At 71.1% G+C, this 226,166-nt stretch carries 210 protein-coding genes, 5 pseudogenes and 1 riboswitch (2 of these 216 running past the window's edge); of the genes and pseudogenes, 115 read left to right on the top strand and 100 right to left on the bottom strand.

Translation table 11 applies throughout. The annotated features are described in order from the left end of the window. On the bottom strand, window positions 1-214 hold the start of the coding sequence (locus ACIGJO_RS08940; RefSeq protein WP_399954187.1) for a D-arabinono-1,4-lactone oxidase. The gene continues 1,109 nt to the left of window position 1, outside the view; the window shows 214 of its 1,323 coding nt (coding positions 1-214); the start codon lies at window positions 212-214; the stop codon falls past the left edge of the window. Further along, on the bottom strand, window positions 171-1,418 hold the full coding sequence (locus ACIGJO_RS08935) for an MFS transporter (RefSeq protein ID WP_399954184.1): 1,248 nt from the start codon (window positions 1,416-1,418) through the stop codon (window positions 171-173). Before ACIGJO_RS08935 ends, ACIGJO_RS08940 begins: the two co-directional genes overlap by 44 nt. Window positions 1,419-1,556: 138 nt before the next feature. On the opposite strand from ACIGJO_RS08935, the gene ACIGJO_RS08930 reads away from it, so the two are divergent. Together ACIGJO_RS08930 and ACIGJO_RS08925 are read left to right on the top strand one after the other, a co-directional pair. Next, a complete protein-coding gene (locus ACIGJO_RS08930) occupies window positions 1,557-2,684 on the top strand; it encodes a ferrochelatase (protein WP_399954181.1) in 1,128 nt (375 codons plus the stop codon). 94 nt (window positions 2,685-2,778) lie between these two features. Beyond that, window positions 2,779-3,597 carry an inositol monophosphatase family protein gene (locus ACIGJO_RS08925; RefSeq protein ID WP_399954178.1) on the top strand — a complete coding sequence of 273 codons (819 nt, stop codon included), beginning with the start codon at window positions 2,779-2,781 and terminating at the stop codon, window positions 3,595-3,597. Between the two features lie 101 nt (window positions 3,598-3,698). Here ACIGJO_RS08925 and ACIGJO_RS08920 read toward each other — a convergent pair whose 3' ends face one another. Next, the gene (locus ACIGJO_RS08920) at window positions 3,699-3,872 is read right to left on the bottom strand and encodes a hypothetical protein (RefSeq protein ID WP_176740391.1); all 174 of its coding nucleotides are present in this window, start codon (window positions 3,870-3,872) and stop codon (window positions 3,699-3,701) included. Between the two features lie 373 nt (window positions 3,873-4,245). On the opposite strand from ACIGJO_RS08920, the gene ACIGJO_RS08915 reads away from it, so the two are divergent. From ACIGJO_RS08915 to ACIGJO_RS08900, 4 genes are all read left to right on the top strand, one after another. After that, the gene (locus ACIGJO_RS08915; protein ID WP_014153613.1) at window positions 4,246-4,899 is read left to right on the top strand and encodes a response regulator transcription factor; all 654 of its coding nucleotides are present in this window, start codon (window positions 4,246-4,248) and stop codon (window positions 4,897-4,899) included. Window positions 4,900-4,904: 5 nt separating this feature from the next. Then, entirely contained in the window at window positions 4,905-6,149 is a 1,245-nt protein-coding gene (locus ACIGJO_RS08910) for a sensor histidine kinase (RefSeq protein ID WP_399954173.1), read from the top strand. Window positions 6,150-6,554: 405 nt separating this feature from the next. Continuing rightward, complete coding sequence (locus tag ACIGJO_RS08905; protein WP_003965732.1) at window positions 6,555-6,851, top strand: DUF4193 domain-containing protein; 297 nt, start codon at window positions 6,555-6,557, stop codon at window positions 6,849-6,851. Between the two features lie 13 nt (window positions 6,852-6,864). After that, entirely contained in the window at window positions 6,865-7,809 is a 945-nt protein-coding gene (locus ACIGJO_RS08900; RefSeq protein WP_399954171.1) for a hypothetical protein, read from the top strand. Between the two features lie 48 nt (window positions 7,810-7,857). On the opposite strand, the gene ACIGJO_RS08895 is transcribed toward ACIGJO_RS08900, so the two are convergent. After that, window positions 7,858-8,316, bottom strand: coding sequence for a DUF3093 domain-containing protein (locus ACIGJO_RS08895; protein ID WP_399954168.1), 459 nt, complete (start codon window positions 8,314-8,316; stop codon window positions 7,858-7,860). Between the two features lie 58 nt (window positions 8,317-8,374). On the opposite strand from ACIGJO_RS08895, the gene ACIGJO_RS08890 reads away from it, so the two are divergent. From ACIGJO_RS08890 to ACIGJO_RS08835, 12 genes are all read left to right on the top strand, one after another. Then, on the top strand, window positions 8,375-8,959 hold the full coding sequence (locus ACIGJO_RS08890; RefSeq protein ID WP_399954165.1) for a PaaI family thioesterase: 585 nt from the start codon (window positions 8,375-8,377) through the stop codon (window positions 8,957-8,959). Next, window positions 8,959-9,486 (top strand): dUTP diphosphatase, encoded by a 528-nt coding sequence (gene dut, locus ACIGJO_RS08885; protein ID WP_266924702.1) that lies wholly within the window; start codon window positions 8,959-8,961, stop codon window positions 9,484-9,486. Before ACIGJO_RS08890 ends, dut begins: the two co-directional genes overlap by 1 nt. A gap of 1 nt (window position 9,487) precedes the next feature. Beyond that, window positions 9,488-10,261: a DUF3710 domain-containing protein gene (locus ACIGJO_RS08880; RefSeq protein WP_399954162.1), complete on the top strand. Its 774-nt coding sequence runs from the start codon at window positions 9,488-9,490 to the stop codon at window positions 10,259-10,261. A 506-nt stretch (window positions 10,262-10,767) separates the two neighbouring features. Beyond that, a complete protein-coding gene (gene kdpF, locus ACIGJO_RS08875) occupies window positions 10,768-10,857 on the top strand; it encodes a K(+)-transporting ATPase subunit F (protein WP_037823947.1) in 90 nt (29 codons plus the stop codon). Between the two features lie 7 nt (window positions 10,858-10,864). Then, window positions 10,865-12,529: a potassium-transporting ATPase subunit KdpA gene (kdpA, locus tag ACIGJO_RS08870; RefSeq protein WP_399954157.1), complete on the top strand. Its 1,665-nt coding sequence runs from the start codon at window positions 10,865-10,867 to the stop codon at window positions 12,527-12,529. Window positions 12,530-12,564: 35 nt separating this feature from the next. Continuing rightward, window positions 12,565-14,667: a potassium-transporting ATPase subunit KdpB gene (kdpB, locus tag ACIGJO_RS08865; protein ID WP_399954558.1), complete on the top strand. Its 2,103-nt coding sequence runs from the start codon at window positions 12,565-12,567 to the stop codon at window positions 14,665-14,667. Between the two features lie 6 nt (window positions 14,668-14,673). Then, complete coding sequence (locus tag ACIGJO_RS08860) at window positions 14,674-15,342, top strand: potassium-transporting ATPase subunit C (protein ID WP_399954154.1); 669 nt, start codon at window positions 14,674-14,676, stop codon at window positions 15,340-15,342. Between the two features lie 290 nt (window positions 15,343-15,632). Further along, on the top strand, window positions 15,633-16,370 hold the full coding sequence (locus ACIGJO_RS08855; RefSeq protein ID WP_399954150.1) for an ABC transporter ATP-binding protein: 738 nt from the start codon (window positions 15,633-15,635) through the stop codon (window positions 16,368-16,370). Between the two features lie 247 nt (window positions 16,371-16,617). Further along, window positions 16,618-19,161, top strand: coding sequence for an ATP-binding protein (locus tag ACIGJO_RS08850; RefSeq protein ID WP_399954147.1), 2,544 nt, complete (start codon window positions 16,618-16,620; stop codon window positions 19,159-19,161). 77 nt (window positions 19,162-19,238) lie between these two features. After that, entirely contained in the window at window positions 19,239-19,931 is a 693-nt protein-coding gene (locus tag ACIGJO_RS08845) for a response regulator (RefSeq protein ID WP_399954144.1), read from the top strand. Between the two features lie 99 nt (window positions 19,932-20,030). Further along, complete coding sequence (locus tag ACIGJO_RS08840; protein WP_399954141.1) at window positions 20,031-20,447, top strand: OB-fold nucleic acid binding domain-containing protein; 417 nt, start codon at window positions 20,031-20,033, stop codon at window positions 20,445-20,447. A 3-nt stretch (window positions 20,448-20,450) separates the two neighbouring features. After that, window positions 20,451-21,209: a DUF3159 domain-containing protein gene (locus ACIGJO_RS08835; RefSeq protein ID WP_399954138.1), complete on the top strand. Its 759-nt coding sequence runs from the start codon at window positions 20,451-20,453 to the stop codon at window positions 21,207-21,209. Window positions 21,210-21,343: 134 nt separating this feature from the next. Here the strand turns inward: ACIGJO_RS08835 and ACIGJO_RS08830 are convergent, their stop codons facing one another. Further along, entirely contained in the window at window positions 21,344-22,021 is a 678-nt protein-coding gene (locus ACIGJO_RS08830; protein WP_399954135.1) for a potassium channel family protein, read from the bottom strand. Beyond that, window positions 22,021-22,689 (bottom strand): potassium channel family protein, encoded by a 669-nt coding sequence (locus ACIGJO_RS08825; RefSeq protein ID WP_399954132.1) that lies wholly within the window; start codon window positions 22,687-22,689, stop codon window positions 22,021-22,023. The genes ACIGJO_RS08830 and ACIGJO_RS08825 overlap by 1 nt, the downstream gene beginning before the upstream one ends. A 387-nt stretch (window positions 22,690-23,076) precedes the next feature. Here ACIGJO_RS08825 and ACIGJO_RS08820 point away from each other — a divergent pair, with 387 nt between their 5' ends. From ACIGJO_RS08820 to ACIGJO_RS08795, 6 genes are all read left to right on the top strand, one after another. Beyond that, window positions 23,077-23,751: a GntR family transcriptional regulator gene (locus ACIGJO_RS08820; protein WP_399954129.1), complete on the top strand. Its 675-nt coding sequence runs from the start codon at window positions 23,077-23,079 to the stop codon at window positions 23,749-23,751. A gap of 264 nt (window positions 23,752-24,015) precedes the next feature. Further along, window positions 24,016-25,056, top strand: a complete 1,041-nt coding sequence (locus ACIGJO_RS08815; RefSeq protein ID WP_399954555.1) for a 1-aminocyclopropane-1-carboxylate deaminase — start codon at window positions 24,016-24,018, stop codon at window positions 25,054-25,056. Window positions 25,057-25,175: 119 nt separating this feature from the next. Beyond that, window positions 25,176-27,224, top strand: a complete 2,049-nt coding sequence (locus tag ACIGJO_RS08810; protein ID WP_399954126.1) for an APC family permease — start codon at window positions 25,176-25,178, stop codon at window positions 27,222-27,224. 112 nt (window positions 27,225-27,336) lie between these two features. Further along, window positions 27,337-28,665 carry a class I SAM-dependent RNA methyltransferase gene (locus tag ACIGJO_RS08805; RefSeq protein WP_399954123.1) on the top strand — a complete coding sequence of 443 codons (1,329 nt, stop codon included), beginning with the start codon at window positions 27,337-27,339 and terminating at the stop codon, window positions 28,663-28,665. A 386-nt stretch (window positions 28,666-29,051) separates the two neighbouring features. Continuing rightward, complete coding sequence (locus tag ACIGJO_RS08800) at window positions 29,052-29,906, top strand: alpha/beta hydrolase family protein (protein ID WP_399954119.1); 855 nt, start codon at window positions 29,052-29,054, stop codon at window positions 29,904-29,906. Window positions 29,907-30,024: 118 nt separating this feature from the next. Then, window positions 30,025-31,425: a carboxylesterase/lipase family protein gene (locus ACIGJO_RS08795; protein WP_399954116.1), complete on the top strand. Its 1,401-nt coding sequence runs from the start codon at window positions 30,025-30,027 to the stop codon at window positions 31,423-31,425. A gap of 47 nt (window positions 31,426-31,472) precedes the next feature. Here ACIGJO_RS08795 and ACIGJO_RS08790 read toward each other — a convergent pair whose 3' ends face one another. Continuing rightward, window positions 31,473-32,654, bottom strand: coding sequence for a PucR family transcriptional regulator (locus ACIGJO_RS08790; protein WP_399954113.1), 1,182 nt, complete (start codon window positions 32,652-32,654; stop codon window positions 31,473-31,475). Between the two features lie 130 nt (window positions 32,655-32,784). On the opposite strand from ACIGJO_RS08790, the pseudogene ACIGJO_RS08785 reads away from it, so the two are divergent. Then, a pseudogene (locus ACIGJO_RS08785) lies at window positions 32,785-32,967 on the top strand (toxin); the annotation flags it as partial. A 243-nt stretch (window positions 32,968-33,210) separates the two neighbouring features. Here ACIGJO_RS08785 and ACIGJO_RS08780 read toward each other — a convergent pair. After that, window positions 33,211-34,365 carry an agmatine/peptidylarginine deiminase gene (locus ACIGJO_RS08780; protein ID WP_399954110.1) on the bottom strand — a complete coding sequence of 385 codons (1,155 nt, stop codon included), beginning with the start codon at window positions 34,363-34,365 and terminating at the stop codon, window positions 33,211-33,213. 541 nt (window positions 34,366-34,906) lie between these two features. On the opposite strand from ACIGJO_RS08780, the gene ACIGJO_RS08775 reads away from it, so the two are divergent. The 4 genes from ACIGJO_RS08775 (at window position 34,907) to ACIGJO_RS08760 (ending at window position 37,265) form a co-directional block, all read left to right on the top strand. Further along, window positions 34,907-35,488: a TetR/AcrR family transcriptional regulator gene (locus tag ACIGJO_RS08775; RefSeq protein WP_399954107.1), complete on the top strand. Its 582-nt coding sequence runs from the start codon at window positions 34,907-34,909 to the stop codon at window positions 35,486-35,488. 320 nt (window positions 35,489-35,808) lie between these two features. Beyond that, window positions 35,809-36,024 (top strand): aldo/keto reductase, encoded by a 216-nt coding sequence (locus ACIGJO_RS08770; RefSeq protein ID WP_399954104.1) that lies wholly within the window; start codon window positions 35,809-35,811, stop codon window positions 36,022-36,024. Window positions 36,025-36,276: 252 nt separating this feature from the next. Next, on the top strand, window positions 36,277-37,119 hold the full coding sequence (locus tag ACIGJO_RS08765; RefSeq protein WP_399954100.1) for an MFS transporter: 843 nt from the start codon (window positions 36,277-36,279) through the stop codon (window positions 37,117-37,119). A 5-nt stretch (window positions 37,120-37,124) separates the two neighbouring features. Continuing rightward, complete coding sequence (locus tag ACIGJO_RS08760; protein ID WP_399954097.1) at window positions 37,125-37,265, top strand: hypothetical protein; 141 nt, start codon at window positions 37,125-37,127, stop codon at window positions 37,263-37,265. A 128-nt stretch (window positions 37,266-37,393) separates the two neighbouring features. Here the strand turns inward: ACIGJO_RS08760 and ACIGJO_RS08755 are convergent, their stop codons facing one another. Beyond that, the gene (locus ACIGJO_RS08755; protein WP_399954094.1) at window positions 37,394-42,526 is read right to left on the bottom strand and encodes an NACHT domain-containing protein; all 5,133 of its coding nucleotides are present in this window, start codon (window positions 42,524-42,526) and stop codon (window positions 37,394-37,396) included. A gap of 556 nt (window positions 42,527-43,082) precedes the next feature. Between ACIGJO_RS08755 and ACIGJO_RS08750 the strand changes: the two genes are divergently transcribed. Beyond that, window positions 43,083-44,750, top strand: a complete 1,668-nt coding sequence (locus ACIGJO_RS08750) for a TlrC/CarA/OleB/SrmB family ABC-F type ribosomal protection protein (protein ID WP_399954091.1) — start codon at window positions 43,083-43,085, stop codon at window positions 44,748-44,750. A 333-nt stretch (window positions 44,751-45,083) separates the two neighbouring features. Here the strand turns inward: ACIGJO_RS08750 and ACIGJO_RS08745 are convergent, their stop codons facing one another. Together ACIGJO_RS08745 and ACIGJO_RS08740 are read right to left on the bottom strand one after the other, a co-directional pair. Beyond that, window positions 45,084-45,605, bottom strand: a complete 522-nt coding sequence (locus tag ACIGJO_RS08745; protein ID WP_399954088.1) for an EF-hand domain-containing protein — start codon at window positions 45,603-45,605, stop codon at window positions 45,084-45,086. 94 nt (window positions 45,606-45,699) lie between these two features. Next, complete coding sequence (locus tag ACIGJO_RS08740) at window positions 45,700-46,074, bottom strand: STAS domain-containing protein (RefSeq protein ID WP_399954085.1); 375 nt, start codon at window positions 46,072-46,074, stop codon at window positions 45,700-45,702. A gap of 352 nt (window positions 46,075-46,426) precedes the next feature. On the opposite strand from ACIGJO_RS08740, the gene ACIGJO_RS08735 reads away from it, so the two are divergent. The 3 genes from ACIGJO_RS08735 to ACIGJO_RS08725 all read left to right on the top strand — a co-directional run bounded on the left by ACIGJO_RS08735 (window position 46,427) and on the right by ACIGJO_RS08725 (window position 48,536). Beyond that, window positions 46,427-47,020, top strand: a complete 594-nt coding sequence (locus tag ACIGJO_RS08735) for an RNA polymerase sigma factor (RefSeq protein ID WP_399954082.1) — start codon at window positions 46,427-46,429, stop codon at window positions 47,018-47,020. After that, entirely contained in the window at window positions 47,017-48,327 is a 1,311-nt protein-coding gene (locus ACIGJO_RS08730) for a maleylpyruvate isomerase N-terminal domain-containing protein (RefSeq protein WP_399954079.1), read from the top strand. The genes ACIGJO_RS08735 and ACIGJO_RS08730 overlap by 4 nt, the downstream gene beginning before the upstream one ends. A 62-nt stretch (window positions 48,328-48,389) precedes the next feature. Continuing rightward, entirely contained in the window at window positions 48,390-48,536 is a 147-nt protein-coding gene (locus ACIGJO_RS08725) for a hypothetical protein (RefSeq protein ID WP_266931941.1), read from the top strand. Between the two features lie 177 nt (window positions 48,537-48,713). Here the strand turns inward: ACIGJO_RS08725 and ACIGJO_RS08720 are convergent, their stop codons facing one another. From ACIGJO_RS08720 to ACIGJO_RS08710, 3 genes are read right to left on the bottom strand one after another with little or no spacing between them, the layout of a single operon-like run. Continuing rightward, entirely contained in the window at window positions 48,714-49,187 is a 474-nt protein-coding gene (locus ACIGJO_RS08720; RefSeq protein ID WP_399954075.1) for a TrmO family methyltransferase, read from the bottom strand. 39 nt (window positions 49,188-49,226) lie between these two features. Continuing rightward, window positions 49,227-49,655: a hypothetical protein gene (locus ACIGJO_RS08715; protein WP_399954072.1), complete on the bottom strand. Its 429-nt coding sequence runs from the start codon at window positions 49,653-49,655 to the stop codon at window positions 49,227-49,229. Between the two features lie 4 nt (window positions 49,656-49,659). Continuing rightward, window positions 49,660-50,619 carry a hypothetical protein gene (locus ACIGJO_RS08710; RefSeq protein WP_399954069.1) on the bottom strand — a complete coding sequence of 320 codons (960 nt, stop codon included), beginning with the start codon at window positions 50,617-50,619 and terminating at the stop codon, window positions 49,660-49,662. Window positions 50,620-51,189: 570 nt separating this feature from the next. Here ACIGJO_RS08710 and ACIGJO_RS08705 point away from each other — a divergent pair. Genes ACIGJO_RS08705 through ACIGJO_RS08695 form a run of 3 tightly spaced genes read left to right on the top strand, consistent with a single transcriptional unit; the run spans window position 51,190 to window position 52,966 of the window. After that, window positions 51,190-51,600 carry an ATP-binding protein gene (locus ACIGJO_RS08705; protein ID WP_399954553.1) on the top strand — a complete coding sequence of 137 codons (411 nt, stop codon included), beginning with the start codon at window positions 51,190-51,192 and terminating at the stop codon, window positions 51,598-51,600. Next, on the top strand, window positions 51,600-52,085 hold the full coding sequence (locus ACIGJO_RS08700; protein ID WP_399954066.1) for a hypothetical protein: 486 nt from the start codon (window positions 51,600-51,602) through the stop codon (window positions 52,083-52,085). Before ACIGJO_RS08705 ends, ACIGJO_RS08700 begins: the two co-directional genes overlap by 1 nt. Then, complete coding sequence (locus ACIGJO_RS08695; RefSeq protein WP_399954064.1) at window positions 52,046-52,966, top strand: TauD/TfdA family dioxygenase; 921 nt, start codon at window positions 52,046-52,048, stop codon at window positions 52,964-52,966. Before ACIGJO_RS08700 ends, ACIGJO_RS08695 begins: the two co-directional genes overlap by 40 nt. A 116-nt stretch (window positions 52,967-53,082) precedes the next feature. Here ACIGJO_RS08695 and ACIGJO_RS08690 read toward each other — a convergent pair whose 3' ends face one another. Beyond that, complete coding sequence (locus ACIGJO_RS08690) at window positions 53,083-53,856, bottom strand: glycosyltransferase family 2 protein (protein ID WP_266931951.1); 774 nt, start codon at window positions 53,854-53,856, stop codon at window positions 53,083-53,085. A gap of 66 nt (window positions 53,857-53,922) precedes the next feature. Here ACIGJO_RS08690 and ACIGJO_RS08685 point away from each other — a divergent pair, with 66 nt between their 5' ends. The 5 genes from ACIGJO_RS08685 (at window position 53,923) to ACIGJO_RS08665 (ending at window position 60,868) form a co-directional block, all read left to right on the top strand. After that, window positions 53,923-55,179 carry a nucleotide sugar dehydrogenase gene (locus ACIGJO_RS08685; protein WP_399954061.1) on the top strand — a complete coding sequence of 419 codons (1,257 nt, stop codon included), beginning with the start codon at window positions 53,923-53,925 and terminating at the stop codon, window positions 55,177-55,179. Window positions 55,180-55,227: 48 nt separating this feature from the next. Beyond that, window positions 55,228-55,989: a hypothetical protein gene (locus ACIGJO_RS08680; RefSeq protein WP_399954058.1), complete on the top strand. Its 762-nt coding sequence runs from the start codon at window positions 55,228-55,230 to the stop codon at window positions 55,987-55,989. Between the two features lie 403 nt (window positions 55,990-56,392). Next, window positions 56,393-58,948 carry an NB-ARC domain-containing protein gene (locus ACIGJO_RS08675; RefSeq protein ID WP_399954056.1) on the top strand — a complete coding sequence of 852 codons (2,556 nt, stop codon included), beginning with the start codon at window positions 56,393-56,395 and terminating at the stop codon, window positions 58,946-58,948. Between the two features lie 211 nt (window positions 58,949-59,159). After that, complete coding sequence (locus ACIGJO_RS08670; protein ID WP_399954053.1) at window positions 59,160-59,816, top strand: hypothetical protein; 657 nt, start codon at window positions 59,160-59,162, stop codon at window positions 59,814-59,816. A 26-nt stretch (window positions 59,817-59,842) separates the two neighbouring features. After that, on the top strand, window positions 59,843-60,868 hold the full coding sequence (locus ACIGJO_RS08665; RefSeq protein ID WP_399954050.1) for a glycosyltransferase family 4 protein: 1,026 nt from the start codon (window positions 59,843-59,845) through the stop codon (window positions 60,866-60,868). A gap of 345 nt (window positions 60,869-61,213) precedes the next feature. On the opposite strand, the gene purU is transcribed toward ACIGJO_RS08665, so the two are convergent. Both purU and ACIGJO_RS08655 read right to left on the bottom strand, forming a co-directional pair. Next, complete coding sequence (gene purU, locus ACIGJO_RS08660) at window positions 61,214-62,107, bottom strand: formyltetrahydrofolate deformylase (RefSeq protein ID WP_399954047.1); 894 nt, start codon at window positions 62,105-62,107, stop codon at window positions 61,214-61,216. 28 nt (window positions 62,108-62,135) lie between these two features. Then, the gene (locus ACIGJO_RS08655) at window positions 62,136-62,582 is read right to left on the bottom strand and encodes a hypothetical protein (protein WP_399954550.1); all 447 of its coding nucleotides are present in this window, start codon (window positions 62,580-62,582) and stop codon (window positions 62,136-62,138) included. Between the two features lie 174 nt (window positions 62,583-62,756). Between ACIGJO_RS08655 and ACIGJO_RS08650 the strand changes: the two genes are divergently transcribed. After that, window positions 62,757-64,034: an ABC transporter substrate-binding protein gene (locus ACIGJO_RS08650; protein WP_399954045.1), complete on the top strand. Its 1,278-nt coding sequence runs from the start codon at window positions 62,757-62,759 to the stop codon at window positions 64,032-64,034. A gap of 120 nt (window positions 64,035-64,154) precedes the next feature. Here ACIGJO_RS08650 and ACIGJO_RS08645 read toward each other — a convergent pair whose 3' ends face one another. Both ACIGJO_RS08645 and ACIGJO_RS08640 read right to left on the bottom strand, forming a co-directional pair. Beyond that, window positions 64,155-65,822: a hypothetical protein gene (locus ACIGJO_RS08645; RefSeq protein WP_399954042.1), complete on the bottom strand. Its 1,668-nt coding sequence runs from the start codon at window positions 65,820-65,822 to the stop codon at window positions 64,155-64,157. 183 nt (window positions 65,823-66,005) lie between these two features. Continuing rightward, entirely contained in the window at window positions 66,006-67,388 is a 1,383-nt protein-coding gene (locus ACIGJO_RS08640; RefSeq protein WP_399954039.1) for a transcriptional regulator, read from the bottom strand. Between the two features lie 328 nt (window positions 67,389-67,716). On the opposite strand from ACIGJO_RS08640, the gene ACIGJO_RS08635 reads away from it, so the two are divergent. The 3 genes from ACIGJO_RS08635 to ACIGJO_RS08625 are packed head-to-tail and all read left to right on the top strand — an operon-like array spanning window position 67,717 to window position 70,936. Continuing rightward, on the top strand, window positions 67,717-68,394 hold the full coding sequence (locus ACIGJO_RS08635; RefSeq protein WP_399954036.1) for a bifunctional DNA primase/polymerase: 678 nt from the start codon (window positions 67,717-67,719) through the stop codon (window positions 68,392-68,394). Between the two features lie 38 nt (window positions 68,395-68,432). After that, window positions 68,433-69,296, top strand: a complete 864-nt coding sequence (locus tag ACIGJO_RS08630; protein ID WP_399954034.1) for an ABC transporter ATP-binding protein — start codon at window positions 68,433-68,435, stop codon at window positions 69,294-69,296. Next, window positions 69,293-70,936, top strand: coding sequence for a transporter (locus tag ACIGJO_RS08625; protein WP_399954031.1), 1,644 nt, complete (start codon window positions 69,293-69,295; stop codon window positions 70,934-70,936). Before ACIGJO_RS08630 ends, ACIGJO_RS08625 begins: the two co-directional genes overlap by 4 nt. A gap of 149 nt (window positions 70,937-71,085) precedes the next feature. On the opposite strand, the gene ACIGJO_RS08620 is transcribed toward ACIGJO_RS08625, so the two are convergent. After that, window positions 71,086-71,979 carry an alpha/beta fold hydrolase gene (locus ACIGJO_RS08620; RefSeq protein ID WP_399954028.1) on the bottom strand — a complete coding sequence of 298 codons (894 nt, stop codon included), beginning with the start codon at window positions 71,977-71,979 and terminating at the stop codon, window positions 71,086-71,088. A gap of 722 nt (window positions 71,980-72,701) precedes the next feature. Continuing rightward, on the bottom strand, window positions 72,702-73,394 hold the full coding sequence (locus ACIGJO_RS08615) for a metal-dependent transcriptional regulator (RefSeq protein ID WP_266931968.1): 693 nt from the start codon (window positions 73,392-73,394) through the stop codon (window positions 72,702-72,704). 198 nt (window positions 73,395-73,592) lie between these two features. Here ACIGJO_RS08615 and ACIGJO_RS08610 point away from each other — a divergent pair, with 198 nt between their 5' ends. Further along, a complete protein-coding gene (locus ACIGJO_RS08610; RefSeq protein ID WP_399954024.1) occupies window positions 73,593-74,348 on the top strand; it encodes an SIS domain-containing protein in 756 nt (251 codons plus the stop codon). A 79-nt stretch (window positions 74,349-74,427) separates the two neighbouring features. Here the strand turns inward: ACIGJO_RS08610 and ACIGJO_RS08605 are convergent, their stop codons facing one another. Next, complete coding sequence (locus ACIGJO_RS08605) at window positions 74,428-75,825, bottom strand: PAS domain-containing protein (protein ID WP_399954022.1); 1,398 nt, start codon at window positions 75,823-75,825, stop codon at window positions 74,428-74,430. A 560-nt stretch (window positions 75,826-76,385) separates the two neighbouring features. Further along, window positions 76,386-77,012: a pyridoxamine 5'-phosphate oxidase gene (gene pdxH / locus ACIGJO_RS08600; protein WP_399954019.1), complete on the bottom strand. Its 627-nt coding sequence runs from the start codon at window positions 77,010-77,012 to the stop codon at window positions 76,386-76,388. A gap of 282 nt (window positions 77,013-77,294) precedes the next feature. Between pdxH and ACIGJO_RS08595 the strand changes: the two genes are divergently transcribed. Beyond that, window positions 77,295-78,404 carry a citrate synthase 2 gene (locus tag ACIGJO_RS08595; RefSeq protein WP_399954016.1) on the top strand — a complete coding sequence of 370 codons (1,110 nt, stop codon included), beginning with the start codon at window positions 77,295-77,297 and terminating at the stop codon, window positions 78,402-78,404. Between the two features lie 73 nt (window positions 78,405-78,477). Here the strand turns inward: ACIGJO_RS08595 and ACIGJO_RS08590 are convergent, their stop codons facing one another. From ACIGJO_RS08590 to ACIGJO_RS08575, 4 genes are all read right to left on the bottom strand, one after another. Then, window positions 78,478-79,209: an ABC transporter ATP-binding protein gene (locus ACIGJO_RS08590; protein ID WP_399954014.1), complete on the bottom strand. Its 732-nt coding sequence runs from the start codon at window positions 79,207-79,209 to the stop codon at window positions 78,478-78,480. Further along, complete coding sequence (locus ACIGJO_RS08585) at window positions 79,206-79,790, bottom strand: hypothetical protein (RefSeq protein ID WP_399954011.1); 585 nt, start codon at window positions 79,788-79,790, stop codon at window positions 79,206-79,208. The genes ACIGJO_RS08590 and ACIGJO_RS08585 overlap by 4 nt, the downstream gene beginning before the upstream one ends. Next, window positions 79,790-81,019 carry a hypothetical protein gene (locus tag ACIGJO_RS08580; RefSeq protein WP_399954008.1) on the bottom strand — a complete coding sequence of 410 codons (1,230 nt, stop codon included), beginning with the start codon at window positions 81,017-81,019 and terminating at the stop codon, window positions 79,790-79,792. Before ACIGJO_RS08580 ends, ACIGJO_RS08585 begins: the two co-directional genes overlap by 1 nt. A gap of 111 nt (window positions 81,020-81,130) precedes the next feature. Then, window positions 81,131-81,565 carry a hypothetical protein gene (locus ACIGJO_RS08575; RefSeq protein WP_399954005.1) on the bottom strand — a complete coding sequence of 145 codons (435 nt, stop codon included), beginning with the start codon at window positions 81,563-81,565 and terminating at the stop codon, window positions 81,131-81,133. A gap of 714 nt (window positions 81,566-82,279) precedes the next feature. Here ACIGJO_RS08575 and ACIGJO_RS08570 point away from each other — a divergent pair. After that, window positions 82,280-82,673: pseudogene (locus ACIGJO_RS08570) on the top strand (MarR family transcriptional regulator); the annotation flags it as partial. A gap of 264 nt (window positions 82,674-82,937) precedes the next feature. On the opposite strand, the pseudogene ACIGJO_RS08565 reads toward ACIGJO_RS08570, so the two are convergent. Continuing rightward, a pseudogene (locus ACIGJO_RS08565) lies at window positions 82,938-83,207 on the bottom strand (NAD-dependent epimerase/dehydratase family protein); the annotation flags it as partial. Between the two features lie 37 nt (window positions 83,208-83,244). After that, the gene (locus tag ACIGJO_RS08560) at window positions 83,245-83,370 is read right to left on the bottom strand and encodes a hypothetical protein (protein WP_399954002.1); all 126 of its coding nucleotides are present in this window, start codon (window positions 83,368-83,370) and stop codon (window positions 83,245-83,247) included. 67 nt (window positions 83,371-83,437) lie between these two features. On the opposite strand from ACIGJO_RS08560, the gene ACIGJO_RS08555 reads away from it, so the two are divergent. The 3 genes from ACIGJO_RS08555 (at window position 83,438) to ACIGJO_RS08545 (ending at window position 86,306) form a co-directional block, all read left to right on the top strand. After that, the gene (locus ACIGJO_RS08555; protein ID WP_399953999.1) at window positions 83,438-83,737 is read left to right on the top strand and encodes a hypothetical protein; all 300 of its coding nucleotides are present in this window, start codon (window positions 83,438-83,440) and stop codon (window positions 83,735-83,737) included. A 137-nt stretch (window positions 83,738-83,874) separates the two neighbouring features. Then, on the top strand, window positions 83,875-85,578 hold the full coding sequence (locus ACIGJO_RS08550; RefSeq protein ID WP_399953996.1) for a sensor histidine kinase: 1,704 nt from the start codon (window positions 83,875-83,877) through the stop codon (window positions 85,576-85,578). Window positions 85,579-85,652: 74 nt separating this feature from the next. Beyond that, window positions 85,653-86,306 carry a response regulator gene (locus ACIGJO_RS08545; RefSeq protein ID WP_399953993.1) on the top strand — a complete coding sequence of 218 codons (654 nt, stop codon included), beginning with the start codon at window positions 85,653-85,655 and terminating at the stop codon, window positions 86,304-86,306. 41 nt (window positions 86,307-86,347) lie between these two features. On the opposite strand, the gene ACIGJO_RS08540 is transcribed toward ACIGJO_RS08545, so the two are convergent. From ACIGJO_RS08540 to ACIGJO_RS08505, 8 genes are all read right to left on the bottom strand, one after another. Continuing rightward, complete coding sequence (locus ACIGJO_RS08540; protein WP_399953990.1) at window positions 86,348-86,944, bottom strand: TetR/AcrR family transcriptional regulator; 597 nt, start codon at window positions 86,942-86,944, stop codon at window positions 86,348-86,350. After that, window positions 86,932-87,675: an enoyl-CoA hydratase family protein gene (locus ACIGJO_RS08535; protein ID WP_399953987.1), complete on the bottom strand. Its 744-nt coding sequence runs from the start codon at window positions 87,673-87,675 to the stop codon at window positions 86,932-86,934. Before ACIGJO_RS08535 ends, ACIGJO_RS08540 begins: the two co-directional genes overlap by 13 nt. Further along, on the bottom strand, window positions 87,672-89,258 hold the full coding sequence (locus ACIGJO_RS08530) for an AMP-binding protein (RefSeq protein WP_399953984.1): 1,587 nt from the start codon (window positions 89,256-89,258) through the stop codon (window positions 87,672-87,674). The genes ACIGJO_RS08535 and ACIGJO_RS08530 overlap by 4 nt, the downstream gene beginning before the upstream one ends. 177 nt (window positions 89,259-89,435) lie before the next feature. Next, window positions 89,436-90,608, bottom strand: coding sequence for an acyl-CoA dehydrogenase family protein (locus ACIGJO_RS08525; protein WP_399953981.1), 1,173 nt, complete (start codon window positions 90,606-90,608; stop codon window positions 89,436-89,438). Beyond that, window positions 90,605-92,548 (bottom strand): acetyl/propionyl/methylcrotonyl-CoA carboxylase subunit alpha, encoded by a 1,944-nt coding sequence (locus tag ACIGJO_RS08520; RefSeq protein WP_399953978.1) that lies wholly within the window; start codon window positions 92,546-92,548, stop codon window positions 90,605-90,607. The genes ACIGJO_RS08525 and ACIGJO_RS08520 overlap by 4 nt, the downstream gene beginning before the upstream one ends. An 8-nt stretch (window positions 92,549-92,556) precedes the next feature. Next, window positions 92,557-94,155 carry an acyl-CoA carboxylase subunit beta gene (locus ACIGJO_RS08515; protein WP_399953975.1) on the bottom strand — a complete coding sequence of 533 codons (1,599 nt, stop codon included), beginning with the start codon at window positions 94,153-94,155 and terminating at the stop codon, window positions 92,557-92,559. Continuing rightward, window positions 94,152-96,026: an acyclic terpene utilization AtuA family protein gene (locus ACIGJO_RS08510; RefSeq protein WP_399953972.1), complete on the bottom strand. Its 1,875-nt coding sequence runs from the start codon at window positions 96,024-96,026 to the stop codon at window positions 94,152-94,154. The genes ACIGJO_RS08515 and ACIGJO_RS08510 overlap by 4 nt, the downstream gene beginning before the upstream one ends. Beyond that, entirely contained in the window at window positions 96,026-96,832 is an 807-nt protein-coding gene (locus ACIGJO_RS08505; protein WP_399953969.1) for a TIGR03084 family metal-binding protein, read from the bottom strand. Before ACIGJO_RS08505 ends, ACIGJO_RS08510 begins: the two co-directional genes overlap by 1 nt. Before the next feature lie 197 nt (window positions 96,833-97,029). On the opposite strand from ACIGJO_RS08505, the gene ACIGJO_RS08500 reads away from it, so the two are divergent. Continuing rightward, complete coding sequence (locus ACIGJO_RS08500) at window positions 97,030-97,464, top strand: VOC family protein (protein WP_399953966.1); 435 nt, start codon at window positions 97,030-97,032, stop codon at window positions 97,462-97,464. A gap of 166 nt (window positions 97,465-97,630) precedes the next feature. On the opposite strand, the gene ACIGJO_RS08495 is transcribed toward ACIGJO_RS08500, so the two are convergent. The 9 genes from ACIGJO_RS08495 to ACIGJO_RS08455 all read right to left on the bottom strand — a co-directional run bounded on the left by ACIGJO_RS08495 (window position 97,631) and on the right by ACIGJO_RS08455 (window position 104,528). After that, window positions 97,631-98,209, bottom strand: coding sequence for a DinB family protein (locus tag ACIGJO_RS08495; protein ID WP_399953964.1), 579 nt, complete (start codon window positions 98,207-98,209; stop codon window positions 97,631-97,633). A gap of 126 nt (window positions 98,210-98,335) precedes the next feature. Further along, window positions 98,336-98,977: an HAAS signaling domain-containing protein gene (locus tag ACIGJO_RS08490; protein ID WP_399953961.1), complete on the bottom strand. Its 642-nt coding sequence runs from the start codon at window positions 98,975-98,977 to the stop codon at window positions 98,336-98,338. Next, window positions 98,974-99,348 (bottom strand): PadR family transcriptional regulator, encoded by a 375-nt coding sequence (locus ACIGJO_RS08485; protein WP_399953959.1) that lies wholly within the window; start codon window positions 99,346-99,348, stop codon window positions 98,974-98,976. Before ACIGJO_RS08485 ends, ACIGJO_RS08490 begins: the two co-directional genes overlap by 4 nt. 356 nt (window positions 99,349-99,704) lie before the next feature. Then, the gene (locus ACIGJO_RS08480) at window positions 99,705-100,712 is read right to left on the bottom strand and encodes a protein-L-isoaspartate O-methyltransferase (RefSeq protein ID WP_399953956.1); all 1,008 of its coding nucleotides are present in this window, start codon (window positions 100,710-100,712) and stop codon (window positions 99,705-99,707) included. 54 nt (window positions 100,713-100,766) lie between these two features. Further along, window positions 100,767-100,979 carry a hypothetical protein gene (locus tag ACIGJO_RS08475; RefSeq protein ID WP_399953953.1) on the bottom strand — a complete coding sequence of 71 codons (213 nt, stop codon included), beginning with the start codon at window positions 100,977-100,979 and terminating at the stop codon, window positions 100,767-100,769. A 169-nt stretch (window positions 100,980-101,148) separates the two neighbouring features. Continuing rightward, window positions 101,149-101,589: a low molecular weight protein-tyrosine-phosphatase gene (locus ACIGJO_RS08470; protein ID WP_399953950.1), complete on the bottom strand. Its 441-nt coding sequence runs from the start codon at window positions 101,587-101,589 to the stop codon at window positions 101,149-101,151. Then, the gene (locus tag ACIGJO_RS08465) at window positions 101,586-103,040 is read right to left on the bottom strand and encodes an ASCH domain-containing protein (protein WP_399953947.1); all 1,455 of its coding nucleotides are present in this window, start codon (window positions 103,038-103,040) and stop codon (window positions 101,586-101,588) included. Before ACIGJO_RS08465 ends, ACIGJO_RS08470 begins: the two co-directional genes overlap by 4 nt. 10 nt (window positions 103,041-103,050) lie before the next feature. Continuing rightward, window positions 103,051-103,617, bottom strand: coding sequence for an AAA family ATPase (locus ACIGJO_RS08460; RefSeq protein WP_399953944.1), 567 nt, complete (start codon window positions 103,615-103,617; stop codon window positions 103,051-103,053). Then, window positions 103,614-104,528, bottom strand: a complete 915-nt coding sequence (locus tag ACIGJO_RS08455; RefSeq protein ID WP_399953941.1) for a hypothetical protein — start codon at window positions 104,526-104,528, stop codon at window positions 103,614-103,616. Before ACIGJO_RS08455 ends, ACIGJO_RS08460 begins: the two co-directional genes overlap by 4 nt. Before the next feature lie 440 nt (window positions 104,529-104,968). On the opposite strand from ACIGJO_RS08455, the gene ACIGJO_RS08450 reads away from it, so the two are divergent. Beyond that, window positions 104,969-105,478, top strand: a complete 510-nt coding sequence (locus ACIGJO_RS08450; protein WP_399953938.1) for a hypothetical protein — start codon at window positions 104,969-104,971, stop codon at window positions 105,476-105,478. A 441-nt stretch (window positions 105,479-105,919) separates the two neighbouring features. Further along, window positions 105,920-106,258, top strand: coding sequence for a hypothetical protein (locus tag ACIGJO_RS08445; protein ID WP_399953935.1), 339 nt, complete (start codon window positions 105,920-105,922; stop codon window positions 106,256-106,258). A 47-nt stretch (window positions 106,259-106,305) separates the two neighbouring features. Here the strand turns inward: ACIGJO_RS08445 and ACIGJO_RS08440 are convergent, their stop codons facing one another. The 3 genes from ACIGJO_RS08440 to ACIGJO_RS08430 all read right to left on the bottom strand — a co-directional run bounded on the left by ACIGJO_RS08440 (window position 106,306) and on the right by ACIGJO_RS08430 (window position 108,815). Beyond that, window positions 106,306-106,815, bottom strand: coding sequence for a hypothetical protein (locus ACIGJO_RS08440; RefSeq protein ID WP_399953932.1), 510 nt, complete (start codon window positions 106,813-106,815; stop codon window positions 106,306-106,308). Window positions 106,816-106,901: 86 nt separating this feature from the next. Continuing rightward, complete coding sequence (locus ACIGJO_RS08435; RefSeq protein WP_399953929.1) at window positions 106,902-107,450, bottom strand: hypothetical protein; 549 nt, start codon at window positions 107,448-107,450, stop codon at window positions 106,902-106,904. A 1,059-nt stretch (window positions 107,451-108,509) separates the two neighbouring features. After that, window positions 108,510-108,815, bottom strand: coding sequence for a hypothetical protein (locus tag ACIGJO_RS08430; protein ID WP_399953926.1), 306 nt, complete (start codon window positions 108,813-108,815; stop codon window positions 108,510-108,512). A 196-nt stretch (window positions 108,816-109,011) separates the two neighbouring features. Here ACIGJO_RS08430 and ACIGJO_RS08425 point away from each other — a divergent pair, with 196 nt between their 5' ends. After that, window positions 109,012-109,221, top strand: coding sequence for a hypothetical protein (locus ACIGJO_RS08425; protein ID WP_399953923.1), 210 nt, complete (start codon window positions 109,012-109,014; stop codon window positions 109,219-109,221). A 116-nt stretch (window positions 109,222-109,337) separates the two neighbouring features. Here the strand turns inward: ACIGJO_RS08425 and ACIGJO_RS08420 are convergent, their stop codons facing one another. Further along, window positions 109,338-110,297, bottom strand: a complete 960-nt coding sequence (locus tag ACIGJO_RS08420; RefSeq protein ID WP_399953920.1) for an EamA family transporter — start codon at window positions 110,295-110,297, stop codon at window positions 109,338-109,340. Window positions 110,298-110,446: 149 nt separating this feature from the next. On the opposite strand from ACIGJO_RS08420, the gene ACIGJO_RS08415 reads away from it, so the two are divergent. Continuing rightward, window positions 110,447-111,343 (top strand): LysR family transcriptional regulator, encoded by an 897-nt coding sequence (locus ACIGJO_RS08415; RefSeq protein ID WP_399953918.1) that lies wholly within the window; start codon window positions 110,447-110,449, stop codon window positions 111,341-111,343. 237 nt (window positions 111,344-111,580) lie between these two features. Here the strand turns inward: ACIGJO_RS08415 and ACIGJO_RS08410 are convergent, their stop codons facing one another. Continuing rightward, complete coding sequence (locus tag ACIGJO_RS08410) at window positions 111,581-114,313, bottom strand: FAD-binding and (Fe-S)-binding domain-containing protein (protein WP_399954547.1); 2,733 nt, start codon at window positions 114,311-114,313, stop codon at window positions 111,581-111,583. Between the two features lie 490 nt (window positions 114,314-114,803). Here ACIGJO_RS08410 and ACIGJO_RS08405 point away from each other — a divergent pair, with 490 nt between their 5' ends. The 7 genes from ACIGJO_RS08405 (at window position 114,804) to serC (ending at window position 121,553) form a co-directional block, all read left to right on the top strand. Next, the gene (locus ACIGJO_RS08405) at window positions 114,804-116,411 is read left to right on the top strand and encodes an ATP-binding protein (RefSeq protein WP_399953915.1); all 1,608 of its coding nucleotides are present in this window, start codon (window positions 114,804-114,806) and stop codon (window positions 116,409-116,411) included. Further along, entirely contained in the window at window positions 116,408-116,845 is a 438-nt protein-coding gene (locus ACIGJO_RS08400) for a roadblock/LC7 domain-containing protein (protein ID WP_266932000.1), read from the top strand. Before ACIGJO_RS08405 ends, ACIGJO_RS08400 begins: the two co-directional genes overlap by 4 nt. Next, window positions 116,842-117,213 (top strand): DUF742 domain-containing protein, encoded by a 372-nt coding sequence (locus ACIGJO_RS08395; RefSeq protein WP_399953912.1) that lies wholly within the window; start codon window positions 116,842-116,844, stop codon window positions 117,211-117,213. The genes ACIGJO_RS08400 and ACIGJO_RS08395 overlap by 4 nt, the downstream gene beginning before the upstream one ends. Beyond that, window positions 117,194-117,841, top strand: coding sequence for an ATP/GTP-binding protein (locus tag ACIGJO_RS08390; RefSeq protein WP_329941050.1), 648 nt, complete (start codon window positions 117,194-117,196; stop codon window positions 117,839-117,841). Before ACIGJO_RS08395 ends, ACIGJO_RS08390 begins: the two co-directional genes overlap by 20 nt. A gap of 11 nt (window positions 117,842-117,852) precedes the next feature. Beyond that, window positions 117,853-119,088, top strand: coding sequence for a cytochrome P450 (locus tag ACIGJO_RS08385; protein WP_266932574.1), 1,236 nt, complete (start codon window positions 117,853-117,855; stop codon window positions 119,086-119,088). Then, entirely contained in the window at window positions 119,085-120,293 is a 1,209-nt protein-coding gene (locus tag ACIGJO_RS08380; protein WP_399953908.1) for a cytochrome P450, read from the top strand. The genes ACIGJO_RS08385 and ACIGJO_RS08380 overlap by 4 nt, the downstream gene beginning before the upstream one ends. 141 nt (window positions 120,294-120,434) lie before the next feature. After that, the gene (gene serC, locus ACIGJO_RS08375) at window positions 120,435-121,553 is read left to right on the top strand and encodes a phosphoserine transaminase (RefSeq protein WP_399953905.1); all 1,119 of its coding nucleotides are present in this window, start codon (window positions 120,435-120,437) and stop codon (window positions 121,551-121,553) included. A gap of 187 nt (window positions 121,554-121,740) precedes the next feature. On the opposite strand, the gene ACIGJO_RS08370 is transcribed toward serC, so the two are convergent. The 4 genes from ACIGJO_RS08370 to ACIGJO_RS08355 form a co-directional block, all read right to left on the bottom strand. Continuing rightward, a complete protein-coding gene (locus ACIGJO_RS08370; RefSeq protein ID WP_399953902.1) occupies window positions 121,741-122,154 on the bottom strand; it encodes a DUF4259 domain-containing protein in 414 nt (137 codons plus the stop codon). Between the two features lie 69 nt (window positions 122,155-122,223). Then, window positions 122,224-122,736, bottom strand: coding sequence for a GNAT family N-acetyltransferase (locus ACIGJO_RS08365; protein WP_399953899.1), 513 nt, complete (start codon window positions 122,734-122,736; stop codon window positions 122,224-122,226). A gap of 44 nt (window positions 122,737-122,780) precedes the next feature. Next, window positions 122,781-123,614 carry an ABC transporter permease gene (locus ACIGJO_RS08360; RefSeq protein ID WP_399954543.1) on the bottom strand — a complete coding sequence of 278 codons (834 nt, stop codon included), beginning with the start codon at window positions 123,612-123,614 and terminating at the stop codon, window positions 122,781-122,783. 2 nt (window positions 123,615-123,616) lie between these two features. Continuing rightward, a complete protein-coding gene (locus tag ACIGJO_RS08355) occupies window positions 123,617-124,771 on the bottom strand; it encodes an ATP-binding cassette domain-containing protein (RefSeq protein WP_399953896.1) in 1,155 nt (384 codons plus the stop codon). Between the two features lie 112 nt (window positions 124,772-124,883). Between ACIGJO_RS08355 and ACIGJO_RS08350 the strand changes: the two genes are divergently transcribed. The 3 genes from ACIGJO_RS08350 to ACIGJO_RS08340 all read left to right on the top strand — a co-directional run bounded on the left by ACIGJO_RS08350 (window position 124,884) and on the right by ACIGJO_RS08340 (window position 126,755). Then, window positions 124,884-125,666, top strand: a complete 783-nt coding sequence (locus ACIGJO_RS08350; RefSeq protein WP_399953893.1) for a TetR/AcrR family transcriptional regulator — start codon at window positions 124,884-124,886, stop codon at window positions 125,664-125,666. 31 nt (window positions 125,667-125,697) lie between these two features. Continuing rightward, a complete protein-coding gene (locus ACIGJO_RS08345; protein WP_399953890.1) occupies window positions 125,698-126,096 on the top strand; it encodes a PPOX class F420-dependent oxidoreductase in 399 nt (132 codons plus the stop codon). A 305-nt stretch (window positions 126,097-126,401) separates the two neighbouring features. Continuing rightward, window positions 126,402-126,755, top strand: coding sequence for a beta/gamma crystallin domain-containing protein (locus ACIGJO_RS08340; protein WP_399953887.1), 354 nt, complete (start codon window positions 126,402-126,404; stop codon window positions 126,753-126,755). Window positions 126,756-127,020: 265 nt separating this feature from the next. Here the strand turns inward: ACIGJO_RS08340 and ACIGJO_RS08335 are convergent, their stop codons facing one another. Next, entirely contained in the window at window positions 127,021-128,013 is a 993-nt protein-coding gene (locus ACIGJO_RS08335) for a WD40 repeat domain-containing protein (RefSeq protein WP_399953885.1), read from the bottom strand. 59 nt (window positions 128,014-128,072) lie between these two features. Between ACIGJO_RS08335 and ACIGJO_RS08330 the strand changes: the two genes are divergently transcribed. Further along, the gene (locus ACIGJO_RS08330; RefSeq protein WP_399953883.1) at window positions 128,073-128,759 is read left to right on the top strand and encodes a GDSL-type esterase/lipase family protein; all 687 of its coding nucleotides are present in this window, start codon (window positions 128,073-128,075) and stop codon (window positions 128,757-128,759) included. 79 nt (window positions 128,760-128,838) lie between these two features. Beyond that, complete coding sequence (locus tag ACIGJO_RS08325; protein WP_399953881.1) at window positions 128,839-129,303, top strand: hypothetical protein; 465 nt, start codon at window positions 128,839-128,841, stop codon at window positions 129,301-129,303. A gap of 37 nt (window positions 129,304-129,340) precedes the next feature. Here ACIGJO_RS08325 and ACIGJO_RS08320 read toward each other — a convergent pair whose 3' ends face one another. The 9 genes from ACIGJO_RS08320 to ACIGJO_RS08280 all read right to left on the bottom strand — a co-directional run bounded on the left by ACIGJO_RS08320 (window position 129,341) and on the right by ACIGJO_RS08280 (window position 139,879). After that, window positions 129,341-130,912: a sensor histidine kinase gene (locus ACIGJO_RS08320; protein ID WP_399953879.1), complete on the bottom strand. Its 1,572-nt coding sequence runs from the start codon at window positions 130,910-130,912 to the stop codon at window positions 129,341-129,343. Window positions 130,913-131,024: 112 nt separating this feature from the next. Beyond that, complete coding sequence (locus ACIGJO_RS08315; protein WP_399953877.1) at window positions 131,025-131,666, bottom strand: TetR/AcrR family transcriptional regulator; 642 nt, start codon at window positions 131,664-131,666, stop codon at window positions 131,025-131,027. Window positions 131,667-131,933: 267 nt separating this feature from the next. After that, a complete protein-coding gene (locus ACIGJO_RS08310; protein WP_399953875.1) occupies window positions 131,934-133,199 on the bottom strand; it encodes a cytochrome P450 in 1,266 nt (421 codons plus the stop codon). A 54-nt stretch (window positions 133,200-133,253) separates the two neighbouring features. Continuing rightward, a complete protein-coding gene (locus ACIGJO_RS08305; RefSeq protein ID WP_399953873.1) occupies window positions 133,254-134,366 on the bottom strand; it encodes an acyltransferase family protein in 1,113 nt (370 codons plus the stop codon). A 287-nt stretch (window positions 134,367-134,653) separates the two neighbouring features. Further along, window positions 134,654-135,202, bottom strand: a complete 549-nt coding sequence (locus ACIGJO_RS08300; RefSeq protein ID WP_399953871.1) for a hypothetical protein — start codon at window positions 135,200-135,202, stop codon at window positions 134,654-134,656. Window positions 135,203-135,204: 2 nt separating this feature from the next. Then, window positions 135,205-135,816: a matrixin family metalloprotease gene (locus ACIGJO_RS08295; protein ID WP_399953869.1), complete on the bottom strand. Its 612-nt coding sequence runs from the start codon at window positions 135,814-135,816 to the stop codon at window positions 135,205-135,207. A 207-nt stretch (window positions 135,817-136,023) separates the two neighbouring features. After that, window positions 136,024-136,317, bottom strand: coding sequence for a hypothetical protein (locus ACIGJO_RS08290; protein ID WP_399953867.1), 294 nt, complete (start codon window positions 136,315-136,317; stop codon window positions 136,024-136,026). A gap of 243 nt (window positions 136,318-136,560) precedes the next feature. Next, window positions 136,561-137,427, bottom strand: a complete 867-nt coding sequence (locus ACIGJO_RS08285) for a GyrI-like domain-containing protein (RefSeq protein WP_399954540.1) — start codon at window positions 137,425-137,427, stop codon at window positions 136,561-136,563. Window positions 137,428-137,572: 145 nt separating this feature from the next. Further along, window positions 137,573-139,879, bottom strand: coding sequence for a glycoside hydrolase family 3 N-terminal domain-containing protein (locus tag ACIGJO_RS08280; protein WP_399953865.1), 2,307 nt, complete (start codon window positions 139,877-139,879; stop codon window positions 137,573-137,575). Window positions 139,880-140,016: 137 nt separating this feature from the next. On the opposite strand from ACIGJO_RS08280, the gene ACIGJO_RS08275 reads away from it, so the two are divergent. Continuing rightward, window positions 140,017-140,616 carry a TetR/AcrR family transcriptional regulator gene (locus ACIGJO_RS08275; RefSeq protein WP_399953863.1) on the top strand — a complete coding sequence of 200 codons (600 nt, stop codon included), beginning with the start codon at window positions 140,017-140,019 and terminating at the stop codon, window positions 140,614-140,616. Window positions 140,617-140,622: 6 nt separating this feature from the next. On the opposite strand, the gene ACIGJO_RS08270 is transcribed toward ACIGJO_RS08275, so the two are convergent. Beyond that, window positions 140,623-141,051 carry a hypothetical protein gene (locus tag ACIGJO_RS08270; protein WP_399953861.1) on the bottom strand — a complete coding sequence of 143 codons (429 nt, stop codon included), beginning with the start codon at window positions 141,049-141,051 and terminating at the stop codon, window positions 140,623-140,625. Between the two features lie 83 nt (window positions 141,052-141,134). On the opposite strand from ACIGJO_RS08270, the gene ACIGJO_RS08265 reads away from it, so the two are divergent. The 3 genes from ACIGJO_RS08265 to ACIGJO_RS08255 are packed head-to-tail and all read left to right on the top strand — an operon-like array spanning window position 141,135 to window position 143,590. After that, entirely contained in the window at window positions 141,135-141,947 is an 813-nt protein-coding gene (locus ACIGJO_RS08265; protein ID WP_399953859.1) for a helix-turn-helix domain-containing protein, read from the top strand. Beyond that, entirely contained in the window at window positions 141,944-142,252 is a 309-nt protein-coding gene (locus tag ACIGJO_RS08260; RefSeq protein ID WP_399953857.1) for a DUF397 domain-containing protein, read from the top strand. Before ACIGJO_RS08265 ends, ACIGJO_RS08260 begins: the two co-directional genes overlap by 4 nt. 3 nt (window positions 142,253-142,255) lie before the next feature. Further along, window positions 142,256-143,590, top strand: a complete 1,335-nt coding sequence (locus ACIGJO_RS08255; protein ID WP_399953855.1) for an RNA polymerase subunit sigma-70 — start codon at window positions 142,256-142,258, stop codon at window positions 143,588-143,590. A gap of 98 nt (window positions 143,591-143,688) precedes the next feature. On the opposite strand, the gene ACIGJO_RS08250 is transcribed toward ACIGJO_RS08255, so the two are convergent. Further along, window positions 143,689-144,930: an XRE family transcriptional regulator gene (locus tag ACIGJO_RS08250; RefSeq protein WP_399953852.1), complete on the bottom strand. Its 1,242-nt coding sequence runs from the start codon at window positions 144,928-144,930 to the stop codon at window positions 143,689-143,691. A gap of 187 nt (window positions 144,931-145,117) precedes the next feature. Here ACIGJO_RS08250 and ACIGJO_RS08245 point away from each other — a divergent pair, with 187 nt between their 5' ends. Together ACIGJO_RS08245 and ACIGJO_RS08240 are read left to right on the top strand one after the other, a co-directional pair. Continuing rightward, the gene (locus ACIGJO_RS08245) at window positions 145,118-145,669 is read left to right on the top strand and encodes a hypothetical protein (protein ID WP_399953849.1); all 552 of its coding nucleotides are present in this window, start codon (window positions 145,118-145,120) and stop codon (window positions 145,667-145,669) included. Window positions 145,670-145,863: 194 nt separating this feature from the next. Continuing rightward, entirely contained in the window at window positions 145,864-148,050 is a 2,187-nt protein-coding gene (locus tag ACIGJO_RS08240; protein WP_399953846.1) for a serine/threonine-protein kinase, read from the top strand. 4 nt (window positions 148,051-148,054) lie between these two features. Here the strand turns inward: ACIGJO_RS08240 and ACIGJO_RS08235 are convergent, their stop codons facing one another. Next, a complete protein-coding gene (locus ACIGJO_RS08235) occupies window positions 148,055-148,549 on the bottom strand; it encodes a hypothetical protein (protein ID WP_399953843.1) in 495 nt (164 codons plus the stop codon). A gap of 117 nt (window positions 148,550-148,666) precedes the next feature. Between ACIGJO_RS08235 and pip the strand changes: the two genes are divergently transcribed. Beyond that, window positions 148,667-149,641, top strand: coding sequence for a prolyl aminopeptidase (gene pip / locus ACIGJO_RS08230; protein WP_399953840.1), 975 nt, complete (start codon window positions 148,667-148,669; stop codon window positions 149,639-149,641). Window positions 149,642-149,770: 129 nt separating this feature from the next. After that, the gene (locus ACIGJO_RS08225; protein WP_399953838.1) at window positions 149,771-150,766 is read left to right on the top strand and encodes an aldo/keto reductase; all 996 of its coding nucleotides are present in this window, start codon (window positions 149,771-149,773) and stop codon (window positions 150,764-150,766) included. A 498-nt stretch (window positions 150,767-151,264) separates the two neighbouring features. Here the strand turns inward: ACIGJO_RS08225 and thpR are convergent, their stop codons facing one another. The 3 genes from thpR to ACIGJO_RS08210 form a co-directional block, all read right to left on the bottom strand. Beyond that, on the bottom strand, window positions 151,265-151,864 hold the full coding sequence (gene thpR / locus ACIGJO_RS08220) for an RNA 2',3'-cyclic phosphodiesterase (protein WP_399953835.1): 600 nt from the start codon (window positions 151,862-151,864) through the stop codon (window positions 151,265-151,267). Window positions 151,865-152,144: 280 nt separating this feature from the next. Further along, on the bottom strand, window positions 152,145-153,479 hold the full coding sequence (locus tag ACIGJO_RS08215) for an MFS transporter (protein WP_329941085.1): 1,335 nt from the start codon (window positions 153,477-153,479) through the stop codon (window positions 152,145-152,147). Between the two features lie 91 nt (window positions 153,480-153,570). Then, entirely contained in the window at window positions 153,571-154,011 is a 441-nt protein-coding gene (locus ACIGJO_RS08210; RefSeq protein ID WP_266932037.1) for a MarR family winged helix-turn-helix transcriptional regulator, read from the bottom strand. Window positions 154,012-154,145: 134 nt separating this feature from the next. Between ACIGJO_RS08210 and ACIGJO_RS08205 the strand changes: the two genes are divergently transcribed. Continuing rightward, entirely contained in the window at window positions 154,146-154,358 is a 213-nt protein-coding gene (locus ACIGJO_RS08205) for a ribbon-helix-helix protein, CopG family (protein ID WP_266932038.1), read from the top strand. 28 nt (window positions 154,359-154,386) lie between these two features. Here the strand turns inward: ACIGJO_RS08205 and ACIGJO_RS08200 are convergent, their stop codons facing one another. Beyond that, on the bottom strand, window positions 154,387-155,841 hold the full coding sequence (locus ACIGJO_RS08200) for an NCS2 family permease (protein WP_399953830.1): 1,455 nt from the start codon (window positions 155,839-155,841) through the stop codon (window positions 154,387-154,389). A gap of 280 nt (window positions 155,842-156,121) precedes the next feature. Here ACIGJO_RS08200 and ACIGJO_RS08195 point away from each other — a divergent pair, with 280 nt between their 5' ends. After that, a complete protein-coding gene (locus ACIGJO_RS08195) occupies window positions 156,122-156,430 on the top strand; it encodes a DUF2530 domain-containing protein (protein ID WP_399953827.1) in 309 nt (102 codons plus the stop codon). Between the two features lie 217 nt (window positions 156,431-156,647). Continuing rightward, a complete protein-coding gene (locus tag ACIGJO_RS08190; RefSeq protein WP_399953824.1) occupies window positions 156,648-159,161 on the top strand; it encodes an HAD-IC family P-type ATPase in 2,514 nt (837 codons plus the stop codon). A 135-nt stretch (window positions 159,162-159,296) separates the two neighbouring features. Here the strand turns inward: ACIGJO_RS08190 and ACIGJO_RS08185 are convergent, their stop codons facing one another. The 3 genes from ACIGJO_RS08185 to ACIGJO_RS08175 all read right to left on the bottom strand — a co-directional run bounded on the left by ACIGJO_RS08185 (window position 159,297) and on the right by ACIGJO_RS08175 (window position 164,724). Continuing rightward, complete coding sequence (locus ACIGJO_RS08185; RefSeq protein ID WP_399953822.1) at window positions 159,297-160,163, bottom strand: DUF5707 domain-containing protein; 867 nt, start codon at window positions 160,161-160,163, stop codon at window positions 159,297-159,299. Window positions 160,164-160,346: 183 nt separating this feature from the next. Further along, the gene (locus ACIGJO_RS08180; RefSeq protein WP_399953819.1) at window positions 160,347-163,556 is read right to left on the bottom strand and encodes a sacsin N-terminal ATP-binding-like domain-containing protein; all 3,210 of its coding nucleotides are present in this window, start codon (window positions 163,554-163,556) and stop codon (window positions 160,347-160,349) included. A gap of 241 nt (window positions 163,557-163,797) precedes the next feature. Further along, a complete protein-coding gene (locus ACIGJO_RS08175) occupies window positions 163,798-164,724 on the bottom strand; it encodes a DUF3027 domain-containing protein (RefSeq protein WP_399953816.1) in 927 nt (308 codons plus the stop codon). Between the two features lie 361 nt (window positions 164,725-165,085). Between ACIGJO_RS08175 and ACIGJO_RS08170 the strand changes: the two genes are divergently transcribed. The 4 genes from ACIGJO_RS08170 to ACIGJO_RS08155 are packed head-to-tail and all read left to right on the top strand — an operon-like array spanning window position 165,086 to window position 168,607. After that, window positions 165,086-166,534, top strand: coding sequence for an MFS transporter (locus ACIGJO_RS08170; protein ID WP_399953813.1), 1,449 nt, complete (start codon window positions 165,086-165,088; stop codon window positions 166,532-166,534). A gap of 27 nt (window positions 166,535-166,561) precedes the next feature. Continuing rightward, entirely contained in the window at window positions 166,562-167,041 is a 480-nt protein-coding gene (locus tag ACIGJO_RS08165) for a DUF2771 domain-containing protein (protein WP_399953810.1), read from the top strand. 5 nt (window positions 167,042-167,046) lie between these two features. Continuing rightward, on the top strand, window positions 167,047-167,766 hold the full coding sequence (locus ACIGJO_RS08160) for a futalosine hydrolase (protein WP_399953807.1): 720 nt from the start codon (window positions 167,047-167,049) through the stop codon (window positions 167,764-167,766). Next, the gene (locus ACIGJO_RS08155; RefSeq protein WP_399953804.1) at window positions 167,732-168,607 is read left to right on the top strand and encodes a 1,4-dihydroxy-6-naphthoate synthase; all 876 of its coding nucleotides are present in this window, start codon (window positions 167,732-167,734) and stop codon (window positions 168,605-168,607) included. Before ACIGJO_RS08160 ends, ACIGJO_RS08155 begins: the two co-directional genes overlap by 35 nt. 24 nt (window positions 168,608-168,631) lie before the next feature. On the opposite strand, the gene ACIGJO_RS08150 is transcribed toward ACIGJO_RS08155, so the two are convergent. After that, window positions 168,632-169,015: a cold-shock protein gene (locus ACIGJO_RS08150; protein ID WP_323179698.1), complete on the bottom strand. Its 384-nt coding sequence runs from the start codon at window positions 169,013-169,015 to the stop codon at window positions 168,632-168,634. Between the two features lie 161 nt (window positions 169,016-169,176). Between ACIGJO_RS08150 and ACIGJO_RS08145 the strand changes: the two genes are divergently transcribed. Further along, window positions 169,177-169,419 carry a hypothetical protein gene (locus ACIGJO_RS08145; protein ID WP_399953800.1) on the top strand — a complete coding sequence of 81 codons (243 nt, stop codon included), beginning with the start codon at window positions 169,177-169,179 and terminating at the stop codon, window positions 169,417-169,419. A gap of 56 nt (window positions 169,420-169,475) precedes the next feature. Here the strand turns inward: ACIGJO_RS08145 and ACIGJO_RS08140 are convergent, their stop codons facing one another. Beyond that, window positions 169,476-170,108, bottom strand: a complete 633-nt coding sequence (locus tag ACIGJO_RS08140; RefSeq protein WP_399953797.1) for an HAD family hydrolase — start codon at window positions 170,106-170,108, stop codon at window positions 169,476-169,478. A 153-nt stretch (window positions 170,109-170,261) separates the two neighbouring features. On the opposite strand from ACIGJO_RS08140, the gene ACIGJO_RS08135 reads away from it, so the two are divergent. The 4 genes from ACIGJO_RS08135 to ACIGJO_RS08120 are packed head-to-tail and all read left to right on the top strand — an operon-like array spanning window position 170,262 to window position 174,197. Further along, entirely contained in the window at window positions 170,262-171,272 is a 1,011-nt protein-coding gene (locus ACIGJO_RS08135; RefSeq protein WP_399953794.1) for a FecCD family ABC transporter permease, read from the top strand. After that, window positions 171,269-172,351, top strand: a complete 1,083-nt coding sequence (locus ACIGJO_RS08130) for a FecCD family ABC transporter permease (protein WP_399953791.1) — start codon at window positions 171,269-171,271, stop codon at window positions 172,349-172,351. Before ACIGJO_RS08135 ends, ACIGJO_RS08130 begins: the two co-directional genes overlap by 4 nt. Next, window positions 172,348-173,223 (top strand): ABC transporter ATP-binding protein, encoded by an 876-nt coding sequence (locus ACIGJO_RS08125; RefSeq protein WP_399953788.1) that lies wholly within the window; start codon window positions 172,348-172,350, stop codon window positions 173,221-173,223. The genes ACIGJO_RS08130 and ACIGJO_RS08125 overlap by 4 nt, the downstream gene beginning before the upstream one ends. Further along, window positions 173,220-174,197: an ABC transporter substrate-binding protein gene (locus ACIGJO_RS08120; RefSeq protein WP_399953785.1), complete on the top strand. Its 978-nt coding sequence runs from the start codon at window positions 173,220-173,222 to the stop codon at window positions 174,195-174,197. The genes ACIGJO_RS08125 and ACIGJO_RS08120 overlap by 4 nt, the downstream gene beginning before the upstream one ends. A 515-nt stretch (window positions 174,198-174,712) precedes the next feature. Here the strand turns inward: ACIGJO_RS08120 and ACIGJO_RS08115 are convergent. Beyond that, window positions 174,713-176,008 (bottom strand): hypothetical protein, encoded by a 1,296-nt coding sequence (locus ACIGJO_RS08115; protein ID WP_399953781.1) that lies wholly within the window; start codon window positions 176,006-176,008, stop codon window positions 174,713-174,715. A 63-nt stretch (window positions 176,009-176,071) separates the two neighbouring features. Between ACIGJO_RS08115 and ACIGJO_RS08110 the strand changes: the two genes are divergently transcribed. Beyond that, window positions 176,072-178,585, top strand: a complete 2,514-nt coding sequence (locus tag ACIGJO_RS08110; RefSeq protein WP_399953778.1) for a helicase C-terminal domain-containing protein — start codon at window positions 176,072-176,074, stop codon at window positions 178,583-178,585. Window positions 178,586-178,684: 99 nt separating this feature from the next. Here the strand turns inward: ACIGJO_RS08110 and ACIGJO_RS08105 are convergent, their stop codons facing one another. Then, a complete protein-coding gene (locus ACIGJO_RS08105) occupies window positions 178,685-179,617 on the bottom strand; it encodes a hypothetical protein (RefSeq protein WP_399953775.1) in 933 nt (310 codons plus the stop codon). 196 nt (window positions 179,618-179,813) lie between these two features. On the opposite strand from ACIGJO_RS08105, the gene ACIGJO_RS08100 reads away from it, so the two are divergent. After that, on the top strand, window positions 179,814-181,457 hold the full coding sequence (locus tag ACIGJO_RS08100; protein WP_399953772.1) for a DNA repair helicase XPB: 1,644 nt from the start codon (window positions 179,814-179,816) through the stop codon (window positions 181,455-181,457). Between the two features lie 156 nt (window positions 181,458-181,613). Here ACIGJO_RS08100 and ACIGJO_RS08095 read toward each other — a convergent pair whose 3' ends face one another. Further along, window positions 181,614-181,820 carry a hypothetical protein gene (locus tag ACIGJO_RS08095; protein ID WP_399953769.1) on the bottom strand — a complete coding sequence of 69 codons (207 nt, stop codon included), beginning with the start codon at window positions 181,818-181,820 and terminating at the stop codon, window positions 181,614-181,616. Window positions 181,821-182,237: 417 nt separating this feature from the next. Here ACIGJO_RS08095 and ACIGJO_RS08090 point away from each other — a divergent pair, with 417 nt between their 5' ends. Next, on the top strand, window positions 182,238-184,310 hold the full coding sequence (locus ACIGJO_RS08090) for a HelD family protein (protein ID WP_399953766.1): 2,073 nt from the start codon (window positions 182,238-182,240) through the stop codon (window positions 184,308-184,310). Between the two features lie 246 nt (window positions 184,311-184,556). Here the strand turns inward: ACIGJO_RS08090 and ACIGJO_RS08085 are convergent, their stop codons facing one another. After that, the gene (locus ACIGJO_RS08085) at window positions 184,557-185,246 is read right to left on the bottom strand and encodes a copper homeostasis protein CutC (protein ID WP_399953764.1); all 690 of its coding nucleotides are present in this window, start codon (window positions 185,244-185,246) and stop codon (window positions 184,557-184,559) included. Window positions 185,247-185,482: 236 nt separating this feature from the next. On the opposite strand from ACIGJO_RS08085, the gene ACIGJO_RS08080 reads away from it, so the two are divergent. Next, on the top strand, window positions 185,483-187,789 hold the full coding sequence (locus ACIGJO_RS08080; RefSeq protein ID WP_399953761.1) for a heavy metal translocating P-type ATPase: 2,307 nt from the start codon (window positions 185,483-185,485) through the stop codon (window positions 187,787-187,789). Window positions 187,790-187,940: 151 nt separating this feature from the next. On the opposite strand, the gene ACIGJO_RS08075 is transcribed toward ACIGJO_RS08080, so the two are convergent. The 3 genes from ACIGJO_RS08075 to ACIGJO_RS08065 all read right to left on the bottom strand — a co-directional run bounded on the left by ACIGJO_RS08075 (window position 187,941) and on the right by ACIGJO_RS08065 (window position 190,395). Continuing rightward, window positions 187,941-188,819: a biotin-dependent carboxyltransferase family protein gene (locus ACIGJO_RS08075; RefSeq protein ID WP_399953758.1), complete on the bottom strand. Its 879-nt coding sequence runs from the start codon at window positions 188,817-188,819 to the stop codon at window positions 187,941-187,943. Then, window positions 188,816-189,538 (bottom strand): allophanate hydrolase subunit 1, encoded by a 723-nt coding sequence (locus ACIGJO_RS08070; RefSeq protein ID WP_399954537.1) that lies wholly within the window; start codon window positions 189,536-189,538, stop codon window positions 188,816-188,818. Before ACIGJO_RS08070 ends, ACIGJO_RS08075 begins: the two co-directional genes overlap by 4 nt. Window positions 189,539-189,642: 104 nt before the next feature. Beyond that, the gene (locus tag ACIGJO_RS08065; protein WP_399954534.1) at window positions 189,643-190,395 is read right to left on the bottom strand and encodes a LamB/YcsF family protein; all 753 of its coding nucleotides are present in this window, start codon (window positions 190,393-190,395) and stop codon (window positions 189,643-189,645) included. 137 nt (window positions 190,396-190,532) lie between these two features. Between ACIGJO_RS08065 and ACIGJO_RS08060 the strand changes: the two genes are divergently transcribed. The 8 genes and pseudogenes from ACIGJO_RS08060 to ACIGJO_RS08025 all read left to right on the top strand — a co-directional run bounded on the left by ACIGJO_RS08060 (window position 190,533) and on the right by ACIGJO_RS08025 (window position 197,917). Further along, complete coding sequence (locus ACIGJO_RS08060) at window positions 190,533-191,291, top strand: GntR family transcriptional regulator (RefSeq protein ID WP_399953755.1); 759 nt, start codon at window positions 190,533-190,535, stop codon at window positions 191,289-191,291. Window positions 191,292-191,793: 502 nt separating this feature from the next. Beyond that, a pseudogene (locus ACIGJO_RS08055) lies at window positions 191,794-192,281 on the top strand (5-oxoproline transporter, DUF969 family subunit); the annotation flags it as partial. Between the two features lie 61 nt (window positions 192,282-192,342). Beyond that, complete coding sequence (locus ACIGJO_RS08050; RefSeq protein WP_399953752.1) at window positions 192,343-193,383, top strand: DUF2891 domain-containing protein; 1,041 nt, start codon at window positions 192,343-192,345, stop codon at window positions 193,381-193,383. A gap of 113 nt (window positions 193,384-193,496) precedes the next feature. Beyond that, window positions 193,497-194,033: a hypothetical protein gene (locus ACIGJO_RS08045; RefSeq protein WP_399953749.1), complete on the top strand. Its 537-nt coding sequence runs from the start codon at window positions 193,497-193,499 to the stop codon at window positions 194,031-194,033. Beyond that, on the top strand, window positions 194,030-194,815 hold the full coding sequence (locus tag ACIGJO_RS08040) for a hypothetical protein (protein WP_399953746.1): 786 nt from the start codon (window positions 194,030-194,032) through the stop codon (window positions 194,813-194,815). Before ACIGJO_RS08045 ends, ACIGJO_RS08040 begins: the two co-directional genes overlap by 4 nt. 53 nt (window positions 194,816-194,868) lie before the next feature. Further along, window positions 194,869-195,729 carry a transporter substrate-binding domain-containing protein gene (locus ACIGJO_RS08035; protein ID WP_399953744.1) on the top strand — a complete coding sequence of 287 codons (861 nt, stop codon included), beginning with the start codon at window positions 194,869-194,871 and terminating at the stop codon, window positions 195,727-195,729. 53 nt (window positions 195,730-195,782) lie between these two features. Next, on the top strand, window positions 195,783-196,463 hold the full coding sequence (locus tag ACIGJO_RS08030) for a hypothetical protein (protein ID WP_399953741.1): 681 nt from the start codon (window positions 195,783-195,785) through the stop codon (window positions 196,461-196,463). A 218-nt stretch (window positions 196,464-196,681) separates the two neighbouring features. Next, window positions 196,682-197,917: a Cmx/CmrA family chloramphenicol efflux MFS transporter gene (locus ACIGJO_RS08025; RefSeq protein ID WP_399954531.1), complete on the top strand. Its 1,236-nt coding sequence runs from the start codon at window positions 196,682-196,684 to the stop codon at window positions 197,915-197,917. Here the strand turns inward: ACIGJO_RS08025 and ACIGJO_RS08020 are convergent. The 4 genes from ACIGJO_RS08020 to ACIGJO_RS08005 all read right to left on the bottom strand — a co-directional run bounded on the left by ACIGJO_RS08020 (window position 197,868) and on the right by ACIGJO_RS08005 (window position 200,074). Further along, complete coding sequence (locus tag ACIGJO_RS08020; RefSeq protein WP_399953738.1) at window positions 197,868-198,140, bottom strand: DUF4031 domain-containing protein; 273 nt, start codon at window positions 198,138-198,140, stop codon at window positions 197,868-197,870. The genes ACIGJO_RS08025 and ACIGJO_RS08020 overlap by 50 nt on opposite strands. Then, on the bottom strand, window positions 198,137-198,505 hold the full coding sequence (locus ACIGJO_RS08015; RefSeq protein WP_399953736.1) for a hypothetical protein: 369 nt from the start codon (window positions 198,503-198,505) through the stop codon (window positions 198,137-198,139). Before ACIGJO_RS08015 ends, ACIGJO_RS08020 begins: the two co-directional genes overlap by 4 nt. A 102-nt stretch (window positions 198,506-198,607) precedes the next feature. Then, window positions 198,608-198,982, bottom strand: a complete 375-nt coding sequence (locus ACIGJO_RS08010; protein ID WP_399953733.1) for a type II toxin-antitoxin system VapC family toxin — start codon at window positions 198,980-198,982, stop codon at window positions 198,608-198,610. 600 nt (window positions 198,983-199,582) lie between these two features. Next, the gene (locus ACIGJO_RS08005) at window positions 199,583-200,074 is read right to left on the bottom strand and encodes an ATP-binding protein (RefSeq protein ID WP_399954528.1); all 492 of its coding nucleotides are present in this window, start codon (window positions 200,072-200,074) and stop codon (window positions 199,583-199,585) included. A 65-nt stretch (window positions 200,075-200,139) separates the two neighbouring features. Between ACIGJO_RS08005 and ACIGJO_RS08000 the strand changes: the two genes are divergently transcribed. Both ACIGJO_RS08000 and ACIGJO_RS07995 read left to right on the top strand, forming a co-directional pair. Next, the gene (locus tag ACIGJO_RS08000) at window positions 200,140-201,024 is read left to right on the top strand and encodes a helix-turn-helix transcriptional regulator (RefSeq protein ID WP_266932077.1); all 885 of its coding nucleotides are present in this window, start codon (window positions 200,140-200,142) and stop codon (window positions 201,022-201,024) included. After that, a complete protein-coding gene (locus ACIGJO_RS07995) occupies window positions 201,021-201,224 on the top strand; it encodes a DUF397 domain-containing protein (RefSeq protein WP_266932079.1) in 204 nt (67 codons plus the stop codon). Before ACIGJO_RS08000 ends, ACIGJO_RS07995 begins: the two co-directional genes overlap by 4 nt. A gap of 122 nt (window positions 201,225-201,346) precedes the next feature. On the opposite strand, the gene ACIGJO_RS07990 is transcribed toward ACIGJO_RS07995, so the two are convergent. Beyond that, on the bottom strand, window positions 201,347-201,928 hold the full coding sequence (locus ACIGJO_RS07990; RefSeq protein ID WP_399953729.1) for a hypothetical protein: 582 nt from the start codon (window positions 201,926-201,928) through the stop codon (window positions 201,347-201,349). Window positions 201,929-202,166: 238 nt separating this feature from the next. Here ACIGJO_RS07990 and ACIGJO_RS07985 point away from each other — a divergent pair, with 238 nt between their 5' ends. From ACIGJO_RS07985 to ACIGJO_RS07955, 7 genes are all read left to right on the top strand, one after another. Next, window positions 202,167-202,673 carry an SseB family protein gene (locus ACIGJO_RS07985; RefSeq protein ID WP_266932083.1) on the top strand — a complete coding sequence of 169 codons (507 nt, stop codon included), beginning with the start codon at window positions 202,167-202,169 and terminating at the stop codon, window positions 202,671-202,673. Next, the gene (locus ACIGJO_RS07980; RefSeq protein ID WP_266932085.1) at window positions 202,670-203,317 is read left to right on the top strand and encodes a hypothetical protein; all 648 of its coding nucleotides are present in this window, start codon (window positions 202,670-202,672) and stop codon (window positions 203,315-203,317) included. Before ACIGJO_RS07985 ends, ACIGJO_RS07980 begins: the two co-directional genes overlap by 4 nt. After that, window positions 203,317-208,026, top strand: coding sequence for a putative T7SS-secreted protein (locus tag ACIGJO_RS07975; RefSeq protein ID WP_399953725.1), 4,710 nt, complete (start codon window positions 203,317-203,319; stop codon window positions 208,024-208,026). Before ACIGJO_RS07980 ends, ACIGJO_RS07975 begins: the two co-directional genes overlap by 1 nt. A gap of 572 nt (window positions 208,027-208,598) precedes the next feature. After that, window positions 208,599-209,483, top strand: coding sequence for a transposase (locus ACIGJO_RS07970; RefSeq protein WP_399953722.1), 885 nt, complete (start codon window positions 208,599-208,601; stop codon window positions 209,481-209,483). Window positions 209,484-209,923: 440 nt separating this feature from the next. Next, entirely contained in the window at window positions 209,924-210,841 is a 918-nt protein-coding gene (locus ACIGJO_RS07965; protein WP_399953718.1) for a MurR/RpiR family transcriptional regulator, read from the top strand. A gap of 34 nt (window positions 210,842-210,875) precedes the next feature. Then, on the top strand, window positions 210,876-211,841 hold the full coding sequence (murQ, locus tag ACIGJO_RS07960; protein ID WP_399953715.1) for an N-acetylmuramic acid 6-phosphate etherase: 966 nt from the start codon (window positions 210,876-210,878) through the stop codon (window positions 211,839-211,841). A 49-nt stretch (window positions 211,842-211,890) separates the two neighbouring features. Continuing rightward, the gene (locus tag ACIGJO_RS07955) at window positions 211,891-213,456 is read left to right on the top strand and encodes a PTS transporter subunit EIIC (RefSeq protein WP_399953712.1); all 1,566 of its coding nucleotides are present in this window, start codon (window positions 211,891-211,893) and stop codon (window positions 213,454-213,456) included. Here ACIGJO_RS07955 and ACIGJO_RS07950 read toward each other — a convergent pair whose 3' ends face one another. Continuing rightward, entirely contained in the window at window positions 213,457-213,711 is a 255-nt protein-coding gene (locus ACIGJO_RS07950; protein WP_399953709.1) for a hypothetical protein, read from the bottom strand. Window positions 213,712-213,717: 6 nt separating this feature from the next. Here ACIGJO_RS07950 and ACIGJO_RS07945 point away from each other — a divergent pair. After that, window positions 213,718-213,984: pseudogene (locus tag ACIGJO_RS07945) on the top strand (IS630 family transposase); the annotation flags it as partial. Between the two features lie 78 nt (window positions 213,985-214,062). On the opposite strand, the gene ACIGJO_RS07940 reads toward ACIGJO_RS07945, so the two are convergent. Then, a complete protein-coding gene (locus ACIGJO_RS07940; RefSeq protein WP_399953706.1) occupies window positions 214,063-214,440 on the bottom strand; it encodes a nuclear transport factor 2 family protein in 378 nt (125 codons plus the stop codon). A 709-nt stretch (window positions 214,441-215,149) separates the two neighbouring features. On the opposite strand from ACIGJO_RS07940, the gene ACIGJO_RS07935 reads away from it, so the two are divergent. From ACIGJO_RS07935 to ACIGJO_RS07925, 3 genes are all read left to right on the top strand, one after another. Further along, a complete protein-coding gene (locus ACIGJO_RS07935) occupies window positions 215,150-215,404 on the top strand; it encodes a hypothetical protein (protein WP_399953704.1) in 255 nt (84 codons plus the stop codon). Window positions 215,405-215,549: 145 nt separating this feature from the next. Continuing rightward, on the top strand, window positions 215,550-215,720 hold the full coding sequence (locus tag ACIGJO_RS07930) for a hydrophobic protein (RefSeq protein WP_399953701.1): 171 nt from the start codon (window positions 215,550-215,552) through the stop codon (window positions 215,718-215,720). Between the two features lie 169 nt (window positions 215,721-215,889). After that, window positions 215,890-216,243 carry a PRC-barrel domain-containing protein gene (locus ACIGJO_RS07925; protein ID WP_399953698.1) on the top strand — a complete coding sequence of 118 codons (354 nt, stop codon included), beginning with the start codon at window positions 215,890-215,892 and terminating at the stop codon, window positions 216,241-216,243. A gap of 140 nt (window positions 216,244-216,383) precedes the next feature. Here ACIGJO_RS07925 and ACIGJO_RS07920 read toward each other — a convergent pair whose 3' ends face one another. The 4 genes from ACIGJO_RS07920 to ACIGJO_RS07905 are packed head-to-tail and all read right to left on the bottom strand — an operon-like array spanning window position 216,384 to window position 217,876. Beyond that, window positions 216,384-216,755, bottom strand: a complete 372-nt coding sequence (locus tag ACIGJO_RS07920) for a hypothetical protein (RefSeq protein ID WP_399953696.1) — start codon at window positions 216,753-216,755, stop codon at window positions 216,384-216,386. Further along, a complete protein-coding gene (locus ACIGJO_RS07915; protein WP_399954525.1) occupies window positions 216,755-217,363 on the bottom strand; it encodes a hypothetical protein in 609 nt (202 codons plus the stop codon). The genes ACIGJO_RS07920 and ACIGJO_RS07915 overlap by 1 nt, the downstream gene beginning before the upstream one ends. A gap of 44 nt (window positions 217,364-217,407) precedes the next feature. Further along, the gene (locus ACIGJO_RS07910; RefSeq protein WP_399953693.1) at window positions 217,408-217,644 is read right to left on the bottom strand and encodes a hypothetical protein; all 237 of its coding nucleotides are present in this window, start codon (window positions 217,642-217,644) and stop codon (window positions 217,408-217,410) included. After that, on the bottom strand, window positions 217,634-217,876 hold the full coding sequence (locus tag ACIGJO_RS07905; RefSeq protein WP_399953690.1) for a hypothetical protein: 243 nt from the start codon (window positions 217,874-217,876) through the stop codon (window positions 217,634-217,636). Before ACIGJO_RS07905 ends, ACIGJO_RS07910 begins: the two co-directional genes overlap by 11 nt. Before the next feature lie 328 nt (window positions 217,877-218,204). Between ACIGJO_RS07905 and ACIGJO_RS07900 the strand changes: the two genes are divergently transcribed. Beyond that, a complete protein-coding gene (locus ACIGJO_RS07900; RefSeq protein WP_399953687.1) occupies window positions 218,205-218,804 on the top strand; it encodes a hypothetical protein in 600 nt (199 codons plus the stop codon). A gap of 33 nt (window positions 218,805-218,837) precedes the next feature. Here ACIGJO_RS07900 and ACIGJO_RS07895 read toward each other — a convergent pair whose 3' ends face one another. From ACIGJO_RS07895 to thrC, 5 genes are all read right to left on the bottom strand, one after another. Further along, entirely contained in the window at window positions 218,838-220,817 is a 1,980-nt protein-coding gene (locus ACIGJO_RS07895; protein ID WP_399953684.1) for an ABC transporter ATP-binding protein, read from the bottom strand. A gap of 243 nt (window positions 220,818-221,060) precedes the next feature. Next, window positions 221,061-222,683 carry a chaperonin GroEL gene (groL, locus tag ACIGJO_RS07890; protein WP_399953681.1) on the bottom strand — a complete coding sequence of 541 codons (1,623 nt, stop codon included), beginning with the start codon at window positions 222,681-222,683 and terminating at the stop codon, window positions 221,061-221,063. Between the two features lie 428 nt (window positions 222,684-223,111). After that, window positions 223,112-223,318: a cold-shock protein gene (locus tag ACIGJO_RS07885; protein WP_003967346.1), complete on the bottom strand. Its 207-nt coding sequence runs from the start codon at window positions 223,316-223,318 to the stop codon at window positions 223,112-223,114. 413 nt (window positions 223,319-223,731) lie between these two features. Then, window positions 223,732-224,007, bottom strand: a complete 276-nt coding sequence (locus ACIGJO_RS07880; protein WP_266932110.1) for a MoaD/ThiS family protein — start codon at window positions 224,005-224,007, stop codon at window positions 223,732-223,734. 29 nt (window positions 224,008-224,036) lie between these two features. Continuing rightward, window positions 224,037-225,341, bottom strand: a complete 1,305-nt coding sequence (gene thrC, locus ACIGJO_RS07875) for a threonine synthase (protein WP_399953676.1) — start codon at window positions 225,339-225,341, stop codon at window positions 224,037-224,039. Window positions 225,342-225,360: 19 nt separating this feature from the next. Further along, window positions 225,361-225,489, bottom strand: a riboswitch (SAM riboswitch). 154 nt (window positions 225,490-225,643) lie between these two features. Here thrC and ACIGJO_RS07870 point away from each other — a divergent pair. After that, window positions 225,644-226,166: the 5' portion of a glucosyl-3-phosphoglycerate synthase gene (locus ACIGJO_RS07870; protein WP_399954522.1), read on the top strand. The gene runs 428 nt beyond the window's last position; 523 of the gene's 951 nt are visible here — the first part of the coding sequence; the start codon lies at window positions 225,644-225,646; its stop codon lies off the right edge, out of view.

Raw genomic sequence — 226,166 nt, 5'->3', positions numbered from 1 at the left:
GGCGGATCAGCACCCCGTCGGTGGCCGCCGCGGCGGTGAACGAGTGCCCGGTACCGACGGGCTTCACCCGCAGACCGTCCTCACGGGCCCTGCGGAGGGCCTCGGCGAGCTCGTCGACGGAGGCGGGGGACACGGCCCGTACCGGCCGGGCGGTGACATTGCCCGCCCAGTTACGCCACGTGCTCGCCGTCGTCCGTGCGTAGGTGTCCGTCATCTTCCCGGAGCCCTTCCGTAGGTACCGGCTTGGCAAGCCGGCGATACCCCAGGAACGCCCCCGCGGCCGCGAGCGCTCCCGCCACGGCGGGCACCACGTAGGCCGCCTCCGCCCCCGACGCGTCGACCACCCAGCCCGCGGCCGAGGAGCCGAGCGCCACACCGACCGCGAGCCCGGTACTGGTCCAGGTCATGCCCTCGGTCAGCTTGGTGCGCGGTACGTGCTGCTCGACGAGGGCCATGGTGGTGACCATCGTCGGTGCGACGGCGAGGCCCGCGACAAAGAGCGCCACGGCCAGAAACGGAAGGTTCCCGGCCAGTTGGAGGGGGATCATACTCATGGCCATCGCGCAGACCCCCACCAGCCACCTGGTGGAGGACTTCCCCTTCAGGTGCAGCAGCCCGAAGACGGCTCCCGCCAGACACGAACCCAGCGCGTAGACCGCCAGCACGAGACTGGCCGCCGCCTTGTGACCGCGCTCCTCGGCGAAGGCCACGGTCACCACGTCGATGGCCCCGAAGATCGCGCCCGTCGCCACGAAGGTGACCACCAGGACCTGGAGGCCGGGGGAGCGCATCGCCGAGCCGCCGGTGTGCTGCGACTTGGGGTGCGGCACCGGTTCGGTGGCGCGCTGCGCGGTCAGCCAGAAGACACCGATCACCAGGAACCCGGCGGCCAGCAGCGGTCCCGCCTCGGGGAACCACGCGGTGGAGAGCCCGATCGAGATGATCGGCCCGAAGATGAAGCACACCTCGTCGACGATCGACTCCCACGCGTACGCGGTGTGCAGTTCACGGGCCGAGCCGCGGTAGATCTCCGCCCAGCGGGCCCGGACCATCGACCCCACACTGGGCACACAGCCCGCGCCCGCGGCGAAGACGAACAGGGTCCAGTCCGGCAGACGCTGCTGGGCGCAGATCAGCAGTCCGGCGACCGCCGCCACCGCGACCAGGGTGACCGGGCGCAGCACCCGCCGCTGCCCGTACCGGTCGACCAGCCGGGAGATCTGTGGACCGAAGACCGCCGCCGCCATGGCCAGCGTCGCCGAGAGCGCGCCCGCCAGCCCGTAGCGGCCGGTGAGCTGAGAAACCATGGTCACGACGCCGATGCCCATCATGGACAGCGGCATCCGGCCGAAGAATCCGGCGGTGGAGAATCCCTTGGAGCCGGGGGCGGCGAAGATGGCGCGGTAGGGGCTGGGCAACAGAGACTCCGGTCGGACCTGTCCTGCATGAAGATGGCCGATACAGTTTATGGCTTTCCGCCCGATGCGGAAGGGGCCCCGGTCGGCGGGCGGATGTCGGGTGCCGCACCGTCCCGGCCGGGTGGCAGGATCGAGGGCATGTCCGATCTGCGCGATCCCGCTCCCTACGACGCCCTGCTGCTGCTCTCCTTCGGCGGTCCCGAAGGCCCGGACGACGTGGTCCCGTTCCTGGCGAACGTGACCCGCGGCCGCGGCATCCCCGAGGAACGGCTGAAGGAAGTCGGCAAGCACTACTTCCTGTTCGACGGCGTCAGCCCGATCAACGCGCAGAACAGGGCGCTGCTGGACGCCCTGCGCAAGGACTTCGCCGACCACGCCATGGACCTGCCGGTCTACTGGGGCAACCGCAACTGGGCGCCGTACCTCACCGACACGCTGCGCGAGATGACCGCCGACGGCCACCTCCGGATCGCGGTCCTCGCCACCAGCGCCTACGCCTCCTACTCGGGCTGCCGCCAGTACCGCGAGAACCTCGCCGAGTCGCTCGCGGCCCTGGCGGCCGAGGGGCTGGACGTGCCGCGCGTGGACAAGCTGCGGCACTACTTCAACCACCCCGGCTTCGTACGGCCCATGGTGGACGGCGTGCTGGCCTCACTGGCCGATCTCCCCGCGGATGTCGCGGCAGGTGCCCATCTGGCCTTCACCACCCACTCGATCCCGGACTCCGCGGCCGACGCCTCCGGGGCCCCCGAGGCACACGGCTCCGGTGGCGCCTACGTCGCCGAGCACCTCGACGTCGCCCGGGTGATCGTCGAGGCGGTGCGCGAGGAGACCGGCATCGAGTACCCCTGGCAGCTCGTCTACCAGTCGCGCAGCGGCGCCCCGCACATCCCGTGGCTGGAGCCCGACATCTGCGACCACCTGGAGGCGTTGCACGGCGAGGGCGTCCCGGCGGTCGTGATGGCCCCGATCGGCTTCGTCTCGGACCACATGGAGGTCCTGTACGACCTCGACACGGAGGCCACCGCGAAGGCCGCCGAGCTCGGCCTGCCGGTGCGCCGCTCCGCGACGGTCGGCGCCGACCCGCGGTTCGCCGCCGCCGTGCGCGAACTGGTCCTGGAGCGCGCCACCGCCGAACGGGGGAGCCGTCCGGAGCGCTGCGCGCTGGGCGCGCTCGGCCCGTCCCACGACCTGTGCCCGGTCGGCTGCTGCCCCGCCAGGGCCCCCAAGCCGGCCGCCGCGGGTGCCGACAGCCCGTACGCGTGAGGCGCGCCGGCGGGTCCGAGGGCCGCGCCGGCGCGTACGCCCGCCCTCGCATCCGTACCGAGCCGCCCGTCCGAACCGAGTCCCCGGGAGCGCCGTGACCGACCCCACCCTGTCCGAACTGCTCGACCTCGCCCTGGAGGCCGCCCGCCGCGCCGGAGCCCTGCTGCGCGACGGCCGCCCGGCCGATCTGGGCGTGGCCGCGACGAAGTCCAGCCCCATCGACGTCGTCACCGAGATGGACATCGCCGCCGAGAAGCTGATCACCGGCTTCCTGTCCGACCGCCGCCCCGAGGACGGCTTCCTCGGTGAGGAGGGCGCAGTCTCCGCCGGCAGCAGTGGTATCCGCTGGGTCATCGACCCGCTCGACGGCACGGTGAACTATCTCTACGGCCTGCCCACCTGGGCCGTGTCCATCGCCGCCGAACGCGACGGCGAGCGGGTCGTGGGCGTCGTCGAGGCACCGATGCGCCGGGAGACCTACCGGGCGGTGCTGGGCGGCGGCGCGTCGGTGACCGGCGACGCGTCCGCGAACGCCGTCGCGCTGCGCTGCCGGCCCGCGCCGCCGCTGGACCAGGCCCTCGTGTCGACCGGCTTCAACTACGTCACGGCAGTCCGTACGCACCAGGCGGACATCGCCCAGCGCCTCATCCCCCGGCTGCGCGACATCCGGCGCAGCGGTTCGGCCGCCGTCGACCTCTGCGATGTCGCCGCCGGGCGGCTCGACGGCTACTACGAGCGCGGGCTGCACCCGTGGGACCTGGCGGCGGGCGACCTCATCGCCCGGGAGGCGGGCGCGCTCACCGGCGGACGCCCCGGACTGCCCGCGGACGGGGACCTGACCGTGGCCGCCGGCCCCGGCGTCTTCGAGCCGCTCCAGACGCTCCTCGAAGAGCTGGGTGCCTGGCACGACTGACGGAAAGCCCGCCGAAGCCCCTGGTGGGGGCGTCAGCGGGCGTTCGGACGCAGCAGAGGGCCCCGGCGCCGATCACGGCACCGGGGCCCTCTCGCAGCGACTCAGACGCTTGTGGCGCCGATTTCGACGCCGTGCTCGGCGGCCAGGCGGTGCAGGTCGTCCAGCTCGCCCTGCTCGACATCCGCGAGGAAGTCGTCGCCCGTCTCGCGAGCCTTCGTGAGGTCGGACTCGGTCGTCTTGATGCGTTGCAGCAGACCTGCGGTGAAAGCGTCCATAAAGCGCCCCCTCATCGTGGGTCGGTGGCACGGGGGTGTGCCCGGGAATCCTCCGGCCGGGGCCGAAGGAGCGGGTGATCACGCCATTTCGCCGGTGAAAAGGAGCGGGCTGTGGCATGCCACGTGCATGGCGTGATCGCGGGTGTGAACCCCTCCTCCCCACGCGAAGTCTCAGAGAAACCTCAACTGGGCCGGGAATCCGGCCCATTCCCTGGAGCGGCGGGCCGGGGGGGCGTCGTCTTACCGCCGGTTTATGCGCGTTGCGGGCAGGATGGATGCGCACAGTCAGCGCGGCTGACCGTGGACCCGAGCGGCCCCGACCCGGGCCGCTCGCTGTGTCGACCTGTCGAAGGACCTAAGGAAGGAATGCGCCGTGCGCGTACTCGTCGTCGAGGACGAGCAGCTGCTCGCCGATGCGGTGGCCACCGGACTCCGCCGGGAGGCCATGGCCGTCGACGTCGTCTACGACGGCGCCGCGGCCCTGGAGCGCGTCGGGGTCAATGACTACGACGTCGTGGTGCTGGACCGGGACCTCCCGCTGGTCCACGGCGACGACGTCTGCCGCAAGATCGTCGAGCTCGGCATGCCCACCCGGGTGCTCATGCTCACCGCCTCCGGGGATGTCAGCGACCGCGTCGAAGGCCTGGAGCTGGGCGCGGACGACTATCTGCCCAAGCCCTTCGCCTTCAGTGAGCTCACCGCCCGGGTGCGGGCCCTGGGACGGCGTACGACGGTGGCACTGCCGCCGGTCCTGGAGCGGGCGGGCATCAAGCTCGACCCGAACCGCCGTGAGGTCTTCCGGGACGAGCAGGAGATCCAGCTGGCCCCGAAGGAATTCGCGGTGCTGGAGGTCCTGATGCGCAGCGAGGGCGCCGTCGTCTCGGCCGAGCAGCTGCTGGAGAAGGCCTGGGACGAGAACACCGATCCGTTCACCAACGTGGTGCGGGTGACCGTCATGACCCTGCGGCGCAAGCTCGGCGAGCCGCCCGTCATCGTCACGGTGCCCGGCTCCGGATACCGGATCTGAGGGCCGTGGCCGCCTCCCCGGCGCCGCTCGCAGCGCCTCCGAAGCCCACCTGGGAGCCCAAGCAGCAGGAGCCCCCGTACCCCTGGCTGCGCCCGACCATCCGGATACGGCTCACCCTGCTGTACGGCGGAATGTTCCTGATCGCGGGCATCCTGCTGCTGTCGATCATCTACATGCTGGCCGCGCAGGCCCTGCACGTGGGCACCGAGCTGCCCTTCAAGCTGCTGCCCGACAGCAAGATCCAGCTGACCAACAACGCCTGCCCGGCGCTCACCCCCGGGCTCTCCGCGGACCAGGCCAACGCCGCGCTCAAGGCGTGCAACGTGGAGCAGCGCCAGCAAGCGCTGGACACCCTGCTCAACCGCTCGCTGCTGACGCTGGTCGGCCTGAGCGTCATCGCCTTCGCCTTCGGTTACGCCATGGCCGGCCGCGTCCTGTCCCCGCTGGGCCGGATCACCCGTACCGCCCGCAGGGTGGCGGGCACGGACCTGTCCCGCCGGATCGAGCTCGACGGCCCGGACGACGAGCTCAAGGAGCTCGCCGACACCTTCGACGACATGCTGGACCGCCTGGAGCGGGCTTTCACCGCCCAGCAGCGGTTCGTCGGCAATGCCTCGCACGAGCTGCGCACGCCGCTGGCGATCAACCGCACGCTGCTGGAGGTCCATCTCTCCGACCCGGAGGCCCCGCCGGAGCTCCAGCAGCTGGGCAAGACGCTCCTGGCCACCAACGAACGCAGTGAGCAGCTGGTCGAGGGCCTGCTGCTGCTTGCCCGCAGCGACAACCAGATCGTCGAGCGCAAACCGGTCGACCTCGCGGAGGTCGCCGAGCGGGCCATCGACCAGGCACGTGCGGAGGCCGCCGCGAAGGGCGTGACGATCCGGGGGGAGCGGGCCGAAGCCGTCGTCCAGGGCAACGGCGTCCTGCTGGAGCGGATCGCGCTGAACCTCGTCCAGAACGCCGTGCGCTACAACGTGGCCGAGGAGGGCTGGGTGGAGGTCACCACCGAGCTCCAGCCCGGACAGGCTCTCCTGGTCGTCTCGAACACAGGTCCTGTGGTGCCGGCCTACGAGATCGACAACCTCTTCGAGCCCTTCAGGCGGCTGCGTACGGAGCGTACGGGCAGCGACAAGGGTGTCGGTCTCGGCCTGTCGATCGCCAGAAGCGTCGCCCGAGCCCACGGAGGCCGTATCATCGCGGAGCCCCGCGAGGGCGGTGGTCTCGTGATGCGTGTCACCCTGCCGGTCTGAAAGGCTGCACGGTGTGACGTCCGCACCGAATCTCCATGTTCGCTTTGGGCGGAATTTTCAGGACCCGTTCCTGGTCGATCCATGTGTGATCGATCACAGGAGCGAATTTCAAGCCATCAACTCTCCGTGATCAGGCCTCCTCCGGAAAGCCGGTAATCGTCCGGGTTTTCGGGGGTCGATATCACGGGAAGTACACGGGGTGGCGCCCGTGAACTGCACCATGTGGACCGTGTACGGTCCCCATCGCCACCCAAGCCGACCGCCGCCGAGGCGTCCGGTTGGGTGTCGATTGAGTAACAGACCTTGATGTGAGGCAAAATCTCCGCCTCAGGTCGGGCACAAGTCCGGCCTCTCACGCGTTACGTGCGCTGAGACACCGCAGACACCCATGAGGGGGAGAGCGACATGGCAACGGATTACGACACCCCACGCAAGACCGACGACGACGTGGACCAGGACAGCCTCGAAGAGCTCAAGGCTCGTCGGAGCGACAAGACGGCATCCGCCGTCGACGTCGACGAGTTCGACGCCGCGGAGGGACTGGAGCTGCCCGGCGCGGACCTCTCCAACGAGGAACTGGCCGTGCGGGTCCTGCCCAAGCAGGCCGACGAGTTCACCTGCATGAGCTGCTTCCTCGTGCACCACCGGAGTCAGCTGGCCCGCGAGAAGAACGGCCAGCCGATCTGCCGCGACTGCGACTGAGGTCGCGTCGGCCGTGGCAGGCGACACACCGTTCCGGAAGCGGCGCTTGAGGCGCGGGCACGGTCCGGAGACGGAACAGGGCGGCACAGGCCCGGCAGAAGGCGTTCACGCGTCTGCCGAGCGTTCCGCCGCCCTGCCGGACCCTTCCGGCGCCTCCGACGACGAGCGGGGCCGTTCGGCCTCGCTCGAAGCGGCAGGAGCGGCAGATCTGCCGGACAGCGGCGAGCGGGCCGGAGCGACGGAGCCCAAGACCGGGGCAGGCCGTCTGAACACACTGAAACGGGGCGTACGAAAGGGCGGGGAGAGCGCCAGGGCCGCGGCCGGCATGCTGGCCGACCGGATCATCGACACGGCTCCCCGCGTTCCGGTGCGCGATCTCGCCACCTTGCGCCGGCAATTCCCGGGCCTGGACCCCGAGGAGCTCGCGGACAAGCTCATCGCGGGGGCCAGCAGGGCCACCGCGACCGTCGGCGCGGGCATCGGGGCGGCGGCCATGCTGCCTGTACCGCCCGCCATGCTGGCCGAGCTGGCCGCGGAGATCACCGGCGTCGCCGCGATCGAGATGAAGCTCGTCGCCGAGCTCCACGAGGTCTACGGCCGGCGCCCACAGGGCAATCTCGCCCAGCGCTCCACCGCCTACCTCACGTCCTGGACGGAGGAGCGTGGCATCGACGTCACCCGGCCCACCACGCTCAACGCGGCGCTGGGCGGCCAGATGAAGCGCGAGCTGCGCCAGCAGATCATGAAGCGCATGGCGCGCGATCTGCCGAACCTGATTCCGTTCATGATCGGCGCCGCGGTCGGTGCCGTGATGAACCGCCGCGACACCAGGAAGCTCGCCGAGCGGGTCAGGAACGACCTGCGCAAGGAGCAGGTCGCCTGGGACCGGCTCACCGAGCTGCCCCCTCTGGAACAGCCCGCGATCCCGGCCGTGCTGCCGAAGGAGATGGAGGGCTAGCCCCCCAAGCCCCGAGGAGACCGAGGACCGGCCCCCGGGGAAGGGTTCTCAGGCCGTCCGTACCGCCGTGAGCGCCGCCGCCAGGCCGCGCGGGTCCCGGGTGGAGACGTACACGTACGGAGTCGGGTCGGCCGGGTCCGTGATCTCCACCCGTACAGCCGTCGGCACATAGCTGCGCAGCAGCATGAACGCCCGCGCGTCCGCCTTGTGCGTGCGCCAGGCGCGCGCCTCCTCCGCGTCCAGCACCTCGGGCTCGCCGAGCGCCGACAGCGGGATCCGGGCGTCGCCCGCGACCAGGGCGCCCGCCACCACGCGGATCCGTACGGATCCGTACGAACTCACCACGACCGCCGTGGCGGCGGTGCCGCCGACCAGACCGCCGAGCAGGGGCAGGGTGCCGAGCGGCAGAAGCATCAGCGCGCAGGCGATGCCGACGCCGAAGGCGATGAACCACCAGGAACGGGGAGCGGTGAGACGTTCGTCGAAGGGCGGTGCGGAAGGCTGCATGAAACCAAGCTTGGCACGGCGCGACCCGGGACAGTCCGCGCGGGTAAGGTCTGCGCCTGTGAGTGGAACATCTGCAGCTCTGACACCCCCGGCCGACGCGGTGGCGCCGGTCCGGCACCCCGACGCGCCCGCCCCCGGCGAGCTCCTCGGCGCGCACTACGAACACTGTTTCGGCTGCGGCGGGGGACAGCCGCACGGCCTGCACCTCCAGGCGCGGGCCGGCGACGGTGTGAGCGTGACCGCCGAGTTCACGGTGAAGGCCGCCCACCAGGGAGCTCCGGGCCTCGCGCACGGCGGCGTCCTGGCCACGGCGCTGGACGAGACCCTCGGCTCGCTGAACTGGCTCCTGCGGGTGATCGCGGTGACCGGGCGGCTGGAGACCGACTTCGTGCGGCCGGTCCCGGTGGACACCGTGCTGCACCTCGACGCCCGGATCACGGCCGTGCACGGCCGGAAGATCTACTCCAGCGCCATCGGCCGGATCGGCGGCCCGGACGGGCCCGTGGCGGTCCGTGCCGACGCCCTGTTCATCGAGGTCAAGGTCGACCACTTCATCGAGAACGGCCGCCCGGCCGAGATCCGGGCCGCGATGGCCGATCCCGACCAGGTCAAGCGCGCGCGGGCCTTCGAGGTGAACCCCTGATGCGGCACCCCGTCGACGTACTCATCCGCCGGGTCGACCCGGACGTGCCCCTTCCGTCGTACGGGCATCCGGGCGACGCGGGGGCCGATCTGGTCACCACCGAGGCCGCGGAACTCGCCCCCGGCGAGCGCACCGTCCTGCCCACCGGGGTATCGATCGCCCTGCCCGACGGGTACGCCGCGTTCGTCCACCCCCGCTCGGGCCTCGCGGCCCGCTGCGGAGTAGCTCTGGTGAATGCCCCAGGGACGGTTGATGCCGGGTACCGTGGGGAGATCAAGGTGATCGTGGTCAATCTCGACCCGCGCGAGACGGTGCGGTTCGAGCGCTTCGACCGGATTGCCCAACTGGTCGTCCAGCAGGTCGAGAAGGTGCGCTTCCACGAGGTGGCGGAGCTTCCAGGATCGGCGCGGGCCGAAGGGGGCTTCGGGTCCACCGGCGGTCACGCCGCTGTGGACGGCGTCAGGGGCGACATCACCCACGGTGGGAACAGCTACGCATCGGTCGTATCCGACCGGGAAGGACATTGACGTGTTCGGACGTCGCAAGAAGAGTGGTTCCGCCGACGACACGGCGGACGAAGCGCGCGAGGCCGGACAGGTCGCCGACGAGCTCGACGGTGCCGATGAGGCCACGACCGGTGCGCGCCGGACGAACCTTCCGCCGGCCCCCAGGCCGGACGGGCCGTGGGACATCGAGGAGGTCTCCCAGCCCGGCGAGGGCCGGGTCGACCTGGGCGGCATCTTCGTCCCCGGTGTCGAGGGCATGGAGCTGCGGGTCGAGGTGGCCGGGGACGCGATCGTCGCCGCCACCGTCGTCCTGCGCGACAGCGCGGTCCAGCTGCAGGCCTTCGCCGCCCCCAAGAAGGAGGGCATCTGGGGCGAGGTCCGCGAGGAGATCGCCTCGGGCATCACCCAGCAGGGCGGGGTCATCGACGAGGTCGAGGGCCCGCTGGGCTGGGAGCTGCGTGCGCAGGTCCCCGTACAGCTCCCGGACGGGACGAACGGCGTGCAGCTGGTGCGCTTCGTCGGCGTCGACGGACCCCGCTGGTTCCTGCGCGGTGTGATCTCCGGCCAGGGTGCCGTGCAGCCGGAGGCCGCCGGGCTGCTGGAGACGATCTTCCGGGACACCGTGGTCGTCCGCGGGGAGGGCCCGATGGCCCCGCGCGACCCCATCGTCCTCAAGCTCCCCAACGACGCCCAGATGGTGCCCGAGGGCGTCCAGCAGGAGGAGCAGGAGAACTCGAAGTTCTCCGGCGGTATGGGCCAGCTCCAGCGCGGACCCGAGATCACCGAGATCCGCTAGAGAAGCGCTCGCGCCGGACACCGGCCGGTGGGCCGCACCCCTTTTCCGGGGTGCGGCCCACCGGCCTTTTCGCTGCCGCTGCCTCCGCTTCTTCCGCGCCCTGGCTTGTCCCGGCGCGGTCCTGCGGTCCTGCGGTCCTGCGGTTCTGCGAGCGCGCCGGTGCCCGCTTCCCGGCGCGCTCCTGTATCGCTTCCGCCGCGCTCCCGCCGGGCCTGGGGCGGGTTTCGGCCGGGCTTCGGCCGTGCCGGATCCATGCGGTCGGCCCGTGCATGAGGGGCGCGCGTATGGGGCGCGTATCGGGCACGTATGAGCGGCATCAAGGGCGTGCGCCTTCCCGTAAGGAAGGCATCAACGCAGGCGGCGGGGGCTCCTGGCGGATGTTTGCTCAAGAGGTCCGAAAATCCGTACCTCATCTAGGAGCACACGATGGCCGATGTGGCCTTCGTCGTCACCACGATCGCGGTGTTCGCGTTGGTGGCTCTGGTCGCGCGGGGGGTGACGAAGCTGTGACTGCCGAGAACGTCGTCGGTCTGATCGTGGCCGTCGCCCTGCTGGGCTATCTCGTCCTCGCCCTTCTGTATCCGGAGAGGTTCTGAGCCCGGTATGAGCCCCGTCCTTGCTGGTGTGCTCCAGTTGCTCGCGCTCGTTGTGGCGCTGGGCCTGGCATACCGTCCGCTCGGTGACCACATGGCCCGTGTCTATTCCTCCCCGAAGCATCTGCGGGTGGAGAAGTGGATATACAAGGTCATCGGCGCCGATCCCACCACCGAAATGCGCTGGCCCGCGTATCTGCGCGGAGTTCTGGCGTTCTCGGCGGTGAGTGTTCTTTTCCTGTACCTGATCCAGCGGGTGCAGGGGGTGTTGCCCGGTTCGCTCGGTTTCTCATCGATCGATCCGGACCAGGCGTTCAACACGGCGGCGTCGTTCGTCGCGAACACCAACTGGCAGTCGTACTACGGCGAGCAGGCCATGGGCCACGTCGTGCAGACCGGCGGCCTGGCGGTGCAGAACTTCGTCTCGGCGGCGGTCGGTATGGCTGTCGCGGTGGCGCTCGTGCGGGGCTTCGCCCGGTCGCGCACGGGGGAGCTGGGCAATTTCTGGTCCGACCTGGTGCGTGGCACGGTGCGGATTCTGGTCCCGATCGCGGTGGTCGGTGCTCTGGTGCTGGTCGCCTGTGGTGCGATCCAGAACTTCTCCGGTATTCATCAGGTCGGCCAGTTCATGGGCGGGTCGCAGGAGTGGAACGGCGGGGCGGTGGCCTCGCAGGAGGTCATCAAGGAGCTGGGCACGAACGGTGGTGGCTACTTCAACGCCAACTCGTCCCATCCCTTCGAGAACCCCAGCCCGGTGTCCAACCTCTTCGAGATCTTCCTGATCCTGGTGATCCCGTTCGCCTTGACGCGGACGTTCGGCAGGATGGTCGGGAGCGTGAAGCAGGGATACGCGATCCTTGCCGCGATGGGTGTCATCTGGCTCGGGTTCAGCGGCCTGATGATGTGGACCGAATTCGCCCACAACGGGCCGGCGTTCGATATCGCCGGCGGGGCGATGGAGGGCAAGGAGAACCGTTTCGGGATCGGCGGTTCGTCGATCTTCGCGGTCGCCACCACGCTGACCTCGACGGGTGCGGTGAACTCGTTCCATTCCTCGTACACGGGGTTCGGCGGCGGGATCACGATGCTGGGCATGCAACTGGGTGAGATCGCGCCCGGCGGTGTCGGTTCGGGGCTCTACGGCATGCTGATCATGGCGATCATCGCGGTGTTCATCGCGGGTCTGATGGTCGGCCGTACGCCGGAGTACCTGGGCAAGAAGATCGGCACGCGTCAGATCAAGCTCGCGGCCTGCTACATCCTGATCACTCCGACACTGGTGCTGGGTTTCACCGCCGTGGCGATGGCTCTGCCGACGCCGGGGAATTCGATGACGAACTCGGGTGCGCACGGTTTCTCGGAGATTCTGTACGCCTATACGTCGGGTGCGAACAACAACGGTTCGGCGTTCGCGGGGCTGAACGCGGACACGCAGTGGTTCAACAGCACGATCGGGATCGCGATGCTGCTGGGCCGGTTCCTGCCGATGGTGTTCGTCCTGGCGCTGGCCGGGTCGCTGGCCGAACAGAAGCCCGTCCCGGCGACCGTGGGGACGCTCGGCACGCAGAAGCCGATGTTCAGCGGTCTGCTGGTCGGCACGATCCTGATCATCACCGGACTGACCTACTTCCCGGCCCTGGCGCTGGGTCCGCTCGCCGAGGGGCTGGCGTCATGAACATCAATGTGAAGAAGCCCGAGGAGCACCGCTCCATGTCCACCGTCAACGCCGGTCCCGACCGTGCGCCCCACAGCGACGTGCCCACCGGGCACCGGCCCGAAGGGCGTGTCGGCGGGGGCCTGTTCGACCCCAAGCAGCTGCTCAGGTCCTTCCCCGACGCGGTGCGCAAACTGGATCCCCGGGTGATGGTGAAATCCCCGGTGATGTTCGTGGTGCTGATCGGCTCGGTGCTGACCACCGTGCTCGCGGTGCTGGACCCGACGGACTGGTTCGGCTGGGCCATCACCGTGTGGCTGTGGCTCACCACCATCTTCGCCAACCTGGCCGAAGCGGTCGCGGAGGGGCGGGGGAAGGCGCAGGCCGACACGCTGCGCAGGGCGAAGACCGACACGGTCGCCCGGAGGGTCATCGGGACGAACGAGGAGCGGGTCCCCGGGACCGACCTGCGTATTGGTGACCTGGTGGTCTGCGAGGCCGGAGACATCATCCCCGGCGACGGCGATGTCGTCGAAGGTGTCGCCTCCGTCGACGAGTCCGCGATCACGGGCGAGTCCGCCCCGGTCATCCGCGAGTCCGGCGGCGACCGCAGTGCGGTGACCGGTGGTACGAAGGTGCTTTCCGACCGGATCGTCGTGAAGGTCACCACCAAACCCGGTGAGACGTTCATCGACCGGATGATCGCCCTGGTCGAGGGGGCGGCCCGGCAGAAGACGCCCAACGAGATCGCCCTCAACATCCTGCTCGCCTCCCTGACCATCGTCTTCCTGCTGGCCGTGGTGACCCTGCAGCCGTTCGCGATCTACGCGGGCAGCGAGCAGTCGATGATCGTGCTGGCCGCGCTGCTGGTCTGCCTCATCCCGACCACGATCGGTGCGCTGCTCTCCGCGATCGGGATCGCGGGCATGGACCGCCTGGTGCAGCGCAATGTCCTCGCGATGTCCGGGCGGGCGGTCGAGGCGGCCGGCGATGTGTCGACCCTCCTCCTCGACAAGACCGGCACGATCACCCTGGGCAACCGGCAGGCCGCCGAGTTCGTTCCCGTCAAGGGCGTCACGGAGGCCGAACTCGCCGACGCCGCCCAGCTCTCCTCCCTGGCCGACGAAACCCCCGAAGGCCGCTCGATCGTCGTCCTCGCCAAGGAGAAGTACGGGCTCCGCGAACGCCACCAGGGCGAACTGACCCACGCCGAATGGGTCGCCTTCACCGCCCAGACCCGTATGTCCGGGGTGGATGTCGACGGGCGCAAGGTACGCAAGGGCGCGACCGGTTCGGTCGTCGCCTGGGTGAAGGAGCGCGGCGGCAGTGTCCCGCAGGACGCGCAGGCGCTCACCGACCGGATCTCCCAGGCCGGTGGCACGCCGCTGCTGGTGGCTCGGGAGGACACGGACGGTGCCCGGGTCCTGGGTGTCATCCACCTCAAGGACGTCGTCAAGGAGGGCATGCGGGAGCGGTTCGACGAGCTGCGCCGGATGGGCATCAGGACCGTCATGATCACGGGTGACAACCCGCTGACCGCGAAGGCGATCGCCCAGGAGGCGGGGGTCGACGACTTCCTCGCCGAGGCGACGCCCGAGGACAAGATGGCCCTCATCAAGCGGGAACAGGCCGGCGGCAAGCTCGTCGCGATGACCGGTGACGGGACGAACGACGCCCCCGCCCTCGCCCAGGCCGACGTCGGCGTCGCGATGAACACCGGGACCTCGGCCGCGAAGGAGGCCGGGAACATGGTGGACCTGGACTCCAACCCCACCAAACTGATCGAGATCGTCGAGATCGGGAAACAGCTCCTGATCACCCGCGGCGCGCTCACCACGTTCTCCATCGCCAACGACGTCGCGAAGTACTTCGCGATCATCCCGGCCATGTTCGCCGTCGTATACCCGGGCCTGGACAAGCTCAACATCATGGACCTCTCCTCCCCGAGGTCCGCGATCCTGTCCGCCGTGATCTTCAACGCGCTGATCATCATCGCGCTGGTCCCGCTCGCCCTGAAGGGCGTCAGCTACCGGCCCAGCAGCGCCGACAGCATGCTCCGCCGCAACCTCGGGATCTACGGACTCGGCGGACTGATCGCCCCGTTCATCGGCATCAAGATCATCGACCTGCTCCTCTCCCTCATCCCCGGAATCGGCTGAACCGCCATGAACAACTCCGCAGGAAACACCGCCCGGCTCCTCGGGGCCGCACTGCGCGCCCTCCTCGTCCTCACCCTGGTCTGCGGCGTCCTCTACCCCCTCGCCGTCACCGGCGCCGCCCAGGCCCTCCTCCCCGGCAAGGCCAACGGCTCCGAGATCACCGCGGACGGCAAGGTCGTCGGCTCCTCCCTCATCGGCCAGCGCTACGACCTCCCCCTCAAGGACGGACAGGAGACCCCCGCACCCGACCTCGACTGGTTCCAGCCCCGCCCCTCCAACGGCCTGGGCACCAACAGCGTCAACACCCAGTACGAACTGATCCTCTCCGGCGCCACCAACCGCTCCGGCGACAACAAGGAACTCATCGACTGGGTCACCGCCGCCAAGGCCGCCGTCATCAAGGACAACTCCGTCCCCGGCCACCGGATCAACCCCGACGACGTGCCGGCCGACGCCGTCACCTCCTCCGGCTCCGGCCTCGACCCCGACATCTCGCCCGCCTACGCCGAACTCCAGACCCGCCGCGTCGCCGAGAAGAACCACCTCGACGTCAGCCAGGTCCAGAAACTGGTGAAGGAACACACCGACGGCCGCGTCCTCGGATTCATGGGCGAACCCCGCGTCAACGTCCTCCAACTCAACATCGCGCTCCGCGACCTGGTGAAGGGCGCCTGAACAGGCCGAATGCCCGACGCCTGCCGCGAGCCGCCGTGCCCGCCCGCCGCAAGGACTCCCCGTGGACCACGGGGCGGTCCACACGGCGGGGCGGGCACGGCGGCTGCGGGCGGCCCCGGTCAGGTCCCGCCCCGGGGCCGGACCAGCGGCGCTGCGGCGCCGCGGCGAACGCTGGTGCCGGGTGCGCCCCGGGGCCGTCCGTCCGGGCCTCGCGGGAACTGACCATTGCCCGGGCGTGTGCCGCATGCACATACTGACGGCGGTGAACACGCGTACGTACGGGGAGAGACATGACCGAAAGCAGCACCGGCGGACACAGCAGCACGGCCGTCGTCGAGGACCCGGCCCGCGGGCCCATGGTGCGCGTCGAGGACCTGCACCGCTCGTACGGGACCGGCTCCGCCGCCGTACACGCGCTGCGGGGCGTCTCGTTCGAGATCCCGCGCGGTGAACTGGTCGCGCTCAAGGGCCGCTCCGGCTCCGGCAAGACGACGCTGCTCAACCTGGTCGGCGGCCTGGACTCGGCGGACAGCGGCCGGATCACCGTCGACGGCACCGACCTCTCCGATCTGGGGGAGGACGGGCTGCTCGAACTGCGGCGCGACCGGATCGGCTTCATCTTCCAGTCGTTCGGCCTGATCCCCATCCTGACCGCCGCCGAGAACGTCGGCGTACCGATGCGGCTGCGCAGGGCGGACCCCGCCGAGCGCGAGGAGCGAGTGGCGCTGCTGCTCTCCCTGGTCGGCCTCGGCGACCACACCCAGCAGCGCCCCGGCGAGCTCTCCGGCGGCCAGCAGCAGCGCGTCGCCATCGCCAGGGCGCTGGCCAACCGGCCCGCCCTCCTGATCGCCGACGAACCCACCGGGCAGCTCGACGCGGAGACGGGGCTCGCGGTCATGGAACTGCTGCGCGCGGTCGTCCGCAGCGAGAACGTCACCGCCCTGGTGGCCACCCACGACCCGCAGCTGCTCAGCTTCGCCGACCGGGTCCTGGAGCTGAGCGACGGGCACATCGTCGAGCACGCGTAGGCGGCCGGGCACGCGCAGGAGACCGAGCACGCGCAGGGCAACGTGCGGCGGTCCGCTCCAGGTCAGGGGGCTCCGTTCCGTGCCCGGCCGGCTACCGGCCGGGCATCAGAATTCCGTCAATACGTCCTTCGCCCCCACGCTCGGTCCCACATGTCCGAAATCCTCGGAGTAGCGTCGACAGCGGTTGCCGCACAGGCCGCCACCGGCTGACGAGAGACGAAGCCGGATTCGAGAAGACAATGGGGCCATGGCGCGCGGCAAGCTTCGGATATATCTGGGTGCGGCACCCGGTGTGGGCAAGACCTACGCGATGCTGTCCGAGGCACATCGACGGGTCGAGCGGGGCACCGACTGCGTGGTGGCGTTCGTGGAGCACCACGACCGGCCGCGCACGGAGGTGATGCTGCACGGTCTGGAGCAGGTCCGGCGCAGCGAGATCGAGTACCGCTCGGCGGTCTTCACCGAGATGGACGTCGACGCCGTGCTGGGGCGGGCCCCGGCGGTCGCCCTGGTGGACGAGCTGGCCCACACGAACGTTCCCGGTTCGCGCAACGCGAAGCGGTGGCAGGACGTGGAGGAACTGCTGCGGGCCGGGATCGACGTGATATCGACGGTGAACATCCAACACCTGGAGTCGCTGGGCGATGTGGTCGAGTCGATCACGGGTGTACGGCAGCGGGAGACCGTGCCGGACGAGGTCGTCCGCCGGGCCGACCAGATCGAGCTTGTCGACATGTCGCCGCAGGCGCTCCGGCGGCGGATGGCCCACGGGAACATCTACAAGCCGGACAAGCTCGACGCGGCCCTGTCCAACTACTTCCGCCCCGGCAACCTCACCGCTCTGCGGGAGCTGGCCCTGCTCTGGGTCGCCGACCGGGTCGACGAATACCTCCAGCAGTACCGCGGCGAACACAACATCCGCTCCACCTGGCAGGCCCGCGAACGCATCGTCGTCGGGCTGACGGGCGGCCCCGAGGGCCGGACGCTGATACGGCGCGCCTCCCGGATGGCGGCGAAGGGCTCGGGCAGCGAGATCCTCGCGGTGTACATCGCGCGCAGCGACGGGCTGACCGCGGCGTCCCCCAAGGAACTCGCCGTCCAGCGCACCCTGGTCGAGGATCTCGGCGGAACGTTCCATCACGTCATCGGCGACGACATACCCGCGGCCCTCCTCGAATTCGCCCGCGGGGTCAACGCCACCCAGATCGTGCTCGGCTCCAGCCGCCGCAAGACCTGGCAGTACATCTACGGCCCCGGCGTCGGCGCCACCGTCGCGCGCGAGTCCGGCCCCGACCTCGACGTCCACATCGTCACGCACGAGGAGGTCGCCAAGGGCCGCGGCCTGCCCATCGCCCGCGGTGCCCGCCTCGGCCGCGCCCGCATCATCTGGGGATGGATCGTCGGCGTCGGGGGACCCGCACTTCTCTCCCTGCTCCTCACCAGCCTGGAGAACGGCCCGGGACTCGCCAACGACGTCCTGCTCTTCCTCTTCCTGACGGTCTCCGCGGCCCTGCTCGGCGGACTGCGGCCGGCCCTCGCCTCGGCCGCCGTCGGCTCGATGCTCCTGAACTACTGGTTCACCCCGCCCACACACACGCTGACCGTGCAGGACCCGGAGAACTTCGTCGCCATCGTGATCTTCTTCGCGGTGGCGGTGGCGGTCGCCTCGGTGGTGGATCTGGCGGCCCGCCGCACCCACCAGGCGGCCCGGCTGCGCGCCGAATCGGAGATCCTCTCCTTCCTCGCGGGCAGCGTCCTGCGCGGGGAGACCACCCTGGACGCCCTCCTGGACCGGGTCCGCGAGACCTTCGCCATGGAATCCGTCGCCCTGCTGGAGCGCAAGAGCGACGTCGACCCGTGGACCTGCGCCGGGTCCGTCGGTCCGGCTCCGGCCGTCCGCCCCGACGACGCCGATGTGGACATGCCCGTCGGCGACCATATGGCGCTGGCGCTCTCCGGACGGGTGCTGCCGGCCGAGGACCGGCGGGTGCTCGGCGCGTTCGCCGCGCAGGCCGCCGTCGTCCTGGACCGCCAGCGTCTGGTCTGGGAGGCCGAGCAGGCCCGCAGGCTCGCCGAGGGGAACCGGATCAGGACCGCCCTGCTCGCCGCCGTCAGCCATGACCTGCGTACCCCGCTGGCCGCCATCAAGGCCGCCGTCAGCTCCCTGCGCTCCGACGACGTGGCCTGGTCCGACGAGGACGAGGCGGAGCTCCTCGAAGGCATCGAGGACGGTGCCGACCGTCTCGATCACCTGGTCGGCAACCTGCTGGACATGTCCCGCCTCCAGACCGGCACCGTCACCCCGCTGATCCGCGAGATCGATCTCGACGAGGTCGTGCCGATGGCCCTGGGCGGCGTCCCCGAGGGCAGCGTCGACCTGGACATCCCCGAGACGCTGCCGATGGTCGCCGTCGACCCGGGGCTGCTGGAGCGGGCCGTCGCCAACATCGTCGAGAACGCCGTCAAGTACAGCCCCGACGGGCAGCCCGTCGCCGTGGCCGCCAGCGCGCTCGGCGAACGGGTCGAACTGCGGGTCGTCGACCGCGGCCGCGGTGTCCCCGACGAGGGCAAGGAGCGTATCTTCGAGCCCTTCCAGCGGTACGGTGACGCCCCGCGCGGTGCCGGTGTCGGCCTCGGCCTCGCCGTCGCCCGCGGCTTCGTCGAGTCCATGGGCGGCACGCTCGACGCCGAGGACACCCCCGGCGGCGGACTGACCATGGTGCTCACCCTGAAGGCGGCACCGGGATACGTTGCCGCCGACCCCGACCTGCCCGCCCGGGTCACCTCGTGACGCGGGTCCCCTCGCGTGACGGCAGCCCCACCTCCGTACAGCACACACTCTCCGTACAGCAGAAAGGCAGGTCCGCGATGACCCGGGTGCTTGTGGTCGACGACGAGCCGCAGATCGTACGCGCCCTCGTGATCAACCTGAAGGCGCGCAAGTACGAGGTGGACGCGGCGCCCGACGGGGCGACCGCCCTTCAGCTCGCCGCCGCCCGCCACCCCGATGTCGTCGTTCTGGACCTCGGGCTGCCCGACATGGACGGCGTGGAGGTGATCAAGGGGCTGCGCGGCTGGACCCGGGTACCGATCCTGGTGCTCTCGGCCCGTCACACCTCCGACGAGAAGGTCGAGGCGCTGGACGCCGGTGCCGACGACTACGTCACCAAGCCGTTCGGCATGGACGAGCTGCTGGCCCGGCTGCGGGCCTCCGTGCGCCGGGCCGAACCGGTCGGCCAGGGCGGAGCCGACGACGTCGTGACGGTCGAGACCGAGGGATTCACGGTCGACCTGGCGGCGAAGAAGGTCCACCGCGAGGGCCGAGACGTACGGCTGACGCCGACCGAATGGCACCTGCTGGAGGTCCTCGTGCGCAACAGCGGCCGGCTGGTCAGCCAGAAGCAGCTGCTCCAGGAGGTCTGGGGCCCCTCGTACGGCACCGAGACCAACTACCTGCGGGTCTACATGGCCCAGCTGCGCCGGAAGTTGGAGGCCGACCCCTCGCACCCCCGGCACTTCGTCACCGAGCCGGGCATGGGCTACCGCTTCGAACGCGGCTGACAGCCGGCCCGGGCAACCTGTGGCACCCGTCCGGGCAACCCTTTCGAGTGATCCTCCCTGGCCCCCGCCCGTACCACAGGGGACCGGTACCCTTCGGGTATGAGTGCTGTTCCTCGATTCGAGAAGGGCGGGAAGGCGGAAAAGCCTTCCGGCCGCTTCCGCCGCATTCTCGACCGGCTGTCCAGCTCCCAGCAGGACCTGGAGTCCGAGGAGCTGCAGGAGGACACGCAGGCGTCGGGGTGCACGCGCATCTCCGAATGCTCGGACCGCCAGATCGTGAAGGTGGCTGGTACGTTGCGGACCGTCACCCTGCGTCCGCGGGCCGGAGTGCCCGCACTGGAGGCGGAGCTCTTCGACGGGACCGCGCCGCTGGACGTGGTCTGGCTGGGCCGGCGCTCCATCGTCGGCATCGAGCCCGGCCGCAGACTCATCGCCTCGGGCCGCGTCGCCATGAGCCACGGGCGCCGGGTGCTGTTCAACCCCAAATACGAACTCCGACCGCTCGGCAAGGAGTAGCCGGTGACGTCTCTCGACAAGCCGACGTCCGAAACGGACCAGACCCACCGCACCGAACAGCAGGAAGCAGAAGCGAAAGCGGTCACCGAGGCCGCGCTCTTCGAGGCCTTCGGCGGCGTGCGCGGCATGGTGGAGACAGTCCTTCCCGGGCTGCTCTTCGTCACGATCTTCACCATCAACAAGAACCTGCACACCTCGGCCATCGCCGCCCTGGTCGTGTCCCTCGCGCTGGTCGGCGTACGGCTGATCCGCAAGGACACCGTCAAGCACGCGTTCAGCGGCGTCTTCGGCGTGGCCTTCGGTGTGGTCTTCGCGATGATGACGGGCAACGCCAAGGACTTCTACCTGCCGGGCATGATCTACACGCTCGGCCTGGCGCTGGCCTACCTCGTCACGACCCTCGCCGGGGTGCCGCTGATCGGCCTGATCCTGGGCCCGGTCTTCAAGGAGAACCTCTCCTGGCGCACCAGGAACCCCGGCCGCAAGAAGGCGTACGCCAAGGCCAGCTATGCCTGGGGGCTGATCCTGCTGGCCAAGTGCGCGATCCTCTTCCCGCTCTACTGGTGGGCCGACACCACCCAGCTGGGCTGGGTGCTCGTCGCGCTGAAGATCCCGCCGTTCCTGCTCGCGGTGTATCTGACCTGGGTCTTCCTGGCCAAGGCGCCGCCTCCCATCGACGTCTTCGCCGAGATGGAGGCGGAGGAGCGCGCCGAGAAGGCACGCAAGGAGCAGGCGGCGGCAGCCCCGCACCACGAGGCCTGACCGGCGCCACCCGCAGACGGACGGGGAGGGGCCCGGAACCGTGACTCACGGTTCCGGGCCCCTCCCCGTCCGGTTCATCCGCAGGTGTACGTCTGCCCAGGTGTACGAGGCGGACGGTGCCGGGTCAGTCGTGTTCAGTTGTCCTCGGGACCCCGGCGGACCGACAGCAGGTCCTCCAACTGCTCCTCGCGCGCCTGGGCGGCCACGAACAGCAGCTCGTCACCGGCCTCCAGAGTCTCCTCGGTGCTCGGCGTCAACACCCGCGTACCGCGGATGATGGTGACCAGCGAGGTGTCCTCCGGCCATGCCACGTCCCCGACCGAGGTGCCGGCCAGCGCCGACTCCGGCGGCAGCGTCAGCTCGACCAGGTTGGCGTCGCCGTGGCTGAAGCGCAGCAGCCGGACGAGATCGCCGACGCTCACCGCCTCCTCGACCAGGGCCGACATCAGGCGCGGCGTGGAGACCGCGACATCGACGCCCCAGGACTCGTTGAACAGCCACTCGTTCTTGGGGTTGTTGACCCGGGCGACGACGCGCGGCACGCCGTACTCGGTCTTCGCGAGCAGCGAGACGACCAGGTTGACCTTGTCGTCGCCGGTCGCGGCGATGACGACGTTGCACCGCTGCAGGGCCGCCTCGTCCAGCGAGGTGATCTCACAGGCGTCCGCGAGAAGCCACTCGGCCATCGGGACCCGCTCCACCGAGATGGCGGTCGGTGCCTTGTCGATCAGCAGCACCTCGTGCCCGTTCTCCAGCAGCTCGGCCGCGATGGAACGGCCCACCGCTCCGGCCCCGGCAATCGACACGCGCATCAGTGACCGCCCTCCTCAGGACCCTCGGCAAAGGCCTCTTCGACCTTGGCGATCTCGTCCGTACGCATCATCACGTGGACCAGGTCGCCCTCCTGCAGCACGGTCTGCGACGTCGGCAGGATCGCCTCACCCAAACGGGTGAGGAAAGCCACGCGGACTCCGGTCTCCTCCTGGAGCGTGCTGATCTTGTGCCCGATCCAGGACGGCGTCGTGTGCACCTCGGCGAGCTGCACACCACCGCTCGGGTCGCGCCACAGCGGCTCGGCGCCCGAGGGCAGCAGCCGCCGCAGCATCTGGTCCGCCGTCCAGCGGACCGTGGCCACGGTGGGAATACCGAGGCGCTGATAGACCTCGGCACGCCGGGGGTCGTAGATCCGGGCGGCGACGTTCTCGATGCCGAACATCTCGCGGGCCACCCGGGCGGCGATGATGTTCGAGTTGTCGCCGCTGCTCACCGCCGCGAACGCCCCGGCCTCCTCGATGCCCGCCTCGCGGAGGGTGTCCTGGTCGAAACCGACCCCGGTGACCCGACGGCCGCCGAATCCGGACCCGAGGCGGCGGAACGCCGTGGGGTCCTGGTCGATCACCGCGACCGTGTGCCCCTGCTGCTCCAGAGTCTGCGCGAGCGCGGCTCCGACTCGTCCGCAGCCCATGATGACGATGTGCACCTTGCGCCTACCTCGCAGTCCTGGTCGTCCGGCTGACCTGCGAAAACACCCTGCTCACACTTCTCTCTCAGTTTGCCGGGCAAACAACGGGGCAACCACCTTCGGCGTTGCCCGGGGATGAGCTTATGCGGCCTTGAATCCTTTGCCTCATCCGAGTGTGCGTTCGGCGGGACGCTCCGGCAAAGGGGAGGCAAAAGGGACGGGTGTCCACGATCCGCGGGCGGCCCGCACTGTCCGGCGGCTGCCGATGCCCGCTACCGCCCCGGGGACGGCCGCGCCGGAGCGCAGCCGTCCCCGGACCGTCGGCTGCCCCGGACTGGCACCGCCCGAACGTGTCGCCGTGCGCACCCTTCCGTACCGGTCAACAGACATCTAACATGTCAGTTCATGGAGACTCTTCGTCCGGTCCGGCGGACGCTGCTGCGGGACACCGCGTACGAAGCGATCCGCGACGCCATCGTCCGCGGCGACATCCCGCCCGGAGCCCCCGTGCGCGACGCCGATCTCGCCGAGCGCCTCGGACTCTCCCGCGCCCCGGTCCGCGACGCGCTGTCCCGGCTGGTGGGGGAGGGGCTCGTCGAGAGCAAGCCGCAGAGCTATACGAGGGTGACGCGGCTTGTCCCGCGCGATGTCCGGGATGCCGCCGCCGTCGTACAGGCCATGCAGGAGCTGGCGGCGCGCGGTGCGGTGCCACGGCTCACGGAGCGGGACATCGCGGCGATGCGCGCGGCGAACGAGCGGTTCCGGGCGGCGACCCGCAGGGGTGATGTCGCGGCCGCGCTGCGTGCCGACGACGAACTCCACGACACCCTCGTCACCGCCTGCGGCAACCGCGCGGTCGCCGCCACCATCGAGCGCTACACCCCGCTGATCCGCCGGCTGGAGTGGCGTCGCTTCGGTACGGCGGACGCGGCGCACGGCTCGGCGGAACTCCACGACCGCCTCATCGCCGCCTGCGCGGCGGGCGACGTGGAGGCGGCGGCGCGGATCACCGCGGACATCTGGAGCGCGCTGGAAGGGCTCGCGGACGAGGAGGAGAACGCCACGGCCCCGGAGGTGTGAGCGGCCGGAACCTTCGAGCGCGCCGGGCCTCCGGGAGAGGCACCGAGCCGGTCGGCCTCCGCACGTACCGCCTGCACCACACGTACCGCACGTCCTCCACGAACCCCGCGCACCTCGCGAAACACGTCCTCCACGCACCGCAACGAACCCCACGCACCTCACGCCCCCACGCATCCCGCGCACCTCACGTACTCCATGAACGACCGGACCCCCCGAACCTCACCTTCAGGAGCCCCCGTGACCACAGCCTCCACGCCCACGCCCATCCCCGCCCCCGTCCTCCCCGAGGCGCTCTCCGCTCCCCACCGCTACCCGCTCCTCTTCGGCCCCTCGCCGACGCACCGGCTGGAACGGCTCACCGAGCACCTCGGCGGTGCCGATCTCTGGGCCAAGCGGGAGGACTGCAACTCCCCGATCGCCTACGGCGGCAACAAAACGCGCAAGCTCGAATACCTCGTGGCCGACGCGCTGGCCAAGGGCTGCGACACCCTCGTCTCGATCGGCGGAGTCCAGTCCAACCACACCCGCCAGGTGGCCGCGGTCGCCGCCCGCGCCGGCCTGAAGTGCGTACTCATCCAGGAGAGCTGGGTCGAGTGGCCCGACGCCGTCTACGACAAGGTCGGCAACATCCTGATCAGCCGTCTCGCCGGAGCGGACATCCGTCTGGTCCGTGCCGGATTCGGCATAGGCGTCAAGGACAGCTGGGAGCAGGCGCTGCGTGAGGTCGAGGAACGCGGCGGCCGCCCGTACGCCATCCCGGCCGGTGCCTCCGACCACCCGCTGGGCGGACTCGGCTTCGCCAACTGGGCGTACGAGGTCGTGGAGCAGGAACGCGCGCTGGGCGTCTTCTTCGACACGGTCGTGGTCTGTTCGGTCACCGGTTCCACCCAGGCGGGCATGGTCGCCGGTTTCGCCGCCGTCCAGGAGGCGGGCGGCCGCCCCCGCCGTGTGCTGGGCATCGACGCCTCCGCCGAGCCGGCCCGTACCCGCGAGCAGATCGCCAGGATCGCGCGCGCCACCGCTTCCCGCATCGGTGTGCGGCGGGAGCTGACCGAGGACGACATCGAGCTGGACGAGCGGTACCACGGCGGTACGTACGGGATCCCCGACGAGGCCACGCTCGACGCGATGCGGCTCGCCGCCCGGACCGAGGGCATGGTCACCGACCCGGTCTACGAGGGGAAGTCGATGGCGGGCATGGCCGACCTCGTCGCACGCGGTGAGATCGGCCGCGAGTCGACCGTGCTGTACGCCCATCTGGGCGGCCAGCCGGCACTGAACGGTTACAGCGCGTTGTTCTCGTAGGGGTGGGCGCAAGGATTGCGTTAAGGAATGTGTGAGCTTTTCCGCTGATCGCAGGAGAATGCGAGGCCACGGCGTTTGGGCGGCGGTGACCCCGTTGCCCAGCGCTTACGATCCTCTGCGTGTCCAAACTGACCGACGTGCCCAAACGGATCCTGATCGGCCGGGCGCTGCGCAGCGACAAGCTGGGAGAAACGCTCCTCCCCAAACGCATCGCGCTCCCCGTCTTCGCGTCCGACCCGCTGTCATCGGTGGCGTACGCACCGGGAGAAGTTCTCCTGGTGCTGTCCATCGCGGGCGTGTCGGCCTATCACTTCAGCCCGTGGATCGCGGTCGCCGTCGTGGTCCTGATGTTCACGGTCGTCGCCTCGTACCGGCAGAACGTGCACGCGTACCCGAGTGGTGGCGGTGACTACGAGGTCGCCAACACCAACCTCGGCCCCAAGGCGGGACTGACAGTCGCCAGTGCCCTGCTGGTCGACTACGTCCTGACCGTGGCCGTGTCCATCTCCTCGGGCGTGGAGAACCTGGGTTCCGCGATCCCGTTCGTCGTCGAGCACAAGACGCTCTGCGCCATCGCCGCCATCGTGCTGCTGACCCTGATGAATCTGCGGGGTGTCAAGGAGTCGGGGAAGCTGTTCGCCATTCCCACGTACCTCTTCGTGGCGGGCGTCTTCATCATGATCTTCTGGGGCGCGTTCCGGGGGCTGGTCCTCGGCGACACGATGCACGCCCCCACCTCGGACTACGAGATCAGGCCCGAACGCGAGGGGCTGGCCGGCTTCGCCCTGGTCTTCCTGCTGCTGCGCGCGTTCTCCTCCGGCTGTGCGGCCCTCACCGGGGTCGAGGCGATCAGCAACGGTGTCCCCGCCTTCCGCAAGCCCAAGAGCAAGAACGCCGCGACCACCCTGGCCGCGATGGGCCTGCTGGCCGTCACCATGTTCTGCGGCATCATCGGGCTGGCCATGGCCACCGATGTGAAGATGGCCGAGAACCCGGCGAAGGACCTGATCCACAACGGTGCCGCGGTCGGCGAGAGCTTTGTCCAGGATCCGGTGATCTCGCAGGTCGCGGCCGCGGTGTTCGGCGACGGATCGTTCTTCTTCATCATCCTCGCCGCCGCCACCGCGCTGGTCCTGTTCCTGGCGGCCAACACCGCGTACAACGGGTTCCCGCTGCTCGGCTCGATCCTGGCGCAGGACCGCTATCTGCCGCGTCAGCTGCACACCCGCGGGGACCGGCTCGCCTTCTCCAACGGCATCGTGCTGCTGGCGGGCGCCGCCATCCTGCTGGTCTGGATCTACGGGGCCGACTCCACGCGGCTGATCCAGCTCTACATCGTCGGGGTCTTCGTCTCCTTCACCCTCAGCCAGACCGGCATGGTCCGGCACTGGAACCGCCATCTGCGCACCGAGAAGGACCCGGCCAAGCGGCGCCGCATGATCCGCTCCCGTGCGATCAACACCTTCGGCGCCTTCTTCACCGGCCTGGTGCTCGTGGTCGTCCTGGCCACCAAGTTCACCCACGGCGCCTGGGTCGCCCTGCTCGGCATGGTGATCTTCTACGGGACGATGAGCGCGATCCGCAGGCACTACGACCGGGTCGCCGAGGAGATCGCCGCCGACGAGACCCCCTCGGACGAGAGCGTCCGGCCGTCCCGGGTCCACTCGATCGTGCTGGTCTCCAAGCTCCACCGCCCCACGCTGCGGGCCCTGGCGTACGCCAAGCTGATGCGCACCGACCACCTGGAGGCGCTGTCCATCAGCGTCGACCCGGCCGAGACGAAGGCGCTCAAGGAGGACTGGGAGCGGCGCGGCATCAACGTACCGCTGAAGATCCTCGACTCGCCGTACCGCGAAGTGACCCGTCCGGTCATCGAGTACGTGAAGGGCCTGCGCCGCGAGAGCCCGCGTGACGTGGTCAGTGTCTACATCCCGGAGTACGTCGTCGGGCACTGGTACGAGCACCTGCTGCACAACCAGAGCGCGCTGCGCCTCAAGGGCCGGCTGCTGTTCACCCCCGGGGTGATGGTGACCTCCGTGCCGTACCAGCTGGAGTCCTCTGAGGCCGCGAAGAAGCGGGCGAGGAAGCGCGCGGAGTGGAGCGCACCGGGTTCGGTGCGCCGGGGGCCGGTGGAACGCCGGCAGAAGGAACCCAGCAACAGGGGCTGACGCCCCGCCCGGTGATTGTGGTAAGCGGCCGGACGCCGCACACGTAGACTGGTGGGCTGTTGTCCGGCCGTACGCCCGGCCGTTTGTCCTTTGAACTCTGGAGCCTCCCCTCATGCAGAACGAATCCACGTCGTCGCTGGTCGGGGAGGAGTACGAGGTCGAGGTCGGGCCCGTCGCACACGGCGGTCACTGCATCGCCCGTACCGACGAGGGCCGGGTGCTCTTCGTACGGCACACCCTCCCGGGCGAGAAGGTCGTCGCCAGGGTCACGGACGGCGAGAGCGACTCCCGCTTCCTGCGCGCCGACGCGGTACGGATCATCGAGGCGTCCAAGGACCGCGTCGAGGCTCCGTGCCCGTACGCCGGCCCCGGTATGTGCGGCGGCTGCGACTGGCAGCACGCCAAGCCCGGTGCCCAGCGCCGGCTCAAGGGCGAAGTGATCGCCGAGCAGCTCCAGCGCCTCGCGGGCCTCACGCCCGAGGAGGCAGGCTGGGACGGCACGGTCATGCCGGCCGAGGGCGACAAGCTCCCCCAGGGCGAGGTGCCCGCCTGGCGCACCCGGGTCCAGTACGCGATCGACGAGGACGGCCGCGCCGGTCTGCGCAAGCACCGCTCGCACGACGTCCAGCCCGTCGACCACTGCATGATCGCCGCACCCGGCGTCACGGAGCTCGGCATCGAGAAGCGGGCGTGGCCGCAGATGGCCGCGGTGGAGGCCATCTCCGCCACCGGTTCCCACGACCGCCAGGTCATCCTCACCCCGAAGGCCGGCGGCCGGCTGCCCCTGGTCGAGCTCGACAAGCCGGTCTCCGTGCTGCGCGTCGACGAGCACGACGGCGGCATCCACCGCGTCCACGGCCGCGCCTTCGTCCGCGAGCGCGCCGACGACCGCACCTACCGCGTCGGCTCCGGCGGCTTCTGGCAGGTCCACCCGCAGGCCGCGAACACCCTGGTCCGCGCGGTCATGCAGGGCCTCCTGCCCCGCAAGAACGACACCGCCCTCGACCTCTACTGCGGCGTCGGCCTGTTCGCGGGCGCCATCGGCCAGCGCATCGGCGAGAAGGGCGCGGTGCTCGGCATCGAGTCCGGCAAGCGCGCGGTCGAGGACGCCCGCCACAACCTCAAGGACCTCGACCGGGTCCGCATCGAACACGGCAAGGTCGACCAGGTCCTGCCCCGCACCGGCATCACCGAGTGCGACCTCATCGTCCTGGACCCGCCCCGCGCGGGCGCCGGCAAGCAGGTCGTCAAGCACCTCTCGTCCCTGGGCGCCCGCCGCATCGCCTACGTCGCGTGCGACCCGGCCGCCCTGGCCCGCGACCTGGCGTACTTCCGCGACGGTGGATACACGGTGCGGACGCTGCGGGCGTTCGACCTGTTCCCGATGACGCACCACGTGGAGTGCGTAGCGATTCTGGAGCTGGTGAAGAAGGACGCCTGAGCTGCGGTTTTACCCGCATGCAGGACATGCGGTGCGGGCGCTGCGGGCGATACCTTGACGCTCGTGGCGCTCATGTGGCGCTCGCTCTGATGGAGCGTCACATGACTGACCGTGCAGGTCGTGCGGGGCGGAGGATGCGCGGGGCTTTCTCCGTTCCCGGCGTTCTCCTCGCGGGGCCGGGCGGCGGGCTCTCCGTCGTGGCGGTGGAACCGAGCATGTCACCCTTACCGCGCTCAGGCCTCTTGGCATATTGCACAAACTCCCACGTCGCTGCTTGCCGCGATTGCGCAGAGACGGGTCTCGAACCGTGCTTCAGGATGTGCGTCCAGACAAGGCGTGAGCCGGATGAAACATCCAGTTCACCGTGACGACATCGGGAGTCCGCTGTGCACTGGAGAAAACTGCTCGTCCCCCTGACCTCGCTCCTGCTCCTGCTGACGGCTTCCGCCGGCGCGGGAGCGGCAGCGGCGTCCACCGGTTCGCCCGCCGGTGCCGGCGCCGAGGTGGCCGCGGCCGACTACGGCGCTCCCGGCCCCTACGCCACCGCGGTGGAGGTCGGGGCGGTGACCACGCTGTACTACCCGCGTGACATCGCGACCAGCGATCGCCGTCACCCCGTGATCGTGTGGGGCAACGGCACCTTCGCCTTCCCGGTCGTCTACCGCGACCTGTTGCTCCACTGGGCCAGTCAGGGCTTCATCGTCGCCGCCGCCAACACCCCGCAGTCCAACCTGGGCATCTCCATGCGCGCCGGGATCGACCTGCTCACCCGTCGCAACGCCGACCAGGGCAGCCCCTTCCACGACCGTGTCGACCTGGAGCACATCGGCGCGTCCGGTCACTCGCAGGGCGGCGCCGCCGCCATCGTCGTCGGCGCGGACCCGCGCATCGACACCATCCTGCCCATCCAGCCCGGTCCGCTCGCCGACATCGACGGCGTACACGTACCCGCGCTCCTCCTGGCCGGGCAGAAGGACAGCATCGTCTTCCCCTTCCTGGTCAAGGCCTTCTACAACGACGCCGACCACATACCGGCCATCTACGGGGAACTGCGCGGCGCCGATCACCTCACGGTCGTGGGCGACCCCGGCCCGTTCGCCGCGCCCACCACCGCCTGGTTCAAGGCACACCTGATGGGGGACCAGACGGCGCGTGCACAGTTCTTCGGGGCCGACTGCGGGATCTGCACCGACAGTGGCACCTGGTCCGACGTCCGGCGCAACGGCCTCGCGAACGGGTGACCCGCTCCCGGAGATCCCTTCCGCCGTGACCGGCGGCCGTTCCCGATCCACGCCGCCCGCCCCTGACGCTCCCGCGTCCAGGGGCGGCCGGTTCCCGTTCGCACATGGAAGGACTGCCATGGACCTCATCGCGACCACCGGGCAGGGCAAGGTCCGAGGCCGTTTCCACAACGGGATCGCCACCTTTCTCGGCATCCCCTACGCCGCCCCGCCCTTCGGCGCCCACCGCTTCCGCGCACCCGCCCCTGTCGAGTCCTGGGAAGGGGTACGAGACGCTCTGGAGTACGGGCCCACCGCACCCAAACGCCCCTACCGCCCGCCCCTCGACCGGCTGATACCCGATCCGAGCATCCCCGGGGACGACTGTCTCAACCTCAACGTCTGGACCCCGTCCGTCGGCGAGGGCCGGCTGCCCGTCATGGTCTGGATCCACGGGGGTTCCCTGCGCAACGGCTCGGCGAGCCTGCCGCTCTACGACGGGGGCGCCTTCGCACGCGACGGGGTGGTCCTCGTCTCCGTCAACTACCGGCTCGGCGTCGAGGGGTTCGGGGTCTTTCCCGACGCCCCCGCCAACCGGGGCCTCCTCGACCAGATCGCAGCCCTGATCTGGGTCCGCGACAACATCTCCGCCTTCGGCGGAGATCCGGCGAACGTCACCGTGTGCGGGGAGTCCGCCGGCGCGATCAGCATCGCTGCCCTCATGACCAGCCCCGCCGCGGCCGGGCTGTTCCACCGGGCGATCCTGCAGAGCGGCCCGCCGCACACGGTGTCGCGCCGCGAGGGCGCGAAGACCGTACGGTCGATGGCGAAGAGACTGCGGATCCCGGCCACCGCCGAGGCGTTCGCGGCGGTGGACCGGGACCTGCTGCTGGACGCGCAGGCCGCCGTCGTCGACCGGTCCGACCCCATCGGCGGCGGTCCCGGCTTCCACATCGTGGTCGACGACGACGTGGTGCCCGCCGCCCCGCCCCTTCCCGAGGCCGACCTGCTGCTGGGCTGCAACCGGGAGGAGTACCGGCTGTGGTTCGTACCCGGCGGAACCGTGGACCGGATCAGTCGGCTCACCCTGCGGCTGGCACTGCTGAAGATCCGTGTCCCGCAACGCGTGGCACGCCTCTACCGAGCCACCCGGCCGCACGCCAAACCCGGTGAGATCCTGGGGGAGATGGCCACCGACCTCCTGCTGCGGGGGCCCCTCAACCGCCTCGCCGACTCCCGGCCCGCCCGCACCTTCGTCTACGAATTCCGCTGGCGCTCGCCCGTGATGGGACTCGGCGCGTGCCATGCGCTGGAACTCGGCTTCGTCTTCGACAACCTGCGTGCCGCCGAGGACCTGACCGGGTCCGGCGCGCCCCAGCCACTGGCCGACGCCATGCACCGGGCCTGGGTCGCCTTCGCCACTACCGGACAGCCGGGCTGGTCCGGCTGGAACGCGGACCGGCCCGTCATGGTCTTCGACCACCCCGACGCCGGCCCGGTCCTCGCACCCCGGAACGAGGAACTCGGCGCCTGGCTCTGACGGATGACAGGCCGAGCGCTCGCCGGCGCCGGCCGTGGTTCAGCGGTTCATCCGCTCTCCGCCGCTCCCGCGGATCCCTGCGCTCCGGTGACCCCGCGCTGATCCGCGGGCCCGGCCAGGTCCCTGGCGATGAGCGCCGCCTGGATCAGCCGCGCCTGCGCGGGAATCGCGAGGTCGAGGCCGGTCAGCGCGCTCACTCGCTGCAACCGGTAGTCCAGGGTGTTGCGGTGGACGCACAGCTCCAGCGCCGTCCGGCGGCGGTTGAGCCCCCGCTCCACGAACACGCGCAGCGTCTCCAGCAGGTACGGATGCTCCTCCAAGGGGTCGAGTTTGGCCGCCAGCCGCACCAGGCCGTCCCCGGGGCGCGCGAGCTGGTGCTCCAGCAGCACGTCGTCGAGGCGGTAGCACCCGGGCGGGCGTCCCAGGCGCCGGACGAGATCCAGCACGCGGCCGGCCTCCTGCGCCGCCGAGGAGACGGCCGCCGGTACGGAGGAGCGGGCGGCGGCGGCGCGCACGGGCTGGCCCACGTCCTTCTCCAGCCGGGCCACCAGGCCCGGCACGTCGGACCTGCCCGGCAACAGGGCGATCCGGGCGACGTGGTCCATCAGCACAGGAATCCCGGTGAAGGCGTCGAGCGAGGACTGCACCAATCTGCTCGGCGGGTCGGACTCGAACGCGAAGGCGACCACCTCGTGCTCACCCCCCACGGCCACCCGCGCCACTCCCGCCAGCTCCTCGTACGGCCGTCCTTCCAGCAGGGCGCTGAGCAGGGCCCGCCGTACGCGCTTGTCCTCGCTGTGGAGGTTCTCCTGGGCGTTCTGGTGGGCGAGGACGACCGCGGGCAGCGCGGCGTGCAGGCAGGCGAGCAGCTTGCCGCCCGCCCCGGCCAGCTCACCGGGCTCCGCGACCTCGGTCAGCGTCTGCCACCACACCTCGGCGCCGATCAGGTACGCGGCGATCACCGCCTCCAGGGGGACGCGCTCCTCGGCCCGGCGCGCCGACCACTCGATGAGCCGGGTCAGATCGCCCGGCCCCATCGGACCCCCGACGCCGTCGCGCAGTGCCCTGAGCAACAGCGCGTGCACCGCCGCGATGGACCGCGCCACCTCGCCCTGGAGGGTGGCGCGGGGCAGCGCTCCGTAGAACGGTGCCTCCGCCGCGCAGCGCGCGACCACGACGGCCGTGAGGTCACCTACCCGGGCAGCCATCCGGGCGTGCAGGTCCGACATCGGCGCATCGTCACACCGCCCCGGCCGTGCCGTCAATCGGAGCCCCGGGTCCGGCGGCGCGGGCAGTGCGTCGGGCGTGTTCCCGAAACGCTCCCGGCCGTCAACTCGTCGACGAAGGAGGTGACGCCATGACGGCAACAAGCGCACCGCCTGGCTCGCCATGCGCGTCTTCCTGCGGCTCAACGGCGTCAGTGCCAGTACTGTCCCGCCGTCCGTCTCCGTTGCCGGCCCGTTCGTCGAGGACGTTGCGCAGGACAACGTCGATGTGCCGGTCATAGCCAGACATCTGTCGGTCTGGTTCCCCGTTTCCTGACGTTCGACGACGTGAGGGCCGGGCACGCGCGTGCCCGGCCCTCACGCGTACCGGCTCCGTGCCGGTTGGGCCGGTCCCCTGCGCGGAAGCCCGCGAGGGCCACCCCCATCGGGAGCCATGCTTCTCGTGCTGTGGTGGCCGCTCCGGGGCTGACGCTCGCAGAATTCTGAACCACACCCGGTGGCGTAGGTCGGAGACCGGCGTTTCCATGCGCCCGCAATCGTGCCCCGCGTCGGGTGGGTGTCAGTCGACCGGCTTGCCGGGCTGGTCGTGCGTGGCGCAGTGGATGCCGTCGCCTCCGGAGGCGACGGTGTCGATCACGACCGGCACGACGTCGCGGTCGGGAAACTGTTCCCGGAGGATTCCCCGGGCCCTGTCGTCGGCCTTTCGGTCGCCGAAGCGGGGCATGAAGACGGAGTCGTTGGCCACGTAGAAATTGGCGTAGGTCGACACGAAGTCGTCGCCCTCGCCGGTGATCCTGTCGAGGTCGGGCTGCGGCAGGTCGATCACTTCGAAGCGCCGGCCCCGGGCGTCCGTCGCCTTGCTCAGCACCGCCCTGGCCTGGCCGGCCGCGCGTGACCAGGAGTCCGCGGGCGTACCGGGAAAGGCCTGGTCCAGCAGCACCACGCCCGGCGCGGTGAAGCGGACGAGGCTGTCCACGTGGGCGTCGGTGATGTCCTGGCCGCGTACGCCCTTCAGCCAGACCACCTTCTCGATCCCCAGGGTCTCCTTGAGGTCGGCCTCGATGCCGCCCCGGCTCAGGCCCGGGTCGCGGTTCTCGTTGACGATCGAGCTCTCGGTGATCAGCAAGGTGCCCTCGCCGTCGGTCTCGAAGGAGCCGCCTTCGGCGACGAGGGGAGCCTCCACACGCGGAACCCCGTACTTGGACAGGAGCGTACGGCCGACGCGGGCGTCATTCGTGTGTTCCTGCTTGCCGCCCCAGCCGTTGAAGTTGAAGTCGACCCCGATGACCTCGTCGCCCTCCTCGACGAACACCGGGACCGTGTCGCGGGCCCACATGTCGTCCACGGGTAGAGGGATGACCTCGACCTGCGAGCCGCAGGCCCGTTGGGCGGCCTTCCGCTGGTCGGGCCTGGCCATCATGACGACGTACTCGTAGTCCGCGATGGCACGGGCGATGCGGGCGATGTCCTTGCGGACGTACGGGAGGTCCTCTCCCCATACGGATTCCAGGGCGGGCCACGACATGAAGGTGCGCGCGTGGCTGTCCCACTCCGCGCCGAACCGCCGTTCTCCCTCGGACGCGCGGTCCGGTCCGGTGCCGGCCGCCCGGGATGCCGAGCCGTCCGGGCCACAGGCGGAGGCCCCGAAAGCGAGTGCGCCGAGCCCGGAAAGAGACCGGAGGACCGTACGGCGGGTGGGGGGACGGTGAGGCACGGGTGTGCTCCGATCGTGAACGTTCAAAGGCTGTCCGGCGGCGGGGGATCCGGCGCGGCGGTCCGCAGCCGCCGGTCTCGTAGCCGCCGGCCTCGGGGGTCAGGTGCTGCGGTCCTTGGCACGAGCGCCGGTTCCGGCTCTGACGGCACTCTGACACTGACTGAAAAGTCAGTCACGTTTGGCTTCGGGCCGGGTGTGCGGTTCCTGCCGAGACCTCGTCCTGGTCCCTGGCGTGGAGCGGGAGTGCGTTCGGGCCGTCGGCGGGCGGGCGATGTCTTCTCCGGAGCCGGGTTCGTCCTCGGCCCGGCGGGCTGCGAGGGGGGACTTGCCGCCGAGCCGGTGAGCGGCCTGTCCTTCGGTGATCTCGCCGGTCGACGCCCGTTCCGCGTCCGAAGCCCCGACCTGACTTTCCTTCGCCCGTGCGGACCCGCTTCCGTACGCGGGCGGGGCCCGGTGGTCGGCCGGCGGGGCTTCGGAAGCCTCTTTCTCGGGGCGTCGGCCTGGTGCGGGGGGTGGTGGCCGGCCCGGTAGGTTGGTCGCCATGGCGTCCCGCAATACCCGGATTCTCGAAGCGGCCGCACGGGTGATCGCCCGGCGCGGTGTCCGCGGCCTGCGCGTGGAGGAACTCGCGGCCGAGGCGGGTGTGTCCACCGGATTGATCTACTACCACTTCAAGGACCGCACCGGGATCCTCCGCCACACCCTGGAGTTCATCAACGACAGGGCGGAGCGCTACACCACGGTCCGCGGCCCGGACGCCCCGTCTCTCGGCCCGCGTGAGCAACTCGAACAGATTCTTCTGCTGGAGCTGCAGGACACCGAAGAGGTCCGGGAGAACAGTGCGGCGTGGGGGGAGCTGCGGGCGAGTGCCGTCTTCGATCCGGCCCTGCGTGAGGATCTCGCCCGCGCGACCCTGGTGTGGGTGCAGGAAGTGGCGGCCATGCTGGGCCAGGTGAGGCCCATGGCTCCGGCCGCGAAGCTCGCGGCCGCCGCCGAGAGGCTCACGGCGTTGCTGGAGGGGCTGAGTATGCGCTGGCTCAGTGGCGGACTCGGGATCGACCACGCGAGGACCCTCCTGGTGGGCGGCATCGAAGCGGAGCTGTCCGGTCTGGAAGCCCGGTAGCGGATCCCTCTCCCGTTGGCGTGCGTGTGCCCGCCGCCGTTCCCGTACGTCCCGGGCCGCTGTTGCCGCTCCCTGCCTCTCTGTCTGATGTCTTGTTCCTTGTGTGCCGTGCCCGTCATGCCTTCCGTGCCCGGTTTGCTTGGTTGCGTCGCCGTTCTTGACTGAATTTTCAGCCAGTATTCCGGGTGGCGTCACTGAGGGTTTGATGCCGCCCCGGCCGGCTCCTTGACGCGGTTTGCCCGGGGTGTACGGCTGGGATCGGCCTCGTCCCGATCCGGGGTCCTTCTCGATGGCGCACCTTGTGGAGTGCGTGGCGATCCTTGGAGCTGCGGAAAAGGGTTCCTGACCTGCGAGGTTGGGGCGCGCAGCACGGTCGCAGCGTCCTGGAGATCGCGGTCGGTGGCCTCGCCGCGTTCCCGGGCTGCAGCTCGGTGATCGCGGGGGCCAGGACGCCGGAACAGGTGAGGGCCAACGCGGCGGCCGGGGAGTGGGTACCCACCGCCGAGGAGCTGAGGGAGATCGTGGAGCTGCTGTAGGGCGGCGCCCCGGTCGCGATCCGGTCGCCCTGTGCAGGACGCACGCCCCGCCCTCGGGACGGGTGTGCGTCCTGCACGCGTGCGGAAGGCCGCCGCTGTCTATGGTGCCGCCACCCCTGATCCCTGGGGCCGTAGCCTGAGCAGGCCGGAAGGACAGCCGATGAGCACCATGAGAGATGCGGGCCGTGGCATCACGCGCGCCGCCGACGCCGCGGGGACGGCGGACCGCCCGTCGGCGCGTGGTTCGAGAGCATGCCCTTCGGACGGGCGCACTTCCTTGCCGCCGCTGCCCTCTTCATGGCATTCGTGATCGAGTCGTGGGAACAGCTGGCACTGGTGTACGTGTCGGGGGACCTCGGTGGCGCCTTCGGCATCGATGAGTCCGCGATCGGCTGGGCCCTGTCCGCGGTGGCGCTCGGCATGATCCCGAACAGCCTGGTGTGGGGGCCGGTGTCCGACCGGATCGGGCGGCGTTCGGTCTGCCTGTGGTCGCTCGCCGCGTACGGGGTCGTCGCGCTGGCCAGCGCCTTCTCGCCCAACCTCACCGTGCTCATGGTGACGCGGTTCGTGTCCGGGCTGGCGCTCGCCGGCATCCACACGGTGACGTTCCCCTACTTCCTGGAACTGCTTCCGTCCCGGCTGCGCGGCCGTGCGGCCGTCTATCTGTCCATCGGCTGGCCCATCGGTGTCCTGCTCGCCGTCGGCGTGACCCAGGTCCTGGGCGGTCTCGGCTGGCACGTGGTGACCATCGCCGGTGGGCTCGCCGGACTGTGGGTGTTCGCCATCCGGGCCTGGGTTCCGGAGTCCCCGTACTGGCTCGCGGAGCAGGGGCGCCACCAGGAGGCGGCCGATGTGCTGCGCCGGCTCGGGGCCGATGTGCCCGAAGGCACGGTCTTCGCCTCCGCCCCGGCGGCCGAGGCCCGTGCGGGGCGGCCCGTCGGTCTCTTCCGCGGGCCGCTGCTCCGTGTGAGCCTGCTCATGCTCGTCGTCAATTTCGCCTTCAACTGGGGCTACTGGGGGCTGCAGACCTGGCTGCCCACCCTGTTGCAGGACAAGGGGCTGAGCTGTCGGCGAGCCTCGGCTTCGTCGCGCTGAGCGCCGTGTTCATGATTCCGGGATACGTCTCGGCGTCCTGGCTGACGGGCCGCTACGGCCGCAGGAAGGTCTTCCTGCCGTACGTCGGCCTCGCCGCGGTCTCCGGGGTGGCCTTCGCCTACGCGGACACCCTCACGACCATGTAGGTGGCCAACTTCGGACCAGGCGGCCGCGCGGCTTCGGGAGGGCCGCGGCCCGCACAGCCCGTGCCCGTTCCGCCCGGCCGGGCACACGCCTGCCCGTCATGGGACGGCGGAGCGGACCGGCCGCGGTGTCAGCGCGCGCCGAGGTCGAGTACGGCCAGGCGGAGCGGGCCCTCGTGGTGGGTGAAGGGGTTGAGCACGACGGTGTCGGGGGACGCGGATCCCAGGACATGGACGGCCGCCGCCGCGTCCGGCCGCGGGAGGGCATCCGCCCGGTGCAGCACCACGGCGAACAGGTACACGCGCTGCAACGCCCGCACGTCCGGGTGTGCGTCGGAGATCGGGTCCCAGGAGGCCGCCAGTACGGGGCTGTCCTCACGGATGCCCAGGGGATCGCGCAGGGCGGCCCGGAACGCCTCGACGGCGTCCGTGTCCCGCCGAAGCCGCCGCATCAGCGGCTTGACGAGCATGGGCAGACCGTCGGAGAGGCCCATACGGAACAGAGTGTGGGCGCGGGTCACCAGGGCCGGCAGATCCCTCGGTCCGGCCGCGCCGAGAGCGAGGGCCAACGTCTCGTCCCAGTGGCGCCGTTCGCGATGCGCGGGGTCCGTCCCGAACCACGTTTCGAGGTCCCGGAGAGCCGCTCCGGACACGCTGTCCGCCGGAAAGATCTGGGCGAAGGCGGCCAGTTCCCCGCTCCCGGGCACGCGGCCGGACCGGGTGCCGGTCATGTCCCCGGTGAGGATGTCCTTGAACACCTCGTCGGACACATTCCAGCTCGGCCGGTCCAGCACCGATTCGAGGACACGGTCCTCCCGGTGGTGCGCCGATGGTCCGAGCTTCGCCGCGACGGCACGGAGGACTCCCTCGTCGCCCCTGTTCTCCTCCTTGGCCCACAGGAGGAAGCGCGCGTCCTGGCGGAGCGCGGCATCGGTGTCGGCCTCGCGGCGGAGCATCTCGGCGATGGCGGGGTACCGGGAAGCGACTGTCGCGAGCGCCGACATGACATGGCGCCGTCGCTCGGCGGCCGTTCGCCGGGCGCGGCTGGACGTTCCGTTCAGCCGGTCGAAGACTCCGTCGCCGAAGTGGGCGCACAGACCCTGCCAGTTCTCGGCCACGAGGTCGACGAGGATCTCATCCACATCACCGTCGTAGAGGGCGTCCAGCTCGACGCCGGGCTCGCCCGAGTGACCGATGGTCTCCTCGATACCGTCGATCAGCGTGAGGTCGCCGAGCATGAGCATGCCGATCCAGGCCAGTTGCCGGCGCTCCTCGAGTTCAGGGCCGTACGCGCACAGCTCGCCCGTGATCTCCGCGCGCAGCCATTCCATCTCGGACGTACGGGTGCCGGGGCCCGTCCGGTCGGTGTGGGCCTGCTGGTGGAGTCCGACCGCCTGGACGAGCCCGATGAGGCAGAGGCGGCGGATCCCGGCGTCCGGTTCGTTCTTCCATTCCGCCATGACGTCGATGAGCTCGGCCGCGGAGAGCGAGCCGCGTGCGAGTTCGCAGGTCAGGACCTCACGCAGTTCCGGTCCGATGTGCTTGAGCAGGTCGAGGGTGCTGCCGAGGATCCGACGGGAGGCGGCTTCGGTCCTGCCGCAGTACGCCCTGAGGACGGCGGCCGGAATGGTGTCCGGGATTCCGGAGGTGATGGGCCGTGGGTCATGGATGAGCTGTTCGGCGAACTCCTGGACGGCCGGCTGCCCCGGCCAGGCACTGATGACCGCCGGGACGTGCCACATCAAGGGACGCGGTCCCACCGCTGTGCACAGCGCCGCCAGCTCGGCCGGGTCGTAGCCGGCCAGCGCCTCCCGGGCGGCCCCGGCGTCGGCACCGGTTCCCCGGGCGGCGGTCTCCAGCCGCGTCCAGGCGCGGGCCATGGCCTCGGCCACGACCACGCGCTTCTCGCTCCAGGCATCCGCGTCGGGCCGGCGCAGGAGCGACACCAGGAGTGCGAAACCGTCCTCGGGGCCGAGCACATCGATGGCCACACCGGCCATCGGGGCGGCGCGGGCGAAGCCGCTCTGGAGCCGGCCGGTGAGGACGGTGCGCACGTGCTCGTCGTCCGCGTACCGCTCGGCCAGCGTGCGGGCCGCGGCGTACGGCCGGGAGGCGTCCAGCCCGCGCAACAGCGTCGCGCGGGCGTCGGCGGGCGGGAGCGCGGTGGCGAGGCCGGCCACCCGGTCGGGCAGGATGTTGAGCAGTCCGGTGTCCACGTAGGGGCGGAGAGACCGGGCGAACGCCGGGTCGTCGCGCCACTGCTGGGGGATCATGCCGACGTCGTAGAGGATCAGACCGCGCTTCCCCGGGTCCGCGAGCTCCGCGGCCACCCAGTCCCTGAAACGGGGGTCATCGGCGAAGGCGTTGCAGGCGAGCGTCCACGCAAGGCCGCGGTCGCCGCCGTTGCGCCCGTTCGTCCTCAGGGTCTCCCAGGCGAAATCGGCCGCGCGCGCGTCCCCGGCGGCGGCGATGTCGACGAGGTCCGCCGTGGGCCACGGCCCGGAGAGGTGGTCCTCCCGGCGGAGCAGGGACAGCAGCCAGTCCCGTTCCTCCGGCCGGTACAGCGCGGGGTCACCCGACGCGGTGCCGCGCTGCACCAGATGCAGGCCGACCAGCCGGAGCGCCCTGGACGGCTGACGGCGTGCCCAGTCGATCACCCGCGCGGTCCCCGGCGCGTCGGGCCAGCCGTGGCCGAGGGCGAGGACGGCGGCGGCCTGGGTCGCCGAGCACGGCCCGGTCTCGGTGAAGGCCGTCAGCCGGTCCGACGGACCGGGCCGGCCACCGAATCGGTGTGCGAAGGCCAGCGCGGCGTTGACCTTCACGCTGTCCTCCGGGTGCCGGAGGCCCCAGAGCAGATACTCGGACGCGACGTCGTCGGCGATGCCGAGATCGCGCAGCGCCCACATGGCCGGTGACGGATCAGGACGCGGCGCCGTCAGCCATCGCTTCATGACCGGCAGCAGCCGGGGGCGCGCGGCGTGGCTCGCGAGCACGCCGGTGAGCGAGGTGATGAGGCCGGCCCGATGACGCAGCGACGGATGGGTCTCCACCCGTTCGACGAGCCGGCCGGTGTAATCCGCCTGCGATGCGGGTGGGAGTACGACACCGGCCGCGAGCGCCTCGGCGAGCAGCTCGTATCCGTCGATGTCCGCCCATCGTGGGCCGCCCGCGCCGAGCGCCGCCGCGAGGAGCGGCACGGTCGCGTGGGAACCGGTCTGCGCGGTCAGCAGCGCCAGGAGCACATCGCGCCAGGCCGGATCGTGCACGAACCGCCGTACGACCGCGGTCTGTTCATCGGCGGGCAGTGTGGCGAGGTGCTGCCCGGCCAGATGGTCGAGCACCACACGGTGCAGGAAACCGCAGGAACCGGCGCCGTGCGACACGATCAGCCCGAATTCGTCCTCTGCCGTGGCGAGTACCGCGTCGGCCGTCCTGCGGGCTTCGGCACGCTGATAGCCGAGGACGTCGTCGTCGGTCATCGCCTCGACGACGAGCGCGCGCATCCGCGGCTTGGTGACGGTTCCGGCCGGGTCCTCGACGCGGAGGCGGTAGGCCACGGCGGCGAACAACGTGGTCACCTCGGCCGCCGACAGCAAGGGCCCTCGCGCGTGTGAGGCGCGCTGCCGCATCTGGGGATGCTTGGCGACGAGCAGTTCGACGAGCCGGGCGTAGATCTTGAACCGCTGACGCGGCAGGGGTTCGCCCTGCCATGTCGCGGCCAGCAGTGTCAGCAGGAGCGGAGACCGGGAGAGTTCGTCGAGTTCCGGGATGGCCTCCAGCTGGCCGAGGAACGGTCCGACGCCCGCGCTCCACGCCCGGGGGAGGGCCGCGTCGGCCTCGGTCCGTCCGGCCCGCAGGACCCCGGCGGCGATCGTCCGGCGCTGTTCGTCCGACAGCGGCCTGATCTCGGCCTGTGTCCACCGGCGCCGCCAGTTGAGCCGGTCGACCGCGTACGGGCGCGTGGACAGGACCGCTGATGCCCGGGTGCGGCCGAGGAACGCTTCGAGGGTCCCCAGGGCGCGCTCGGCCGCGCCGACATCGCTCCACTCGTCGACGCCGTCGACGAGTAGCAGCAGGCGGTCGTCCCGGAGCGCGCGCCGGACCAGCGGCCAGAGATGGGTGGCGCTCTGCGACTTCAGCCAGGCTTCGGCGGCCGAGACGAGAGAGTTCTCCGTCGACGTTTCGAGGTGGCGGCACAGGAATCCGAACGGCAGCCAGACCGGCAGGTCGCAGGCGTGTTCCCGCTGCAGCGGGATCGACTGCGGCCGGGGCGAGAGCAGGTCCGTCGCCATGAACCGCAGGAAGCTGGACTTGCCCACTCCCGGACGGCCGACGAGCAGCCGGTACTTACCGCCGGCCAGCCACTCGTCGGCGGCGAGGCCGCCCGGGGTGGCCGCTGCGGCCCGGCCGCCGCGCTTGAGCAGCTGACGGGCCGATCTGAACGACTGCCGGCGGGTGCCCGGCCGTGGGGCGAGGCAGGTGTGGCCGTCGCCCGGTCCGTCCGCGGGGCGCCGCTCGGCCAGGGCCGGCTCGGGCTGCTCGGCGTCGATCACCTCTGTCCGTCGGCTGTGGGGATCGACGTCCAGGATGACGAACTCGCCTTCGTGCTCGGTGTCTTCGGCCGGAGGGACTCCGCCCTGCGCGAAGAAGACGGCCCGGTAGAGATCGCGCAGCCCCGCGCGCAGCTCTCCGCTGTCCTGGTGGGACAGGTTGTCCGCGAGGGCCTGGGCCGCGTCCGGGCCGCAGAAGCGCTCCGTCCAGGTCCGGCCGAAGAAGTCGTCGACGGTGCGGGGATGGTCCTTCAGCAGGCCGGAAACCTCCTGAACGCCCCACGGTACGAAGGCGATCCCGAGCCCGGCCAGCCGTTCGGTCTGCTCACGGATCGCGGTGTCCAGTTTCGTGTTCTGCAGGTCGAACGAGGTGGCGAAGTGGAACATCGACGTCCTGTCGGCCCATTCGCCCTTCAGCAGGTCGTCGACGGCCTTCGTGATCCTGTCCGCGGTCATCGTTCTGACCCGACGGGACTGCAGGACGATGTAGTCCCGGCCGCCGGAACCACCGCCCGTCAGGGCGAGCGGCAGCCGGGCGTAGGCGTCGATCCCGGCCTGGGCCTGGCCCGGAACACCGAAGAGCTTGGCGTACTGGACGGGCCGGACGGTGTGCAGCAGCCTGAGGAACAGGCGCTCGGCGTCGGACCATTCCAGCTCGCCGATGGGCAGCACCTGCGCCCTGGTGTCGATCGGCGGCGCGGGCGGCGGACCCACGGGGGCGGACCACAGAAGCGCTTCGCCACGGTCCCGGCCCCCTGCCTCGACAGGATCCCGGCCCCCCGCTTCGCCACGGTCCCGGCCTCCTGCCTCGACAGGGTCCCGGCCCCCCGCTCCGTCCGTGAACGCCATCGCTGTCCCTTCGCCGCTCAGCCCTGGTTCCGCTGTTCGCGGAGGGGCTCGTGCCGGATCCCCGCTGTCCGGCACTGTCCATCCAGGTCCCCATGATCCGGCCGGTGCTCCCCGTCGCGCTCGTGTTCACCACGACCGGCCGCTCCGGCCGTTCGCCGAACCTCGTGCGCCGGGCCGGTCCCGGCGAATCCACTTGTCGGTTCCCCGGCCGCCCTTCTACAGTTCGACCCATGGGATCTCTGTGACAGATGAGGGTGCGACGGCGTTGAGCCGGTCTCCGTTGCCGCATCCCGAAGCGCGCCGCTGACACACCACCGCACGGTTCTGTCCGTTGTGGTGGCGTCCGTGCGGTTTTTCCGGACGATCGTCCGAGTGCGCTCGCGCCTTCTCTCATCCTCATCGGGAAACAGGAGACACACACGTGTCGATTGCGCAATTCGCCCTGCATGACATCACCAAGCGCTACCACGACCGCGTCGTGCTCGACCGGGTCGGCCTCAGCATCAGGCCGGGCGAGAAGGCCGGCGTGATCGGCGACAACGGATCGGGCAAGTCCACCCTGCTCAAGCTGCTCGCCGGGCGCGAGCGGCCCGACAACGGCACGCTCACCGTCGTCGCCCCGGGCGGCATCGGCTATCTGCCGCAGACGCTGGAGCTGCCGCTCGACGCCACCGTCCAGGACGTCGTCGACCTGGCCCTGTCCGACCTCCGCGAGCTCGAAGCGGCGATGCGCCGCGCCGAGGAGGAACTGGCGCGGCGCGGGACGGACGGCCCCGCATCCGAACTGTCCGCCATGCTCCGGCGCTACGCGGGCCTGGTCGAGCAGTACCAGGTCCGTGGCGGCTACGAGGCCGACGTACGGGTGGAGGTCGCCCTGCACGGTCTCGGGCTGCCGAGTCCGGACCGCGACCGCGCGCTCGGAACCCTCTCCGGCGGCGAGCGCGCCCGCCTCGCACTCGCGGCGACGCTCGCCTCGGCGCCGGAACTGCTGCTGCTGGACGAGCCGACCAACGACCTCGACGACCGGGCGACGGAATGGCTGGAGGACCATCTGCGGAGACATCGCGGCACGGTGATCGCGGTCACCCACGACCGGGTGTTCCTCGACCGGCTCACCACCACGGTCCTGGAGGCCGGCTCCGGCCGCGTCATCCGCTACGGCAACGGCTACGAGGGCTACCTGACGGCCAAGGCCGTCGAACGCGAACGGCGGCTGCGGGAGTACGAGCAGTGGCGCGCCGAACTCGACCGGAACCGTGGGCTGATCGTCTCCAATGTGACGCGGATGGACGGCATCCCCCGCAAGACGCCCCTCTCCGGGTTCGGGCACGGGGCGTACCGCAGACGCGGGCGTGACCACGGTGCGATGGTGCGGATCCGCAACGCCAAGCACCGGGTGGCGCAGCTGACCGAGAACCCGGTCCCGGCCCCCGCGGACCCGCTGTCCTTCGCCGCCCGTATCGACACCGCGGGCCCGGAGACGGAGGAGGCGGCGGTCGAGCTGAGCGGGGTGCGGATCGCGGGCCGGCTCGACGTCGGCTCCCTGCGGATCCGGCCGGGCGAGCGGCTGCTGATCACCGGCCCCAACGGTGCGGGCAAGTCCACCTTGCTCAAGGTCATCGCCGAGGAACTGGAGCCTGACAGCGGCTCGGTGGACGTCGGCTGCCGGGTCGGGCACCTGCGGCAGGACGAGATCTCCTGGCCGCCCGGCCTGAGCGTGCTGCGGGCCTTCGCCCACGGCCGCGAGGGCTACCTGGAGGACCATGCCGGGAAACTGCTCTCCCTGGGCCTGTTCAGCCCTTCCGATCTGCGGCGACGGGTGAAGGACCTGTCGTACGGGCAGCTGCGACGGATCGAGATCGCCCGGCTGGTGAGCGATCCGCTGGACCTGCTGCTGCTGGACGAGCCCACCAACCACCTCACCCCGGTGCTGGTCGAAGAACTGGAGCAGGCGCTCACGGCATTCCGGGGCGCGGTCGTCGTCGTCACCCACGACCGCCGGATGCGGTCCCGGTTCACCGGCGTCCGTCTCTCCATGGACCACGGGCACATCACGGAGTCCCGGGAGGCCCGGGCAATCCGGGAATGACGCGACAGCCGTGGGGGGGGGGGGGGGGGGGCCCGGCCCCCCCCCCCCCCGGGGCCGCGGGGGGGGGGGGGGGGGGGGGGGGGGGCCGCCCCCCGCCCCCCCCCGGGGGGGCCCCGCCCGGGCGGCCCGGGGCGCGGGGGGGGCGGGCCGGGGGGGGGGGGGGGGGGGGCGGGGGGGGGCCCGCGCGCCCCCCCCCCCCCCCCCGCCCCGCCCCGCCCCGCCCCGCCCCGCCCCCGACCGGAGAACCGGGAAACCGGAAGCCAGGAACCGGGAAACCGGGAAACCGGGAACCGGGAAGCCTCACGGCGGCGGGGCCGCGAGGCCGGGCGGTGGTTACGCGTCCGGGGCGATCACCGTGAAGTAGACGGCGAACGCGGCCACCGCGTCGCTCTCGGCCACCCGGCCGTCCCCGTCGGTGTCCAGACTCCGGGCCGCGACGCTCGCGATCTCCTCGCTGGCGCCGAGCACCCGCAGCACCCGCTCCACGGCGGCCACCGAGGCGGCCCCGTCGTTCTCGCGGTCCGCGACGGCGATGGCCGCGCGCAGGAAGGGGCGGGCGATCTCCGCGAAGCGCTCGGGGTTGTCGCGCAGCCGTTTCACGGCCCCGCCCACGAACTCCTCACGGGTGACGCGCTGGTCCCCGTCCACATCGGCGATCCCCGCCATGCCCTGCCAGAACGCCTCGGCCCCGGTGTAGAGCGCCTGGCCCTTGTCGCAGCGGGCCGTCGTACCGAACTCGGCGAGCAGACGGGCCGCGGCTGCGTTGAAATCGGCGCGATCGATGTATCCGTTGCCGTCCTGGTCGAAGGCGGCGAACCGGTGCGCGATCTTGCGCTCGTACTCTGCGCTGTCCATGCGGGGAGCGTACGACGCCCGGGGCCCTCACGTGTCGCTGTCGCCCGCCGCCCATATGACAACCTGGCGTTAAGTCAGGCCTTGTCCCACCCTGTCAGGCGGACAGCGGCCGGGCTTCCTCGTCCACCGCCGATGCCGTGTCGGGGTAGACCGAGAAGAGGCGGCGTACCCCGAGTGCGGCGAGCACCCGGTTGACGTGGGAGCCGTCCTCCGCGCCCCGGGCCGGGAGAATCAGCCGCAGACGGCCGCCGCAGGACTTCATCAGACGGCGCGAGGCGATCAGCACGCCGACCCCGCTGGAGTCGCAGAAGAAGACGTCCGAAAGATCGAGCACCACATCGTGCCGGCCCTCGGCGACCGCCTCGTGGACGGACTGACGCACGACGGGTGAGGACACGAGATCGAGTTCACCCCGGATCTCCAGCACGGTCCATGAGCCCTGCTCGGTCTCGTCCACCTTCAGTGTCACGCGACTGGACCTCTCGTTCCGGGGGCTCCCGACGATCCGGAAGATTCCGTTCCCTCTCGCGGCTGCCCCACCGCACATCCATGAAACACCGACCCGCTCACAAGTGCACAGAGGGTTTCCCGCGGAAATGATCACTTCGGCACGTTTCTCCTGCTCAAGAACGCCCAGGAGTGAGGCATTCCCTACCATCTCCGGCCCTTCCGCGGGCAGAGTTGACGCAAAGAGGCGTGATCGGCGACCGTGCCGACTAGATTCGGGGTGACGAGCGGCACAGGGCGGGGCAGAGCGGGACGGAACAGGCCGGACACGGCAGGGCACAGGGGCAGGGAACAGGGCTGGGGCTGGGGATTTCATGGCGAAGGACACACCTCCCCGCTGGGACCGCAGGATGCAGCAACGGCTGGCCCGCGGCGAGGCGGCGGCACTCGGCGAGCTGTACGACCGGTTCGCCTCCCTGGTGCACAGCCAGGCCCACCGGATGCTCGACGACGAGGACGCCGCCGACCTGGTCACCCGCGAGGTCTTCGGCCAGGTCTGGGAGAACCCCGAGGCGTACGACCCGAAGCTGGGTTCGATGCGGTCCTGGGTGACCCGGCTCGCCCACCGCCAGTCCGTGCAGCGGCTGCGCAGGACGGAGGCCTCCTCCTGCGAGGAGGAGCACGGGCACGGCGCCGTCCCCGACCCGGCGGAACTGGAACAGCGCGTGCTCAGGGCCACCGCGGCGGCCCGCGCCGACTACATCGTCGCCTCCATGCCGGCCCCGCTGCGGGCCGCGCTGGAGCTGGCGTACATCCAGCGCCGGGACTACCGGCAGACCGCCGCCGACCTCGGGGTCACCGAGGACGAGGCCCGCCGTCGGCTCCGGCTGGGACTCCAGCTGCTGTCCACCGCGAACACCCGGCCCCTGGAGGGGTCCTCGCCGCCCGGGTACGGACGGGCCCTGTGACGACCGACGGCGACGGCCGCGAACGCCGCGGGCGCGACGACGAGGTCCGGGGCGCACCGCGCATACCGGGACCCCGCGGCGCCGCGGACGACCTCGACCTCGGCTCCGTACCGCGCCCCGCTCGCCCGCCCGTACGGGACGAGCCGTCGGCACGGGTGCCCGCTCCCTCGACGGAACCGGAGACCCCGATGGCGGCGGCCACGCCGGCCCTCTCCCACCAGGTCCTCAAGGCCCTCCTCGGCGCCTGGGCCCTCTCGGCCTGCTCGGCCGAGGAGACGACGGCCGTCGAGGATCACCTCACCGAGTGCGCCGCCTGCGCGGACGAGGCCCTGCGGCTGCGCGACGCGGTGGGCCTGCTGCACACCGACCGCTCCCTGGACCTCGACCCGGCGCTGCGGTCCCGGGTGATCGACGGCTGCCTGGGGCGCCGTCCCGCCGGGATCCCGGTGCCGGACTGGGTCGCCCCGTACGACGCCGAGACCGCGCGGCTCGATGCCCTGCTCCGGGACATCGGCGACGCGGAGTGGCACGCCCCGGTGCGGCTGAAGTGGTTCGAGGACGAGCGGGCGGCCCACCGCAGGACGACGGTCGCCGGGGTGATCGGCCATCTGATGACCGTGGACGGGCTGGTGTCCGCCGCCCTCGGGCTGAGCGACCCGCTCGGCCCCGGCGCGGTGCCGCTCCCGCCCACCGAGCGCACCGAGGCGTACTGGTCGGCCGCGCGCCTGCCACCGACCCGGGCCGTCCGTGAACCCTGGCGCGACCAGAGCCACGAGCTGATCCGCACGGCGTCCTTCGCGGGCCGCGACATCGCGGAGCTCTCGGTCCCGTACGGGGACTTCGCCCTTCCGCTCCAGGACTCGCTGCTGGACCGGGCCTTCGAGTGCTGGGTGCACGGCGGGGACATCGCCGACGCGGTCGACTACCCGTACGGGGATCCCTCCGCCGCCCATCTCCACCGGATGATCGACCTGGCGGCCCGGCTGCTCCCGGCCACCCTCGCCGAGCGCCGCCGTGCCGGTCTCGCCGCACCGGCCAGGGATCTGGTCGCCGCCGGAGCGCCGGGCCGCTCGCTCCATCTGGAGGTCGAGGGACACGGCGGCGGCAACTGGTACATCGCGCTGGACTCCCCGGCCGCCTTCGGCTCGCCCGACCACGCGGTGGCGCAGGTCGCGCTCGACGGGGTGGAGCTCTGCCGGCTCGTCGCGGGCCATATCTCGCCGGAGGACGCGGCGGCGGGCCAGGAGGGCGACCGCGAGGCGATCAACGACGTGCTGTTCGCGGCGGCCTCGCTCAGCCGCCTGTGAGCGTGTGGCTGCTGGGCCCGTGAGCCTGTGAGCCTGTGGCGAACGCGCGCTTCCTCACTCGAATGAACAAGACGTTGGGCAAGGCGGGCGACGAATACCGCGTCGGCAGGCACAACGAGCGTCCGGCGCGTTTCCAGCTCGCGGCCTGGCCCACGGCCAAGGGCGAGGAGACGGGATCTGCGGGACGAGTCGAGGAGATGGCCGGATGATGGCGGACCCGAACATGGTCTTCTGACGAACCTGCATCGCGCGCACCACCCGCCGTCCATGTATGCCAAAACCGTCCCACCTCAAGCGCCCAATACCGTGGGCGAGTTCGACGGCCCCGGCCTGTAATGCCCAGGTGAAATCCTGATTGCCGACCAAACGAATCCCGCGCTGCCGGTTCAGCTCCGTTCCGCCCAGTAGTCCACCAGCATCTCGGTCGGCCAGGCGGGCTCACGAACCGCGCCGCGCGGCCCCATCATGGTGAAGAACGGTGACACGTCGTAGATCTTTGTGCCGACCACCGCGTCCAGATCGGTCACCCGGAGCCGAAGGCCATCAACTTCCAGCAGACGAGGGAAGCTCTGAGCCAGCTGGTTGGGGCGCCGGTGGTTGCGGTGCGCGAACGTCCCCGTGGCCGGCCACTGCGCGTTCCCCCGCGGGCTCCGTGCGTGGTACTCGACATCGTCAGGTGATGCCTGGTCGAAGTGCCACACCACCACCAGGTGGGAGAACTCCTCCAGGCCCTGCACGGAGTCGATGGGGAACTCTGTCTTGTCGAGCTGGATCACGGACTCGACGCCGCCCCAGTAGTCATCGGCCACCTCGGTTCGGCCGGCGACGACTTCCCCGATCGGATTGATGTCCAAGGCCATGGTCCCGTCCTCTCGACTCGGATGTACGGACGCTGGCGATCAATCTACTTGGGCGAGATACGAGGCGGCGCGGGCATCGAGGACTCCTACCGTAGGGATGCCGCGCTTGCGGTAGGGCGACAGTAGGTGTCGCATCTCGACGACCCCCTGCCGGGCGCGGCCCGAGTAGATTCCGTCCTCCATCGCGTCCAGGACGCTGGTCCACGTCGCGCACGCTTCTTCCACACCACCGTGGGCGATCTGCGTCGCGCCCAGATATCCGAGGGTGACCGCGTGCGTGCGCCTGAATTCAGCACCGCGCGTGCGCACTGAACGGCGAAACTCTTTCACGGCTTGCTGGCGGTCACCCAAGTCCCGCAATGTGCAGGCTGTTTCATGAGCGAGAGACGCTTCTCCGAAGAAGAAGGTCCGATCGGGCTCCTTGATCCCGTCATGGGCGTTGGATAGATCATCCTCGGCTCGCAACAAGGCTTTAGCGGCTTGGTCGTTGTGTCGGTTCGCTGCGAGGGGCCCGCGCGTGCACGACGCCCAGGAGGGCTCGCTCCCGAGGGGTGGCGGCTGCGTACCGTTCCCCGTGAACCGACGCCTGCGCGAGTTGGAGAGCTTCGCGGCGAAAGCCCATGTCGAGCGCTTGGTGGGCCATGGCCCTCATGATGTGCCCGCTCAGGGGCGCGTCCCCGGACCGGGCTGCCAGTTTCACCGCGATATTGAATCGCTGGAGCGCAACTGCGTGCTCGCTGTTGTCGAAGGCCATCCAGCCCGCGACATAGGCGAGTTCGGCTGAGGCCGAGAACATGGCGCGACGGGTCTCGTCGTCAGTGAAGCGCCCCCGGAGAAAGCTGTGAGCTTCGTGCTTCAGGTATTCGTCGACGGCACGCCGACCATGTCCGCCTCCGCGTCGTTGGTCCATGCGCGAGAATGCCAGGGTCAGCTCCCGCACGGTCTCGACATCCCCATGGCCGACCCGCTTCCGAGCCGCGGTCTCCTCCGCCGGGGGCTCCACCATGGCTGCCCACCATGTAGCGTCCGGCAAGATCAGCGCCGCCGACGAATACACGCCACCTGCCAGCAGTCGACGCCGGTCCGTGTCCACGCCACTCCCCAAGTCGCTCAGCGCGATCAGAGGATCGACGCGCCAGTCCAGCGCTTCCTGCGCCGGCGAGGTGGCGGCTGCGAATCCGACTTCTTGTGGCGTGATCTTACGCTTCAAGCGACGGGACAGCGCCTGGCACAAGATAGCCGGAGCGATCCCTGAAGGCTGGACGCCTCCGACCCACATGCTCACGTGGGAGCGTCCGATCTTGGAGTTCTCCAGTACTTCGCCGTTCAGTGTCTCGACGGCGACGCGGTTGTACGCAGCGGTGGCCTGAGCCCGTGACCAGCAAGCTTCCAAGAGGAGCGAGGCCAGTCGCTCATTTCTCTCGCGCGCCATTCTGCGCCCCCGGACCCGAAAACGATCTTTGACCACGTTGGCCGACCCGCCCTGTCGGGCAGCGCGGGGACGAGCACCTGTTCACCGTAGTGCTCAACTATTGCCTGGCGCAGGAAAGATGCTCCACAGTCACCCCGCTTGAAGCTTCGGCTTCGGTGCCGAGAACTCGCAACGCGATCATGGTCGGTCCTCCCGAGACGGCTCCAGCAGACAAGGCTGCCGATGAGGAAGACGAAGACCCCGCACCGACCAGCCGACCGTTGACGATCTTTGACCACCTTGACCACCCCCAAGCCCTTGACTCCATTCCGGGCGCTGCGGATTAGCGGTTCCCTCTTGTAGGCCAGCTACTCGACAAGCGGGAGCACCCCACATGAACGCCTCCACCGGCACAGAAGACGCCATGGGCGCCGAACGCCTGGCCAGCGTCGGTCTGCCACGGAACCGCGTCCCTCTGGAAAGGCCGCTCGTGATGCCGGAGGGCGTGAGAGTTGAGCGCCCGCCTCGCGATCTCTCCCACGGCGTGCCAAGGGGAGGAGCATGATGAGCACTGCAACGTCCGCCGTCGTCGTGACCGCGTGCGAAGTACGGCATGGAATTGGTCCCGGTTTCGCGGTCGCTTTCGCCCCTGACGAGCGGCGAGTGGCACACATGCGCAAGATCACCGAGGCTCATCTGCGGTTGTGGCGGGTGCCGGAGCCGACTGCCGAGAACGTGATTCTCGCGGTGTCGGAGCTCGTGACCAACGGCATCCAACATGGGCACGGCGCTATGAGGCTGAACGCCCTCTGCCGGGACGGCGTACTGCGATTCGAGGTTACGGACGGCAACCCGAGTCCCGCTCAACTCTCCCAGGCGGACGATGACGACCTTTCCGGCCGCGGGCTCTTCGCCGTCGCTGCGCTCGCCCGCGACTGGGGAGTCAGCGACGACGGCTACACCACCTGGTGCGACTTTCGCCTCTCCTCAGGGAGGCCCTGATGACCGCCCTGGCGTGCGAGAGCGCTGCTCCGATTCTCGTGGCAGCATTCGCGAGCGACATCGCGACAACTAGTCGAGTCGACCTCGGTCTGCGCCGCTTCCTGGCCTCCGATGCGATCACCGTCGAGTTGTACGACGACCTGGAGACCATCCTCGGCGAGGACGCCGCGCGCCTTTCCCCGGAGGAAAGCGCGGTCATCTCGGCCCGGCTGCGGGATGTCACCCCGTCACTCAGAGAAGTGGTCGAGCGCTCGCTGACCCCTTACCCACCGCAGATGGACGACGTCATGGTCCGGAGCGTCGGGTTCCCTGGCCCAGGCGATGCCTACGGCCACCTGGTGCGCTTTGCCACGCGGGGCCCCGTGGGGTGTTCTTCGGCTATTCCCCAACAGTCCCGCCCCTCCCCGTTGGCACGGGCCGGGGCCGCGTGGAAAGGAAGCCTTACGTGTTCATCGACTTCCCGAGCGAACTCGAAGCCGCTCTGATCGACTCTTCGCTTCCGCCATGGCAACTGGACGGGTCGTTCCTGGCGCAGTCCACCATGGAGGAATACCGGACCGCGCTGACGGCCATCCCGCGATTCGAGGAGACCGCCGCGGCCCTGCGCCACGCGTTGACCGGGAAGGGCGGCGGGTACGCCGTACTGCGCCTGGGGAACCTCGTCAAGGTGCTGGGGTCCGGCGTCCGGTTACGGCGGCTGGCGACCGGATTCGCGGCCGAGGTAGCAATCCCCTTCTCACCCTTCCCGCGGTGGCCCCTGTGGAAAGACATCGGCGTCAAGGTCAAAAAGGACCCCGGCAAGTCCAGCGGCATCGGGTACAACGCGTTTCATATGGACCTGGTGAACGCGAGCCTGCCCCCGGACTACACCACGCTCCTGTGCATCCGCTCCGATCCTCTCGGCGGTGGCCCCAGCATTCTCTCGGACGCCCACGCTGCGGTGGCGCAGCTGTCGGAGAACAGCCGCACTCTGCTGGCCGAGTCGGCCTACCACTACGGGACCTTCTTCGACCTGTTCGGCGTGGGCGAGGAATACAAGCCGTTCCCGATCCTGGACAGCTCGGAGCTGGACGAAGGGTTCATCCGGTTCACCGCCAAGATGCTGTCGAGGTCGGATCTCGGCCAGGCGCACGCCGACGCGGCCAAGGAACTTGCCGTGGAACTCGTCCGGGGGCAGGTCTCCTTCGCGCTCCAGCCCGGGGACTTCCTCATCGTGAACCAGCGCCGGTTCCTGCACGGCCGGGAAGCGCTCCACGACGGTCAGGAGACCGTGCCGGTCGCCGATCGGCGGCTGCTCCTCCAACTCTTCCTGCGCGCGAGGGCCGACGACGGCCCGCCACGTAGCCGGCCCAAGGCACACCGGTGACCCGCCGAGTCCCGCCCCCAGGCCCAGCCCCCGAACACGCGGCACGGCCACAGGGTGGGGCCCGGTCGGGCACACCCGGAAACAGCCGCGCACCCCGCTCCCCAGGCCTGTGCGCACTAGATGCGCGAGTTGCGCAACGACTGCCACACGGCGCCGGCCAGTGCCCGCGTCGCTCGCGGGACCGACAGGTCCTCGTGCTGGCGGTAGAGGGTCCAGTTGTATTTGACCAAAGACATCTTGTTGGAAGACAGCGATCCCGCCTGACCAGCCCGGTACACCGCAAGCGGCTCGGCCAAGCCGCGGGCATCAGCGCCGTCCCGCATGATCGACAGCCACAGCGCGTAGTCCTGGCGCTTGCGCATCTCTGGCATGAGCCTGGTGCCCAGGACGTTACGGTCGTACATGGCGGTGAGGGCGCCGATGTAGTCCCGGCGCAGCATCGCGTGGTAGTCCACATGCTCTCGCGCTTGGATCACCCGCCCGTTAGGCACCCAATCGGTGCTCTCGCCGTCGTAGTCGGCGTCCATCTTGAAGTAGCTGGTGAACGTCAGCGGCGCATCGCCCTCGGCAGCGAAGGCGAGCTGCTTTTCGGTCTTCTCCGGCAGCCACATGTCATCGGAGTCGAGGAACGCCACGTAGTCCCCACGGGCTCGCTCGATCGCGAGATTGCGAGCCCGGCCCGCGCCACCCCGCTCGGGTGCCGACTGCGGCAGCACGCGCTTGTCCTGGGCGGCGAACTCGCGCAGCAGATCCATCGAGCTGTCGGAGGACTGATCATCGGTGACCAGCAGCTCCACGTCGCTGTGCGTCTGTGTGAGCACCGATCGGACGGCCGCGCCGAGGGTGGCCGCCGAGTTGTAGACGGGCATCACGACAGACACCAGAGGCACAGCACATCTCCTTACCAGATCAGGAATGACGGTCCATTCAAGCACCGCAACCGAGGAGGAGCTGACATGCAGATAGTCGTCGCTGGTCAGGGCTACGTAGGGCTTCCGCTGGCCGTACGCGCCGCAGAGGTGGGGCACCGCGTGATCGGCTACGACGTGGACGCTCACCGAATTCAGCAGCTCGCCGCCGGCCACTCCTACGTCGAGGACGTGACCTCCGCGCGGCTGCGCGCCGTGCTGGACTCCAGGGACTACTCGGCGACCACCGACGCTTCCGCGCTGGCCGGTTTCGACATCGCGGTGATCACCGTGCCGACCCCACTGCGGGACGGCGTACCCGACCTGACCTACATCGAGACCTGCGCCCGGACCCTGGGCGAACACCTTCGTCCCGGCGCGACCGTGGTCCTGGAGTCCACGACCTACCCCGGCTGCACCGAGGAACTGTTGGTGCCGATCCTGGAGAAGGCATCGGGCCTGTGGGCCGGGGACGACTTCCTGGCCGGGTTCAGTCCCGAGCGTATCGCTCCAGGGAACAAGCGCTGGTCGTTCGACGGGACACCGAAGGTGGTGTCCGGGATCGACGCCAAGTCGCTCAACGTGATCAAGGGGTTCTACGACGGGATCTTCCAGACCACGGTCCCGGTGTCCGGGCCCAAGGTCGCCGAGCTGGCGAAGCTGCTGGAGAACACCTTCCGGCTGGTCAACATCTCGCTCATGAACGAGCCGGCGACGCTTGCGGCGCCCCTCGGCGTGAACCTCTGGGAGGCGATCGACGCTGCCGCGACCAAGCCGTTCGGCTTCACGCGGTTCACCCCGGGGCCGGGAGTCGGCGGGCACTGCCTGCCCGTCGATCCGCTGTTCCTCTCCTGGAAGGTCGAGCAAGAGCTTGGGACCTCCTTCCGGTTCGTGGACCTCGCCGACGACGTGAACCGGCACATGCCCGACTACGTCGTTCAGCGCGTCGTGGACGGCCTCGACAAGCGCGGCCTGCCGGTCAAGGGATCGCGCATCCTCCTGCTCGGCCTGACTTACAAGTACAACGCCACCGACCTGCGCAACTCCCCTTCAGCGAGAATCGCCGAACTCCTCACCGGCCTCGGCGCCGATGTCCGCGGCGCCGACCCCAACGTCCAGGAGAGCGACACCAGCAAGCTGAACGTGCCCTGGGTCGATGCAAGCCTGCAGGAGGTGGCCGCCGCCGATGCCGTGGTGCTCCTCATGGACCACACCCAGTTCGACCTCACCATGATCGAGACGAACGCGTCGTACGTTCTCGACTGCCGCAATCGCCTGTCCGGAACGAACGTCGAAACCCTGTAACTCCCGCACTCCCCTGGCCCGCCGCTGACTTCAACCCCAGGAGTTCTCTTGCGCGACGAATGGGAGCACGCCCACACGGACTACACCAAGCCCGCGCAGCGTCCAGCTCCGGCCTCTCTGGCCGAGAGTGAGGACGACTGGCGTCGCTGCCTGGAAGGTGACACCCCCAATGGCTGGCTGATCCAGCACAGCGCGATGACCGAAGCGCTCGCCAGCGGCCGGCCCATGTACTTGCTGCACACCACCAAGCACATCTCCGCCATCCGCAACAGCGGTGAACTGCACGTCTCCACCGGATGCCTGGTCGGAGCCCTGTACTGCTCCCCGCTCGTCCGCCAGCGCGAGGGATGGCGCCCGCACAACCTCGGCGCGTACCTCATGCAGACGAAGCCGAACACCACGCCCATCATCTTCGAGGTCACCTCGGACGCCCCGATCCCTACCAAGGGCGTGGACTACCTGCACCTCGGCGCCATCCACCTGCGCACGTACTTGCGCTACCAGAGCTTCCTCACCCCGGCCGAGAACGACCATCTCGAACGTGCCCTGACGGCCGGGCTCCGCACCGCGGCTGTGTTCCTCGATACGGCCCTGCGCAACGCCGCCGGCTTCGCCACCAAGGCAACGGAGTTCATCGACCAGTTGGCTGCCGCCGTGCCCGCCGTACCGTTCCTCGGCTATCTGTACTTCGAGGTGCTGTCCGAGTACCTGATGCTCCACTCCGCGACTCCAGAGACCAAGTCCTACGCCCAGGCCGGAGAGCTGAACAACTGGCTGTACAAGAGGCTCGCGTTTGCCGCAGTGGTGTAGGGCCGCTTTAGATCTGTCGGATTCTCATCGATCTGTCGTCAACTTGTCGTTTGCGACAGATCGATGAGAAATGCACCGCAGAGATGATCCAGGCAGTCTCGTGGCGTTCCGCCCTTGATGCGGATGGCCGGTCGCTAGGGTCAGCGCAGGAAGATCGAGTGCCGGGGGTGGGCGCATGCGGGTCCGTGTGTGGGGAGCAGGAATCGTCGCGCTTGCCAGTCTGGGCATCGGACTGGCGATCGTGCTGGCGTTGGCGGGGAACGCCGCCACGGCTACTTCACGCTGGCCGTGGCTGCTGGATGAGCTCCGGCAGCACCCGTGGTGGTCGGTTGGCGTCTTCGGGCCTCTGGCAATCGTGGCAGGAGGTATCGCAGCGCGGCTGCAGTTACGTCCACCCGAAGCCTTGAACGATCCCCTGCCGCCCGCGCCCGTGACTGTCCCGGACTGGTTCGTCGACCGGGCCCAGACCCGTACGGCGGCGACTGCGGTGTGCCGCAGGAGACGCGCGGTCGGCATCACCACCTCCCTGTCGGGAGCGGGCGGGTTCGGGAAGACCACACTGGCCGCCGCCGTGTGCGCCCGCTGGCGCGTGCGGTGGCGGTTCCGCTCCAGAATGTTCCCCCCTCTCCGGCCCCGGATCTTCTCCGTCACGATCGGCCGGGACGTCCGCGGACGTGCGGCTGTGGCGGCCAAGGTCGCCGAGGTCACCCGGTTCATCACCGGCAACACCACCGAGTTCGACGACCCCGCTCTGGCCGGCGCCCATCTGGGTCAGCTCCTCGACAAGCGCCCCCGCACCCTGCTCGTCCTGGACGACGTGTGGGAAGCCGAGCAGCTCGACCCCTTCCTGACGGGAGGCCGCCGCTGCGTACGCCTGGTCACCACCCGCAACCCCGCGCTGCTACCTCCCGCCGCGAAGCGCATCCCCGTCGACCAGATGTCCCGCGATCAGGCCAAGGCCGTACTGACCTGGAACCTGCCACCACTGCCCGAGCCCCTGGTGGACGCCCTGCTGAAGAGCACCGGCCGCTGGGCCTTGCTGCTGCGTCTGACGAACCGCCTGATCTCCGAGCAGTGCGCCGCTGGCGCGGATCCCACTGCTACCGCCCAGCGGATCCTTCACCGGCTGCGCGGCAACGGCCCTGCCGCCGTGGACGATCCCGCCACCGTCTGGAATCTGGACGACCCACGCCTGCGCAACCAGGCCGTCAAGGCCTCGATCGAGGCCGCAACCACCCTCCTGCCGCCCGGCGGCCAGGACCGCTTCACCGAGCTCGGCACCTTCGCCGAGGACGAGTCCATCCCCATCACCGCCGTCGCCCTACTGTGGCAGGCAAGCGGCCAGCTGGCCGAGGACCAGACACGCACCCTGTGCCGGAACCTGGAACGCCTGTCCCTACTCACCCTCGACCCCCGGAACGGCGGCACGATCAGCCTGCATGACGTCATCCGCGACTACCTCCGCGGTGACCTGGGCTCTACGGCCCTAGCCCGCCTCAACGGCCTCCTGATAGACGCCGTTGCCGCCACCCTGCACCCGGCCCGGCCACTCGCCCCCACCACACCAGACCCCGAACGCGCCTGGTGGCAGTTGCAGGACGGCTACCTCCTCGACCACCTCATCGACCACATGCTCGCCGCCGGACGTACTACTTCCGCCGAGGCCGTTGCGGGCGACCTGCGATGGGTGGAAGCGCGCCTCGCCCAACGCGGGCCGACAGCCCCCTGGAGCGATCTCACCCGCATCGACACCCCCCACGCCCACCCTCTGGCCCGCAGCCTCGCCCAGACCGCCCACCTCCTCGCCCCCACCAACCCACCCCATGCCCTCGCCAGCGTTCTGCGCGCCCGCCTCGATACACACCCACACTGGCAGCCCCAGATCACCGCATGCCAGCACGACCCCGCCCAACGCCCCTGTCTCACTAACGAATGGCCCCTGCCCGACGCCCTTCCCCCCGCACTGCAACGCACCCTCACCGGCCACACCCGCTCGGTGCGCTCGGTGGCGATCGCCCCGGACGGCACCTGGCTCGCCACCGCCACCGACGACAAGACGGTACGGATCTGGGACAGAGCCACCGGGTCATGCACAGCCACCCTCACCGGCCACACCGACTGGGTGCGCTCGGTGGCGATCTCCCCGGACGGCACCTGGCTCGCCACCGCCAGCAACGACGAGACGGTGCGGATCTGGGACCGGGCCACCGGGTCGTGCACAGCCACCCTCACCGGCCACACCTACCCGGTGCACTCGGTGGCGATCTCCCCGGACGGCACCTGGCTCGCCACCGCCAGCAACGACGAGACGGTACGGATCTGGGACAGAGCCACCGGGTCATGCATAGCCACCCTCACCGGCCACACCTACCCGGTGCACTCGGTGGCGATCGCCCCGGACGGCACCTGGCTCGCCACCGCCACCGACGACAAGACGGTACGGATCTGGGACAGAGCCACCGGGTCATGCACAGCCACCCTCACCGGCCACACCGACCCGGTGCGCTCGGTGGCGATCTCCCCGGACGGCACCTGGCTCGCCACCGCCAGCAACGACGAGACGGTACGGATCTGGGACAGAGCCACCAGGTCATGCACAGCCACCCTCACCGGCCACACCCGCTCGGTGTGCTCGGTGGCGATCTCCCCGGACGGCACCTGGCTCGCCACCGCCAGCAACGACGAGACGGTACGGATCTGGGACCGGGCCACCGGGTCATGCACAGCCACCCTCACCGGCCACACCGGCCCGGTGTGCTCGGTGGCGATCTCCCCGGACGGCACCTGGCTCGCCACCGCCGGCAACGACGAGACGGTGCGGATCTGGGTGGCCGCGGACCAATCGACCGTGACCATGATGCGCGCCGAGGGGGCGCTGCTCTCGTGTGCCTGGGGGGCTGCTGGCGAACTGGTAGTGGGCGGCAGGTGGGGCCTGTACCTCTTCAAGCTCCTCACCTGAGACGCGACCCCGGTGCGAGTCCGCTCCCACCGCAGGCCCGTTCACCGGCCGATGCGGCTGAGGGTTTCGACAGATCGATGAGACGAAACCGGCGACAAATCGATGAGACGCAGGAGTGAAAGCCCAGGTCAAGCGCAGCGGCCACGACAGATCAAACGAGAACCTACACAACTGGCTGTACAAGAGGCTCGCGTTTGCCGCAGTGGACGGCATGCACGAGTTGTTCGACCTGGCTCGCTTCCAGCCGTGCCACCAGCAGCTCGTCCAGCTCATCGACGGCGTGGAACCGGCTCTCGTCCCAGGGGTCGCCGAGTACGTACGGCGGCGGCTGTCCCACCTGTTCTCCCACACGGCGCTGCACCCGTCCCAGGACGCGGCCACGGTCACCTTTCGGGGCACGGATCTCGGCACGCTCCGGGAAGTCGCGCCGGGGCTGATCGGCCAGATGGTCTTCCGCGAGATCCGGTACATGCCGCGCTACCAGCAGCTCCACCACTGCTTTGAGAAGGCCAAGGCACTGGAGGCGTGGGACTACTGGAACCACGTGGGTATCCCCACGCCCTTCAACGGCATCCTCCCCAAGGGCGAGATCGGGATACACCCCGTCTACCCCCGGTCGGCCATCCGGGCGTGGACGGCCACGCCGGACAGCAAGGGCTTCCTGCATCCCGCCCAGGAGGTCGCCGCCGTCTTCACGCCGCACCTCGCGTCGTGGTGGGCGCCACCTCGTCATCGTGGACAGAAGCCCACCGCCGACTCACGGATCACGGTGGACCGAGGAGCCCCGTCTCCGCTCCCCTCCCACCGGTCATCCATCAAAGGGATCTCCGCATCAACCGCACTTCCGAGCCGTCGTCCGGGAGCCTGATCCTCGTCAACGACCTCTACCGCGCCATGCCCGACACCCATACGATCTACCTCGGCAGGAGACCGGTCAATCAAGAGTGGAAAGCCGCGTTCGATCACCTGATCCCCCTCTCGACGACGAAACGCCCCCAGGGCCCCGGCTTCGACGACTACGTGGACGAGCTAACGCAAGAGGTAGGGGCGCTCATTGAGCAGCTCAGGCCGGACGCCATCCACGCCCAGAACGTCGGGTTCGCACTCAGCCTGGCCTTCAGCCGTACCGCCGGCACCATCCCGATCGTCTCGATCGCCCACGGCCCCGAAGTGATGGCGGCCGAACGCAACGCAACGGAACACGCGGTCATGCTCGAAGTCGTCGCCGCCAGCGCCGCGATCGTCACCCCGACCTCCGTCCTCGCCGATCACATCGACCGGCTCACCGGGCGCCGTTTCACCGACCGCATCGCCGTCATCCCGTGGGGCATCCGTCTGGCCGATGCCCAGGTACGCGATCAGCCGTCCATAGGGACCGGGCCCCTGTCTCTGGTGCACGCCGGTCGCCTGGACGACAACAAGTCCACGATCACGGCCGTGGAAGCCCTTGCCCTCACCGATCAGCCCCACTGCCTGACCGTGATCGGCAAAGGGCCCCTGCGCGAGCATCTGGAGCAACGAGCTGTCGAACTCGGCCTGCGGGACCGGGTCCACTTCGAGCGGCACCTGCCCCGTGCTGAGCTGTGGAGCCGCCTGCCGAGCTACGACGCCTTCGTGTTCACCACCAGAGGTCTGGAGGCTTTCGGACTCGCCCTCATCGAGGCCCAAGCTCACGGCCTCCCCGTCGTCTACTCTGCTCTCCCTGGCGTGAAAGCAATCCTCGGGAACGCTGGCACGGCCTTCGCCCCCGGCGACCCGCGCTCGCTGGCCGCGGCACTCGACGAGATGGGCCGGGACTTCCCTCTGCGCAAGGCCCTGACCAAGGCGTCTCTCACCAACGCGCGCCGGTACGACCTCGTTACCACCGGCTGCCAGCTTCGCGAACTGACGCTCCGCCTTATCTCCTCATGCAGGCACTAGCGGGATCGACCGAGACGCCCGGCGGAGCGAAAGGCGGCGGACTCCACCACAGGAGTCGCCCAACGAACGGCTCGCTCGGTCCATCGTGCGACTGGTGCGCGTGCGCGTCGGCCTGCCCGGCGCAGGGAGAGAGGGGAACCCCATCTCGACCATGTTGGCGACGGAGCTCCTCACTCGACGTCGGCGCCTCCCCTTCGGCTCTTGGCTGCCTGGCCGTCCTTCTCCTGGGCGCGCCGAAGGAGTACGGCCTTCTTCTCCTGCGGCATGTCCGCTTCGGTGAGCACAGCCTCATGTCGTGGGCCGGACGGGACTCCCCGGCACCGGACCCGGCCCCCGGGACAGCTCTCAGGCGAAGACCACCGTACGGCGGCCGTTGAGCAGGATCCGCCGCTCCGCGTGCCACTTCACCGCACGCGCCAGCGCCTGGCACTCCACGTCGCGGCCGATCGCGACGAGCTGGTCCGGCGTCACGTCATGGCCGACGCGCTCGACCTCCTGCTCGATGATCGGGCCCTCGTCGAGGTCGGCGGTCACATAGTGCGCGGTCGCGCCGATCAGCTTCACCCCGCGCGCATGGGCCTGGTGGTACGGCTTCGCGCCCTTGAAGCTCGGCAGGAACGAGTGGTGGATGTTGATGATCCGGCCGCTCAGCTGCTTGCAGAGGTCGTCCGAGAGGACCTGCATGTACCGGGCCAGGACGACCAGCTCCACGTCCTCCTCGCGCACCAGCTCCAGCAGCCGCGCCTCGGCGTCCGCCTTGGTGTCCTTGGTCACCGGAAGGTGCCGGAAGGGAATGCCGTACGAGCCGACGAGTTCGGCGAAGTCCGTGTGGTTGGAGACGACGGCCGCGATCTCGACGGGCAGCGCCCCGATCCGGGACCGGAACAGCAGGTCGTTCAGGCAGTGCCCGAACTTGCTGACCATCAGCACGATCCGCATCCGGTCCGCGGACCGGTGGATCTGCCAGTCCATCCGGAAGGAGTCGCCGATGGCCGCGAAACTGGCCCGCAGCTTGTCCACCGTCACCGGGGCGTCCGCCGAGAAGTGGACGCGCATGAAGAAGAGACCCGTGTCGTGGTCGCCGAACTGCTGACTGTCCTCGATGTTGCAGCCGGTCATGAAGAGGTAGCTCGACACGGCGTGCACGATGCCCTGTTTGTCGGGGCACGAAAGGGTGAGGACGTACTGCCCGGATACGGCGTCCGAGGCGGCGGGAGAGGCGGGCTGCGGCGCGGTCATCCCCGTAGGGTGCCACACCCGCCCGTTCTCAGGCGGCCCTGGTCATGATGCGGATGACGTCCAGGGAGCGCGGCGGTATGTCCGGATCCTCGGCATCGTTCACGGCGAGCATCACATGGGCCTCACGGGCCGCGCGGACGGCCTCCGGCCAGCCATGATGCTCCAGATACGCGGATACGGGGGCGTCCACGCCGACCTGGTGCATGATGCGCAGCACCCGCAGCGCGGCGACATCGACGGCGGCGGCCTCGGCGGAGTCGCGGAAGATCGTTCCGACGTACTTCTCGGCGGACCAGTTGTCGAGCCAGGTGTCCTCGACCAGGCGGTACACGGCGTCGGTGACGTCCCCGTACCCTTCCCGGCCGGCCAGCCAGCACTCGTGGTGGAAGACGGGATCGGAGAGCATGTGCAGCGCCGAGCGCACGTTGGTGCGCCAGCGCCACCACGGCATGTCATTGAGCGGCATGCCGCCCATGGTGGAGGAGCGACGGCCGCGACGGGAAGTGTTCTCCGAACCTTGCTGCACGGTTGTCGATCGTACGTTCCCTTTTCATGTGTACGTACGGGCCCCTGCAATTCACCTCGATGTCACCGAGCGTTGAACGAAGCACACTGTGGCGTTACCCCGGGGGCGGAAACGTTCGGACCCATGACCGGACGGCGACGCCCCACCTCCCCCCGCCCCTACACGTTCGTCACATGTACGGCGGCGGCCGGGGCGTTCCTGATATCCGGCTGCGGTGTGCTCCCTGGGGCCTCGGGGGTCTCCAGGGGGCCCGTCACCGTGATGACGTGGGCGCCCGACCGTTCCGACGACGTGGCCGCGGTGAACATGTCGGGGATGACGGCGATGGCGCGGACGTACGCCCGCTGGGTCAACGATCAGGGCGGCATCGGCGGACGCAGGCTGAAGGTGATCATCTGCAACGAGGGCGACACCTCGGTCGGCGCGGAGAAGTGCGCCCGGGAGGCCGTGCGGGAGAAGGTGACCGCGGTCGTGGGCTCGTACAGCCGGCACGGGCGGTCCTTCATGGCCCCGCTGGAGGCCGCCGGAGTTCCGTACATCGGCGGCTACGGGGCGTCCGACGAGGAGTTCACCAGCTATGTCTCCTACCCGGTCAACGGCGGCCAGTCGGCGCTCCTCGCGGGCAACGGCAAGCAGCTGGCGGCCGACTGCGACCGGGTGTCGCTCGTCCGGCCCGACTCGATCGCCGGCGACGGCATGCCGCCGCTCCTCGACGCCGGTCTCCTGGACGCCGACCGGCCCGAGTCCGTCGACATCCTGGCGCCCGAGGACGCCACCTCGTACGACGACCAGGCGGCGAAGTCGCTGGAGCGGGCCGGCGACGGCTGTGTGACGGCGGTGCTCGGCGACCGCACGGAGACCTTCTTCGACTCCTTCCGGCGGCTCGAACCGGAGAACGGCGGGGCGAGGATCTCCTCCGTGCTCGGCAGCGTCGGCCAGCCGCTCATCGACCGTACGGGCGGCCGGAACAGCCCGTTCGAGGGGGCGTACGTCACCGGCTGGTACCCGGACCCGGGCGACGCGCGCTGGGACACGATGCGCGAGGTGATCCGGGAGCACGCGTTCGGTGACAACCGGGTCGACCCGCAGGACACCGGGGTGCAGACCACCTGGATCGCGTACACGGCGCTGCGGGCGGCCATCGAGTCGCTCGGCGACTCCGAGGTCACCTCCGGCACGGTGACCACCGCCCTCAACCACGGCGCCGAGGTCGACACGGGCGGTCTGACCCCGGTCCTGCGCTGGCGCTACAAGGACATGCTCGGCTCGTCCGCGTACCCCCGGATCGTCAACGCCAAGGTGACGTTCCAAGTGGTCCGGGAGGGCCGTCTCGTCGCCCAGCGGAAGGGCTTCGTCGATGTCACGGAGACCCTGACGGAGGCCCCGAACGTCAAGGGCTGAGCCGGCGGGCCGCCGGTACCGCCGCGGCCCGCTCCCCCGCACGTCCCGCGCACGTCCCCCGCACGTCCCCCGTGCATCCACCGGCCGCCGGTCGTCCACCGGCCGGTGAACCGCCGCGGCTCAGAGCTGGGTGGGGGCGTGCTTCGTCAGGCCGTACTTCTCGGCGATGCTGTTCCACTGGCCCGACGCCTGGACCTTGGCCTTGCTCGCCACGCTGCTGCGCTCGGTGGCCTTCACGGTCTCGTTGGTCGACCTGGCCTTGCCGCCCTTGCAGACCTTCTTGTTGTTCTTGGCCTGCCCGGCCCACGCGGCGTAGTGGTCGTCGGCCGACGCGGACGCCTCCCACGCACTGGTCAGCGAGGCGGTGAGCGCGGCGTGGTTCGGCAGCTCGTCCACCGTGAGGCCCTGGAGTCTGGTCACCAGATCACGGCGCTGCTGGGCCGCGCCCTTCAGATCGGTGGCCGCCTGGTCCAGCGCCCGGCACGACTTGATCTTCTCCACGGCGCCGATCACCGTCGCCCGGCTGTTGTTGCTGTCGGCCAGCAGCTTGTCCAGCGCCTGCGCCTGCTGCTCGGCGGGGTCGGCGGCCTGGGTGCTCGGCTCGCCCGCCGGTGAACTCCCGGCGGCGACCGGCTGCTTGTCGTCCTTCTTGTCATCGTCGCCACCGCTCATCAGCGCGCCCGCGCCGAGCCCGATCACGGCGCAGCCGACGACGACCGCGGCGATCAGGGGGATCGCTGCGGACCGCTTGCGCGGCGCGGGGCCGTCCCCCTGCCCCCGGGACGGCTCCTGCGGCCCCGCCGCGCCCGGGAACGCCTGCGGCCCCGGCTGGTACGGCTGCTGCCCGGCCTGCGGAGGCAACTGCCCGCCCGGCGGCTGCTGGTGCTGCTGCTGGCCCTGGTACTGCTGCTGGTGCGGCTGCTGCTGCTGTCGCGTGGCGTCGAAGTGCGGCATCTGCTGCGTGGCGCCCGCGGGCGCCTCGCTGCGGAACAGGTTGTCGAACTCCGCGGGCGGCTGCCGGTCCCCCGGTGCCCCGGGCCGGATCCCGTACGGCGCGCCACCGGGCACCGGCGGTATGTACTGCGTCGCGTCCGAGTCCCCCGGCTGCGGCGCCGGGCCGGACTGCGGCACCTGCCCCAGATACTCGGTGGAGTCCGCGGGCCGCTCGGGCGGCAGACCTCCGCCGCCCTGCCCGCCGTGGACGGGTCCGGGCCCGCCGGGGACGGGCGCGATGTACTGCGTGGCGTCCGCGTCCCCGCCCGGCGTCCCCGCCCCGGGTATCCCCGCGCCGGGTGCGGCCTCCGGCGGCAGCGGCTGCGCGTAGGGCTGGGGCCGGCCCTGCGACGGCTGGGGCTGGTACGCGCCCGGCTGCTGCTGGGGCTGCTGCTGCGGGACCTGCTGGTACGGCACCGGCTGCTGGTACTGCGCGGGCTGCTGGGGCTGCTGGTACTGCGCGGGCTGCAACTGGTGGGGCTGCGGGCCCGTCTGAGGCTGCGGCTGCTGCGGCTGCTGCTGATACGGCCCCGGCTGCGCGGGCGGCAACGGCTGCGCCTGCGGGTACCCCTGCTGCCCCGGTGCCTGGGCGTCCGGGTGTGGAGGCTGGGCGGACTGCGGCCCCCAGGACTGCCCCCAGGGCTGCCCGCCCGCGGGCGCGGCCTGCTCGGCCGGGCCGCCCGCGTCGCCCCCCGGCGTCCAGGGGGCACCACCCTCCGCGGGCAGCACGACACCTTCGTGCGCGGGCCGTACAGCAGGGAGCTGCCGCTCGTCACCCTGTCCGCTCTGCGTCACCGGGACTCCTACGTGTAAACCTACGGAATCGTCGGCTCACGCTATCGGGTGGCTGCCCGCCTCCGCCAAGCGCGTGCTGCGGCTCACCGCCCGCCACCCGCCGGGTAACACGCAGCGCCCTTGAGGCGCTGTTAAAGGGCGACTTCCCGAATCCCCGGTTCAGGCCGTCGCCCGGGACACCGCTCAGGCCGCCTGGAGCTCCAGCCGCGCGCCGAATTCCCGCACCGCGGCCTCGTCCCCGTACGGCATCAGCCGCTGCTGGAGGTCATCGAGATACTCCGCGCCCCGGCTGGAGCGCACCGTCCCCAGCAGCTCCATCGCGCGCATCCCCGTGTGGCAGGCCCGCTCCACGTCGCGCTGCTGCACCTGAGCCGTGGCCAGCAGCACCAGGCCGATGCCGCGACGCCGGGTCCGCGACTCCGGCAGGGCCGCCAGCGCCTCCTTCGCCCGGCGCGCGGCGGCCTCCGCCTGCCCCAGGTCGCGGTGACAGTGCGCCAGTTCGTCCGCGAGGTACCCGGCGTCGAAGTGGGCGATCCAGTCCGGGTCGTCGCCGGTGTCCGGATCGGCGTGCTCCAGGGCCGCCAGCGCCCGGCCCGCCACCACCTGACAGGTGCGGGCGTCACCCAGCAGCGCGTGCCCCCGGGCCTCCGCCGCGTGGAACATCGCCTCCGCCCTCGGCGTCACCCGCCCCCGCGCCCCCTCCTGCGCCGCCCGTGCCAGCTGGGCGATCTCGCGGGGGTTGCCGAGCTGCGCGGCGAGGTGGCTCATCGACGCGGCCAGCACATAGCCGCCGTACGCCCGGTCCCCCGCGGCCTGGGCCAGGCGGAGCGCCTGGATGTAGTACCGCTGGGCGAGCCCCGGCTGGCCGGTGTCGACCGCCATGTACCCGCCGAGCTCGGTGAGTCGCGCCACCGCGCCGAACAGCTCCCGGCCGACGGTCTCGCGGTAGGCCCCCGAAAGCAGCCCGGAGACCACGCTGTTGAGGTAGTGGACCAGCACCGGCCGCACATGCCCGCTGCCGAAGCGGTGGTCGAGGTCGACGAGCGCGGCCGTCATCGCCCGCACCGCCTCCACGTCCGCCATGCCGACCCGGGCCCCGGCGGTCCGGGCGACCTGTGGGTCGGCGCCCGTGATCAGCCAGTCCCGGCTGGGCTCGACCAGCGCGGAGGCGGCCACCGCCGAGCCGGTCAGCAGGTCGCGGCGGCCCACGTCGCTGCGCCACAGCTCACACACCTGCTCGATGGCGCCGAGGACGGTCGGCGCGAACTGCAGGCCGACGCCGGAGGCGAGGTTCTTGCCGTTGGCCATGCCGATCTCGTCGATCGTGACCGTACGGCCGAGCTTGCGGCCGAGCGCCTCGGCGATGATTCCCGGGGCCCTGCCACGTGGTTGCTGACCACGCAGCCACCGGGCCACGGAGGTCTTGTCGTAGCGGAGATCGAGTCCGCGTTCGGCGCCGACCATGTTGACGCGGCGCGCGAGGCCCGCGTTGGAACACGCGGCCTCCTGAATGAGCGTCTGAAGTCGTTCGTTCGGCTGACGGGCTACGAGTGGCCTGGCTGCCATGTGTCCCCCTGGACGGACATAGATGGGTAAGCGATAAACGAATTCACTTTGGACAGTTGCGCGTTGATCAAAATTGCGGTGACCGGATGCGCCGTTTTCGATGAGGGGATCATTGCCCTGCAGATACTCAAGAAATGCGCATATTCCATCGGCATTCGGTACGAGCACGGCGAGTTGCTCAGTCCTGCATGGGGCTACCCACACAGTGACGCACGGCCGCACGCGCGCCCCCGCCCATGCATCCATGCGCCCCGTTCGCGGTACCGATGCGCCGTGGCCCGCCGCAGCACGCCCGTAACCCCAGGTGGCGACCGGAGTTGAGCTGTTCGTGGAAGACCTCATCGGAGTCACCCGAGCCGCCCAGATCCCCCGACAGCGAAGTGAGCAACTCCTCGACGCCGCAGTGCGTTACGCGGAGGAGCGCCACTGGGACGTGTTCCCGGGCACCTGGCTGGAGGCGGTGGACGGGCGGAACCGGTGCTCCTGCGGAGACGACGGCTGCGCCGCTCCCGGCGCCCACGCCCCGCGGCCGGACTGGGCGGGCCAGGCGACCGGCAGCGCCGCGGCGGCACGCCGGATGTGGTCCAAGCACCCGAAGGCCTCGGTCCTCCTGCCGACCGGCCGTACGTTCGACGTGATCGAGGTCCCCGAGTCCGCGGGGTTCCTCGCCCTGGCCCGGATGGAGCGGATGGACCTGACGCTCGGCCCGGTCACCTGCACCCCGGACCGCCGGATGATGTTCTTCGTGCTGCCGGGCGCCGCGGCCAAGGTTTCCGGCCTGGTGCGGACACTGGGCTGGAACGCCGAGTCGATCGACCTGACGGGCATCGGAGAGGGCCATTACGTGGCGGGCCCGCCGACCCGGGTCGGCGGGCGCGGGGCCGTCCAGTGGGCCTGCCGGCCCACCCCCGCCAACCGATGGCTGCCGGACGCGGAGGAGCTGATCAGCCCGCTCGCCTACGCCTGCGCACGTGAAGCCGCGGATGCCCGGACACGCCTTTCGTAGGGTGGTCCCCACGTATGGGGATATCGAAAGGCTGTGCCATGCCGGACCAGGCAGATGCACGAGAAACAGATACACGAAATGAAAAGAGCGACGCGCGGGACATAGGGACGAGCGGCGCGGACGGAACGCGTACGGCACCGCCCGCCGTTCATGTGCGGGGGCTGTGGAAGCGCTTCGGGGAACAGGTCGCGGTGGCGGGCATCGATCTGGAGCTGCCCGCGGGCAGGTTCATCGGCCTGGTGGGGCCCAACGGGGCGGGAAAGACCACCACGCTGTCGATGGTCACCGGCCTGCTCCGGCCCGACATGGGCAAGGTCGAGGTCGCGGGCCACGACGTGTGGACGGACCCGGTCGAGGTGAAGTCCCGCATCGGGGTACTGCCGGAGGGACTGCGGCTCTTCGAGCGGCTGTCGGGACGTGAGCTTCTCGCGTACACCGGGCGGCTGCGCGGACTGCCGGGGGACGAGGTCGACAAGCGGGCGGCCCAGCTGCTGGACGTACTGGATCTCGCGGGGTCCCAGCACAAACTGGTCGTGGACTACTCCACCGGTATGCGGAAGAAGATCGGGCTCGCCTCCGCCCTGCTGCACAACCCCGAAGTGCTCTTCCTCGACGAGCCCTTCGAGGGCGTCGACCCGGTGTCGGCGCAGACCATCCGCGGGGTTCTGGAGCGGTACACCCGCTCCGGGGCGACCGTCGTCTTCTCCAGCCATGTGATGGAACTGGTCGAGTCGCTGTGCGACTGGGTGGCCGTCATGGCCGCGGGCCGGATCAAGGCGCAGGGCACCCTCGCCGAGGTGCGCGGCGACGCGCCCTCGCTGCAGAGCGCCTTCCTGGAACTGGTCGGCGCGGGCGGCCGGGACACCGCGGACTCCCTGGACTGGCTGGGCGGTGCCCGATGAGCGTGCTCGACGCCCCGGCGGGTGCGGCGGCCCCGGCCGGCCGGGGCGAGAGCCTCGTCTCCGTCTTCGTACGGCTCAAACTGACGCTCCTGCGCAACGGGCTCCGGCAGTCCTCCGGACGGCGGGCCGCCTTCATCACCTCCCTCACCGTCACCCTGCTGCTCGCCGCGAGCCAGGTGCTCGGGCTGATCCTGCTGCGCGGCCACGAGCAGGTGGGCACGCTCGTCGTGCTGCTCACCGGGGTGGTGGCGCTCGGCTGGGCCGTGCTGCCGCTGTTCTTCCCCAGCGGCGACGAGACCCTCGACCCGAGCAGGCTGGTGATGCTGCCGCTGCGGCCCCGCCCGCTGGTCCGGGCACTGCTGGCGGCTTCTCTCGTCGGCATCGGCCCGCTGTTCACGCTCTGCCTGTTCCTCGGCTCGGTGCTGGCGCTGGCGCACGGGGCGGCGGCCGTGGTGTTCGCGGTGATCGCGGTCCCGCTGGCGCTGCTGATCTGTGTGGCGCTCGCCCGGTCCGTGGCCACGGCCAACATCCGGCTGCTGACCTCGCGCAAGGGCCGCGACCTGGCGGTGCTGAGCGGTCTGGTGATCGCGGTGGGCATCCAGTTCGTCAACTTCGGGGCGCAGCGGCTCGGGCAGGCGGGCGGGCTCGGCGCGCTGGAACCGGCGGCGGACGTGGTGCGCTGGCTGCCCGCGGCCTCGGCGATCGCCTCGGTGGACGCCGCCTCGGACGGCGCGTACGGACCGGCCCTCGCGCAACTGCTGATCTCGGTGGTGTCCCTGGGGGTGCTGCTGTGGCTGTGGCAGCGGAGCCTGGTGAAGCTGATGACGGCACCGGACGGTTCGACGCTGGCCGCGGCGGAGCCCTCGCGCAAGGCGTCCGGCTCCGGCCGCACGGGACTCGCCGCTCTGCTGCCGGAGGGCCGCACGGCCACGGTGATGCAGCGCAGTCTGCGGTACGTGGCACGGGACCCGAAGACCAAGGCTGCCTGGGTGACGGCGCTGGCGATCGGGATGATCGTGCCGGTGCTCAACGCGGTGCAGGGGGCCGGTTCGGTCTACTTCGCGTGTTTCGCCGCCGGGATGCTCGGCATGCAGATGTACAACCAGTTCGGCCAGGACACCTCCGCGTTCTGGATGGTGGCCCTGTCGATCTCCTCGGCCCGGGACGCGTACGTCGAACTGCGGGCGCGGGCGCTGGCCCTGCTGCTGATCACCCTGCCGTACACGCTTCTGGTGGCCGTGGTGACGGCGGCGGTGCTGGGCGACTGGCGGTCGCTGCCCGGGGTGGTGGGGCTGTCGTTCGCCCTGCTCGGCGCGATGCTGGCGACCGGCGCGCTGGCCTCCGCGGCATACCCGTACTCGATTCCGCAGGACGGCGCGTTCAAGAACGTGGTGCCGGGGCAGGGCGGGCTCGCCTGGATCTCGATCCTGGGCGGAATGGTGGCCTCGGCGCTGCTGGCGGCGCCGGTGATCGCCCTGACGGTCTGGATGCACGCGTCGGACCGGCATGACGCGTTGTGGCTGCTGGTACCGGTGGGCGCGGTGTACGGGACCTTCATCGGCTGGGCCGGGCTGCGGCTGGCCGCCCCGCGCACGGCGGACCGGCTGCCGGAGATCCTGACGGCGGTCAGCAAGGGCTGACCGGGCGGGGCGCGGTAGGCGCGGTGAGCCGCCGGTGGGCGGTGAGCCGCCGGGGTGCCGGGGCCCGGCCGCCGCGCCGGGCCCTGCCGCCGGGCCGGAGGAGCGCCGGAGCACGGCCACCGGCTGCTGTTGCCGTCACCGGCTCCGTACTACGGCGCCACCGGCTCCCGCTCGCTCCGGGACTCCTCGGCCAGCTGCTCCAGGAACGGCTCCACCGCCGCCCGCCAGCCCTCCGGCTGGTCGTAGTGGACGAGGTGTCCGGCGTCCGCCACCTCCGCGTACTGTCCGCGCGGCAGGACCCGGACCATCTCCTGGGCCTCGGCCCGGCCCAGCTCACCGTCCAGGCCGCGCAGCACGAGAACCGGGCACCGGACCTGCGCCAGCTCCTCCCAGTGCGCGTCGAAGACCCAGGTCGCCCGGGACTTGAGCATCTGGCGGCGGGAGAACACGGGGCGCCAGCCGTCCGCCCGCTCGGCCATCACCTCGGCGTAGAACTCGCCGCGGGACGGGTTCGGCCGCTCCACCCAGGGATCGTCCTCCCCGAACCATTTCCGTACGTCGGCGAGGGTCGCGAAGGGGACGGGCCAGGAGTCGAACCAGTCGCCCCACTCCCGCTGGGAGGCGGCGCCGATGGCGGACGCCCGCATGTCGCAGATGACCAGGGCCCGGACGAGATCGGGGCGCTTGGCGGCGAGCTGCCAGCCGGTGAGGGCGCCCATCGCGTGTCCGATGACGGTGACGGGGCCGAGGCCCAGCTGCTCGACGGCGGCCTCGGCGTCGGCGACATAGGCGTCACGGGTGTACGGCCCGTCCGCGGGTTTCTCGCTGCGGCCGTGGCCCCGCTGATCGAGGCCGACCGCGCGGTGCCGCTCGGCGAGCCAGCGGGCCGTGGCGGCCCAGTGTGAGGCCCGGCCCATCAGTCCGTGCAGCAGTAAGACCCCCGGCGCACGCTCCGCCTCCGCGCGTCCCTTGGGCGGATCGGCGAACTCCCACGCCGCGAGACGTACACCGTGGGATCCGGTCACATCGATGCGCTTCACCACAGGCCCTGGCACCTCCTTCTGGTCCTCGATCACCGTATGGACGCGTCCCGCCAGACTATCGAACTCTTATTCGAAAACCGGGGTCCGCCATGCAACACCCCACGTTCGAGTGACCCCCACGAGGATTGATGCCCGCCGCCGAGGGGAGATCTTCTCCGGGAGGCGGGCCGCTCGGGGAAAACGGTCCGTAGGGAATGACCTTGAGAGCTCGGGGCTCCGGGTCAGCGAAGGGGAGGACCGGCCCCGGCGCCCTCCGGCGCCGGGGCCGCACCCTGTTCCGGAGGAGCCCGGCGCGCGCCTCCGGGCGCCCGGCCGGCTCCGTACGACAACGATGGCAAGCGGCAGCCGGAGCCGGTCCGTGACAAGGGCGTACGGGAGCGCGGCAGCCACCTTCCGGTGCACATGCCAGTACGACGGGCGCATTCCCTGCTCCCTCCCCGACCGCGCGGCCGAACCCGGCCGGCACCCTCAGGTCATATGCCTGGCCTCAGCCTGGCATGCGAGGCGCGCGGGCGCTGCGGTTCCGGACGGAAAACAGAAAGGGAGCGTCACGGCCCGGTCGCCGTAACGCCCCCTTTTCCTGTTCCGTGCGCCGCTCCTCGTACGCGCGGCCGACCGTTTCACGCGCTCCCGCCGCACGCCGGGCGCATACGCGGGGCACGCGCCCCTCGTCAGCGCCCCCGTCAGCGCTCCGGCCGGCCGGAGCGGTGCGGTGCGGTGCGTCAGCGCTTGGCGACGAACACGTGCGACGCGACCTCGGCGTCCAGCTCGGCCGCCTCCCCGCTGGAGCCGACGAGCACACCGCCGGGCGACTCCGTCACGCTGACCACGGAGCCGGGCTGCACGCCCGCCCGCCGCAGCGTGTACATCAGCTGGGCGTCGGTCTGGATCGGCTCCCCGATCCGCCGCACCACCACCGTCTTGCCCTCCGCCCCCGGGTCGAGGTCGGCCAGGCTCACCATGCCCTCGTCCAGGAACGGGTCGGCCTCGGCCTTCTCGCCCAGCTCCTCCAGGCCCGGGATGGGATTCCCGTACGGGGACTCCGTGGGGTGCCGCAGCAGCTCCAGCACCCGGCGCTCCACGGCCTCGCTCATCACGTGCTCCCAGCGGCACGCCTCCGCGTGGACCTGCTCCCACTCCAGGCCGATCACGTCGACGAGCAGGCATTCGGCCAGCCGGTGCTTGCGCATCACGCGCGTCGCGAGCCTGCGGCCCTCGTCGGTCAGCTCCAGGTGACGGTCGCCCGCGACCTGCACGAGCCCGTCGCGCTCCATGCGGGCCACCGTCTGGCTGACCGTAGGACCGCTCTGGTCCAGCCGTTCAGCGATCCGGGCGCGCATGGGGACCACGCCTTCCTCTTCGAGTTCGAGGATGGTGCGGAGATACATCTCCGTGGTGTCGATCAGTCCGGACATACGTGCCCCTCGATGCTGTGACAAGAAAACGTCGTGCGATGGCCCTGCATCAATTCTGACGCATACCACCGACAACCGTGCCGCGCAGGCCGAAGGCCGTGTGGCCGAGCCTCGCGGGTGCTATTGACAGGTCACTGGTCCAGACCGCAACGTGATCGGCGGCACGGACACCCCCACCCCGCCGAAAGGGCTCTCCCGATGAGCGACAGCAAGCTGGCCGGTCAGTTCTTCGACGCTGCGATCGGCCTGTTGACGCGGGTGCGCGACGAGGAGTCCGACACCATCGCGGCCGCCGGTGCCGCCATCGCCGACACCGTGGCCGCGGGCGGCCGGCTCTTCGCCTTCGGCGCCGGGCACTCCTCCCTCGCCGCCCAGGACGTCGTCTACCGGGCGGGCGGGATGGCCCTGATGAATCCGCTCGTGGTGCCGGGCACGATGGGTGTCGATGTCATTCCCGCCACGCTCGGCTCCGCGCTGGAGCGGGTGGACGGGCTCGCCTCGGCGGTGCTGGACACCAGCCCCGCCGCCTCCGGCGACGTACTCGTGATCATCTCGCTCTCGGGGCGCAACTCGCTGCCCGTCGAGATGGCCCAGAACGCCCGCGCGCTCGGGCTGAAGGTCATCGGGGTCACCTCGGTCGCCTACACGGAGGGCACCCGCTCGCGGCACGCCTCGGGCGGCTTCCTGCGGGACCACTGCGACATCGTGCTCGACAGCAAGATCGCGGTCGGCGACGCGGAGCTGACGATCGACGGCGTCGAGGCACCGTTCGCCCCCGCCTCGACGGTCGTCACCAGCGCGCTGATGCAGGCGATGATGGCCGCCGCCGCCGAGGCGCTGGTGGCCCGGGGGATCGAGCCGCCGCTGCTGCGCTCGGGCAATGTCGACGGCGGCCACGAGTGGAACGGGCGGGTCATGACCGAGTACGCGGACCGGATCTTCTACCGCCACTGAGGGTGGACCGCCACCGCTGAGTCCCGGACCGCCGCCGACCGCCGGGGCCCGCGTCCTCGGCGGCCGGAGCGGCGGGACCTCAGCGCTCGGCGGCGAGCAGCTGGTGCAGATCCACGGCGGACGCCACCCGGACCGCCACGCTCTCCGCGTACATCGCGTCCGGGCGTTCGAACGCGACGCGGTTCGCCGCCCGCAGGAACGTCACCACGCCCAGGGTCCGCCCCCGGCTCCGGAGCACCGTGCACAGGGCGTGCGCCGAGTCCAGGGGCCACTGCCGCTCCCCCGCCCACGCCCCGCCCGCCGCACCCGCGCCCGCGCTCGTCCGTACCGTGCCGACGCGGTCCACCGCCTGGAGGGCCGGGTGGCCGGGGCCGTAGCGCGCCGGGGCGGCACCTCCCGACACCGGAAGGCACGGGCCCGGGGCGTCGGCGGGTGTCGCGGCCGTCCGCACCAGCCGCTCCCCCGCCAGCAGGTCGACCAGCACATGGTCGGCGAACCCGGCGAGGGCGAAGTCCAGCGAGGACGTCGCGGCCTCCATCGGGTCCTCGCACTCGGAGGCCGCCCGCGCGGCCCGGTGGAGCTGGTTGGCCCGGAAGCGCACCCGGTCCGCGTCCTGCTCGGCCAGCTTCGCGCGGGTCACGTCCTGGAACAGCCAGCCCACCCCCAGCGGGACCGGCTCCTCGGTCAGCGGTGAGGCCAGCCGCACGAATCCGCTGCGCCAGCAGCGCCGCCGGTCCCCCTCCGCCGCCCGCAGGGTCACCCAGGTCTCGGTGGGGACGGCGGGCGCCCCCTCGGCGAGCACATGCTGCAACGCGCCCTCCAGGTCCTCGACGCCCTGGACGACGAGGTCGCCCAGCGGCCGCCCCAGCAGGGTCGTACGGCCGCCGCCCAGCGCGCGTGCCGCGTAGGAGTTGACGACGGTGGGCCGCAGATCCACATCGACCAGGACCACGCCCCAGGACGCGTCCTGGAACAGCGCCTCGCTGAGCGCGATCGACCGCTCCAGATCTATCTGGGCGTGGACCTCGCTGAACGCGCAGTACACCCCGGCCGGTTTCCCGTCCGCGCCGCGCACCCCGGCCGACTGGGTCCGTACGAGCACCCGGCCGCCGTCCTTGCGCAGCAGCGCGAATTCGTGCACCAGGCGCCCCGGCGCGGACATGGCGGCCATCAGCCGCCCCCGCACCTCGTCCGCGTCGGCCCGGCGCACGGCCCAGCCCGCGAATCCGGCCCGGCCCACCGCCTCGGCGGCGGACCAGCCGAGAATCCGCTCGGCCTCACGGTTCCAGTGGGTGATCGTGCCGCCCGCGTCGAACGCGCACAGGGCGGCGTCCATCCCGTCGAGCAGCGCGGCGAGCAGTTCGGACCCGGGGACCATGACGGCGTCCGGGGCCGCCGGGGCCACCGGGGCCGCGCTCACGGGGTCCTCCTCCGGCCCGAGGGCGTCGGTGGTCCCACTGCTCCTGGAAGCACTCACTCCGTACCTCCCGCAGGACGTGTCGGCCCTGGGGCCGCGTGGTGCCGCACGCATTACCGCACGTCACACCATTCAACTCGAACGTGACCCGGAGCACAGCCACTTCACCGAAATCCGGCCGACCCCTTCGGCTCGTCCCGGCGTCGGCGGGCGTTCACCCTCGTCGTCCGGGACGGTCACGCGCCGCCCCAAGGGGACCGCGACCACGAGGCCGATTAAATCGGTTGAGGCTCCCGGCGGGGTTTCCTAGGCTGAAGGCACACAAGAGAGGAGGTGTTCCGGAAGTGATTTATCTTCGGACTCGTGAGGTGGCTGCGGGCTGACGCCCGTTGTCGCGCTCTTGCAGTGCAGGCCGGTCGTCGGCCAATCCCAAGCAGTCACCGACCCGCAGGCTCGCCGGCAAGTCCGGCCGGCCCCTCCGCAAGGAGGGACCAGAGCCTGCGGGTTTCTGCGTGTCCGGAGCCGCAGTCGCGCACGCCCCGTGTCCGGAGCCGTATGCGTAAGCGTGTGCCGGAGCCGTATGCGCACGCCCCGTGTCCGCAGCCGTACGCGCGCACGCCCTACGGGCAGAGCCGCTCCACCCGCCAGCCCTCGTCCTCGCGCACGTACCGCAGCCGGTCGTGCAGCCGGTTCCCGTGCCCCTGCCAGAACTCGATCGTGTCCGGGACCACACGGAAGCCGCCCCAGTGCGGCGGGGCCGGGACCTTCTCGCCTTCCGGGTAGCGGGCGGCCAGGTCCTCGTAACGCGTGATGAGCTCCTGACGGGAGCCGATGACCGTGGACTGGGCACTGGCCCACGCGCCCAGCTGGGAGCCGTGCGGGCGGGTACGGAAGTAGGCGACGGTCTCCTCGCGGGAGACCCGGACCGCGCTGCCGGTGACGATGACCTGGCGGGCCAGCGGGTGCCAGGGGAAGAGCAGCGAGGCATACGGATTCGCCGTCAGTTCGCGGCCCTTGCGGGACTCGTAGTTCGTGAAGAAGACGAAGCCGCGGGCGTCGTAGTGCTTCAGCAGCACCGTGCGCGAGGACGGGCGGCCCTCAGGGGTGGCGGTGGAGACCACCATGGCGTTCGGCTCGTGGAGCACGCCGCCCGCCGCGACCTGGCGGAACCAGCGGGCGAACTGGTCCATCGGATCGGGGCTGAGATCGCGCTCGGCGAACTCCTGCGAACGGTACTGCTCGCGCATCGCCGCCGGATCAGTGGTGCAATCGGAACCGGGGGAAGGAACGGAGGCAGGAGCGGAGGAGGCAGCGGAGGGGGCCTTGTCGTCTCGTGTGGGCACGGGTTCATCCTGCCGCAGCGGCCAAGTGTGCCCGGCGAGGAGGGGTGGTAATCGCTCACCGTCGAAATGGGGTCCTGTGCCGGATGTCACGCTTCCCCGTGTCATCGGAACCCGCCAATATCTTGGGGCAGGCCCTTGTGGCCTTCGTACAGCCACCACCCGCCGCCGAACTGAGGGAGCCGTCTGATGTCCGACTTCGTACCGGGACTAGAGGGAGTCGTCGCCTTCGAGACGGAGATCGCCGAACCCGACAAGGAAGGCGGCTCGCTCCGCTATCGCGGGGTCGACATCGAGGACCTCGTCGGCCAGGTGTCCTTCGGCAACGTCTGGGGCCTGCTGGTGGACGGGGCGTTCAACCCCGGTCTGCCGCCCGCCGAACCGTTCCCGATCCCTGTCCACTCCGGTGACGTCCGGGTCGATGTGCAGTCCGCGCTGGCGATGCTCGCCCCCGTCTGGGGCCTGAAACCGCTGCTGGACATCGACGAGGCGACCGCCCGCGACGATCTGGCACGGGCCGCTGTGATGGCCCTGTCGTACGTCGCGCAGTCGGCGCGCGGCCAGGGGCGGCCCATGGTGCCGCAGAACGAGATCGACAAGGCACGGTCCGTGGTCGAGCGGTTCATGATCCGCTGGCGCGGGGAGCCGGACCCCCAGCACGTCAAGGCCGTCGACGCGTACTGGACCTCGGCCGCCGAGCACGGCATGAACGCCTCCACGTTCACCGCCCGCGTCATCGCCTCGACCGGCGCCGATGTGGCCGCCGCGCTGTCCGGCGCGGTGGGCGCGATGTCGGGCCCGCTGCACGGCGGCGCGCCGTCCCGGGTCCTCGGCATGATCGAGGAGATCGAGCGCACCGGCGACGCGACGGCGTACGTGAAGAAGGCCCTGGACCGGGGCGAGCGTCTGATGGGCTTCGGTCACCGGGTGTACCGGGCCGAGGACCCCCGGGCCCGCGTCCTGCGCCGTACGGCCAGGGAGCTGGCCGCGCCGCGCTTCGAGGTGGCGGAGGCGCTGGAGAAGGCCGCGCTGGAGGAGCTGCACGCGCGGCGCCCCGACCGGGTGCTGGCGACGAACGTGGAGTTCTGGGCGGCCATCGTGCTGGACTTCGCGGAGGTCCCGGCGCACATGTTCACGTCGATGTTCACCTGTGCCCGCACGGCGGGCTGGTCGGCGCACATCCTGGAGCAGAAGCGCACGGGCCGTCTGGTGCGCCCCTCGGCGGCGTACGTCGGTCCCAGGACGCGGAACCCGGCCGGGATCGCGGGCTTCGACCAGCTGGCGGACCTGGGCAACTGACCGCTCCGGCGCGTGCGCGGGCCGGGGGCGCCGTCCGTCGGGGCCACCGGCCGCCGAGGGCTCGCGGGGAGCGTCAGACCGACTCCAGGAGCGCCGTGTAGGCGCCCTCGGCGCTCCTGCCCTCGGCGGTTCCCGCGGGCGTGTGGGCGAGGAAGTCCGCGGTCGATCCGTTGAGGACGAGCCGCCCGGCCGCGAGGACCGACACATGGTCGGCCTCCTCGGCGAGATCGGCCACGTCATGGGTGGACATCAGAATCCTGACCTCCCCCTTCAGGCCCGCCAGCAGGTCCCGGAAGACGCGCCGCTGGCGCGGGTCCATACCGGCCGTCGGCTCGTCGAGGAGCATCACCCTGGCCTCGTGCACGAGCGCGCAGGCCACGCCCACCCTGCGCAGCTGGCCCCCGGAGAGGCGGTCGGTCCGCTCCTTGGACAGTTCGCCGATCTCCACGCGGTCCAGGGCCTGCGGGGACCGCTCCCAGGCGGCGCGCCGGTCCATGCCCTTGAGCCACCCCACGTACGCGACGTACTCCCGGACCGTGAGGGAGGGCAGCGGTGTGATGGTCTGCGGCATCCACGCCACCGCCCGGCGGTACGCCCTGGACCGCGCGGACGCCCCGTCCAGGGTCACCGTCCCGCTGCAGGGCGGGGCGACCGCGGCGGCGAGCCTCAACAGGGTGGACTTGCCCGCTCCGTTGGGCCCCAGCAGGATCGTCAGCCCGTCCGGCAGCCGGAAGTCGAGATCCCGCAGTACGGGACGGCGGCGGCGCCCGTACGCATAGGTGCAGGATTCCAGGACGACGGTCATGCGGGCCTCCGTGGGCAGAAGATGTGGAAGCCGATGCCGACGGCCAGCATCAGCACGGCCCCGGTGGTGGCGTACCAGGTGTGGGCCGGTTCGAGCAGCACGGTCCACGGATAGGGGTCACCCGGGCCGCGCAGTCCGAACATGACGACCAGCAGCGGCCACACCGCGGGCATGAGTACGGCCGAGCTCCCGAACAGCGAGCCGCACAGCAGGGTGAGTCCGGCGAGGAAGGCGGTGTTGCGGTCCAGGGTCAGGGCGGCCCGCGAGCCGGTCACCTCGGCCAGCGCGGAACCGATCGGCCCCGCGAGCGCGACGACGCCGAGGGACAGCAGGGCGTCGTACACGCGCACGGGCCGGACGCCGGAGTCCTCGGCCGGTCCGAGCCGCGAGCCCAGGCAGTTGAACAGGACCGCCGTCAGGGCGAGCGGCACGAAGAGCATGGCCTGCGCGCCCTCGGAGGTGCCGAGCGAGATCGAGGGCAGGGGCACCGGTCCGTCCTGGACCATCGCCGCCAGCAGGACGAACAGCAGCAGGCCGGCCGGCAGATGGGTGTGGACCCGGCGGGCCTTGAGCCACCACATCACGCCGCCTGCTCACAGGCGGCGGCCACCGTGCGCCGGAACCAGCCGGTCTGGTCCCGCGCGCTCATCCCGAGCACCTCGTCCACCCGCGCGCGCAGCGTGTCACGGCTGCGGGCCGTGAAGTCGGGCTCGGCCGCGAGGCGCCAGAGGTAGGTGTCCCCCTCGCCGACCTTCCTGGACACCCAGTAGTACGCCTGCCGGGCGAGGCCGGTCGCCGGAGCCTCGCAGGTGAACCGGACCGCCGCACGGGCCACTTGGTAGCGCGCGGTGCCGGGCGCGAGGGGAATGTGCCACGCGGTCGCGGTGGACGGCTGCGGGTACCGGATCGCGGTGAAGGAGTCGGTGATCGTGGCCGGCCGGGCCTCGATCCGCGCCGCCCGGAGCACCTTCAGGGTGCTGTCCACGTCCTCGCTCAGGGCGGGGAGGGCCCCGGCGCGGGCGGACGGCAGGCAGATACGGGGCTTCTCGCCCGCGCACGACACCGGCCCATGGCCCATGCTCCGCGGAGCCACGTAACTCCAGTCCTTGACCAGGGTGTACGCCCCGCCGACGCTGCCCATCGCCACCGCTGCCGCGAGGACCGGCCGCAGCCAGCGGCGGCGCGGCCCCGACCAGAGCAGCACGACGGCCGCACAGAGCCCGAGGGCGATCAGGAGCGGGGCGGCGAACGAGGACGCCGTGGGCAGCTCGCCGAACATCAGCTTGCCCGAGAGGAGTCCGGTGAGATGCCGGGGCCAGGGGAGCGTCAGGGCCACGGACCAGCCGACGAACAGGAAGTCGACGACCGCGATCACCGGAACGGCCGCGATGTGCCGCACCCGGACCCCCCAGGCGAACCCGATCACCGCGTGGGCGGCACAGAGCAGCATGGCGAAGGCGACGAGCCCGGTCCCCGCCGCGTCGGGGGGAGTCCGCTTCTGGACCAGACCGCACAGCGTGGGCAGGACCAGTATCAGCCAGGCCAGCACGACCACGGGAGCGAGGCTGTGGGCGGCGATGGTGTAGCGGGAGCGTACGGCGCCCCACTGCCACAGGTCCGACTTCCCCAGCTTGCGCGCCTCCCAGGCACCGAGCGCCGCGGCCACCGCGTAGGCCACGGGTGTCAGATTGCGCAGGACCGCGTCGACGACGGTGGGCGCGTAGCCAAGAGGATCCAGTCGCAGATCGTCCTGAATGTCGGTGAGGTAGTAGGCGAGCATGAGCAGCAGTACGACGGGCGTGACCCACATCGCGCTGCTCGACCGGATTCGGGTGAGCGCTTTCAACGGTTTCCTCGTAGCGGCTTCGGGACGGGCCGAGGCGCGGCACCCCCGCAGGGACACCGCGCCTCGGCGAGAGATTCAGCTGTCGGCCTTGGTGGTGTCCACGTTCACCTTGCCCACATGCAGAAGACAGCAACTGCCGCCCTGGCCGATCCTGTCGGCCTCGAAGAAGAAGTCGGGCTCGGACGGAAGTCCCGTCCACTCGCCGTTACTCACCGAGGAGCCGCTGTTGAAGCATTTACTGAAGGTCTTCATGCCGTAGTAGTCATTGGCCGTGAGGGCATCGTAGTCCCAGAGTTTGACGACCACGCTCTTCTTCGTGGCGTTCTCCGCCTGGCAGCCGGTGAAAAGGATCTGGCTGTAGCCTGCGTCGGCCCACTTCGTCTTCGATGTCTCGCCGTCCGTCCAGGAGTAGATATGGCTCGACCAGTTCGCCTGGGCTCCGGGGGCCGTCGCCAGCACCGCGGCGGCCGCGAGACCGATCACTGTCGAAACACACTTGGAAATTCCCACACGCATTCGAATTCCCCCTGTTCGATCCGCCGGCACCACGCCCCCATAAAGCGTGACCATGACCGGGCGGGACACACAGAGGTTAACGAGTGGTCATCTTAGGGTCAATATCCTTGAAGTTCATGCACCGCAATGAACGCTGAATTCGCACGGGTGTTTCCGGTGTTCGGAAAGCACTGGCCGGATCGGCTCTCCCGGGCAGCCGAATTCGATTTGCCCGCCCTCGCGGAAAAGTAATTTCTTGAATGGCGAACGAAGACCGGACGATCCGGCAGGGGTGGGCGGGAAGCGCGCGGAGCGGCCATCCGGGCCGGCGCACGCACGGTCCCTCATCCACCCCGCCCCTGTCAGCGTTGCCGTCCGGCAGGCTCCCGCCCCCCGAGCCCCGGGAGCCGGGATCCGAGCGCCGGTCGACCGTCTTCACTCTTTCGGGAGCGCGAAATAAGCTCTCCGGCCGAAGCTTGAGCCTCGGGATCCGAGCGCCGGGATGCGAGCGCCGAGACACGAGCGCCTTCTGTAACCGGTAGGTGGAAAAGGGGGGTTGAGAAAACCTCCCCACCCTCCCCACCCCGTCACGGCCAGCAAGTATGGCTAATCGTGACGACTTGCAACGCGACGTCGCGACTGTCTACGGTGCGAGAAACTTAACGACCCCGACGAGGTGTAACGAGCACCTGCCGGGGTCTCACCCCAAGATCGAACGGACCCGATCCCGTGGCTACCCAGAACCTTAGTCCTGCCCTGCGCGCGCCCGCATCCTCACCCCCGTACCCGATGGCGAAGCCCGGCTACGGCAAGCGGTCCGCTCCAGACCAACTACCCCGACGTGCGGGCGACTTCACACTCCTGCCCGTACGGGAGCGGTACGTCGCCGGATTCATCGACCGCCTTTCCGACGGCGCGGCGACGGACGTGAAGTGCCTGGCCAAACAACTCCCGCTGTACGGCCAGCAGGCCATCGGCTCGGCACTCAATGCCCTGCCGATCGCCGGGTATCTACGACGCGTACGGTGCCTGGTCGGCGAAGGGGACCAGGTCCGCTGGGTGTTCCGCACGTTCTGGTCCCGTACGGCACGGGACAACGAGTGGTGGAACATCCGCCTCGCTTCCGACAACACCCACGGCGCGTGCCGCACAGCATCCCAATCCGTACCCCCGCCGGAGCCGTGCCGCAAGGTCCCGCCACACCGCAGCACTGCAGCCGATCTGGGCAGACATAGAGAGCCACGGCACCATCCACGAATGCGACCCCGGCTTCGGAACCTGTGGGTCGCCGAACACGGAGAAGTACCGCAGTACCGCGAACTCCCTCTCCGAACCGCCGAGCATCAGCCCGGGCCTGATGCTCGCCCCACAGCTTGGTGTTGGCGTAGACGGAGATCGGCACCAGCGGCTGGCTTTCGGTGAATTCCTGAACACCTTCCCCGCGTCCGTTGCCGTAGACGGAGGCGGATGACACGAATACCAGCCGCTTCACCGGTGACCGCAGCGTTTCCTGCAGTACGGTCTGCGTACCGTGGAGGTTCGCCGCGAACGCGATCTCGGGCTCACGGGTGCATGCGGCGACATCCGCGTACGCGGCGGCATGGATCACGTAGTCGGCCTGCTGAACCAGCCACCGGACGGTCGCTGCTTCCCTCACATCGCCGAACACCACTTTGTGGGCGTTCACATCGATGTTAGAGATAAATGAAGTTCTGTCCCATGGCCGCCGGTACGTCGGCGTTGTGCGGGACCCAGTCCGTACCCGGCAGGCGGAGCGGCACGGGGTCGACACCGCTCTCCCGCCGAACGTGCGTGACCATGGCCGCCAAGTTCGACCGGTGCTCTGCCGAGGTCTCTGTTCCTGCATCAGCCGGAGACACTTCCCAGGTGAGCCAACGTATCGAGTCGCTCGGCGTCGCTCCGGGCGGCGAGGTGATCGTGGGCATCGACGGGGTCCTGGTCCTCGCGCACTCGCAGAAGGAACACGCGGCCGCGACCCGGCGGAAGGCCTTCGGCCCTCACCCGCTGTTCGCGTTCGTCGACCACGGCCGGGCAGGGTCCGGGGAGCTCGTCGGCGCTCTGCTGCGGCCGGGGCCCTGTGGGTGGCCGACTGATGCCGGGCCGCCGCGCCGGGTTGGACTTTCGTCGCTGGCCGTAGCGACCAATGGCCGACTCGGAGCGGGTTGAGCGGGCCTTAACGTGGATGGGTGACTCGTGTGGAAACTACGGCCCCCAGGGCATCGGCTCGCCAGGCACTGGCGGCGAGGCTGCGTTCGGCGACCCTGCGGCCGGCTGCCACGGGCAGGGCTCTCCTGGCCCCCGGAATGTGGTCTCCGTGGCGCATCGTGGGCGAATCGCTGCTGAGCGTGGCGTTGGGGCTGCTGGGAGCAGGTCTCGCGGCCCTGGACCACGGCGGCACCGTACGGATCGCTGCCGCCGGGCTGGCGATCGCAGCGCTGTCACTTCTGCGCCGGACGCTGCCCGCGACCGTGCTGCTGGTGACCGCCGTCGGCTCTGTCCCGTTCGGCGGTCTCACTCCGTTGGTCCTCGTCGCCGCGTGGTCGGCGGGGCGGCGGATCGACGGGGTCGGCAAGGCCGTCGGCACCTTCGCCCTCGCATACGTCCTCAACCTCGGTCTGGCAGTCGTGCCGGCGCTGCCCCACCTCTCACTGCCCCGCTTGGTCTTCGACGTCCTGTGGCCGCTGGTCGCGATCACCGCGCCCGGCCTGGCCGGGCTCTACCGGTCGCAGCACCGTACGCTGACCGACACGCTCCGGGAGTACGACGCCCAGCAGCAACGCGAGCGCGCGATGATCGCCGGACAGGCCCGGGCGCGGGAGCGTCAGCGCATTGCGCAGGACATGCACGACAGCCTCGGCCATCAGCTGGTGCTCATCTCGGTGCACGCGGGCGCGCTGGAGGTGGACCGCGAGCTGACCGGACAGCAGCGGGAGGCAGTGGGGGTGCTGCGCGAGGCCTCGGTGGCCGCGATGCACGAGCTGCGCGAGGTCGTACAGGTGATGCGGGACACCGCGGAGGCCCCGCACGAGGACGGCACCACCCCGGGCGTCGCGGCTGCGGCGGAGGACACCGCGTCGCTGTCGCGCGGGGTGGCGGGCATCGAGGGCCTGGCAGGGACGTCCCGGAGCGCGGGCGCGGCCGTGGAGCTGCGGCACTCCGGCGAGCCGTGCCCGCTCCCCCCGACCGCCGATCACGCGGCGTACCGCATCGTCCAGGAGGGCCTGACCAACGCCCACAAGCACGCCCCGGGCGCCCCGATCACCGTCGAGCTGCGGTATGAGCCGGACTCGCTGGTGGTGGAGGTCGCCAACGGACCCGCAACCGGGACGACGGACAACGGCCGGGGCGTGGTGAGCGGCGGCCAGGGGCTGACCGGGCTCCATGAGCGGACCCGGCTCATCGGGGGCATGGCGCACGCGGGCCCGACGGCGGACGGCGGCTTCCGGCTGGCGGGCGTGCTGCCGTACACATCGCCGGAAGGCGGTGTCCCGAGCCCCGCGCCCGGCCACGTGGCGACGACGTTCGTCGATCCGACAGGCGCCTTTTGGCAGCAGACCCCGGGGGACTCCTTGGACGAGGGTGGTCCTGTCATGAACGGGAACGGTCTGAAGGAGTTGGCCAAGGCAATGAGCAGGAAGAACGGAAGCGGCATAGCCATCGGCTGCGGGATGGCGATACTGATCCCTCTGCTGCTGGTGATCGCCGCCGTCGGCGTCGGGGGATACGTCCTCCTGGACAAGGCGGAAAAGGCCAGGATCGGGCCGAAGCAGTACGACGCGGTGACGGTGGGCCAGTCCGAGGCAGAGATCCGCAAGCAGTTGCCCAAGGAGAACCGCTTCCTGACCGACGGCCTGGAATTGGGTGCGCCGCCGGTGCCCAAGGGCGCGAAGTGCCTCAGCCTGACTTCCACGGAGTCCAGCAACAAGCCGGACGTGGAGCCGGTCTTCCGGTTCTGCTTCAAGGACGGCAAGCTGATCGAGAAGAAGTCCTTCGAGGTGAGGAGCTGAGGAGTGTCGGGCGCTCGATCAGGGATGATGGTGAGTGACCGCAGGTAGACGCTCAAGGACCGCGCAGGGGATTCATGATCAGGGTTCTTGTCACGGATGACGAGCCGCTCATCCGGGCAGGCGTCAGGATGATTCTCTCCTCCGCCGACGACATCGAAGTCGTCGCCGAGGCGGAGAACGGCCGTGAGGCGGTCGAACTGGCCCGGACCCACCGCGTGGACGTCGTGCTGCTCGACATCCAGATGCCGGTCATGGACGGACTGACGGCCCTGGACGAGCTGCACCGGACCGTTCCTGACACGCGGGTGCTGATCCTGACAACCTTCGGGGAACAGCAGAACGTACTGCGCGCCCTGACCGGGGGCAGCGTGGGCTTTCTGCTCAAGGACTCGGCGCCTGCGGAACTCATGCGCGCGGTCCGGGCTGCCGCGGCCGGAGACGCGTACCTGTCGCCGGGTGCCACCCGCCGTGTCGTGGACTCGTTCGCGTCCAGCCGGCGCGCTCACCGTGCCGAGCAGGCCCGCCGCCGGCTGGACGCGCTGACCCACCGCGAGCTGGAGGTCCTGGCGCTGCTGGGTGAGGGCCTGTCCAACGCGGACGCCGGTCAGCGGATCCATATGAGCGAGGCGACGGTCAAATCGTACGTGAGCCGGATCCTGACCAAGCTGGACTGCCAGAACCGAGTGCAGGCCGCACTGCTGGCACGAGACGCTGACCTGGGAACCTGACCACACCCCCGGCTCAGCCCAGCACCCCGCCCCCAGTCCACTCACCCCAGCGCCTCCTCCAGCACCGCCGCCCACTGGGCGACCACGCGTTCGCGGCGGGCCGTGTCGTCGGTGAGGAGGTTGGCCAGGCCCAGGCCCCGGGCCATGTCCAGGAGGCCCTGGACCGTTTCGCGCACGCCGGGGCGGGTCTCGTCGGCCCCCAGCAGGTCCACGGCGATGCGGTGGGTCTCGCGGCCCACCCGGGCTTCGAGTTCGGTGACGCGGGGACGGAGCTGGGCCTCGTTGGAGGCGGCCACCCAGAGGTGGAGCGCGGCGCGGAAGAGCGGGCCGGTGTACAGGCCGACCAGCGCCGCGACGATTTCGCTGCGGCCCTGGACGGGCAGCGCGCGCAGGGCGGCGGAGCGTTGCTCCGCGACGTATTCGACGGCCCCGGTGAACAGGTCCTCGCGGGTGGGGAAGTGGTGCTGGGCCGCCCCGCGCGAGACTCCGGCGCGTTCGGCGACGACGGAGACGGTGGAGCCCGCCCAGCCGTGTTCGGCCAGGCAGGCGACCGCCGCCTCCAGGAGCCGCTGCCGGGTGGCCCGGCTGCGGTCCTGTTTGGGGGCGTTGGGGGTCTTGGGGGGTGTCACCACACCCATGCGGGGTCCCGTCGTTCGAGGAAGGCCGTCATCCCCTCCCGTGCCTCGGGGGAGGCGAAGAGCGCTGCCGAGCGGGCGATGAGGTCTTCGGAGTGCTGGTCGAAGCTCTGCAGAACGGTAGCCGTGAGAAGCTCCTTCGATGCCATCAGCCCCTGTGGTGAGGCCCTGCGCAGTCCGTCCAGTACGGGTACGAGCGCCTTGTCGATGTCCTCGTCCGCCATCGTGACGAGGCCGATGCGGGCGGCTTCGGCCGCGTCGAAGCGTTCCCCGGTGAGGAAGTAGCGGCTCGCGGCGGCCGGGTCGAGGCGGGGCAGCAGGGGCAGGGAGATGACGGTCGGCGCGAGGCCCAGCCGGGACTCGGTGAGCGCGAAGCTCGCGCCGGGACCGGCCACCGAGATGTCGCAGGCCGCCAGGAGGCCGAGACCGCCGGCCCGGACGTGTCCGGTGACCCGGGCCACGACGGGCTTGGGGAGCGCGATGACGCCCCGCATCAGGGCGACGAACGCGGCCGGGTCGGGCGGGGACTTGAGGTCGGCGCCCGCGCAGAAGGTGTTGCCGGTGTGGGTGAGGACGACCGCCCGCACCGAGTCGTCGGCCGCGCATCTCTCCAGCGCCGCCGACAGGTCGCCGACGAGCCGCGCGGAGAGCGCGTTGCGGTTCGCCGGCGCGTCCAGGGTGAGGGTGGTGATGCCCCGGTCGTGGCCGGGCTCGGTCAGGGCCCCGGACGTCATGCGGTCATTCCCTTCTCGCGGTCGCGCAGTTCGCGCCGGAGGATCTTCCCCGACGCGGCGCGCGGTACGGCGTCGATGAACTCGGCCCGCCGGACCTTCTTGTACGGGGCGACGCGCTCGGCGACGTACGCCATGACGTCCTGCTCCGTGAGTGCCCCGGCGTCGGGTGACGGTCCGCGGACCAGATACGCCTTGGGGACCTCGTTGCCGTCCTCGTCGTACACCCCGATGACGGCCGCGTCCGCGAGGTGTTCGTGGCCCAGCAGCAGGGCCTCCAGCTCGGCGGGGGCGACCTGGAAGCCCTTGTACTTGATCAGCTCCTTGACCCGGTCGACGACGAACAGCCAGCCGTCCGCGTCGATGCGGCCGATGTCCCCGGTGTGCACCCAGCCGTCCGCGTCGATCATGCCGGCGGTGGCCTCGGGGCGGCCGAGGTAGCCCTTCATCACCTGGGGGCCCCGGATGAGCACCTCCCCGTCGGTGCCGGTCTCCGCGTCCAGGCCGGGCTCGTCGAGGGACACGATGCGCATCTCGGTGCTGGGCAGCAGCTTCCCGACGGCGCCGGGCGGCGGATTCCCGGCGGACAGCGGCACGACATGGGTGCCGGGCGACAGTTCCGTCATCCCGTACGCCTGGCGGACGGGCAGCCCCAGCCGCTCGGCGCAGGCGGAGGCGAGCGCGGCGTCCAGCGGGGCGGCGGCACTGACGATATAGGCGAGCGACGACAGGTCGTACTGGTCCACAACCGGGTGCTTGGCCAGCGCCAGGACGATCGGCGGGGCCACGAACAGGCCCGTGATCCGCTGCTTCTCGATCACGGAGAGGAAGTCCACGAGGTCGAAGCGCGGCAGCACGACGACCGTGGCACCGGAGCGCAGCGGGGCGTTCATCAGCGCGGTGAGGCCGTAGATGTGGAAGAAGGGGAGCACGGCGAGGATGCGGTCGCCGGGGCCGGAGGGAACGAGCGGACTCAGCTGCTCCAGGTTGGTCGCGATGGAGCGGTGCGTGAGCATGACGCCCTTGGGGGCGCCGGTGGTACCCGAGGAGTACGGGAGGACCGCCACATCCTCGCCGGGGTCGAAGCCGATCCGCGGTTCGGGAGCGGTGGAGCCCGCCATGTCCTGGATGGAGCGGTGGCCCTCGGCGCGGTCGCAGACGAATATCTCCTCCACACCGCCCGCGAGCGCGGCGGCCCGGCGGGCGGCTTCGAGGAACGGCGACACGGTGACGATCCAGCGGGCGCCGGAGTCGCTCAGCTGCTTGGCGAACTCCTCGGCCGTGGCGAGCGGGTGGACCGTGGTGACGGAGGCACCGGCGCGGGTGGCCCCGTAGAAGACGGCGGGGTAGGCGATCGTGTTGGGGCTGTGCAGCGCCAGGACGTCGCCCTTACGGAGTCCGGACTCGGCCAGGGCGGCGGCAACGCGCCGGTGGAAGCCGTCGAGCTGGGCGTAGGTGAGGGTGGCGCCGTTCGTCCCGTCGACGAGGGCGACGGTGTCGCCGAACCGCGCGGCCTCCCCCAGGACCGCTTCGTGGATGGGTGTGTCGAGGGCCTGGACATCTGCGTACTCGCTGCGGAACACCATGGCGGTCCCCTGAGGTCGTGGTGTGGCCGGATCGGCGCCCCCGGGCCGTGGAGCGGGCGGGGGCGCCGTACGGAGGTGGAGAAGCGGGCCGGTCCGGATCGGTCGGGAGCCAGAATCACCCGTGACGGCAGGGTCTGGGGAGACCCTGGACCGAACCCGTTCGCCGCCGCGCCCGCGTCAGTACGACTTGGGCAGACCGAGCGACTGGTGGGAGACGTAGTTCAGGATCATCTCCCGGCTGACCGGGGCGATCCGGGCCACCCGGGACGCGGTGATCAGTGCGGCGAGCCCGTACTCGCGGGTGAGGCCGTTGCCGCCGAGGGTGTGGACTGCCTGGTCGACGGCCTTCACGCAGGCCTCCCCGGCCGCGTACTTCGCCATGTTCGCGGCCTCGCCCGCGCCGATGTCGTCGCCGTCGTCGTACAGCCTGGCGGCCTTCTGCATCATCAGCCGGGCGAGCTCCAGCTCGATGTGCGCGGTGGCCAGCGGATGCGCGATGGCCTGGTGGGAGCCGATGGGCTCGCGCCACACCTGGCGGGTCCTGGCGTACTCGACGGCCCGGCCGAGCGCGTACCGGCCCATGCCGATGCCGAAGGCGGCGGTCATCACGCGCTCCGGGTTCAGCCCGGCGAAGAGCTGGAGCAGCCCGGCGTCCTCGTCGCCGACGAGTGCGCCGGCGGGCAGCCGCACGTCGTCCAGGACCAGCTCGAACTGCTTCTCCGGTGCCTGGAGTTCCATGTCGATCTGCGAGCGCCCGAAGCCCGGGGCCTCGCGCTCCACGATGAACAGGCACGGCTTGAGCTTGCCGGACCTGGCGTCCTCGGTCCGGCCGACGATCAGGGTGGCGTCGGCGATGTCGACGCCGGAGACGAAGACCTTGCGTCCGGTGAGCAGCCAGTCGGCGCCGGGTCCGGAGCCGTCACGGCGGGCGGTGGTGGTGATGCGGTGCGAGTTGGAGCCGGCGTCCGGCTCGGTGATGCCGAAGGCCATGGTGAGGCTGCCGTCGGCGAGCCCCGGCAGCCACTGCCGCTTCTGCGCCTCGGTGCCGAAGCGGGCGATGACGGTGCCGCAGATCGCCGGCGAGACGACCATCATCAGCAGGGGTGCGCCCGCCGCCCCCAGCTCCTCCAGGACTATGGAGAGTTCGGCCAGACCGCCGCCCCCGCCGCCGTACTCCTCGGGCAGGTTCACCCCGAGGTAGCCGAGCTTGGCGGCCTCGTCCCACAGCTCGCGGGGGTGGGCGCCCTCGCCGATCACGGAGGTCATGTAGTCGCGGCCGTAGCGCTTGCCGAGGGCGGCGACGGCGGCGCGCAGTGCCTGGTGCTCTTCGGTTTCGAGGACGGTGCTCATACGTTCTCCTCCGGTGCGGCGGGTTCGGTGACGACGGCGAGCAGGGCGCCGACCTCGACCTGGCGGCCGGGTTCGGCGAGCAGTGCGGTGAGGGTGCCGGCGGCGGGGGCGAGGATGCGGTGCTCCATCTTCATCGCCTCCAGCCAGATCAGTGGCTGCCCGGCCGCCACGGACACGCCCGGGGCCAGTCCGTCCGCGAGGCGTACGACGGTGCCGGGCATCGGGGCGAGCAGCGAGCCGGGTTCGGCCCGGGTGCTGGGGTCGGTGAAGCGGGGCAGCGCGGTGAAGGTGTACGAGCCGGTGGCGCCGTCCACGTACACCCGGTCGCGGTGGACGGTGATGTCGAAGTGGCGGGTGACACCGCCGGTTTCGAGGGTGACGCGGTCGGGGCGGACGGCGAGGACGCGGACGCCGGGTGCGTCGTGCGGTACCGGGCCGCCGCGGGTGGTGCGGTAGACGGCCTCGTGCTCGGTGCCGTCGGGTTCGCCGCGGTAGCGCTTGGTCTGCGGCTGCGAGGGGACGTTGCGCCAGGCCCCGAAGCGGCCGGGCCCGGGGGCGGTGCGCACGGCCTGGGCGAGGGCGGCGGCGAGGGCGGCGCGGGCCGGGTCGCCCTCCCCCGGGGCGGTGAGGTCCGCCAGGTACCGGTCGTAGAAGCCGGTGTCCGGGCGGCCGGCGGCGAAGTCCGGGTGGCGCAGGGACCGTACGAGCAGGTCGCGGTTGGTGACCGGGCCGTGGATACGGGCGCGCTCCAGGGCGCGGGCGAGGAGGCGTACGGCCTCGGGGCGGGTGGGCGCGTGGGCGATGACCTTGGCGATCATCGGGTCGTAGTGCACGCCGATGGTGTCGCCGCCGGTGTATCCGGTGTCCAGGCGCAGTCCGGGCGCGTCCGGGACCTCCAGCGCGGCCAGCCGCCCGGTCTGCGGCTGCCAGTCGCGCGCCGGGTCCTCGGCGTAGAGCCGGGCCTCGACGGCGTGCCCCACGGGCTGCGGCGGCCCGTCGGCGGGCAGCGGCTCCCCCTCCGCGATCCGCAGTTGCAGCGCGACCAGGTCGAGCCCGAACACGGCTTCCGTCACCGGGTGTTCGACCTGGAGCCGGGTGTTCATCTCCAGGAAGTACGGGCGCCCCCCGTCCGACAGCAGGAACTCGACGGTGCCCGCGCCCACATAGCCGACGGCCCGCGCGGCGGCGACGGCCGCCTCGTGCAGCCCGGCCCTCAGCGCGTCGTCCAGACCGGGTGCCGGGGCCTCCTCGATCACCTTCTGGTGGCGGCGCTGGAGCGAGCAGTCCCGGGTCCCGAGAGCCCACACGGTGCCGTGCGCGTCCGCCATGACCTGGACCTCGACATGCCGGCCGCGCTCCACGTACGGCTCGGCGAACACCTCACCGTCCCCGAAGGCGGCCGCCGCCTCGGCGGAGGCGGCCGTCACCTCGGCCTCCAGCGCCCCCAGGTCCCGTACGACCCGCATGCCGCGCCCGCCCCCGCCCGACGCGGCCTTCAGCAGCAGCGGCAGATCGGCGTCCGTCACGCTCGCGGTGTCCAGGGGCGCCAGCAGCGGTACCCCGGCCGCCCCCATCAGCTCCTTGGCCCTGGTCTTGGACGCCATCAGCTCGATGGCCTCGACCGGCGGCCCGATCCAGCGGAGCCCGGCCTCCTGGACGGCGGCGGCGAACGCGGCGTTCTCGGAGAGGAAGCCGTACCCGGGATGCACCGCGTCGGCGCCCGCCGCCAGCGCGGCGGCCACGACGAGATCGCCGCGCAGATACGTGTCCGCCGGGGCGGCCCCCGGCAGCCGTACGGCCAGGTCGGCCTCCCGTACGTGCAGGGCGTCCGCGTCGGCGTCCGAGTACACGGCAACGCCGGTGATGCCCAGATCGCGGCAGGTGCGGAAGATCCGGCAGGCGATCTCGCCCCGGTTGGCGACGAGCAGAGTGGAGATCATCTGGGGCCTCACATCCGGAAGATGCCGAAGCCGCCGCGGGCGCCTTCGACCGGGGCGGTATGGATCGCGGACAGGCACATCCCGAGGACGGTCCTGGTGTCGCGCGGGTCGATGACCCCGTCGTCGTACAGCCGCCCGGAGAGGAACATCGGCAGGGACTCCGACTCGATCTGCTGCTCCACCATGGCGCGCAGCCCGGCGTCCGCCTCGTCGTCGTACGGCAGCCCCTTCGCGGCGGAGGAGGCGCGGGCCACGATGGAGAGCACCCCCGCGAGCTGCTGCGGCCCCATGACGGCGGACTTGCTGCCGGGCCAGGCGAAGAGGAAGCGGGGGTCGTAGGCGCGGCCGCACATGCCGTAGTGCCCGGCGCCGTAGGAGGCGCCCATCAGCACGGAGAGATGCGGGACCTTCGAGTTCGACACCGCGTTGATCATCATCGCGCCGTGCTTGATGATTCCCCCCTGCTCGTACTCCTTGCCGACCATGTAGCCGGTGGTGTTGTGCAGGAAGAGGAGCGGGATGTCGCGCTGGTTGGCCAGCTGGATGAACTGGGCGGCCTTCTGCGACTCCTCGCTGAACAGCACGCCCTGCGCGTTGGCGAGGATGCCGACGGGATAGCCGTGCAGGGCGGCCCATCCGGTGACCAGGCTGGTCCCGTACAGCGGCTTGAACGCGTCGAAGTCCGAACCGTCGACGAGCCGGGCGATGACCTCGTGCGGGTCGAAGGGCACCTTCAGGTCCCCCGGCACGATCCCGATCAGCTCGTCCTCGTCGTACTCGGGCGGCTCGGCGGGCCCCGGATCGGCGTGCGCCTTGCGCCAGTTGAGCCGGGCGACGATCCGGCGGGCCCGGCGCAGCGCGTCGTGCTCGTCCACCGCGAAGTGATCGGCGAGCCCGGACGTACGGGCGTGCATCTCGGCGCCGCCGAGCGATTCGTCGTCGCTCTCCTCACCCGTGGCCATCTTCACCAGGGGCGGTCCGCCGAGGAAGACCTTGGACCGTTCCCGGATCATGACGGTGTGGTCCGACATGCCGGGGACGTACGCCCCGCCGGCCGTCGAGTTCCCGAACACGACCGCGACGGTGGGGATACCGGCGGCGGAGAGCCGGGTGAGGTCGCGGAACAGCGCCCCGCCGGGGATGAAGATCTCCTTCTGGGAGGGCAGGTCCGCGCCCCCCGACTCCACCAGGCTGATGCAGGGGAGCCGGTTGGCGAAGGCGATCTCGTTGGCGCGCAGGGCCTTCTTCAGCGTCCACGGGTTGGACGCGCCGCCGCGCACGGTCGGGTCGTTCGCGGTGATCAGGCATTCGACGCCCGACACCACACCGATCCCGGTGACGAGGGACGCGCCCACCGCGTAGTCGCTGCCCCAGGCGGCGAGCGGGGACAGCTCCAGGAACGGGGTGTCCGGGTCGAGGAGCAGCTCGATCCGTTCCCGCGCCAGGAGCTTGCCGCGCTTCCGGTGCCGCGCGAGGTACTTCTCACCGCCGCCCGCGAGGGCCTTGGCGTGCTCGGTGCCGAGTTCGGCCAGCTTGCCGAGCATGGCCTCGCGGTTCGCGGCGTACTCGGGTCCGGCGGTGTCGAGCGCGGTCGGCAGGACGGTCATGCGGTCACCTCCGGGGCGGGGGCGGGGGCGGGGGCGGGTGCGGTCCCGGCCTCGGGGGCGGGTGCGGTCTCAGGGGCAGGGGCAGAGGAAGGGGCGGTCCCGGCCTCGGGGGCGGGTGCGGTCCCGGCCTCGGCCTCGGCCTCGGCGAGCAGGGCTTCGGGGACCGGGAGGCACCGGGACCGCAGCCACTCCCCCACCGCCTTGGCCTGCGGGTCGAAGCGGGCCTGGGCGGCGACCCCTTCGCCCAGGAGGCCCTGGACGGTGAAGTTCAGGGCGCGCAGGTTCGGCAGGACATGGCGTACGACGGTCAGTCCGGCGGTCTCCGGGAGCAGTTCCCCGAACCGCTCGACGGTCAGCTCGTGCGCCAGCCACCGCCATGCCTCATCGGTGCGCACCCAGACCCCCACGTTGGCGTCGCCGCCCTTGTCCCCGCTGCGGGCACCCGCGATACGCCCGAGGGGTGCGGTGCGGGTGGGTCCGGGAGGCAGGGGTACGGGAAGGCCGGGCGGGTGCGCGAGGTCCTCCAGTACCCGGGTGGCGGGGGCCGGTGGCACCTCCTCCCGCGCCCCGTCCGGCAGGACGGCGAGGTGCGGGACGTCCCCGGCCGGTACGTGGCGGGCCTCGAACACCCCGTAGGGCGCGCCCTTCCCGGGCGGGGCGGTGACATGGAAGCCCGGGTAGCTGCCGAGCGCCAGCTCCACGGCGGCGCCCGACACGGCACGCCCGACGCGCTCGGCGTCCTGGTCCCGGACGACGAGCCGGAGCAGTGCGCCGGCGGTCTCCTCGGTGGCCGCGTCGGGCCGGTCGGTCCGGACCAGCTCCCAGCGCACCTCGGCCGGCCGGACTCCGCTCCGGTCGAAGGCGTCCTCGAACTGCGCCCGGACGAGACGTGCCTTGGCCTCGATGTCGAGACCGGTCAGCACGAAGACGACCTCGTTGCGCCAGCCGCCGAGCCGGGTGAGCCCGGCCTTGAGGGTCGGCGGCGGGGCCTCGCCCCGCACCCCCGAGACACGGACCCGGTCCGGCCCGTCCTGGGTGAGCCGTACGGTGTCGAGTCGGGCGGTGACATCGGGCCCCGCGTACCGGGCGCCGCCGGTCTCGTACAGGAGTTGGGCGGTCACGGTGCCGATGTCGACGACGCCGCCCGTACCGGGGTGCTTGGTGATGACGGACGAGCCGTCGGCGTGGATCTCGGCGAGCGGGAAGCCGGGCCGGCGCATGTCGTGCTCGGCGAAGAAGGCGTAGTTCCCGCCGGTGGCCTGGGTGCCGCACTCCAGCACATGCCCGGCGACGACGGCCCCGGCGAGCGCGTCGAGGTCGCCCGGTCCCCAGCCGAAGTGCGCGGCGGCGGGCCCGGTGACGAGGGCTGCGTCGGTGACCCGTCCGGTGACGACGACATCGGCCCCGCCCCGCAGACAGGCGGCGATGCCCGCGCCGCCGAGGTAGGCGTTGGCGGTGAGGTACCCCGCGGGCACGGGCAGGGCGTCGCCCTCGACATGGGCGACGCGCACGGGCACACCCACCGTGGCGGCCAGTTCCCGGACGGCGTCGGCCAGCCCGGCGGGGTTGAGCCCCCCGGCGTTGGCGACGATCCGAACCCCGCGCTCATGGGCGAGCCCGAGCCCCTCTTCGAGCTGGCGCAGAAAGGTGGTGGCGTACCCGCGGCGGGGGTCCTTCAGTCGGCTGCGGCCGAGGATGAGCATGGTCAGCTCGGCGAGATAGTCACCGGTGAGGATGTCGAGGGGCCCGTCGGTGAGCATGTCGCGGAAGGCGTCGAAGCGGTCGCCGTAGAACCCGGAGGCGTTGCCGATCCGCAGGGGTTCGGTCCGCGCGGGCCGTATCGGCGGGCGCGGTACCGGCGGGGTCCGCATCAGTGGCCCTTCCGGGGTGCGCGCCCGGCTCCCGCAGGGCCCGCGAACGCCTGCGCGATGTCCAGCCACCGGCCGGCGTCGGGCCCGACGGCGGTCACGGCGAGGTCGTCGCGGTGGGCGCGCCGGGTGACCAGGAGACAGAAGTCGAGGAGCGGTCCGGTGACGCGCTGCGGGGCGCCTTCGGGCCCGTACGTGATCAACTCGCCGCCGGGTACGGACAGTTCCACCCGGAACTCCTCCCCGGGCGGCTCGATCCCCCGTACCGCGTAGGCGTAGTCCCGGGCCCGGACCCCGATCCGCGCCACATGCCGCAGCCGGGCGGTCGGCGTGCGGGCCGCACCGAGGGCATCGGCGATGTCCTGTCCGTGCGCCCAGGTCTCCATGATCCGCGCGGTGGCCATCGAGGCGACGCTCATGGGCGGCCCGTACCAGGGGATACGGGTCCCCGCCGGGGCGGTGCGCAGCACTTCGTGGAGCCGCTGCCGTCCCGCCCGCCAGCGCGCGAGCAGGGCGTCCGGGCCGTGGGCGGCCACCAGTTCGCCGGCGGCCTCGTCCACGAAGGAGTCGGGGCGCTCCAGCGCCTTGGTCACCTCGCCGGCGAACGCCCCGGGGTCGTTCGCGGCGAGCAGCGCGACCTCGTCGGTCCAGGAGAGGTGGGCGACCTGATGGGCGACGGACCACCCGGCGGCGGGCGTCGCGAGAGCCCACTGCTCGGGCATCAACTCCCCTACCATCAGGTCGACTTCTCCGCTCTCGTCGAGCAGGTCGTCGAGCAGGCCGCCGATCACGGCTGCGGCATCGGACACGTGCGCTCCCCTCGGGGCAAGGCGTGGTGCCCAGGAGCATGTCAGCGCCCCGGAAAACAAACAAGCATGCTTGCATGATTTTTGACGCGCCAATCGGCGGGCGGCTTGTCGGAGGGCGGTGCGAGGATGGGGACGCGCCCCGGGAAGGAGACGACCGGGGCGCGGACGAGGGCAGGTTTCGAGCGGTCGGAGGCAGCATGGCCAAGGAATTCCAGGTGACTTACGACTGCGCCGATCCGGGCGCGCAGGCGGCGTTCTGGGCCGAGGCGCTGGGCTATCGCGTCCAGCCCCCGCCGGAGGGCTTCCCCGACTGGCCGTCCGCGCTGACGGCGTGGGGCGTACCGCCCGAGAAGCACAACAGCCGTTCGGCCATCACGGATCCGGACGGCAAGGGGCCGAGGGTGTTCTTCCAGAAGGTCCCGGAGGGCAAGACGGCGAAGAACCGCCTGCACCTGGATCTGCGCGCGGCACCCGGCCAGACCGGGGACGAGCGGATGGCCACGCTGGAGGTGGAGGCCGCCCGGCTGGAGGAGCTGGGCGCGAAGCGGCTGTACCGGCTCGACCCCGATGGCGTGGACGAGGGAATCATCGTGATGGCCGACCCCGAGGGCAACGAATTCTGCCTGGACTGAGGGCGGGGCGGACTGAGGGCGGGGCGGGCCGGGGGCTGGGCGGGCCGGGGACTGGGCGGCGGCCTGCGCGCCGTCCGGCCCGTCAACTGCCGAGCCCGTTGGTCAGTTGATTCCCCGGATCCCTTCGCACGACGCCACCGGTCGCGCCAAGGCACCCCGCGCGACGTCACTCCCCGCGCGAGGCGGCCTCCGCCATCCGGGCGGTGGTGCTGGCGCCGTCCAGGGCCTCGCGCACGATGTCCGCGTGGCCGCTGTGGTGCGCGATCTCCCGGAAGACGTGCATCAGGGCGTGCCGGACGGTCCAGCTGACCGGCTCCGGCGGCGACCACGGGTACTGCGGCAGTGTCACCGTACGGTTGAGATCGGTCTCCTCCCGCACCGCACGGTCGAACTCCCCTGCGGCCACGTGAAAGGCGTCGAGCGCGCCGGCCAGGGTCTCGGTGTCGGTCAGCCGGTTGCCGTCGGGGTCGAGGTCGGACCAGCCGACCTCGGCCGGTGCCGTGCCGTCGACCACGTCGAGCCAGCCGCGCTGCACCTGCGCGAGATGCTTGACCAGCCCGCCGAGTGTCAGCTCGCTCACCGTCGTACGGGAGCGGGCCTGCTCCTCGGTGAGGTCCGCGACGGTGTAGAGGAAGTTGGTGCGCTGGTCGGCGACCAGTGCCAGCAGGTCCTCGCGCTCCACGGACTGAGGGAGGTCCGAGCCGGTCGATGTCATCGTGCCGTCCTTCTGATCGTTCTGGATCAACCAGCCGATTCTGCGCCCCGCGACCGGCCGGACGATGGCATTCCGGCCAGGTCGTCCCAGGTGGACCCGTGTGGACCCGCGCGGACCGCGCATGGCCCGTCCCCGTCGCCGGGCCGGTGACCGCGCTCAGACGCGGCGGACCCGCCAGAGCCACACGGCCGCACCGACCATCAGGGCGAGGCTTCCCAGGTTGCCCAGAAGGGCCTGCATTTCGCCCGCTTCCCAGCCACTGATCACATTCCAGGTGACGATGACGGTGGTCGGCACGATGACGGTGAGCAGTACACCGGTCGTCTTCTGGACGGCGGTCCAGTGCACCGAGGTGCAGAGGAGCACCGCGCCGGTGACGCGGAACAGGAAGCCGAACACCGCGCCGGGATCGAACGCCGCGTCGGGGCCGATGGAGAAGATCATCGTGAAGGGCAGCGCGAGGGTGAGCATCAGGAGCGGGACCAGGGGGTGGACCTTCCCGCGCCGGGCGGGCACGCCGGCACCGCTCCCGGCCGGAGCCCCGGCGGTCGCGGCGGTCCCGGCGGTCGCGGGGGTCCCGCCGCCCGCCTCGGCCAGTGCTGTCGCCGCGATCGTGCGGGGGTCCCCCAGCTCCGCGAGGATCTCGCCGATCGCGGCGTCGGGGCGTTCGGCGCGCGTCACCTCTATGTGCTCGGCGAGGTCGGCGAGGAGCTCCTGCCGACGGTCGGCGGGGAGCGCGGAGGCCTCGCGCTCGACGGCGGAGAGGTAGTCGCGTACGGGTTCGGCAGAAGTCTTCATGCGTGGTCTCCGGTGGGGGGATGCGGGGTGGCCAGGAAGGCGTCGACGGCGTTGCGGAAGCCGGGCCAGACGCGGGTGAACTCGTCGAGTGCGGTCCGGCCGCTGTCGGTGAGCGCGTAATAGCGACGGGGCGGTCCGGAAGCGGACTCCTGCCAGGTGGTGGTGACCAGGTCGTCGCGGCGAAGCCGGGAGAGCAGCGGGTAGACCGTGCCCTGGCTGGTGGCCAGGGCACCGGAGTCCTCCAGGGCGTGGAGGAGTTCCACGCCGTAGCGGGGGCGGTCCCGCATCAGCGCGAGTACGCAGTACTCCAGGACGCCCTTGCGCAGCTGGGCGGCTGCCCGAGCCTGCTTGGTCGAATCACCTGGTTCCATGCGATGCAAGATACCGGACGGCGGGCGTGGAAGGGAAGGCGAGGCGCGGACCCCCTCGACCTGCGCCTCCCTCTCCTTCCCGGCAGCGGGCCGCCCCCTCCGGCCCACCGGGACCGGGCGTCGCCCGCGCATCGCCCGCATCGCCCGCAACCGGCTCCTGGCGTGCGGCGCCCCGAAGGTGCCGGATGCGGAGTGGAGGCAACGGCAGGTACGAGCGGAACTGTCCAGCCGCCGGCAGCCGGGACACCAGCGCCCCTTCGACCAGCTGGCAACCGAGGTTGCGACGTGGCGGGAGAGGGCATTGCCCGGAACGCCTTGAGTGTCCCGGGCAGGGTGTGTGAGTGGCAGCGGCGGGGCTACAGGGAGAGCCGCAGGTCCCAGCCGTCGCCGATGCTGTTCAGGGCGGGGGTGTAGGTGGCGGGGGCGGGGCGCCCTGCCTCTTCCCACTGCGTCAACCAGTCGCGGAGCACGGTCAGGGACGGGGAGTCGGGGGCGTCGGCGAGGATCGTGCCGTCCTGTTGGATGACGGCGGCCGTGGTGGTGGTGTGGCCGATCGCCCACATGTCCGGTGTGAGCACGGCCATGGTGAGGCTGTGGTCGCTGCGGGTGGCGGCGAGAGTCCGCCAGGACGGCAGGTCCATTTCCTCACCGTGGTACAGCTCGGTGTGCGCGTCCGTCAGCAGCCGACCCAGCGCTGTGCGGGCCCTGGTGTGCAGCTGGTCGTCCTCGCCGCGCCAGGCGATGGAGATCCAGGAAGGGGCGGGAAGACGGTTCTCCCAGTCCACCCACCGGCCGGGCAGGTCCAGGTCGGTCTTGGGTGAGCTGGTCGCCTCGATGTACCCGCCGGTGAACACCTCCTCGACGATCGGTTCGCCGCCGGTGACGCGGATCTTGGCGACGACGGCCATGTTGGGCACGGCCGCGATCGGCAGCGGCGCGACGATCAGGCCTCCGTCGACGACCTGGTCCACCCACGCCTTGGGCAGCAGCGGCGGGGTGCACCAGGCCACCATCCGGTCGTACGGGGCCCGCTCGGGAAAGCCGCCGGTGCCGTCCGCAGCGAAGCAGCGGACGTGGTCCACACCGCGCTCGTGGTGGATAAGGCCCGCCCAGCGGGTCAGGTAGGTGTCGATGTCGAGGCTGGTCACCTGCCCGGTGGGGCCGACGAGATCGGCGAGCAGGGCGCCGGAGTAACCGGAGCCGGTGCCGAACTCCACGACGTTCATGCCCGCTTCGACGCCCAGGGTGGACAGTTCGCGGTGGATGACGGCCGGGTTCGAGCGGTGCGGTGTGGCGCCGCGGCCTTCGTGGTGGGTGTAGTGGCGCTCGGGGACGGTCTCGGCAGCCAGGGCGACGGCGGACATCAGCCTGGGTACTTCCTAGATAAAGCTCACAAGGCGCTGCACAACGGCTGAGCATTAGGCCGCGTCCCATTTATGGGCGCGGCCACCCCGCCACTCCACCCACCGCGGGTCATCGAGCAGAAGATCTGGATCCAGCAAGCCCGCGTCAGCGAGGAAGACGGTCAGGTCGTGATCCGAGAAGGCCAGCCCCAATATCTGGCCGCGCACAGTGACACGCCGCCCGCCGGAAGGCGACGGTCGGTGCACGATAATGGGTGCTGTGCGCATGAAGCCAGCGTGCAACGGAGATCGTCCTACCGCATCCCGGCCTTGCCTGAGCAGTACGCCAGCACCATCGATGCAAATTTCGTTGAGCAGAGCGATATGGCCATCGACCCAGCAGGGCGATGGCCATATCTGAGCGACCGGCCCGAAGGTACGAGCTGCGCACGACCGTCTACGTACGTGCCACGTGCTGGTACGCGCCAGCTTCGACGGTGGTCACACACTCAGCAAATGCGGAACGCGGTCTCTCCCACGGGTCGGGGACATCCTGGTCGCCGAGGTACAGCACCACGTGCGGGCCGGCGTCCGCGGCCGGGAGCTGTTTCAGAGCGGCGAGCACGGTGGCGTCCATGGCGAGTACGACATCGGCCCATGCGAGGAGTTCTTCGCTGACCTGGACGCCGCGATGGGTGCTCAGGTCGTAGCCGTGCTCGGCGGCGACCTCGATCATGGTGGGGTGGGCGGCGCGCCCTACGTGCCAGTCGCGAATGCCGGCGGAGCGGACCTCAACCGCGGTCCCGCCGTGCTGGGCGAGTACGGCTGCCGCGAGCGGGGCGCGGCAGTGACAGCCCATGCACACCGTCAGGATCCGCCGGGGCCGGTCGGCGCTCACGGTGTGACGACTTTCTCGACCTCGATGGCCAGCACCCCGAGTGCTTCCTTCTCCGCGGGGAAGATGTCGCGGATCGCGCGCAGCTGCTCCTCGACGGTGACCGTGGGGTTGATGTCGGCCGCGTTCTCGTGGTCGAACATCTCGTCAAAGCTGTCGTACCTGGTGACGCGCTTCACGCGGGTCAGGGTGTTCTCGGCGCGGCAGGTGAAGCGGATCTGGTCGCCCGCCTTGATCCGCAGCATCGAGGAGTAGGCGACGCGCACCTCGACAGTCTTGGACCCGTTGGCGATGAGGTCGTAGTACTGCTTGTAGATCGGCATGTCCCGGGACCGGGGGGTCGTGGCGAGGTGGGAGGGGCGCGAAGCCATGAGACGTCCTAACTCCTGTGAGGTGAAACTTCGGAAGAAGTGCTTGGGGTCGGTCAGCAGGTGGCCGACCATCCAGAGCAGTGCGTCGACGTACTGGTCGGTGGTGCCGGGCCAGTCGGTCGTGGAGAGCATCCACGGTTCGACGCCGGGGAAGTCGCTGATCGCGGCCGCGCGTATGAGCGACTTGGACAGCTTGCCGCCGGTGTCGGACAGCACCTGGGGGGTGAAGATCCGGACGGGCATTGCGCGGGCCGGGGTGCCCAGCTCGGCGAGCGCCCCGTCGACCAGCTGGCAGCCGAACGCCCAGTCGCCGCCCTTGAGCATGACGTGCAGGGTCCGGGTGTTGCGGGTGAACGCCCGTTCCTTCACCACATTGCGGTACAGGGTGGCCAGGTCCAGATAGCCGCCGTCCATGGGATCGATGCACAGCTCGTAGGGGCCGTGGTCGTGGCAGATCGCGGAGAACACGGCGCCGTCGCCGTCGAGCCGCACCAGTCGGGTGCGTTCTGCCCGCTTCTCGGCCCATCCGCATGTGGGGCAGGGCAGCCGGGTGTGGACCACACCCGTGGACGGGTTCAGCCACCACCGCAGATCGTCCAGGACCTCCAGGGTACGGAGGAACTCGGCCCGGAACGCGGGGCTGGCCTGCTGGTCGCTGTACGTCTCGGTGCTGTACTCGACGTCGGTGGCGTCCGACAGGGAGTCGAAGAAGGGCCGATAGTAGCCGTCGATCAGGGTGGCGACGCCGTCCTTGCCGAGCGCGTGGTGGTACGTCTGCTGGTAGGCGTGGTGGGTCTCGGGGTCGAGGACGATGTCGTACGGGGCGTTGTCGAGCGCCCCGAACTTCACCGCGGTGTCGGTGCGGAACACGCGCCGGGCCTGCTGGGCGAGGAGGAACGCCGACGCCTGGACCAGGTTCGTGCCCAGGTGCGGGGCGCCGTTGATCTGCGTGCCGACGACGAACTCGATGCGTTGGGGGCGCATCGCCTGCACGCGGGGGCGGATCATGTCGATGGTGCGCAGTAGGGCATTCGCGAGGACGCTGTTCGGTGAGATCAGGGTCGGTGCTGTGTGCGCGGACATGATGCTCCCTCTACATGGCTGGGCGGATGTTGGCGCGGATGAAGTCGAGCCGTGCGCCGGCCTCGTCGGCCGGGACGAACAGCGGCTCGTACCCGGCGTCGTAGTAGCCCTGCACGATCAGTTCGTGGACCCGCCGGATCTCGCGGTCCTTCGCGAAGACCACGTCCGACTCGTCCTCGAAGTTGGTCAGCGGGTCGAGAACGAACACGACGTCGTACCGGTAGATGCGGGTGGCTTCCTCCAGCTCGGGGTACGGGGAGAGACCGAAGAACGCGTCCCACCCGTAGCCGTCGGGGATGCCCCGGTTGTAGAACCGCAGCCCCTGCTTGTGGGCGCAGTACTCATCGACGAACGACCGCAGCACCTCGCGGGAGTAGTCGCGTCGGTCGCCGACCTCCAGGTGCCGGCCGAGGCGCTCGCGGTGCCGGCGGTAGATCTCCCGTGCGGGCTCTCCCTCGGTGGCGGGGAGCCCGGCAGCTGCGACCGCTTCGAACAGCGCTTCCTTGCCCGCGCTGGGTCCGCCGGTGATGACGTAGCGGCGGGGCGGTATCACCGGACTGTCGTGAGGGGTGTTCATGAGGTCGTCTCCTTGTCGTCGGGGTCAGAGGTCAGAGCGGTCCGCCAGGTGGTCATCAGTGCGTCGCCGTCCGGCGCCTCCCGTACTGCCGCCGTGAAAAGGGCGGGGTCAGGGGCCGACGAGGCATCGGCGACGAGGAGCAGCTGCGCGGGCGACAGGGCAGGGGTCCAGCCGGCCAGGTCCGCCAGGTCGTGCGGGGCGGCGCCGTCGGGCAGCAGTTCGCCGCCGTACGCGGCGCGGTAGCGGCGGGCCTGGGCCTGCATCTGCCCGTACCGCCACAGGGCCGCGTCCGCCGTGGCGTCGGTGGAGTAGCCCATGCTGACCTGCCGTTCGACGGCCAGCAGTTCCGCCCGCAGTGCGTATACACACGCCCACAGGCGGGTCAGGGCTTCCTCGTGCTCCGCTGCTTCCCAGGCGTAGACGTCCGGCGGCAGGCGCCGGCGGCGCCGCGCCTTCCGTACGGGTGGCGCGCTCGCCCACGGCGCCGCCTGCGACGCCGCGTCCCGCTCCAGCGCGACGGCCAGGCCCACGAGGATCTCGGGCTCCACCCGCTTACGGAAGTGGTTCACCTCCCGGCCGGCCTCCTTCGCCGCGAGGTCCCGGCGAACGGTCAGGGTCAGACCGGGGCTGGCAGGTGGCAGACCGAAGAGCGCCTTCGCCGCACCCCGCAGCCCTTCGGGTTCGATCCGCCCGAGCACCCGGCGCAGCACGCCGTCGAGGGCTTCGGCCCGGCCAGCCGGGGTGGCGTCGGCACCCGCTCGCGCGCTGACACTGGCCAGGGCACCCAGGCGCGGCCAGTCGCCACGCGGGTCCGGGGGCAGCCCCTTACGAAGCAGCCCACGAAGCTCTTTCGCCAGTTCAGATGATTCTTCCAGGGCCACGCGGTCGGATCTCTCGACCGTGGTCACCATCGATCCACGCCCCCTTCATCGGTGCGAGAACCCCAGTGCAGCACAACGCCCAGTATTTGCCCAGTAGTTAGACCAGAAAGTACCCAGTCTCGCGACCCCTCGGCCGTCTGAGCGCCAATCCAGCACTTGTAACTCAGGGTGAGAGCCTGGTTGGCAGGCCAGGGCGCGAGCCTGTTCGCCACCCGAATCTGTGTCGAGCGCTCTCTCGGCGCCGACGAAGGCCGCATACACCTCAACGCCGTTGCGCCCGTCTGCGAGGCTCCCCCTGGCGCGCACCGAGGCCGGCGCCATACCCCTCGCCCGCTACGCCCGATGCAAGCACTCCGGGCGCACCACTCGCACCTAAGTATCCAGCGTTAGCGTGAGCAGCTTCTACTCACGCAAGAACGCGCTACAGTGACCAGCTCACACATGAGGTTCGCGCGCATTTAAGGATGATCATGAGGGTCCTGGAAGGCACACCTGAAGAAATCGCAGAATTCCTGCGCCTCACTAGAGAGGTATCCGGCGAAGAGACGCCCGAGACGGCCGACGTTCTGGCCTCAAGCACCGGCATGAGCGGCATGGAGGTTGCACTCTTCATCGACGGCAGGGGCCGAACCGCCGAGGGCAAGGAGCGCGTCAAGCAGTACCTGGACCAACTGGGGGATGTTGAGATCGTCACCGGGCAGTCGGCGCGGACCAAGGACGGTCAAACCGACTACCTGATGGTTCGCGACAACGGGAAGCGCCGATTCGGGGCAGTCGCGTACGTGAAGCCTGCCAACTCTGGGCTCACCCTACGGCTGACCCGAGACGATGTCGCCGACATCGCCACGGAATGCATCCACTTCCGCGACGTGAAGGACGGGCATCAGTACGTAGTCAACTGCCCGCTCACCTCGGACGAGGCAGTGAATTGGGCGGTGCAGTTGACGCAACGCGCCTTGGAGAAGGTTCGCTCGGCATAGCGGATTGGCCAAGCGGTTCAGGCGCCCGTCGCCACGTCAGGTGACCGGGCGCCATCCATGCCCGACCATCGTCACCAGACCGTGACGGGTCAGCATGAGACATCCGGCCTCCACCCCCACACAACTAAATCGGCGAAGCACCCCGCCGCCTCAACCCAGGGAGCAACTCATGTCCTACGCAAACGACCCGCAGCGCCTTGCTCGTCTACTCCGCAGCCTCGCATCCGCTCTCGAAGCGGCAGGCGTGAACACGTCAGGCAGCAGCACTGACCGTCACCTTATGGACGACGCGCGCAGTGCAGCCCGCGAGCTCGAAGGTCCCGACGATGGAAGACGGACGGGCCGCCTCGTCGCATTCTGAGGTGCACCGGAGGGAGCGTTGCCAGCCCCACGCCCTAGTCTGTGTATAGGCGCGGGGCCTGAACGCCCTAGGAGGACGACGTGCATCGCACCCGTTTGGACGCCGCGAAGTTCATCAGCCGCCAGCACGGCGAGCCGTACGACACTTTGCTCGGTGGTGAAGAGGCCCACGTTCTTCTCGCCACCGCCCACGCAGACCGCGTTTGCCCCTCGACGGGCCATAGGACCTCGTGGACGGATTGCTACGCCTCAGCCGACCTGTACTCGCTGGCCTGGAAGGCCCACCTCTTGCTCGACATGAGGGGCGCGGCACTCGCACCGGCCGAGCACCTGACCGGCGAAGATCGCCAACATGCGACCGCAGCGGGGCAGCTGGCAGAGAGCATTGCCCGAGAGGCACGGACTCTCGGCCTTGGCTGATTGAGCAGGGGGCGGCCGGACTCAGGTCCGCCCCCTCGCTGTGGGGTTCAACCGATACGGGGCGGGACGCGAAGAAGCACCGGCTGGTCCTGCCCCTCCCAGACAAGACGCAGTACCGGCGGAATCGGGGACTGCATGGACGCCGCCATCATGAACTCATGCACATCACCCGGCTCAAGCGAGAATTCGGCTTCCCAACCCCGCGCCATCGCATTGGGTAGTTCGGTGCAACGAATGTGCTGGGCAGCTGCGGTGCCCGAATTTATGAGCTGCCACACTGCTTTCCTGCTGTGCTCGATGCTGAGCACGGGGCGCGGGCGGTTGGCCTCTGCCTCCGCCGCGCGCAGCTCTTCGGCTGCACGCTGCTGATCAGCAAGCGTCAGCTCAGCCGCGACGGCCGACCGCACCGCAGCGTCCCCCGACCGACGTGCCTCGTCCACTGACTGCTCGGCCGCGTTTGCTGAACGGCGCCCATCCCGCTGTGCCCTGATGCTGATGACCAGAGCACCACCCGACGTTACGAATGCGGCCCATCCAGCCGCGTCTCCCCAGTCCATGGCCGGAAGGTACATGAGCGGGTCAGGCCACGTCCGACTGATGTGGCGGCAGAAGTGCGTAGAGACAGTCGATCAGGTGCCGGGCCTCATCGGGGCCGCGGACCTGCTGCGGGGGCCTGGCGATCGACAGAAGCCCTCGTGGATGGCGATAGGAAGGCACCGGATCCGGCGCTTGGGCCTCGAGTGGTCGCCTGCGCCGACTTCTTCACGGCGTAGCAGCAGAGGCGGCTGCCGTACAGGTCGAGCGCGTCGTCGGGATCCTCGTCGTAGTGGAGGGCAACTCCCTCCCACTGGCCCCATCCGTAGAGCCGTGCGAACTCCCGGTCGTCGTCGGTGCGCGGAGGGGCGGCCTCCGACTCCAGATCGCGCCGCTGCAACCACGCCTGCCATGCCGCGTTACCCGAAGGTCCAGCCGCACGGGTGTGCGCGGCTTCTCCGGGATGCTCCGCGGCATCGCGGGGCGGCCGGGCGCGCAGGCGGGCCGTGATGAGTGCGGCAGGGCGGGCCGGCCGCCAGTTGATCCACCAGGCGGTCAGTTCGGCGGCGATGTCGTGGACGTCCAGGCCCTGGTCGATCAGTGGCCGCAAGGCGAACGCCAGTCGGCGCAGCCCTTCCCCCTGGGTCCATCCGACCAAGGGCCGCACGGTCCGGGCGACATGGATGTCCTGGGCGACCCGGTGGGGACTCCGGGACTCCCGTACCCGTCGCGGTCCGTTGCTGGTTGACGAGGACGGGTATGCGGTTGTGCGCGGCGCGCGCTTGCGCGCAGTGTCTTTCAACCCCCCACCTGCATAAGCCTTACGCACGTTGGGGTAACGACCAAGAGATTGGGGTGCACGCCCTGAGCAACGGGCCGTGGCCGAAGCCGAGTTATCCACAGGGTGCGGCTGCTCCTGGGCTGCCGCGATTGCCCTCTTCCGGCCCTCCTCGGTGAAGCCGGTGACCCGGGCGGTGAAGCCCTCACCGCCCAGCCGGTGCCCATGTGCCTCGTCGTAGGAGGCCGGGACGGTAGCCGCGTAGATCGTGGCCGTACCGGCGTACGGCCGTCCGGGCAGCCTCAGGTTGGTACGGGACCCGTGCCGCACCCATGCCAGCGCACCGAGCTCCCGCAGAGCGCGAACGTGCCGCTTCACCGTGGCGGTGGAGATTCCACAGCGTCCGGCGGTGCCGGTCAGGTCATACAGCACCGTCCCGGCCACGTAGTCCATGCGAGCGGCCAGATCCCGCGCAATGCGCAGGGTCGTCTCACCGGCGCGCGGGTGGAGGCGGGCCTCCACGAGCCAGACGACAGCGCGCAGCCACGCCTGCGGCTGGGCATGGCGGCCGCCCGTCGCAGCGACTTCCTGCAGCGGGCGCGGGACAGGTTCCCCGTCCTGAATTGGGCATGGCGAAGAGGCGCGGCACTCGGCCGCGCCGGAAGAACGGCGCATCACAGTCCGGAGTGAAAGGCGGGACCACGGCCAGAGGCCGGCCCGCGGTACGGCCTACGGCAGAGCGGTCAGCAGCCCGACGTCGCCGGGCAGGGGTGATCCGTGCCTCAAACCGGGGCGATAGATAGTGACCGCGGGCAGGCCGGCCCTACGATGCATGCGGGATCCCTCTCATTGCTACTGGGCGGATTCCTTGGTCCACGGGCTGCGATCCCGTTGGTCCTCACGGCCGGGGCGGCTCCAACACCGCCCTGGCCGTTGTTGCTATTCGGCGGTACTGCCGCTCTTCTTCGGCGGCCGCTTGTCACCCCTGAGTCCCTTACCGATCTGCTGCGCACGGGCGGGGGTCACCTGGCCGATGATGTTCGCGATCTCCGGCCACGTCTTGCCCTCGTCATCACGAAGGGCGCGGACACGACGCTGCCGCAGCTCGCGCAGGCGAGCGTGGAACTGGGGCCACTCCCGCAGCACGTCGGAGACGGCGGCTGTGCATGCCGCGTCGTCGCTCATGGCCTCCAGCGCCGCGATGGCTTCCTTCAACCTCGTCACCTCCTCGGCTTGTTGATCCATCTCGCCCTCTCCTTCTTCTACGGGAGCGCGACCCAGCAACGCAAACCCTAGGGCTTGCATTGCCGCAAGGCAAGCCCTAGGGTTTCGGTCGTGGGTCCGGCTCTCTCGGCCTCACACCCAATGGAACGGCCCCGGCCGGAGTTCGCACCTCCGGCCGGGGCCAGCCATCCGCCCTGCATCACCAGGAGGAATGACTGTGACCGATCGTATCCGCGCCTCTGCCGTCCCGGCAGCCCGCGCCGAGCTCGACGAAACGCTGCGCCGCATCCTCGCTACCCCGAGCCTGGCCGTGCAGCTGCTCCCCGCGCCTGCGGGGACGACCCCCGACAGGCGGATGGCCGGAGGCGATCCGGCCGCTTGGCCGTCCGAACAGGGCCTGCGGATCGGCTCAGCCCGTATGCCGTGACGGTTCGCGGCCGCGCCGGGTCCAGTGCCGCCCGACCGCCCGGCGACCCGACCGCCTGGACCCGCGGTCCGCCGGCCCCCGCCGACGACCGGACCCGAGCCCGCCGCCGCCCCGGCTCAGCGCTTCTTCCCCCCGCCCACCTGCCCCCGCACCGCGCCCATGCTCGCGCCGATGACCAGGGCAATGGCGAGGGCGTCCAGGGTGGACAGGGCCTGGTCCAGGATCAGGAAGCCCGCTGTCGCGGCGATCGCCGGTTCCAGGCTCATCATCACCGCGAAGGTGGGGGCGGGGAGCCGGCGCAGGGCCATCAGTTCCAGGGTGTACGGGAGGACCGAGCTCAGCAGCGCCACCGCCGCGCCCAGCGCCAGGGTGGAGGGGACCGTGAGTTCGGTGCCCGACTCCAGGATGCCGAGCGGCAGGGAGAGGACCGCCGCGACCACCATGGCCAGCGCCAGGCCGTCCGCCTGGGGGAAGCGGCGGCCCGTGCGGGCGCTGAAGACGATGTACGCCGCCCACATCGCGCCCGCGCCCAGGGCGCACGCCGCGCCGACCGGGTCGAGGCGGTCGAAGCCGCCGCCGCCGAGCAGGACGACGCCGACCAGCGCGAGGCCCGCCCACAGGACGTTGATCAGGCGGCGGGAGACGATGACGGAGAGGGCGAGCGGGCCCAGCACCTCCAGCGTCACGGCGATACCGAGCGGGATGCGGTCCAGGGCCTGGTAGAAGAGCGTGTTCATGCCGGCCATCGCGATGCCGAACGCCACCACCGTGCCCCAGTCGGCCCGCGAGTGGCCGCGCAGCCGGGGACGGCAGATGACCAGCAGGACCAGCGCGGCGACGGCCAGGCGCAGGGTGACGACACCGAACGCGCCGGCCCTCGGCATCAGCAGTGCCGCGACCGCCGAGCCGAACTGGACCGAGAGGCCACCCGCGACCACGAGCGCCACCGGGCCCAGCGCGGCCCGCCGGCCACCCGGGCGCCGCGCACCGCCGCCGGCCCCGTCGAGCGCCGACACCGCCTCGGGTACGGCGACGGCCGCTGCGGCCGGTTCTGCGGTGGTGCTCAGGTCGTTCACTGGACTGCCTTCGATGGGATCACCAGTGCAATCCAATGCACTGGACAATTGACGAAATCCGGACTGCCCGAACGGCCGGGCTCCTCCACCGTAAGGACCCCGGCGCGTCCCGTGAAATGCCTGCTGGGCTCCCGTTATGCTCCCCACGCATGAGCAGGGAACCGTCTTCCGGCCGCCCCGTGGAACTCCGCCACCTGCGGGCCTTCCTCGCCGTCGCGGACGAGGGCAATGTCACGCGCGCCGCCGCCCGCCTCCGGCTCACCCAGCCCGCCGTCTCCCGGACCCTCGCCGCCCTGGAGAAACACCTGGGCGTCCTGCTCGTCGACCGTTCCACCCACCATCTCGCCCTCACGCCCGAGGGCGTCGCCTTCCGCGACAAGGCCGCCGCCGCGGTGGCCGCCTTCGACGAAGCGCTCGATTCCGGGCGGCTGCGGACCTGGCCCCTGCGGCTCGGGCACGCCTGGTCGGCCTTCGGGCCGTACACCACACCGCTGCTGCGGACCTGGCAGGAGCGCTACCCGCAGACCCCGCTCGAACTGCTGCGCATCGACGACCGCACCGCCGGGCTCACCCGCGGCGAGGTCGACGCGGCCCTGCTGCGCGGGCCGGTGGACGCGCCGGGGCTCGTCACCGAGGAGCTGTTCACCGAGACCCGGGTGGCGGCCGTCGCGGCCGACGGGCCGCTGGCGGCGCGCCCGTCACTGTCGCTCGGCGACCTGGTGGCCGGGACCGTCGTACTGAACACCGTCTCCGGCACCACCACCCTCGATCTGTGGCCGCCGCACGCCCGGCCCGCCGCCACCCTGACCGTCGCCAACACCGACGACTGGCTCACCGCCATCGCCGCCGGGCGCGGCACCGGGGTGTCCGGCGCGTCCACCGCCGTCATGCATCCGCACGCCGGAGTGGCCTACCGCCCGCTCGACGACGCCCCGCCCCTGCCCGTACTGCTCGCCCGCCGCGACGCCCCCGGCCACCCCGCGCTGCCGAAGCTCGCCGCGCTGGCCCGCGAGATCGTGGGGCGTGACCACGACGCGCGGCCCTGAACGGTGTCCCGTCGTCCCTGGCGGGCGCTGATCCACCAGGGTTTATGGGACACCCTTTGGTACCGCTACGGTCCTCGTGGTGATGGCCGGGCGGGTTCAGGTACGGGGTGGCCGCACCGTTGGTCACGGCCGATGCGGGCTCGGCTGCCGACCATGTCGCCGGCCTGAAGGGGCTCCGGCCGACGGGTAGGTGGCCACCGCCGCGCCGCAGGCCGCGCCTCCTCATGATCGACGCGCCTACGCGTCCTCCGCGCCCGCGTCCAGCCCCTCCGCCAGCACCTCGGCCAGATGTCTGGCCCGGCGTCCCGCGAGCTGGTCCAGCTGGGTCCGGCAGGAGAATCCGTCGGCCAGGAGTTCCGTGCCGGGCGCCGCCGACCGTACGGAGGGCAGGAGCTGTTCCTCCGCGCAGGCCACCGAGACCTCCCAGTGGCCCTTCTCGAAGCCGAAGTTCCCGGCGAGGCCGCAGCAGCCGCCACTCAGTTCGCCGGTCAGGCCCATCCGTTCACGGAGTCTGCGCTCGGCGCCGTCGCCCAGCACCGCGTGCTGGTGACAGTGCGTCTGGCCCGCGACCGGGCGTTCGACGCGGGGCGGGGTCCAGTCGGGGGCGTACGCCTCCAGATACTGGGCCAGGGTACGGACGGACGCGGCGAGTTCGGCGGCTCGCGGGTCGTCGGGGAGCAGTTCCGGCAGGTCGGTACGGAGGGTGGCCGCGCAGCTCGGTTCGAGGACGACGAGCGGGGCGCCGGGAAGGCGGACCAGCCGGTCCAGGGTGCGGCGCATCACCGTACGCGCCCTGTCCAGCCGGCCCGTCGATACGTAGGTGAGGCCGCAGCACACGCCCTTGCCGGGGACGAGCACCGTACGGCCCGCAGCCTCCAGGACCCGTACCGCAGCCCGCCCCGCCTCCGGCGAGAAGTGGTCGGTGAAGGTGTCCGGCCAGAGGGTCACCACCTCGCCGGCCGGGACGTTCCGTGTCCCCTTCTCCACGCGTCCGCGCGCCCAACGGCGGAACGTCTCCGTCGCCAGCACCGGAAGCCTCCGTTCGGGGGCGATGCCCGCCAGCCGTCGGGCGAGGGCGGCGAGCGGGCGGAGCCGGGCCAGGGCGTTCAGCGGGCGGGCGAACGGGGCGGCGAGCCGCAGCCCGCGCGGCAGCCCGCCCATCGCGTAGTGGGCCGCGGGCCGCAGCCGCCCCTTGTAATGGTGGTGCAGGAACTCCGCCTTGTACGTGGCCATGTCCACGCCCACCGGGCAGTCGCTGCGGCAGCCCTTGCAGGACAGGCAGAGGTCGAGGGCGTCCCGTACCTCCGTCGAGCGCCAGCCGTCGGTGATGACCTCGCCCGCCAGCATCTCGTGCAGCAGCCGGGCGCGGCCGCGTGTCGAGTGGGCCTCCTCACCGGTCGCCCGGAAGGACGGGCACATGACGTCCGGGCCCGCCGCCGGGGCCGTACGGCACTTGGCGACGCCCACACAGCGGCGGACCGCGCCCGAGAAGTCGCCGCCGTCCTGCGGGTAGCCGAAGACCACGTCCACCGGGTCCTTCGGCAGCACGGCGAACCGGAGGTCGGAGTCGAGACGGGCCGGGCGGGCGAGCATCCCGGGGTTCAGGCCGCCGTCCGGGTCCCACAGGTCCTTGAACCGGTGGAAGACGCCGACGAGTTCGTCCCCGTACATACGGGGCAGCAGTTCGGCGCGCGCCTGACCGTCGCCGTGCTCGCCGCTGAGGGAGCCGCCGTGCGCGACGACGAGGCCGGCCTGCTCCTCGGAGAACCGGCGGAAGCGGGCCACGCCCTGGGGGCTCAGCAGGTCGAAGTCGATCCGGACATGGATGCAGCCGTCGCCGAAGTGGCCGTACGGGGTGCCGCGCAGCCCGTGTTCGGTGAGCAGGGCGCGGAAGTCACGGAGGTACGGGCCGAGGCGGGCGGGCGGAACCGCGCAGTCCTCCCAGCCGGGCCAGGCCTCGCTGCCGTCGGGCATCCGCGTCGCGGTGCCGGCGGCGTCCTCGCGGACGCGCCACAGGGCGCGCTGTCCGGCCGGGTCGGTGACCACCGTGCCGTCGAGCGCGTCGGCCGCGCGCAGGACGCGGCCGGCGCGGGCGCGTGCCTCGGCCGGGGTGGCTCCGCCCGTCTCCACGAAGAGCCAGGCCGCGCCGCGCGGCAGCCCCGCCGGTTCGCGTACGAGGTCGGCGGCCATGCCCTCGACGGTGAGCGGGCCGTACGGGAGGAGCCCGGCGGCGGCCTCGGCCGCGGCGGACTCGTCGGCGTACCCGAGTACGGCGAGCGCGCGTGAGCGCGGGGCCTCGACCAGGCGGACGGTCGCCTCCGTGACGACGGCCAGGGTGCCCTCGCTGCCGCAGAAGGCGCGGGCCGGGTCGGGGCCGCCCGGGTGTTCGGGGAGCAGGGCGTCGAGGGCGTAGCCGGAGATACGGCGCGGGAGGTCGGGGTAGCCGGTGCGCAGCAGGGCCAGGTGTCCGTCGACGAGTTCCCGCAGGCCCGCCGGGCCGCTGCCGTCGCCGGAGGGCCGCTCACGGTCCAGCCGCAGGGTGCTGCCGTCGTAGCGGACGACGGAGAGCGCGTGGACGTTGTCGGCGGTGGTGCCCCAGGCGACCGAGTGCGAGCCGCAGGAGTTGTTGCCGATCATGCCGCCGAGGGTGCAGCGGCTGTGCGTGGAGGGGTCGGGGCCGAAGGTCAGTCCGTGCGGTGCGGCGGCGGCGCGCAGGTCGTCCAGGACCACGCCGGGCTGGACGACGGCGGTACGGGATTCGGCGTCCACCGCCACGATCGAGCGCAGATGGCGGGTCAGGTCCAGCACGACGCCGGTTCCGGTGGCCTGACCGGCGATGGAGGTGCCGCCGCCGCGCGGCACCACCGCGACTCCGTGCGCGCGGCAGACGGCGAGTGCGGCGGCGACGTCGTCCGCGTCGCGCGGGGCGACGACGCCGAGGGGCACCCGGCGGTAGTTGGAGGCGTCCATCGTCGTGAGGGCCCGCGCGGTGGTGTCGAAGCGGACCTCTCCGCGCACGGCGGACCCGAGGGCGTGCTCCAGATCCGGGCCGGGTCCGGCGGGGCCGGCAGGTCCGGCGGGGCCGGCGGGTTCCTGCCCCCGGCCGGGACCGGCTCCCCGTTTCCGTCCCCGTCTCCGTCCCCGGTCCGGACCAAGTCCCCCGCTGTGGTCTGCACCAAGTCCGTGCCCGGGGTCGCCCGTCTGTCCGGAAATCCCCTCGCGCTCTTCGGCCATGGGCTCAGGATGCCCTTCGACGAGGTGAACTCTTGGGATAGGACCGGACACAAAGGCGCATTCGGAGCAAAAAAGCCCACAGGAACTTCCCAAACCAATCGTCAATTCTCTTATAGTGACCAAGACTTGAGCAGGAATTATCAGCTCCAGTTGTCACGTTCATCCATTCTCGTGACGGACTGCCCCAATTTGACCTGTCCCGCACCGTCCGCCCCAAGGACTCCGATTGCGCCCCTCATTCCGGCCGACCGCACTCGCCTTGCTGATCTCGGCCATCGTCACCGGCTCACTGACCGTGTGGGCGGTCGCCGTCGCCCCTGATCCGGTGAGGACCCCGCTGGCCTGGGGAGCGGGCGCCGCCGCCGTGCTGCTGAGCGTCACCCTGGCCGTCACCGTCCACACCCTGGGCGCGGCACGCGCGCTGCGCGCCCAGCGGGCCGCCGAGTCCCAGCGGTTCACCGCCGAGACCTCGCGCCTGGTCTCCGCCTCCGCGGCGGACGCCCAGCGCTTCACCGCCGAGACGGCCAGGATCAAGGCGGCGGCCTCCGCCGAGAACGCCCGGATCACCGCCGAGGCGCGGGCCGAGATGTCCCGTCTCACCGACGGGGCCGCCTCGGAGCAGGCCCGCCTCACCACCGAGGCCCAGCGGCTCAGGGCGCGTGCCAGTCGCAGCGAGACCGAGCGCTCCGCCGCCGTCGCCGCCTGCGCCAACGCCGCCGGACGCATGCAGGCCCTGGCCACCAGCATGCTGGCCGACCTGCGGGAGATGGAGCACCGGCACACCTCCGAGGACGTGCTCGGGGATCTGCTCCACCTGGACCACCGCACCGCCCAGGCGGGCCGGCTCGCCGACTCCATCGCCGTACTGACCGGTGCCCGCTCCGGGCGCCGCTGGGCGAAGCCGATCGTGATGGAGTCGATCCTGCGCGGCGCGATGGGCCGGATCGGCAGCTACCAGCGGGTGCGGCTGCACTCGACGAGCGATGTCGCGATCGCCGGGCACGCCGCCGAGGGCGTCATGCACGCCCTGGCCGAGCTGCTCGACAACGCCGCCAACTTCTCGCCGCCCACCGCCGAGGTCCACGTGTACGTGGAGGAGGTCCCGGCGGGCATCGTCATCACCGTCGAGGACAGCGGCCTGGTCATGAGCGAGGTCCAGCTGCGCCGCGCCGAACGCGCCGTGGCCGCCGAGAACCACGACCTGACCGGTCTGTCCGGCACCCGGCTCGGCCTCGCCGTCGTCGGCCGGCTGGCCCGCAAGCACGGCCTCACCGTCTCCTTCCGGCCCTCCGCCCGGGGCGGCACCGGCGCGCTGATGATGCTGCCGCAGGACCTCATCTCCCGCGTCACCGCGTCCACCGCCGCACCGGCCGCCGAGCCCGTCGCCGCCGCTGCCGCACAGGTGCCCGCGCAGGCGCAGGTGCCCGCACAGGAGTCCGTACCGGCACCGGTCACGCCCGCCGAGCCGGAGCCCGCCCACGCACCGGCCGCGCACCGGGACACGATCCCGGACGCGCATCCGGACGCCGGGTCCGACGTGGACTCGGCCACCGGCTCCTTCCGGTTGCCGGCCCCCGCCGCCGGGGCCCCGGCCGCCGGCCCGGATTCCGAATCGACCGGAGCCGTGCCCGCGTTCGGCGAGAGCGGCCTGCCCAAACGCCGCCGCGGCCGCACCCTGGCCGCCGCCGAGTCCCGTACCGGCACTGCCACCCCCGGCGGAGCCGAAAGCCCCCGGCCCCGTACCACCGACCCGAAGGTTCAGGCAGCCCGCTTCAACACCTTCAGCAAGGCGGTACGAGCCAACTCCCCGCACCCGGAAGGCAACACCCGATGACCGCGACCACCGACGAGAAGCTCAACTGGCTGCTGGAGGGCCTGCTCGACCGCACCCCCGGCACCCGGCACGCCCTCGTCCTGTCCCGCGACGGCCTCAAGCTGTGCCGCACCCCCGAGCTCTCCGTCGACCAGGCGGACCAGCTGGCCGCGATCTCCGCCGGGATCCAGAGCCTGTCGCACGGCGCGTCCATCGAGTTCGGTGACGGCACCGGCGGCGTACGGTCCGCGATGACCGAGTTCTACGGCGGTGTGCTGTTCATCGTCGAGGCGGGCGCGGGCGCGCACCTCGCGGTCGTCGCCGCGGAGGACTCCGACGTCGGCCTCGTCGGCCACAACATGAGTGAACTCGTCGAGCAGCTCGGCGAACACCTCGTCGCCCCGCCGCGCTACCCGGCCGGTGACCCGGCCGCGGCGGAAACCACGGCCGTATGACGACGGCGCCCCGCCCCCGCCCCGGCCGCGACGACGACCCGGACCGGCTCTACACCCTCACCGGTGGCCGCAGCCGCTCCGACTCGGCCGCCTTCGACCTGGTGACCCTCATTGTCGCGGAATGCGATCCGTCCCCCGGCATGCAGTCGGAACATGTCGCGATCCTGCGGATGTGCGAGCGCCCCACAGCGGTCGTCGAGATCGCCGCGAGCCTGAACCTGCCCGTCAGCATCGTCCGCATCATGCTGTGCGACCTGCTCGACACCAGCCGGATCAGCGCCCGCCACCCCCGTACCGCCCGTGTCGCGGACCGGCTCCCCGACCCCGACATCCTGGAACAGGTGCTCGTTGGACTCCGCAACCTCTGACCGTGCCGCCCTGCAGGCGACGGCCGACAACGGACTGAAGATCGTCGTCGTCGGCGGCTTCGGCGTCGGCAAGACCACCATGGTCCGTTCCGTCAGCGAGATCCGCCCGCTGAACACGGAAGAGACCATGACCCGCGCGGGCGAGGCCGTCGACCACCTCGACGGTGTGCACGCGAAGACGTCGACCACGGTCGCGTTCGACTTCGGCAGGATCACGCTCGACGCCCGCTCGGTGCTCTACCTCTTCGGCGCCCCGGGACAGGAACGCTTCTGGTTCCTGTGGGACCGGCTGTTCTCCGGGACGCTGGGCGCCGTCGTGCTCGTCGACACCCGGCGGCTCGCCGACTCCTGGTACGCCATCGACCGGCTGGAGCACCACGGCACGCCCTTCATCGTGGCGTGCAACGACTTCGGCGGCCCGCTCCACACCGAGCAGCAGATAAGGGAGGCCCTGGACCTCTCCGAGGACGTCCCGCTCGTGGAGTGCGACGCCCGGGACCGGTCCTCCAGCAAGTACGTGCTGATCACGCTCGTCGAACACCTCCAGAAGCTGGCCGCCCGCGCCCGGCCCCCGCAGGCGGCCCTGGCCGCGGCAACACCCGCCAAGACCCCGGAGCCCACCCCGTGACCGCTCTCCCCGTGACGGGCTGCCCCGTCACCCACGGGTCCGTACCGCTGTCCGGACCCCGCTTCCAGACCGACCCCGTGCGGCTGTACCGGGACATGCGGCGCGACCACGGCGCCGTGGCCCCGGTCGTGCTGGACGGCGACGTGCCCGCCTGGCTGATCCTCGGCTACCGCGAGCTGCACCAGGTCACCGGCGACCCGGTGCTCTTCAGCCGGGACTCGGACCTGTGGAACCAGTGGGACCGCATCCCGGACGACTGGCCGCTGCTGCCGATGATCGGGCGCAAGCAGCCGTCGATCCTCTACACGGTCGGCGAACGGCACAGCCGGCGCGCCATGATGATCAGCAACGCGCTGGAGGGCGTCGACCCGTTCGCGCTGAAGCGGTACGCGGAGGAGTTCGCCGACGGGCTCATCGACCGGTTCTGCTCCACCGGCGGGACGGACATCATCGCGCGGTACACGATGCTGCTCCCCGCGCTCGTCCTGGCGAAGCTCTACGGCTTCTCCAACGAGACCGGTGCCGCGCTCGTCGGCTCGCTCAACGACATGATCGACGGCCGGGAGAGGGCGCTCGCCGGAGCGCAGCACCTCACCACCTCCATGGCCCAGCTGCTGGCCGACAAGCACGCCGTGCCGGGCGACGACGTCGCCAGCCGGATGCTCGCCGACGACGGGGGCTTCACCGACGAGGAGATCGCCCAGGACCTGATGGTCATGATGGCCGCGGGCCACCAGCCGACCGCCGACTGGATGGGCAACTCGCTGCGCCTCATGCTCACCGACGACCGGTTCGCCGCCTCCCTCTCCGGCGGGCGGCACAGTGTCGCCGAAGCCATGAACGAGGTGCTCTGGGAGGACACCCCCACCCAGAACGTCGCCGGACGGTGGGCCTCCCGCGACACCCACCTCGGCGGCCGGCACATCCGCGCGGGGGACCTGCTCCTCCTCGGGATCGCCGCCGCCAACGGCGACCCGCAGGTCCGCACCCACGCCTCGGCGCTCACCGGCGGCAACAACGCCTTCCTCTCCTTCGGCCACGGCGAGCACCGCTGCCCCTTCCCCGCCCAGGAGACCGCCGAGGTCGTCGCCCGTACGGGGATCGAGGTCCTGCTGGACCGGCTGCCCGACGTGGACCTCGCCGTCCCCGCCGAGGCGCTGACCCGCCGCCCGTCGCCGTGGCTGCGCGGCCTGACCGACCTGCCGGTGCGTTTCACTCCCACTCCCGCTCTCGGAGGAAGACCATGACCCGGATCGCCCTGGACCCCTTCGTGACCGACCTCGACGGTGAGAGCGCCGTACTGCGGGCGGCCGGGCCACTGGCCGAGGTGGAGCTGCCGGGGGGTGTGCACTGCTACGCCGTCACGCACCACGCCGAGGCGAAGGCGCTGCTCACCGACAGCCGGATCGTGAAGGACATCAACGTCTGGGGCGCCTGGCAGCGCGGCGAGATCCCGATGGACTGGCCCCTGATCGGCCTCGCCAACCCCGGCCGCTCGATGCTGACCGTCGACGGCACCGAGCACCGCAGGCTGCGCACCCTGGTCGCGCAGGCCCTCACCGTGAAGCGGGTGGAGCGGCTGCGGGAGGGCATCGAGGCACTGACGAAGGCGAGCCTGGACCGGCTGGCGGAGCTGCCCCAGGGGCAGCGCGTCGACCTCAAGGCGGAGTTCGCCTACCCGCTGCCCATGAACGTCATCAGCGAGCTGATGGGCGTGGACGCCGCCGACCACCCCCGGCTCAAGGAACTGTTCGAGAAGTTCTTCTCCACGCAGACGCCGCCGGAGGAGGTCCCGCAGATGATGGCGGACCTCGGCGCCCACTTCACGAAGATCGTCGACGGCAAGCGGGCCGACCCGGGCGACGACCTGACCAGCGCCCTGATCGCGGCCTCCGAGGACGGTGACAGCCTCACCGACGAGGAGATCGTCAACACCCTCCAGCTGATCATCGCGGCCGGTCACGAGACCACGATCAGCCTCATCGTCAATGTCGTGGAGGCGCTCCAGACCCACCCCGAGCAGCGCGCGCGGGTGCTGAACGGGGAGATCCCGTGGGAGGGCGTGATCGAGGAGACGCTGCGCTGGAACACCCCCACCTCGCACGTCCTGATCCGGTTCGCCACCGAGGACGTCGAGGTCGGTGACAAGGTGCTGCCGAAGGGCGAGGCGCTGATCGTCTCCTTCGGCGCGCTCGGCCGCGACGAGCAGGCGCACGGTCCGACCGCGGGCGACTTCGACGCCACCCGCACCCCCAACCGCCACATCGCCTTCGGCCACGGCCCGCACGTCTGCCCGGGTGCGGCGCTGTCCCGCCTGGAGGCGGGGATAGCGCTGCCCGCACTGTACGAGCGCTTCCCCGATCTGGACCTCGCGGTGCCCGCCGACGAGCTGCGCAACAAGCCGATCGTCACGCAGAACGACCTGTACGAGCTGCCCGTCGACCTCGGCTGAGCCCGCCGCCGCGGACCCCCCGCGGCCCGGCCACGACGTGATGGACCCGGCCCCGCCGGGCCGGGTCCACGGGCCGGAGCCCCCGTCTCATCCGACGGACACGGTGCTGCGCCGTGCCGCCGAGGGACTACGCTCCGACTCGTGGCCGATATCCAGATTCCCGCTGACATCAAGCCCGCCGACGGACGTTTCGGCGCCGGACCCTCCAAGGTGCGGACGGAGGCGCTCGACGCGCTGGCCGCCACCGGCACCTCCCTTCTCGGTACGTCCCACCGCCAGGCCCCGGTCAAGAACCTGGTCGGCGAGGTACGTGACGGCGTACGCAGCCTCTTCTCCCTCCCCGACGGATACGAGGTGATCCTGGGCAACGGCGGCTCCACCGCCTTCTGGGACATCGCGACGCACGGTCTGATCGAGTCGAAGTCCCAGCACCTCAACTTCGGCGAGTTCTCCTCGAAGTTCGCCAAGGCCGCCAAGCTCGCCCCGTGGCTGGCCGACCCGACGGTGATCGCCTCCGACCCGGGCACCCACCCGGACCCGCGGGCCGAGGCGGGCGTCGACGTCTACGCCTTCACCCACAACGAGACGTCCACGGGTGTCGCCGCGCCGCTCAGGCGCGTCGCGGGCGCGGACGAGGGGTCCCTCGTCCTGGTGGACGCCACCTCCGGTGCGGGCGGCCTTCCGGTCGACATCGCCGAGACGGACGTCTACTACTTCGCCCCGCAGAAGTCCTTCGCCTCCGACGGCGGCCTGTGGATCGCGGCGTTCTCCCCGGCCGCCCTGGACCGCGCGGCGCGTATCCACGCCTCGGGCCGCCACATCCCGGAGTTCTTCTCGCTCCCGACGGCGATCGACAACTCCCTGAAGAACCAGACGTACAACACCCCGGCCCTGGCCACGCTCTTCCTGCTGAACGAGCAGCTGAAGTGGATGAACACCCAGGGCGGACTGGACTTCACGACCGGCCGCACGGCCGCCTCGGCGGCGAACCTGTACGGCTGGGCGGAGAAGTCCACGTACGCGACCCCGTTCGTCACCGACCCGGAGAAGCGCTCGCAGGTCATCGGCACGATCGACTTCGAGGACGGCGTCGACGCGGCGGCCGTCGCCAAGGTGCTGCGCGCCAACGGCATCGTGGACACCGAGCCGTACCGCAAGCTGGGCCGCAACCAGCTGCGCGTGGCGATGTTCCCGGCGATCGACCCGTCGGACGTCCAGGCGCTGACGGCCTGCATCGACTACGTGATCGAGAAGCTGTAGGCGGATGTACGCAGACGGCCCGGCACACACCACGTGTGCCGGGCCGTTTCTGCCGGAGGACCTGCTGCGGCACGCCGGGCACAGGGACATCGCCCGCGAACCGACCGGCGGAGCGACGGACGCCCACCCGGGCAACTGCCCCCGCGCAGCTACCCCGTGCCGCCCCGTCACCTCACCGCGGCTCCCGTCACTCCCCCGGCGCCGCCGCCAGCACCGCGCGCAGGGCGGCCACCCCGGCCAGCCACTCCATGCCCGCGCCGCCTTCGGTCCAGAGCTCCAGGACCTCCGAATTCTCCGCGGTGACCCGGTCCAGGGCCCGGACGGCCAGCGGCCGCAGGTCCGCGGGCAGCGGGGGCAGGGGGTTCTTCGGGCCGTACGCGGTGGTGACGGACTCACCGCCGGGGCACTGGGCGGCCACCAGCGCGGCGGCGGCCACCACCACCTCGCCGTCGTCCAGATAGCCCTGCGGGGAGGTGTTCACCGCCTCCGTCAGAGCGCCCCGGAGCACCTCAGCGCGCTGCTCCGGCGGGGCGTCGTCCACCCGGCCGCCGAAGTCGGCCGCGGTGTCGTTGTCGAAATAGCCGATGTCCCAGGCGCCCATGGGGGTCCCTTTCTCCGTTGGTGCCCCCATCCTGCCCGCCACCACTGACAACCGGCCGGGCACGGCCCCTCAGCGCCCCGGTACGTCCCGGCGCCAGCGCACTTCGCCGTCCTCCCACTCGCCGGTCGGGGCGAGCCCCGCCGCCCCGGCCACGGCGGCGGACGCCGTGTGTGCGGGGTGGATGTGCGCGAGGACCGTACGGACGTGACCGTCCGCCGACAGGTGCGCGACGAGGCCCACCGCCGCCTCCTTCGCGTAGCCCCGGCCCTGCCACGGTGTCCCCACGACCCAGGCGATCTCCGCCGTCCCGCCCCGTACCGTCGCCTGGACGTAGCCCGCGAGGCGGCCGTCCTCGCGGACCCGGAGCACCCAGTTGCACCACTGCTCGGCGGGGTCCGGCGAACCGGCGCTCTGGCGCTCGTAGCGGGCCCGGAGCGCGACCGCGTCCTCGGGCGCGCCTCCGGTGTACGTGTACAGGTCCCGGTCGCCGAGGACGGCGGCCATCTCGTCCGCGTACCCGGGCTCCAGGGGCAGCGCGTCGAGGCGGTCGGTGGTGAAGGGCTCAGGCCCATTGCGGTGCATGGGCCCGACCCTACGAGGCCCCCCCACCTGCGATCCAGCGGATTTCAGCGGCTCAGCCGCTGGAACCTGCGCACCGCCAGCGGCAGGAACACCAGCGTGATCACCAGCGGCCACACCAGGGCCATCAGCAGGGCGTGCTCCTCCACCCAGGTGCCGCCGCCGGCCACCGGGTTGCCGAACAGTTCACGGCTCGCGGTGGCGGTCGAGGAGACCGGGTTCCACGCGGCGAGGGTGCCGAGCCAGCCCGGCATCAGGGAGGGCGCGACCAGTGCGCTGGAGATCATCGTGACCGGGAACGCGATGGCGTACAGCCCGCCCGCCGCCTCCGCGTCGGGCACCAGCAGGCCGAGCCAGACGCCCACCCAGATCAGGCTGAACCGCAGCAGCAGGAGCAGCCCGAAGGCACCGACCGCCTCCATCGTGCCGCCGCCGGTCCGCCAGCCGATCGCCAGCGCGGTGGCCGCGAGGATGGCCAGCTCGGCGGCGGCCACGACCAGGTCCGCCACCCCGCGTCCGGAAGCGACCGCCGACGGGGCCATCGGCATGGAGCGGAACCGGTCGACGACCCCCTTGCCCGCGTCGGTGACGACGGCCATCGCGGTGTTCATGAACCCCATGGTCATGGTCGTGGCAAACATGCCGGGCATCAGGAACTCCCGGTAGTCGCCTCCGCCGGGCACCTTCATCGCGCTGCCGAAGACATAGCCGTACAGCAGCACGGAGAGGATCGGGAACCCCAACTGCCAGATGATGGCGATGGGTTGGCGCTGGTAGTGGGTCAGGCTGCGGCGGGTGACGTTCCAGCAGTCGGCGAGCGCCCAGTGGAGCCGGCCGCGCTCCGGCCCCGGGGCCGGAGCGCCGTCCTTCAGTTCGAGCATGGTCATGCCGCCGCCCCCGCCCTCTCGTTCGCGGACTCCGCACCCGTGCCGTTGTCCGTACCGCCGTCGCCCGTACCGCCGTTGTCCGTACCGCCGTCGCCCGTACCGCCGTCGCCCGTCGCCCCCGGGGGCTCCTCGTCCGCCGCCCCGCGCCCCGTCAGCCGCAGGAACACATCGTCCAGGCTCGGCCTGCGCAGCCCGATGTCCTCGACCGCGATCCCCTCGTCGCTGAGCGCCCGCGCCACCTCCGTCAGCGCGGCCACCCGGTCGGCGACCTGCGCGTGCACCCGGCGGACCGCGGCGTCCGTGATGACGAGTCCGCCCCCGGCCACCCGGTCCACCGCCCGCACCACCGCGGGGAGATCGCCCTCCTCGGCGGCGACGACCTCGATCCGGTCCCCGCCGATCCGGTTCTTCAGCCCGTCCGGTGTGTCGTCGGCGATGGCGCGGCCCCGGTCGATGACGGTGATGCGCGAGGCGAGCCGGTCCGCCTCGTCCAGATACTGCGTGGTGAGCAGGACCGTCGTACCCCCCGTCACCATCGCCCGCACCGCGTCCCAGACCTCGCCCCGGCCGCGCGGGTCGAGCCCGGTCGTGGGCTCGTCCAGGAACAGCACGGCGGGCGCCAGGATCATGGAGGCGGCCAGGTCGAGCCGCCGCCGCATGCCGCCGCTGTACTCCCGGGCCCCCTTGTCCGCGGCCTCCACCAGGTCGAACTGTTCCAGCAGTTCCCCCGCCCGCTGCCGGGCCCGCCCGGCGCCGAGGTGGAACAGGCGGCCGAACATCTCCAGGTTCTGCCGGCCGGTGAGGACCTCGTCGACGGCGGCGTACTGACCGGCCAGCCCGATCCGGTGCCGGACGAGCCGGGGTTCGCGCCCCACGTCGAGCCCCGCCACCTCGGCCCGCCCGCCGTCGAACCGCAGCAGGGTCGCGAGGACCCGCACGGCCGTGGTCTTGCCCGCGCCGTTCGGCCCGAGCAGACCGTGCACGGTGCCGGGGCGGACCGCGAGGTCGAACCCGTCGAGCGCCCGCTTCTCCCCGCCGCTCCCCTTCTCCCCGTCCTTCCCCCGGCCCTTCCCCCGGTCCTTCCTCCGCGCCTTCTCCCGGTACCGCTTCACGACGCCTTCGGCCAGGACCGCGTATCCGGACGCAGACATGGCACACCCCCTCCACAGAGACGACCCGAACCCTCGGATCAGAACTGGGTACACCGTACCCGCTTACGAGTACACCGTACTCAGTTTCTGGCCGACGTTTTACTCTGTGCCCATGACGAGAAACGGTTCGACAGCGGAAACGGACGGCACGGCCACCGGGAGCGGCGACATCGCGCGCAGCCTGGAGCTCCTGTGGAGCACCGGCGACCGCCCCAGCCGCGGCCCGAAACCGGGTCTCACCCTGGACCGGATCGTCACCACCGCCGTCGCCGTGGCGGACGCGGAGGGGCTGGCCGCCGTCTCGATGCGCCGGCTCTCCACCGAGCTGGGCACCGGCACGATGTCGCTCTACCGCTACGTCCCCGGCAAGGCCGAACTGCTGGACCTGATGCTCGACCGGGTCCTCGGCGAACCGCTCAGCGGCGGCGCCGCCGACGTGCCCGCCGACTGGCACGACGCCATCGACGCGATGGCCCGTACCTATCTGGGCAACCTCCGCCGCCATCCCTGGCTGCTCAAGATCAACCAGGCCCGCACGGTGCTCGGCCCCAGCGCCCTGCGCGGCCTGGAACTGGCCCTCACCGGCCTGCGCGGCATGGGCCTGTCCGACCCCGAGCTGATCGGCGTGATCATCACGGTCAACAGCTTCGTCGAGGGCCTCGCCCGCACGCAGAGCCATGCCGTGGAGGCCGTGCGGCAGACGGGCCTGAGCGACGCGGACTTCTGGGAGGGCCAGCGCCCCTACCTGGAACGGGCCATGCTCAGCGGCGACTACCCGATGATGGCGGGCATGGCGGAGGACACCTTCAGCGCCGACTTCGACCACTTCGAGTTCGGGCTGCGGCGGCTGATCGACGGCTTCGAAGTGCTCGTCCAGGAGCGCGCCACGGGATGACGGCTGTCCGGGTCCGTGCGCCAATGGAGACATGGACGCCAGCCGGGAGCTCGCTCCTTTCGTCAAGCAGTACGCGGTCCTGCTGAGCACGCGCCGGCAGGACGGTTCGGCCGCGGACACCCCCGTCAACATCGCCGTCGAGGGTGATCACGCGTTCATCCGCACCTTCTCCTCCGCGTGGAAGGTCGAGCGGATGAGGAACCACCCGGAGGTGGAGATCGCCCCGTGCACGGTGCGGGGCAGGCCCACCGGCCCGCGGATCAGGGCCTACGCGCGACTGCTCCGCGCGGGGACGAAGGAGAACACCCACGCGGCACGGATGATGTCGCGCAAGTACCCGGTGATGCACGGGGTACTGGTCCCGCTCGCGCACCGGCTGAAGCGGGACCGGACACTCCACTACGAGGTGCGGCCGATTCCGGACGAATGAGCCGGCGCGAAGACGCTTCCACCGCGAGCCCCGTACGCCGTCACGCCTATCGCCAATCCGCCGATACTGAAACGTGTGACCATTCCCCGCGCGCTCTCGATCTAGACATTTATGGGTGTAATCCGGCCCGGGGCGCCGTGGATGATTGCCATACACACCCGCCTTACAGGATCTTCGAAGGGCAAGCGTGAGAGACGATACGGTGGCAGGGTCACACGGAGGCGGGCGAATGCATTTTCGATACGTCTTCATTTGCCCGACCGTGACATAGCCTCCCCGTTCGTTCATCGAATGAAGGAGAATTTGTGATCTCGAAGACGAAGAGGGTCGCCCGCTCCGTGGCCGTGGCGTTCGCCGCGACCGCGGCGGTCACCATGGCGCTGCCCACGGGCAATGCCTACGCGATCGACCACGTCGAGTGCCGTGGTGGGGAGAACTTCCTGAAGATCTGGTCGCACCTGGACGGCCGCACCAGCGTGGACTGCTACGCCAACGGGGGCCGGACCAACTTCGGCAGCTGGTGGGTCGACCGGATTTCGACGGGCAACAACGACCTCATCTACTACGACGAGAACGGCGACTCGGTGCGCATCAACCGGTGGACCGACATCACGTTCCCGAACCGTCCCCCGAAGGTCAAGGACATCGAAATCCTTTAGCAGGCGAACGGATTAACCGACCCGTGGACGGGCGGGCCGCGGTCCGGAAAATCCTGCCGATTCACGATTCACAGCCGTGCACGATGCAAGCCTCGGCGGATTCACTTCACTTCCCGTACAGGCTGAATTCACCGTGGGGTTGAATTCTTCGTGGGGTTGAATTCACCCCCATGCCCGGCCGGCCGACGCAGGCCGCGTGCTGTGCGCGCGGCCTGCGTCGGCATGCCCGTGGCCGTCGCAGGCCGCGCGCCCCGCGCGCGCCGGCTCACCCCTGCCCGCGCCGCCTCCGCAGGGCGAACCAGATGACCGCCACCCCGGCGATGACGACCGCGCCCAGCGTCATGCTCCCCTTCTCCCCGCCGCCGTCCGCGCTGTCCCCGCCGGACTCCCGGCCGGCGCTCCCGGAACCGCCCCCCGAGGTCTTGCCACCGCTCCCGCCCGGGACCTCCACCCGCTCCACATCGCTCCGCCTCCCCTCCGAGCCGAACATCAGCGCCGAGCCGTCCGCCGTGTACGTCACCGACTCGGCCTGCCCCTGGAACGGGGCGCTCACCGCACGGTCGTCGCCGAGCCTGCCGCCCTCGAAGGCGTACGCGCGAGCACTGAAGTAGGACCGCAGCACCAGCTCGGTCCCGTCCGGCGAGAACGCCCCGTCCGTCACCCACGGCACCTCGTCCACCCGCCGGAACACATTGGTCCCGCCGGTGGAGAGCTTCGCGGGCCCCTCGTAGAGCCCGCCGCCGTCCTCGTTCTTCGAGGCGATGTACACCCGGCCGGTCTTCGGGTGGACCATCATCGCCTCGGCGTTGCGCGCCCCGTCCGCGTACCGCACATCGAACTGGGTCGCCGTGACGGTGGCGTCGCGCAGCCGCTTCGGCTCGGGGAAGCGGTAGATCCAGACGTGGTCCCACGTCCCGTTCAGGTTGTCGCCGATGTCACCGACGTACACGTTGCCGTCGGGTCCGATCGAGATCGCCTCGACGTCACGCGGCTCACCGACACCGCGCATGGTGATCGTCGCGACGGTCTTCCCGGTGCGGGAGTCGACGGCGTAGATGTACGGGCCGTCGTCGCTGTCGTTGTGCGTCCAGTAGATGCCCGGGTGGGTGGGGCTGGCGGCCAGACCACTGGACTCGGTGATCCGGGGGTCCTCGATCGTGAAGCTCCGGTCGGCCCCGCCGTCGTCGGCCACGGCGAGGGCCGCCCCCGGGAACAGCAGGAGCGTGGCGGCACCGAGGGCAGTCAGATTCGAGCGCATGGGCTCAAGTGTCCATCCTCACGTCGCAGGCCGGAGCGTCGATCGGCCATGATGACGGCATGCGTTTGATGTGTGTCGGCGATTCCATGACGATCGGGCGCGCCGGCGACTTCACCTGGCGCTTCCGCATGTGGCAACACCTCGAAGCGACCCTCGGCGGGGGTTTCGCGCTCGTCGGCCCGCGTACGGAGCTGTACGACACCGAGGCGGGCGCCCCGCTCTCGTACGCGTACGGCGCCCCGTCCTTCCCCGCCGGGGCCCGCGCGCACCTCGCGGGCTGGGGCGAGGGCTGGCTGCACATGGCACCGGTGATCGCGGACACGGTCACCGCGACCCGCGCCGATCTCCTGCTCGTCTCGCTCGGCCTGATCGACCTCGGGTTCTACACGGACAGCGCGCAGACCGCGCGCAACGCCCGCGCGTTCATCGCGGCGGCCCGCACCGCCAACCCCCGTATCGGGATCGTGCTCCTGCCCGTGATCCCCAACGTCCGGGCGGAGTCGGACGCCCCTTTCGCCGCCGAGTGCGAGCGCTTCAACGAACTCCTCGCCAAGGCGGTCGCCGACCTCGACGAAGCCGCCTCCCCGCTGCTGCTGGCCTCGCGCCCGACCGGGTACGACATCCACACGGACACCTACGACGGCACGCACCCCGGCCCGAGCGGCGAGCACAAACTGGCGGCGGCCTTCGCCGACGCGATGCACCAGGCGTGGGGACTGGGCGGGCCGTACACGCCCCGCGGCTGAAACCGCTGCGCCCACCCGCCCCCGGACCTTACGGTGGTGCCTCATCGGCCGAGTGACGATCAGGTACGGGGGTGGGTCAATGGAACCGATTTCGCTGGGTGTTCTGGCGGCGCTGGCGGGCGGCGCTGGCGGGGAGATCGGCCGTCAGGCCTGGTCCGGGCTGACGGGCCTGGTGCGCCGTCGCCGGGACCCCGCGCCGGGAACGCCCGGGGGCACGGCCCCGGAGCCCGACTCCGCCGAGACGGCGCTGGCCGCGCTGGAGGGCCGCCCCGGGGACCGGGAGCGGGCCGGGGAGCTCGCTCAGGCACTGCGTACCCAGGTCGAGGCGGACGAGGCCTTCGCCCGTGCGGTACGGGTGTGGGAGGCGATGTTCCAGGCCTCGCTGACCGCGGACCCGGAGGCGGCGCAGGAGCTGGAGGCGGCCGTCCGCGCGGTCGACCCCGAGGCCGTGGCCCCGGGGTCGGTGCACAACGACTTCCGCGGCAGCACGTTCAGCGGCCCGGTGCAGGGCAGCGGCGCCCAGCACAACACGTTCAACAAGTAGCCGGTCCCGTATCCCCGTTGGCGGGCGTCGCGCTCCGCTACGGGGTGAGGGCGTCCGCGGACACCAGTGTGTCGTCGCGGAAACAGAGCCGGTAGGCATCCCCCGACCGGTCGTCGAACCGGTCGGCCGTCATCGCGTAGTACGAGCACGAGGTGCCGGGTCCGCCCGGCTCGGCGTCCACCGGGCGGTGGCCGGTCCGGCGTTCGGGCAACAGGGGCTCGGCCTCGGAGCGGGCCATGCCCACCCGCAGCCGGGCGAAGTCGCCGGGTTCCAGGACCGACCGGGACACCGACCACATCTCCCACCCCATGAGCACCAGGGACAGCAACGCCCCCGCCACCAGCGGCACCATGACCGCGGCAACGAGCGTCCGGCGCACCCGGCGCCCGGCGTGGTGGTGCTCCTGGGGCAGCGCGCCGCCCCCGCCGCCGGGCCCGCTGCCCGGGAGAGCGGCGGGCGTGACGGATGCGGCGGGCGTGACGGATGCGGCGGGCCGCGAGGGGGTGTGCGGGATCCGGGCGGCGACCGCGAAGCCCCCGTCGCGGGGGCCGTAGGTGAAGGTGCCCCCGGCCAGCCGCACCCGCTCGTCGAGCCCGACGAGCCCGTGTCCGCCGTGCGCTCCGCTCCCGCCGCCCGCCCGGCCGCCGCCGCTCCCGCCGCTCCCCGGTGGTACGGCTGGGGCGGCGCCCGGTAATGGCCCGTTCTCGACCACCACGTGGGTCTCGGCGGCCGAATGCGCGACGCGAACGCGCGCCGTCGTGTGCGGGGCGTGCTTGGCGACGTTGGTGAGCGCCTCCTGCACGACGCGGTGCACGGCCCGCTCGACGACCGGGGGGACGCCGTCCGCCGTACCGTCGACGCGCAGGTCGACCGGGAGCCCGGACGCGGAGGCCTCGTCGGCCAGCCGGGCGACCCGGGACACGGAGGCGACCGGGCCGCCACCACCGCCACCGCCTCCCTCGTCCGGGTCTCCCGTGGGACGCGGGGGCGCGTCGTCGGTCCCGTCGCGCAGGACGCTGATCACTTCCCCCAGCCGCTCCACCGCGGCCCCCGCCCTGGCCCTGATGTCCCCGGCCGTCCGCCGGTGCCGGTCATCGAGGTCGGCGGCGAGACTCAGAGCACCCGCCGAAAGGGCGATCAGGCTGAGGTCGTGGCCGAGGACGTCGTGCATGTCCCGGGCGATCCGGGCCCGTTCGCGCAGCCGGGCCCGGTCGGAGACCAGCCGCTGTTCGCGCTCCAGCTGTGCCGCCCGCTCCCATCCGGCCCGGACCAGCTGCCGGTACTGGCGCCGGAACCGTCCCGCGAACCACGGCAGCATCGCCGCGACGACCACCACGGCCACGAACCGGCTCCCCAGCGGCAGCCACGACGGCACCAGGGCCACCGCCACCACCCCGGCCGCGACCACCGCGACCAGCGCGAGCACGGTGGGCCGGGCCCGTCCCGCCCGCTGCCCGGCGAGGAACGCGGCGACCGCCGCCACAGGCACCCACCACAGGCTGACCATGCTCAGGCCCACCCCGGCCGCCGCGGCGGCGGCAGCGGCCACCCCGGCCGGATCCCCGGGCCGGGTCCGCGAACCCGCACCACCGCGCTTCGCACTGTCCATACGAGGACGGTACTGAGCCCGGAACCCCCGGATCCCGACCGGGCGGCCAAAGCCCCCGGGCAGGGCCGGGTGACGGGGTGCCCCTGGACCCGGTGACCGGATCCCGTCCCGGTCACTCCCCCTGCTGCGACCCCAGCATCGTCAGTGCCAGCTCGGTGAGTTCACCGGACACCTCGGTGGGCCGGGCCCGCCGGGGCCGACGGCTGTGGTGGGCCATCAGCTCGTGGACCGTACCGACCATCACCATCACGTCGACCCGGTGGTCCCGGTCCTCCGCCTCCCCCCGGTCCACCGCCCGCTCGGCCTCCCCGGTCAGGAACTCCGTCCACAGGGCCCGCCACAGCTTGCAGTGCTCGTCCACCGTGGCGCTCACGCCCAGCACCTCGACGAAGGTCACCCGGGCCTCGCGCGGATCGCGGGTGACGGCCTCCACGTAGGCGTCGAAGAGGCGCCGCACGCGTTCGGCGGTCCCGCACTCGTCCATGCCCTTGGCGAGCAGGGCGTTCTCAGCGGCCCGCAGCCCGCTCGTCGTCACCCGGTTGTGCAGCGCCACGAGCAGCCCCTCACGCGAGCCGTACTCCTTGCGCAGCACCTCGGCCGGAACCCCGGCCGCCGCGCAGATCGCCAGCTCGGTCGTCTCCGCGTACCCGACGACTCCGAACAGCTCCCGGGCCGCGTTGAGGAGTTGCTCGCGCGCCTGGTTCCGGAGCGTCTCACCGGGGCCAGTGCGCTGAGCCGGCCAGTTGTCCACCACCGGTCCTCCTTCAGCGGAAGAGGTGCGGGAGAGGAGCCTCAGCACCTCTGCACAGACCGCCCGGCCCATTGTGCTCGCCCCGGCACGGTGGTTCCGACTGCGCCACACCCCAACCGGAGTGCGACACCCCGTCCTCACACCCCCTGTCGCGCCGTTGACGCGCTCCCTTGGCGGTTCGGGCGGCCCCGCGTTTTCAGCTCCAAAGTGGCACGGTGAGCGGCAGGGAGAGTTGACGAGGAGGACGTGCTCGTCCCTCCCGGGGCCGTTTCACCAGACGACCGGCATGCTCCGCAGGCCGAGGACGATGCCGTTGAGCTTGAACTCGGCCCGCGCGGAAGGGATCACCGGACGCAGCCCGGGGATGCGGCGCAGCAGGGTGGTCAGCGCGATCTCCAACTCGATCCGGGCCAGCTGGCGGCCGATGCACTGGTGCGCGCCGAAGCCGAACGACAGGTGCGTACGGGCCTGTCGGCCGAGGTCCACGGTGTCCGGGTCCGGGAACACGCTCTCGTCCCGGTTGCCGGACGGGACCGCGGCGACCAGCCACTCCCCCGCCTTCACGGCGGTGCCGCCGACGGTGACGTCCTCGGTGGCGTAACGCAGCAGCCCGAACTGGATCACCGACAGATAGCGCAGCAGCTCGTCCACGGCACGTCCGGCTGCTCCGGAACTTCCGGTGGTTCCGGAACTTCCGGTGGTGTCCGGTGCGGCCTGAAGTGCGGCCTGGAGTGCGGCCCTGCGCTCCGGATCCTCCATCAGCACCAGTGCGCTCAGGGCGATCATGCTGGCGGTCGTCTCATGTCCGGCGACCAGCAGCAGCACACCGAGGGCTGCCAACTCCGCGACGGCCAGCGGATGTTCGGTCCGGTCACCGCGGGCGATCAGCCTGCTGAGCAGATCGTCCCGGGGCTCGGCGATCCGCTGCCGGACCAGCTCGCCGAGGCGGCCCTCCAGCCGCCCACTGGCCGCGTCGCGGGCGGCTTCGTCCGCGTCGAAGCCCATCAGCACTTCACTGTCGCGCTGGAACACCGCCTGATCCTCGTAAGGCACGCCGAGCATCTCGAAGATCACCAGTGACGGGATGGGCAACGCGAAGTCCCGCACCAGGTCCGCGCCCGCCCCGGAGAGCATCGCGTCAATGTGCTCGTCGGTGATCCGCTGGATGTACGGGCGCAGGGCCTCCATGCGCCGCACGGTGAACTCGCCCATCAACAGCCGCCGCAGCCGCGCGTGTTCCCCGCCGTCCAACTGGATCATCGAGCCGGGCAGCGGGTCGCGGCCGTCGTAGGACGGCAGCATGTGCATCGACCCCGCGCCGCGCGAGCTCAGCCGCCGGTCCGTGAGCACGCTCCGGATGTCCTCGTACCGGCTGACCAGCCACGCGTCGATGCCGGCCGGGCAGCGGACCGGCGTCACGGGTGCCTCGGCGCGCAGCCGGGAGTAGGTCTCGTCGGGGTCGAAGGGGCAGGAATCCGGCCTGGTGACCGGCAGGCCCGGGACGTCGGCACCGGAAGGGGGACGGGTGTTCGTCATGAGGGCTCCAGCCTGACGGAAGGACTCACAGCGCACCGTGCCGGGGCGCGGCGGCTACGGGCTGTCCACCGCTTCGGGGACCGCCACCGGCTTCCCGCGCCTGCCCGCCGGGCGGCTGAAGCGCCGGACGGCGGGACGTTCGACCACGGTGCAGAGGGCCGCCGCGAGGGCGATGCTGATCACGACGGTCAGCAGGATATGGATCAGTCTCGTCGACAGGGACGCGGCCACCGCCTCGCCCGTGGCGTGCACCGCGCCGATCGGGCCGTACTGGATGACCAGGTAGTGCACGAGATAGAGGGCGAACGAGATCTCTCCCAGCCACACCATGGTCCGGCCGCTGAACGGCGTACGCACGGCGCGTACGTCGGCACCGGCGCCCGCCGCGATCACCAGCGCGAGCGCGAACGCGGTCGGCCCGGCGCAGAGGTGGAAGATGCCGGGCAGCCCGGCCTGGACCACCACACAGACGACCGTGAGGAGAAACGCCGGTGCCATGCCCAGGCGAATCCATTTACCCGAGATCACGATGCGTGCCATCAGGATGCCGAGGACGAATTCGAGCATCCTGGTGAGGGGAAAGCTGTACGCGAACCAGGACCACCACTGCGGAACCGCCGGGTCCCACGAGGTGGCCGGCTGCTCCGGCAGAAGCAGGGCGACGAATGGTACGGCGATGATCGCGGCACCGACGACCGCAGCCCATGCCCATAAATGCGGAGAACGGATACGCCGGACGAAACCGATCAGCCAAGGAAATGCGAAATAGAACACCAGCTCGCAGCCGAGCGTCCAGCTCGGCACATTGATTCCGGTCAGTCCACCGAGAGCGTCGAAGTGGGGAATCCAGGGCTCGATCAGCAGGAGCGGCGGAATCGTGTTGATCATCATGACCGGCACGCCGGCCACCACCATCAGCACCACGGTGGCCACGAAGGTCGTCAGATGGTTCGGAAAGATCTTCGCCACGCGCCGGCGCCAGAAGAGCCTCGCGGAGTCGTTCGGATCGTCGACCCAGGTGAGAATGAACCCGCTGAGCACGAAGAAGAAAGCCACCCCGACCGGCCCGAGAGTCGTGATCAGATCCAGCAGGCCGGGGTGTTCCGTACCCACTATCTGCACGGACAGATGAGAGATCACGACCGCGAATGCCGCGATGAACCGCATTCCGGTCAATGATGGCAGCCGATTCCGCCGGGCGGACGACTCCGACGCCTGCACCATCATTCCCCCCGGCTTCACCCGGCGGACACCACCGGTATGAAATCAACGTGGCCCCACTATCGATGATTTCATGGATACGGGTCAAGCCGAATATTTCGATCCATTGAATCGCATCACACGATTCAATGGGCCGGCGGAATGACATTTCTCGCGCCGCATTTCACACGCGAAGCGGAAAGCCCTCGGCCGGTGGTGCCGTCAGCCGGTGGTGACGTCAGCCGGTGGTGACGTCAGTCGGCGGTGACGTCGTCGCAGCGGTGATCCGCGCGGGGCGCGTTCTGATGGGCGACGGCGTCCTTCCAGCGGGCCCGCTCCCTGCCGAGCCGGCCGTCGGCGCTCACGGCGAACCACACCCAGCCGTCCCTGTACTCGTGCGTGTCGGTCAGGCCGATGACGTAGCGGCGGCCGGGGCGGAGCGGCGCGTAGTCCGGTTCACCGGCGGCGAGGGCACGTCCCTTCGCGTCCAGGACGGCGGACTGACCGATCACCATGGAGGCGGGCGGGGCGCCCTTGAGGGGTTCCGTCACGGTCACGGCGGACATGACGACACCGCCTTCGAGCTCGGGCTCCTCCTCGCGGTACTCGACCGTCCGGTCGACGGTGACGATCGCGACCGTCCCCACGTTCCCCGCCTTGTCCCGGTCGGTGGTGTCCTCCGGCAGGCACAGGGTCTGCGTGGCCGCCATGTCGTCGAAGGTGGTGTACCAGTAGCCGGCCCCGGCCGTCGCGAGCACGGTGGCGGCGGCGAGTGCGGTGAGCAGCAGGCGGGTTCGGGTCATGGTCAGCCCCAGAGCTTCTTGTAGTTGGCCTTGTCGGTGTCGGTCGGCTCGGTGATCGGCATGGTCACCAGCGGGGCGGGCCACATGAGCGACGCCACCTGCTCGGACTTGTGACACAGGCCCAGGGCGTGCCCGAGTTCATGCGCGGCCACATGCCGGCGCAGCTCGGTCGAGGCGTACTTCCCCGGTTTGTCGAGGGACTTGCGGTTGAGACGGATGACATCGGTGTCCGCGACACCGCCGTGGTGCTCGTAGTAGGCACCCTTGCCGTCGGCCTTGCTGTAGTCGCGCCAGTCGAGGTCATTGACGGTCATGGCACTGTCCGGCCGGATCTTGATCCGCGACAGCGAACCGGCCTGCCAGACCTTCCCGGCCCAGGTGCGCGCGTCGTCGTACTTCGTCGCGGACGTCCACCGGATCTCGCCCTCGTCGACCGCCGAGTCCGAACGCCGTTCCCGCTCCCCCGCCACACACCCGGCGGCGGCCCCCTTCACCCGTGCCGCCCCTCGCACCCCCGTCGCCCCCGTCACCTCTTCCCCGTAGGCGACCGCGGTGGCCGAGACGGCAGTGGTGGTGGCACACGCGAGGGCGACCAGCACACGGACGGGATCCATCGGAGGCTTCACAAGCGCTTCTCCTTCGCAGGTGAGAGGCACCGTACTGAGGCCCGCGCCCCCAGGGAACGGTACGGGCGGGCATTCACTCCGGAGGGGGAGGAGCGGCCCGGCCGGTACGCCGAGAAGTCCGCCCGGCACCACGAGGAGCCCCGGCGAGCCGGTCCGGCCCGTGCGTCCGCCCATGGGTCCGGCCCGTGCGTCCGGTCAGTCCCTGGCGGCCATCCAGATGGTGAGGCTGTTGGCGATCCGGTGGATGCTGTCCTCGGTCACGACCTCGTGCTCGCGGCGGGCCGTGTCGCGGCGCACGACCTCGTAACCGCCCGCGCCCCGGACCGTGACCGAGGCGTGCCAGTGCGGTTCGTCCTCGTAGGGCTCGATGACGACGAAGGTGTTGTCCGTGCCGTTGAGGTCGCTGAACATCATGTACAGCGCGTCCTCGGACGGGTCGTCGATGACGTCGCCGTCCTCGCTGACGGCACGGTAGTACGAGGCATCCATCGCAACTGTCCCCTCTTCGGCCCACCGGCCGGGGCCATCGGCTGGTTCACCCCAGCGTGGCACGGGGGTACGCCAGTCCGGCCCGGGACGGACGCACGCGGACACGGCCCGGGGCGGCGGTCCCGGGGCGATCCGGGTCCGCCCCGGACCATCTCCGCCCCGGACCATCTCCGCCCCGGACCGGCTCCGCCCGAACTGCCCCGCCCGAACCGCCCCGCCCCCGCCGGTCCTTCCCCGTACCGCTCAGTCCGCCGACCGCTCCACGGGAATCCACAGCGCCGCGTCAGCCCGCGTGCCGTCGTCCGAGACGCGCACGCCCACGATCTCCGGCCCCGGCCTGCTCCGGTACGGATTCGACGGGAACCACTGCGTGAACACGTCGCGCCACAGGTGCTGGAGCGCCTGGGGGAAGGCACCCGAGCTCTCGAAGACGGCCCAGGTGCCCTCAGGAACCTCCAGGGCCTCCATGTCCTCCGGCACCTCGGCGCGCGTCACCACGCCGTGGTAGTAGTCGAGTTCGGTCCCCTCGGCCCGGCTCGGGTCGAGGCGGTCGCTCACGCCGACGATCCCCTCCGGCTCCTGGTCCGACAGCTCCGCGATCCGCCGCAGTGTCTCCTTCCCCAGACCCCGGATGAATGCGGCGATCGCCGGGTTGACCCCCTCATGGACGAGCGGTACCCGGGCCTTCCGCCCGACCACACAGAACCGCTCCCTGTCCACGATCCGGTAGCGCATGCTGCTGCTCCCCTCGATGATGAGGCGGAAGGACATCCGCGGCTGGGACTCCAGAGCGGCACCGGTCCGCCGCGCCTCGCCCGGACCCACCCCGTGCACCGCGCGGAACGCACGGGCGAAGGCCTCGCCCGAGCTGTAGCCGTAGCGCGTCCCGACCTCCAGCAGCGTCCGCTCACCGGCGAGCACCTCGGCGCCCGCCACGGTCAGCCGCCTGCGCCGGATGTACTCCGACAGCGGGATGCCCGCCAGCGCGGAGAACATCCGGCGCAGGTGGTATTCCGATGTCAGGGCGATCCGGGCGAGTTCGGCCACGTCGATCGGCCGGTCGAGGTGCGACTCGACGTACTCCAAGGCCTGGTTCAGCCGCTCCAGCATCCTGGCCCCTTTCCCTGTCGTCACCCACGCTAGTAGGGGCCCGCATGCCGCACCCGCCATCCTGTGCCCGGCCCGGACTGGTCCCGCCGGGTCCCAACGGCGCGCCGCCGGGCCCGGGGGCCGGGAGGCCGGGGCCGCCCTGTCCTCAGCCCTTCACCGTGAAGTCCGCCCGCAGCAGCGCCTCGTCACGGGAGGACGGGCCCACGAGCAGTTCGAAGCGGCCCGGTTCCACGATGCGGTGGCCCTCGGCGTCCACGAGGGTGCAGTCCGCCACCGGCAGCTCGACCGGGACCACCCGCGACTCCCCGGGAGCCAGGAACACCTGGCGGTAGGCCTTCAGCTCCTTCTCGGCCCAGGTCACCGAGGTGACCGTGTCGCTGACGTACACCTGCACCGTCTCCAGCGCGGGCCGCGCGCCCGTGTTGGTGAGCGTGACCCGTGCCCGCACCGTGTCGCCCGCCCCGACGAGCGGGGCCCGCACCTCCAGGTCCGCGTACTCCACCGTCGTGTAGCTCAGGCCCTCGCCGAACACGAACGCCGGGCTCTGCGTGAGGTCCGCGTACCGCGTGCCGTGCTGGCCCCGCACCTGGTTGTAGTACGTCGGCTGCTGGCCCGCGTGGCGTGCGAAGGACAGCGGCAGCCGGCCGGTCGGTTCGATCAGGCCGAGTACGAGTTCGGCGACGGCCCGGCCGCCGAGCATGCCCGGGTTGAAGGCGTGCACGATCGCCGCCGCACGGTGTGCGGACGGCGGCAGCACCAGCGGCTTGGAGCTGATGACCACGACGACGAGCGGCTTGCCCGTCGCCGCGAGCGCGTCCAGCAGCGCGACCTGGTCGCCGACGAGTTCCAGCGTCGCGGTGGACTTCCCCTCACCGACCAGTTCGATACGGTCGCCGACGACCGCGACGACGTAGTCGGCCGCCTCCGCCGCCGCGACCGCCTCGCCGATGAGCGCCGCGTCCGGTGCGGCGGGGACGACGACCTCCGGCCGGGGCTGCCCGTCCGGGAAGAACGCGCCCTCCGGGTCCGGCCCCACGGTGAGGATGTCGGCGCCCCGCGCGTACGAGACGTTCCAGTCGGCGGGCACATGGTCGCGGAAGCCGTCCAGCACGGTACGGATCATCCCGCGCGGCTGGCCGTCCGGCAGCCAGTCGGCCTGGCCGGAGGAGCCCGCCCAGTCGCCGAGCTGATTCTGCGGGTCGTCCGCGTTGGGCCCGATGACGGCGACCGTACGCGGGGCCGCCGCCCGGCCGTCCGGCCCGGGTGCGGTGACGGCACGGCCGTCCTCACCGGCCGCGAAACCGCCGGACAGCGGCAGCGTGCCGTCGTTCGTCAGCAGCACCAGCGAGCGCCGGGCCGCCTCCAGGTTCAGCGCGGCGTGCTCGGCACTGCCGATGAACTCGGCCTGGCGGGCGGCATCGGGGCGGCGCGGGTTCTCGAAGAGGCCCAGCTCGAACTTCAGCGTCAGGATGCGGCGCACGGCGGCGTCGATCTCCGCCTCGTCCAGCGTGCCGTCGGCGACCGCCTCCTGGGCCCCTTCGAAGAAGGCGGCCGTCGTCATCACCATGTCGTTGCCCGCGCGCACCGCCGCGGCCGAAGCCTGGGCGTGGTCGGCGTACACCTTCTGCTCCCACACCATGCGGCCGACGTTGTCCCAGTCGGTCACGAGCGTGCCGGTGTAGCCCCACTCGCCGCGCAGCACGTCGTTGAGCAGCCAGTTGTTCACCGTGATCGGTACGCCGTCCATCGACTGGTAGCCGAGCATGAACGTGCGGCAGCCCTCGCGGGCGACCCGCTCGAACGGCGGCAGGAACCACGACCGCAGCTTGCGCCGCGAGATGTCCGCCTCGCTCGCGTCCCGGCCGCCCTGGGTCTCGGAGTACCCCGCGAAGTGCTTCGCGCACGCCAGGATCGCCGTCGGGTCGGCCAGACCGTCGCCCTGATACCCGCGCACCATCGCCGAGGCCAGCTCGCCGATGAGGAACGGGTCCTCGCCGAACGTCTCGCTGACCCGGCCCCAGCGCAGGTCCCGCGTGATGCACAGCACCGGCGAGAACGTCCAGTGCACACCGGTCGCCGCGACCTCGACGGCCGTCGCCCTGGCGATCCGCTCCACCAGCTCCGCGTCCCAGGTCGCCGCCATGCCGAGCTGCGTCGGGTAGATCGTGGCGCCCTCCCAGAAGGAGTGCCCGTGGATGCAGTCCTCCGCGACCAGCAGCGGAATCCGCAGCCGGGTCCGCCCGGTCAGCTCGGCCGCCTCCAGTACGCGCTCCGGCGAGGCGTGCAGGATCGAGCCGACGTGCAGGTCCTCGACGAGGTGCCGCACGCCGTCCTTGGCGTTCAGCTGGAGCATCTGGCCGGTCTTCTCCGGCAGCGTCATACGGCCGAGAAGGTCGCCGACACGCTCCGCGACAGGCAGCGCAGGGTCGAGGTAGGGCGGGAAGAGACCCACAGGAGTTCCTTTCAGGACGTCACTCCACACATCACCGCATCACCGTACGCCGAATACCGACCGCATGGTAAGTATCTGGCTGTGACAGCCTGGCGGGACAGCCGTCCGAGGGACCTGGAACAGTCGGGAGAGTGCGAGTGACCGCCGAAACGGGCCGTGGTTACGCGAAGGGGCGGGCGAAGCGACGCGAGATCCTCGACCACGCCATGGCCATGTTCGGCGAGGTCGGCTACCGGGGCGCCTCGCTGCGCGTCATCGCGACCCGCTGCGGCATCTCGCACCCCGGCCTCCTGCACCACTTCCCGACGAAGGAGTCCCTGCTCCTCGCGGTCCTCGAACACCGCGACGACGTGGACGGCGAATGGCTCGCGCTCGACACCGCCGAGGGCGTCGACCATCTGCGCCGGCTCGCCGACCTGGCCGCGCTGAACGCCACGCGGCGCGGAATCGTCGAACTGTTCTCGGTGGTGGCCGCCGAGGCGACCTCCGCCGACCACCCCGCCCACGCGTACTTCGTCCGCCGCTACCGGACCTCGGTCGCCAACACCGAACGCGCCTACCGCCAGGCCCGCGACGACGGCGCCCTGCGTGACGGCATCGACCCGTCCGCCGCCGGACAGCAGCTGATCGCCCTCATGGACGGCCTCCAGGTCCAGTGGCTCGTCAGCGACTGCGCGACGGACATGGCGGGCGTCCTGCGAGCCCACATCCAGGCCCAGCTGACCGTGGACCTCTGACCCGGGCTACGGATTCACCCCGGCCACCCCGGTCACCTTGACCGCCAGCTCGTGCAGCAGCCCCGCGTCCACGAAGGGCGCCTCCGAAGACGGCCGCGACCGCCAGTCCAGCGGCCACGTCTCCCCGTGCAGCGCGGGCACCCCGATGAAGGCCACCCCTCGGGCCGACCGGTTCAACGCCTCCGTCCCGGGCGGCCAGCAGAAGGTGCTCGCGGTGTCCGGCGGCAGCAGGAAGTACATGCCCCGCCCACCGATCCCCGAGCGGACGATCGGCCCGGCCCGGAAATCGGTGAACTGCATGATCTCGTAGGCGATTTGCTCGCCGAGCATGCCGATGGCCCGCACCGCGTCGAAGTGGATACCCACGTGCCGCAGGGCATGGCCGTTCACGGGCACCCAACGCGGCACCGGATCAAGTGAAGTTCGCTGTTCCATGCGCCCAGCGTCGCGCCGGAACACGTAGCGTGACCAGCGCCACACGCAGGCCGTGAGCGGCCGTGTACATATGAGGTGAGCCGGTGAACTCCAGTGATCCACGGGACAGCAGCGCCGAGATGTTCGGGCTGCTGCTGAGGCACTTCCGGGAACGTGCCGGGCTGTCCCAAGAGGCCCTGGGCAAGCGGATCGGTTACTCCAAGTCCCAAGTGGCCATGGTCGAAAGAGGCACCAGGCCCCCCAAGGGCATCTTCGTGCAGAGGGCGGACGAGGTGCTGGGTGCACAAGGTGCACTGATCGCGGTGGCACCGAAGCCACGCAGCGGGCCGTTGCCCGGATGGTTCACGGGATTCGCCGAGGAGGAAGCGGAAGCGTCCGCTCGCCACGAATACGAGAACCAGGTGATTCCTGGGCTCCTTCAGATCGAGGCGTACGCGCGAGCGGTCCTCGCCAGCCGGTTCCCGACCTTCGATGACGACGAAGTCGAGGAGAAAGTGGCCGCACGGCTGGCACGACAGAACCTCCTCACCCGCCGGCCGCTCCCCGACATCAGCTTCGTCCTGGAGACGATCGCGCTCACCCGCCCCATCGGGGGACGCCGTGTCCGCAAGGCCCAACTGCGCCACCTCGCCGAGATGGCCCGGCTTCGGCACGTCAAAATCCAGCTGATGGATCCGGACGAGGAGAGCCACCCGGCGCTGAACGGCCCCTTCGTCCTGCTGGAGAACGCGGAGCGGAGGCAGATGGCGTACGTCGAGGGGCAGGGCGGCAGTTTTTATGTCACTGAACAACCGCAATTGGGCAACCTGTTGGGCAAGTATGGCGTTCTTCGAGCCCAGGCATACACTCCCGAAAGGTCCCTGGAAATGATCGAGAAGATGGCAGAGGAACTATGAGTCCCGACCTCCACTGGTTCAAGTCCAGCTACAGCGGTAACGAAGGCGGCAACTGTGTAGAGGTCGCCATGACCTGGTCCAAGTCCAGCTACAGCGGTAGCGAAGGCGGCGACTGCGTCGAGGTCGCCATGACCTGGTCCAAGTCCAGCTACAGCGGCAACCAGGGCGGCGACTGCGTCGAGGTCGCCGCCTGCGCCCACACCGTCCATGTCCGTGACTCCAAGGACCTGGCCGTCCCCGCGCTCGCGCTGTCCCCCGCCGCCTGGGGGCCCTTCCTCCGATTCGCGGTCGAGGCAGGCGTTTGATCCGTGTCAGTGGCTTCGGCGGAGTGCCGCGCCTGCGGGCGGGCGATCGAGAACGGCGGCGGGCCCGGACGGGTGACCGCGTACTGCTCGCAGGCCTGCCGACAGCGTGTGCACGGTGAGCGGCACCGGCCCTCCGTCGTACCCGCCCAGGACCTGATCACCGATCTCGCGGACCGGCTGCGGAAGGTGCGCCGCGCGCCCGGGACCGCGTTCCACACCGATGTCGAGGCGCTGTCCGCGCCGTTCACGCAACTGCGCCGCCTCGCCCGGCAGGCACGTGCGGAGGAGCACGAGGAAGAGCACGAGGAGCGAAGCGTCACTCCGGCACGCGTGACGCTTTCGCCCGGCTCCGCCACCGACGACGTCTTCGCCGCGCTCTCGGAGCAGTACGGGCGTGAGCTGCGGGTGCACTGCTACCGGCTGCTGGGTTCGTACGACGAGGCCGAGGGCCTGACCCAGGAAACGTTCCTCCGGGCCTGGAGCGCGCGGGACGCCCTCGGCGGTGTCGGCGACCGCCGGGCCTGGCTCTACAAGATCGCCACCCGGCTGTGTCTGGACTTCCTGCGCCAGTACGACCGGCGGCCCACGGCATACGCACCGGTCCCGGGCGTCGCGTCCGGCGACGGGCCGCCGCCCGCACGGGTGCCATGGCTCCAGCCCTTCCCCGACGACCAGTTGCCCGGGAGCCCCGCGCCCGCGCACGAGCCGGACGCGGCGGCCGTGGCGAGCCGGACGCTTGAGCCGGCCTTCCTGACCGCCGTGCAGAAGCTCCCCGCACGGCAGCGGGCCGCGGTCGTCCTGCGGGATGTCGCCGGGTGGTCCGCCCGGGAGACGGCCCACCTGCTCGGTTCCGGTACGGCCTCGGCGAACAGTGCCGTACAGCGCGGCCGGGCGGCCCTCCGGCGGGCCCTGCCGGGGCACCGGGAGGACTGGAGCATGCGCGCGCCCGGCGCCGGGGACCGGGAGTTGGTCCTGCGCTGCGGCGAGGCCGCCTCCGGCGCCGACTTCGGCACCCTGGCGGATCTGGTGCGCGAGGACGTGGTGCTGACCATGCCGCCGGACCCGCGCTGGTTCGCGGGGCGCGACGCGATGCTGGCGTTCGTGCGCCCGAGACTCGATCCCGCCTCCCCGCTGTTCGCGGGGCACTGGCGGCATGTCCCCGTACGGGCCAACGGCCTTCCCGCCATGGCCGGGTACCTCCGGCGCCCCGGCACCAGCGTCCACCGGGCCCAGTTCATCGGCGTCCTGCGCATCGAGCCGGGCGAGGACCGGATCGCGGAGATCACCGCCTTCGAGCCTCACCTGTTCCCGGCCTTCGGTCTCCCGATGACGCTGTGAGGCCTGGCGGGCGACGAGTCCGCCCGTTCGCTCGCGTCCTGTGAGTGGCAGGGCGCACACGGCGCCCCTCGCGGAACGATGCCGGGCGCCACAGCCTCTTACGGCGCGGGCTCGACCGTCCCGACCCGCAGGTACTTCGCGAACTCGATGTGTCCCAGGGGCGCATAGCCTTCGTCGCCGCTGCCCGGCGGCCTCGATCCGTACTCGGACGTGAAGCTGAACTCACCGGCGTTCTTGACGTTGAACGCGCCGTACTCCTGCAGTGCCTTCGCGACCATCCGCTCGTAGGGCTTGAGCGAGGTCTCGGCGTCGATGTCGTACGAGCGGTCCAGCCAGATGAACTGTCCCAGCCGCCAGGGGCCTTCACCCTTGCCGTCTCTCCCCACCGCGGGGAAGACATACCGACCGTTGTTGTCCGGGGTGCCGAAGCTCAGGGCGTGGTCGATCCGGCCGGCCTTCCACTCCTCGCGGGTGATCATTCCGGCGAGGCGGGACAGACCGCTGCCGGTCTCCTGGCCCGTGACGGAGACCGACGAGCCCCGGGTGTCGGACACGGCTCCCCATTCACAGCTGGGCCTGCCGTCCCGCACCTCGGCCCGCCAGCACTCCACCGCCCGTCCGTCCGGTCTGATCACCACCGCCCACTCGCGCCCCGCCGCCGGGGCCTTCCACGAGGCGTCCCAGGGCAGGTCGACTCCTTCGAAGGGGTTGGGCCCCCATTGACCGACGTGCTTGCGCGGGGTGACTTCGTAGGCCGGAGTGCCGGAGGTGGCCCGGTACACCAGGGAGCCCGCCGTGCCGGTGTACAGCTCGACACGGCCCGGAGCGAGCAGGCCGGCGACCATCCGCGCGGAGTCGGGCTCCGGGCGGGGGTGTGGGTGCCGCTGGTTGAAGGCATCGTCGGCGGCGAAGAAGCGGGAGGAGCCTCGGGCGGCGTCCGGCGGGGACGGCTCCTGTCCGCGCCGGCTCACGAGAACCGCTCCGGCGGCCACCAGGGCGAGCGCGAGGGTTCCGGCAGCGGCGACGATCGGCCACCGCCGTCTTCCCGGCGTCGGTGCCGGTGCCGTATCGAGCTCGGCCTGCGCCGCCAGCCACCGTTGTTCCCATTCCGCACGATCACCGCCACAGGCCTCCACGTACGCCAGGGCGACTTCGAGGGAAGGCAGTCGGCCGCCCTTCGCGGCGTCGGACAGCGCGCCGGGCGACTGGGCCGTACGCGCGGCCATCTGACGGTACGTCGGACCGTCCGCCGCGCTGCGGAGGGCCCGTAACCCGAGAGCGAACCGCTCCGCCGCGTTCCCCGCCGGATGGTCCGGGGGCTGCTGTGATGCTGCGAGCACCTGTCCGTCCTCCAAGCCATGGCGGCCGGTGACCGTCCATGTGCGACGTCTGGTCTGCTTTCCCGAGTCTAAGGGCTGTCCCGCAATTCCTGGCGGGTGCGCGACGAATTGCGGGACACCCCTTAGGAGGAGGGCCGATCCCGGGAAAAGGGGCCCTCGCGGCGGCCCGCGGCGGAAAATGGACCGCATGGACCAAGGATGGGCAGCCTTGTTCGGAGCCGGAGTGGGCGTCGTCGGAACCCTGTGCACCTCGGCGTTGACGTATTCGTCCGCCCGGCGGCAGGCGCGTGACCAGGGGGCGGTCGATCACGAGCAGGCACTGCGGAGCGAACGCCGTGAGGCCTACCTCGTGTTCATGCAGGCGGCGGAGCCGGTCGACGGCGTACTGCACCGGGTCGCCCACCAGGACGGTGTACCGGCCTCCGCGCGGGACGCCCCGCCCGCGCCCGAGGTGCTGAGCGCGGCCGTAGCGGAGCTCGGTGGCGCGGTGGACGCGCTCTACAAGGCCCAGGCACGGCTCGATCTCATGGGTCCGGAAGCCGTGGCCGCGGAGGCCGTGAACGTGTGGTCGGACGTGCGGTCCCTGCGGGCCCATCTCGAAAGGGTGCTCCACGGGATGCGCGAAGGGCGGCCGGACGCGGCGTACCGCACCGGCCTCGAAGACGCCGTCGACGCCGTGGAGATGAGCCGGGAGAGGTTCACCCGGCGCGCTCGCGAGGTGATCGTGAGTCCGCCGTGAGGCCGTCGGGAGATCCACTGCCGCCGGTCACCCAGCACAACTCGCCCCAGGGCCAGTGGATCAACGGTCAGCTGCTGAAGAGCAATGGCGGATCCGCGTCCTGAACCCTGTCCGAAATTGCGAGTCGCCGTGGCATGTGTGCCTTTGGCCGAACGTCTACTGTGGCCTGGTCCGGGTAGTGCACAGGGGGTCGCATGCACAACAGAGATATGGCTGACGACAGAGCGGGCGACGGGGCTGCCGGTGGTCCCGACGACCGCTGGGCGGCCGGCGACGTCCAGCGCGCCGACGCCCGAGCGCCGCAGGAATGGCCGCAGACTCCACCACGGGCTGAACCTCCCGTCACCAGCACGGTGATCGACGGCCGCTACGAGCTGCTGTCGCCGATCGGCAGCGGCGGCATGGGCGAGGTCTGGAAGGCGTACGACAGACGGCTCCGCCGCTTCGTCGCGGTGAAGGGGCTGCTCGACCGGAACGCCATGACCGCCGCCACGCAGTCCGAGGCGATGCAGAGGGCGCGCCGCGAGGCCGAGGCGATCGCCAAGATCGAGCACGAGAACGTGGTGACGGTCCACGACCAGGTCGAGACCGACAACCAGGTCTGGATCGTGATGAAGCTGCTCGAAGCCAGGTCGCTGGCCGATCTGCTGAGCAGCGAGAAGGTGCTCGCCGTGCCGAGGGCGGCCGACATCGGCCGGCAGATCCTCCAGGGGCTGCGGGCGGTGCACGGCGCGTCGGTCGTCCACCGCGACGTGAAGCCGGGCAATGTGCTCGTCCGCGACGACGGGCTCGTGATCCTGGTGGACTTCGGCATCGCCAAGTTCGACGGCGGCGCGCAGGTGACCCAGCACGGCGGCGTCCTCGGCACACCCCCGTACCTGGCCCCCGAGCTGTTCGCCCCCGGGGCCCCCGGGCCCACGCCCGCATCCGACCTGTGGGCGCTGGGGATCACGCTGTACGCGATGGTCGAGGGACACGCGCCCTTCGGCGGCAACGAGGTCTGGGAGGTCCAGGAGCAGATCAGGAACTCCCCGGCGCCCGCCTTCCGTTACGCCGGGCCCCTGGTGCCGGTCATCCAGGGGCTGCTGACCACGGACCCGCAACGCCGCCTGGGCGCCGCCGGGGCGGAAGAGATGCTCCGGAACGTCCTCGGGGCACCCGCCACGCCGAACTCCGGCCCGCAGCCCACTCCGGACCCCGCGAACCCCCCGCCACCGGCGGCGGACCCGGCCGCCGGCGCCGGCCGCCCGCCCGCACCCGTGCCCACCCCCACGGCCGCGTCCGTACCCAGTCCCGCGCCCGCGTTCGGCCCCGCACCCGTGCCCGGTCCCGAATCCGCCCCCGCGTCCGCCCGGCCCGCCGCCACCCCCTCGCCGGACCCGCAGGCCGCCGTACCCCCGCCCCCCGTCACCCCCGCACCCGCCACCCGTCCGGCGGCCGGCGGGAAGCGCCGGACGTGGCTGAAGGTGTCCACGGCGGCCGTGTGCGTCGCGCTGCTGGCCACCGCCGGCTGGCTCGTCACCAAGGGCGGCTCGAAGCCGGACGACAAGCGTGGGGGGACCGCCGCACCGGTCCGGAACGGCAAGCAGCCCACGTGGAAGGACGGCCACCCCAGGCTGAAGGTCGGCGTCAAGGACGACCAGCCCGGTCTGAGCAAGTACGACAAGAAGAGCAAGTCCTACGCGGGGTACGACATCGACCTGTCCTACGAGCTCGCCGATCGCATGGGCTACACACCGGACGAGGTCGACTTCATCCCCGTCGCCACCGACTATCGCAGCACGGCACTGAAGACCAAGAAGGTCGACCTGGTCATCGCCTCGTACAGCATCACGCCCGAGCGGAAGACCGCGTCGCCGGGGGGATACAGCGTCGACTTCGCCGGTCCGTACTACGAGGCGAGCCGGGGGTTCCTGGTGCGCGAGAAGTCGGCCAAGTACGACATCCGCGACACCAGCGACCTGCGGAAACTCAAGGTCGAAGTGTGTACCGCCCGGGACTCGACGTACGAGAAGGAGCTTCCCAAGAAGGGCTTCACCATGGCGAAGGACCAGCCCAACACCTACCAGGACTGCCTGGACAGGCTCCTGGACAAGACGTCCGAGGTCTACGCGGTGGCTTCGGACGACGTCATTCTCGCCGGATACGTCACGGACAACCTGGGCAAGGTGCGGCAGCTGGAGCCCATCGACGGCGCGGAGGGCTACGGCGTGGCCATGCGGCCCAAGACCCCGCTCCTGAAGGGCGAGGTGTGCACCGCGCTGAAGGACATCCTGAACAGCAAGGTCTGGGACGACCTGTACATGGACAACCTGTCACCCCTGATGGGCGGCGGGAACCCGCCCGGCCGCCCGGACCTGGACGAGTGCACCGCCCCCTGACCCGTCACCTCCCGGGGAACCGCTCCCCGCACGCGCCGCAGAACACGGGTGCGGACTCGGCCGACAGCCGCCCGCACTCCGGGCAGACCCGGTCCAGCAGACAGGGGGCCTCGCCGCCCTCGCCCTCGTACGCGGCCGGCGGGGGCTTGATCGTCAGGCCGGGACGGCGGCGGTGGACGGTGAGGTAGGTCAGGCCCTCCGGACCCGCCGCGAGGGCGCGGCGGGAGGTGCGGGGCAGCCAGGTGACGGTGCTCGGGGTCAGCGGCAGGGACTCCTCCGGCCCGGTGACGACCCAGCCGCTGCCCGCGAGGACGACCAGGAGCACGTCCAGGACGTCCTCCCGGTGCTCCCCGACCCCGGCGTCCGGCGGCAGGCGCACCAGGTTGGCGTCCAGCTCACGTCCTGGTTCGGCCAGTTGCCACAGGGCGCCGCGGGCGTCCGGCGCGGCCGCGGAGAGCAGATCGTTCAGTACGGTCAGGACCTGGGGGGTCGCGTTCACGCCGACCAGGCTACGCGGCGGCGCGGTCGCGGAACGGCTCGGCACCCGCGTAGCGTGTCCCCTTCGTCTCCCCCAACTCGATGTCCCCGCCGTCCCGTTCCCCGAGAGGAAGCCGCCATGGTCCGCGCTCCGGACGAGAAGTACCCGCCGGTCGAGCCGTACGAGCGAGGCATGCTCGACGTGGGCGACGGAAACCTCGTGTACTGGGAGGTCTGCGGCAACCCGCACGGCAAGCCCGCGCTCGTCGTCCACGGCGGTCCGGGCTCCGGGTGCGCCGAGCGGCCCCGGCAGTACTTCGACCCCGAGCGGTACCGCGTCGTGCTCTTCGACCAGCGCAACTGCGGCCGCTCCACCCCGCACGCGAGCGACCCGGCCGCCGACATGCGGCACAACACCACGCACCATCTGATCGCCGACATGGAGCGGCTGCGCGCCCATCTGTCCATCGACACCTGGCTGTTGTACGGGGGTTCCTGGGGCTCCACGCTGATCCTCGCGTACGCCGAGCAGCACCCGGAGCGGGTCTCGGAGATCGTGATCCCGGCGGTCACCACGACCCGGCGCAGCGAGATCGACTGGCTGTACCGGGGCGCGGGGCAGATCTTCCCGGAGGCCTGGGACCTGTTCCGGGCGGGCGTGCCGGAGGCGGCGGGCCCCACGGACCTGGTCGCCGCGTACGCCCGGCGGATGGAGAGCCCGGACGCGGCGGTACGGGAACGGGCGACGGCCGACTGGTGCGCGTGGGAGGACGCGGTGCTGTCGCAGGAGGCGTACACGGGGCCCGCCCCGTACAGCGGCAGGCCCGGCCACGTACAGCAGGCGCTGGTCCGGATCTGCTCGCACTACTTCTCCCACGGCGCCTGGCTGGAGGAGGGGCAGCTGATCCGGGACGCGGGCCGGCTGGCCGGGATCGACGGGGTGCTGGTGCACGGCAGGTTCGACCTGGGCGGACCGCTGACCACCGCCTGGGAGCTGGCCAAGGCGTGGCCGGACGCCGAGCTGACGGTGATCGACGGTGCGGGGCATCTGGGCGGGACCGAGACCAGCAGGGCGGTGCTCGCCGCACTGGACCGCTTCGCCGGGCGCGGGTAGCCGGCGTCCGTCCCGGGCGCGAGGGTCCGGGGCGCGGGGAGTCCGGGGCGAGAGGAGTCCGGGGCGCATGGAGTACGTGGCGCGGGTCCCCTTGCTTCGAGCGCGCTCGAAGGCGTTGGCTTGGGAGTCATGAAGTACACGCAGCTCGGACGCACCGGACTCAAGGTCAGCCGACTCGTCCTCGGGACGATGAACTTCGGCCCCCAGACGAACGAGCCGGACAGCCACGCCATCATGGACGCCGCGCTGGACGCGGGTCTGAATTTCTTCGACACCGCCAATGTCTATGGCTGGGGCGAGAACAAGGGGCGCACCGAGGAGATCCTCGGCACCTGGTTCGCCCAGGGCGGCGACCGTCGCGACAAGGTCGTCCTCGCCACCAAGGTCTACGGCAACATGGGCCTGGACGGCGAGGCGTGGCCGAACCACGACAAGCTCTCCGCCCTCAACATCCGGCGGGCCGTGGACGCCAGCCTCCAGCGGCTCCAGACCGACCACATCGACCTGTACCAGTTCCACCACGTCGACCGGTCCACTCCGATCGAGGAGATCTGGCAGGCCATCGACGTACTGATCCAGCAGGGCAAGATCCTCTACGCGGGCTCGTCCAACTTCTCTGGCTACAAGATCGCCCAGGCCAACGAGAGGGCCCGGCAGCGGGGCGGCTACGGCCTGGTCAGCGAGCAGTGCATCTACAACCTGATGGAGCGCGGCGCCGAGATGGAGGTCATCCCGGCCTCCCAGGAGTACGGCCTCGGGGTCATCCCGTGGTCACCGCTGCACGGCGGACTCCTCGGCGGCGCGATCCGCAAGGAGCGCGAGGGCGGCGGCGCCCGGTCCACCTCGGGCCGTTCCGGCGACGCGCTCGCCGACCCGAAGGTCCGGGCGCAGATCCAGGCGTACGAGGACCTGCTCGACAAGCACGGCCTGGAGCCCGGCGAGGTGGGTCTCGCCTGGCTGCTGACCCGGCCGGGCATCACCGGGCCGATCTCGGGCCCGCGCACGCGCGAACAGCTCGACTCGGCGCTGCGCGCGGTCGAGCTGGAGCTCTCGGACGAGGTGCTGTCGTCGCTGGAGGAGATCTTCCCCGGCCCCGGCCCATCGCCGGAGAACTTCGCCTGGTAGCGGGTCGGCCGGGATCCGGCCGGACGGAACAGCCGGCTGATCCCGGCCAGGGCGAAGACCTCCCACACGCTGGAGCCGTCGGTCCAGGGCACGGCAAGCCACCGGCCGCCCGCCCCGTCGCCGTGCCGGGCGCCGGGGTGGCGGCCCTGGCGCCGGAGCAGTCCGTACGCGGCGGTCTCGTGCCCGGGGTACCCGCAGGCACGGGCACGGCGGTCTTGACGGTCCAGGCACCCGCCCGTCACACGTTCGCGTCCTTGCGGCCGCCGAGATGCCCGGGCGGTCCGGCAACGCCGAGGGCGTCGAGCGCGACGGGGACCAGGGCGGCAAACGCGGCGGTGGGTTCCCTCACCGGGTCGCCACAACAGGTGTCGGGTGGCCGCCCGGCCTCATCCGCCGAGGGCGGCCGCCACGGCGACAACGGCGAACATCAGCACGAGTGCGGCGGCCATGATGCGGTTTCTGGTCTTCGGATCCACCCTCCGAGCCTAACCGCACCGCTCACCGTCCGAGCGGCCAGGCTCGCGCCACCTCGTAGCGCGGCTGTTCCCCGGGCACCCCGTCCACGGGCAGGTCGCTCCGTACGAGACTCAGCTCACCGGCCTCCCAGCGCAGCCCCTCGAAACCGTCGAGCGCGGCGGTGAACGGGGTCAGGTCGGCCGGGGTCCGGCTGCGGGCCAGGGTGAGGTGCGGGGCGTAGCGGCGGTGCTCCTCCATCGGCAGCCCGGCCCGGCGGGCGGCGGCGTCGGCGCGCTCGGCGAGCAGCCGCATGGTGTCGAGCCCGCCCGCCGCCCCGGCCCACAGCGCCCGCCCGTCGAAGCGCCCGCAGCCGTGTACGCGCAGGGGGAAGGGCTCGGTGCGGTGCGCGGCCCGCTCCATCCGCGCGTACAGCTCGGGCAGCACGGCCTCGTCCACCTCGCCGAGGAACGCCAGCGTGTAGTGCCAGCCGGCCGGCGCCGTCCAGCGCAGGGTCCGCCCGCCGGGCAGCTCGTGGAGCGGGGCCACGGCCCGGCGCAGCTCCTCGACGGCCGGTCCGGGCGGCAGAACGGCCGCGAAGAGTCTGACGGTGTTCCCGCTGTTCCCGCTGTCCCTGCTGCTCATGCGCGCGAGTCTCCCAGCTCCCGGCGGGTCCGGGGGCCCGGATCCCCGTCCATCCGGTCGTCGGTCCGTACACCGGCCGCTGCCACTCCGCTCCGGGCCGAGGGGCGGGGCGTACCCCAGGGTGCTGATCAGCGGCTTCGACGGCGCCGGGCGGGTGCCGTCGGCGGCACCCGCACCGGACACGCGACCGCCCACCTCCCCGCGGGTGCCGGTGCGCCGGTGTCGCGGCGGTCGGCGTGTGCGGGGAGATGAGCGGTCGCGGTGCCTCAGGCGTTCCGGCTCACGCGGCGGTCGCCAGTTGCTCACGCGGGACGAACCGTACGTGCGGTCGGCCGGCGCGGAGGTCGACCTTGAGGCGGAGACCGCCGACGCGGGCCAGCATGAAGCCGACCGCCAGGGCGGCGACCATCGAGATCACACCGCCGGCCGCGAAGCCGGTGCGGGCGCCGTAGGTGTCGCTGATCCAGCCGACGATCGGGGCGCCCACCGGCGTACCCCCGGCGAAGACCATCATGTAGAGGCTCATCACCCGGCCCCGCATCTCGGGGTCGGCGGCCATCTGGACGCTGGTGTTCGCGGTGATGTTGGTCGTCAGGCCGATCATGCCGATCGGGACCAGCAGGATCGCGAAGAGCCACACCGACGGCGACAGGGCCGCCGCGATCTCCAGCAGGCCGAAGGCCGTACCCGCGGCCACCAGCATCCGCAGCCTGGTGGAGCGGCGGCGCGCGGCGAGCAGGGCTCCGGCGAGGGAACCGGCCGCCATCAGGATGTTGAAGAACGAGTACATCCCGGCACCGCCGTGGAAGATCTCGTCCGCGAAGGCGGTCAGCCAGATCGGGAAGTTGAAGCCGAACGTGCCGACGAATCCGACCAGCACTATCGGCCAGATCAGTTCCGGGCGGCCGGAGACATAGCGCAGCCCCTCGCGCAGCTGGCCCTTGGCGCGGGGAACGGTGACCGAGGCGTGCATCTCGTCCGTGCGCATCATCATCAGGCCGATGAGCGGCGCGAGGAACGACAGGCCGTTGAACATGAACGCCCAGCCGCTGCCGACGGTGGTGATCAGGACACCCGCGACGGCGGGGCCGATGAGCCGGGCGGACTGGAAGTTCGCCGAGTTGAGGCTGACCGCGTTGCGCAGCTGCGCCGGGCCGACCATCTCGGAGACGAACGACTGGCGGGCCGGGTTGTCCACGACCGTGACCATGCCGAGCAGGAAGGCGATCAGGTAGACGTGCCAGACCTCGATGGCGCCGGAGAGCGTCAGAACGGCGAGGGCGATACCGCAGAGACCGAGCATGGCCTGGCTGACGAGCAGGATCTGCCTCTTCGGGAGGCGGTCGGCGATGACGCCGCCGTACAGGCCGAAGAGAAGCATGGGGAGGAACTGCAGCGCCGTCGTGATACCGACGGCGGTGGCGGAACCCGTGAGGCTCAGGACGAGCCAGTCCTGCGTGATGCGGGACATCCAGGTACCGGTGTTGGAGATCACGGCGCCCGTGGCGAACAGGCGGTAGTTACGGATCTTCAGCGACGAGAAGGTCCCGCCGGTCTTGCTCTCGTGGGTGGAAGTCGGTGCGGGGGCGGAGTCTGCTCCGGATCCCGTACTCAAAGGGGTTCGCCTCCTCGGGCGTAGACGGCTCGCTGTCTGACGGGGACGTGACGGCGGGCGCTCCGGTCTGTGGTCCGGGGCGCCCGCGGGGTCACAGGTGGGCGAGCTTCTCCAGCACGGGCGCCGCGGCCCGCAGCGTCTCCCACTCGTCCTCGTCCAGGCCCTCGGCGAGGGTGGTCAGCCAGGCGTTCCGCTTGGTGCGGCTCTCCAGGAGCATGGCCTCGGCCTGCTCGGTCTGGCTGACCATCTTCTGCCGACGGTCATCGGGGTGCGGTTCGAGCCGGACCAGTCCCTTGGCTTCGAGCAGGGCAACGATGCGGGTCATCGACGGGGGCTGCACATGCTCCTTGCGGGCCAGCTCACCGGGGGTGGCCGAACCGCAGCGGGCAAGGGTGCCGAGCACCGACATCTCGGTGGGACTCAGCGACTCGTCGACGCGCTGGTGCTTCAGTCGTCGGCTCAGCAGCATCACGGCGGAGCGAAGGGAGCTCACGGCGGCGGCACTGTCGCCGTCGTGGATCAGGTCAGGCATGTTTGTTAGCGTAACTCATTAGCCGCCCTAAATACCACTCGATGGTACACGCGCGAGAACTTGCTCACCCGAACGAGTGATTCGGAAGCGGAAAGTGACACAGAAAGCGCGCCCGGGCGGCAACCCTGCTTGCCATGGGATCGACAGTGCTCAGCCTGCGGATAGACGGTGAGCTGCTCGACCGGCTCCGGCAGCACGCCGCGAAACGCGGAATGAGCGTCCAGGACTATGTGGTCCGGACGCTCATTCGCGACGACTTCGACGAACGCTTCAAGGCGGCCGTCGACGAGACGGAGAAGTTCTACGGGGCCGAGGCCCGGGTGGACCCGGCGGACCGGGTCACCTGAGCGGCCCGGGGAAGGGCAGGGGCGACGGTCAGGTGAGGCCGAGGGCCGGCATCGCGTAGTAGAAGACGAAGACCGCCGACACCACGTACATGGCCACCGGGACCTCACGGCCGCGGCCGGCCGCCAGCCGCAGCACGCTGAAGGCGATGAAGCCGATGCCGATGCCGTTGGTGATCGAGTACGTGAACGGCATCATCACCATGGCCAGGAAGGCCGGGATGGCGAGCGTGTAGTCGCTCCAGTCGATGTCCTTCACCGAGCCCGCGATGATCAGGAAGCCGACCGCCAGCAGGGCGGGTGTGGCCGCCTGCGAGGGCACCATGGTCGCCAGCGGCGTCAGGAACAGCGCCACCGTGAAGAGCAGACCGGTCACCACACTCGCGAAACCGGTGCGGGCCCCCTCACCGACACCCGCCGTGGACTCCACGAAGCAGGTCGAGGCGGACGAGGAGCTCGCACCGCCCGCGGCCACCGCGATGCCGTCGACGAACAGCACCTTGTTGATGCCGGGGAAGTTGCCGTCCTTGTCCGTCAGCTTCGCCTCGTCGCCGACACCGAGGATGGTGCCCATCGCGTCGAAGAAGCAGGACAGCAGCACGGTGAAGACGAAGAGGACGCCGGTCAGGATGCCGACCTTCTCGAAGCCGCCGAACAGACTGACCTCACCGATCAGCCCGAAGTCGGGCGTGGCGACCGGGTTGCCCGGCCACTCGGGAACGGTGAGCCCCCAGGCCTGGCCCGGCAGATCGGCGACGGCGTCGATGACCAGCGCGACGACCGTCATGGTGACGATGGAGATCAGGATCGCGCCCGGCACCTTGCGGACGATCAGCGCGAGGGTGAGCAGCGCACCGAGGACGAAGACCAGGACCGGCCAGCCGTTGAGGTGACCGTCGCCGCCGAGCTGGAGCGGCACGGTGGTGTGGGCGGCGTCCGGGATGCGGGAGACGAAGCCCGAGTCGACCAGGCCGATCAGCAGGATGAAGAGGCCGATACCGATCGCGATGCCCTTGCGGAGCGAGGTCGGTACGGCGTTCATCACGCGTTCCCGCAGCCCGGTCGCGACGAGCAGCATCACGACGAACCCGGCGAGGACGACCATGCCCATGGCGTCCGGCCAGCTCATCCGGGGGGCGAGCTGGAGCGCGACGACGGTGTTGACGCCGAGGCCCGCGGCCAGCGCGATCGGCACATTGCCGATGACACCCATCAGCAGGGTGGAGAAGGCCGCCGTCAGCACCGTGGCGGTGACCAGCTGGCCGCCGTCGAGCTGGTGCCCGTACATGTCCTTCGCGCTGCCGAGAATGATCGGGTTCAGCACGATGATGTACGCCATCGCGAAGAACGTGGCGAACCCGCCGCGGATCTCCCGGGCGACCGACGACCCCCGCTCGGAGATCTTGAAGAACCGGTCCAGGCCGCCGTGTGGCTGCGGGGCCGGGGGCTGCTCGGAGTCGACCGGAGCGGTGGCCGAGGGGGACATGTATGACCTCAGTCGTACGTAGGAGGAATCAAGGACCGAAAGTGGTCAACCTTGGACTTTCAGACGAACAATTCGAGCCAGCCGAAAGCAGATTCAGTATGAATACATAAGGCGAAGATCGCTATCTCCGCGCGTAGACCCTTGGCCCGACTGCCCGGACGGCCTTTATGTACGCCGCTCCGTACGGAATGTGCGCCGCTCTCGCACGGCGCGTACGCCGCTCGCACACGGCTCCCGGCCCGTCCCCCGGAGGCACACGGGCGGCCCATACACTGAACTCATGGAGAAGTGGACACCGAAGCACGAGGCGCCCGAGCCCCTGGAGGGTCCCGTCGTCGCCACCATCACGGGCGGCACGATCCTCTGGTTCGTCCTCTTCCTCGCGCAGCTCCCCTTCTACGGCTGGTTCGCCGACCACGGTCACACCTGGTGGGTGTGGACCCCGCTGGCCGGAGCCGGACTCGGGCTGATCGGCATCTGGTACGTACGGGGGCGCGATGCCGCGCTCAAGCGGCACGCGGAGGCCGAGGCGAAGGCCGGAACGGCGACGCCCCCCGGCGGCGCCACGGGCAGCACCGCCGTCTCCTGACCGCCCCGCGCCTTCTTCGCGGGGCCGTCTCCTGACCCCCCGCGCCTTCTGCACGGCCCTTCCCGCACGGCCGAGAGCCTTTTCGCACCGCCGCAGGGCCCTCGCGTACCGCCTAAGGGCCTTCCCGTACGACCGAGGGACACACTTCATCCTCCGCTGGTCTGATCTTCAGACCCCCAGCGGGTAATCCGGCGGGTCCCCCCGTACCGTCTGAACCATGACACAGCGGGCACTCGACTCCTCCGGGGAGCAGACTCCGGGGCACCCCCGGCCGGCCTTGATCGACGCCGGAGCCGAACTCGATCCCGTACATCCGATGAAGCCACCGCCGACGGCCCGGCACATCGGTGGTCTCACGACCGCCGAGGTCGCCGAACGGGTCGCCCGCGGCGAGATCAACGACGTCCCGGTGCGCTCCTCGCGCTCCCTCACCGAGATCGTCCGCGCCAACGTCTTCACCCGGTTCAACCTGATCATCGGCGTGCTCTGGGTGATCATGATGTTCGTCGCGCCGATCCAGGACAGCCTCTTCGGCTTCGTGATCATCGCCAACACCGGCATCGGCATCATCCAGGAATGGCGCGCCAAGAAGACCCTGGACAGCCTCGCGGTCATCGGCGAGGCGAAACCGACCGTGCGGCGCGACGGAACCGCCGCCGAGATCTCCACCTCCGAGATCGTCCTCGGCGACCTGATCGAACTGGGTCCCGGGGACAAGGTCGTCGTGGACGGCACGGTCGCCGAGGCCGACAGCCTGGAGATCGACGAGTCGCTGCTCACCGGCGAGGCCGACCCGGTGATCAAGCGGTACGGCGACCCGGTGATGTCCGGCAGCTTCGTCGTCGCGGGCGGCGGCGCGTTCACCGCCACCAAGGTCGGCCGCGAGGCGTACGCCGCTCAGCTGGCCGAGGAGGCCTCCCGCTTCACCCTCGTCCACTCCGAGCTGCGCACCGGCATCAGCACCATCCTGAAGTACGTGACCTGGATGATGGTGCCGACCGCGATCGGCCTGATCATCAGCCAGCTCGTCGTCAAGGACAACAACGTCAAGGACTCCGTCGCGCGGACCGTCGGCGGCATCGTCCCGATGATCCCCGAGGGGCTGGTGCTGCTCACCTCGGTCGCCTTCGCGATCGGTGTCGTACGGCTCGGCCGCAAGCAGTGCCTGGTGCAGGAGCTGCCCGCCATCGAGGGGCTGGCCCGGGTCGACGTCGTCTGCCTGGACAAGACCGGCACCCTCACCGAGGGCGGCATGGACGTCACCGAGGTACGCCCGCTGAGCGGCTCGGACGAGGCGTACGTGAAGCGGGTCCTGGGCGCCTTCGGCTCCTCCGACCCCCGGCCCAACGCCAGCCTCCGGGCCATCGTCGACGCCTGTCCGGACGACGGGCGGTGGCGGGTGACGGACTCGCTGCCGTTCTCCTCGGCCCGCAAGTACAGCGGGGCGGCCTTCGACGAGAGCGCCGGTGACGGCGGCGGGGACGGGGGGAACAGCGGCGGGAACGGCGCAGAGAGCGGCCGGAAATCCTCCTGGCTGCTCGGCGCCCCCGATGTGCTGCTGTCCGACCAGGACCCGGCGCTCACCGAGATCGAGCACCTCAACGAACAGGGCCTGCGGGTCCTGCTGCTGGCCCGCGCGCCCGGCGCACTCGACGCGCCCGGTGTCGCCGACGGGGCCGTACCCACCGCGCTGATCGTCCTGGAGCAGCGGCTGCGGCCGGACGCCGCGGAGACCCTGGCCTACTTCGCCGACCAGCGCGTCGCCACGAAGGTCATCTCGGGCGACAACGCGGTCTCGGTCGGCGCGGTCGCGGGGAAGCTCGGTCTCGCGGGCGCCGAGAACACCCTGGACGCGCGCCGGATGCCGACCGACCCGGACGAGATGGCCACGGCCATGGAGGAGAACGCGGTCTTCGGCCGGGTCACCCCGCAGCAGAAGCGGGACATGGTCGCCGCCCTCCAGTCGCGCGGCCACACGGTCGCGATGACCGGTGACGGCGTCAACGACGTGCTGGCCCTGAAGGACGCCGACATCGGGGTCTCGATGGGCTCGGGCTCCGAGGCGACCCGCGCCGTGGCGCAGATCGTGCTCCTGAACAACAGCTTCGCGACGCTGCCGTCCGTGGTCGCCGAGGGCCGCCGGGTGATCGGAAACATCACCCGGGTCGCCACGCTCTTCCTGACGAAGACCGTGTACTCGGTGCTGCTGGCGGTCCTGGTGGTCTGCTCCCAGGTGGAGTACCCGTTCCTGCCGCGGCACCTGACGCTGCTGTCGACGCTGACGATCGGCGTACCGGCGTTCTTCCTGGCACTGGCGCCGAACAAGGAGCGGGCCCAGCCGCACTTCGTCCGCCGGGTCATGCGGTACGCGATCCCGTCCGGCGTGATCGCGGCGGCGGCCACCTTCACCACCTATCTGCTGGCCCGGCACCACTACTCGGGTGCGGACGCCCTGGACGCCGAGACGAGCGCGGCGACGCTCACGCTGTTCCTGGTCTCGATGTGGGTGCTGGCGATCATCGCCCGCCCGTACACCTGGTGGCGTGTCTGCCTGGTCGCGGCGATGGGGCTGGGGTTCCTGATCGTGCTGGTGGTGCCGTGGCTCCAGGACTTCTTCGCCCTGAAGCTCGTGGGGACGACCATGCCGTGGGCGGCCGTGGGGATCGCGGCGGCGGGCGCGGTGGCCCTGGAGTTCACCTGGCGCTGGGTGGGCCGGCGCTTCGGGGCGTAGAGGCCGTCCGCCGGCGGACAACGCGAGGCACCCCGCACCTGGACGGTGCGGGGTGCCTCGGCGCGTGAAGCGGGTGAAGCGGGCGGTGCCCGGTGGGGCACCCCGGGCCACTGCGGGAGTGGCCCGGTGCGGTGACTACTTCACGTCGAGGTAGTCGCCGCCGGCCGAGACGGCCGGGGTGGTGGAGGTGCCGGCGAAGCTGTAGCGCCAGTGGCCGTCGGCCGAGGCCTTGACCGTGGTCTTCAGCGCGCCCGTGGAGCTCGACTTGATCGTCTTGATCGTCGTGTAGGTGCTGCTGTTCTTCTTGCGGAACTGGAGCTTCACGGACTGGTTGCTGTAGCCCTTGTACGTGCTGGTCTCCCAGTTCGCACGGGACAGCTTGCCGGTGACCGTGATGGTCTTGCCCTTCTTCACGGGCTCCGGCGACGCGTTGACCGTCAGCTTGGAGAACCGCTGCATCTTGACCCAGGCGAGGGAGTCGTGGTCGTACTCCTCACCGTTGTTGTCCACGCCGGAGACACCGACGTGCCAGTTGCGGGCATCGGCGTTGATCAGCCAGGTCGGGTCGACCGTGATGGCCGACGTGCAGGTGGAGGTGGTCGCGTTGACCGCCTTGCACGTGACGCCGCCCTCCTGCGGGCCGAAGCCGAAGCTGTCCTTGTCGTCGATGTTCTTGCCGACCCAGATGAACGCGGCGACGCCGCCGACACCCGCGGTGTCGGTGGCGGTGACCGAGATGGAGATCTTCTTCTTCGACTTGGTGCCGACCACGATCGGCTTGCCGCCGTTGGCGACAATCTTGGTCACCTTGAAGGTGTCGGCCGCGGCTGCCCGCGCCCCGAGGGGCGCCTTCGCCGTGTCGGAGCCCTTCGGCGCCGAGAACTTGTAGTCGTGGGACCACGAGCGACCGTCGTCGGCCTGCGCTGCCTGCGCGGCCGGAATGGTGAGAGCGGACAGAGCCAGGGCGCCGGTAGCTACGGCAACAGTGGCACGAATGCGCATGCGTTCCCCAAGTGTGGAGCAGGGGGCCCACGGTCTCGCGTTCACCCGGTGGGACCACCCGTCTGGTCTGCGAGTCAGATGACTCGACAGACCAGACCTCCTGTGCGTGTGAATGGTTGTACGAACCCATGACCTTTCTGTGAAAGTCGCACAGTCACATGGATCCGCCGCCCCGCGCCCGGCTCAGTCGAACCAGCGGTCCCGCGCCAGCTCCTCCGTACGCGAGGGATCCTCCAGCAGCGCCGCCACCTCGAAGCGGCGCGGCCACTGCCCGGCCGCCCAGGCCAGCCCCGCCGCGACGCCCTCCAGCGTGGCGGCGTGCACCACCCCGTCCGGGGTACGGCGCCAGTCCAGCTCGACGCCGCCCGCGCGCAGTTCGGCGTGCTCGACATACGAGTCCGGGGTCCCGGCACCGAGCAGCACCCGGACCGATTCGGGTACGCGGTGCTCCTCGCCCTCGCTCGTCACCTCGGCCTCGACGCTCTCGCCGAGCCGCCGCACCTGGAAGAGCTCGGCCAGCTCCGCGGCGCTCGCCGGGGCGACCGGCAGCAGCGCCACTCCCCCGGTCAGCGGCAGTACGTCGGGGGCGTCGGCGATCACCGCGTCCGCCGCGTCCACCACCCGTACCCCGCCGTCGACGACCGCACGCAGCTCGTCCGGCAACGTCACCTGCTGCGGGTCGAGTTCCGCCAGTGCCGTGTAGAGCGCGTGCAGCTGTACGGGGCTGACCGGGCGGTCCTCGTCCGCCAGCCGCCCCAGCAGTTCGGCGGCGCCGCCCGGCTCGTCCAGGAGCGCGGCCACCGAGGTGCGTACGCCGAGCGCGCGCAGCACCTGGGCATCGTCGAACCCGGACGCGTCGACGGCGTCGTACAGCCCGGCGAGCCGCGGGTCGCCGCCCGCCGCGCGCAGGCCCGCGGGGCGGCGGCCGTCCAGCACCGGGTGGTCGCGCAGCCACCACGCGGTGTACGGGCGCACGGACTGTGTCGTGCCGTCCGGGAGCAGCACCCGGACCGGCTGGGTCAGGGCGTCGCGCAGCGGCGGGCGGGCGAGCATCGCGAGCGCCTGCGGCCAGGCGTCGTCGTCGACGAGGTCCAGGTCGCGGACGGCGACGATCTCGGTGGCGACGGGCGGCACGGGGGTGTCGGGCAGCTGGTCGAGGATGTCCTCGCACCACACGTCGACGGCGTCGAGCAGCCCGGCGTCGTCCGGTTCGGCGAAGTCGCTGTCGCGCGGCTCCAGTTCATCGGGGTCGAGCACCACATCGGTGGCCCGCACCAGGGCGAACGTGGCGAGCACCCCGCAGGCGGTGAGCGGCTGTTCGCCCCAGCGGTCGGCCAGTTCCTCGTCGCACAGGGCCAGTTCGCCCTCGCGCATCACCTGGGCGAACGGGCTCTTGGGCAGCACCAGTTCACCGGCGGGCGCGGGTTCGCCGTCCTCGTCCGGCAGGGCCAGAGCGCCGAGCCACGACTCGTCACCGGGGGCGAGGTCCGCGTCGCGCACGAGGGTGAGGACGGTCTCCGCCAGCTCGTCGCCGTCCAGCGCGTCCTCGTCCCAGATCTCCCCCGCGTCCAGCGAACCGGCGACGGCGGCCCGCACCTGCGGGGTGGTCAGCACGGCGCGCGGGGTGGCGGGCAGGGCGCCCAGCTTCTCCAGGAGCGGATGGGCGGCGTCCGGGTGGGCGACCTTCAGCCCGAGCCGGGCCAGCCGGGCGAGCACCGGGCCGGTGAGCGCGTCCGGCAGCGGCAGCAGGACCTGCCGGGGGCCGATGGTGGTGCGCGGCGCCCGGTCCGCGGGAGCGTCCGCCCCGCCGGCCAGCGGGACGGGGAGGCCGGAAAGCCGGTCCGGGTCGATGCCCGTCAGGCTGTCGTAGAGCCGCCGCCACCAGTCCGGTGCGCGCTCCAGTCCGGCGAGGCGGTCGATGGCCTCGGTCAGCGGGACGCGGGCGACGCCGAGGGTGCGCAGCTCGGTGCGGCGTTCCAGCCCGGCGGGCAGGAGGCACGGCAGCACCTCGGCGAGCACCCGTACGGTCGCGGCGCCGACGCCCTCGACGATCTCCGCCTCGATGGGCCGCAGGGCGGTGGTGGTCCGGCCCGGCCCGTCCGCTCCGTCGGCCTTCTCCCAGTCGTCCCACCGGTCGGCCCCGTCGGCCGGGTCGCGGGGGGCGGCAGGCTCCAGGAACGCGATCCGGGGCAGCCGCGCGAGGACCGCGCCGCGCAGCGCGCCGTCCAGCCCGCCCTTGCCCAGCGGCCCGGGAACGAGCGCGACGGTGCCCGTCGACACCGGCTGCCACTCGGCGAGCAGCTCCGCGTAGGCGTCAGCGGCGCGCTCCACCAGGAAGTCGGTGAGCGGGCCGGGCGCGGGGTGGCGGCGGGCGGTGTCCAGCGGCAGCGAGGCGATCAGCAGCGCGGGGATCCCGAGGGGTTCGTCGGTGGGGGTGGGCGCGTGGACGACGGGGGCGGTACGGGGGTGCCGCGGGGCCCCCTGCTCGTCGACGGGCACCGCCCAGGTGACCGACCAGTGCGGGCGCAGCCGCTCCTCCACGGGCCGGTCGGCGAGCAGCTCGGGCTCGACCGGGCCGTGGTGGAAGACGGTGCGCCAGCGGTTGGTGCCGTGCGCGGAGTCGTCGATGTGCGTGTACGGGCCCTGCTGGGAGCGCCGCAACGTCCTTGCCCCGTCAGGGGTTTCGATGACGATCTCGTCGAGACCGGGGAGGGTGAGCAGCAGCGCGTCGTCCACGGCGGTGAGCAGCCGGCCCACGAGGTCCTCGGCGGTGCCGTCGCGCAGCGGCAGCACGACGACGGTGTCGTACCCGTCCGGTGCGGTGCCCTCGGCGGGCAGCGGGAGGCGCAGCAGCGGTACGTGGCCGTCGCGGCGGCGCAGTTCGTCACCGAGCCCGGGGCTGCCGACGGCCGCCTTTCCGGCCAGCTCGCGGGCCTCCGCCAGCGACCAGCGGACGCCGCCGTGCCGGCCGATCAGCGCGGGTTCGTCGCTGACGGCGAGGACGGCGGCGAACCCGACGCCGAACCGGCCGACCGAGGATTCGTGCCCCTCGCGCTTGGCGGAGGCGCGCAGGGTGCTCAGGGACTCGACGCCGGTCGCGTCCAGCGGGGCGCCGGTGTTCGCGGCGGCGAGGACGGCGCGGCCGTCCGGGCCGTCCTGGGCCGCCGGGTGCAGGGTCAGGCGCAGCCGGCCGGGGACGCGGGCGCGGGCGGCGGCGTCGGCGGCGTTCTGGGCCAGTTCGACGACGAGCCGGTCACGGTAGCCGCCGAGCGCGAGGTCCTCCTCGGCGTTGGCGTCCTCCCGGAAGCGGGCGGGCCCGGCTCCCCAGGCGTCGAGCACGCCGCGCCGCAGCCGTGCCGTCCCGAACGGATCGGCCCCCTCGGTCGCATTCATGCTCAACGTCTCGACTCCGCTCTGTTCCGGTGACCCGTGACCTGTGCGCGGCGGGCACGACGCGTGGTGCGTGGTGCGCGCGTGATGCGCGTGCCCATGCCGCCCAGTGTGCGCCCGAAGGTACCGCGACGGCGCACGGGCACAGAACCGGGCCCGTCCGGCGTCGTGCTCCGTCGCCGGACGGTTGGTCTGCGGGGTGGGTCCGCCGTGCGCCGGGCCCCGGAGGCCGCCCGGCGGGCGCTCAGGAGTGGCCGAGGTCCTCCGTCGGCCCGTCCGCCTCGTCCGGGACGGAGCCGCTGTCCCGTGCCGGGCGCAGGGGGTACTCGTCCACCTGAAGCGTGTCCAGGGCGTGCGGGGCGGGCTTCGGCGGCTTCGGCATCACGGCCGCCTCGGAGTGGCCCCCGCATCCGTAGGCCAGCGACACCACATGGCCGTCGGCCGGGCCGAACTCGTTCGCGCACACCCCGAAGGCCTGCTTCAGCGAGCCCGTCATCGGTACCAGGAACGCGCAGCTCACACAGGTGGCCGGGGCCGCCTGTGCCATCGGGGTCTTCGGACCGAACGCCTCGTCCCAGCGGTCGGCGGCCGCGTGCAGCCCGTACCGGGACAGCACCCGGGCCCGCCGGGTGCCCAGCTCTTCCGCGACGGCGGCGATGGAACCGCGGCTCGTCGCGACCGGCCGGAACGTCAGCTCCGCGTCCTCGGCGTCGACGAGGTCCGCCAGCTCCTCGGAGACCGCGGAGTTCGGCGGGGGCTCGTCCTCGCCGGTGTAGCCGGGCTCCAGGCGGAGGTCCTCCGCCTCGGTGGGCAGCAGGTCGCCGGGGCCCATGTCACCCGGACGCAGCCGCTCGCTCCACGGCACCCATTCAGGGGCCAGGAGGGCGTCCGCGCCCGGCAGGAGCACCGTCTCGTCCAGGGTGACGTTCTTGGCCCGGGAGGCCCTGGCGACCGTCACCGCCCAGCGCCAGCCCCGGTAGCCGGGCTCCTTGCACTCGAAGTAGTGGGTGACGACCCGGTCTCCCTCGGAGACGAGCCCCGCGTGTTCACCGACCACTCCTGGCGCGGCCGCCTCTTCGGCCGCCGCGCGTGCGAGGTCTACCGCCTCGGCGCACAGGCGGTCGGGAACGGGGGTACGGGCCGTACGGCTTCGCGTCGTCGCAGCACTCACAGGTCTCGCTTCTCTCCATACGCCAGTCTCACGAGCGCGCCAGCTGCTGTGCGATTGCTGTTTTCGGCCATGACAGCTGCGGGCGGAGCGGACCTGGGGGCCGCGTCGACGTCCACACCCGTTGTGCCTGCCTCGGGCGCGCCTTCTGCCATCCATTCTGCGGGATCGCGGAGAGGCGCGCGGCCAAGAACAACCGCCGGTGGCGCGTTACGCACGCTACCCTCTCCGCCGCCCCGCGCCCACCTGCCCGTCCCAAACGTGCCGTATCCGTTCTGCCGCTCACTGGTCCGACGGGGCATCCCGCGCCGCGCCAGCGGCCGATCACGGTTCATCGGGGCGACGGTTGGGGCACTATGACGAGGTGGCTGCCGCCAGGTCGCACGACGGTCCCGGCCCGCTCCGAAGGGCGGGCCGGTCGGTCGCCCATGCCCTGCACACCCCGTTCACGGGCACCGCGAAAGGCATCCGGAAGGCGACGCACGCCCATGGCGCCGGGGAATCCGGCCTCGGCAAACTGATCGAGCTGCACGCGGTGAACGGCGCCGGCGACGTGATGATCACGGTCGCGCTCGCCTCCACGGTGTTCTTCTCCGTCCCCACGGACGAGGCCCGCGGCCGGGTCGCCCTGTACCTGGCCATCACCATGGCCCCCTTCACCCTGCTCGCCCCGGTGATCGGCCCGCTGCTCGACCGGCTGCCGCACGGCCGCCGGGCCGCGATGGCGGGCGCGATGCTCGCCCGTGCGGTGCTGGCCCTCACCATGTCGGGCGCGGTCGCCACCGGCGGCCTGGAGCTGTACCCGGCGGCGCTGGGCGTCCTGGTCGCCTCCAAGGCGTACGGAGTCGTCCGCAGCGCGGTCGTGCCCCGCCTGCTGCCACCCCGCTTCTCCCTCGTGAAGGCCAATTCACGGGTCACCCTGGCGGGACTCCTCGCCACGGGGGTGGCGGCCCCGATCGGGGCCGGGCTCCAGGCCGTCGGCTCGGGCTGGCCGCTCTACGGCGCGTGCGCGATCTTCCTCACGGGGACCTTCCTGGCCTTCACCCTGCCGCCCAAGGTCGACTCCGCGAAGGGCGAGCGCAAGGCCCGGCTGGTCGACCCACACGCCGAGGGCGCCGGACCGGCGGGCGGCGGGCGGGCGAGGGCCGACGGCGGCCGGCGCGACAGCCGCGGCAGGGACCGGGCCAACGGCGCGAAACAGGCCAGGGAGAAGCCGCCCGGACTGCGCTCCGTCGGCGGTTCCGTCCTGCACGGGCTCCAGGCGAACGCCTCGCACCGGGCGCTCTCCGGCTTCCTCATCTTCTTCCTGGCGTTCCTGCTGCGCGAGCAGCCGCTCTCGGGCCAGAGCGCCGCCGTCTCGCTCGGCATCGTCGGCGTCGCCGCCGGGGCGGGCAACGCGTGCGGTACGGCGGTGGGCTCCTGGCTCCGGGCCCGCGGCCCCGAGGTGATCATCGCGACCGTCCTCGGGCTCGCCCTGGGCGTGGCCGTGCTCGCCGCGGTGTTCTTCTCCACCGTGATGGTCGCCGCGCTCGGCGCGGTCGCGGGGTTCACCCAGGCCCTGTCCAAGCTCTCGCTGGACGCCATGATCCAGCGGGACGTCCCCGAGGAGGTCCGCACCTCGGCGTTCGCCCGGTCCGAGACACTGCTCCAGATGGCCTGGGTGGTCGGCGGCGGTATCGGCATCGCGCTGCCCCTCAACGCGGTACTCGGCATGTCGGTCGCCGCCTGCATCCTGGCCCTGGGCGCCGCCACCTCCGTACGGGGGCTGCTGGGAGCCGCGCGGCGCGGCACGCCGCACCCCCGCGTGGCATGAGCGGGGGCGACCGATAGCCTTCGGCCCATGACCGTTGCGTTCTTCTCCGGTAAGGGCCGTCGAATCGGCGTCGCTCTTGGTGCCGTGTCCGCGGGACTCCTTGTCCTGTCCGCCTGCGACAAGCCGACGCCGCTCGCCACCGTGACGGTCGGCGACAACTCGGTGAGCTCCGAGGCGACCTGCTACAACGACGGCAACGCCCTCAAGGAGTCCGAGATCCAGGGCTGCCTCAACAAGAAGGCGGAGAAGTCCGTCAAGGTCGCGATGGACGACAAGGTCCGCTTCGGCGTCGACCCCGAGATCGCCGACAACGGCTGGACGCTCTTCATCAACGGCCAGCAGGCCGAGCAGGAGCCGTACAAGAAGACCTACCGGTCGATCCCGGGCAGCGCCTTCTTCGCCAGTCAGACCGGCGAGACCTCCAGCAAGACGCAGATCTCCATCGTGGAGACCAAGGGCAAGAAGCTCACGGGCATCTGGCACTTCGAGCTCAAGAAGACGTCCTGACCCCCATGCGTGTGCTCGTCGTGACCGCTGTCCCGGTGGAACGGGACGCGGTCACGCGTGCGTTCGGGGGCACCCCGCAGGTCCTGCCGGTGCCCGGCGGCGAACTGCACCGCACCGGCGCGTTCGACGTGCTGGCGGGCGGTGTGGGCCCCTCTGCCGCGGCGGCCTCGACCGCCTTCGCCCTGGCCTCGGCGCCACAGCCGTACGGTCTCGTGGTCTCGGCCGGTATCGGCGGCGGTTTCGCCCCCGCCGCGCCCCTCGGCTCACTCGTCGTGGCCACCGAGGTCATCGCCGCCGACCTGGGCGCCGAGACCCCGGACGGCTTCGTGCCCGTCACCGCTCTCGGCTTCGGCCGGGAACGCTTCCTGCCGCCGCTCGCGCTCGTACAGGAGGTGGCGTCCGCCACCGGCGCGGCCACCGGCCCGGTGCTCACGGTCTCCACCGTGACCGGCAGCGCCCGGCGCGCCGCCGCGCTGCTCGCCGCGCACCCGGGCGCGCTGGCCGAGGCGATGGAGGGCTTCGGGGCCGCGGAGGCCGCCGGACGGGCCGGCGTCCCCGTGCTGGAGGTGCGGGCCGTCTCCAACGCCGTCGGCCCCCGCGACCGCGACGCCTGGCGCATCGGTGACGCGCTGGCCGCGCTCACCGGGGCGTTCGGGAAGACCGCACCCGTACTGGAAGGTTGGACCCAGCATGACCGAAACCACCGGAACGACCGGACCGGCTGACAGCCCGTTGCGGATCGCGTTCTCGCCCTGCCCCAACGACACCTTCGTGTTCGACGCCTGGGCGCACGGAAGGGTCCCCGGCGCGCCCGCCCTCGACGTCACCTTCGCCGACATCGACCTCACCAACGGCATGGCCGAGCGCGGTGAGCTGGATGTGCTGAAGGTGTCGTACGCCGTGCTGCCCTGGGTCCTCGACGAGTACGCCCTGCTGCCGTGCGGCGGTGCGCTGGGCCGGGGCTGCGGCCCGCTCGTCCTGACGAGGGAGCCGGGTACGGATCTGACCGGGCGGACCGTCGCCGTGCCGAGCGAGCGCTCGACCGCCTATCTGCTCTTCCGGCTCTGGGCGGCGGAGGTCGTCCCCGGCGGGGTGGGCGAGATCGTCGTCATGCCCTTCCACGAGATCATGCCCGCCGTGCGGGACGGCAGGGTGGACGCCGGTCTGGTCATCCACGAGGCGCGGTTCACGTACCAGAACTACGGTCTGCACAACCTGGCGGACATGGGCCGTCACTGGGAGGACACGACCGGGCTGCCGATCCCGCTCGGCGCGATCATCGCCAAGCGCTCGCTGGGCGCCGACACGCTGAAGAGGCTGGCCGATTCCGTGCGTACGTCGGTGCTGATGGCCCGGGACGAGCCGGAGGTCTCACGGGCCTACGTCCAGGAACACGCCCAGGAGATGGACCCGGCCGTGGCCGACCAGCACATCGGGCTGTACGTCAACGAGTTCACCGCCGACCTCGGCCCGGACGGCTACGCGGCGATCCGCGGTCTGCTGACACGCGCGGCGGCCGAGGGGCTTGTTCCGCCCCTCGGCCCGAACGCTCTCTCGTTCCCCTGACCCACCGGGATCACGGGGCGGCGTCTACACGTCCAGCTGGTCGGCGACCGCCCGCAGCAGGCCGGCGATCTTCCCGCCCGCGGCCTTGTCGGGATAGCGGCCCCGCTCCAGCATCGGCGTGATGTTCTCCAGGAGCGTGGTCAGGTCCTGGACGATCGACGCCAGCTCGTCCGGCTTGCGGCGCTGGGCGGCCGCGACGGACGGGGTGGGGTCGAGAATGGCCACGGACAGCGCCTGGTCACCGCGCTGGCCTGCGACAACGCCGAATTCCACCCGCTGGCCCGGCTTGAGCACGTCGACTCCGGCAGGGAGTACCGACGAGTGGACGAAGACGTCGCCGCCGTCGTCGCGGGAGAGAAAGCCGAAGCCCTTCTCGCTGTTGAACCATTTGACCTTGCCGGTGGGCACGTCTGTCCTCGTCCTCGTCAGTGGGCGGGAGAGCCTGGGAAACGGCTCCGGATAGCAGTACAGCGGGCCCCATGACCCGCCGGGTCCAAGGCTAATGGCCCTGGGGCCGGTGACAAGACGTCGCCGGACGGTTCCTCCGGGCTGGGAACTACCCTGGCGGGGTGAGTACTACTCCTTCTGGCGCAGGTGACCGGCTGGTTCAGGTCGGCGCGATCGTTTTCTTCGTCGGCGCACTGGCCACTCTGGTCACAGTGGCCCCACTTTTCCTGGGCACGGACCCGTTCCCGTCGATCGCCTACGCGGTCTGCATGCTGATGGGCGTCGGGTTCCTCATCGCGGCGGCGGGCGTCGTGCGGTCGGCGTGGAGCAGCTCCCCGAAGCGGACCGCCGGCAGCCGCCCGTAGCGCCGCCCGCCGGGCCCCGGCACCGGCGGACCCGCGGCGGGACCGCGGCGGGACCGTCAGCCGCGGCTCCGCTCGTACCCGCGCAGCCAGGCCGGGAAGCCCGTCAGGTCCGGCAGGATCACGTCGGCGCCCGCCGCGCGCAGCTCGTCCGCGTCGCACGGGCCCGTCGTCACGCCGACCGACAGCGCACCGGCCGCGCGGGCTCCGCGCACGTCCCCGGTGTGGTCGCCGACGTACACCTGAGCGCCGTGCTCGATCAGTGCGCGCGCCTTGGCCTCGGCCCAGAGCCGCCCGACCAGTTCGTCCGGCTCGATCCCCAGATGGTCGAGGTGGAGCCTGGCGCTCGGCTCGTGCTTGGCGGTGATGACGAGCGTCCGGCCGCCCAGCGCCCGCACCGCCTCGATGGCCTCCCGCGCACCGGGCAGCGCCGTGGTCGGGGTGATCGCGTGTATGGGATAGATCTCCCGGTAGCGGTCGGCCGTCGCGGCCACCCGGTCGGCCGGGTACCAGTTCGCCAGCTCCTCCTCCACCGGCGGGCCGAGCCTGCTGACGACCAGGCCGGTGTCGATCGGCACGCCCGTCTCGGCGGACAGCGCCCGGTAGTTGGCCCCGATGCCGGGGCGGGAGTCCATGAGCGTCATATCGAGGTCGAAGCCGACCGTCAGGGGATGCGGAGCCATGGTGGCCATTGTGCCCACCGGCCGCCTCGACCGGCGAAATCACGCCGCCTAGACTTAGCCAAGCCTTACCTCCCTCGCACGCGTCCCGACGGCCGCGTGACGCGCCACCGCGCATCACGTCCACGGCTCCGCGCGCGCCCGTGTCCGCTTCGATGGGGTCAGATGTCAGCCGCCGCACCACGCCTCTCCAGACGCGCATGCGCGACGGCGGCGGCCGTCCTCGCGCTGTTGCTCGCCGTACTGCTCAGCCTCGCCGTGGGCGCGCGCTCCATCGCCCCCTCCGAGGTCTTCGACGCACTGCTGCACGGCGGGAACTCCGACGCCGCCGAAGTCATCCGGAACATGCGGGTGCCGCGCACCCTGATCGGGCTGATGGTCGGCGCCTCCCTGGCCCTGGCGGGCACGGTGCTCCAGGGCATCACCCGTAACCCCATCGCCGACCCCGGCATCCTCGGCATCAGCCAGGGCGCCTCGGTGGGCGTGGTGCTGGCCATCGCGTACGCCGGGGTCCACACCCTCACCGGCTATGTCTGGTTCGCGTTCGCGGGCGCCGCGATCGCCTCCGTGGCGGTGTACGCCATCGCCTCCAGCGGGCGCGGCGGTGCGACCCCGGTGAAACTCGCGCTGGGCGGCGCCGCGATCAACGCGCTGCTGGTCTCGGTGACGATGGCGGTGCTCACGACGAAGGCGTCCGCGCTGGACGAGTTCCGCTTCTGGCAGGTCGGTTCCATCGCCGGGCGCGAGGCGGAGGTGGCCCAGCAGATCTGGCCGTTCCTCCTCCTCGGCACCGTCCTCGTGCTCTCCGTGGCGCGCGGGCTCGACGCGCTCGCACTGGGCGAGGACATGGCGAAGGGCCTGGGCCAGAAGGTCGCCACCGTACGGATCGTCGGCGGCATCGGGGCGACCGTGCTGACCGGCGCCGGGGTCGCCGCGGCCGGGCCGATCGCCTTCATCGGCCTCGCCGTCCCCCACATCGCCCGTGCGATCGTCGGCAACGACCACCGCTGGGTACTGCCCATGGCCGCGCTCATCGGCCCCGTGATGCTGCTCGTCTCCGATGTCATCGGCCGCGTCCTGTTCCCGCCGAGCGAGGTCCCGGCGGGTGTGATGACGGCCCTGATCGGGGTGCCCTTCCTGGTCACCCTGGTACGCCGGAAGGCGGTGCCCGCATGAACGCGGCCATGACCCCGGTACGTCCCCCCGTGCGGCCCGCCGGTTACTCGCTCGTCGGGGTCGGGACGCGCGGACGGTTCCTGCTGCACCGCCGCGCCGCCGCCGTTGCGGCCGTCCTCGTCGTCCTGCTGGCCCTGGTCTGTGTCGCCTACCTCTGCGTCGGCGAGAGCTTCGTCGCGCCCGCCGAGGCGGTGAAGGTGGTCCTGGGACAGCCCTCGCCCGGCGAACTGGTCGTGGGCACGCTGCGGCTGCCGCGCATGGTCGTCGGGCTGCTCGTCGGTGTGGCCTTCGGGATCGCCGGCGCGCTGATCCAGACCGTGGCCCGCAACCCGCTCGCCAGCCCCGACATCATCGGCATCAGCCAGGGCGCGAGCGCGCTGACGGTCGGCGCGATGACGTTCGGCATCACCTCGTACACCGTCCTGCCGTACCTGTCGGTGATCGGCGGAGTCGCCGCGGCGGCCCTCGTGTACGCCTTCGCCTGGCGCGGCGGGCTGCACGCCACCCGCTTCGTCCTCATCGGCATCGGCTTCGCCATCGCGCTGCGGTCGGTCACCACGCTGTTCCTGACGAAGGGCGACTACCTGGTCGCCCAGCAGGCCCAGATCTGGATGACCGGCTCCCTCAACGGGCGCGGCTGGGAGGAGGCCGCACCGATCGGCTGGACGCTGCTGATCCTGCTGCCCGCCGTGCTGTGGGCCTCCCGCGCGCAGCGCGCCGTCACGATGGACGACGACACCGCCACCGCGCTCGGCGTACGCCTGGGGCGGGTACGGCTCGGGCTCGTCGCCCTCGGCGTGGTCCTGGCGTCCGTGGCCACGGGGACGGCCGGGCCGGTGGACTTCGTGGCGCTGCTGGCGCCGCAGATCGCCCGGCGGATGACGCGCACGGCGCAGATCCCGCTGTTCTGTTCCGCCCTGCTCGGCGCGGTGATCGTCGTCTTCGCCGATCTGCTCGCCCGCAGGCTCTTCTCCCCCACCGAACTGCCGGTGGGTGTCCTGACGGCGGCGGTCGGCGCCCCGTACCTGATCTGGCTGATCATCCGCGGCCACAGCGGCCGCAGTGGAGGCAAGGCATGAGCGAGACCCTCCGGACCGACGAAACGGTGGGGACGACCAGCAGGCTCTCGGCCCGCGGGCTGACCCTCGCCTACGAGGACCGCACCGTCGTGCACGAGCTGGACCTCGCCGTACCCGACGGGCAGGTCACCGTCATCGTCGGCCCGAACGCCTGCGGCAAGTCGACCACCCTGCGGGCGCTCGGCCGGCTCCTCAAGCCGCGCGACGGTGCCGTCCTGCTGGACGGCACCGAACTGGCGAGGATCCCCACGAAGCGGATCGCCCAGTCCATCGGGCTGCTCCCGCAGACCCCGGTGGCCCCCGAGGCGATCACCGTCTCCGACCTGGTCGCCCGGGGCCGCCAGCCGCACCAGCACTGGTGGCAGCAGTGGTCGGAGGCGGACGAACGCGCGGTCACGGACGCCATGGACCGTACGGACGTCACGGCACTCGCCGACCGCTCGGTGGACGAACTGTCCGGCGGGCAGCGCCAGCGGGTGTGGATCGCGATGGCGCTCGCCCAGGACACCGATCTGCTGCTGCTCGACGAGCCGACGACCTACCTCGACATCGCGCACCAGGTGGAGGTCCTGGACCTGGTGCGCCAGCTCGCCGCCCCGGCGGCGGACGGCACCCGCGGCCGGACCGTGGTGACCGTGCTCCACGACCTCAACCAGGCCGCCCGGTACGCCGACCACCTGGTCGCCATGAAGGCGGGCCGGATCGTCGCGGAGGGCCACCCGCGCGATGTCGTCACCGCCGGGCTCGTGCGCGAGGTCTTCGGCCTGGAGGCGGTGATCGTCCCGGACCCGGTGACGGGTTCGCCGCTCGTCGTGCCCGGCGCCCCCTGGACATCTCCCCGTTCCCCGCTCAGAAAGGCTCCACAGACATGACCGTCCCCTTCCGCCGCCGTGGCCTGGTCGCCGGCTCCCTCGCCGTGACCGCCGCGCTCACCCTCTCCGCGTGCGGCTCCACCGAACACGGCTCGGCCTCCGGCTCGTCGGAGGACAAGAGCAAGACCCACACGGTCAGCACCGCGAACGGGAACGTCGACGTCCCCGTGGATCCCAAGCGGGTCGTCGTCCTCGACACCGGCGAGCTGGACTCCGCGCTCAGCCTGGGCATCCGCCCGGTCGGCGCGACGCACTCGGCGTCGGAGGACGGTTTCCCCTCCTACCTGCCCGCGAGCGGGACGAAGGGCATCAAGGAGGTCGGCGAGATCGCCAACCCCAACATGGAGGCCGTCGCCGCGCTCAAGCCCGACCTGATCCTCACGAGCAAGGTCCGTGACGGTGACCGTTACGAGCAGCTCAGCGAGATCGCCCCGACCGTGATGACCGAGGCCACCGGCAGCGCCTGGAAGGAGAACTTCCAGCTGCACGCGGACGCGCTCGGCAAGAAGGACGAGGCCGAGAAGGTCATCGCGAAGTACGACGCCCATGTGGCGGAGGTGACGGAGGCGATCGGCGGCAAGGAGAAGGCGGCGGCCACCGACGTCAACTTCGTCCGGTTCGTCGAGGGCGCCGAGATCCGCATCTACGGCAAGCAGAACTACATCGGCTCGATCCTCGCCGACCTCGGCATGGGCCGCCCCGCGATCACGGACAAGGCGAAGGACGGGTTCTCGTACGACGTGTCGCCCGAGAAGATCGACCTGGCGGACGCGGATGTCATCTTCACGTCCACGTACGGCGACCCGGGCAAGGCGGGCACGACCAAGACGATGAACAGCGGCCTGTGGAAGGGGCTGACCGCGTCCAAGAACGACAAGGTCTTCAAGGTCGACGACCGTCTGTGGATCGCGGGCATCGGCTACACGGCCGCGGACAAGATCCTGGACGAGTTCCGGACCAGCCTGACGAAGTGACCCGACGGCGGGACGCCTCCCGCCCCGGATGCCCGACGGGCCGGCCCCACACCCGGGGGCCGGCCCGTCGGGCGTCACGCGGCCGGGGCCGGTGTCCGGTGCCGGTGTCCGGTGCCGGTGTCCGGTGCGCGGGCGCGGGCGGTGTCCGTACGCGGGCGCGGGCCGGGGTCGGGGCCGGGCCGGGGCGCGTCCGTGCGCTGGTCGGGGTCGGGCGGGGGCGTGCCCGTGCGCGGGCCGGGGCGCGTCCGGTCGCCGACCGGGGCGTGTCCGTGCGCTGGTCGGGGCGCGTCCGGTCGCCGGCCGGGGCCGGTCCGGCTGCCGGGCCCGTGCGTGGGCCGGTCCAGCTGCCGGGCCCGTGTCCGTGCGCGGGCCGTGGCGGCGGCCCGGCCCCGGCGGCCCCGGCTGCCCGGCACCAGGGGCGCTCAGGCGGCGCGTCCTCCCTGACCGGCCCGCTCAGGCGGCGCGTCCTCCCTGACCGGCCCGCTCAGGCGGCGCGTCCTCCCTGACCGGCCCGCTCAGGCGGCGCGTCCGCGCGCCCGCCACACCAGGTACAGCGCCGAGGCGACCGCCGCCACCCGCAGCACCACCGGCCAGGCGCCCACCAGGACGTCCCCCATCCCGCCCTCCGCGATGGGCTCCCCCCAGCGCCCTTCCATCCGGCCCCACACCCACACCACGGTGGCCGCCACCACCACACCCGGCAGCCCCATCGCGGCCCACTTCGCCTCGGCCCGGGACAGGGTGCGCGAGCTGTACGCGAGGAGCCAGCCGCCCGCGAGAGCCAGCCAGGAGCCCGTCACCGCTCCGCCCACCAGCAGCGCGGCGGCCAGGAGCAGCAGCGGGTGCGCGAAGCGGGCGGCCTTCGTCGCGGCGGCGGGTTCCGGTGCGGCGGCGGCCGCCTTGCGGCGGCGCAGTCTCGGCAGCCCGAGGCGTACGCGGGCGCCCTTCGCGGGTTGCTCCCCGCCCTTCCCGGTCCCGTCCCCGGTCCCGCCCTCGCGGTCCTCGCCGCTCTCGCCGCTCTCGCCGTCGAGGTCGTCGGCCTCCTCGTCCGCGTCCGGGTCGCGGGCGGGCTTCGCCGGCCTCGGGGGCCTGAAGATCTCGGGGATCTCCACGCCCCCGACGAATCCCGGTACGCGCTCGCCGTCGCCGAACGATCCCGGCGCGATGCGCCACCAGTCGGGTTCACCACCGGACGGGCCCTGCTGGTCGAGGCCCAGGACATGCGGCGCGGAGGGGTCCGGCCAGTCGTGCGCCGGGGCAGCGGTGTCCTCGGCGGCGGTCGCTCCGGCCGCGTCCGCGCCCCCGCCGCGCTTCCGGCTTCTCCGGCTCTCCCCGCGCTCCTCGTGCTCCCGGCCCTCTCCCGGGCTCGCGGGCGCTTCCGGGCTCGCGGGCGCTTCCGGGCTCGCGGGCGCTTCCGGGCTCGCGGGCGCTTCCGACGCGCCCCGCCGGGAACTGTCTTTCGGCTCCTTGCGGAGCAGCCCGCTCCGGGGCCGGGGAAGGCCGCGCCACTGCCCGCCGCCGGACCCGCCGCCCGCGCCGCGCTCCGCGCTCCGCGCCGACGGCAGCGGCACCGATCCGTCGCCCGACTCGGCCGCCGCGGCCACCAGTTCGTCCGGCGTGCCGAGCCTGCCGATGATGCGCCGCACCGCCGCCGGGGTGCCCGTGCCGTCCTGGTGGCGCTGCCGGTCGATCTCGCCCCGGAGCGTCGAGACGAGCCGCATCCGGGCGCCCGAGGGCAGCTGTTGTTGCTGGGCCAGGTCCCCGACCCGGCTCAGATAGTCGTAGACGAGCTGGTCGCTCTCGATCCCCACTCGATGGTTCCCCTCTACCGGCCCTGCCCCGACGGTAGCGTTCCAGCGGCTACCGTGGGACGGATGGGGACGACCACACCACCGCGCACGCTCGCCGAAGCTCTGCGCGCCCGCGCCGACGAATCGCTGGCCGGGCTGCTGCGTGCCCGCCCCGACCTCCTCAGTCCCGTGCCGAACGACATCACCCAGCTCGCGACGAGAGCGGGCACCCGTGCCTCCGTCGTCCGCGCGCTGGAACACCTGGACCGGTTCGCGCTCCAGACCGCGGAGGCACTGGCCGTGGCGCCGGACCCGGCCTCGTACGGCACGCTGCTCTCCCTGCTCACGGGGGACGGCCAGGACGACGGCGACCAGCGCGACGACGCGGGGAGCGCGATCACCGCCGCGCTGCCCGCCGCGTTGGCGACGCTGCGCGAACAGGCCCTCGTCTGGGGCGAGGACGACCGGTTGCGCCTGGTCCGTACGGCCAGGGAACTGCTCGCCCCGTCGCCGCAGCACCCCTCCCCCACCGGACTGGGCCCGACGGTCGCCGAGGCGACGGCCGGCATGTCGCCCGGCCGCCTCCAGGAGATCCTGACCGCGGCCGGGCTGCCCGCCACGCACGACCCGGTCTCGGCCGTCACCGCGCTGGCCGGTCTGTTCACGGACCGGACCAGAATGGCGGCCCTGCTGGACACCGCCCCGGTCGAGGCGCTGTCCGTGCTGGACCGGCTGGTGTGGGGGCCGCCGTACGGGGAGATCACGCCGAACCCCGCGCCGCCGGTCCGCTGGCTGCGCGACCGCGGCCTGCTGCTGCCGGTGTCGACGCGCACCGTCGTACTGCCCCGCGAGGCGGCGCTGCATCTGCGGGCCGGGCGCGCCCACCGCGTACCGGAACCGGTGCCGCCGGTCGTCGCGGCGGCGGCCGAGCGCGATCCCCAGGCTGTGGACAGAGCGGCGGCGGGCCAGGCGTTCACGGCCCTGTCCACCGTCGAGGACCTGCTGAAGCTCTGGAACGGCGGCGGCCCGGCGATCCTGCGCGCGGGCGGGCTGAGCGTACGTGAGCTGAAGCGGGCCGCGAACGCGATGGACGTGACGGAGCCGGTCGCCGCGTTCTGGGTCGAACTCGCCCACGCGGCCGGGCTGCTGGCCGCCGACGGGGAGAGCGACGAACGGTACGCGGCGACGCCCGCGTACGACGACTGGCTCGAACTCCCCGCCCAGGACCGCTGGGCACGGCTCGCCACCGCCTGGCTCGCCGCCACCCGCACCGCCGGTCTGGTCGGCGGCCAGGACGCCAAGGGGCGGGCGCTGTCCGCGCTCGGCCCCGAACTGGACCGCTCGGCCGCGCCGGAGGTACGCCACCGGGTGCTGGCCCTGTTCGCCGCGCTGCCGCCGGGCACGGCACCGGACCCCGTGACACTACTGGCCCGGCTGCGCTGGGAGCGCCCCCTGCGCGGGGGTGCGCGGGGCGCCGGGATGCCGGGGGCTCCCCGGCCCGCCGAGGCTTCGCCCTCCGCCCCCGGGGACACCTCCGACCTGCGGTCCCGGATCGCCCTGTGGACGGTCAACGAGGCGGAGCTGCTGGGCATCACGGGCCGGGGCGCCCTCTCCTCGCAGGCCCGCGCGCTGCTGGCCCAGGGCCCCGGCGCGGCCGCCGCCCTGCTCACCCCGCTCCTGCCCGAACCGCTCGGCCATGTGCTGCTCCAGGCCGACCTGACGGCCGTCGCCCCCGGCCCGCTGGAACGCCCGCTCGCCGAGACGCTGTCGGTCCTCGCGGACATCGAGTCCAAGGGCGGGGCCACGGTCTACCGCTTCACCCCCGGTTCGGTGCGCCGGGCGCTGGACGCCGGGCAGGCCGCCGCCGACCTGCACGCGTTCCTGGCCGCGCACAGCCGTACGCCGGTGCCGCAGCCGCTGAGCTACCTCATCGACGACGTGGCCCGCCGCCACGGCCATCTGCGGATCGGCTCCGCCTCGGCGTACGTGCGCTGCGACGACGAGGCCGTACTGAACGAGATCCTCGCCGACAGGCGCTCGGCCACGCTGCGGCTGCGCCGGCTCGCGCCGACCGTGCTGGCCGCCCAGGCCGACCCGGCGTCCCTGCTCGAAGGGCTGCGCGAGATGGGCTACGCCCCGGCCGCCGAGTCCGCCGAGGGCGACGTCCTGATCACCCGGGCGGGCGCCCGCCGCACCCCGCCCCGCTCGGCTCCCGTACCCGTGCCCGAGGGCCCGCCGGTCCCGGACGAGACCCTGCTGGGCGCGGCGGTGCGGGCGATCCGGGCCGGGGACACGGCCGCGACGGTCGTCCGCAAGGAGACCGGGGAGGGTCCCGAGACCCCGGCCGCCGCCGGGTCCCTGCCCCGTACGACGTCGGCGGAGACCCTGGCCACGGTCCAGGCCGCCGCCATGACGGGCTCGGCGGTCTGGATCGGCTACGTCAACGCGGACGGCGCCGCCAGCCAGCGGGTGATCGCTCCGGTCCGGGTGGAGGGCGGTTTCGTGACGGCGTACGACCACACGGCCGACGAGGTCCGCACCTATCCGCTGCACCGCATCACGGGCGTGGCGGAACTGGCCGACGACGCGAAGCCGTAGAACCCGCCGCCACGGACCGGGCCGGGCCGTGGACCTGGCCGGGCGTGGACCGGGTCGGGCGTGGACCGGGCCGGGCCGTGGATCAGCCGGAGCCGCTGATCAGGCGGGGTCCATGTCGCGGAAACGCTCGTACGTCTCCGAGCCGGTCGCGCCCTTGTTCCACTTGACGGTCAGGGTGTCGCCGCTCTGGTTCAGATTGCCGACCCGGTCCTTGCTCTCGACCCGCTTCCCGTCCTGCTCGCACAGGAGCGCGACCTCCAGGAAGTCACCGCTCCCGTCCTTCTGCCAGCGCCCCTTGCACTCGAATCCGGCGCCGTCGCTCAGGACCGCGTTGATCCGGGACGGTTCGTCGGCGTACTCGTCGCCGAGCGCCAGCATCGTGGAGTCGGAGGCCTTCCAGACGGCCTGGAGCCCGGTCCCGGTCGGTTCGGGGACCAGCGGGTTCACGGGGGTCTCCGACTCCTCCGGCGGCGGCTGGACGGTCGGGGTCGTACCGCTCGGACCCGTGCTGGGCGCCGAGGTGCCCTGACTGCCCTTGGCCACGGGCGACTTGCCGTCGTCATCACTGCCGCGCCCGACCGCGAACCACACCCCGCCCGCCACGACGGCCAGGGCGACGACGGAAGCGGCCACGATGATCCCGGTCCTCCGCTTCCCGGGGCCGCCCGGACCCCCTGGACCGCCGAGCACCTGCGGAGGCTGTCCCGGCGGCGGGTAGCCCCCGTACGGGGACTGCTGCGGCGGCTGTGCGGGCTGCTGCTGCCCGTACGCGTACGGCTGGACCGGCTGGGACGGCTGGACCGGCTGCGCGTACGGGTTGTCGGCCACGGGCTGGGCGGGCTGCGGAGGCTGCGGAGGCCCGTAGCCGGGCTGCGGGGGCGCGGCCGGGGGCTGGGACGGGGGCGGGGGCGGCGCGCCGAAGGGCTGCGGCGCGGACTGCGGAGGCTGCTGCGGGTACGGCTGTGACTGCGGCTGCTGCTGCGGATACGGCTGCGGCTGCGGCTGCGGCTGCTCACTGGGCGGCTGTGACACGTGGCTCCTCCCCCGGGCCGACGACCTGCCGGCAGGCGATCATTCTCCACCAGCCGCCCGCCGGGCCCCCTGCCCGGCCTCGCCCCGCCCCTGCCGGACCTCTGTGGCGTGAGCCACCCACCGCTCACCCCGCATGCGGCACACTGGACGTTTGGCCGCAGCAGCGGCCGCACCCCCGCAGAAAGGGCCGAAGCGCGTGACCGGACCCCTCATCGTCCAGAGCGACAAGACGCTGCTCCTCGAAGTCGATCACGAGCAGGCCGAGGTCTGCCGCCGGGTGATCGCACCCTTCGCGGAGCTGGAGCGTGCGCCCGAGCACATCCACACGTACCGGCTCACCCCGCTCGGGCTGTGGAACGCCCGCGCCGCCGGCCACGACGCCGAGCAGGTCGTCGACGCGCTGGTGGAGTACTCCCGCTACCCCGTGCCGCACGCCCTGCTCGTCGACATCGCCGAGACGATGGCGCGGTACGGGCGCCTCACCCTGTCCAAGCACCCGGTGCACGGTCTGGTGCTGACCAGCACCGACCGGCCCGTGCTGGAGGAGATCCTCCGCTCGAAGAAGGTCGCGCCACTGGTCGGGGCCCGGATCGATCCGGACACCGTGGCGGTCCACCCCTCCGAGCGGGGGCAGATCAAGCAGACGCTGCTGAAGCTGGGCTGGCCGGCCGAGGACCTCGCCGGGTACGTGGACGGCGAGGCGCACCCCATCGAGCTGGACCAGGACGGCTGGGCGCTGCGGCCCTATCAGCGGCAGGCCGTCGACGGGTTCTGGCACGGCGGGTCCGGGGTCGTCGTACTGCCCTGCGGCGCCGGGAAGACACTGGTCGGCGCCGGGGCCATGGCCGAGGCCAAGGCGACCACGCTGATCCTGGTCACCAACACCGTCTCGGCCCGGCAGTGGAAGCACGAACTGGTGAAGCGGACCTCGCTGACCGAGGACGAGATCGGCGAGTACAGCGGTACCCGCAAGGAGATCCGGCCGGTCACCATCGCCACGTACCAAGTGCTCACGACGCGGCGCAAGGGCGTCTACCCGCATCTGGAGCTCTTCGACTCGCGCGACTGGGGCCTCGTCATCTACGACGAGGTGCATCTGCTGCCCGCGCCCGTGTTCAAGTTCACCGCCGACCTCCAGGCCCGGCGGCGGCTCGGGCTCACCGCGACGCTGGTGCGTGAGGACGGCCGCGAGTCGGACGTGTTCTCGCTCATCGGGCCCAAGCGGTTCGACGCCCCGTGGAAGGAGATCGAGGCGCAGGGCTACATCGCGCCCGCCGACTGCGTCGAGGTCCGGGTCAACCTCACGGACTCGGAGCGGCTCGCGTACGCGACGGCCGAGGCCGAGGAGAAGTACCGGTTCTGTGCCACCACCGCGACCAAGCGCAAGGTGACGGAGGCGCTGGTGCGCAAGCACCAGGGCGAGCAGACCCTCGTCATCGGGCAGTACATCGATCAGCTCGACGAGCTGGGCGAGCACCTGGACGCGCCGGTCATCAAGGGGGAGACGAGCAACGCGCAGCGCGAGAAGCTGTTCGACGCGTTCCGGCAGGGTGAGATCAGCGTGCTCGTCGTGTCGAAGGTCGCCAACTTCTCCATCGACCTGCCCGAGGCCACCGTCGCCATTCAGGTGTCGGGGACGTTCGGGTCACGTCAGGAGGAGGCACAGCGGCTGGGCCGGGTGCTGCGGCCGAAGGCCGACGGGCACGAGGCGCGGTTCTACTCGGTGGTCGCCCGCGACACGATCGACCAGGACTTCGCGGCGCACCGCCAGCGATTCCTGGCCGAGCAGGGGTACGCGTACCGGATCATCGACGCGGACGAGCTGCTGACCGACAGCTGAGGCGGCACCTGAGGGCGGACGGGGACGGGGCGGCGGGGGCGTTCGCGCTCCCCGGGTGCGGCGGACTCCCCGGGTGCGGCGGACTCATCGGGTTCGCCGCACTCACCGGGTGCGGGGTACTCACCGGGTGCGGGGTACTTCCCGGGTGCGGCGTACTCACCGAGTGCGGCGTACTTCCCGGGTGCGCAGTACGCCCGCCTCCTCCGCGTACTCCCCCAGGACGACGACGCCGAACGCCGTCCGCGTGAAAACCTTGACGGCCCGCAGCGCGTCGCCGACGCGGTGGGGCCGGTGGTGACCGGTGGCTGCGGTCGCGCCGTGCGCGGGGCCGGTCCTGCGTGGGTTCAGGGTGGCTGTGCTCATGTATCCATGGTGCTCCGGCCGCCCCCGCCGACGCGTCGGTCCTCGGTCGGAGCAGGCGGGGCCGTCGGGTAGACCTCCGGTCGCACGGCGTCCCCTACGGGTTGCCGGCCCGCCGTACGCCCACCGGCCGATGCCCTTCCGGGCCACGACCGTACGGATCCCGTTTCGACGGGACGGGCGGTGGTCGATACACTCCTCCGTCTGCCCGCCTCCCGCACCGTGGTACCGGCCTCACGCCGGCAGCCGGGGGAGCGCCGCCGGCCGGACGGAAACCGGCCGACAGCCCGTTAGCCGCACTCGTACGCGCAAGCCGCGCGTATCCCTGTGCGAACGCCCTTGAGAGCGGACCCGCGCCGACTCCCGTGTCACCGGAGTGCGCGGTCCGCCGTCCTGCGTTGAAGAGCCGGAGGCAACACCGTGCCCGCGCACGTAGCAGAAAGCGATTCCCCCACCGACCCCCTGGCACACGAGCGGGCCCACCTCGCCGCGTCCCGGGCGGCCCTGCGCGCCATGCGCGAGGACGTCCAGGCCCTCGACATCCGCGATGTCACCGCGAACTGGGTCAACGCCGTCGTGCTCCAGGCCCAGATCGACGACCGCATCAAAGCGCTCGCCGACCTCTCCCACACCCCGCTGTTCTTCGGCCGCCTCGACTACCTGCACGCGGTCGGCGGCGAGCTGGCCGAGGGTGCGGAGGGCGAGCAGTTCTACATCGGACGGCGCCATGTGCACGACGCCGCCGGGGACCCGATGGTCATCGACTGGCGGGCGCCGGTCTCCCAGCCGTACTACCAGGCGTCCCCGAAGAACCCCCAGGACGTCGGGCTGCGCCGCCGTTTCGGCTACACCGGCGGCGAGCTGACCGCGTACGAGGACGAGCACCTCACCGACCCGGAGGAAACCACGCGCACCAGTCGGCTCCTCCAGGCCGAGATCGAGCGGCCGCGCGTCGGTCCGATGCGCGACATCGTGGCCACGATCCAGCCCGAGCAGGACGAGATCGTCCGCAGCGGGCTCGGCGGGACCGTCTGTGTGCAGGGAGGCCCCGGCACCGGGAAGACGGCCGTCGGCCTGCACCGTGTCGCCTATCTGCTGTACGCCCACCGCGAGCGGCTGGCCCGTACCGGCACGCTCGTCGTCGGGCCGAACCGGTCCTTCCTCCACTACATCGAGCAGGTCCTCCCCGCCCTGGGCGAACTGGAGGTGAAACAGGCCACCGTCGACGACCTGGTCACGGCACAGGTCGAGGTCCGGGGCACGGACGGGGCGGCGGCCGCCGTCATCAAGGGCGACGCCCGGATGGCACAGGTGCTGCGGCGGGCCATCCGTTCGCATGTGACGCCCCCGGCCGAGCCGGTCGTGGTGGTGCGCGGGTCGCGCCGCTGGCGGGTGCCCGTGCACGAGCTGGCGGAGATGGTCGACGAGCTGCTGTCGCGCGACATGCGCTACGGCTCCGCCCATGAGGCGCTGCCGCAGCGGATCGCGCACGCCGTCCTCGTACGGATGGAGGAGGCCGGTGAGGCGCCCGACGACCGGGTGCAGAACGCGGTGGCCCGCAATCCCGCCGTGAAGGCCGCCGTGAAGGCGATCTGGCCCGCGGTGGACCCGGCGAAGCTGGTACTGCGGCTGCTGTCGGACGCGGAGTTCCTGGCCGCTCACTCGCGGGATCTGCTCACCGCCGACGAGCAGAAGCAGATCCTGTGGGCCAAGCCCGCCCGGAGCGTGAAGTCCGTGAAGTGGTCGGCGGCGGACGCGGTGCTGATCGACGAGGCCCATGACCTGGTGGCCCGTACGCACTCGCTCGGCCATGTCGTCCTCGACGAGGCGCAGGACCTGTCCCCGATGCAGTACCGGGCGGTGGGGCGCCGCTGCTCGACCGGTTCGGCGACCGTGCTGGGCGACCTCGCGCAGGGGACGACGCCCTGGTCGACGCAGAGCTGGGAGCAGGCGCTGTTCCACCTCGGCAAGGCGGACGCGGTGGTCGAGGAGCTGACGGCGGGCTTCCGTGTGCCGCGCGAGGTGATCGCGTACGCCTCGCGGCTGCTGCCGGAGATCTCCCCGGGCCTGGCGCCGGTCGAGTCGGTGCGTGAGTCGCCGGGGTCGCTCGTCGTGCGGGAGGTCGCGGGCCCGGACGTCCTGGCCGCGGCGGTGGTCGCGGCGTGCGAGGAGTCGCTGGACCACGAGGGATCGATCGGCCTGATCGCGGCCGACGCCCGGATTCCGGCGCTGGCCGAGGCGCTGGCCGGGGCGGGTCACTCCTGGCTGTCCCCCGGTGAGGAGACGAGCGCCGAGTCCCGGCTGACACTGGTGCCGGCGTCGCTGGCCAAGGGCCTGGAGTACGACTACGTCGTACTCGACGAGCCCGCGGCGGTGGTGGACGGCGAGCCGGACGAGCGGACGGGCCTGCGCCGCCTGTACGTGGCGCTCACCCGAGCCGTGTCGGGGCTGACCGTGGTCCACGCGGCGGAGCTGCCGGCGGCCCTGCGGTAGGCGGGGGCGGCGGAGGACCCGCGGACGGCGGGCGCGCCGGAGGGCCTGCGACGGCCGGTGTCGCGGCGGAGCTGCCGTACGCGCCCGGCCGGGGCTGCCCGGGTCATCGCCGGGACCGGCCGGATCACCGCCGGGGCAGGACGGGGCAGGCCGGTCACCGCCCGGTCACCGCCGAGGAAGACCGGTCACCGCCCGGTCACCGCCGGGGAAGGAGGTGGCCGGGCCACCGCCTCCCCCGGCCGCCCGTCAGCCGTCCAGGGCCTCGCGCCACTCCCGTACCGCCGCCGTGTCCACCGGATGCGACCAGCCGCGCGGGCGGGCCGCGCCGCCGATGTGGACCGCGTCGATGCCCGCCGCGAGGAGCTGCGGCAGGTGGTGCAGGTGCAGGCCGCCGCCGACCAGGATCTGCGGCTCGTAGCCCGGCTCGCGCGTGCGTGCCGCCTCGGCGAGGAGCGTCGGGATGCCCTCGTCGACCCCGGCGGGCGAACCTGCCGTGAGGTACGTGTCGAGGCCGGGCAGGTCCGCGAGCTGCTTGCGCAGGGCGTCGCGGTCCGGCGCCCGGTCGATCGCCCGGTGGAAGGTCCACCGGCAGCCGTCCAGCTCGGCGAGAATCCGCTCGACGGCGACGAGGTCGGGATACCCGTTCTCGTCGAGGAAGCCGAAGACGAACTCCTCGGCGCCCTCCGCCCGCATCCCGCGGGTCTTCTCCAGCAGGAGGTCGATGTCACCGACGGCGAACCCGTCCGCCACCCTGAGCATCACGCGCAGGGGAATGTCCACGGCGGACCGGATCGCCGCGAAGGTCTCCCGGGACGGGGTCAGGCCGTCGGCGGCCATGTCGGTGACCAGTTCGAGGCGGTCTGCACCACCCGCCTGAGCGGCGACCGCGTCCTCGGCGTCGAGCGCGATCACCTCCAGGACTGCACGGTTGCTCATGGATCCCCATTCCTCCAGAAACCAGCTATAGGTCTAGTCCAATAGTCAGCCTACGGGTCAGCCGCCCGGGGGCGCAGCCCTCCATGTGAGCGCGTGATCGCGAAGATACGCGAGCACGCGCCGGAACGAGTGGGACGGGCCGCGGGAATCCCTTGCTTTTCATAGGGGTGGGGGGTATACATGAATCAGCATCACATACCCCCTAGGGGTATAAACGCCCACTCAGGGAGGAACCCGTGTCCGCGCACCACGCAACCGCAGCCGGCACCACGGCCGCCGGCACCGAAGGCGGCACCGCCGCCGAGGTCGAGCTCGCCATCGGTGGCATGACCTGCGCCTCGTGCGCGGCCCGCATCGAGAAGAAGCTGAACCGGATGGACGGCGTCGAGGCGACCGTCAACTACGCCACCGAGAAGGCCAAGGTCAGCTACCGGGGCGAGGACATCTCCGTACAGGACCTGATCGCCACCGTCGAGGCCACCGGATACACCGCGCAGGAGCCCGCACCGCGCGCACAGGGCCCGGGCAGCACCGCCGGCGGCCCCGGGGACGCGGAGGCGGCCGAGGACGACGCGCTGCGGCCGCTGCGGCAGCGGCTCCTGACCGCCGTGCTGCTCGCCGTGCCGGTCATCGCGATGTCGATGGTCCCGGCCTTCCAGTTCGACTACTGGCAGTGGCTCTCCCTCACCCTCACCGCCCCCGTCGTCACCTACGCCGCCTGGCCCTTCCACCGCGCCGCCTGGACCAACGCCAAGCACGGCGCGGCCACGATGGACACCCTGATCTCCGTCGGCACCTCGGCCGCGTTCCTCTGGTCGGTGTGGGCGCTGTTCTTCGGCACGGCGGGCATGGTCGGCATGACCCACCCGTTCGAGCTCACCATCGGCCGCAGCGACGGCGCCGGGAACATCTATCTCGAAGCCGCCGCCGGAGTGACCGCGTTCATCCTGGCCGGGCGTTACTTCGAGGCCCGCTCCAAGCGGAAGGCGGGCGCCGCGCTCAAGGCGCTGCTGGAGCTGGGCGCCAAGGAAGTCACCGTCCTGCGCGACGGGCGCGAGGTGACCGTACCGACCGCCGACCTCCAGACCGGTGACCGTTTCGTGGTCCGCCCCGGCGAGAAGATCGCCACCGACGGCACCGTCGTCGAGGGCGCCTCGGCAGTCGACGCCTCCATGCTCACCGGCGAGTCCGTCCCCGTCGAGGTCGGTGTCGGCGACTCCGTCACCGGGGCCACGCTCAACGCGGGCGGCCGTCTCGTCGTCGAGGCGACCCGGGTCGGCGCCGACACCCAGCTCGCCCGGATGGCCAAGCTCGTCGAGGACGCCCAGAACGGCAAGGCCGCCGCCCAGCGCCTCGCCGACCGGATCTCCGCCGTGTTCGTCCCCGTCGTGATCGCCCTCGCGCTCGGCACGCTCGGCTTCTGGCTCGGCAACGGAGCGGGCCTCACCGCCGCGTTCACGGCCGCCGTCGCCGTACTGATCATCGCCTGCCCCTGCGCCCTCGGGCTCGCCACCCCCACCGCCCTCATGGTCGGCACCGGACGCGGCGCCCAGCTCGGCATCCTCATCAAGGGCCCCGAAGTCCTCGAAACCACCCGCCGCGTCGACACCATCGTCCTCGACAAGACCGGCACCGTCACCACCGGCAAAATGACCCTCCTCGACATCCACACCACCGACGGCACCGACCGGCACGACGTCCTCCGCATCGCCGGAGCCCTCGAACACGCCTCCGAACACCCCATCGCCCAAGCCGTCGCCACCGGCGCCATGACCGAAGTCGGCACCCTCCCCACCCCCGAGGACTTCGCGAACATCGCGGGCCTCGGAGTCCAGGGCATCGTCGAGGGCCACGCGGTCCTGGTGGGCCGCGAGAAGCTCCTCGCGGAGTGGGAGATCCACCTCCCGGTGGAGCTGGAGCGCCTGAAGTCGCAGGCCGAGGCCGCGGGCCGGACGGCGATCGCGGTCGCCTGGGACGGCGAGGCACGGGCGGTCCTGGAGGTGGCCGACGCGGTGAAGGACACCAGCGCGGAAGCCATCGTGCGGCTGCGGGCCCTGGGTCTCACCCCGATCCTGCTGACCGGCGACAACCGGGCCGTCGCGGAAGCGGTAGCGGCCGAGGTCGGCATCGACGAGGTGTACGCGGAGGTCATGCCGGAGGACAAGGTCGACGTCGTCAAGCGCCTCCAGGCCGAAGGCCGTTCGGTCGCCATGGTCGGCGACGGCGTCAACGACGCGGCCGCACTGGCCCAGGCCGACCTGGGCCTGGCCATGGGAACCGGCACGGACGCCGCGATCGAGGCCGGTGACCTGACGCTGGTGCGGGGCGACCTGCGGGCCGCCGCCGACGCCATCCGGCTGTCGCGCCGGACGCTCGGCACCATCCGGACGAACCTGTTCTGGGCCTTCGCCTACAACGTCGGGGCCCTGCCGCTGGCCGCGGCCGGACTGCTCAACCCGATGATCGCGGGGGCCGCGATGGCCTTCTCCTCGGTCTTCGTGGTCGGCAACTCGCTGCGACTGCGGGGGTTCAAGGCCTCCTGAGCGTGCGGACCGCTGAACGCCACCGTGGCCGCCAGGGCCACCGGCCCAGCACCACCGGAGCCGATCAGCCCGGCCGGGGAGACACCGGCCGGGCTGCCGCTCGTGATGACGCGGCGCCCCCGCCCCATCCGCCCACGGCCGTCCGCCCGCACTATCCGCCCACGACGAACCGGACCCGCGTTCCCGGCACGGCCTGCGCCGCCGCCGGGAGCGCGGGTTCCGGCACGACCCCGACGACCGGGTAACCGCCGGTCGTCGGATGGTCGTTGAGGAACACCACGGGCCGCCCGTCCGGCGGCACCTGGATCGCCCCGAGCACCAGCCCCTCGCTGGGCAGCTCCCCCTCGCGGGCCCGCTCCAGGGCCGGCCCCTCGGTGCGCAGGCCGATGCGGTTGCTGTGCGGCGAGACCCGGTACGCGGCGGTGGTGAGCGTACGCAGCGCGGCTTCGGTGAACCACGTGTGGCGGGGCCCCGGACGCACGGGGAGCACCAGTTCGGTGGGGGCGGCGGGCCAGGGCACGGCGTCGGGGAGCCGGAGCCCGTACGCAGCCGGGGGGCCGGGCGGAAGGCCCAGCGGGAGTACGTCCCCGTCGCGCAGGGGCGCGGGCCCGAGCCCCGAGAGCAGGTCGGCCGAGCGGCTGCCCAGCACCGGTTCCGGCACCAGGCCGCCCGCGAACGCCAGATAGCCGCGCAGCCCGGTCAGCGCGGGCCCCACGTCGAGGACCGCACCCGCCGGTACACGGACGGGCGCGCCCCAGGCCACCGGCCTGCCGTCGACCGTCACCCGGCAGGCCGCACCGCCGACGACGGCCACCGCGGGCCGGGCCGGGCGGACCGCGCAGCCGGTGACCGTGGTCTCCAGGACGGCCGCGCCGGGCGGGTTGCCGGCCAGCCGGTTGGCCAGCCGGGCGGCGGGCGCGTCCAGGGCTCCGGCCCGCCCCACACCGAGGTGCGCCCAGCCGGTCCGCCCCTCGTCCTGCACCGTGGTCAGGGCACCGGCGCGGATCACTTCGAGCGAGGAAGGGGTCATGGGCAGGTCTCCGCCGTACGCTCGGGCATCGTCACCGCAGCCGTGCGCTCCACCGCGCTCCCCGCCGGGACGAACCTCACGCACGTGCCCGGCCCCAGGAGGGCGGCCGGTTCGCGGGCCGGGTCCCACAGGGCGCCCGGCTCCGGCATCCGGCCGATGAGCTGCCACCCACCGGGCGAGGGACGCGGGTAGACCCCGGTGTAGGGCCCGGCGAGGGCCAGCGCCCCGGCCGGGACCCTGGTGCGGGGGGTCGTGCGCCGGGGCACGTGCAACTGCTCGGGCAGCCCCGTGAGATAGCCGAAGCCGGGGGCGAAGCCGCAGAAGGCCACCCGGAATTCGGTACGGGAGTGGATGCGCGCGACCTCGTCCGCGGCGACGCCCCAGACCGCCGCGACCTCGGCGAGGTCCGGGCCGTCGTAGACGACGGGGATCTCCACCGCCTCGCCCGTGTCGCGGCGCAGCGGCGGTACCGGCCAGGAAGCGAGGTCGCGGGCGAACCGGGCCAGGGTGTCACCCGTGCGGTCCGCGATGCCGTCGAGGAGCACCGTACGGGCGCCGGGGACGATCTCGCGGACGGCGGGGAGTTCACCGCGGGCGCGGCGGCGGAGCAGCTCCGCGTGGAAGGCCTCGGCGTGTTCGCCGCAGGCCAGTTCGACCAGGAGCGCCTGCCGCCCGGTGGGAAGCACCCGCACCCCGGACTTCGCGGGAGCCGCCCGCACGCCGGACTTCGCGGGTACGGGGGACGCCTCAGGTGTCCCGGGCACTCCGGGTACGGGGGACGCCTCACGTGTCCCGGGCACTCCGGGTGCCTGACGCTCCCCGCTCACGCGAAGGCCCGCACCGCGACGCCCGCCTCTTCCAGCGCGGTCCGCACCCGGCGCGCGAGTGCCGCCGCGCCCGGGGTGTCCCCGTGGACGCACAGCGAGCGCGCCGCGACCGGTATCCGGCCGCCGTCGGCTCCGGTCACCGCCCGCTCGACGGCCATGCCGACACTGCGGCGTACGACCTCGTCCGCGTCGTGCACCACCGCACCGGGTTCACCGCGCGGGACCAGGGTGCCCTGCGGGGTGTACGCGCGGTCGGCGAAGGCTTCCTCGACGGCGGGCAGCCCCGCGGCCGCGGCATGGGCGAGCAGCCGGGAGCCGGGCAGGCCGAGGACGGCTAGGCCGCCGCCGCCCGCCAGCCGGACGCCCTCGACGACGGCCGCGGCCTGGTCGTCGTCCCAGACCGCGCGGTTGTAGAGGGCCCCGTGCGGTTTGACGTACGAGACCGTGGAACCGGCCGCCTCCGCGAAGACCCGCAGGGCGCCGATCTGGTAGGCGATCTCGGCGGTCAGTTCGGGGGCCGGCACATCCATCGAGCGACGCCCGAACCCGGCCAGGTCCCGGTACGAGACCTGGGCCCCGATCCGTACGCCGCCCTCGGCCGCCGCGTCGCAGACCCGCCGCATCACGGAGGCGTCGCCCGCGTGGAAGCCGCAGGCCACATTGGCGCTGGTGACACACGCGAGGAGCGCGTCGTCGTCGGTGAGGGTCCAGTGCCCGAAGCCTTCACCGAGATCCGCGTTGAGATCCATCATCACGGGCGCACGCTAGCGATTGTTCAACAACCTGGCAAGGCCCGGTCCGGGGAACGGGACGCCCGTACGGTTCACTGGGCGTACACAGCACACGCACCACACAGCGGACACACGGCGACGAGCAGGGGCGGGGCATGGCAGGCGCGACGTCAGGGGCAGGGGCAGGCGCGTCGTCAGGGGCGGGAACGGCGGGGCGGACCGGCACGCCGGATCTCTCCGAACTGGCCGCCGACAGCGCCTCCCTGTCCCGTTCCGGCACCGCCGAACGGGTCGCCGCCATCCTGCGCGACCGGATCTCGCAGGGCTACTTCCCGCCCGGCAGCCGGCTCTCCGAGGAGTCCATCGCCGGCGCGCTCGCCGTTTCCAGGAACACCCTGCGCGAGGCGTTCCGGCTGCTCTCCCACGAACGCCTCCTGGAACACCGCCTGAACAAGGGCGTCTTCGTCCGCATACTGGCCGTCGACGACCTGGTGGACATCTACCGCGTACGCCTGCTGGTCGAGTGCGCGGCCCTGCGCGCACTGGGCGAGCCGCCGTACGACGTGACGGACGTCGAAGCCGCCGTGGCCACCGGCGAGCAGGCCGCCCTGGCGGACGACTGGGCCGCCTGCTCGACCGCGAACATCCGCTTCCACCAGGCCCTGGCCGGGCTGGCCGGCAGCCCGCGCACCGACGAGCTGATGCGCAACGTCCTGGCCGAGCTGCGGCTGGCCTTCCACGTGATGGCCGACCCGCGCCGCTTCCACGAGCCCTACCTGACCCGCAACAGAGAGATCACGGACCGGCTCGCCGAGGGCGACGCGGCGGGCGCCGAGCGGCTGCTCGCCTTCTACCTGGAGGACTCCCGCCGCCAGCTCGCGGAGGCGTACGCGGAACGGCTCACGGCCCGGTAGACCCCGGCCGCACAACGACTCACGGCCGAGCAGGCCCAGGCCGCCGAGCGGCTCCGGGCCGAGCGGATCCCGGCCGCCGAACGGCCCACGGCTCAGCAGGACCCGGCCGCGCAACGACTCACAACCCAGCAGGCCCAGGCCCGCCGAACGGCCCACGGCCCAGCAGCCCCTGGCCGCGCAACGACTCACGGCCCAACAGCCCCGGCCCACCGAACGGCGTCGGCCCACCTCTCCGGCGTACCCGCCCCCTGGCCCTCCGGCCCATCCCTCCGGCCTCGCGCACCCCTCATCCCCTCCCCTCCCCTTCCCCCTCACTCCCATTCCGCCCGCACGTACCACCCACCCGGGCGGATCTTGAGCGCACCCCCGGCTTTCCGATCCATGCCGCTCACACTCTTGTGGGCTTGTTGAACAATCGCTTAACGTCTCCGCGATACCCCGTCTGATCAGGACCGTGCGCTCTCCCATGCCCGCACGTCCATGCGCGGAAGAAGGCCGACGCGTGATCGTTCTCCTCGGCGTGCTCGTGGTGATCCTCGGATTCGCCACCCGCCGCAATCCCCTCCTCGTGGTGGGTGTCGCCGGCATCGTCACCGGGCTGCTGGGCAAACTCTCCCCGCAGGAGGTGCTGGCCACCTTCGGCGAGAGCTTCGCCTCCGCGCGCTCCGTGACCGTCTTCGTGATCACGCTGCCGGTGATCGGGCTCCTGGAGCGCTACGGACTCCAGGAGCAGGCCCGCACCCTGATCGGCAGGCTGGGCAAGCTGACCACCGGTCGCTTCCTCGCCCTGTACCTGCTGATCCGTCAGCTCACCGCGTCCGTCGGCCTCACCAGCATCGGCGGCCCGGCGCAGAGCGTGCGCCCGGCAGCATCGGCGGCCCGGCGCAGAGCGTGCGCCCGCTGATCGCCCCCATGGCCGAGGCCGCCGCCGAGGCGAAGGCGGGTGGCCCGCTGCCGGAGAAGCTGCGCGAGAAGGTCCGCTCGCACGCTGACCGCCCCTTCGTCCGCCCCTGACCGCCCCCTCCGCGCCCACACCCCTGGAGTGACCCCGATGCCTCCCGCGCTCCCCGTCGCCATCCCCGCCGCGTACGCCCTCCCGTTCGCCGAGCTGGCCCTCGCCAATGTCGTACGCGAATACCCCAACGCCCCGGCACACCTGTACGCGGGCCCCGAGGAACTGGTCGCGCCCCGCGTTCTGCACCCCGCGTTCTACGGGGGTTACGACTGGCACTCCACGGTGCACATGCACTGGCTGCTCGTCCGGCTCCTGCGCCGTTTCGCGTCCACCGGCGAGCTCCCGGCCGGCGTGACCACCCGTGTCCACGAGGTCCTGAACACCCATCTCACCCCGGCGAACCTCACCGTGGAGGCGGCCTATCTGCGCGGCCGGCCGCACTTCGAGCGCCCCTACGGCTGGGCGTGGCTCGTGGCGCTGGCCGCGGAGTGCCGGGCGCTCGCCACCCCGGACGGCGACCGCTGGGCCGACGCCCTCACCCCCGCCGTGGACGCGGTCGGCGAACTGCTCACCGGCTGGCTGCCCCGGGCGACGTACCCGATCCGGCACGGTGTCCACGGCAACAGCGCGTTCGGCCTGGGCCTGATCCTGGACGCGGGCGAGCGTGCCGGTCTGGCCGCGCCGGTGCTCGGCGCGGTGGCGGACCGGGTACGCGACTGGTTCACCGCGGACCATGACGCGCCCACCCACTGGGAGCCGTCCGGCCAGGACTTCCTCTCCCCCGCCCTGACCGAGGCGGACACCGTGCGCAGGGTGCTGCCCGCCGAGGAGTTCCGCACCTGGCTGGCCGCCTTCCTGCCGGGCCTGGCGACGTCCTCGCTGCTCACCCCGCCCGTGGTCTCCGACCACGCGGACCCGCAGATCGGCCATCTGCTGGGCCTCACCCTGAGCCGGGCGGCGGCTCTGCGGACGATCGCCGCGGCGCTGCCCGAGGGCCCGGAGCGGACCGCCCTGGCCGACTCCGCCCAGGCGCACCTGACGGTGGGACTTCCCACGGTCTCGTCCGGCGACTTCAGTTCGGACCACTGGCTGGCCACGTTCGCCGCGCTGGCCCTGGACACCGCGCCGGGGCACTGACCCCACGCGCCGCGTACGGACTCCCGGGATGGCTCGCAACACTCTGCCCACTGATTGAACTTGCCTTTACCATGGCCCTGTTGACAGACCACTGAACACACACGGGGTGCCAGGTGTCAGAACTGATCAGCGTCGCCACAGCACTTGCACCGGCCTTCACCAGCGCCGCGGCCATGTTCGGCTCCGCCGTGCTGACCTCGGCCTCCGACCGCATCGCCGATCAGACCGTGACCGCGGGTGAGGGATTCTTCCGCGGCCTCGTCTCCAGGAACCGGGAGGCAGGGGGCGAACGAGCCACCGATCCGGCGGGCGCGTCCGCGGATGGAGCAGCGGATGGAGCACACGGCACGGACGGCGGGCTCGGTGCCGAACGCGCCGATGAGCTGGACACGCTGCTGGACAGCCTGGACGAGGAGGAGCGGCGCGCACTCGCCCGGGCCGTGACCGCCTGGCTGCGCGGCCCCTCCCGGGAGCTGGACGCCGACCACCTGGTGGACCATGTGCACCGGGTCTCCGGCGTCCCCGCTCCCACCCCCGTCACGCACACCACGCACACCACGGTGACCGCACACGGCCCTCACTCCATCGCGGCCGGCAGCATCAACACCGTCATCATGGGCGGGGAGCAGCCACCGCGGGACCGGGGATGACCACCCCGGGCCACGAGAGCCCCGCAGGCAACTCCGCGCAGTCCACCGGCTCCCAGGGCGTCGCGGCCACCCACATCGGCACCCTCACACAGAACATCATCAGCATGGGCACCTCGCCCGTCGCCGGCTGGCTGCTCCTCGTCCCGGTCTGCTTCGTGGTGGTGTGCGCGGTGCTGGACTGGCCCCCCGCCGGTTTCGAGGGCCAGGCGGGCTGGTTCACGCTGTTCCTGCTGTTCCTGACGGCCGCCGCGCTCGGCGCCGTACGCCACCTCACCCGCCCCGGTGCCGCGGCACGGCGGAAGAACAGGGCCGGCAACGAGCCGAGCAAGGAGCACGCTCCCCGGCTGCTGTGGGTGCCGCTGGCCTCGCTCCTGTTCTCCCTGCTGAGCTGGGTGAGCTTCGAAGCCCTGGCCGACAACAGCCAGGTGGCCGTGAACATCGAGATCGTGGGCGCACAGCCGCTCGACGGGGTGCAGCGGCGGACGCTGACCCTGATCGTTGCGGCACCGGCCGCCGAGGACCGCCGCGACCGGCTGCGCCTCGCCCTGACGATCAGCGAGGAGAACCCCGCCAAACCGGCCTGTGTCCACCGGGCCAGGGCGACCATCACCGCGAGAACGGCGAGCGTCACGCCGCGCATGGAGTCCGTACCCGCCCGGTCCGAACGGGACTTCGCGCTGGGCACCCGGGGCACCCCGGTGGAGTTCACCCTGGACGTGACGAGCGATTCACGGTGCCCCATGCGTCTGGAGAAGGCGCTCGGCACCCTGCACAACGGCTGAAGCACACACGACATCTGGGGGACCCCATGGCCGGAGCAGCACGGTACCGACGGTTGGCCCTTGTCCCCGCGGCGCTCCTCACCATGAGCCTCTCGGGGTGCGGCACCGAGTCCATCCTGAACGACGACACCCGGGTCGGGTCGAAGAGCGATCAGCCGGGTACGAGCTACTCCCCGCACGACGGGGAGTTCAACGGCCTGGACATCACGGTCGTCAACGCCCTGTTCCGGGATCTCGGGTACGACTCGCCGCGCCCGATCCCCGTCCAGTCCAAGAACCGGACGCGGGACCTGCACGACGGGGACATCCATCTGGTCGCCGCCACGTTCTCGATCACCCCGAAGCGCATGCAGACCGAGGAGAAGGGCGGCGACGGGCTCGACTTCGTGGGCCCGTACGCCTCCACACAGCAAGGCGTCCTCGTCGCGGAGGGCGACACCGGCATCCAGGAGCTGTCCGACCTCGACGGCAAGCAGGTCTGTGTGTGGAAGGGCACGACCTCCGACACCGAGCTGAGCGGCAAGGCGTACGAGAACATCCGGCTGCGCAGGGAGACCGACGCCCGCACCTGTGTGAAGGCGCTGCTGGACGGACATGTGTCCGCCGTCTCCACGGACCAGCTGATCCTGTACGGATTCATGGAGCACTACCTGGGCAGACTCAAGGTCGTTCCGGAGATCAAGTTCGGCGAGCCCAACGACTACGGCATCGCGATGGTCAAGGGGCACCGCGAGGACTGCGAGAAGCTGCGCGACGTCCTGAAACGCTATGTGAGCGGACCCGACTGGGACCGCGACGTCGAGAACAATCTGCCGCAGCTCCCCAAGAGCGAGCGGGACGAGGCGCACCCCACGGAGGACGAGATCTCCTCGCTGTCCTGCGTGGACGAACCGAAGAACATGTCGGCCGACTGATCCGCGCATACGCTCCCGGCCCCTGCCGCGGGGCACCCTCTATGGTCGGGTCCATGACCGACACGACGCCGCCCGGACCCGACGAGGACGCCGCCCGTACCACCGTGCTGCGCGACCGCTGGCGGGAGGCGCTCACCGCCGCCCGGTCCGGGTCCCCGGGCCCCGATCCGCTGCCGTACGCCGACAACCTCCTGGCCCGCTGGGCGGAGCCGCAGCGCCGGTACCACACGACCGCCCATCTGACGGCGGTCCTGGACCGCGTCGACACACTCGCCGGCCACGCGGAGGACCCGGCCGCGGTACGCCTGGCGGCCTGGTTCCACGACGCGGTGTACCGGCCGGACCGCACGGAGAACGAGGAGCGCAGCGCGGTGCTCGCCGAGCGCGCGCTGTCCGAGGCGGGCGTCCCGGCTTCCGTCACGGCGGAGGTCGCCCGGCTGGTCCGGCTCACGGTCACCCACGACCCGGCGCCCGGCGACCGCAACGGCGAGGTGCTCTGCGACGCGGACCTGGCGGTCCTGGCGGGCGGCCCGAAGGAGTACGGGACGTACGCGGCGCAGGTGCGCGAGGAGTACGGATTCGTGCCGGACGACGCGTTCCGGGAGGGCCGGGCCGCGGTGCTGCGGCAGCTGCTGGAGCTGCCGAGGCTGTTCCGTACGCCGCACGGGACGGCGGAGTGGGAGCCGAGGGCGCGGCACAACCTGACGACGGAGCTGGAGCTGCTGTCCTCGTAGGACGTGTCCGGGTGCCCGTAGGACATGTCCGGGTCCTCGGAAGCGGTGTCGGGGCCTTCGGAAGCGGTCGCCAGGTCCTCAGAAGCGGTGTCCGGGTCCCCGGAAGCGGTCTCCGGGCCCTCGGAAGACGCGTCCGAGGGGCAGGACCGGCGGGAATGTAACGGGCATGACCGGCGTTGGGGCCTGTCATGCCCGACTCTGCCTCCCGCCGCGCCCCTATGCCGCTGGCCGTATACATTCTCGGCCTCTCGGTCTTCGCCCTCGGCACCAGTGAGTTCATGCTGTCCGGGCTGCTGCCGCCCATCGCCGACGACATGAACGTGTCCATTCCCCGTGCCGGACTTCTCATATCGGCCTTCGCGATCGGCATGGTGATCGGCGCCCCGCTGCTCGCCGTGGGCACGCTCCGGCTGCCGCGCAAGACGACGCTGATCACCCTGATCTCGGTCTTCGGCCTCGGCCAGATCGCGGGTGCGCTGGCTCCGACGTACGAGGTGCTGTTCGTCTCACGGGTGGTGAGCGCCTTCGCGTGCGCGGGCTTCTGGGCGGTCGGGGCGGCGGTGGCCATCGCGATGGTGCCGGTGAACGCGCGGGCGCGGGCGATGGCCGTGATGATCGGCGGGCTCTCGATCGCGAACGTGCTGGGCGTGCCGCTCGGGGCGTTCCTCGGTGAGCACCTGGGCTGGCGGTCGGCGTTCTGGGCGGTGGGCGCGGCGTCCGCGGTGGCGCTGGTCGGCGTCGCGACGCGTATCCCGCACATCCCGCTCCCGGACCGGAAGCCCGAGCTGAAGCAGGAGCTGTCGATCTACCGGGACCGGCAGGTCTGGCTGTCGATCGTGATCACGGCGCTGGCGGCGGGTGGTGTGTTCTGCGCGTTCAGCTACCTCGCGCCGCTGCTGACGGATGTGGCGGGCCTGGACTCGGGCTGGGTGCCGTGGATCCTCGGCCTGTTCGGGATCGGCGCGCTGGTCGGTACGACGATCGGCGGCCGGGTCGCGGACGCGCACCTGTTCGGGGTGCTGCTGAGCGGGGTGACGGCGTCGACGGTGTTCCTGGTGGCACTGGCCCTGTTCGCCTCCAGCCAGATCGCGGTGGTCGCGCTGGCCTTCCTCCTGGGCCTCTCGGCGTTCTTCACGGCCCCCGCGCTCAACGCCCGGATGTTCAACGTGGCGGGCGCGGCCCCGACGCTGGCGGGTGCGACGACGACGGCCGCGTTCAACCTGGGCAACACGAGCGGCCCGTGGCTGGGCGGCACGGTGATCGACGCGGACTTCGGCTACGAGGCCACGGCCTGGGCGGGCGCGGCGATGACGGTCGTGGCGCTGGCGGCGGTGGCCGTCTCGCTCCGGCTCCAGCGCGCCGGCTCCCGGTCGTCCCTGCTGGTGGTGAAGAACGTGACGCCCGCTACCCCGGAGCCGGCCGCCCCTTCGGCCTGCGCAGCCCCGCGGCAGTGAGGCGCCGCACCAGCTCCTTGGACCCGATCTCCCGCGCCCCGGCCCGCACGGCGTCCGCGTACCGGGCTTCGGGGATGTCGTAGTGGTCCCGCTCGAAGGCACGGGGCGGGCAGCCGATCGCGGCGGCGAAGGCGTGCAGTTCCTCGAAGGACACATCGCTGACGAGGTGCGACCAGAGCCGCCCGTGCCCCGGCCAGTCCGGCGGGTCGATATAGACGCTCACCGCCGCAGCACCCCGCTCAGCTCCCCCACGGGCGCCACCATCACGGCCGCCTTGGTGCACACCCAGTGCGGGTCGGGCCCCAGTTCCGGCTCGACGTCCAGCGCGTGCGGCCCGTCCTCGACACACACGGGACACAGCGGCCACCGCCCGTACCTCTCCAGCAGCGCGTCCTGCACATCCTGAGCGATCAGCCCGGCGACGAACGCCGCCCCCTCGGGCCACTGCTCCACCCACCAGCGCCGATGGGTCACCGCGTCCTCGACGAGCGAGACGATCTCGGCCTCGGCGACATCGCCCGCGGCGAGATCGGCCATCACCAGCGCGCGTGCGGTGTGCAGTGCCTGCTCCAAGGGGTTCAGCTCCATGCAGCCATTGTCCCCCGCCGACGCGGTAGGTCCCGGCGTCCGGCCGGGGAGGACGCAGGCGGAGGCGGCTGGGGGCAGCGTGTTCCGTGCATGTCGTGCAGGTCAGACCGACATGACCTGCACGTCGTACTGCGGGATCCAGAGGTTCCGGGTGACCAGGACCATCTCTTCGGCCTGCGCCTGCGCGATCAGTATTCGGTCGAAGGGGTCGGTGTGCACTATCGGCAGCCGGCCTGCCCGTACTCCGTGTGCGGCGGTGATGGGCAGGCCCCTGAACTGGAGATCGCGCACCCGCTCAGCCAGGTCTCCCGGGCCCTCGAACCTGCCGAGGAACTGCTTGACGGTGATCTCCCACGGTGACACCGCACTGACGTACACAGCGGGCTCGGTGTCCAGCAGTTCCTTGAACGATGAGGACAGCTGCGGCGAGTCGTCGAGCCGCCACATGACCACGCGCGTATCGAGCAGAAGACGCATCAGCGCATCCCGAGAGCGTCAGCCACTGAGACGGGCGCATCGTCGAAGGTGGTGGGGATACGGATATGGCCCCGCAGCGAACCACGGCCGGGCCTCTGCACCTTCGGCCGTGGGCGCAGCGCCCTCGCCACCGGCTCGCCCGCGTTGCTGATCACGACCAGTTCGCCGCCGACCATCTGTTCAGGGTGCCCGAGAATCGCGGCCTGGTGCGGTGGGTGTGGTGCGCGTGGTGGGTGAGGCGCGCGTGGCGGGCGTGCCGCTGAAGGAACCTCTTCCACAGCGCCTTCACGATGGGATCACCGAACCGGCAATAGGCTGCACCCGCCCCCCCCGGCGACCGCCGTCGCCCGTACGGTCAGCGGCTCCGCAGCATCCAGGCGCAAGGAAGGCCCACCGTCGCGTAGGACGATGATGACGGCGAGCCCTCCCGATGCGTACCGTTCGCTCCGGACCGCACGGACCGTGTGCCAGGCACCCCAGGCACGTACGCACTGCCCGGGCCTGACGGTTACCGCCGCGATCTCCACCTCCGCGGGTGCGGGGTCGATACCGGGTGCCAGCAACTCCGCCCATACCGTCTTGCCGATCCCGGCCCGACGTTCATCCACGCCCCAGCGATGGGCCGGGGTCTCGACGAGCAGGAGCCCGCGCCCGCCTTTGTCCAGCCCGCCCGGCCGCCGCACCTCCGGCCGGCCCGCCCGCCCCCGCGTCGCTCACCTCCAGCCGCAGGAGTTCGCCCCTCCCCCGACACTCGATGCGCACGCCCACCAGCCGGTCCCCGGGCACTGGCACCCGCAGCGCGTTGGTCACCAGCTCGGAGAGCACCAACTCACCATCTGCTGCGGCTGCCTGACCGGCCCGCCACTCCCCGAGCTTTGCTCGCAGCACAGCTCGCGCCCGGGGAACGCTGCTGTGGCAGCGAGAGAGCCTGAAGGTCACTTCGTTCGGTGTAGCCACGGCAGCTCCAAGAAGGTCGACGTCTGGTCGGAATCCCCCACAGATAGGGGCAGTTCGCGTCGAACGAGGCAACCCCCATGCCCAGCAGAATGGATGAGCCGCACGCGATTCTGCAACGTTGCCGACCAACGCCATGCCGTTTTTCACCCTTTCGAGTAACCCTGTTTCATTGCAGGAGCAACTTTGATAGAGGTGTTCGCATGCAAGCGAAGAGCACCACCGCCACCCCATCAACCGTTCTTGGGCGCCAACTTGGTGATGAGCTACGCCGGTTGCGGGAGGCCGCCGGACTGACCACTGCCCAAGCGGCAGAGGCGCTCGACTGCACCAAGGGCAAGATCAGCCGGATCGAGAATGGCCGCGTCGCGGTCCGCCTCCCCGACCTGACAGCCATGCTGCACTCGTACCAGGTCTCGGATCACGAGGTTCGAGACCGACTGACCTCGCTCGCGCGCAAGGCCAACCGCAGGCGCAGGGAAGGGTGGTGGAACCAGTACGGGTCGGTCCTCGCCGACACGTACCGGGACTACATCGCCCTGGAGGCAATGGCGGGTTCGATCCGCACCTTTCAGGCGCAGCTCGTCCCTGGACTGCTACAGACCCCTGAGTACATTCAAGCGGTGACTGTGGCCTCCCGGCAGTGGGAGACAGCGGATGAGATCGACAAGTTCGTCCAAGTGCGCCTTGCCCGGCAGAAACGTCTGGCGGGCGATCAGCCGTTGCACCTGTGGGCCGTACTTTCCGAGGCTGTCCTCCTCCAGCAGGTTGGTGGCGCAGCAGTCATGAACGCGCAGCTGAAGCACGTGTTGGCCAGCTCTGAGAACCCCAACGTGACTGTTCAGGTGCTGCCGTTCTCCCGTGGAGCCCATGCGAGTATGTTCGGCCCGTACGTAGTGCTGGGATTTCCCGAGGAGGGAGCGCTCGACGTGGTACTGGCGGACAACCCGTCCGGTTCCATGTGGCTGGAGCGAGAGGCAGATGTCTCCCGCTACCAAGACCTGTTCGACGCCGCGCGCACGTCCGCGCTCTCGCCGACAGAGTCCCGCACTGTCATCCACCGCCGGGCCAAGGAGCACAGAGCATGAAGAGCGCACACCGCAGTACGCCGAAGTTCTCGGAGGCGAGCTGGCGCACCAGCACGTACAGCGGCGGCAATAACGAGTGCCTCGAAGTCACCGACAGCATCCCCCACCTCGTCCCCGTCCGCGACAGCAAGCGCCCCAACGGCCCCGTGATCACCTTCACTCCCGACGCGTGGCGCACGTTCATAAGTCGGCTGGACTGATCCACCAGGCCGCGGTGCAAGCGCGCAACCCGGATACCCGCAGCGAGACCAGCGGGGCAGTTTCCCGGGGTCGAGATAGATCGCGGGACAGGTGAGCGCGGCGCCCTCGGTTCGATGGGCGATCAGCGGGCGTCGAATGACCAGACCAAGCCGACTTCTGCGTCGGACACAGCAATGAGTCCGGCGTCCCAGTCCCATTGGCTGCAGGGGTTACCCCCAGTCGGGGGCGAGAGGTAGAAGTCCGGTTCCTCAGCCCCGTACCCGGTGTTCGCATAGAACCGGGTTCCCAACGGAAACCGGGACAGGATGACACGAGCCCGGTGCTCCATCTCGGGCCTTTTCCGGTCGAAGTCCCGTTCACGTTTGACGTCCAGATAACTGGTTGCGAGCACAACCAAGAATCTTTCAATGGAGACTCGCGGTATCTCTTTCACACGCGACTGCCACACGTTCACGTCTTCCGGCGTCGCCGGAGGCGGCGCGAAAGGAAACGTCGGGTCATCCCAACGTTCGTCCTGGCCATCGTCATGGTCGAGAGACTGCCACCCCCGAGGGTCCTGCGCATCACCCCGCATGATCGACGCAACGTCGTACCACCACTCTTCGTTCTCCCGCCGTGTGACGGCAATGATCGTGTACTGCCGGTACATCACGAGCGCGTCCGCCCAAGCCTCTTCTCCGAGATCGGTCACTTTCTCCTTCATGCGGGCATCGACGTCACGGAACTGCTCCGGCGCCGCCACGGTACCTGCCGCCCCGGTCCGGCGCTCACTCTCTGCCCGGTTTCGGAGCGAAAGAGGGCCCAGGGGCTCAGCGGAGTATTTCCGAGGGGTGTTTACAGGCCACCTGTGCGTGCGTGGAGCTGGGCCGGGTCCGGACCACGACCGGCTGGCCATTTTTGTTCGTTGCTCTCGGAAAGCGTGCCGTGACAGCATTCAACGCGTGTTCGATAACGGGGATGACATAGCAGAGCCGCCTGCCCGGCGTTCGAGGATCGCCGACTTGGCCGATTGGCCTGCTGACGAGGCGCGTTCCGCACTGCATGAGGCACCGGACCCGGCCCCTGCCATGGCGCCGGACGACGGTCCGGCGGCGGCTCGGACTGAGTTTGCTGTGTTGCTGGGCGAGTTCCGGCGTACGGCGGTGCTGGTGCCGCTGGATGCCGACGGGGATCTGTGGTCGGCGGAGCAGAACGGGGTTCGCTGGATCTGTGCGTTCTCGGACGAGGAGGCGCTGGCCAGGTTCGCACAAGCCCGGGGGGATGCCGAGCGGGAGTGGGCGTACCAGGCGGTGCTGGGTGCGCGGTTGCTGGATGTGATGGTGCCGATGCTGCCGGGCCCTGCGGGGGTGGCGCTGGACGCGGGCAGTGTGGACGGCGGGATGTTGTTCCCGCCGGTGGCGGGCGTCGTGCCGGATGCGGTTGCGGTGGATCTCGGGGGGATGCAGTGAGCGGGGAGAGTCCTGATCTTGATGTGCCGCCGGAGGCGTTGGCTGCGATCGCGAAGGGGATCGATCTGGCGCATGCGGAGTTGAAGGAGCTCGGGTTCATCGGCGAGGCGTCGACGGGTCGGGGGTTTTCTGATCTTGCTTTGTCGGGGCTGGAGTTGGGGCACGGCGGGCTGACGTCGGAGTTCGAGACGTTCTGCAACCGCTGGGAGTGGGGTGTGCGGGCCCTCACACAGAAGGGCAACGGCTTCGCGCAGGGAGTCGGGCTGTCGGCGGGTTCCTTCGCCGAGCAGGAGCAGTACATCAAGGACTCGTTCAAGGTCGGTGTGAACTCCGTGAACGGAAATCCGCACCTGTCCGAGGACGACGTCAAGGCCATGAGCTGGGACACGATCAGCAAGCAGTCCCCGTACGACAGCCCGGACTGGAGCTGGGACTCGATGGCCGAGGCCCATGATGAGGCGGGACAGACGTGGCGGGACACCACGTATGACGCGGAGGACGCGCTGCTCGACTCGTGGGAGAACTCCGGGTTCATCTCCCCGGAGCGGCGCGATGCGATGGACGAGACGCTGAAGGAAAAGCTCGATCCGTCACAGGAGACGATCGAGCAGTCTGAGCAGCCGCGGTGGGGGCAGGGCGACTGATGGTGGACTGGGGGAAGCTCGGCGGAGACATCTACGACGGGGCCGGCGATCTCGTCGACAAGGGCAAGGAGATCGTCGGCGAGGGGATCGACAAGGGCACCGATGTGCTCGGCTCCGGTCTGGAGAAGGTCGGTGCCGACGAGTGGGCGGACAAGGTCGAGGACTGGGGCGATGAAACCGCCTCCTCGCTGGGGGTGGAGGTCGGGGAGCAGCAGCTCGGGCAGAGCGAGGAAGCGAATGAGCTGATCCACGGCAGGCCGGAGAAGATCGCCGCGGCGGTGAAGAACCTTCGCGACTTCCAGAAGGCGTTCGATCTCGTCGGCGGCGGGATGAAGAAGCTTGACTCCGGTCACTGGAAGGGTGTGGCCGCCGATACCTTCCGGGCGAAGTTCGAGACCCTGCCCACAGACTGGTTGCGTGCAGCGGATGCGTTCGAGGACGCGGCAACCGCAATGGAGACATACGCCGGTACGGTCACCAGCGCGCAGGGCAAGGCCGGTGAGGCGATCGCCCTCTACAAGGAGGGCAAGCACGACCACGAGACGGCCGCTGCCGCGTTCCGTGAGAAGGCCGAGGCGTACAACGCGGTGCGCAACACCGATCATCCGCTCCCGCATCCGGGAACGTTCACCGATCCGAGCATAGCCAAACGGCAGCATGCTCAGGAGATGCTGGAGCACGCCCGGCGGGCGCGTAACGACGCTGCCGAAGCGGCCAAGAGCGCGATCACCGCTGCGATGGCGCACGCCCCGAAGGAGCCCACCGGCCTGGACCGGGCCAAGCAGGAGTTCTACGACTACGGGGTCGGCCAGGGCATCGAGCTGGCCCACTTCGGCGGCGGCGTCATCAAGGGCACCGCGGGGCTGGTGAACTTCATCCGCTCGGTCAACCCGACCGACCCCTACAACCTGACGCACCCGGCCGAGTACTACAAGGGTGTCAACACCACGCTCGCCGGCCTCGTCTCCACCGCCACCAACCCCGACCGGGCACTCAAGAACGCCTGGGACGCGGCCAAGGGCGACCCCTCCGAATTCATCGGCCGACTCGTCCCCGAACTGGCAGGCACGAAGGGCGGGGGCGTCCTCAAGGGACTCGCTCGCCACGGGCTGAGGGACGGGGCGGAGAGCGCTGCTCGCAAGGGTGTCGAGAACCCAGCGAAATCATCGAAGCCTGACAAAGGGGTGGAGAAGGATCCCACGGACCCGGTCGATCTGACCACGGGAACGATGTACCTGCCGCAGACGGACATCGCCCTGCCGGGAACTCTTCCGTTGGTCTTCCGCCGTCGGGTCGCCTCCGACTACCGTGCGGGGCGGTGGTTCGGGCCCTCCTGGTCTTCCACGGCTGACCAGCGGCTGGAGATCGACTCCCAGGGCGTCGTCTTCGTATGCGAGGACGGCCTGCTGCTGTCCTATCCGCACCCTGCCCCGGGTGTACCGGTCATGCCGAGCCACGGCCCGCGCTGGCCACTCGATCTGGACACCACAGGCGACTACACGATCACCGATCCGGACAGGGGCCGAACACGGCACTTCAGCCCGCGCACCGCGGATGTCGCGCTCCTGGCTCAGATCGACGACCGCAACGGCAACTGGATCCAATTCGAGTACGACGAGGCCGGTGCACCGGTCTCAATCGTCCATGGTGCCGGCTATCACCTGAAACTCACCACGAGCGACGGCCGGATCACCGCACTTCACCTCGCAGGCGCCGCACCGGACGGCAACGCCCAGGAGATCCTCCGCTACAACTACGCCGACGGCCACCTCACTGAAGTCACCAACTCGTCGGGGCTCCCGCTCCGGTTCACCTATGACGACCGTGGCCGGGTCACCTCCTGGACCGACACCAACAACAGCCGGTACGACTATGTCTACGACGACCAGGACCGGTGTATCGCTGAAGGCGGGGCCGCAGGTCACATGGCCCTGCGCCTGGATTACGACGGTACAGATCCCGAGAGCGGGATGCGGGTCACGACCGTCACCAGCAGTACCGGAGCCGTCCATCGCTACGTCGTCAACGACACCTACCAGGTAGTTGCCGAGATCGATCCACTGGGCGCGATCACCCGCTTCGAACGCGACCGCTACAACCGCCTGCTGTCCCGCACGGACCCGCTCGGCCGCGCCAACCGCTTCGAATACGACGACTCAGGGCAGCTGACCGCTGCGGTGCGCCCGGACAGTCGGGAAATGCTCGCACAATACAACGACCTGAGGCTGCCGGTCCGCATCACCAACCCGGACCGGACCGTGGTCCGCCAGGAGTGGGACGAGCGCGGCAACCGTCTTGCTGTCATCGCCCCGTCCGGCGCCGTGACAAGCACCGCCTACAACGAGCGCGGCCACGCGACCTCCGTGACGGACGCGCTGGGCAACACGACATACTTCCGCAGCAACGCGGCCGGACTCCCACTCGAGGTGACCGACCCCCTCGGCGCCAAGTCCCGCCTCATCCGGGACGCGTTCGGCCGCCCGGTAACCGTGATCGACCCGCTCGGCGCGGTCACCCGCCTTGAGTGGACAGTTGAGGGGAAGCTGTCCCGTCGAACCGACGCGGACGGCGCCACACAGTCCTGGACGTACGACGGAGAGGGCAACTGCCTCACCCACACCGACGCCATGGGCGCCGTATCCCGCTTCGAGTACACGCACTTCGACCTCATGACGTCCCGTACCGGCCCCGACGGCGTGTGCTTCGAATTTACCCATGACCACGAACTCCGCCTCACCCAGGTCCTCAACCCGCAGGGCCTGACCTGGGACTACGTCTATGACTCGGCTGGCCACCTGATGTCCGAGACCGACTTCGACGGCCGCACCTTGACCTATGAACGCGACGCGGCGGGCCGCTTGATTGCGCGCACCGACGCCCTCGGCCAGGTCATCCGCTATGAGCGGGACGAGCTGGACAGGATCGTTTGCAAGAACGCCGCAGGTGCCGTCACCACCTTTTCCTACGACCTCTCCGACCAGCTCGCCGAGGCCGTGAACGCGGACGCCACCATCACGTATCTGCGTGACCGCTACGGACGTCTCCGGTCTGAGACCGTCAACGGCCGGAAGATGTCGTACGAGTACGATCGGCTCGGACGCCGCACCGGCCGCACCACCCCCAGTGGCGCGGTCAGCACTTGGGCATATGACGGCGCAGGACGGCGCACCTCACTCACCACCTCGGGCCGCATCCTCAGCTTCGAACACGATGCGGCGGGTCGGGAGGTTGCCCGGCACATTGGCGACAGCGTGAGTCTGGCCTCGCAGTTCGACTCGATGGGCCGCCTCACTTCCCAGCAGGTCATCGGAGCTGGCCGCAGCATCCAATGCCGCGATTACGCCTACCGTGCCGATGGCCACGTGACTGGCATCACCGACCAACTGGCCGGCACGAAGCTCTTCAACCTCAACCCGGCAGGTCGTGTCACCAGCGTCCAGGCAGCGGGATGGACGGAGAGCTACGCGTACGACGAAATGGGCAGCCAAACAGAGGCGCACTGGCCTACGTCGCACCCCGGCCGAGAGGCGAGAGGGTCGCGCACCTACTCCGGCACAACGATCACACGCGCCGGCGATGTTCACTACAAACACGACGCGCTCGGCCGCATTACCCTCCGTCAGAAGACTCGACTCTCGCGCAAACCCGACACATGGCAATACGAATGGGATACCGAAGACCGACTCACTTCCGTTACCACACCTGACGGAACGCTCTGGCAGTACGCGTATGACCCCCTTGGACGCCGCCTCTCAAAGCAAAAGTTGGCGGCGGACAATGAGTCCATCTTGGAACGAACCGCCTTCGCATGGGACGGCACCACCCTGTGCGAACAGTCCACACTCTCCACGCAGCCGAGTCACCCCGTCACCCTTACCTGGGATTACCACGGCCTGCGACCCATCGCTCAAACCGAGCGCATCACGGCCGATGATGTCTCCCAGACCACAATCGATCACCGATTCTTCAGCATTGTCACAGATCTAAGCGGTAGCCCGGCGGAGCTCATCGATGAGCGGGGTCACATTGCCTGGCGAAGTCGATCGACCCTTTGGGGTGCTACCACCCGGAATGTGAAAGCGACCGCACATACCCCGCTGCGCTTCCCGGGTCAATATCACGATACTGAAACAGGATTGCATTATAATGTTCACCGCTATTACGATCCGGAAACTTCTCGCTATTTATCCACGGATCCACTAGGCCTCGCACCTGCCCCTAATCCCGTGGCATACGTGAGTAACCCCCACACGTGGTCCGATCCTCTTGGCCTTGCCCCGGACTGCAACCTCGGACAGCGGGATACTCATCGTGGTGAATCTCAGAATCGACCTGGCGGGCAGCGCGGCCCCGCTGTAAGCATTGACCAATTGAAGATGGAACTGGGACGCGCAGGAATTCCGGTATCAGAATATGACATTGTCCACAAACCTACAATTCGAACACCGGACGGCGTCGCGTTCGGAAATAGTCCACACACGCTGGACGGGTATCCGATGGTTGGCCCCCGAGGTCTTCCACTGATCGAGATTTCTGATATTGGTTTGCGTGATCTGGACGAAGCTGTCGCAACGGTCAATCATGAAATTTATCATCACAAGCATTTCGAGTTGACTAGAAAGTCAGGCAATCCTTGGGGTGGATCAGAGGAAGCCGCCGAGGGGTACGGGCAACAGATGCTCGAGAAATTCCACCGCCAGAGAAGGTAGGGGTTCAATGCGAGAATTCAGTGGGCAGCAACAGGAGGAGTTGCTGGCGGGTCCGCGATTTGTAGACGACCCATCGGAGCGCGCTTGTCCGGCGTGCGGCGTTAAATCCGTGCGCATATACATCCATCGTTCGAGTATGCGGCAACGCCCCACTCGGATCACATACGCGTGGTGCGCATCGTGCAGGAGATTTAAGGGCTGGACTGGCCCAGACCTGGGTGAGATCAATTTTAATGACCCACTGGATTCGCTTTCAATGGATCAGTGGAGGGCGTTGCAGGCCGATTTTGATGCGTTTCTAGAGCGCCTGGATGACCTATGGGAAGTGGGTAGCCTGCCGCAGAGCTTCGACAGGAGAACGTAGATCCGGTCCCTCCAACTTGACTCTGTCGGGGATCTTGAGGATCCCCGGTGGGGCAGCATGATCAACGGGCATGCTCGGTTCTGTCCGAGGACCGATGCAGTTGTCGGGGTGCCCGTTGTCGCTCCGTGCCCGTTGTGGTGGGCAAGTTCCTTCTCTGACCGCGTAGATGGCGCGAGCGGGCAACCCGGGTGGTACGACGGCGATGTGGGTGAGAAACCACCTGGGCGGGCTGTGGCGTGACGAGGACTTCGCCGACTGGTACCCCCGCGACGGCCGCCCGGGGCTCTCGCCCGCCCAGCTGGCCACCGTCAGTGTGCTGCAGTTCCTGCTCGGCCTGTCGGACCGGCAGGCGGCCGAGGCGGTTCGCTGCCGCATCGATCTCACATACGCGCCGGCCATGGAACTGGACGGTCCAGGCTTCCACCACAGCGTGCTGGCCGACTTCCGCGAGCGTCTCACCGAGGGCGGCCGAGCCGACCGTCTCCTCGACCTCGCGCTTGCGCGCCTGAAGGAGGCCGGTCTCGTCCGCGAGCGCACCACCCAGCGCACGGACTCCACCCACCTTCTGGCCGCGGTGCGCGACCTGACCCGGCTGGAACTGGTCACCGGGGCCGTCCGCGCCGCGCCGGAAGAGCTGGATAGCACCGCTCCGCGCCTGCTCGCCGACCTGGTGGACAAGGAGTGGGGACGCCGTTACGGCCGCCCGGTCCGTCTGGGCAATAACCCCACCCGCCCCAAGACCAGGATCCTTGCCACAGGCGGCGACGTCGTCCGGCTGCTGGAGCAGGTCGGGGAACATGCGGCGGATCACCTGTCCGGTCCCCGGGTCCAGGCCCTGCGGCAGATCATGGTCCAGACCCGGCTGAAGCGCCGCGGGCTGCTGCCCGCCGAGCATCTGGTCGACGGCGGCCACACCTGCCTGGTCCATCTGGAACAGGCGGCCCGGGAGCACCGGGTCACGCAACCGTGGGCTTTACCCCGCGAGAACTCCGCGATCTGCAACTCCGAATCCCTGGCGGATCAGCGCGCGGCATCGGATGCGGTGCATCGCAAGTGGGAGGGACGTCCGCATACTGGATTTATGCGGATGTGAAGGGTCGGAACGAACCAGCTCCTGGGTTCGGGGAGGTTCGGCGCCGGAGCGAGGGCGCCTCCATCGACTCCATGACTGTGGCGTTGACCAGGAAGCCCACCGTGGGGTTGAAGCCGAAGCCGCCTTCCGGGGGGGGCGACTCGGTCCTTCTCGGAGTGGCAGGTAATCAGCGTGGCCTCGATGTCCAGGACCAGTGGCCAGGTGGTTCCCTTTCACCGGCCTTCACCGCCGGTTATTCCACAGCGGGTCCCGGCGGCCCGCGGCAATGCCACCTCCCGCGCCATCAGCTGAGGCATGAAGGCGACTCTCGCCTTACGAGGCGGCCAGCACCCACCCACCCCACGGGCGGCGCACCCACCACCGCCATGGGACCAAGGTCCCCCCAGAGGCAGGGCCAATGGGGGGTTGACGGACCGGGGGACTGAAAATATCTTTCAAGAGTGACTAGTGAAGTGAAGGAAATTTTCAGCGGCGACTCTCCGCCCGCCCCCGCGGCCCTCGCCGCCAAGGTCCGGACCCTCGCGCCCTCCATGACCCGCTCCATGCAGCGTGTCGCCGAAGCCGTCGCGGGTGACCCGGCGGGATGCGCCGCCCTCACCGTCACCGGTCTCGCCGAGCTCACCGGCACCAGCGAGGCCACCGTGGTCCGCACCGCGCGGCTCCTCGGTTACCCCGGCTACCGGGACCTGCGCCTCGCGCTCGCCGGGCTCGCCGCGCACCAGGAGTCGGGCCGGGCGCCGTCCGTCACCGCGGACATCGCGGTCGACGACCCGATCTCCGATGTGGTCGCCAAGCTCGCCTACGACGAGCAGCAGACCCTCGCCGACACCGCCGCCGGGCTGGACACCGTACAGCTGGGGGCCGCCGTCGCCGCCGCGTCGACCGCCCGCCGCATCGACATCTACGGCGTCGGGGCGTCCTCGCTCGTCGGCCAGGACCTGGCGCAGAAGCTGCTGCGTATCGGGCTGATCGCCCACGCCCACATGGACCCGCACCTCGCGGTGACCAACGCCGTGCAGCTCCGCTCCGGCGACGTGGCCATCGCCATCACGCACTCCGGGTCGACCAGTGACGTCATCGAACCGCTCCGGGTCGCCTTCGACCACGGGGCGACGACCGTCGCGATCACCGGACGGCCCGACGGCCCGGTCACGCAGTACGCGGACCACGTGCTGACCACGTCCACCGCCCGCGAGAGCGAGCTGCGGCCGGCCGCCATGTCGAGCCGCACGAGCCAGCTCCTCGTCGTGGACTGCCTGTTCATAGGCGTCGCCCAGCGGACGTACGAGACAGCCGCCCCCGCACTCGCCGCCTCCTACGAGGCGCTCGCCCACCGCCACAACCCCCGCACCCGCTGAACCGTACGAGACCGAGAAAGCAGAGCCGCTCTCCATGACCTCCACCACCGACGCCAACACCAACGCCTCGCCCGACGGTTACGGCGAGCTGCGCGCGGAGCTGGCCACGCTCACCACCGAGGCCTTCCGCCCCGAGCTCGCCGAGATCGACCAGCTGCCCACGGCCGAGCTCGCGCGGATCATGAACGGCGAGGACAACACCGTCCCCGCCGCCGTCGCCGAGCGGCTGCCGGAGATCTCCGCCGCGATCGACGCCACCGCCGAGCGGATGGCACGCGGCGGCCGGCTCATCTACGCGGGCGCCGGAACCGCGGGCCGCCTCGGTGTGCTGGACGCCAGCGAGTGCCCGCCCACCTTCAACACCGACCCGTCCGAGGTCGTCGGCCTGATCGCGGGCGGCCCGTCCGCCATGGTCAAGGCCGTCGAGGGCGCCGAGGACAGCAAGGAGCTGGCCGCCGCCGACCTGGACGCGCTGCGGCTGACCCCGGACGACACGGTGGTCGGCATCTCCGCCTCCGGCCGTACCCCGTACGCGATCGGCGCCGTCGAGCACGCCCGCGCGCTGGGCGCCCTCACCGTCGGCCTGTCCTGCAACGCCGGTTCGGCCCTCGCCACCGCCGCCGAACACGGCCTGGAGGTCGTCGTCGGCCCCGAGCTGCTGACCGGCTCCACCCGCCTCAAGGCCGGTACGGCACAGAAGCTCGTCCTCAACATGATCTCGACGATCACGATGATCCGGCTCGGCAAGACGTACGGGAATCTGATGGTCGACGTCCGCGCCTCCAACGAGAAGCTGCGGGCCCGCTCCCGCCGCATCGTCTCGCTGGCCACCGGCGCCTCCGACCCGGAGATCGAGGCCGCGCTCGCCGCCACCGACGGCGAGGTGAAGAACGCGATCCTCACCATCCTCGGCCAGGTCGACGGGCCGACCGCCGCCACGCTCCTGACCGACTCGAACGGTCACCTCCGCGCCGCCCTCGCGGCCGTACGCACCACCTGATCCAACCAGCACCACTCCCGCACCCCCGCACAGCAAGGCACCACGCACCATGGCCACAGAAGACAAGAACCGCGCCACTGCCGCCGCGATCCTGCCGCTCGTCGGTGGCGCCGCGAACGTCAGCTCCATCGCCCACTGCATGACCCGGCTCCGCCTCGGTCTGCACGATCGTTCCCTCGTCGACGACGAGGCCCTGAAGGCACTGCCCGCCGTCATGGGGGTGGTCGACGACGACACGTACCAGATCGTCCTCGGTCCGGGCACGGTCGCCCGGGTCACCCCGGAGTTCGAGCAGCTGGTCGAGGAGGGCCGGGCCGCCGCCCCGGAGCCCGCCCCCGCGACCGGCCCCGTCTCCGCCGACGAACTCGCCGCGCAGGGCGCCGCGATCAAGGCGCAGCAGAAGGCGAAGAACGCCACCCCGTTCAAGCTCTTCCTGCGGAAGATCGCGAACATCTTCGTCCCGCTGATCCCGGCCCTCATCGGCTGCGGCATCATCGCCGGCCTCAACGGTCTCCTGGTCAACCTGGAGTGGCTGCCCTCCGTCACCCCCGCGCTCGCCGCGATCGCCTCCGGGTTCATGGCCCTGATCGCGGTGTTCGTCGGCTACAACACCGCGAAGGAGTTCGGCGGTACGCCGATCCTGGGCGGTGCGGTCGCGGCGATCATCGTCTTCCCGGGCGTCGCGAACATCGACGCGTTCGGCCAGACCCTCTCCCCCGGACAGGGCGGTGTGCTCGGCGCGCTGGGCGCGGCGGTCCTCGCGGTGTACGTGGAGAAGTGGTGCCGCCGCTGGGTGCCCGAGGCCCTGGACGTCCTGGTCACCCCGACCCTGACGGTGCTGGTCTCCGGTCTGGCGACGATCTTCGGCCTGATGTACGTGGCCGGTGAGGTGTCCTCCGCCATCGGTACGTTCGCCGACTGGCTGCTGTCCAACGGCGGTGCGGGCGCGGGCTTCGTCCTCGGCGGCCTCTTCCTGCCGCTGGTGATGCTGGGCCTGCACCAGGCCCTGATCCCGATCCACACCACCCTGATCGAGCAGCAGGGCTACACGGTCCTGCTCCCGATCCTCGCGATGGCCGGCGCGGGCCAGGTCGGTGCGGCGATGGCCGTCTACTTCCGCCTCCCGCGCAACGAGTCGATCCGCCGCACCATCAAGTCCGCCCTCCCCGCCGGTCTGCTCGGCGTCGGCGAGCCCCTGATCTACGGTGTCTCGCTGCCGCTGGGCCGCCCGTTCATCACGGCGTGCGTCGGCGGTGCGTTCGGCGGCGGCTTCGTCGGACTGTTCAACCAGCTCGGCGACACGGTCGGCTCCACGGCCATCGGCCCGTCCGGCTGGGCCCTGTTCCCGCTGCTCGACGGCAACCACGGCCTGGGCTCGACGATCGCGATCTACGCGGGCGGCCTGCTCGTCGGCTACGTCGCCGGGTTCGTCGCCACGTACTTCTTCGGCTTCAGCAAGGACCTGCTGACGGAGTTCAACGTCTCCCAGGAGCCAGCCGCGTCCACGGTCACCGCCTCGGGCGGACCCGCCGCGGCCCCGGCCACGTCCCCCGGCCCCGGCCCCGGCCCCGAGACGGGCCCCGGCTCCCCGGAGAAGGAACCCGCCGGGGTCTGATCAGCCCCCGTACAGCCACGGCACCGGGTCGCGCTCAGCGCGTGGCCCGGTGCCGCTGACGTTTCGTACGGTCCACGGCGCCGCCGCCGGGCCCGGGGCTCCACCGGCCGGGATCCGCGGGAGGCTCACGTCGGGCAGCGTGCTCAGGATCGCGTCCACCATCGCGTCGCGCCTGCCGACGAGCGCGGCCCGCATCCGCTTCAGGTGCCGGGGCCAGGCGCTGGAGGAGAGTAGTTCGAGCGCGATCTCCTGCACGAGCGGCGAGACAAGGCCGAACTGTGCTTCACCCCGTCCTACGCCTCCTGGGCCAACCCGATCGAGGCCCACTTCGGCCCGCTGCGGCAGTTCACCCCGGCCAACTCCCACCACCGCAGCCACCCCACGCGAACCCAGGCACTGCACCGCTACCCGCGCTGGCGCAACGCCGACGCCCGCCACCCCGACGTACGTGCCGCCCAACGCAAGGAACGTGCCCACATCCGCGGCGAGAAGGGCATCCGCCGGGGCGGACGCCCCCTCAACGCCGCAGCCCGACCCACCGCGAACCCGCAGCCCGGAGTGCCGAAACGGACAAGTTCACGAGAAGGACAGCGACAGAAGGACGGCTCAGGAGGCGGACGGCTCGACCTTCCCCGCAAAGACGATGACTTGGTCGATGAGGCTCCGCCGCAGATGGACGACGTCCGTTCCCGCCAGGCGGGGGCCTCCACCCGGCGTGGTGAAGACCCACTGGTACCGGGCCCACTCGCCAGGCATGTCCACCGCCGAACAGCGCACCATCGTGCCGGTCCCCGCCGGGTGGCGCCGGATGTCCAGCACGAACCGCTCGACCGCCGCGATTCCTTCGCTGCGGCCCAACGGCCCCCAGAAGACCACGTCTGAGGTCAGGGCCTGGGAGAGCAGGGCAGTCACATAGCTGTCGTCCGAGGCGTTGAACGCGGAGATGAATGTGTCGATCGCGGAGCGTGCCGTCTCTTCCTGCATACCCCAGTAATACCAGCCGTCGCGCGTGCGCTCGTCCCCCGAGCCGCGTTCCGATCTCGGTGGACCATCCCGGTCACAGCACCAGCTCAAGGGGCCGGGGTGGTGTGCGATGCCGTATCCGGAATCACACGCCACCCCGGAGAAAGCCCTTCGCCCCGTATGGGGGGTGAGCGGCTTACCGTCCGGTCATTGCCGGTAGTGAGCGGCGCAATGACCGCCGGAGGAGTGCGGGTGGTCGCCCGGCGGGCGTCGTTGCGTGATCGGGTTTCGTCCGGATCCTTAGGCTCGCGCGTCGCCCGAGCAGTATCGGCACGCCCGCCCCGGGCCGAACCCCAGCTCCAACGGCAGGCGTTGCCGGGCGACCTCGCCGTAGAGGACGAGCAGGTGCCCTGCGGACAGAGCCGGTCCGGCGCGGCCGTGGTCCCGGCGACCGCTCCGGCCGCGGAGGCGGCAACGGCTCGGTCAACGCCCGCAAGCCGCCGAACGCTTCTGACCAACCATCAGCCATCTCTTCGGGAACGAACCGGCCGACCATGCCGGGCACACCACGCCACAGAGCGTCCTTGCCGCACCAAGAAATCTGCCCTCCGCACAGTCCTGATGTCTAAATCCGTTCGGCCAAATGGCCTAAAATCCTCCTGCGGGTGGGCTTCTTCGCGTGAGGCATGCAGGGATACCCTGGGAAAGATATGCCAATTCCGCTCGCAAAATGAATAGCGAATCACCTTGGGGGGACATCATGGGAACGTACGCATGGCTTCTGATAGGGATAGGCATGCTGGCCGGATGGTGCGTCTTCATCCTTGCGCGACGAAATCGGGGGAAAGGCACGGAAAACATCGAGGGGCTGCTCATCGAGCAGGATGCCACGAAGCGGGCGCAACAGATACGCAATGACGTACGCGCCTTCAATATGAATCCCGGGTCGGGCCGGGAATTTGGTTCCGGCGAGCGGCGGCGCTGATCCTTTCCCGAGGATCGAGATGTGGTGAGGGACGAGGACGGCCTCACGATGCCGCCGGTCGTGCGCGAGGCCGCCAACGAGTCCGTGCAGGTTGGCGTTTAGGGAAAGCTTCCGAGGGCACCCGGTGTTTCGGAGGTTGATATACATGGTTCCCCTGCTACTCGTTCTTCTGCTCGCCCTGATCCTCTTCGGCGCCGGTTTCGCGCTCAAGGCGTTGTGGTGGATCGCCATCATCGTGCTGGTGGTCTGGGCGATAGGTTTCCTCGTCCGCCCAGTCGCGAGCGGCGGCAGGCGCGGCCGGTGGTACCGCTGGTAGACGCATGAGAAACACGTCACCAGCACAGACGCGGGCGACCTCGGATCGTATGGATCACAAGAATCACGCATGCGCCCCGGACCCGGTCACCCGATGAAACGAGGGCCTTTCACCGCCATTTCTCCGGGGCTCTCACGCCGAAATGGACCGTCCGGAAAGGAGCCTTTCCATGAGCGACACCCTGTGGGGTTACCGTCCTTCGAGCGGACACACCGCCGGGGCCGATCCGACCGGTTACGCGGTCGAGGCGACCGACGGAGGTATCGGCAAGATCGACCATCACTCCGACGATGCCGGATCCGCCTATCTCGTGGTCGACACCGGAGTGTGGATCTTCGGCAAGGACGTCCTGCTCCCTGCGGGCACGGTCACGCACATAGACACCGAGGACCGGAAGGTCTTCGTGGACCTGACCAAGGACCAGATCAAGGACGCGCCGGGGTTCGACCGGCACAAGCACTCGGCCGATCCCGGCTATCACGCACAGGTAGGCGGTTACTACGACGCCTTCCGCATCATGTGATCCGTCGGCCTGTTCGCGCCCCCCTCGGACGGCGGGTCCGACCCTGAAGAAGTGGCCGGGCCCGCCGTCCGGCATGTCCACCGGGACACCCGGCGCCCACCCAGACCCGCCCCGCCGCCCCCCGCCCCCTCACACCGACCTCACGGCACGGGCGCGAACACCATGCGCACCACCGCGACCAGAACCAGCACGGCGGGCACCCCGAACCACCAACGCCGCAGCCCCCGCAGACCCCGCATCCCCACGAACGCCGCTGTCGCCGCCGCCGCGAGAAGTTCGGTCACCACGGCCAGCGCGCCCCACGTCCGTACCGTGTCGGTGACGGACCGGTCCCACGGGCCCTCCGACTCGGTCAGCAGCGCGCCGAGCACGAAGTAGCCGCCCACCACATGCAGCGCGAGCGGAATCGCCGCGCACACGGCACCCGCCACCCACACCGCCACGCGGCCTCGGGCATCCCCGTTCCCGCTGCCACTGTTGCCGCCGCTGCCGCCGGTCGTGGGTCGCCCCATCAACTCACCAGGTCCGCCCAGAAGGGGGCACTCGGCGGTACGTCCGATACGTCGCCCTCCGCCGAGTCCCACCCCACGAACTCACGGGCCACGTAGTCCCACAGGTCCCGCCCGTAGCAAATGGTGTCGGCGCCGTACACCGACAGGACCGGGTGGCCGTACGTCCCCCGGCCCGGCGGAAGGTACCGGTGGGAGTACACGGGAATCAGCTGCGGCACCGTGGCCAGTTCGCCACGGGCGACGGCCACGGCGCGCTCCGGTTCCGACGGACGGGGTCCCCAGGCGTCCCCGTACCACCAGCCGTGCTCCACCGAGAAGAGCAGCCCCTCGACCGGCCACGAGAGCCGGTCGCGGATGTCCGCCGGATCACCGTCCCGCCAGTCCACCCAGGGTTGACGTGCGGACTCGCCCGCCTCCGGAGGGGACGCGGACCCGACGGGCAGCCCTGCGGCGAGGAAGGCCCGGTGGTCGTCGGCGAACTCGATTCCGTACTCCGCCTCGATGCGGCCGAACTCCTTTTCGTTCAGCCCCGGCCGCATCACAAAGCTGCCGATCTCCGCCAGGCGACGCGCTGCCCGCGCACCCGCCCGCTGTCCCGCGCCCATCATCACGGCGGCAGCCTATCGACCACCGGGCCCGACCCCGTGCGCTCTCAACGCGGCAGCTGCCCCTCCCTGTTGATCTCCGTCACCCGGGCCCGCAGCACCACGCCCGGCGGCGCCGGCCGGACCACCTCCGGCGGACAGTCCCACTCCGCGCCGCCGCCCGGCGGCCGCAGCTGTACGTACGGTCCGACCCGGCCCATCACGCGGCCCACCCGTCCGTCGCGGGCGTCCACCGCGAACGACCCCGGCTCGGGCGTGCACGGCTCGTATTCCTCATCCGTCATACCCGCTCTCCTTCTCCGCCAGCACCCGGCACAGCCGCAGGGCCGTGTCGAGGTTGCAGCGGCCCAGATCGACCAGCGGAACCGGTTCGTTCCCGGCGCACGACACGGGGTCGATCCGCAGCGAAGGGAGCGTCACACCGACCCCGGCGAGACCCCCCTTCAGCCGCTCCACCGCGTCCTCCGCCATCCGCACCCTCTCCGCCGCCGCTTTGCGCCGCTCCGTCGAATCCATGCTGCACACCTTCCACGCTGAGTGACGAAAATGCCTACCCAGCGTGTCCAACGCGCGGCGAGCCCGGAAGAGGCGCTGTTCCAGCAAACGCACATATGTCACAGTGAGTTGCCAAATCGGGTCCGAACACACGGAGGCATCCCGAAGTTCACGTGTCGGGATCAGCCGCCCCACCCCACCCCCGCATGTCCACGTCCACGACCGCATGGCCGGGGTGCGGAGGAGGATGATCCCCCCGGTCGGGGAGGGCGCACCGATGACGCACCGATGTACGACGCCCGCCGACCTCGCCCGCCCAGGCCGTACGACCGAAGGACCAAGAACCCCGATGCCCGACGCCGCCGCCGTGCCCGGCTCCGACGCCAACGCCGATGCCGATGCCGATGCCAACACCCACGCCTATGCCGACCTCAACGCCCCGGAGCCCTCCGCGAGCGACGACGACCGCTACGGGGAGATATCCGTCGAACTCGAAGGCGAGCACGGCGAGATACTGGTCGTCAGCGGCGAGAACATCCCCCGCGTCACCCTCACCCGCGCGCCCGGCGCCGAGGTCGACGACCACATCGTCATCGGCACCCGCGACCCCGCACACCTCACGCTCACGGTGGACGGACGCGACGCGACGGTCCTGCCCGCGAAGGGCAGACTCAGCCGCCGTTCCTACCGAGTGGACGTCACCCACGCGGGTGCGTCCTACCGGCTGGTTCCCGACTCCATCCCGAGCAGCCGGCTGACCCGCGACGGGAAGCACCTCGGCGACTTCTCGTCGGACGGCGACCGGCGGGTGATCGCCGAGTGGCAGGCGGGGGCCGGGATCGAACCGCTCGACGCGGCGATCGGATACGCGCTGTCGGCGGCGTTCGGAACAGGTGGCCAGCCCATGTGGATGATGGCGGTCGACGCGGTCAGCACGGCACTCCCGTAGGGCCGCCCGGCTGTCACGCCGGCCCGTGCTCCGTCAGCGGGCGTCCGCCGTGAGCTGGGTGGTGGCCAGTTCGCGGTACAGACCGTCGGACTCCACCAGTTCCTCGTGCGTCCCCGCCGTCCGGACCCGGCCGTCCTCCAGAACCACGATGCGGTCCGCGTGCACGACGGTGGACAGGCGGTGGGCGATGACCAGGACCGTGGTCTCCTCGGCGAGTTCGAGGATGACATCGCGCAGCCGGTGCTCGTTGACGGCGTCCAGCTGCGAGGTCACCTCGTCCAGCAGGAGCAGGCGCGGCTTGCGCAACAGGGCACGGGCGATGGCGATCCGCTGGCGTTCGCCGCCGGACAGGGTGACGCCCCGGTGGCCGACCGCCGTGTCGAGTCCGTCGGGCAGCCGGCCGACCAGGGCGTCGAGCCGGGTGCGCCCGACCGCCGCGCGCAGCTCGTCCTCCGTGGCGCGGGGAGCGGCGAAGAGCAGGTTCTCCCTGAGGGTCCCGGCGAGAACCGGGGAGTCCTGTTCCACGTACGCGAGGGAGGAGCGCAGCTCTGCGAGCGGCCAGTCGCGAATGTCCCGGCCGCCGACGGTTATCGTGCCCGCGTCGTGGTCGTAGAAGCGTTCCAGCAGGCCGAACACGGTGGACTTGCCCGCGCCGGACGGCCCGACCAGCGCGACGAGCCCGCCGGAGGGCACATCGAAGGAGATGCCCTTGTGGGCCGGGGCGCGCTCGTCCCCGTACCCGAAGGCGACGTCCCGGAAGCTGACGCCGAGCGGGGCGGCGGGCGTGGCGGGCGTGGGCAGGACCCTGGTGGATGCCGCCCGTCCACCGGGTTCGCCGGGCCCTTCGGATGCGCCGGGGTCGCCGGGTTCGCCGGGCAAGGACTCGACCTCGTCGATCCGGCGTACGGCGGCGAGGCCGCTCTGCAGACCGGTCCAGCCTTCGACGAGACCGCCTATCGGACCCATCAGATAGAACAGGTACAGCAGGAAGGCGATGAGCGCCGAGACCTCCAGCGAGCCCGAGGCCACCCGGGCGCCCCCGACACCCAGTACGGCCAGGAAGGCCAGCTGGATGGACATCATCATCGTGACGTCGGAGACCGACGACCAACGGGCCACCGACACCCCCCGGTCATGCGCGAGGCGCGCCGCCTCGGCGACGAGGGCGATCTCGCGTTCCTCGGCGCCGCTCGCCTTGACCGTACGGAAGGCCTGGAGCACCCGGTCGAGAGCGGCGCCCATCGCGCCGACGGACTCCTGGGCCCGGAGCTGGGCGCGCTGGATCCGGGGCATGAGGAGGGCGGTCACGGCACCGATGACGAGGATGACGAGCAGGGTGACGCCGAGGAGCACCGCGTCCATGTAGGCCATGAACGCGAGCGTGCCCAGCAGCATCAGCACGCTGTTGACCGACTCGACCATGCCGCTCGACAGGACCGTACGCAGCAGGGTCGTATCGCTGGTGACCCGGGACTGGAGGTCGCCGGGTGTCAGCCGGTCCACGGCGGGGACCTTCAGCCGGAGTATGCGGCCGACGAGTTGGGTGCGGGCCCGCAGGACGACCCCCTCCCCGGTACGGGCCATGAGGTAGCGGCCGAACGCCGACAGACAGGCCCCGGCCACCACGACCGCGGTGAGCGCGATCAGCGGCGCGGCGGGTGAGTCGCCCTCGGCGAACGCGTCGACGGCGTACTTGGCCATGAGCGGCATGACGAGGCCCGCCCCGGAACCGGCGAGCGACAGCAGACCGGCCCACAGGAGCAACCGCCAGTGCGGCCGCACCCGGCCGAGGAGGAGACGCAGGGGGGTGGGCTGTCCGGATGCGCTGTCAGCGGCGCGATCCGCCGCGCCGCTCTCCCCGCCGCCGTCGCCCGTCGCGCCGCCCTCCCCGCCGCCCGCCGCGCTGCTGTCAGTCGCGCTCCTGTCAGTCGCGCCGACCGCCGCGCCGCCCTCCCCGCCGTCTTCCGCCGTACTGCTGACGCTCGCGCCGCCCGCCTCCGTCGCCGAACTCATCCGCTCTCCCCCTCGCTCGCCCACCGGAATCACCATCAGCGGACGGAAGTCGACCACGCCCGCCCACGCGGGCACGTCCCGCCGTCCCACCCGACGTCCCGCCGCTCCACCCTGCCGCCCTGTCGCCCGCCCGTACCCAGCCCGCGGCGGCAGCCGAGAACGCCCGAGGGCGGCACCCCCTTCGCAGGGGGTGCCGCCCTCGGTATGTCGGACAGGTCCGATCCTCCGGTCTCCCGGAAAGGATCAGAAGTCCATGTCACCGCCCGGCATGCCGCCCGGAGCGGCCGCGGAGGCCTTCTCCGGCTTGTCGGCGATGACGGCCTCGGTGGTGAGGAAGAGCGCGGCGATGGACGCGGCGTTCTGCAGGGCGGAACGCGTGACCTTCGCCGGGTCGAGAATGCCCTCGGCGATCATGTCGACGTACTCGCCGGTCGCGGCGTTGAGGCCGTGACCGATCGGCAGGTTGCGGACCTTCTCCACGACGACGCCGCCCTCAAGACCACCGTTGACGGCGATCTGCTTGAGCGGGGCCTCCAGCGCGAGCTTCACGGCGTTGGCGCCCGTGGCCTCGTCACCGGTCAGGTCGAGCTTCTCGAAGACAGCCGCGGCCTGGAGCAGCGCCACGCCACCACCGGCGACGATGCCCTCCTCGACGGCGGCCTTGGCGTTGCGCACCGCGTCCTCGATGCGGTGCTTGCGCTCCTTGAGCTCGACCTCGGTCGCGGCACCGGCCTTGATGACGGCCACGCCGCCGGCCAGCTTCGCGAGGCGCTCCTGGAGCTTCTCGCGGTCGTAGTCCGAGTCGGAGTTCTCGATCTCGGCACGGATCTGGTTGACGCGACCCTGAACCTGGTCGCTGTCACCGGCACCGTCGACGATCGTGGTCTCGTCCTTGGTGATGACGACCTTGCGGGCGCGGCCGAGCAGGTCCAGGCCGGCGTTCTCCAGCTTGAGACCGACCTCCTCGGAGATCACGGTGCCACCGGTGAGGATGGCGATGTCCGCGAGCATGGCCTTGCGGCGGTCGCCGAAGCCCGGAGCCTTGACGGCGACGGACTTGAACGTGCCCTTGATCTTGTTGACGACCAGGGTCGACAGGGCCTCGCCCTCGACGTCCTCGGCGATGATCAGCAGGGGCTTGCCCGACTGCATGACCTTCTCCAGCAGCGGGATCAGGTCCTTGACGCTGGCGATCTTCGAGTTGACGATCAGGATGTACGGGTCGTCGAGCGACGCCTCCATACGCTCCATGTCGGTGGCGAAGTACGCCGAGATGTAGCCCTTGTCGAAGCGCATACCCTCGGTGAGCTCAAGCTCCAGCCCGAAGGTCTGGGACTCCTCGACGGTGATGACGCCTTCCTTGCCGACCTTGTCCATCGCCTCGGCGATCTTGGCGCCGATCTCGGTGTCGGCGGCGGAGATGGAGGCGGTCGAAGCGATCTGCTCCTTGGTCTCCACGTCCTTGGCCTGCTCCAGCAGAGCGGCGGAGACGGCCTCGACGGCCTTCTCGATGCCCCGCTTGAGCGCCATCGGGTTGGCACCGGCGGCAACGTTGCGCAGGCCCTCGCGGACGAGCGCCTGGGCGAGAACGGTGGCGGTGGTCGTACCGTCGCCGGCGACGTCGTCCGTCTTCTTGGCGACCTCCTTGACCAGCTCCGCACCGATCTTCTCGTACGGGTCCTCGAGCTCGATCTCCTTGGCGATGGAAACACCATCGTTGGTGATCGTGGGCGCGCCCCACTTCTTCTCGAGGACGACGTTACGGCCCTTGGGGCCGAGGGTGACCTTGACGGCGTCGGCGAGCTGGTTCATCCCGCGCTCGAGACCGCGCCGTGCCTCCTCGTCGAACGCGATGATCTTGGCCATGTGAAGTGGTCCTCCCGGACAGGGGTGGATTTCTCCGGACCGAGTGGCGCCCGCGACGGACGGCCTGCCTGCCCGGTGGTTCCTTGCCCCACCGCGCCTGCGGGCCTCACCGGCCCGGTCCAAGTTTCTGTCACTCTCACCTGGAGAGTGCTAACGCCAATGATTAGCACTCGACCCCTGCGAGTGCAAGCAGGTGCCACGGTTTGTGGACACCCCGCAGGGCCGGAACGGGGGCGCACGCGCCCCCGGACCACGGCGCACAACCCGCCCCGCCCGGGACGCTCCAACCGGAACCTCCAACCGGAACGCTCCAACCGGAACGCGCCGACCGGACCCGCCGGGCGGGACGCGGACGCGCTGAGGGCCTGTACCCCAGGGGGTACAGGCCCTCAGTGCGTGAGTGGTGTCGTTGGCCGACCGCGCCGAGCTCAGCCGACGGCGAGCTTGACCATGTCCGCCTGCGGCCCCTTCTGGCCCTGCGAGATCTCGAATTCAACTCGCTGACCCTCTTCGAGGGTGCGGTACCCGTCCATCTGGATCGCGCTGTAGTGGACGAAAACATCCGCACCACCGTCGACCGCGATGAAGCCGTACCCCTTCTCCGCGTTGAACCACTTGACGGTGCCCTGAGCCATGCCTAACTCCCCTATTACTGGCCCTTGCACAGGACCGCACTTCGCGGGCCCGGGTCAGAACTCACCCTCCGACAGGAGAGGTTGTGTGCGCCGTAGCGCGTCGACCGCGGCCGAATGTATCTGTCCAACTGCCCTCTGCAACAGGTCAATCGGACGAGAATTCTGGGCATGGCTGAACACGCGAATACGAGGAATACATGGGATTCCCGGGCAAGTCGGGCCCGACAAAGGGCACTTATGACGCAAGGTGCTCAACCATATTGGCTGCTTCTTATCGCGGCCGGGCGCATTCTCATATGCGGGCGACGCGGGCAGCGGAGGGGGCTTCCCCAACTGTACCGTGCTCAACCATGCAGAATTGCCCCCTCCGCTTCTCTCGCGGAGGGGGCAACAGGGGTCACACTGCGAAGTCGTCAGCCTCCGGCGACGGCCGGGATGATCGAGATGCCGGCGCCGTCCGGGGTGGCCGCCTCCAGGCCGCCCTCGAAGCGCACGTCGTCGTCGTTGACGTACACGTTCACGAAGCGGCGCAGCTTGCCCTGGTCGTCCAGGACACGGGCGGCGATACCCGGGTGGTTCGCCTCCAGGGACTCGATGACCTCGGAGAGGATCGTGCCCTCCGCCGCGACCTCGGCCTGGCCGTCCGTGTAGGTGCGGAGGATGGTGGGGATACGGACCTTGACGCTCATGAGGGGTGCCTTTCTTCGGTCTCGGGTGGTCAGAGGGCGGCGGCGAGGCCGGCTTCGCGGAACGCGTCCAGGCTCGGCCGGATGGTCGCGGTCGCCTGCGAGGTCGCGGCCACCGCGTCCAGCGTCTTGAGGCCGTCACCGGTGTTCAGGACAACGGTGGTCAGCGTCGGGTCGAGCAGCCCGGCCTCGATCAGCTTCTTCGTCACGCCGACCGTCACCCCGCCCGCCGTCTCGGCGAAGATGCCCTCGGTACGGGCCAGCAGCTTGATCGCGTCGACGACCTGTTCGTCGTTGACGTCCTCGACGGCACCACCGGTACGGCGGGCGATGTCCAGGACGTACGGGCCGTCGGCCGGGTTGCCGATCGCCAGGGACTTGGCGATCGTGTTCGGCTTCTGGGGCCGCACCACGTCGTGGCCGGCCTTGAAGGCGGTGGAGACCGGGGAGCAGCCCTCGGCCTGGGCCCCGAAGATCTTGTACGGCCTGTCCTCGACCAGGCCGAGCCCGATCAGCTCCTGGAGGCCCTTGTCGATCTTGGTCAGCTGCGAGCCGGACGCGATCGGGATGACGATCTGGTCGGGCAGCCGCCAGCCGAGCTGCTCGCAGATCTCGTACGCCAGCGTCTTGGAACCCTCGCCGTAGTACGGCCGCAGGTTGACGTTGACGAAGCCCCAGCCCTCGCCGAGCGGGTCGCCGATGAGTTCCGAGCAGAAGCGGTTGACGTCGTCGTAGTTGCCCTCGATGCCGACCAGTTCACCGCCGTACACAGCGGCCATGACGACCTTGCCCTGTTCCAGGTCGTGCGGGATGAACACACAGGAACGGAAGCCGGCGCGGGCGGCGGCGGCGCCCACCGCACCGGCGAGGTTGCCGGTGGAGGAGCAGGACAGGGTGGTGAAGCCGAAGGCGCGGGCGGCCTCGACGGCGATGGCCACGACGCGGTCCTTGAAGGAGTGCGTCGGGTTGCCGGAGTCGTCCTTGACGTACAGACCGCCGGTGACACCCAGTTCACGGGCGAGGTTGTCGGCCTTGACCAGCTTGGTGAAGCCGGGGTTGATGTTGGGCTTGTCCGCGACATCGGCGGGTACCGGCAGCAGCGGGGCGTAGCGCCAGATGTTGTTCGGCCCGGCCTCGATGCGCTTCTTCAGCTCGTCGGGAGTACCGCTCGGCAGGTCGTACGCCACTTCGAGCGGCCCGAAACAGGACGCGCAGGCGAAGAGGGGGCCGAGAGCGAAACGCTCGCCGCACTCGCGGCAGGAAAGCGCCGAGGCGGGACCGAGATCCACGGAGGGAACAGAAGAATCGGTGGATGCGGCAACAGTCTGAACAGCCATGATGGCGGAGGTCCCTTTCTCCTCATCTTCCTTGCGGCGCATTTCGCCACAAGACGGAATTGGCACCTTCCCCACCAAGACCTCGACGGTCGGCGGGAGGGTTGCCGGGACTTCAACGGGCCGTTCCCTCAGTCCCTCTGGATGAGCGCTGTGGCACTGGAATCTTCGATCCAGGCGTTTATTGGCGGACGGACCCCGACATGCGACGGTCATCCGCGTTGTTCAAGACTGTAACCGAAGCACCGGACCGTCGAGATAGTCGTCCGAACCGCGAGATGGATCACACACAGGGAGTATCGACCGTGCTGGAAGAGGTGGAACGCTGGCTGACCAGGCGTTCCTGGTCGGCAGCCGACCGCCCGCTGGACCGGCTCATCGCCGCCCGCGCGGGGGATCCGCGCCGGGCGAGCGTGAGCGTCGTCCTGCCCGCGCTGAACGAGGAGGCGACGGTCGGGGCGATCGTGTCGACGATCCGGCGCGAGCTGATGGAGAAGGTCCGGCTCGTCGATGAGCTGGTGGTGATCGACTCCGGCTCCACGGACGCCACCGCCGAGGCCGCCCGTCACGCCGGCGCCCGGGTCGTCCACCGGGACGCGATCCTCCCCCGGATACCGGCCCTGCCCGGCAAGGGCGAGGTCCTGTGGCGCTCACTCCTCGTGACGAGCGGCGAGATCGTCTGCTTCGTCGACGCCGATCTCAAGGACTTCTCCGCGGACTTCGTCTCCGGCATCGTCGGGCCCCTGCTCACCGACCCGTCCGTACAGTTCGTCAAGGCCATGTACGACCGCCCCCTGGGTGACACCGCAGGTCAGGGGGGACGGGTCA

It is taken from the genome of Streptomyces sp. NPDC079020, assembly GCF_044542225.1.
Classification (GTDB): Bacteria; Actinomycetota; Actinomycetes; order Streptomycetales; family Streptomycetaceae; genus Streptomyces.
This window is presented reverse-complemented; position numbering and strand designations above follow the sequence as displayed.

Bases quoted from the DNA above. Each gene is read 5' to 3' on its own strand.
- ACIGJO_RS08930 (WP_399954181.1), top strand. From the start codon at position 1,557: ATGTCCGATCTGCGCGATCCCGCTCCCTACGACGCCCTGCTGCTGCTC.
- ACIGJO_RS08920 (WP_176740391.1), bottom strand. From the start codon at position 3,872: ATGGACGCTTTCACCGCAGGTCTGCTGCAACGCATCAAGACGACCGAG.
- ACIGJO_RS08905 (WP_003965732.1), top strand. From the start codon at position 6,555: ATGGCAACGGATTACGACACCCCACGCAAGACCGACGACGACGTGGAC.
- ACIGJO_RS08895 (WP_399954168.1), bottom strand. From the start codon at position 8,316: ATGCAGCCTTCCGCACCGCCCTTCGACGAACGTCTCACCGCTCCCCGT.
- dut (WP_266924702.1), top strand. From the start codon at position 8,959: ATGCGGCACCCCGTCGACGTACTCATCCGCCGGGTCGACCCGGACGTG.
- kdpA (WP_399954157.1), top strand. From the start codon at position 10,865: ATGAGCCCCGTCCTTGCTGGTGTGCTCCAGTTGCTCGCGCTCGTTGTG.
- kdpB (WP_399954558.1), top strand. From the start codon at position 12,565: ATGTCCACCGTCAACGCCGGTCCCGACCGTGCGCCCCACAGCGACGTG.
- ACIGJO_RS08860 (WP_399954154.1), top strand. From the start codon at position 14,674: ATGAACAACTCCGCAGGAAACACCGCCCGGCTCCTCGGGGCCGCACTG.
- ACIGJO_RS08855 (WP_399954150.1), top strand. From the start codon at position 15,633: ATGACCGAAAGCAGCACCGGCGGACACAGCAGCACGGCCGTCGTCGAG.
- ACIGJO_RS08850 (WP_399954147.1), top strand. From the start codon at position 16,618: ATGGCGCGCGGCAAGCTTCGGATATATCTGGGTGCGGCACCCGGTGTG.
- ACIGJO_RS08845 (WP_399954144.1), top strand. From the start codon at position 19,239: ATGACCCGGGTGCTTGTGGTCGACGACGAGCCGCAGATCGTACGCGCC.
- ACIGJO_RS08840 (WP_399954141.1), top strand. From the start codon at position 20,031: ATGAGTGCTGTTCCTCGATTCGAGAAGGGCGGGAAGGCGGAAAAGCCT.
- ACIGJO_RS08830 (WP_399954135.1), bottom strand. From the start codon at position 22,021: ATGCGCGTGTCGATTGCCGGGGCCGGAGCGGTGGGCCGTTCCATCGCG.
- ACIGJO_RS08820 (WP_399954129.1), top strand. From the start codon at position 23,077: ATGGAGACTCTTCGTCCGGTCCGGCGGACGCTGCTGCGGGACACCGCG.
- ACIGJO_RS08805 (WP_399954123.1), top strand. From the start codon at position 27,337: ATGCAGAACGAATCCACGTCGTCGCTGGTCGGGGAGGAGTACGAGGTC.
- ACIGJO_RS08795 (WP_399954116.1), top strand. From the start codon at position 30,025: ATGGACCTCATCGCGACCACCGGGCAGGGCAAGGTCCGAGGCCGTTTC.
- ACIGJO_RS08790 (WP_399954113.1), bottom strand. From the start codon at position 32,654: ATGTCGGACCTGCACGCCCGGATGGCTGCCCGGGTAGGTGACCTCACG.
- ACIGJO_RS08775 (WP_399954107.1), top strand. From the start codon at position 34,907: ATGGCGTCCCGCAATACCCGGATTCTCGAAGCGGCCGCACGGGTGATC.
- ACIGJO_RS08765 (WP_399954100.1), top strand. From the start codon at position 36,277: ATGCCCTTCGGACGGGCGCACTTCCTTGCCGCCGCTGCCCTCTTCATG.
- ACIGJO_RS08745 (WP_399954088.1), bottom strand. From the start codon at position 45,605: ATGGACAGCGCAGAGTACGAGCGCAAGATCGCGCACCGGTTCGCCGCC.
- ACIGJO_RS08735 (WP_399954082.1), top strand. From the start codon at position 46,427: ATGGCGAAGGACACACCTCCCCGCTGGGACCGCAGGATGCAGCAACGG.
- ACIGJO_RS08725 (WP_266931941.1), top strand. From the start codon at position 48,390: ATGAACAAGACGTTGGGCAAGGCGGGCGACGAATACCGCGTCGGCAGG.
- ACIGJO_RS08720 (WP_399954075.1), bottom strand. From the start codon at position 49,187: ATGGCCTTGGACATCAATCCGATCGGGGAAGTCGTCGCCGGCCGAACC.
- ACIGJO_RS08710 (WP_399954069.1), bottom strand. From the start codon at position 50,619: ATGGCGCGCGAGAGAAATGAGCGACTGGCCTCGCTCCTCTTGGAAGCT.
- ACIGJO_RS08700 (WP_399954066.1), top strand. From the start codon at position 51,600: ATGACCGCCCTGGCGTGCGAGAGCGCTGCTCCGATTCTCGTGGCAGCA.
- ACIGJO_RS08685 (WP_399954061.1), top strand. From the start codon at position 53,923: ATGCAGATAGTCGTCGCTGGTCAGGGCTACGTAGGGCTTCCGCTGGCC.
- ACIGJO_RS08670 (WP_399954053.1), top strand. From the start codon at position 59,160: ATGCACGAGTTGTTCGACCTGGCTCGCTTCCAGCCGTGCCACCAGCAG.
- ACIGJO_RS08665 (WP_399954050.1), top strand. From the start codon at position 59,843: ATGCCCGACACCCATACGATCTACCTCGGCAGGAGACCGGTCAATCAA.
- purU (WP_399954047.1), bottom strand. From the start codon at position 62,107: ATGACCGCGCCGCAGCCCGCCTCTCCCGCCGCCTCGGACGCCGTATCC.
- ACIGJO_RS08655 (WP_399954550.1), bottom strand. From the start codon at position 62,582: ATGGGCGGCATGCCGCTCAATGACATGCCGTGGTGGCGCTGGCGCACC.
- ACIGJO_RS08650 (WP_399954045.1), top strand. From the start codon at position 62,757: ATGACCGGACGGCGACGCCCCACCTCCCCCCGCCCCTACACGTTCGTC.
- ACIGJO_RS08640 (WP_399954039.1), bottom strand. From the start codon at position 67,388: ATGGCAGCCAGGCCACTCGTAGCCCGTCAGCCGAACGAACGACTTCAG.
- ACIGJO_RS08630 (WP_399954034.1), top strand. From the start codon at position 68,433: ATGCCGGACCAGGCAGATGCACGAGAAACAGATACACGAAATGAAAAG.
- ACIGJO_RS08625 (WP_399954031.1), top strand. From the start codon at position 69,293: ATGAGCGTGCTCGACGCCCCGGCGGGTGCGGCGGCCCCGGCCGGCCGG.
- ACIGJO_RS08615 (WP_266931968.1), bottom strand. From the start codon at position 73,394: ATGTCCGGACTGATCGACACCACGGAGATGTATCTCCGCACCATCCTC.
- ACIGJO_RS08610 (WP_399954024.1), top strand. From the start codon at position 73,593: ATGAGCGACAGCAAGCTGGCCGGTCAGTTCTTCGACGCTGCGATCGGC.
- pdxH (WP_399954019.1), bottom strand. From the start codon at position 77,012: ATGCGCGAGCAGTACCGTTCGCAGGAGTTCGCCGAGCGCGATCTCAGC.
- ACIGJO_RS08595 (WP_399954016.1), top strand. From the start codon at position 77,295: ATGTCCGACTTCGTACCGGGACTAGAGGGAGTCGTCGCCTTCGAGACG.
- ACIGJO_RS08590 (WP_399954014.1), bottom strand. From the start codon at position 79,209: ATGACCGTCGTCCTGGAATCCTGCACCTATGCGTACGGGCGCCGCCGC.
- ACIGJO_RS08585 (WP_399954011.1), bottom strand. From the start codon at position 79,790: ATGTGGTGGCTCAAGGCCCGCCGGGTCCACACCCATCTGCCGGCCGGC.
- ACIGJO_RS08580 (WP_399954008.1), bottom strand. From the start codon at position 81,019: ATGTGGGTCACGCCCGTCGTACTGCTGCTCATGCTCGCCTACTACCTC.
- ACIGJO_RS08560 (WP_399954002.1), bottom strand. From the start codon at position 83,370: ATGGTCACGCACGTTCGGCGGGAGAGCGGTGTCGACCCCGTGCCGCTC.
- ACIGJO_RS08550 (WP_399953996.1), top strand. From the start codon at position 83,875: ATGTGGTCTCCGTGGCGCATCGTGGGCGAATCGCTGCTGAGCGTGGCG.
- ACIGJO_RS08545 (WP_399953993.1), top strand. From the start codon at position 85,653: ATGATCAGGGTTCTTGTCACGGATGACGAGCCGCTCATCCGGGCAGGC.
- ACIGJO_RS08540 (WP_399953990.1), bottom strand. From the start codon at position 86,944: ATGGGTGTGGTGACACCCCCCAAGACCCCCAACGCCCCCAAACAGGAC.
- ACIGJO_RS08535 (WP_399953987.1), bottom strand. From the start codon at position 87,675: ATGACGTCCGGGGCCCTGACCGAGCCCGGCCACGACCGGGGCATCACC.
- ACIGJO_RS08530 (WP_399953984.1), bottom strand. From the start codon at position 89,258: ATGGTGTTCCGCAGCGAGTACGCAGATGTCCAGGCCCTCGACACACCC.
- ACIGJO_RS08525 (WP_399953981.1), bottom strand. From the start codon at position 90,608: ATGAGCACCGTCCTCGAAACCGAAGAGCACCAGGCACTGCGCGCCGCC.
- ACIGJO_RS08520 (WP_399953978.1), bottom strand. From the start codon at position 92,548: ATGATCTCCACTCTGCTCGTCGCCAACCGGGGCGAGATCGCCTGCCGG.
- ACIGJO_RS08515 (WP_399953975.1), bottom strand. From the start codon at position 94,155: ATGACCGTCCTGCCGACCGCGCTCGACACCGCCGGACCCGAGTACGCC.
- ACIGJO_RS08510 (WP_399953972.1), bottom strand. From the start codon at position 96,026: ATGCGGACCCCGCCGGTACCGCGCCCGCCGATACGGCCCGCGCGGACC.
- ACIGJO_RS08500 (WP_399953966.1), top strand. From the start codon at position 97,030: ATGGCCAAGGAATTCCAGGTGACTTACGACTGCGCCGATCCGGGCGCG.
- ACIGJO_RS08490 (WP_399953961.1), bottom strand. From the start codon at position 98,977: ATGAAGACTTCTGCCGAACCCGTACGCGACTACCTCTCCGCCGTCGAG.
- ACIGJO_RS08485 (WP_399953959.1), bottom strand. From the start codon at position 99,348: ATGGAACCAGGTGATTCGACCAAGCAGGCTCGGGCAGCCGCCCAGCTG.
- ACIGJO_RS08480 (WP_399953956.1), bottom strand. From the start codon at position 100,712: ATGTCCGCCGTCGCCCTGGCTGCCGAGACCGTCCCCGAGCGCCACTAC.
- ACIGJO_RS08475 (WP_399953953.1), bottom strand. From the start codon at position 100,979: ATGCGCACAGCACCCATTATCGTGCACCGACCGTCGCCTTCCGGCGGG.
- ACIGJO_RS08465 (WP_399953947.1), bottom strand. From the start codon at position 103,040: ATGTCCGCGCACACAGCACCGACCCTGATCTCACCGAACAGCGTCCTC.
- ACIGJO_RS08460 (WP_399953944.1), bottom strand. From the start codon at position 103,617: ATGAACACCCCTCACGACAGTCCGGTGATACCGCCCCGCCGCTACGTC.
- ACIGJO_RS08455 (WP_399953941.1), bottom strand. From the start codon at position 104,528: ATGGTGACCACGGTCGAGAGATCCGACCGCGTGGCCCTGGAAGAATCA.
- ACIGJO_RS08450 (WP_399953938.1), top strand. From the start codon at position 104,969: ATGAGGGTCCTGGAAGGCACACCTGAAGAAATCGCAGAATTCCTGCGC.
- ACIGJO_RS08440 (WP_399953932.1), bottom strand. From the start codon at position 106,815: ATGGACTGGGGAGACGCGGCTGGATGGGCCGCATTCGTAACGTCGGGT.
- ACIGJO_RS08430 (WP_399953926.1), bottom strand. From the start codon at position 108,815: ATGGATCAACAAGCCGAGGAGGTGACGAGGTTGAAGGAAGCCATCGCG.
- ACIGJO_RS08415 (WP_399953918.1), top strand. From the start codon at position 110,447: ATGAGCAGGGAACCGTCTTCCGGCCGCCCCGTGGAACTCCGCCACCTG.
- ACIGJO_RS08410 (WP_399954547.1), bottom strand. From the start codon at position 114,313: ATGGACGCCTCCAACTACCGCCGGGTGCCCCTCGGCGTCGTCGCCCCG.
- ACIGJO_RS08400 (WP_266932000.1), top strand. From the start codon at position 116,408: ATGACCGCGACCACCGACGAGAAGCTCAACTGGCTGCTGGAGGGCCTG.
- ACIGJO_RS08395 (WP_399953912.1), top strand. From the start codon at position 116,842: ATGACGACGGCGCCCCGCCCCCGCCCCGGCCGCGACGACGACCCGGAC.
- ACIGJO_RS08380 (WP_399953908.1), top strand. From the start codon at position 119,085: ATGACCCGGATCGCCCTGGACCCCTTCGTGACCGACCTCGACGGTGAG.
- ACIGJO_RS08370 (WP_399953902.1), bottom strand. From the start codon at position 122,154: ATGGGCGCCTGGGACATCGGCTATTTCGACAACGACACCGCGGCCGAC.
- ACIGJO_RS08365 (WP_399953899.1), bottom strand. From the start codon at position 122,736: ATGCACCGCAATGGGCCTGAGCCCTTCACCACCGACCGCCTCGACGCG.
- ACIGJO_RS08360 (WP_399954543.1), bottom strand. From the start codon at position 123,614: ATGCTCGAACTGAAGGACGGCGCTCCGGCCCCGGGGCCGGAGCGCGGC.
- ACIGJO_RS08355 (WP_399953896.1), bottom strand. From the start codon at position 124,771: ATGTCTGCGTCCGGATACGCGGTCCTGGCCGAAGGCGTCGTGAAGCGG.
- ACIGJO_RS08350 (WP_399953893.1), top strand. From the start codon at position 124,884: ATGACGAGAAACGGTTCGACAGCGGAAACGGACGGCACGGCCACCGGG.
- ACIGJO_RS08345 (WP_399953890.1), top strand. From the start codon at position 125,698: ATGGACGCCAGCCGGGAGCTCGCTCCTTTCGTCAAGCAGTACGCGGTC.
- ACIGJO_RS08335 (WP_399953885.1), bottom strand. From the start codon at position 128,013: ATGCGCTCGAATCTGACTGCCCTCGGTGCCGCCACGCTCCTGCTGTTC.
- ACIGJO_RS08330 (WP_399953883.1), top strand. From the start codon at position 128,073: ATGCGTTTGATGTGTGTCGGCGATTCCATGACGATCGGGCGCGCCGGC.
- ACIGJO_RS08325 (WP_399953881.1), top strand. From the start codon at position 128,839: ATGGAACCGATTTCGCTGGGTGTTCTGGCGGCGCTGGCGGGCGGCGCT.
- ACIGJO_RS08320 (WP_399953879.1), bottom strand. From the start codon at position 130,912: ATGGACAGTGCGAAGCGCGGTGGTGCGGGTTCGCGGACCCGGCCCGGG.
- ACIGJO_RS08310 (WP_399953875.1), bottom strand. From the start codon at position 133,199: ATGACGAACACCCGTCCCCCTTCCGGTGCCGACGTCCCGGGCCTGCCG.
- ACIGJO_RS08305 (WP_399953873.1), bottom strand. From the start codon at position 134,366: ATGCGGTTCATCGCGGCATTCGCGGTCGTGATCTCTCATCTGTCCGTG.
- ACIGJO_RS08300 (WP_399953871.1), bottom strand. From the start codon at position 135,202: ATGACCCGAACCCGCCTGCTGCTCACCGCACTCGCCGCCGCCACCGTG.
- ACIGJO_RS08295 (WP_399953869.1), bottom strand. From the start codon at position 135,816: ATGGATCCCGTCCGTGTGCTGGTCGCCCTCGCGTGTGCCACCACCACT.
- ACIGJO_RS08290 (WP_399953867.1), bottom strand. From the start codon at position 136,317: ATGGATGCCTCGTACTACCGTGCCGTCAGCGAGGACGGCGACGTCATC.
- ACIGJO_RS08285 (WP_399954540.1), bottom strand. From the start codon at position 137,427: ATGCTGGAGCGGCTGAACCAGGCCTTGGAGTACGTCGAGTCGCACCTC.
- ACIGJO_RS08270 (WP_399953861.1), bottom strand. From the start codon at position 141,051: ATGGAACAGCGAACTTCACTTGATCCGGTGCCGCGTTGGGTGCCCGTG.
- ACIGJO_RS08260 (WP_399953857.1), top strand. From the start codon at position 141,944: ATGAGTCCCGACCTCCACTGGTTCAAGTCCAGCTACAGCGGTAACGAA.
- ACIGJO_RS08245 (WP_399953849.1), top strand. From the start codon at position 145,118: ATGGACCAAGGATGGGCAGCCTTGTTCGGAGCCGGAGTGGGCGTCGTC.
- ACIGJO_RS08240 (WP_399953846.1), top strand. From the start codon at position 145,864: ATGCACAACAGAGATATGGCTGACGACAGAGCGGGCGACGGGGCTGCC.
- pip (WP_399953840.1), top strand. From the start codon at position 148,667: ATGGTCCGCGCTCCGGACGAGAAGTACCCGCCGGTCGAGCCGTACGAG.
- ACIGJO_RS08225 (WP_399953838.1), top strand. From the start codon at position 149,771: ATGAAGTACACGCAGCTCGGACGCACCGGACTCAAGGTCAGCCGACTC.
- thpR (WP_399953835.1), bottom strand. From the start codon at position 151,864: ATGAGCAGCAGGGACAGCGGGAACAGCGGGAACACCGTCAGACTCTTC.
- ACIGJO_RS08210 (WP_266932037.1), bottom strand. From the start codon at position 154,011: ATGCCTGACCTGATCCACGACGGCGACAGTGCCGCCGCCGTGAGCTCC.
- ACIGJO_RS08205 (WP_266932038.1), top strand. From the start codon at position 154,146: ATGGGATCGACAGTGCTCAGCCTGCGGATAGACGGTGAGCTGCTCGAC.
- ACIGJO_RS08200 (WP_399953830.1), bottom strand. From the start codon at position 155,841: ATGTCCCCCTCGGCCACCGCTCCGGTCGACTCCGAGCAGCCCCCGGCC.
- ACIGJO_RS08195 (WP_399953827.1), top strand. From the start codon at position 156,122: ATGGAGAAGTGGACACCGAAGCACGAGGCGCCCGAGCCCCTGGAGGGT.
- ACIGJO_RS08190 (WP_399953824.1), top strand. From the start codon at position 156,648: ATGACACAGCGGGCACTCGACTCCTCCGGGGAGCAGACTCCGGGGCAC.
- ACIGJO_RS08185 (WP_399953822.1), bottom strand. From the start codon at position 160,163: ATGCGCATTCGTGCCACTGTTGCCGTAGCTACCGGCGCCCTGGCTCTG.
- ACIGJO_RS08180 (WP_399953819.1), bottom strand. From the start codon at position 163,556: ATGAATGCGACCGAGGGGGCCGATCCGTTCGGGACGGCACGGCTGCGG.
- ACIGJO_RS08165 (WP_399953810.1), top strand. From the start codon at position 166,562: ATGACCGTTGCGTTCTTCTCCGGTAAGGGCCGTCGAATCGGCGTCGCT.
- ACIGJO_RS08160 (WP_399953807.1), top strand. From the start codon at position 167,047: ATGCGTGTGCTCGTCGTGACCGCTGTCCCGGTGGAACGGGACGCGGTC.
- ACIGJO_RS08155 (WP_399953804.1), top strand. From the start codon at position 167,732: ATGACCGAAACCACCGGAACGACCGGACCGGCTGACAGCCCGTTGCGG.
- ACIGJO_RS08140 (WP_399953797.1), bottom strand. From the start codon at position 170,108: ATGGCCACCATGGCTCCGCATCCCCTGACGGTCGGCTTCGACCTCGAT.
- ACIGJO_RS08135 (WP_399953794.1), top strand. From the start codon at position 170,262: ATGTCAGCCGCCGCACCACGCCTCTCCAGACGCGCATGCGCGACGGCG.
- ACIGJO_RS08130 (WP_399953791.1), top strand. From the start codon at position 171,269: ATGAACGCGGCCATGACCCCGGTACGTCCCCCCGTGCGGCCCGCCGGT.
- ACIGJO_RS08125 (WP_399953788.1), top strand. From the start codon at position 172,348: ATGAGCGAGACCCTCCGGACCGACGAAACGGTGGGGACGACCAGCAGG.
- ACIGJO_RS08120 (WP_399953785.1), top strand. From the start codon at position 173,220: ATGACCGTCCCCTTCCGCCGCCGTGGCCTGGTCGCCGGCTCCCTCGCC.
- ACIGJO_RS08110 (WP_399953778.1), top strand. From the start codon at position 176,072: ATGGGGACGACCACACCACCGCGCACGCTCGCCGAAGCTCTGCGCGCC.
- ACIGJO_RS08095 (WP_399953769.1), bottom strand. From the start codon at position 181,820: ATGAGCACAGCCACCCTGAACCCACGCAGGACCGGCCCCGCGCACGGC.
- ACIGJO_RS08085 (WP_399953764.1), bottom strand. From the start codon at position 185,246: ATGAGCAACCGTGCAGTCCTGGAGGTGATCGCGCTCGACGCCGAGGAC.
- ACIGJO_RS08075 (WP_399953758.1), bottom strand. From the start codon at position 188,819: ATGACCCCTTCCTCGCTCGAAGTGATCCGCGCCGGTGCCCTGACCACG.
- ACIGJO_RS08065 (WP_399954534.1), bottom strand. From the start codon at position 190,395: ATGGATCTCAACGCGGATCTCGGTGAAGGCTTCGGGCACTGGACCCTC.
- ACIGJO_RS08060 (WP_399953755.1), top strand. From the start codon at position 190,533: ATGGCAGGCGCGACGTCAGGGGCAGGGGCAGGCGCGTCGTCAGGGGCG.
- ACIGJO_RS08050 (WP_399953752.1), top strand. From the start codon at position 192,343: ATGCCTCCCGCGCTCCCCGTCGCCATCCCCGCCGCGTACGCCCTCCCG.
- ACIGJO_RS08040 (WP_399953746.1), top strand. From the start codon at position 194,030: ATGACCACCCCGGGCCACGAGAGCCCCGCAGGCAACTCCGCGCAGTCC.
- ACIGJO_RS08030 (WP_399953741.1), top strand. From the start codon at position 195,783: ATGACCGACACGACGCCGCCCGGACCCGACGAGGACGCCGCCCGTACC.
- ACIGJO_RS08025 (WP_399954531.1), top strand. From the start codon at position 196,682: ATGCCGCTGGCCGTATACATTCTCGGCCTCTCGGTCTTCGCCCTCGGC.
- ACIGJO_RS08015 (WP_399953736.1), bottom strand. From the start codon at position 198,505: ATGGAGCTGAACCCCTTGGAGCAGGCACTGCACACCGCACGCGCGCTG.
- ACIGJO_RS08010 (WP_399953733.1), bottom strand. From the start codon at position 198,982: ATGCGTCTTCTGCTCGATACGCGCGTGGTCATGTGGCGGCTCGACGAC.
- ACIGJO_RS08005 (WP_399954528.1), bottom strand. From the start codon at position 200,074: ATGGCGTTGGTCGGCAACGTTGCAGAATCGCGTGCGGCTCATCCATTC.
- ACIGJO_RS08000 (WP_266932077.1), top strand. From the start codon at position 200,140: ATGCAAGCGAAGAGCACCACCGCCACCCCATCAACCGTTCTTGGGCGC.
- ACIGJO_RS07995 (WP_266932079.1), top strand. From the start codon at position 201,021: ATGAAGAGCGCACACCGCAGTACGCCGAAGTTCTCGGAGGCGAGCTGG.
- ACIGJO_RS07990 (WP_399953729.1), bottom strand. From the start codon at position 201,928: ATGAAGGAGAAAGTGACCGATCTCGGAGAAGAGGCTTGGGCGGACGCG.
- ACIGJO_RS07975 (WP_399953725.1), top strand. From the start codon at position 203,317: ATGGTGGACTGGGGGAAGCTCGGCGGAGACATCTACGACGGGGCCGGC.
- murQ (WP_399953715.1), top strand. From the start codon at position 210,876: ATGACCTCCACCACCGACGCCAACACCAACGCCTCGCCCGACGGTTAC.
- ACIGJO_RS07955 (WP_399953712.1), top strand. From the start codon at position 211,891: ATGGCCACAGAAGACAAGAACCGCGCCACTGCCGCCGCGATCCTGCCG.
- ACIGJO_RS07940 (WP_399953706.1), bottom strand. From the start codon at position 214,440: ATGCAGGAAGAGACGGCACGCTCCGCGATCGACACATTCATCTCCGCG.
- ACIGJO_RS07935 (WP_399953704.1), top strand. From the start codon at position 215,150: ATGAATAGCGAATCACCTTGGGGGGACATCATGGGAACGTACGCATGG.
- ACIGJO_RS07930 (WP_399953701.1), top strand. From the start codon at position 215,550: ATGGTTCCCCTGCTACTCGTTCTTCTGCTCGCCCTGATCCTCTTCGGC.
- ACIGJO_RS07925 (WP_399953698.1), top strand. From the start codon at position 215,890: ATGAGCGACACCCTGTGGGGTTACCGTCCTTCGAGCGGACACACCGCC.
- ACIGJO_RS07920 (WP_399953696.1), bottom strand. From the start codon at position 216,755: ATGGGGCGACCCACGACCGGCGGCAGCGGCGGCAACAGTGGCAGCGGG.
- ACIGJO_RS07915 (WP_399954525.1), bottom strand. From the start codon at position 217,363: ATGATGGGCGCGGGACAGCGGGCGGGTGCGCGGGCAGCGCGTCGCCTG.
- ACIGJO_RS07910 (WP_399953693.1), bottom strand. From the start codon at position 217,644: ATGACGGATGAGGAATACGAGCCGTGCACGCCCGAGCCGGGGTCGTTC.
- ACIGJO_RS07905 (WP_399953690.1), bottom strand. From the start codon at position 217,876: ATGGATTCGACGGAGCGGCGCAAAGCGGCGGCGGAGAGGGTGCGGATG.
- ACIGJO_RS07900 (WP_399953687.1), top strand. From the start codon at position 218,205: ATGCCCGACGCCGCCGCCGTGCCCGGCTCCGACGCCAACGCCGATGCC.
- ACIGJO_RS07895 (WP_399953684.1), bottom strand. From the start codon at position 220,817: ATGAGTTCGGCGACGGAGGCGGGCGGCGCGAGCGTCAGCAGTACGGCG.
- groL (WP_399953681.1), bottom strand. From the start codon at position 222,683: ATGGCCAAGATCATCGCGTTCGACGAGGAGGCACGGCGCGGTCTCGAG.
- ACIGJO_RS07885 (WP_003967346.1), bottom strand. From the start codon at position 223,318: ATGGCTCAGGGCACCGTCAAGTGGTTCAACGCGGAGAAGGGGTACGGC.
- ACIGJO_RS07880 (WP_266932110.1), bottom strand. From the start codon at position 224,007: ATGAGCGTCAAGGTCCGTATCCCCACCATCCTCCGCACCTACACGGAC.
- thrC (WP_399953676.1), bottom strand. From the start codon at position 225,341: ATGGCTGTTCAGACTGTTGCCGCATCCACCGATTCTTCTGTTCCCTCC.